The organism is Burkholderia sp. Bp9031 (genome assembly GCF_003857965.1).
Taxonomy (GTDB): Bacteria; Pseudomonadota; Gammaproteobacteria; order Burkholderiales; family Burkholderiaceae; genus Burkholderia; species Burkholderia ambifaria_A.
Genome location: NZ_QTPW01000001.1, coordinates 55372 through 286057 on the forward strand (window position 1 = coordinate 55372; position 230686 = coordinate 286057).

The 230686-nt window shown below is 66.7% G+C and carries 202 protein-coding genes, 3 pseudogenes and 1 riboswitch (2 of these 206 running past the window's edge); of the genes and pseudogenes, 113 read left to right on the top strand and 92 right to left on the bottom strand.

Annotation, left to right across the window (positions count from 1 at the left end; translation table 11 throughout):
* The 4 genes from DIE15_RS00270 to DIE15_RS00285 form a co-directional block, all read left to right on the top strand.
* A protein-coding gene (locus DIE15_RS00270) for a DUF488 domain-containing protein (RefSeq protein ID WP_124831889.1) crosses the window boundary here: on the top strand, positions 1 to 275 show its 3' portion. It extends 124 nt beyond the left edge of the window; the window shows 275 of its 399 coding nt (coding positions 125-399); its start codon lies off the left edge, out of view; the stop codon is at positions 273 to 275.
* A gap of 117 nt (positions 276 to 392) precedes the next feature.
* Positions 393 to 683, top strand: coding sequence for a DUF1488 domain-containing protein (locus DIE15_RS00275; protein WP_057927126.1), 291 nt, complete (start codon positions 393 to 395; stop codon positions 681 to 683).
* A 16-nt stretch (positions 684 to 699) separates the two neighbouring features.
* On the top strand, positions 700 to 939 hold the full coding sequence (locus tag DIE15_RS00280; protein ID WP_057927127.1) for a hypothetical protein: 240 nt from the start codon (positions 700 to 702) through the stop codon (positions 937 to 939).
* Between the two features lie 141 nt (positions 940 to 1080).
* Entirely contained in the window at positions 1081 to 1434 is a 354-nt protein-coding gene (locus DIE15_RS00285) for a metal ABC transporter ATPase (RefSeq protein ID WP_124831891.1), read from the top strand.
* A 21-nt stretch (positions 1435 to 1455) separates the two neighbouring features.
* Here DIE15_RS00285 and DIE15_RS00290 read toward each other — a convergent pair whose 3' ends face one another.
* The 3 genes from DIE15_RS00290 to lhpI all read right to left on the bottom strand — a co-directional run bounded on the left by DIE15_RS00290 (position 1456) and on the right by lhpI (position 3775).
* Entirely contained in the window at positions 1456 to 2232 is a 777-nt protein-coding gene (locus DIE15_RS00290) for a helix-turn-helix domain-containing protein (RefSeq protein WP_124831893.1), read from the bottom strand.
* Between the two features lie 17 nt (positions 2233 to 2249).
* Complete coding sequence (locus DIE15_RS00295) at positions 2250 to 2657, bottom strand: response regulator transcription factor (RefSeq protein WP_057927130.1); 408 nt, start codon at positions 2655 to 2657, stop codon at positions 2250 to 2252.
* Positions 2658 to 2839: 182 nt separating this feature from the next.
* Positions 2840 to 3775, bottom strand: a complete 936-nt coding sequence (gene lhpI / locus DIE15_RS00300; protein WP_124831895.1) for a bifunctional Delta(1)-pyrroline-2-carboxylate/Delta(1)-piperideine-2-carboxylate reductase — start codon at positions 3773 to 3775, stop codon at positions 2840 to 2842.
* Between the two features lie 263 nt (positions 3776 to 4038).
* On the opposite strand from lhpI, the gene DIE15_RS00305 reads away from it, so the two are divergent.
* The 7 genes from DIE15_RS00305 (at position 4039) to DIE15_RS00335 (ending at position 12130) form a co-directional block, all read left to right on the top strand.
* The gene (locus DIE15_RS00305) at positions 4039 to 4776 is read left to right on the top strand and encodes a FadR/GntR family transcriptional regulator (protein ID WP_124831897.1); all 738 of its coding nucleotides are present in this window, start codon (positions 4039 to 4041) and stop codon (positions 4774 to 4776) included.
* 124 nt (positions 4777 to 4900) lie between these two features.
* Positions 4901 to 6022, top strand: a complete 1122-nt coding sequence (locus DIE15_RS00310; protein ID WP_057927133.1) for a branched-chain amino acid ABC transporter substrate-binding protein — start codon at positions 4901 to 4903, stop codon at positions 6020 to 6022.
* A gap of 54 nt (positions 6023 to 6076) precedes the next feature.
* Positions 6077 to 7084: a trans-3-hydroxy-L-proline dehydratase gene (lhpH, locus tag DIE15_RS00315; RefSeq protein WP_059450264.1), complete on the top strand. Its 1008-nt coding sequence runs from the start codon at positions 6077 to 6079 to the stop codon at positions 7082 to 7084.
* A gap of 196 nt (positions 7085 to 7280) precedes the next feature.
* Complete coding sequence (locus DIE15_RS00320; protein WP_185734352.1) at positions 7281 to 9842, top strand: penicillin-binding protein 1A; 2562 nt, start codon at positions 7281 to 7283, stop codon at positions 9840 to 9842.
* A gap of 78 nt (positions 9843 to 9920) precedes the next feature.
* Complete coding sequence (locus DIE15_RS00325; protein WP_124831901.1) at positions 9921 to 10796, top strand: PilZ domain-containing protein; 876 nt, start codon at positions 9921 to 9923, stop codon at positions 10794 to 10796.
* A gap of 319 nt (positions 10797 to 11115) precedes the next feature.
* A complete protein-coding gene (locus tag DIE15_RS00330) occupies positions 11116 to 11445 on the top strand; it encodes a DUF4148 domain-containing protein (protein WP_124831903.1) in 330 nt (109 codons plus the stop codon).
* 280 nt (positions 11446 to 11725) lie between these two features.
* Entirely contained in the window at positions 11726 to 12130 is a 405-nt protein-coding gene (locus DIE15_RS00335; RefSeq protein WP_124831905.1) for a lysozyme inhibitor LprI family protein, read from the top strand.
* Positions 12131 to 12178: 48 nt separating this feature from the next.
* Here DIE15_RS00335 and DIE15_RS00340 read toward each other — a convergent pair whose 3' ends face one another.
* Together DIE15_RS00340 and DIE15_RS00345 are read right to left on the bottom strand one after the other, a co-directional pair.
* Complete coding sequence (locus tag DIE15_RS00340; protein ID WP_006755659.1) at positions 12179 to 12826, bottom strand: response regulator transcription factor; 648 nt, start codon at positions 12824 to 12826, stop codon at positions 12179 to 12181.
* On the bottom strand, positions 12823 to 14934 hold the full coding sequence (locus DIE15_RS00345) for a PAS domain-containing sensor histidine kinase (protein ID WP_057927138.1): 2112 nt from the start codon (positions 14932 to 14934) through the stop codon (positions 12823 to 12825). Before DIE15_RS00345 ends, DIE15_RS00340 begins: the two co-directional genes overlap by 4 nt.
* A 319-nt stretch (positions 14935 to 15253) precedes the next feature.
* Here DIE15_RS00345 and DIE15_RS00350 point away from each other — a divergent pair, with 319 nt between their 5' ends.
* The 4 genes from DIE15_RS00350 (at position 15254) to DIE15_RS00365 (ending at position 19110) form a co-directional block, all read left to right on the top strand.
* The gene (locus DIE15_RS00350; RefSeq protein ID WP_057927267.1) at positions 15254 to 15724 is read left to right on the top strand and encodes a universal stress protein; all 471 of its coding nucleotides are present in this window, start codon (positions 15254 to 15256) and stop codon (positions 15722 to 15724) included.
* Positions 15725 to 16083: 359 nt separating this feature from the next.
* The gene (locus tag DIE15_RS00355) at positions 16084 to 16590 is read left to right on the top strand and encodes a cupin domain-containing protein (protein WP_057927268.1); all 507 of its coding nucleotides are present in this window, start codon (positions 16084 to 16086) and stop codon (positions 16588 to 16590) included.
* Between the two features lie 166 nt (positions 16591 to 16756).
* Positions 16757 to 17785, top strand: coding sequence for a DedA family protein/thiosulfate sulfurtransferase GlpE (locus tag DIE15_RS00360; RefSeq protein ID WP_057927139.1), 1029 nt, complete (start codon positions 16757 to 16759; stop codon positions 17783 to 17785).
* Between the two features lie 389 nt (positions 17786 to 18174).
* Positions 18175 to 19110: a universal stress protein gene (locus tag DIE15_RS00365; protein ID WP_057927269.1), complete on the top strand. Its 936-nt coding sequence runs from the start codon at positions 18175 to 18177 to the stop codon at positions 19108 to 19110.
* A 537-nt stretch (positions 19111 to 19647) separates the two neighbouring features.
* On the opposite strand, the gene DIE15_RS00370 is transcribed toward DIE15_RS00365, so the two are convergent.
* Positions 19648 to 20058: a hypothetical protein gene (locus DIE15_RS00370; RefSeq protein WP_057927140.1), complete on the bottom strand. Its 411-nt coding sequence runs from the start codon at positions 20056 to 20058 to the stop codon at positions 19648 to 19650.
* 340 nt (positions 20059 to 20398) lie between these two features.
* Positions 20399 to 20551 carry a hypothetical protein gene (locus DIE15_RS36810; protein WP_185734315.1) on the bottom strand — a complete coding sequence of 51 codons (153 nt, stop codon included), beginning with the start codon at positions 20549 to 20551 and terminating at the stop codon, positions 20399 to 20401.
* Between the two features lie 99 nt (positions 20552 to 20650).
* Here DIE15_RS36810 and DIE15_RS00375 point away from each other — a divergent pair, with 99 nt between their 5' ends.
* On the top strand, positions 20651 to 20905 hold the full coding sequence (locus tag DIE15_RS00375; protein ID WP_057927141.1) for a DUF3562 domain-containing protein: 255 nt from the start codon (positions 20651 to 20653) through the stop codon (positions 20903 to 20905).
* Between the two features lie 159 nt (positions 20906 to 21064).
* Positions 21065 to 22864 carry a methyl-accepting chemotaxis protein gene (locus DIE15_RS00380; RefSeq protein ID WP_124831907.1) on the top strand — a complete coding sequence of 600 codons (1800 nt, stop codon included), beginning with the start codon at positions 21065 to 21067 and terminating at the stop codon, positions 22862 to 22864.
* A 53-nt stretch (positions 22865 to 22917) separates the two neighbouring features.
* Here DIE15_RS00380 and DIE15_RS00385 read toward each other — a convergent pair whose 3' ends face one another.
* On the bottom strand, positions 22918 to 23955 hold the full coding sequence (locus DIE15_RS00385) for a sigma-54-dependent Fis family transcriptional regulator (RefSeq protein ID WP_124831909.1): 1038 nt from the start codon (positions 23953 to 23955) through the stop codon (positions 22918 to 22920).
* A gap of 45 nt (positions 23956 to 24000) precedes the next feature.
* On the opposite strand from DIE15_RS00385, the gene DIE15_RS00390 reads away from it, so the two are divergent.
* From DIE15_RS00390 to DIE15_RS00405, 4 genes are all read left to right on the top strand, one after another.
* Positions 24001 to 24303, top strand: coding sequence for a hypothetical protein (locus tag DIE15_RS00390; RefSeq protein ID WP_124831911.1), 303 nt, complete (start codon positions 24001 to 24003; stop codon positions 24301 to 24303).
* Positions 24284 to 26269, top strand: a complete 1986-nt coding sequence (locus tag DIE15_RS00395) for an ATP-binding protein (RefSeq protein ID WP_124831913.1) — start codon at positions 24284 to 24286, stop codon at positions 26267 to 26269. Before DIE15_RS00390 ends, DIE15_RS00395 begins: the two co-directional genes overlap by 20 nt.
* Positions 26270 to 26387: 118 nt before the next feature.
* Positions 26388 to 26669 carry a hypothetical protein gene (locus DIE15_RS00400; protein WP_242431838.1) on the top strand — a complete coding sequence of 94 codons (282 nt, stop codon included), beginning with the start codon at positions 26388 to 26390 and terminating at the stop codon, positions 26667 to 26669.
* A gap of 53 nt (positions 26670 to 26722) precedes the next feature.
* A complete protein-coding gene (locus tag DIE15_RS00405; RefSeq protein WP_409364288.1) occupies positions 26723 to 27310 on the top strand; it encodes a DUF4142 domain-containing protein in 588 nt (195 codons plus the stop codon).
* Between the two features lie 34 nt (positions 27311 to 27344).
* On the opposite strand, the gene DIE15_RS00410 is transcribed toward DIE15_RS00405, so the two are convergent.
* From DIE15_RS00410 to DIE15_RS00420, 3 genes are all read right to left on the bottom strand, one after another.
* Complete coding sequence (locus DIE15_RS00410) at positions 27345 to 27845, bottom strand: PRC-barrel domain-containing protein (RefSeq protein WP_124831917.1); 501 nt, start codon at positions 27843 to 27845, stop codon at positions 27345 to 27347.
* A 66-nt stretch (positions 27846 to 27911) separates the two neighbouring features.
* A complete protein-coding gene (locus tag DIE15_RS00415; RefSeq protein WP_057927147.1) occupies positions 27912 to 28343 on the bottom strand; it encodes a CBS domain-containing protein in 432 nt (143 codons plus the stop codon).
* A gap of 343 nt (positions 28344 to 28686) precedes the next feature.
* Positions 28687 to 28935 (bottom strand): hypothetical protein, encoded by a 249-nt coding sequence (locus DIE15_RS00420; RefSeq protein WP_124831919.1) that lies wholly within the window; start codon positions 28933 to 28935, stop codon positions 28687 to 28689.
* 730 nt (positions 28936 to 29665) lie between these two features.
* Between DIE15_RS00420 and DIE15_RS00430 the strand changes: the two genes are divergently transcribed.
* From DIE15_RS00430 to DIE15_RS00445, 4 genes are all read left to right on the top strand, one after another.
* Positions 29666 to 29977: a hypothetical protein gene (locus DIE15_RS00430; RefSeq protein WP_057927149.1), complete on the top strand. Its 312-nt coding sequence runs from the start codon at positions 29666 to 29668 to the stop codon at positions 29975 to 29977.
* Positions 29978 to 30183: 206 nt separating this feature from the next.
* Positions 30184 to 31062 (top strand): MipA/OmpV family protein, encoded by an 879-nt coding sequence (locus DIE15_RS00435; RefSeq protein WP_057927150.1) that lies wholly within the window; start codon positions 30184 to 30186, stop codon positions 31060 to 31062.
* 105 nt (positions 31063 to 31167) lie between these two features.
* Entirely contained in the window at positions 31168 to 32862 is a 1695-nt protein-coding gene (locus DIE15_RS00440) for a VRR-NUC domain-containing protein (protein ID WP_124831920.1), read from the top strand.
* Positions 32859 to 35159: an ATP-dependent DNA helicase gene (locus DIE15_RS00445; protein ID WP_124831922.1), complete on the top strand. Its 2301-nt coding sequence runs from the start codon at positions 32859 to 32861 to the stop codon at positions 35157 to 35159. Before DIE15_RS00440 ends, DIE15_RS00445 begins: the two co-directional genes overlap by 4 nt.
* Before the next feature lie 39 nt (positions 35160 to 35198).
* Here the strand turns inward: DIE15_RS00445 and DIE15_RS00450 are convergent, their stop codons facing one another.
* On the bottom strand, positions 35199 to 35969 hold the full coding sequence (locus DIE15_RS00450; RefSeq protein ID WP_057927153.1) for an IclR family transcriptional regulator C-terminal domain-containing protein: 771 nt from the start codon (positions 35967 to 35969) through the stop codon (positions 35199 to 35201).
* A 175-nt stretch (positions 35970 to 36144) separates the two neighbouring features.
* Between DIE15_RS00450 and DIE15_RS00455 the strand changes: the two genes are divergently transcribed.
* The gene (locus tag DIE15_RS00455) at positions 36145 to 36378 is read left to right on the top strand and encodes an AbrB/MazE/SpoVT family DNA-binding domain-containing protein (RefSeq protein ID WP_057927271.1); all 234 of its coding nucleotides are present in this window, start codon (positions 36145 to 36147) and stop codon (positions 36376 to 36378) included.
* A complete protein-coding gene (locus DIE15_RS00460) occupies positions 36365 to 36778 on the top strand; it encodes a PIN domain-containing protein (protein ID WP_082664735.1) in 414 nt (137 codons plus the stop codon). Before DIE15_RS00455 ends, DIE15_RS00460 begins: the two co-directional genes overlap by 14 nt.
* 168 nt (positions 36779 to 36946) lie before the next feature.
* Here the strand turns inward: DIE15_RS00460 and DIE15_RS00465 are convergent, their stop codons facing one another.
* Both DIE15_RS00465 and shiA read right to left on the bottom strand, forming a co-directional pair.
* Positions 36947 to 38248, bottom strand: coding sequence for a UDP-N-acetylglucosamine 1-carboxyvinyltransferase (locus tag DIE15_RS00465; protein ID WP_057927155.1), 1302 nt, complete (start codon positions 38246 to 38248; stop codon positions 36947 to 36949).
* 211 nt (positions 38249 to 38459) lie between these two features.
* Positions 38460 to 39767 (bottom strand): shikimate transporter, encoded by a 1308-nt coding sequence (shiA, locus tag DIE15_RS00470; protein ID WP_057927156.1) that lies wholly within the window; start codon positions 39765 to 39767, stop codon positions 38460 to 38462.
* A gap of 357 nt (positions 39768 to 40124) precedes the next feature.
* Between shiA and DIE15_RS00480 the strand changes: the two genes are divergently transcribed.
* Entirely contained in the window at positions 40125 to 41252 is a 1128-nt protein-coding gene (locus DIE15_RS00480) for a 4-hydroxyphenylpyruvate dioxygenase family protein (RefSeq protein WP_124831924.1), read from the top strand.
* A 35-nt stretch (positions 41253 to 41287) separates the two neighbouring features.
* Here the strand turns inward: DIE15_RS00480 and DIE15_RS00485 are convergent, their stop codons facing one another.
* The 5 genes from DIE15_RS00485 to DIE15_RS00505 form a co-directional block, all read right to left on the bottom strand.
* Positions 41288 to 42523 (bottom strand): NADH:flavin oxidoreductase, encoded by a 1236-nt coding sequence (locus DIE15_RS00485; RefSeq protein ID WP_124831926.1) that lies wholly within the window; start codon positions 42521 to 42523, stop codon positions 41288 to 41290.
* A gap of 107 nt (positions 42524 to 42630) precedes the next feature.
* The gene (locus tag DIE15_RS00490) at positions 42631 to 43965 is read right to left on the bottom strand and encodes a type II toxin-antitoxin system HipA family toxin (RefSeq protein WP_057927159.1); all 1335 of its coding nucleotides are present in this window, start codon (positions 43963 to 43965) and stop codon (positions 42631 to 42633) included.
* Between the two features lie 2 nt (positions 43966 to 43967).
* Positions 43968 to 44396 (bottom strand): helix-turn-helix transcriptional regulator, encoded by a 429-nt coding sequence (locus DIE15_RS00495; protein WP_124831928.1) that lies wholly within the window; start codon positions 44394 to 44396, stop codon positions 43968 to 43970.
* A gap of 171 nt (positions 44397 to 44567) precedes the next feature.
* A complete protein-coding gene (gene ribBA / locus DIE15_RS00500) occupies positions 44568 to 45692 on the bottom strand; it encodes a bifunctional 3,4-dihydroxy-2-butanone-4-phosphate synthase/GTP cyclohydrolase II (RefSeq protein WP_124831930.1) in 1125 nt (374 codons plus the stop codon).
* Positions 45689 to 46627, bottom strand: coding sequence for an alpha/beta hydrolase (locus tag DIE15_RS00505; RefSeq protein WP_124831932.1), 939 nt, complete (start codon positions 46625 to 46627; stop codon positions 45689 to 45691). Before DIE15_RS00505 ends, ribBA begins: the two co-directional genes overlap by 4 nt.
* 281 nt (positions 46628 to 46908) lie before the next feature.
* Here DIE15_RS00505 and DIE15_RS00510 point away from each other — a divergent pair, with 281 nt between their 5' ends.
* A complete protein-coding gene (locus DIE15_RS00510; protein ID WP_057927272.1) occupies positions 46909 to 48099 on the top strand; it encodes a helix-turn-helix transcriptional regulator in 1191 nt (396 codons plus the stop codon).
* Positions 48100 to 48270: 171 nt separating this feature from the next.
* Positions 48271 to 48681, top strand: a complete 411-nt coding sequence (locus tag DIE15_RS00515; protein WP_260428153.1) for a class I SAM-dependent methyltransferase — start codon at positions 48271 to 48273, stop codon at positions 48679 to 48681.
* A gap of 396 nt (positions 48682 to 49077) precedes the next feature.
* Here the strand turns inward: DIE15_RS00515 and DIE15_RS00520 are convergent, their stop codons facing one another.
* The 5 genes from DIE15_RS00520 to DIE15_RS00540 form a co-directional block, all read right to left on the bottom strand.
* Positions 49078 to 49569 carry a papain-like cysteine protease family protein gene (locus tag DIE15_RS00520; protein ID WP_082664736.1) on the bottom strand — a complete coding sequence of 164 codons (492 nt, stop codon included), beginning with the start codon at positions 49567 to 49569 and terminating at the stop codon, positions 49078 to 49080.
* 238 nt (positions 49570 to 49807) lie between these two features.
* A complete protein-coding gene (locus tag DIE15_RS00525) occupies positions 49808 to 50992 on the bottom strand; it encodes an acetyl-CoA C-acyltransferase (protein WP_057927164.1) in 1185 nt (394 codons plus the stop codon).
* 55 nt (positions 50993 to 51047) lie between these two features.
* Entirely contained in the window at positions 51048 to 52871 is a 1824-nt protein-coding gene (locus DIE15_RS00530; protein ID WP_124831934.1) for an acyl-CoA dehydrogenase, read from the bottom strand.
* 600 nt (positions 52872 to 53471) lie between these two features.
* On the bottom strand, positions 53472 to 54404 hold the full coding sequence (locus tag DIE15_RS00535) for an SDR family NAD(P)-dependent oxidoreductase (RefSeq protein ID WP_124831936.1): 933 nt from the start codon (positions 54402 to 54404) through the stop codon (positions 53472 to 53474).
* 894 nt (positions 54405 to 55298) lie between these two features.
* A complete protein-coding gene (locus tag DIE15_RS00540) occupies positions 55299 to 58490 on the bottom strand; it encodes a cytochrome P450 (RefSeq protein ID WP_124831938.1) in 3192 nt (1063 codons plus the stop codon).
* A 163-nt stretch (positions 58491 to 58653) separates the two neighbouring features.
* On the opposite strand from DIE15_RS00540, the gene DIE15_RS00545 reads away from it, so the two are divergent.
* The 10 genes and pseudogenes from DIE15_RS00545 (at position 58654) to DIE15_RS00595 (ending at position 69758) form a co-directional block, all read left to right on the top strand.
* Positions 58654 to 59211, top strand: a complete 558-nt coding sequence (locus DIE15_RS00545) for a TetR/AcrR family transcriptional regulator (RefSeq protein ID WP_244104796.1) — start codon at positions 58654 to 58656, stop codon at positions 59209 to 59211.
* Positions 59212 to 59435: 224 nt separating this feature from the next.
* Positions 59436 to 60017 (top strand): annotated as a pseudogene (locus DIE15_RS00550) (alcohol dehydrogenase catalytic domain-containing protein); the annotation flags it as partial.
* A gap of 480 nt (positions 60018 to 60497) precedes the next feature.
* Positions 60498 to 61508 carry a DNA-binding protein gene (locus DIE15_RS00560; RefSeq protein WP_124831942.1) on the top strand — a complete coding sequence of 337 codons (1011 nt, stop codon included), beginning with the start codon at positions 60498 to 60500 and terminating at the stop codon, positions 61506 to 61508.
* Positions 61509 to 61631: 123 nt separating this feature from the next.
* Positions 61632 to 62252 carry a TetR/AcrR family transcriptional regulator gene (locus DIE15_RS00565; protein WP_057927209.1) on the top strand — a complete coding sequence of 207 codons (621 nt, stop codon included), beginning with the start codon at positions 61632 to 61634 and terminating at the stop codon, positions 62250 to 62252.
* Between the two features lie 202 nt (positions 62253 to 62454).
* On the top strand, positions 62455 to 63513 hold the full coding sequence (locus tag DIE15_RS00570) for an NADP-dependent oxidoreductase (protein WP_124831944.1): 1059 nt from the start codon (positions 62455 to 62457) through the stop codon (positions 63511 to 63513).
* An 81-nt stretch (positions 63514 to 63594) separates the two neighbouring features.
* Entirely contained in the window at positions 63595 to 63894 is a 300-nt protein-coding gene (locus DIE15_RS00575) for a putative quinol monooxygenase (RefSeq protein WP_057927210.1), read from the top strand.
* Positions 63895 to 64026: 132 nt separating this feature from the next.
* A complete protein-coding gene (locus tag DIE15_RS00580; protein WP_057927211.1) occupies positions 64027 to 64482 on the top strand; it encodes a (2Fe-2S)-binding protein in 456 nt (151 codons plus the stop codon).
* Positions 64483 to 64587: 105 nt separating this feature from the next.
* Positions 64588 to 66807 (top strand): xanthine dehydrogenase family protein molybdopterin-binding subunit, encoded by a 2220-nt coding sequence (locus tag DIE15_RS00585; protein ID WP_124831946.1) that lies wholly within the window; start codon positions 64588 to 64590, stop codon positions 66805 to 66807.
* Positions 66808 to 66822: 15 nt separating this feature from the next.
* A complete protein-coding gene (locus tag DIE15_RS00590) occupies positions 66823 to 68151 on the top strand; it encodes a cytochrome c (RefSeq protein WP_185734317.1) in 1329 nt (442 codons plus the stop codon).
* Between the two features lie 161 nt (positions 68152 to 68312).
* Positions 68313 to 69758 carry an NAD-dependent succinate-semialdehyde dehydrogenase gene (locus tag DIE15_RS00595; RefSeq protein ID WP_124831948.1) on the top strand — a complete coding sequence of 482 codons (1446 nt, stop codon included), beginning with the start codon at positions 68313 to 68315 and terminating at the stop codon, positions 69756 to 69758.
* A 326-nt stretch (positions 69759 to 70084) separates the two neighbouring features.
* Here DIE15_RS00595 and tagH read toward each other — a convergent pair whose 3' ends face one another.
* Together tagH and DIE15_RS00605 are read right to left on the bottom strand one after the other, a co-directional pair.
* Positions 70085 to 71500: a type VI secretion system-associated FHA domain protein TagH gene (gene tagH / locus DIE15_RS00600; RefSeq protein WP_124831950.1), complete on the bottom strand. Its 1416-nt coding sequence runs from the start codon at positions 71498 to 71500 to the stop codon at positions 70085 to 70087.
* A 47-nt stretch (positions 71501 to 71547) separates the two neighbouring features.
* Positions 71548 to 71934: a TssQ family T6SS-associated lipoprotein gene (locus DIE15_RS00605; RefSeq protein ID WP_124831952.1), complete on the bottom strand. Its 387-nt coding sequence runs from the start codon at positions 71932 to 71934 to the stop codon at positions 71548 to 71550.
* A 66-nt stretch (positions 71935 to 72000) separates the two neighbouring features.
* Here DIE15_RS00605 and DIE15_RS36780 point away from each other — a divergent pair, with 66 nt between their 5' ends.
* From DIE15_RS36780 to DIE15_RS00705, 21 genes and pseudogenes are all read left to right on the top strand, one after another.
* On the top strand, positions 72001 to 72396 hold the full coding sequence (locus DIE15_RS36780; protein WP_148095683.1) for a hypothetical protein: 396 nt from the start codon (positions 72001 to 72003) through the stop codon (positions 72394 to 72396).
* Between the two features lie 169 nt (positions 72397 to 72565).
* On the top strand, positions 72566 to 73081 hold the full coding sequence (tssJ, locus tag DIE15_RS00610; RefSeq protein ID WP_057927217.1) for a type VI secretion system lipoprotein TssJ: 516 nt from the start codon (positions 72566 to 72568) through the stop codon (positions 73079 to 73081).
* Positions 73078 to 74460 carry a type VI secretion system baseplate subunit TssK gene (tssK, locus tag DIE15_RS00615; RefSeq protein ID WP_124831954.1) on the top strand — a complete coding sequence of 461 codons (1383 nt, stop codon included), beginning with the start codon at positions 73078 to 73080 and terminating at the stop codon, positions 74458 to 74460. The genes tssJ and tssK overlap by 4 nt, the downstream gene beginning before the upstream one ends.
* 15 nt (positions 74461 to 74475) lie before the next feature.
* Positions 74476 to 75801, top strand: coding sequence for a DotU family type VI secretion system protein (locus DIE15_RS00620; RefSeq protein ID WP_057927219.1), 1326 nt, complete (start codon positions 74476 to 74478; stop codon positions 75799 to 75801).
* A 1-nt stretch (position 75802) separates the two neighbouring features.
* The gene (gene tssM / locus DIE15_RS00625) at positions 75803 to 79432 is read left to right on the top strand and encodes a type VI secretion system membrane subunit TssM (protein ID WP_124831956.1); all 3630 of its coding nucleotides are present in this window, start codon (positions 75803 to 75805) and stop codon (positions 79430 to 79432) included.
* Positions 79414 to 80106 (top strand): type VI secretion system-associated protein TagF, encoded by a 693-nt coding sequence (tagF, locus tag DIE15_RS00630; protein WP_124831958.1) that lies wholly within the window; start codon positions 79414 to 79416, stop codon positions 80104 to 80106. The genes tssM and tagF overlap by 19 nt, the downstream gene beginning before the upstream one ends.
* 43 nt (positions 80107 to 80149) lie before the next feature.
* Positions 80150 to 82279 carry a serine/threonine-protein kinase gene (locus DIE15_RS00635; RefSeq protein ID WP_124831960.1) on the top strand — a complete coding sequence of 710 codons (2130 nt, stop codon included), beginning with the start codon at positions 80150 to 80152 and terminating at the stop codon, positions 82277 to 82279.
* Entirely contained in the window at positions 82266 to 83390 is a 1125-nt protein-coding gene (gene tssA / locus DIE15_RS00640; RefSeq protein WP_124831962.1) for a type VI secretion system protein TssA, read from the top strand. The genes DIE15_RS00635 and tssA overlap by 14 nt, the downstream gene beginning before the upstream one ends.
* A 64-nt stretch (positions 83391 to 83454) precedes the next feature.
* The gene (gene tssB / locus DIE15_RS00645; protein ID WP_124831964.1) at positions 83455 to 84009 is read left to right on the top strand and encodes a type VI secretion system contractile sheath small subunit; all 555 of its coding nucleotides are present in this window, start codon (positions 83455 to 83457) and stop codon (positions 84007 to 84009) included.
* Positions 84002 to 85519 carry a type VI secretion system contractile sheath large subunit gene (gene tssC / locus DIE15_RS00650; protein WP_124831966.1) on the top strand — a complete coding sequence of 506 codons (1518 nt, stop codon included), beginning with the start codon at positions 84002 to 84004 and terminating at the stop codon, positions 85517 to 85519. Before tssB ends, tssC begins: the two co-directional genes overlap by 8 nt.
* A gap of 71 nt (positions 85520 to 85590) precedes the next feature.
* Complete coding sequence (locus tag DIE15_RS00655; protein ID WP_057927224.1) at positions 85591 to 86082, top strand: type VI secretion system tube protein Hcp; 492 nt, start codon at positions 85591 to 85593, stop codon at positions 86080 to 86082.
* 16 nt (positions 86083 to 86098) lie between these two features.
* Positions 86099 to 86647, top strand: a complete 549-nt coding sequence (gene tssE / locus DIE15_RS00660) for a type VI secretion system baseplate subunit TssE (RefSeq protein ID WP_124831967.1) — start codon at positions 86099 to 86101, stop codon at positions 86645 to 86647.
* Between the two features lie 4 nt (positions 86648 to 86651).
* Positions 86652 to 88523, top strand: coding sequence for a type VI secretion system baseplate subunit TssF (gene tssF, locus DIE15_RS00665; protein ID WP_057927225.1), 1872 nt, complete (start codon positions 86652 to 86654; stop codon positions 88521 to 88523).
* Positions 88520 to 89644 (top strand): type VI secretion system baseplate subunit TssG, encoded by a 1125-nt coding sequence (tssG, locus tag DIE15_RS00670; protein WP_124831969.1) that lies wholly within the window; start codon positions 88520 to 88522, stop codon positions 89642 to 89644. The genes tssF and tssG overlap by 4 nt, the downstream gene beginning before the upstream one ends.
* Positions 89645 to 89656: 12 nt before the next feature.
* Positions 89657 to 92326 (top strand): type VI secretion system ATPase TssH, encoded by a 2670-nt coding sequence (gene tssH, locus DIE15_RS00675; protein ID WP_124831971.1) that lies wholly within the window; start codon positions 89657 to 89659, stop codon positions 92324 to 92326.
* Entirely contained in the window at positions 92323 to 94527 is a 2205-nt protein-coding gene (gene tssI / locus DIE15_RS00680; RefSeq protein ID WP_124831972.1) for a type VI secretion system tip protein TssI/VgrG, read from the top strand. Before tssH ends, tssI begins: the two co-directional genes overlap by 4 nt.
* 15 nt (positions 94528 to 94542) lie before the next feature.
* Positions 94543 to 95808, top strand: a complete 1266-nt coding sequence (locus DIE15_RS00685; RefSeq protein WP_124831974.1) for a hypothetical protein — start codon at positions 94543 to 94545, stop codon at positions 95806 to 95808.
* Positions 95809 to 95823: 15 nt separating this feature from the next.
* Positions 95824 to 100467: an RHS repeat-associated core domain-containing protein gene (locus tag DIE15_RS00690; RefSeq protein WP_185734318.1), complete on the top strand. Its 4644-nt coding sequence runs from the start codon at positions 95824 to 95826 to the stop codon at positions 100465 to 100467.
* A 205-nt stretch (positions 100468 to 100672) separates the two neighbouring features.
* A pseudogene (locus tag DIE15_RS00695) lies at positions 100673 to 101113 on the top strand (helix-turn-helix domain-containing protein); the annotation flags it as partial.
* A 212-nt stretch (positions 101114 to 101325) separates the two neighbouring features.
* Entirely contained in the window at positions 101326 to 102861 is a 1536-nt protein-coding gene (locus DIE15_RS00700; RefSeq protein WP_124831976.1) for a catalase, read from the top strand.
* 88 nt (positions 102862 to 102949) lie between these two features.
* On the top strand, positions 102950 to 103591 hold the full coding sequence (locus DIE15_RS00705; protein WP_124831978.1) for an ankyrin repeat domain-containing protein: 642 nt from the start codon (positions 102950 to 102952) through the stop codon (positions 103589 to 103591).
* 175 nt (positions 103592 to 103766) lie between these two features.
* On the opposite strand, the gene DIE15_RS00710 is transcribed toward DIE15_RS00705, so the two are convergent.
* Positions 103767 to 104675 carry a LysR family transcriptional regulator gene (locus DIE15_RS00710; protein ID WP_057927251.1) on the bottom strand — a complete coding sequence of 303 codons (909 nt, stop codon included), beginning with the start codon at positions 104673 to 104675 and terminating at the stop codon, positions 103767 to 103769.
* Positions 104676 to 104776: 101 nt separating this feature from the next.
* Here DIE15_RS00710 and mdlC point away from each other — a divergent pair, with 101 nt between their 5' ends.
* The 5 genes from mdlC to DIE15_RS00735 all read left to right on the top strand — a co-directional run bounded on the left by mdlC (position 104777) and on the right by DIE15_RS00735 (position 111475).
* On the top strand, positions 104777 to 106402 hold the full coding sequence (gene mdlC, locus DIE15_RS00715) for a benzoylformate decarboxylase (RefSeq protein ID WP_124831980.1): 1626 nt from the start codon (positions 104777 to 104779) through the stop codon (positions 106400 to 106402).
* Positions 106403 to 106439: 37 nt separating this feature from the next.
* Positions 106440 to 107891: an aldehyde dehydrogenase gene (locus DIE15_RS00720; protein WP_124831982.1), complete on the top strand. Its 1452-nt coding sequence runs from the start codon at positions 106440 to 106442 to the stop codon at positions 107889 to 107891.
* Positions 107892 to 107901: 10 nt separating this feature from the next.
* The gene (locus DIE15_RS00725; RefSeq protein WP_057927254.1) at positions 107902 to 108822 is read left to right on the top strand and encodes a ketopantoate reductase family protein; all 921 of its coding nucleotides are present in this window, start codon (positions 107902 to 107904) and stop codon (positions 108820 to 108822) included.
* Positions 108823 to 108988: 166 nt separating this feature from the next.
* A complete protein-coding gene (locus DIE15_RS00730) occupies positions 108989 to 110389 on the top strand; it encodes an MFS transporter (protein ID WP_124831984.1) in 1401 nt (466 codons plus the stop codon).
* Positions 110390 to 110497: 108 nt separating this feature from the next.
* Complete coding sequence (locus DIE15_RS00735) at positions 110498 to 111475, top strand: helix-turn-helix domain-containing protein (RefSeq protein WP_124831986.1); 978 nt, start codon at positions 110498 to 110500, stop codon at positions 111473 to 111475.
* Here DIE15_RS00735 and DIE15_RS00740 read toward each other — a convergent pair.
* From DIE15_RS00740 to DIE15_RS00750, 3 genes are read right to left on the bottom strand one after another with little or no spacing between them, the layout of a single operon-like run.
* Positions 111457 to 112503 carry a carbon-nitrogen hydrolase family protein gene (locus DIE15_RS00740; protein WP_124831988.1) on the bottom strand — a complete coding sequence of 349 codons (1047 nt, stop codon included), beginning with the start codon at positions 112501 to 112503 and terminating at the stop codon, positions 111457 to 111459. The genes DIE15_RS00735 and DIE15_RS00740 overlap by 19 nt on opposite strands.
* Positions 112504 to 112538: 35 nt before the next feature.
* Positions 112539 to 113597, bottom strand: a complete 1059-nt coding sequence (locus DIE15_RS00745; RefSeq protein WP_124831990.1) for a porin — start codon at positions 113595 to 113597, stop codon at positions 112539 to 112541.
* A gap of 20 nt (positions 113598 to 113617) precedes the next feature.
* On the bottom strand, positions 113618 to 114877 hold the full coding sequence (locus tag DIE15_RS00750) for an MFS transporter (RefSeq protein WP_057927258.1): 1260 nt from the start codon (positions 114875 to 114877) through the stop codon (positions 113618 to 113620).
* Between the two features lie 494 nt (positions 114878 to 115371).
* Here DIE15_RS00750 and DIE15_RS00755 point away from each other — a divergent pair, with 494 nt between their 5' ends.
* From DIE15_RS00755 to pal, 3 genes are all read left to right on the top strand, one after another.
* Positions 115372 to 116619 (top strand): porin, encoded by a 1248-nt coding sequence (locus tag DIE15_RS00755; RefSeq protein ID WP_124831992.1) that lies wholly within the window; start codon positions 115372 to 115374, stop codon positions 116617 to 116619.
* Between the two features lie 257 nt (positions 116620 to 116876).
* A complete protein-coding gene (gene petA / locus DIE15_RS00760) occupies positions 116877 to 117503 on the top strand; it encodes a ubiquinol-cytochrome c reductase iron-sulfur subunit (protein WP_124831994.1) in 627 nt (208 codons plus the stop codon).
* Positions 117504 to 117821: 318 nt separating this feature from the next.
* Positions 117822 to 118313 (top strand): peptidoglycan-associated lipoprotein Pal, encoded by a 492-nt coding sequence (gene pal / locus DIE15_RS00765; protein ID WP_057927261.1) that lies wholly within the window; start codon positions 117822 to 117824, stop codon positions 118311 to 118313.
* A gap of 110 nt (positions 118314 to 118423) precedes the next feature.
* On the opposite strand, the gene DIE15_RS00770 is transcribed toward pal, so the two are convergent.
* A complete protein-coding gene (locus DIE15_RS00770; protein ID WP_185734319.1) occupies positions 118424 to 118852 on the bottom strand; it encodes a hypothetical protein in 429 nt (142 codons plus the stop codon).
* A 45-nt stretch (positions 118853 to 118897) separates the two neighbouring features.
* On the opposite strand from DIE15_RS00770, the gene DIE15_RS36815 reads away from it, so the two are divergent.
* On the top strand, positions 118898 to 119071 hold the full coding sequence (locus tag DIE15_RS36815) for a hypothetical protein (RefSeq protein ID WP_175824721.1): 174 nt from the start codon (positions 118898 to 118900) through the stop codon (positions 119069 to 119071).
* A 92-nt stretch (positions 119072 to 119163) separates the two neighbouring features.
* Here DIE15_RS36815 and DIE15_RS00775 read toward each other — a convergent pair whose 3' ends face one another.
* The 3 genes from DIE15_RS00775 to DIE15_RS00785 are packed head-to-tail and all read right to left on the bottom strand — an operon-like array spanning position 119164 to position 123991.
* Entirely contained in the window at positions 119164 to 120426 is a 1263-nt protein-coding gene (locus tag DIE15_RS00775; RefSeq protein WP_057925153.1) for a cytochrome c, read from the bottom strand.
* Entirely contained in the window at positions 120423 to 121118 is a 696-nt protein-coding gene (locus DIE15_RS00780; protein WP_124831996.1) for a (2Fe-2S)-binding protein, read from the bottom strand. The genes DIE15_RS00775 and DIE15_RS00780 overlap by 4 nt, the downstream gene beginning before the upstream one ends.
* Positions 121115 to 123991, bottom strand: a complete 2877-nt coding sequence (locus tag DIE15_RS00785; protein WP_124831998.1) for a xanthine dehydrogenase family protein molybdopterin-binding subunit — start codon at positions 123989 to 123991, stop codon at positions 121115 to 121117. The genes DIE15_RS00780 and DIE15_RS00785 overlap by 4 nt, the downstream gene beginning before the upstream one ends.
* A gap of 500 nt (positions 123992 to 124491) precedes the next feature.
* Between DIE15_RS00785 and DIE15_RS00790 the strand changes: the two genes are divergently transcribed.
* The 11 genes from DIE15_RS00790 to DIE15_RS00840 all read left to right on the top strand — a co-directional run bounded on the left by DIE15_RS00790 (position 124492) and on the right by DIE15_RS00840 (position 135828).
* Positions 124492 to 126042, top strand: a complete 1551-nt coding sequence (locus DIE15_RS00790) for a sensor domain-containing diguanylate cyclase (protein ID WP_057925150.1) — start codon at positions 124492 to 124494, stop codon at positions 126040 to 126042.
* A 279-nt stretch (positions 126043 to 126321) separates the two neighbouring features.
* Entirely contained in the window at positions 126322 to 126597 is a 276-nt protein-coding gene (locus DIE15_RS00795; RefSeq protein ID WP_057925149.1) for a hypothetical protein, read from the top strand.
* Positions 126598 to 126829: 232 nt separating this feature from the next.
* Entirely contained in the window at positions 126830 to 127867 is a 1038-nt protein-coding gene (locus tag DIE15_RS00800) for a succinylglutamate desuccinylase/aspartoacylase family protein (RefSeq protein WP_124832000.1), read from the top strand.
* 108 nt (positions 127868 to 127975) lie between these two features.
* Positions 127976 to 128272, top strand: coding sequence for a type II toxin-antitoxin system MqsR family toxin (locus tag DIE15_RS00805; RefSeq protein ID WP_124832002.1), 297 nt, complete (start codon positions 127976 to 127978; stop codon positions 128270 to 128272).
* A gap of 2 nt (positions 128273 to 128274) precedes the next feature.
* Positions 128275 to 128676 (top strand): type II toxin-antitoxin system MqsA family antitoxin, encoded by a 402-nt coding sequence (locus tag DIE15_RS00810; RefSeq protein WP_124832348.1) that lies wholly within the window; start codon positions 128275 to 128277, stop codon positions 128674 to 128676.
* Between the two features lie 317 nt (positions 128677 to 128993).
* Positions 128994 to 129554 (top strand): GNAT family N-acetyltransferase, encoded by a 561-nt coding sequence (locus DIE15_RS00815; protein WP_057925146.1) that lies wholly within the window; start codon positions 128994 to 128996, stop codon positions 129552 to 129554.
* A 56-nt stretch (positions 129555 to 129610) separates the two neighbouring features.
* The gene (locus DIE15_RS00820; RefSeq protein WP_057925145.1) at positions 129611 to 130552 is read left to right on the top strand and encodes an ABC transporter substrate-binding protein; all 942 of its coding nucleotides are present in this window, start codon (positions 129611 to 129613) and stop codon (positions 130550 to 130552) included.
* A gap of 41 nt (positions 130553 to 130593) precedes the next feature.
* The gene (locus DIE15_RS00825) at positions 130594 to 131643 is read left to right on the top strand and encodes an LLM class flavin-dependent oxidoreductase (protein WP_057925144.1); all 1050 of its coding nucleotides are present in this window, start codon (positions 130594 to 130596) and stop codon (positions 131641 to 131643) included.
* Between the two features lie 7 nt (positions 131644 to 131650).
* Positions 131651 to 133009: an LLM class flavin-dependent oxidoreductase gene (locus DIE15_RS00830; protein WP_124832004.1), complete on the top strand. Its 1359-nt coding sequence runs from the start codon at positions 131651 to 131653 to the stop codon at positions 133007 to 133009.
* A gap of 67 nt (positions 133010 to 133076) precedes the next feature.
* A complete protein-coding gene (locus DIE15_RS37995; RefSeq protein ID WP_124832006.1) occupies positions 133077 to 134861 on the top strand; it encodes an amino acid ABC transporter permease/ATP-binding protein in 1785 nt (594 codons plus the stop codon).
* A gap of 34 nt (positions 134862 to 134895) precedes the next feature.
* Entirely contained in the window at positions 134896 to 135828 is a 933-nt protein-coding gene (locus DIE15_RS00840) for an ABC transporter substrate-binding protein (RefSeq protein ID WP_124832008.1), read from the top strand.
* Positions 135829 to 135930: 102 nt separating this feature from the next.
* On the opposite strand, the gene DIE15_RS00845 is transcribed toward DIE15_RS00840, so the two are convergent.
* Both DIE15_RS00845 and DIE15_RS00850 read right to left on the bottom strand, forming a co-directional pair.
* The gene (locus DIE15_RS00845; protein ID WP_124832010.1) at positions 135931 to 137025 is read right to left on the bottom strand and encodes an LLM class flavin-dependent oxidoreductase; all 1095 of its coding nucleotides are present in this window, start codon (positions 137023 to 137025) and stop codon (positions 135931 to 135933) included.
* Positions 137026 to 137086: 61 nt separating this feature from the next.
* Complete coding sequence (locus tag DIE15_RS00850) at positions 137087 to 138052, bottom strand: ABC transporter substrate-binding protein (protein ID WP_124832012.1); 966 nt, start codon at positions 138050 to 138052, stop codon at positions 137087 to 137089.
* Between the two features lie 299 nt (positions 138053 to 138351).
* Here DIE15_RS00850 and DIE15_RS00855 point away from each other — a divergent pair, with 299 nt between their 5' ends.
* The 3 genes from DIE15_RS00855 (at position 138352) to DIE15_RS00865 (ending at position 141672) form a co-directional block, all read left to right on the top strand.
* The gene (locus DIE15_RS00855; RefSeq protein ID WP_057925139.1) at positions 138352 to 139269 is read left to right on the top strand and encodes a serine aminopeptidase domain-containing protein; all 918 of its coding nucleotides are present in this window, start codon (positions 138352 to 138354) and stop codon (positions 139267 to 139269) included.
* Positions 139266 to 139697 (top strand): MarR family winged helix-turn-helix transcriptional regulator, encoded by a 432-nt coding sequence (locus DIE15_RS00860; protein WP_057925138.1) that lies wholly within the window; start codon positions 139266 to 139268, stop codon positions 139695 to 139697. The genes DIE15_RS00855 and DIE15_RS00860 overlap by 4 nt, the downstream gene beginning before the upstream one ends.
* 520 nt (positions 139698 to 140217) lie before the next feature.
* Positions 140218 to 141672 (top strand): sialidase family protein, encoded by a 1455-nt coding sequence (locus tag DIE15_RS00865; protein WP_124832014.1) that lies wholly within the window; start codon positions 140218 to 140220, stop codon positions 141670 to 141672.
* Between the two features lie 62 nt (positions 141673 to 141734).
* Here DIE15_RS00865 and adhP read toward each other — a convergent pair whose 3' ends face one another.
* A complete protein-coding gene (gene adhP / locus DIE15_RS00870) occupies positions 141735 to 142763 on the bottom strand; it encodes an alcohol dehydrogenase AdhP (protein ID WP_057925136.1) in 1029 nt (342 codons plus the stop codon).
* 58 nt (positions 142764 to 142821) lie between these two features.
* On the opposite strand from adhP, the gene DIE15_RS36820 reads away from it, so the two are divergent.
* From DIE15_RS36820 to otsA, 4 genes are all read left to right on the top strand, one after another.
* The gene (locus DIE15_RS36820; protein ID WP_185734321.1) at positions 142822 to 142989 is read left to right on the top strand and encodes a hypothetical protein; all 168 of its coding nucleotides are present in this window, start codon (positions 142822 to 142824) and stop codon (positions 142987 to 142989) included.
* Positions 142990 to 143193: 204 nt separating this feature from the next.
* The gene (locus DIE15_RS00875) at positions 143194 to 145278 is read left to right on the top strand and encodes a TonB-dependent receptor (protein WP_244104793.1); all 2085 of its coding nucleotides are present in this window, start codon (positions 143194 to 143196) and stop codon (positions 145276 to 145278) included.
* Positions 145279 to 145689: 411 nt separating this feature from the next.
* A complete protein-coding gene (locus DIE15_RS00880) occupies positions 145690 to 147330 on the top strand; it encodes a methyl-accepting chemotaxis protein (RefSeq protein WP_124832016.1) in 1641 nt (546 codons plus the stop codon).
* A gap of 569 nt (positions 147331 to 147899) precedes the next feature.
* Positions 147900 to 149306: an alpha,alpha-trehalose-phosphate synthase (UDP-forming) gene (otsA, locus tag DIE15_RS00885; protein ID WP_124832018.1), complete on the top strand. Its 1407-nt coding sequence runs from the start codon at positions 147900 to 147902 to the stop codon at positions 149304 to 149306.
* Positions 149307 to 149313: 7 nt separating this feature from the next.
* On the opposite strand, the gene DIE15_RS00890 is transcribed toward otsA, so the two are convergent.
* Together DIE15_RS00890 and ftsH are read right to left on the bottom strand one after the other, a co-directional pair.
* A complete protein-coding gene (locus DIE15_RS00890; RefSeq protein ID WP_057925131.1) occupies positions 149314 to 149781 on the bottom strand; it encodes an OsmC family protein in 468 nt (155 codons plus the stop codon).
* A 123-nt stretch (positions 149782 to 149904) separates the two neighbouring features.
* Entirely contained in the window at positions 149905 to 151872 is a 1968-nt protein-coding gene (ftsH, locus tag DIE15_RS00895) for an ATP-dependent zinc metalloprotease FtsH (RefSeq protein WP_057925130.1), read from the bottom strand.
* A 428-nt stretch (positions 151873 to 152300) separates the two neighbouring features.
* Between ftsH and DIE15_RS00900 the strand changes: the two are divergent.
* A pseudogene (locus DIE15_RS00900) lies at positions 152301 to 153912 on the top strand (acid phosphatase).
* Between the two features lie 108 nt (positions 153913 to 154020).
* Here the strand turns inward: DIE15_RS00900 and DIE15_RS00905 are convergent.
* Complete coding sequence (locus DIE15_RS00905) at positions 154021 to 155517, bottom strand: FAD-dependent oxidoreductase (protein ID WP_057925128.1); 1497 nt, start codon at positions 155515 to 155517, stop codon at positions 154021 to 154023.
* A 326-nt stretch (positions 155518 to 155843) separates the two neighbouring features.
* Positions 155844 to 156053, bottom strand: a complete 210-nt coding sequence (locus DIE15_RS00910) for a hypothetical protein (protein ID WP_057925184.1) — start codon at positions 156051 to 156053, stop codon at positions 155844 to 155846.
* A gap of 438 nt (positions 156054 to 156491) precedes the next feature.
* Between DIE15_RS00910 and DIE15_RS00915 the strand changes: the two genes are divergently transcribed.
* The 5 genes from DIE15_RS00915 (at position 156492) to DIE15_RS00935 (ending at position 160436) form a co-directional block, all read left to right on the top strand.
* The gene (locus DIE15_RS00915) at positions 156492 to 156908 is read left to right on the top strand and encodes a nuclear transport factor 2 family protein (RefSeq protein WP_124832020.1); all 417 of its coding nucleotides are present in this window, start codon (positions 156492 to 156494) and stop codon (positions 156906 to 156908) included.
* Between the two features lie 3 nt (positions 156909 to 156911).
* Complete coding sequence (locus DIE15_RS00920) at positions 156912 to 157820, top strand: SDR family NAD(P)-dependent oxidoreductase (RefSeq protein WP_124832022.1); 909 nt, start codon at positions 156912 to 156914, stop codon at positions 157818 to 157820.
* Entirely contained in the window at positions 157817 to 158575 is a 759-nt protein-coding gene (locus DIE15_RS00925) for an SDR family oxidoreductase (RefSeq protein WP_124832024.1), read from the top strand. Before DIE15_RS00920 ends, DIE15_RS00925 begins: the two co-directional genes overlap by 4 nt.
* A gap of 37 nt (positions 158576 to 158612) precedes the next feature.
* On the top strand, positions 158613 to 159449 hold the full coding sequence (locus tag DIE15_RS00930; RefSeq protein ID WP_057925123.1) for an SDR family NAD(P)-dependent oxidoreductase: 837 nt from the start codon (positions 158613 to 158615) through the stop codon (positions 159447 to 159449).
* Between the two features lie 81 nt (positions 159450 to 159530).
* Positions 159531 to 160436 carry an NAD(P)-dependent oxidoreductase gene (locus DIE15_RS00935; protein WP_124832026.1) on the top strand — a complete coding sequence of 302 codons (906 nt, stop codon included), beginning with the start codon at positions 159531 to 159533 and terminating at the stop codon, positions 160434 to 160436.
* 147 nt (positions 160437 to 160583) lie between these two features.
* On the opposite strand, the gene DIE15_RS00940 is transcribed toward DIE15_RS00935, so the two are convergent.
* From DIE15_RS00940 to DIE15_RS00970, 5 genes are all read right to left on the bottom strand, one after another.
* The gene (locus DIE15_RS00940; protein WP_124832028.1) at positions 160584 to 162449 is read right to left on the bottom strand and encodes a phosphoenolpyruvate carboxykinase (GTP); all 1866 of its coding nucleotides are present in this window, start codon (positions 162447 to 162449) and stop codon (positions 160584 to 160586) included.
* 531 nt (positions 162450 to 162980) lie between these two features.
* Positions 162981 to 163757 (bottom strand): glucose 1-dehydrogenase, encoded by a 777-nt coding sequence (locus tag DIE15_RS00955; RefSeq protein WP_124832030.1) that lies wholly within the window; start codon positions 163755 to 163757, stop codon positions 162981 to 162983.
* A gap of 117 nt (positions 163758 to 163874) precedes the next feature.
* On the bottom strand, positions 163875 to 164630 hold the full coding sequence (locus DIE15_RS00960) for an SDR family NAD(P)-dependent oxidoreductase (protein WP_124832032.1): 756 nt from the start codon (positions 164628 to 164630) through the stop codon (positions 163875 to 163877).
* Between the two features lie 9 nt (positions 164631 to 164639).
* Positions 164640 to 165506, bottom strand: a complete 867-nt coding sequence (locus DIE15_RS00965) for an SDR family NAD(P)-dependent oxidoreductase (RefSeq protein WP_057925118.1) — start codon at positions 165504 to 165506, stop codon at positions 164640 to 164642.
* Positions 165507 to 165556: 50 nt separating this feature from the next.
* Positions 165557 to 166057: a nuclear transport factor 2 family protein gene (locus tag DIE15_RS00970; protein WP_124832034.1), complete on the bottom strand. Its 501-nt coding sequence runs from the start codon at positions 166055 to 166057 to the stop codon at positions 165557 to 165559.
* Between the two features lie 207 nt (positions 166058 to 166264).
* On the opposite strand from DIE15_RS00970, the gene DIE15_RS00975 reads away from it, so the two are divergent.
* Together DIE15_RS00975 and DIE15_RS00980 are read left to right on the top strand one after the other, a co-directional pair.
* A complete protein-coding gene (locus DIE15_RS00975; RefSeq protein ID WP_124832036.1) occupies positions 166265 to 166786 on the top strand; it encodes a nuclear transport factor 2 family protein in 522 nt (173 codons plus the stop codon).
* Positions 166787 to 166836: 50 nt separating this feature from the next.
* Positions 166837 to 167553, top strand: a complete 717-nt coding sequence (locus tag DIE15_RS00980; RefSeq protein WP_124832038.1) for an EthD domain-containing protein — start codon at positions 166837 to 166839, stop codon at positions 167551 to 167553.
* Between the two features lie 54 nt (positions 167554 to 167607).
* On the opposite strand, the gene DIE15_RS00985 is transcribed toward DIE15_RS00980, so the two are convergent.
* A complete protein-coding gene (locus tag DIE15_RS00985; RefSeq protein ID WP_057925114.1) occupies positions 167608 to 169194 on the bottom strand; it encodes an isocitrate lyase in 1587 nt (528 codons plus the stop codon).
* Between the two features lie 411 nt (positions 169195 to 169605).
* Between DIE15_RS00985 and DIE15_RS00990 the strand changes: the two genes are divergently transcribed.
* The 4 genes from DIE15_RS00990 (at position 169606) to DIE15_RS01005 (ending at position 172191) form a co-directional block, all read left to right on the top strand.
* Positions 169606 to 170127, top strand: coding sequence for a YbaK/prolyl-tRNA synthetase associated domain-containing protein (locus DIE15_RS00990; protein WP_057925113.1), 522 nt, complete (start codon positions 169606 to 169608; stop codon positions 170125 to 170127).
* Positions 170124 to 170762, top strand: a complete 639-nt coding sequence (locus tag DIE15_RS00995) for a transcriptional regulator (protein ID WP_057925112.1) — start codon at positions 170124 to 170126, stop codon at positions 170760 to 170762. Before DIE15_RS00990 ends, DIE15_RS00995 begins: the two co-directional genes overlap by 4 nt.
* 69 nt (positions 170763 to 170831) lie before the next feature.
* On the top strand, positions 170832 to 171806 hold the full coding sequence (locus DIE15_RS01000) for a threo-3-hydroxy-L-aspartate ammonia-lyase (RefSeq protein ID WP_124832040.1): 975 nt from the start codon (positions 170832 to 170834) through the stop codon (positions 171804 to 171806).
* A gap of 136 nt (positions 171807 to 171942) precedes the next feature.
* Positions 171943 to 172191, top strand: coding sequence for a hypothetical protein (locus DIE15_RS01005; RefSeq protein WP_124832042.1), 249 nt, complete (start codon positions 171943 to 171945; stop codon positions 172189 to 172191).
* A gap of 46 nt (positions 172192 to 172237) precedes the next feature.
* Here the strand turns inward: DIE15_RS01005 and DIE15_RS01010 are convergent, their stop codons facing one another.
* From DIE15_RS01010 to DIE15_RS01030, 5 genes are read right to left on the bottom strand one after another with little or no spacing between them, the layout of a single operon-like run.
* The gene (locus tag DIE15_RS01010; protein WP_124832044.1) at positions 172238 to 173062 is read right to left on the bottom strand and encodes an SDR family NAD(P)-dependent oxidoreductase; all 825 of its coding nucleotides are present in this window, start codon (positions 173060 to 173062) and stop codon (positions 172238 to 172240) included.
* Position 173063: 1 nt separating this feature from the next.
* Entirely contained in the window at positions 173064 to 173939 is an 876-nt protein-coding gene (locus tag DIE15_RS01015) for an SDR family NAD(P)-dependent oxidoreductase (RefSeq protein WP_124832046.1), read from the bottom strand.
* Between the two features lie 43 nt (positions 173940 to 173982).
* Positions 173983 to 174975, bottom strand: a complete 993-nt coding sequence (locus DIE15_RS01020; protein ID WP_124832048.1) for an NADP-dependent oxidoreductase — start codon at positions 174973 to 174975, stop codon at positions 173983 to 173985.
* 56 nt (positions 174976 to 175031) lie between these two features.
* Positions 175032 to 175664: a Dabb family protein gene (locus DIE15_RS01025; protein ID WP_124832050.1), complete on the bottom strand. Its 633-nt coding sequence runs from the start codon at positions 175662 to 175664 to the stop codon at positions 175032 to 175034.
* A complete protein-coding gene (locus DIE15_RS01030) occupies positions 175654 to 175998 on the bottom strand; it encodes a hypothetical protein (RefSeq protein ID WP_057925105.1) in 345 nt (114 codons plus the stop codon). The genes DIE15_RS01025 and DIE15_RS01030 overlap by 11 nt, the downstream gene beginning before the upstream one ends.
* Positions 175999 to 176167: 169 nt before the next feature.
* On the opposite strand from DIE15_RS01030, the gene DIE15_RS01035 reads away from it, so the two are divergent.
* Together DIE15_RS01035 and DIE15_RS01040 are read left to right on the top strand one after the other, a co-directional pair.
* On the top strand, positions 176168 to 177214 hold the full coding sequence (locus DIE15_RS01035) for an AraC family transcriptional regulator (RefSeq protein ID WP_124832052.1): 1047 nt from the start codon (positions 176168 to 176170) through the stop codon (positions 177212 to 177214).
* 110 nt (positions 177215 to 177324) lie between these two features.
* Positions 177325 to 177518, top strand: a riboswitch (cobalamin riboswitch).
* A gap of 210 nt (positions 177519 to 177728) precedes the next feature.
* On the top strand, positions 177729 to 179657 hold the full coding sequence (locus tag DIE15_RS01040; protein WP_124832054.1) for a TonB-dependent receptor domain-containing protein: 1929 nt from the start codon (positions 177729 to 177731) through the stop codon (positions 179655 to 179657).
* 117 nt (positions 179658 to 179774) lie between these two features.
* Here the strand turns inward: DIE15_RS01040 and DIE15_RS01045 are convergent, their stop codons facing one another.
* Positions 179775 to 180413 carry a LysE/ArgO family amino acid transporter gene (locus tag DIE15_RS01045; protein WP_124832056.1) on the bottom strand — a complete coding sequence of 213 codons (639 nt, stop codon included), beginning with the start codon at positions 180411 to 180413 and terminating at the stop codon, positions 179775 to 179777.
* A gap of 115 nt (positions 180414 to 180528) precedes the next feature.
* Here DIE15_RS01045 and DIE15_RS01050 point away from each other — a divergent pair, with 115 nt between their 5' ends.
* Positions 180529 to 180990: an Lrp/AsnC family transcriptional regulator gene (locus DIE15_RS01050; RefSeq protein WP_057925101.1), complete on the top strand. Its 462-nt coding sequence runs from the start codon at positions 180529 to 180531 to the stop codon at positions 180988 to 180990.
* Positions 180991 to 181053: 63 nt separating this feature from the next.
* Positions 181054 to 181464: a VOC family protein gene (locus tag DIE15_RS01055; protein ID WP_124832058.1), complete on the top strand. Its 411-nt coding sequence runs from the start codon at positions 181054 to 181056 to the stop codon at positions 181462 to 181464.
* Between the two features lie 95 nt (positions 181465 to 181559).
* Here the strand turns inward: DIE15_RS01055 and DIE15_RS01060 are convergent, their stop codons facing one another.
* The 3 genes from DIE15_RS01060 to DIE15_RS01070 are packed head-to-tail and all read right to left on the bottom strand — an operon-like array spanning position 181560 to position 183383.
* Positions 181560 to 181913, bottom strand: coding sequence for a copper-binding protein (locus DIE15_RS01060; RefSeq protein WP_124832060.1), 354 nt, complete (start codon positions 181911 to 181913; stop codon positions 181560 to 181562).
* 40 nt (positions 181914 to 181953) lie between these two features.
* The gene (locus DIE15_RS01065; RefSeq protein ID WP_057925099.1) at positions 181954 to 182745 is read right to left on the bottom strand and encodes a DUF2182 domain-containing protein; all 792 of its coding nucleotides are present in this window, start codon (positions 182743 to 182745) and stop codon (positions 181954 to 181956) included.
* Entirely contained in the window at positions 182742 to 183383 is a 642-nt protein-coding gene (locus DIE15_RS01070) for a DUF1326 domain-containing protein (protein WP_124832062.1), read from the bottom strand. Before DIE15_RS01070 ends, DIE15_RS01065 begins: the two co-directional genes overlap by 4 nt.
* 344 nt (positions 183384 to 183727) lie before the next feature.
* On the opposite strand from DIE15_RS01070, the gene DIE15_RS01075 reads away from it, so the two are divergent.
* Positions 183728 to 184891 (top strand): MFS transporter, encoded by a 1164-nt coding sequence (locus DIE15_RS01075; RefSeq protein ID WP_124832064.1) that lies wholly within the window; start codon positions 183728 to 183730, stop codon positions 184889 to 184891.
* Positions 184892 to 184914: 23 nt separating this feature from the next.
* On the opposite strand, the gene DIE15_RS01080 is transcribed toward DIE15_RS01075, so the two are convergent.
* The 6 genes from DIE15_RS01080 to DIE15_RS01105 form a co-directional block, all read right to left on the bottom strand.
* On the bottom strand, positions 184915 to 185163 hold the full coding sequence (locus DIE15_RS01080; protein ID WP_057925097.1) for a hypothetical protein: 249 nt from the start codon (positions 185161 to 185163) through the stop codon (positions 184915 to 184917).
* A 219-nt stretch (positions 185164 to 185382) separates the two neighbouring features.
* A complete protein-coding gene (locus DIE15_RS01085) occupies positions 185383 to 185913 on the bottom strand; it encodes a transferase hexapeptide repeat family protein (RefSeq protein ID WP_057925096.1) in 531 nt (176 codons plus the stop codon).
* Between the two features lie 3 nt (positions 185914 to 185916).
* On the bottom strand, positions 185917 to 186867 hold the full coding sequence (locus tag DIE15_RS01090; RefSeq protein ID WP_124832066.1) for an electron transfer flavoprotein subunit alpha/FixB family protein: 951 nt from the start codon (positions 186865 to 186867) through the stop codon (positions 185917 to 185919).
* A 16-nt stretch (positions 186868 to 186883) separates the two neighbouring features.
* A complete protein-coding gene (locus DIE15_RS01095; RefSeq protein ID WP_124832068.1) occupies positions 186884 to 187633 on the bottom strand; it encodes an electron transfer flavoprotein subunit beta/FixA family protein in 750 nt (249 codons plus the stop codon).
* A gap of 63 nt (positions 187634 to 187696) precedes the next feature.
* Positions 187697 to 188485 (bottom strand): SDR family NAD(P)-dependent oxidoreductase, encoded by a 789-nt coding sequence (locus DIE15_RS01100; RefSeq protein WP_057925093.1) that lies wholly within the window; start codon positions 188483 to 188485, stop codon positions 187697 to 187699.
* A gap of 182 nt (positions 188486 to 188667) precedes the next feature.
* Positions 188668 to 189504: an alpha/beta fold hydrolase gene (locus DIE15_RS01105; RefSeq protein WP_124832070.1), complete on the bottom strand. Its 837-nt coding sequence runs from the start codon at positions 189502 to 189504 to the stop codon at positions 188668 to 188670.
* Between the two features lie 138 nt (positions 189505 to 189642).
* Between DIE15_RS01105 and DIE15_RS01110 the strand changes: the two genes are divergently transcribed.
* From DIE15_RS01110 to dmpG, 6 genes are all read left to right on the top strand, one after another.
* The gene (locus DIE15_RS01110; protein ID WP_057925091.1) at positions 189643 to 190422 is read left to right on the top strand and encodes an SDR family oxidoreductase; all 780 of its coding nucleotides are present in this window, start codon (positions 189643 to 189645) and stop codon (positions 190420 to 190422) included.
* A gap of 160 nt (positions 190423 to 190582) precedes the next feature.
* Positions 190583 to 192148, top strand: coding sequence for a DUF1302 domain-containing protein (locus tag DIE15_RS01115; protein ID WP_124832072.1), 1566 nt, complete (start codon positions 190583 to 190585; stop codon positions 192146 to 192148).
* Between the two features lie 37 nt (positions 192149 to 192185).
* Complete coding sequence (locus DIE15_RS01120; protein WP_124832074.1) at positions 192186 to 193568, top strand: DUF1329 domain-containing protein; 1383 nt, start codon at positions 192186 to 192188, stop codon at positions 193566 to 193568.
* 105 nt (positions 193569 to 193673) lie between these two features.
* The gene (dmpE, locus tag DIE15_RS01125) at positions 193674 to 194456 is read left to right on the top strand and encodes a 2-oxopent-4-enoate hydratase (protein ID WP_057925088.1); all 783 of its coding nucleotides are present in this window, start codon (positions 193674 to 193676) and stop codon (positions 194454 to 194456) included.
* Positions 194457 to 194469: 13 nt separating this feature from the next.
* Positions 194470 to 195369: an acetaldehyde dehydrogenase (acetylating) gene (locus tag DIE15_RS01130; protein ID WP_057925087.1), complete on the top strand. Its 900-nt coding sequence runs from the start codon at positions 194470 to 194472 to the stop codon at positions 195367 to 195369.
* Between the two features lie 16 nt (positions 195370 to 195385).
* Complete coding sequence (dmpG, locus tag DIE15_RS01135) at positions 195386 to 196417, top strand: 4-hydroxy-2-oxovalerate aldolase (protein WP_124832076.1); 1032 nt, start codon at positions 195386 to 195388, stop codon at positions 196415 to 196417.
* A gap of 103 nt (positions 196418 to 196520) precedes the next feature.
* On the opposite strand, the gene DIE15_RS01140 is transcribed toward dmpG, so the two are convergent.
* From DIE15_RS01140 to DIE15_RS36825, 7 genes are read right to left on the bottom strand one after another with little or no spacing between them, the layout of a single operon-like run.
* On the bottom strand, positions 196521 to 197990 hold the full coding sequence (locus DIE15_RS01140; RefSeq protein ID WP_124832078.1) for an efflux transporter outer membrane subunit: 1470 nt from the start codon (positions 197988 to 197990) through the stop codon (positions 196521 to 196523).
* A gap of 6 nt (positions 197991 to 197996) precedes the next feature.
* Positions 197997 to 199127: an ABC transporter permease gene (locus DIE15_RS01145; protein WP_124832080.1), complete on the bottom strand. Its 1131-nt coding sequence runs from the start codon at positions 199125 to 199127 to the stop codon at positions 197997 to 197999.
* Between the two features lie 2 nt (positions 199128 to 199129).
* Positions 199130 to 200056 carry an ABC transporter ATP-binding protein gene (locus tag DIE15_RS01150; RefSeq protein ID WP_124832082.1) on the bottom strand — a complete coding sequence of 309 codons (927 nt, stop codon included), beginning with the start codon at positions 200054 to 200056 and terminating at the stop codon, positions 199130 to 199132.
* Positions 200053 to 201018 (bottom strand): HlyD family secretion protein, encoded by a 966-nt coding sequence (locus tag DIE15_RS01155; protein WP_057925082.1) that lies wholly within the window; start codon positions 201016 to 201018, stop codon positions 200053 to 200055. Before DIE15_RS01155 ends, DIE15_RS01150 begins: the two co-directional genes overlap by 4 nt.
* A 42-nt stretch (positions 201019 to 201060) precedes the next feature.
* Entirely contained in the window at positions 201061 to 202275 is a 1215-nt protein-coding gene (locus DIE15_RS01160) for a S9 family peptidase (protein WP_124832084.1), read from the bottom strand.
* Positions 202268 to 203434, bottom strand: coding sequence for a phosphoadenosine phosphosulfate reductase family protein (locus DIE15_RS01165; RefSeq protein ID WP_185734328.1), 1167 nt, complete (start codon positions 203432 to 203434; stop codon positions 202268 to 202270). Before DIE15_RS01165 ends, DIE15_RS01160 begins: the two co-directional genes overlap by 8 nt.
* 38 nt (positions 203435 to 203472) lie before the next feature.
* Complete coding sequence (locus tag DIE15_RS36825) at positions 203473 to 204726, bottom strand: hypothetical protein (protein WP_185734330.1); 1254 nt, start codon at positions 204724 to 204726, stop codon at positions 203473 to 203475.
* A 710-nt stretch (positions 204727 to 205436) separates the two neighbouring features.
* Here DIE15_RS36825 and DIE15_RS01170 point away from each other — a divergent pair.
* Positions 205437 to 206813 carry an MFS transporter gene (locus tag DIE15_RS01170; RefSeq protein ID WP_409364289.1) on the top strand — a complete coding sequence of 459 codons (1377 nt, stop codon included), beginning with the start codon at positions 205437 to 205439 and terminating at the stop codon, positions 206811 to 206813.
* A gap of 376 nt (positions 206814 to 207189) precedes the next feature.
* On the opposite strand, the gene infA is transcribed toward DIE15_RS01170, so the two are convergent.
* From infA to DIE15_RS36830, 23 genes are all read right to left on the bottom strand, one after another.
* Positions 207190 to 207453, bottom strand: coding sequence for a translation initiation factor IF-1 (gene infA, locus DIE15_RS01175; RefSeq protein ID WP_011355053.1), 264 nt, complete (start codon positions 207451 to 207453; stop codon positions 207190 to 207192).
* Between the two features lie 472 nt (positions 207454 to 207925).
* Entirely contained in the window at positions 207926 to 208129 is a 204-nt protein-coding gene (locus tag DIE15_RS01185) for a cold-shock protein (RefSeq protein WP_006751843.1), read from the bottom strand.
* A 281-nt stretch (positions 208130 to 208410) separates the two neighbouring features.
* On the bottom strand, positions 208411 to 209490 hold the full coding sequence (locus DIE15_RS01190) for a Rieske 2Fe-2S domain-containing protein (RefSeq protein WP_057925078.1): 1080 nt from the start codon (positions 209488 to 209490) through the stop codon (positions 208411 to 208413).
* A 70-nt stretch (positions 209491 to 209560) separates the two neighbouring features.
* Complete coding sequence (locus DIE15_RS01195) at positions 209561 to 212032, bottom strand: RND family transporter (RefSeq protein WP_124832092.1); 2472 nt, start codon at positions 212030 to 212032, stop codon at positions 209561 to 209563.
* A gap of 93 nt (positions 212033 to 212125) precedes the next feature.
* A complete protein-coding gene (locus DIE15_RS01200) occupies positions 212126 to 213085 on the bottom strand; it encodes a sialidase (RefSeq protein WP_124832094.1) in 960 nt (319 codons plus the stop codon).
* A 187-nt stretch (positions 213086 to 213272) separates the two neighbouring features.
* Positions 213273 to 214478, bottom strand: a complete 1206-nt coding sequence (locus DIE15_RS01205) for an acetyl-CoA C-acyltransferase (RefSeq protein WP_124832096.1) — start codon at positions 214476 to 214478, stop codon at positions 213273 to 213275.
* A gap of 18 nt (positions 214479 to 214496) precedes the next feature.
* The gene (locus DIE15_RS01210; protein ID WP_057925074.1) at positions 214497 to 214982 is read right to left on the bottom strand and encodes a MaoC family dehydratase; all 486 of its coding nucleotides are present in this window, start codon (positions 214980 to 214982) and stop codon (positions 214497 to 214499) included.
* On the bottom strand, positions 214982 to 215782 hold the full coding sequence (locus tag DIE15_RS01215; RefSeq protein WP_057925073.1) for an SDR family oxidoreductase: 801 nt from the start codon (positions 215780 to 215782) through the stop codon (positions 214982 to 214984). Before DIE15_RS01215 ends, DIE15_RS01210 begins: the two co-directional genes overlap by 1 nt.
* Positions 215779 to 216981, bottom strand: a complete 1203-nt coding sequence (locus DIE15_RS01220) for an acyl-CoA dehydrogenase family protein (protein ID WP_124832098.1) — start codon at positions 216979 to 216981, stop codon at positions 215779 to 215781. The genes DIE15_RS01215 and DIE15_RS01220 overlap by 4 nt, the downstream gene beginning before the upstream one ends.
* On the bottom strand, positions 216978 to 218225 hold the full coding sequence (locus tag DIE15_RS01225) for an acyl-CoA dehydrogenase family protein (RefSeq protein WP_124832100.1): 1248 nt from the start codon (positions 218223 to 218225) through the stop codon (positions 216978 to 216980). The genes DIE15_RS01220 and DIE15_RS01225 overlap by 4 nt, the downstream gene beginning before the upstream one ends.
* 3 nt (positions 218226 to 218228) lie before the next feature.
* Positions 218229 to 219107 (bottom strand): SDR family oxidoreductase, encoded by an 879-nt coding sequence (locus DIE15_RS01230; RefSeq protein WP_124832102.1) that lies wholly within the window; start codon positions 219105 to 219107, stop codon positions 218229 to 218231.
* Positions 219108 to 219146: 39 nt separating this feature from the next.
* Positions 219147 to 220298 (bottom strand): acetyl-CoA C-acetyltransferase, encoded by a 1152-nt coding sequence (locus tag DIE15_RS01235; protein ID WP_124832104.1) that lies wholly within the window; start codon positions 220296 to 220298, stop codon positions 219147 to 219149.
* The gene (locus tag DIE15_RS01240) at positions 220298 to 221365 is read right to left on the bottom strand and encodes an acyl-CoA dehydrogenase family protein (RefSeq protein ID WP_124832106.1); all 1068 of its coding nucleotides are present in this window, start codon (positions 221363 to 221365) and stop codon (positions 220298 to 220300) included. The genes DIE15_RS01235 and DIE15_RS01240 overlap by 1 nt, the downstream gene beginning before the upstream one ends.
* Positions 221366 to 221399: 34 nt before the next feature.
* A complete protein-coding gene (locus DIE15_RS01245; RefSeq protein ID WP_057925067.1) occupies positions 221400 to 222569 on the bottom strand; it encodes an acyl-CoA dehydrogenase family protein in 1170 nt (389 codons plus the stop codon).
* Positions 222566 to 223375 carry an enoyl-CoA hydratase family protein gene (locus tag DIE15_RS01250; protein ID WP_124832108.1) on the bottom strand — a complete coding sequence of 270 codons (810 nt, stop codon included), beginning with the start codon at positions 223373 to 223375 and terminating at the stop codon, positions 222566 to 222568. The genes DIE15_RS01245 and DIE15_RS01250 overlap by 4 nt, the downstream gene beginning before the upstream one ends.
* Positions 223376 to 223398: 23 nt before the next feature.
* Complete coding sequence (locus tag DIE15_RS01255) at positions 223399 to 224499, bottom strand: nitronate monooxygenase family protein (RefSeq protein ID WP_057925065.1); 1101 nt, start codon at positions 224497 to 224499, stop codon at positions 223399 to 223401.
* Entirely contained in the window at positions 224496 to 225413 is a 918-nt protein-coding gene (locus DIE15_RS01260) for an enoyl-CoA hydratase (RefSeq protein WP_057925180.1), read from the bottom strand. The genes DIE15_RS01255 and DIE15_RS01260 overlap by 4 nt, the downstream gene beginning before the upstream one ends.
* Before the next feature lie 8 nt (positions 225414 to 225421).
* Positions 225422 to 226219, bottom strand: coding sequence for a CoA-transferase subunit beta (locus tag DIE15_RS01265; RefSeq protein ID WP_124832110.1), 798 nt, complete (start codon positions 226217 to 226219; stop codon positions 225422 to 225424).
* Positions 226220 to 226229: 10 nt separating this feature from the next.
* Complete coding sequence (locus tag DIE15_RS01270; protein ID WP_057925063.1) at positions 226230 to 227123, bottom strand: CoA transferase subunit A; 894 nt, start codon at positions 227121 to 227123, stop codon at positions 226230 to 226232.
* Between the two features lie 9 nt (positions 227124 to 227132).
* Positions 227133 to 228029, bottom strand: a complete 897-nt coding sequence (locus DIE15_RS01275; protein WP_057925062.1) for a VOC family protein — start codon at positions 228027 to 228029, stop codon at positions 227133 to 227135.
* A 262-nt stretch (positions 228030 to 228291) separates the two neighbouring features.
* Positions 228292 to 228708, bottom strand: coding sequence for a type II toxin-antitoxin system VapC family toxin (locus tag DIE15_RS01280; protein ID WP_173938485.1), 417 nt, complete (start codon positions 228706 to 228708; stop codon positions 228292 to 228294).
* Positions 228695 to 228931, bottom strand: a complete 237-nt coding sequence (locus tag DIE15_RS01285; RefSeq protein WP_124832112.1) for a FitA-like ribbon-helix-helix domain-containing protein — start codon at positions 228929 to 228931, stop codon at positions 228695 to 228697. Before DIE15_RS01285 ends, DIE15_RS01280 begins: the two co-directional genes overlap by 14 nt.
* A gap of 250 nt (positions 228932 to 229181) precedes the next feature.
* Entirely contained in the window at positions 229182 to 229343 is a 162-nt protein-coding gene (locus DIE15_RS36830; protein ID WP_185734354.1) for a hypothetical protein, read from the bottom strand.
* Between the two features lie 292 nt (positions 229344 to 229635).
* On the opposite strand from DIE15_RS36830, the gene DIE15_RS01290 reads away from it, so the two are divergent.
* Positions 229636 to 230686 carry the 5' portion of an acyltransferase gene (locus DIE15_RS01290; RefSeq protein ID WP_124832114.1) on the top strand. Its footprint extends 176 nt past the window's final position, so the window shows 1051 of its 1227 coding nt (coding positions 1-1051); it begins with the start codon at positions 229636 to 229638; the stop codon falls past the right edge of the window.

Sequence of the window (230686 nt, forward strand, 5' to 3'; positions counted from 1 at the left end):
ATGTATGGTTGCCGACGCTGTCGCCGAGCCCCGAACTCGTCGCGCAGGCGCTGGCTGCCGAAACCGACGCCGAATGGCGCGCGTTCACGCGCCACTTCCGCGCGGAGATGGCGCACGGCGACGCGCCGAAGGTGCTGGACCTGCTCGCCGCGCTGTCGGCGACGAGCGCGTTCTCGATCGGCTGCTACTGCGAGGACGAGCGCCGCTGCCATCGCAGCGTGCTGCGCGAATTGCTGGCCGAGCGCGGTGCGACGATCGACGCGGACGCGGGCTGAACGCCGGTCCGGCCATGCAAAGGGGGCCGCCATCGTGCGGCGCAACGAACCGGTTGACGTGGGTCAAGTGCGCGGCCGTGCGAGCCGCTATGCTCACGTCATGAGATCGTCTCGACGATGACAGGCGGACAGATGCAGATTGCCTTTCCACCGGAACCGCCCGAATATTGCGCGCGCGATCTGGTCGTCGCGTTTTCGGCGCTGGTCGACGGCCGTTGCGTGCAATGCGCGATCACGGCCGAAGCACTGGAAGACCATTTCGGTGCGCCGTCGCTGCTGGAGCGGGATTTGCTGCAGGCGTTCGAAGCGCACCGCTCGGCGATCGAGGCGATGGCACGACGAATGCTCGATGAAATCGGCGGCCGACCGGTGTTGCTGCACAGCGGTCACTTCCGGATGGACGACTGATACCGCGGGAGGATGCATGACACTTCAAGGCACGATTCATGAACGCGACTGGTCGGTCGAAGTCGAGACGCGGCCGTGCGAATCCGGCGAGTTCCGCTGCCGCGTGTCGGTCGAGCACGGGACGGGAGCGGCGCGCTTTCATCACACGTTCGAGCACAGTCATGCATATCCGACCGAACACGAAGCCGCGATCGAAGGGCTGCGGGCCGGGATGACGTGGATCGAAATGAAGGCCTCTCAGACATTCAGCGTGTGAACCGCCTCGTGCGCAGAGGTGAGTGGCTGCAATGCTGCCAGGGCAGTGATCGCCGGGGCAGCAATCGCGCCGCGCGCGGGACAGAGACACACAGGGAAAGATAACGCGGTCGACAGCGCCGACCCCGTCAGGAGGAACATCATGGGCGTGGGCATGCAGATCGTCTGCGTCGGATGCACGGATTGCGCGGCGCTCGAAGCCGAAGCGGGCGCACAGCTGGTGCAGCTTGAACGATTCCGCGCCCGGCTCGACGAGTGCCGGCTGTCGATCGAGTTGCGCACGACCGCCGACGGCGGCCGCGCCTACGACGTGCGGCTCGAGCTGGTCATGCACGATCGCGCGCCGGCGTCGCTGCCATGCAGCTCCGGCGACGACGTGAACGAGGTGATGCGCCGTGCGTTCGCGCAAGCCGAGCAGGTGCTGTCCGCGTGGCAGGCCGGCGGGCCTGAAGCGGCCGCGTTGCGTGCGGTCGCGACGGGCGCCGCCGTGCAATGACGCTCGCCGCGCCGCCGTGCGTCAGACCAGGGCGAGCGCCTGCGCGTCGATGATCCGCACGCGCTTGCCGCGCGTTTCGACGAGCGAATCCCGATGGAACCGCGAGAACATCCGGCTGACGGTCTCGAGCTTCATGCCGAGATAGCAGCCGATCTCCTCGCGCGTCATCCGCAGGTTGAATTCCGATGCCGAATAGCCGCGTGCCTCGAAGCGCGACGACAGGTTCAGCAGGAAATGCGCGACGCGCTGCTCGGCCGACATCGTACCGAGCAGCAGCATCTGGCTCGATTCGCGAACGATCTCGCTGCTCAGCATCTGGTAGAGGAAATGCTGCATCGATTTCATTTCGCGACATGCCGCCTCGAGCGCGCCGAACGGGATGATGCACACGACGCTGTCCTCAAGCGCGATCGCGTCGCAGCAGTGCTGGCCGCTGCCGATGCCGTCCATGCCGAGCGTTTCGCCGGCGATCTGAAAGCCGGTCACGTGCTCTCGGCCGTCACGATGCATCATCACCGTCTTGAACGAGCCCGCGCGCACCGCGTAGATGCTGTGAAACGGATCGTCGATGCGGAACAGCGCGTCGCCCTGGCGAACCTGCCGGGTCGAGCAGATGATCGCGTCGAGGCGGCCGTATTCGTCCGCGGTCAGGTCGGGCGGCAGGCACATCGAGCGCATCGCGCAGACCGAGCAGCGCGCGGCCGGATGCTTGGCGGCTTCGGTACGCGCGACCGCGCGAAGCGGAACCGTTGGCCGAGGCGCGACGGACGGGGCGGCGCAGGCGGTGGCTGTAGACATGAGTCACTCCGGCTCGGTCAGGGGTGGTGCACGCGAGCGAGCACCAGGGATTCGATGGTGCGGCATGCGGCGTCGAATTCGACGGTCTTGTCGAAGAAGTAGTCGGCTCCGGCCGTCGCGCATGCCTCTCTGAATGCCGGCGCCGAGTGGTTCGTCAGCACGATCGTGACGACGCGCGGCGTGGCCTTCGACAGCATCCCGATCAAATCGAGACCGCTGCCGTCCGCGAGCCGCAGATCGACAAGCACGACTTCCGCGTGACTGCTGCGGATGTGCGTCCACGCGTCCTGGCCGTCCTCGGCTTCGCCGACGACCACGACACCGCGGATCGCGCCGACGAGCAGCGCGATTCGCTGCCGGACGGCGACGGCGTGATCGACGAGGAACACCCGGAGCGCGGCGGTGGGTGGCATGCTGGCATTCATGCCGGCAGTATCGTGTTGCGCTGCCAAAAAAGAAATCGGCCGAATTGGAAGTTTGTGTAGGCCGCTGCGACGCGTTGTAGGGCGTTTCCTACAACGCGTGCGGGAAAGAGGCGGCGGCGCCTGCGTCGCGATGCCGGACGCGCGCGCAGGCCGACGGTGCTCGCCGCTGTCGCTCCCTCCAATCAGCCGCGTTGGCGCGCGTCCAGCGCATCGCGCGCCGTGCGGCACGCGGCCAGATCCCATGCGGCGCAGCCGACGCTCTTGAACAGCAGCGGCCCGCTGCGCTCGAATGCGCCGCAAAGCACGTCGGCGAGCGACGAGACCTGTTGCCAGTCCACCTTCGCGACGATCAAGTCGCCGGCCTCGTGCCGCGCGCCGGCCGGATCGTCGACGACGAGCCGGCTGTGGCGCACGGTGTCGGCGTCGATCTCGGCGGCGTCCGCGGTGAACGCGCCGACGCCGACCACGAGGCGACCTTCGCGTGCCGCTTCGCGATACACGGGCGTGCGGCTCGTCGTCAGCGTGACGACGACATCGATCGCATCGGGAATCGCGTCGCCGTCAAGCGGTGCGAGCTGCGGCGCCTGCGCGCGGTGCGCGGCGCAGAACGCGGCCGCGCTGTCGGCGCGCGAGCCGCGCACGTGCAGGCGGGCGTCCGGAAAGATCGCCGCGAGCGCTTCGGCGTGATTGGCCGCCTGCTTGCCGGTGCCGATCAGCAGGATGTCGCGCGGCGCGGCGCCGTGCAGTGCCTGGATGCCGAGCGCGGTGACGGCCGCGGTGCGGCGCCCGGTGACCGTCGGACCGTCGAGCACGAAGCGCATCTCGCCCGTTGTCGCATCGTATGCAGTGACCTGGCCGAGGATCGTCGGCAGCCCGCGTGCGCCGTTGCCGGGGCACACGTTGACGAGCTTGTGGCTCGCGAGGTCGCGCGCGCTCGACGGCATCGACAGCATCACGCCGCCCGCCTGCAGTGGCACGACGAGCCGTTCGGGGCTGACGATCTCGCCCGCCGCATATTCGGCGACGGTGTGCGTGAGCGTCGCGAGCAGCGCCGGGTAGTCGAGCAGCGCGGCCGTTTCGGCGGCATCGAAAGCGGGAATGCGGGAGAGAGCGGTCATCGTGTCGGTCGGTTGTGTCGGTGGGCGTGAACGACGGGCGCATGGCGCGCTCGCCACGGAAGCCGCCGGACTCGCGGCGGCAGACGGTCTGGATCAAATCTATACCAGTTGACGGCTGTCCGGCAACCCGGAAAATCATGCAGATTGCCGATTTTGGTTCTAATATCCGTCCAGATGGGCCGTCTACCTACCGGCCCTGGTGCCGCTTCGGTATAGTGCGCATCCATTCCCGAACCACGGCCCCGACCGGGCAGGAGCCCCAGATGATGTCCGCGCGCCCCGAATCCCTCGAAGCCGGTTTCCGGCCGCTGCAGATCTACGAGCAGGTCGCGGAGAAGATTCGCGACGAGATCCGTGCGGGGCACTATGCGGCCGATTCGAGGCTGCCGTCGGAGCGCGAACTCGCGGCGCTGTTCCAGGTCGGCCGGCCGGCGGTGCGCGAGGCGCTCGGCGCGCTGCAGAACGAAGGGCTGGTGTTCACGAAGCGCAATTCGGGCACCTATGTCGTGCCGGCGCCGCTCGACGTGCTCGCGCAGCGCGGCGACTCGCGAGGCGCGCCCGATGCGGACTTCAGCCCGACGTCGACGCTCGACGTGCGGCTCATCCTCGAGCCCGCGATCGCTCGCCTCGCGGCCGCGCACGGCCGCGCCGATCCCGTCGCCGAAGGCTATCTCGCGCAGATGGAAACGATCACCGATATCGACGACCCGCAGCAGCGCGCGCTATGGAACGAGAGCGACCGGCTGTTCCACCGGCAGCTCGCGCTGATGACCGGCGACGCGTTGATCGTGAAGATCGCGGACGAAGTCGCGAAGACGATGGACCAGCCGCTGTGGAAGCGGCTGAAGGACGACGGCATCTACGACGCGGGTCGGATCCGGCTCTACGTGTCCGAGCACCGGCTGATCTACGAGGCGATCGTGTCCGGCGACGCCGATGCGGCCGCCTTCTACGTCGAGCAGCACATCCTGCGCGTACGGCGCGACATCACGCCGAAGTAACGCGTGCCACATCATTCTGGTCTGAAACATGACCAGAGCCGTACGGGTTATTTTGAAATTGCTTGCATGGTGACCACGCGTGTCCTACATTGGTTTCACACAAAACCAATCGGGAGCCACCACCATGCGACATTTCGTAACTGCGCTTTCGGTGGCCGTTGCCGCCGGCGCGCTGACTTCCGCGCACGCGCAGGAAGTCGTGGCGATCGGCCACTCGGCGCCGTTGACCGGCCCGCAAGCCGCGAACGGCAAGGACAATGAAAACGGCGCGCGCCTCGCCGTCGACGAGCTCAACAAGGCGGGTGTGAAGGTGGCCGGCAAGACGGTCACGTTCAAGCTGGTGTCCGAGGACGACCAGGCCGACCCGAAGGCAGGCGTGCAGGTCGCGCAGAACCTGGTCGACAAGGGCGTCGTCGCGGTGCTCGGGCCGTACAACTCGGGCGTCGCGATTCCCGCGTCGCGCGTGTATGCCAATGCCGGCGTGCCGATCCTGCCGGTCGCGTCGAATCCGGCACTCACGCGCCAGGGCTTCAAGAACATCTTCCGGATCGGCGCGAGCGACGAACAGCTCGGCGGCACGATGGCGACCTTCGCCGCGAAGACGCTGAACGCGAAGACCGCGGCGGTCATCGACGATCGCACCGCGTACGGGCAGGGCGTCGCCGAGCAGTTCGCGAGCGTCGCGAAGGCGAACGGGATCAAGATCGTCGACCAGGAGTACACCAACTCGTCGGCGACCGATTTCCTCGGCATTCTCACCAAGATCAAGGCCAGCAATCCCGACGTGATCTTCCTCGGCGGCTACGCGGCGCAGGGCGCGCCGATGGCGAAGCAGATGAAGCAGCGCGGGTTGCGCGCGAAGCTGCTCGGCGGCGACGGCATCTGCTCGGCCGACATGGGCAAGGTCGCGGGCGACGCGGCGTCGATCGTCTACTGCGCGCAGGGCGGCGTCGCGCTCGAGAAAACGCCGGCCGGCCGCGAATTCCTGAAGAAGTACCACGACACCTATCACACGGAGACGCAGGTCTACGGTGTCAACTACTACGACGGTGTGAAGCTGCTCGCCGACGCGATGGTCAAGGCGGGCACGACCACCGACAAGGCGAAGCTGATCGCGCAGTTGGCGAAGTCCAGATACGCGGGGGTCGCGGGGACCTATTCGTTCGACGAACACGGCGACCTGAAGGGCGCGCCGACCACCGTCTACGTGATCCGCAACGGGCTGCCCGAACCGTACGCGAAGTAACCGTCACCGGACGGCGCCGGCGCGCCGTCCTTCGTCTTCACGCTTTCGATCCTCATGAAAATCTCCCGATCCCTTTCCACCGTCGAAGTCCATACCGGCGGCGAAGCGTTCCGCATCGTCACGAGCGGGCTGCCGCGCCTGCCGGGCGACACGATCGTCCAGCGCCGCGCCTGGCTCAAGGAGAACGCCGACGAGATTCGCCGTGCGCTGATGTTCGAACCGCGCGGCCACGCCGACATGTACGGCGGCTACCTGACCGAGCCGGTGTCGCCGAATGCGGATTTCGGCGTGATCTTCGTGCACAACGAGGGCTACAGCGACCATTGCGGGCACGGCGTGATCGCGTTGTCGACCGCCGCGGTCGAGCTCGGTTGGGTGCAGCGCACGGTGCCGGAGACGCGCGTCGGCATCGATGCGCCGTGCGGCTTCATCGAGGCGTTCGTGAAATGGGACGGCGAGCACGCGGGGCCCGTGCGCTTCGTCAACGTGCCGTCGTTCATCTGGCAGCGCGACGTGTCGGTCGACACGCCGTCGTTCGGCACCGTGACCGGCGATATCGCGTACGGCGGCGCGTTCTACTTCTATGTCGACGGCGCGCCGTTCGACCTGCCGGTGCGCGAAGCGGCGGTGGAGAAGCTGATCCGCTTCGGCGCGGAAGTGAAGGCCGCCGCGAACGCGAAGTATCCGGTCGTGCATCCGGAGATCCCGGAAATCAACCATATCTACGGCACGATCATCGCGAACGCGCCGCGCCATCCGGGCTCGACGCAGGCGAACTGCTGCGTGTTCGCGGATCGCGAGGTCGATCGCTCGCCGACCGGCTCCGGCACGGGCGGACGCGTCGCGCAGCTGTACCAGCGCGGGCTGCTCGCGGCCGGCGACACGCTCGTCAACGAATCGATCGTCGGCACGGTGTTCAAGGGACGCGTGCTGCGCGAGACGACGGTCGGCGACATCCCGGCCGTGATCCCGGAAGTGGAGGGCAGCGCGCACATCTGCGGATTCGCGAACTGGATCGTCGACGAACGCGATCCGCTGACCTACGGTTTTCTGGTGCGCTGAACGCCGGCGCACGGCACCCGGTTGTACCAGGCTTGGCGCGCCATCCCGTTGCGGGGCGCGCGCCTTTTTTGTTGTAAAAATGCGCGATCGGACGCTGTTTGCACCGGCGCGGGCCGGCAGCGGGCCGGTGTGCCGCGCGAGTTTGGTACGATGCAGCCTTTCCAGCAGATCCCCCACCCGCGTGAATCGCCGAAACGTGTCGTCAGTGCGTGACTTCTGTGCCAAATGGGTCGCGCGCGCCCAACCCGTCGCGGCCGCTGCCGCCGTGCCCGTCAAGCGTGTCCTGGCCGTCGCCTGGCACCATCTCCGTCATCCGACGCGCCGCGGCGTGCTGCGCGCGGCCGCCGCCGTGCCGGCGCTGTTCGTGCTGTACGTGCTGGTGCTGATTCCGTTCACGCCCAGCATCGGCGACATCCGCAAGGCGCGCGTCGACCAGCCTGCGCAGGTGCTGTCCGCCGACGGCAAGCTGCTTGCCGAATTCAAGCCGTCGAACCGCGAATGGGTGTCGCTCAAGCAGATTTCGCCGCACATGGTCGATGCGCTGATCGCGACCGAGGACCATCGCTTCTACGAGCACCACGGCCTCGACTGGAAGCGCACGGCGTCGGCCGCGCTCCATACGTTCTCGGGCGACCGCCAGGGCGGTTCGACGATCACCCAGCAGCTCGCGCGCAACCTGTATCCGGACGAGATCGGCCGCGCGCCGACGCTCACGCGCAAGGTGAAGGAGGCGATCACCGCGCTGAAGATCGAGGCCGTCTACAGCAAGGACCAGATCCTCGAGACCTACCTGAACACGGTGCCGTTCCTGTATAACGCGTACGGCGTCGAGATGGCCGCGCGCACCTATTTCGACAAGTCGGCCGACGAGCTCGACGTGCTCGACAGCGCGACGCTCGTCGGGATGCTGAAGGGCAACAGTTACTACAACCCGGTGCTGAACCCCGAGCGCGCGCTGCAGCGGCGCAACACGGTGCTCGGCCAGATGGTGAAGTACGGCAAGCTGTCGCCCGCGCAGTTCGCGCAGTTGCAGCGCCGGCCGCTGCGCATCGACTTCGAGCGCCAGAAGGAGCCGCCCGGACCCGCGCCGCATTTCGCGCAGCAACTGCGAAAATGGCTGATCGCGTGGGCCGACCGCAACGACTACAACATCTATTCGGACGGGCTGATCGTGCGCACCACGATCGATTCGCGGCTGCAGCAGATGGCGACCCAGGCGCTGACGCAGCAGGCGAACCAGCTGCAGGGCATCGCGAACAACGCGTGGAGCGGCCGCGACGGCTGCGGCACCGACAACGAGGTGTTCCGCATCTTCATGCGCGAGTCGCCTGAGTACAAGGCCGCGCAGGATGCCGGCAAGAACGATGCGGCCGCGATGAAGCAGCTCGCCGCCGATCGCGGTTTCATGCGCGCGCTGTGCAAGGCGAAGACCGACGTGCAGGCCGGCTTCGTCGCGATCGATCCGCGCGACGGGCAGATCCGCGCGTGGGTCGGCAGCCGCGACTTCACGAACGAGCCGTTCGATCACGTGTCGCAGGCGCGGCGCCAGCCGGGTTCCACCTTCAAGCCGTTCGTCTATGGCGTCGCGTTCGCGAACGGGATGAAGCCGGACGACACGTTCATCGACCAGGCGGTCGAGATTCCGCTGAAGGGCGGCGAGGTCTGGCGGCCGAACGACGACGTGCCGCCGTCGGGCAAGCCGATGACGCTGCGCGACGCGGTCGCGCTGTCGCGCAACCGGATTACCGCGCAGGTGATGGAAAAGGTGGGCCCGGCGGCCGTGGCGCGGCTCGCTCGCGACATGGGCGTGCGCGAGAGCCCGCTCGAGCGCGTGCCGTCGCTGGCGCTCGGCACGAGCCCCGTGACGCTGAAGGAGATGGTCGCGTCGTACGCGACGATCGCGAACGGCGGACTGTACGTCGAGCCGCAAATGGTGACGCGCATCGAGAACCGCCAGGGCGACGTGCTCGCCGAATACGCGCCGGCGCCGCCCGAGCGCGCGCTCGACGCGGAAACCGACAAGACGCTGCTCGACGTGATGCGCGACGTCGTGACGCGCGGCACCGGCGGCAGCATCCGCACGCGCTTCGGAATTCGCGGCGACGTGGCCGGCAAGACCGGAACCACGCAGGACAACGCGGACGGCTGGTTCATCCTGATGCAGCCCGGGCTCGTCGCCGGGGCCTGGGTGGGCTTCGACGACGGCCGCGTGACGCTGCGCAGCGACTACTGGGGGCAAGGCGCGCACAGCGCGCTGCCGATCGTCGGCGACTTCTTCCAGCGCGCGCAACGCGCACGGATCGTCGACACGAAGCTGAAATTCGATACCGAGCCGTCGCCCGGCTGGTTCGCGTCGGTGCGCGAGCGAGTGACCGACCTGTTCGACGGATGGTTCGGGCCCGAGCCGAAGAAGGCATCGCCCCCTGTCAGGACGCAGCATATCGAGCGTCAGCCCGAGGCGGACGCAGCGGCGGCATCGGCGGCATCGGCCGCGTCGGCGCCCGAGGCGGCATCCGGCGGCATCGTCGAGGAATGGATTCCGGCGTCCGAGGTGGCGGCATCGGCTGCTGCATTGTCGGCGGGCGCGTCGCAGCCGCAGGCCGTGCAGCCGCCGGCCGCGGGAGGCAGCGCGACGAGTTCGGGCAACACGGGGGGCGGGGGGCTCGGCTCCGCACCTGCCGTCCCGCCTTCGGCGGCACCGTCGTCGCCCCCGGCTCCGGCTCCGGTTTCACCCGACGCGACCAGCGGTTCGGAGTAACGAGCCGTTCAGATTTCGCGCGATGCTGCCGTAATAGCGTTGTCACGACAGCTCGCGCGGTCGCTCCGCGCCTTTCCGATGCGGCTTATCACCGATCACGTCGCGCTCGCGCGCGATGACGTCTCTGCCGGCGTCCCCCTCGGCTTCGATCTCTACGATGCGGGCGGCGCCGCGCTGCTGCCCGCCGGCACCACGCTGCGCGATCCGGCGCAGCATGCATTCCTGTTCGATCACTTCCGGCCCGTCCGCAGGCGCGATGACGACGAGCCCGCCGCGCCGGCGCACGACACCGTGCTGGCCGCCACACGCATGGGACTGTCGGCCGGTGCCGCGATCGGCATCCGCCGGCGGGTCGGCGCGACCCGCGTGCTGCAGCGCTGCCGGTTGATCGGAGTCGGCGCATCGGGCGTGCTGTTCGTCGAACCGCAGCCATCGGTCGTGCTCGATTTCACCCGCGGCGACGACGTCGAGGCGGTCGCAATCGGCCGGTCGGCGGTGTCGCGCTTCGGTGCGACGGTCGAAGCGGTGCAGGCCCCGGGCGGCGCGCCGTACATGGTGCTTTCGCCGCCGGGCTTCGTCGACCGGTTGCGCACGCGCGCGGAGCCGCGCGTGCCGGTACGGATCGCGGCCTGCTGCACGGGCGGGTCGGCGCAGGCCGACGGCATCGGGATCGTTCGCGATCTGAGCCTGAACGGATTGTCGATCGCGGTCGACCGGCCGCTCGCGGCGGCCGGCGAGTCTTTGAGCGTGCAGTTGCCGTACACGGACGGGGATCGCATCGCGTTACTGACGCTCGACGGCACGGTGCGCGCGGTGCACGCCGATCCGGCGACGCCGGGCTGGACGCTTCACCACGCCGCTTTCAGCGAAATCGCCGCCGCCGACCGGATTCGCCTCAAGGCGCTGCTGTTCGACTTGTCGATCGGAGATGTGGAAGCCGATCAGGTTCGTTGATACGCGGTCGCCGTTTCACATCGGGCAAACGCGACTGCCGCGGGGCGGCTCTCGAGGATCCGGTGGATCTGTTCGCCCAGGCGGTACATGCCGATCGCGCCGCTGCCTTGTGGGCGCCTATTGGGTGCCTATTGGGTGCGAATGCAACCAAAATCATCTGATGATTGGGCGGAAGGCATGGCAATTGTGCGGAATTCGCTCAACAGTGAATTCGCGATTTAAGTATTTACCCTGATAGCCGCGCCGCCTAGACTTTTACTCATGCGCAACGACTACCGAGTCCGAAGCGCCTGACAAAACAATCTGGAGGTAACGCATCATGAAATCGCTGATCAAGGCAGTTGCACTGGCCGCTCTGGTGGCCGCACCGGTCGTCTCGTTCGCCCAATCGAACCAGCAGCCGCTCACGCGCGCACAAGTGCGTGCCGAGCTGGTCCAGCTCGAGAAGGCCGGCTACAACCCGAACGACTGGATGAACTATCCGGAAAACATCCAGGCCGCACAGGCAAAGATCGCCGCGGCACAGAACACCGGCACACAGGCCGACGCAACGGGTTACGGCGCGAACCCGATCGCGACGTCGCAGTCGGGCCTGCGCGTGACGGTACCGGCCGCAGCCGACCGTTCGTCGGTGTACTTCGGCCACTAAGCTGTTCGCAGTGCGGCCTCCTGGCCGCCGGCGAGACCGTAGCGAAAAGCCCGCGCTCGATGTCGAGTGCGGGCTTTTTTGCATCCGCGGCAAGCGTCGCGCCGGCTGACAATCCGCCGCGTGTGCGCTAGCATCGCGGTCGGCCTGGCACGCTGCGGCAGCCGCGGCGAAAGGGGTAGCGCCGGCTGGTCTGCGACGCCGCGCGCCGAGGCGCGGCGGCAAGCCAGACACCACGTTCCTCGAATCAACGAAAAATCAACGAAAACAAACAGGAGCATCCATGCGTGTCTCGACCGGTCTGCTGTGCGCGCTGGCGCTGACGGCAAACGTTGTCCATGCGCAGGCGAATTGTGCGGATGCGACGGATCAGGCAACGATGACGGTGTGTGCCGACCGCGCGTACAAGAAATCCGACGCGGAACTGAACCGCACCTACCAGGCCGTCACCGCGCGCCTGCGCGATGCGAAGCCGCTCGCGGAAAAACTCGTGAATGCGCAGCGCGCGTGGATCGCCTACCGCGATGCCGAATGCAACTTCTCCAGCGCGAACGCCGAAGGCGGCAGCGTGTACCCGATGGTCGTGTCGACCTGCCTCGACGATCTGACCAAGACGCGCAACGAGACGCTGAAGGGCTATCTGTCCTGCGAGGAAGGCGATCTCGCGTGCCCGGTGCCGGCGAAGTAACGGCCGCGTAGCGCGCCGGCAGCCGGCACGGTTCGCCGGTCCGGTCGCCTAGACGTCGTCCGTTTCGTCGAGCAGCTTGTGCCGCATCGCGTAGCGAACCAGCGCCGCTTCGTGCGGCATCTGCATCTTTTCCAGGATCCGGGTCTTGTAGGTGCTGACCGTCTTTGCGCTCACGCACAGTGCCTGCGCGATCTCGGTCAGCGTCTGTCCGGCGGCGATCCGGCGGAACACGTCGAACTCGCGATCGGATAGCCGCTGGTGCGGCAGCGTCTCGGCCGGCTCGTTCAGGCTCTGCGCGAACTGTTCGGCCATCGCGAGGCTGACGTAGACGCCGCCCGACGCAACCTTGGTCACCGCGCCGACCAGCTCGGCACTCGCGCTTTCTTTAGTCAGATAGCCCGATGCACCGGCGCGGAACGCGCGCACCGCGTATTGCTGTTCCGCGTGCATGGTCAGCACGAGCACGCGCAGCGCGGGCTTCTCGTCCTTGATCTGCTTGATCAGCTCGACGCCGTTGCGGCCCGGCATCGACAGGTCGAGCACCAGCACCTGCGCGGGCGTCGAACGTACGAGCGCGATCGTCGACGGGCCGTCGCACGCTTCGCCGGCCACTTCGAATCCGGTGGCGTTCTGGAGGATATGCCGCAGACCGTCGCGCACGAGCGTATGGTCGTCGGCGATGAGCACCTTGATCATGTGAGGGTGGTTTCCTGTTGAACGGTGCCGAGCGGGAACGCGACGGTGATCGAGAAGCCGCGCGCGAGCGCGGTGTCGATCGTCACGCTGCCGCCCAGCATGTGTGCGCGTTCGCGAATGCCGATCAGGCCGAACGATTTGTCCTCGTGGACGGCGCCGCCCGGTGCCGCGCCGCGGCCGTTGTCCGCCACGCGCAGCACGCAGAAGCCTTCCTCGATGTCGAGTCGCAACGTGACGCGCGTCGCGTCCGCATGGCGCGCGACGTTCGTCAGCGCTTCCTGGACGATCCGGAACAGCGTGGTCGCGCCCGTGCTGGTGAACGTGAGCCCGCCGGTTTCGATTTGGCGTTCGACGTCGATGCCGTAGCGGTTCGTGAAGTCGTTCGCCAACCACTCGATCGCGGGCACGAGGCCGAGATCGTCGAGCATCACGGGGCGCAGGTCCGCCGCGATGCGCCGCACCGACGCGACGGTCGCGTCGATCAGCCGGCGCATGCCCTGCAGGTGCGACAGCACGCCGACGTCGGGTTGCGCATGGTCCGGCGCGCGCAGTTGCTGCTCGACGACCGACAGGTCCATCTTCAGTGCGGTCAATTGCTGGCCCAGGTCGTCGTGCAGTTCGCGCGCGATGCGGGTCTTTTCCTCTTCGCGCACGTTCTGCAGGTTCGCCGACAGTTCGCGCAGTTCCTCGCGAGACTGCTTCAGCGCATTCTCGGCGCGCTGCCGCTCGGTGATGTCGCGCAGCATCACCGTATAGAGCTTGCCCGATGCATCGCGGATCTGCGAGATCGACGCTTCGATCGGGAATTCCTCGCCGTTGCCGCGCAGCCCGAACAACACGCGCTGGCGGCCCATCTGCCGCTCGGACACGCCCGTCACGCCGAACTGGTCGACGTGCTTCGCATGCGCGGCGCGAAACCGCTCGGGGATGAAGCGCGACAGCGGCGCGCCGATCGCCTCCATCGCCGATACGCCGAATACCTGTTCGGCCATCGGGTTGAAGATCACGACCGTCTGCTTCTCGTCGATCGTGATGATCGCTTCCATCGACGAGCGGATGATGCCCATCATCCGCGCCTCGTTCAGGATGCCGCGGCTGCTGGCGCCGGTATCGACGTTGCCGGCGCGCCCACGCAGCAGGGCGTGGACGAGTGCCGCGAACGCGAACGACGCGATCAGCCCGGCGGCGAGCACGGTGCCAGCCGCGCGCTGCGCGCCGGTCGCGCTCGGGCGGCCGTCCGCGGAATAGGCGAGCGTCAGCACGGTGCCACCGAAATTCAACTGGTCGGAGCGCCGCATCAGGTCGGGCGACGCGGAGGCCTCGTCGGTCGTCGTCTCGGCACTCGCGATCGGGTGCGGATCGTCGCCGGCGCTCATCCGCAGGTCGAGCCCGCGTTCCGTGTCGAGCGCGCGCTCGACCAGGCGACTCGGGCTCACTTGCGCGAACAGCACGCCGTCGGCACCGGCTTCGTGGAGGCCGGCCGTCGTGACGGCCGTGTGCGGCGAAGCCGTCGCGGGCAGGAACAGCGTGAGGGTGCGCGTATCGCGGGACGTATCGTCGTTGGCAGGATGGATGCCGAGTGCGACATCGCCGGTGTGCAGCGCGCGTGCCAGTGGTACCTGATCGGATGCGCCGAAATGCACGGCGGCTGCGCTCGACACCGGCGCACTGAGCGCCGCCACCGCGAGCGGGCCGGCCGGCATCGGCGCGCTGCCGGCGAGGGCGCTGCGTGTCGCGGGCGACAGCGGCGCATAGCCAAGCTGCCGGATCGGCGAACGTCCGCTGTCGAGGTCGAGCGTATCGGCGTATCGGCGCCATTGTTCCGGCGTCATCTGCGGCGCGAGCACGAACGCGCCGCGTGTGCTTTCGAGCACGGCGACGCCGGCTTGCAGCTCGTGGCGCAACATCGCCGTCACGTGCGCCGTGCGGCGTTCGAAGCGCGAATGGACGGCGCCTTGCCACTGCCCGCGAACGAGCAGCGCGACGCCGAGCGACAGCGCCGCGCCGGCGAACAGCGCAACGACGCCGGCCGCGAGCGGCTGGCGTAACATGGTCTGGAGGCGCGTGGGCCCTCGGGCGTCACGCGACGGGGTTCCACTGGCGGTCATTCGATCGGCCATTCTGGTGTCGGGGTGGCCCGTGGCGCTCGGGCAGCGCGGCAAAACCGGGAAAAACTCGCACCGGCCGCGTGCGATGTCTATTTTCAAGATGAAATTGTGCGCGTTTTACACGTTTTTTGTAATAGGGTCAGCTAAAAATGCGATAGCCGGGCGGTGCAGCGGGCGTTCCGGCGACGTTTGACGCGCGTCAACCGGCGCGTCGGCACGTGGGGCAGACTGTTCGGCAGGTGAGCCGGCATCGGGCCGGCTTGCGGTGACGGGCGCGTCGTTGCGCGATGCGCGGCGCGTGCCCGGTCGGAGGGCGGACATGTACAAGCGGATTTTCGTCGGGCTCGACGGCAGCCCGAGCGCGCGTCTCGCGCTGAACGAGGCGATTCGGATCGCGGCGGCATCCGGCGGCGAGGTCACGTGCGCGTACGTCGTCGAGCACCGGCCGCAACTCGTCGACGTCGATGCGGGCTTTGCGGCCGAACGCGACGGCGACGCGGCGGCAGCCGATGCGGCGACGCCCGTGCTCGACGACGCGAAAGCGGTGCTCGCGCAGCAGCATGTGCCGGGCACCGTGCGCGCGCTCGACGCGTACGGCGAGGACGTCGCCGTGGTGCTGATGCGCACGGCGGCCGAGGCCGGCGCCGATCTGATCGTGATGGGGACGAGCGGGCGGCACGGCTTGCGCCGGCTGCTGCTCGGCAGTGTCGCGGAATCGCTGCTGCGCGCGGCCGACCGGCCCGTGCTGCTGGTGAGGCACGACGAGCCAGCCGCGGCGGCAACCGCGTGACGGGGCGGCGCGGCGCCGACACGTGAGCGTTCGCGGGCAGGGCGCTGATGCGCGGATGCCGGCGTGGTGGTGAATGCAGCGATGCGTCCGATGCATCGATCGACGTATCGATGTATCGCGTATGCATCGTCCGGCACGGGCGTGATCGTGCCGCGCCGGTTGCATCGTCGCCCGCACTTCTGGCAGCATCGAACGGTGTTCGCTTCATCGGCGCGCGCTGCGTTGCGCGCGCGATCCAGTCGCCGCGTGCATGGCCGCGGCGATCGACGCAGCGGCACGCGACGGCGGCCGATCGCATTTCCGATCGGCCGTGCCGTGCGTCGCGTGCCCGGTTTCCTACTTTACCGACGTCATCCGCCATGCCGATCTCTGCCGCCGACCTGATTCACCAGTTCGATCTTCAGCCGCATCCCGAAGGCGGCTATTTCCGGGAAACCTACCGCGCGGCCGATACCGTCGTGCGTCCGGCCGACGGCGCGCAGCGCGCAGCGTCGACCGCGATCTACTACCTGCTGTGCGACGGTGCGTATTCGTCGTGGCACCGGATCCGCTCCGACGAGGTCTGGCATTTCTACGCGGGCGATCCGCTCGAGGTGTGGGTGCTCGACGAGCACGACGGCCTGACGATCCACCGGCTCGGCAACCCGCTCACGCATCCGGGCACCGTGTTCCAGGCCGTCGTGCCGGCCGGACGCTGGTTCGGCGCGCGCTGCGCGTCGCCGGAGCATGTCGCGCTCGTCGGCTGCACGGTTGCGCCGGGGTTCGAGTTCGCGGAATTCGAGCTCGCGGACGCGACGGCACTCGCCGCCGCGTTTCCCGAGTACGCGGAATACGTCGCGGGGCTCGCGCAGCGCCCCGACGCGTGAGCGTGCCGGCTGCCTCCGACGGCAGCCGTTCAGTACGGTCCCGGCCAAACCCGTTTAGAATGCACCGTGGTGCAGGATCGGCTGCGGACGTGCCGCGGCGATCGCTGCCAGCCGTACCGATGGCCGCCCCCGTCGCACGGTCCGCATGTCTTCCAGGAGCGCCGCCGTGTGGCACTTTCCCATTGCGATTCCCTCGTCGCTCGGCCCGTGGGCCGTGTTCGCGAGCGTACTGATCACGCAGCTCGGCGTGCCGGTCCCGGCCGTGCCGATGCTGATTCTCGGCGGTACGATGGCGGCGATGGGGCAGGCGTCCTGGGCAAGCATGTTCGCGGCGGCGATCGGCGCGACGATGCTGGCCGATTCGCTGTGGTTCTTCATGGGCCGCACGCGCGGCCGGCGCTTGCTGAATGGGCTCGTGCGCTTCTCGCTGTCGCTCGACACGACGCTGCGCTTCGCGCGTAATGTATTCGAAAGATACGGCGCGCCGCTGCTCGTCCTCTCCAAATTCCTGCCGGGCCTCGGCCTCGTGTCGGCACCGCTGCTCGGCACGACCGCGATCGGCATCGGCGTGTTCCTGTTCTGGGATCTGGCCGGCGCGTCGTTGTGGGCCGCGTTCTGGCTCATCGGTGGTGCGGCCGTGCATGACCAGATCGTCCAGTTCGTGCTGTGGGTGCGCGCGAGCGGCGGCACGATCCTCGACGCGTTCCTCGCGATCTTCATCACGTTCCTGCTGTACCGCTGGGTGCGCCGCGTGCAGTTCCGCCGCTATCTCGCGCAGGTGCGCATCTCGCCGCCGCAACTTGTCGAGATGATGACGTCGAACGAACCGCCACTGATCTTCGATGTGCGGCCGCGCGCGATCCGCGAACGCGAACCGTACCGGATCGCCGGCGCCGTGCCGGTCGATCTCGATTCGCCTGACCTGCTCGATCCGGCGCTGCTGCAGCGGCCGATCGTCGTGTATTGCGTGTGTCCGAACGAGGCCACCGCGAAACGCCTGATCGCGAAGATGCAGCGCAAGAAGATGCTGCACAACATCAAGGCGCTGAAGGGCGGGCTCGACGCGTGGGAGAAGCACGGTTATCCGGTCGAACCGATGCCGACCGATCTCGACGCGTCGCGGTATTTCGTGCGGCCGGACCACGGCACCGCGCTCGGCGGCGAATATACGGTGCGGGCGACGTTGTCCAAATAAATCGTGTGCGGAATGCCGCGCACGTCCCGATTCCGCGGTCGATTTCACGCTTCTCATTCGCGCGAAAATCGGCTGGCGCGAAACACCTCTGATTATTCTTAGAATTCCGCCTGCATATTGCGCGCGTTTGATTACGCACATTCGACGCGCGTTCGTTCGTGCCGAAGGCGATTGATCCCGTCGTCGCCCGCCACACCCACAGCCGCGTCGCACGGCCCGCGCGGGTATTGATCACGATCATGCACGCGCGGGCCGAACGTCATATCCTGTTTGAATCGCTTGTCCGCGCTTCGCGTGACCATCCGCCGATCCCTGCGACCGCGCCGTCCGTCCGCCGCGTGCCGTTGCCGCGCGAAGCTCCGGTCGTCGTCCGCAAGGAGGCCTTCGCCATGCCATCCAGTCCGACCATCCCGCCACTTGCGCGGATCTCGCTGGCCGTCGATCTGACGCCGGAGTCGCTGTCCGCCGCGCGCTACACGCGAACGCTGCTGCGTCCCGGCATGCAGGTGCGCATCGTCTGCGCGATCGACAATCCGCGCCTCGTGCTGCCCGACATCCCGCGCGTCGACGCGTTGCTGGCATCGGCGCGCGAGGAGATGACGCGCGAAGCGCAGGCGACGCTCGAGCGCACCGCCGAACTGTTCGCCGGCAGCGGCGCGGAGATCGAGCAGGTGATCATCGATACGTCGGTCACGGGCGGCACGGTCGCCGATGCACTCGCGAAGGACACGTCGGCATGGCATGCCGACGTGCTCGTGGTCGGCGCGAATCCGCACCACGGGCTGCTTCGGCTCGTCGAAGGCGCGATGTCCGACACGCTGGCCGCGCGCGCACGCTGCGCGCTGCTGATCGTGCCCGCCGACTATGCGCGGCCGTCGGAAGGGCCGCTGCAGCGCCTGATGTTCGCAGTCGACGGCAGCGAGCCGTCGCTGCTTGCGGTGCGCGTCGGGCTCGGTTTCGCGGTGCCGACGACGTTGCTGTACGCAGCCTATGTCGTCGATCGCGCGGTTCGCCTGACCGATATCGTGCCGGTGCGCGCGCTCGAGGATGCGTATCGCGCGGAGGGGGAGGATGCGCTGGCGCGGATCGGCCCGCTGTTCCACGCAACGGGGAACCCGACCAAGCGCGGCATCGTCGAAACCCGACCGACCAGCGACGACGTGGCCCATGCGCTGATGCGCGACGCGGTGCACTGGCATGCGGAACTGCTGGTGGTCGGCACGCACGGCCGGCGCGGCATCGCCGCCTGGTTGATCGGCAGCGTCGCGCGCCGGGTCGCGCATCTCGCGCAGGTGCCGGTGCTGCTCGTGCGCGGCGACGCATGAAGATCGCGATGCGATGGATGCGAAGCAAGCTTTCGTTGACCTGCATCAGAAACGTCGTGCGCCGCTCGTGAGACAGTGACGCGACGTTCGGCCTGGCGGATGGTCTGTCGTCCGTATGCGACGCTGCGATTCGATGCAACGCGTTCGACACGGGCGAACGGACACGTATCCGACGCCGTTGCGATCGACCGATTTCCAGAGCCGCGTCACGCATCGCGTGGCGCGTGAGCCGCTCAAGAACTCTCCGGCACGAGGGTAGGCAGCCGGCGGCTGCCTTGGAACGACGGACGGGGTGTCTTTCACCCCGTCCGCTTTCCTGGCCCCGTGCAGACTACTTTCCTCGCAGGTATTTTTCTCGTCGATGTCGCCGTGTGGAACGGCGCGTGGCGGCACGCGATCGCGCAATGGCGGATCGGTGTGGATGGCGGCATGCACTGCGCTGGCACATACCCGGCGCGCAGCGCTCGCTGCCGAATGGGTATCGCAGTCGTCGCAGCCCGCGCACGGCCCCGTGCCGCATCGGCTGCGTTCAGGCTGTCACGCGGCACGCAGCACTCGCTGGTCGCGCCGGCAGCCGGCGCCGCGCCGTACGCATGCGCGCCGACGCACGCCATGCGGCCGTCCTCGCCCGCCCGGCGTGCGATTGCGCAGCCGCGGCCAGCCAGGGCGCGTCTTGCGGCGCGGCCCCGCAACGACCGGCGTGGCGGCACCGGCCCGCGCGCGGAGGGCAGCCGCGAACCGCTGCAGCGCGAGCACCGATCCCGCGACGCTCTGGTATTTTTCAAGGCCGATCTGCCCGTCGAGCGTGACGAGCAAACCCGATTCGCGCGCGAGCGCGAGCAACGCGTCGAGATCCTCGGGCGGGCGGATACCGGTCGGCACGGCGGGCGCGGACAGCGCACGCGCGCGCCGCTGTCCGCTCCGGGCCGAAAAGTTGCGATATGCCATGATTGGTCTCCTGCACCGGACCCCGCGTGCCGGCTCGAAGGCCGGCTGAGCGATGACCGGGTATGAACGTATCGTTCATGACATCAGTATCCGCCCACCGACACCGCGCTGCCAATCGGCGCGCGCCGAAGTTGCTGTCAGGCATTGCGTGCGGCGTATCGGAATCCGCTGACACGCCGAACCGACGATCAGCCGCGCCGGGGCGGGCCGGCGGGCCGGCGCACGGTGCCCGGCACCCCGATCCGGTGCATTCGAACAGACGAATTGCGGCCTGCGCACGTCGCTTGACGCAGGATTTCGGACGGTCTAAGTTCTCCCCTGCACCGACGTCGCGCGACGGTCAATCGTCTGCGCGATCGGCGGTGCCGCGCCGCGGGGTGGCGTGGCAATCCTTCCAGTCGTTCGCGGGCCATGGGCGCCGCGAATCGCGCACGCCGCCGGTCCGGCAACGGATCGGCGCGGCGGCACGCAACGTGTCGTTGATCTCGCGCAAACACGTTTCGGCGCATCGTACGCCGGGCGGCCATCCAGTTTCTAATCTTCCGGTAGCGTCATCTTTTCCTTTCGTTCCTCGACCGTCAGGAGCCCGTCGATGTCACAGGACAATTTGCTTGATTCATTGAAGGCCGTTGCCGAACAGCGTGCGATCGGCGCCGATCAGCTGCGCGCAATGCTCGACGACGAAGTGCGTGCGCTGTCGTCCGATGCCCGCGTGCACGACTACATCCACGTGTTCGCGATTCGTCACCTGCGCGAACGGATGCGCAGGCAGGATGAACTCGAGCGCGACATGCCGTCCAGTACATCGAGCAAGGAGCCGGATACGAGTACCAGTCGCCGTCTGTGACGGACGCTCGCCGCGGCCGACGCCACGGGCGTTCCCGGCCGCATATTTCTTCATACGTTTGATCGAATTGACGCAACGGCCTCAAGTAAGCCGCGCGGATGCCGTTTACCCGGTGAATTCGTCCACCGGGCGTTCGCGCTCCCTTATTGAGTCGTTGCCATGTTCTCGTCCATCCGGACCCGCATCCTTGCCGCGTGCGTCGCCATCGTCGTATTCGCGCTCGTCGCCACCACGCTGATCAATTACTTCATCGCGCGCTCGTACAACGACGACGCGATCGACCGCAACCTGACATCCGTCGCGAGCGGCCACGTGGTCGGCATCGGCGATTGGGTCGCGACGAAAAGCCGGATGATCGCGTCGCTGCAGGATGCCGCGCTGTCGCCCGATCCGCTGCCGGTGTTCAAGCAGATGGCCGCGGCCGGCGGCTTCACGAACGTGTACGCGGGCTACGCGGACAAGGCGTTCCGTTTCTCCGACCCGACCGGTATCCCGCCCGACTACGATCCGACCGGCCGTCCGTGGTACAAGCAGGCCGCGCAGGCCGGCAAGCCGGTCGTCACGCCGCCGTACGTCGATGCGGGCACGGGCAACCTGGTCGTCACGTTCGCGGTGCCGATCCTGCGCGACGGCGCGCTGAAGGGCGTCGTCGCGGCCGACGTCGCGATGGACAGCGTGATCGCGAACGTGAAGTCGATCCACCCGACGCCCGCGAGCTTCGGCATGTTGATCGACAGCAGCAGCCACGTCGTCGCGCATCCCGACGCGAAGCTCACGCTGAAGCCGGTTACCGACGTGTCGCCCGAGCTCGGCGGCATGAGCGCCGCGTCGCTGGTCGCGGCTACCGTGCCGGTCGAGGTGCACGTCGGCGGCGACGCGAAGCTCGCGCGCGCGCAGGCCGTGCCGGGCACCGACTGGTATGCGCTGGTGCTGCTCGACAAGGCGGAAGCGACGGCCGGGATGCGCTCGCTGCTGACCGCGTCGCTGATCACGCTGTTCGTGATCGTCGGCGTCGCGTCGCTGATCGTCGGTGCGATCACCACGACCGCGTTCCGCCGCCTGTCGCAGGTGCGTCAGGCCATGGCGTCGATCGGTTCGGGCACGGGCGACCTGACGCAGCGCCTGCCGGCCGAAGGCCGCGACGAGGTGGCCGATATCGCGCGCTCGTTCAACAGCTTCGTCGACAAGCTGCACGACGTGATGCGGCAGATCCGCGACGCGAGCGAATCGGTGCGCACGGCCGCGAACGAAATCGCCGCGGGCAACCAGGACCTGTCGTCGCGCACCGAATCGGCGGCGGCGAGCCTCGAGGAAACGGCCGCATCGATGGAAGAGATCACCGCGACGGTCGGCCAGTCGGCGGCCGCGGCCGGCCAGGCCGACGAACGCGCGGCCGCGGCATCGCGGATCGCGTCGCACGGCGGCGTGGTCGTGTCGGACGTCGTGGCGACGATGGGAAAGATCGAGGAAGCGTCGGGCCGGATCGGCGACATCATCGGCGTGATCGACGGGATCGCGTTCCAGACCAACATCCTCGCGCTGAACGCGGCCGTGGAAGCGGCGCGTGCCGGCGAGCAGGGTCGTGGTTTCGCGGTCGTCGCGCAGGAAGTGCGCAGCCTCGCGCAACGCAGCGCGCAGGCCGCGCGCGAGGTGAAGGTGCTGGTCGAGTCGACGGTGGCGAGCGTGTCGGCCGGGTCGGAGCAGGTGCGCCAGGCCGGCGACACGATGCGCGAGATCGTGTCGAACGTCACCAACGTGACGACGATCATCTCCGAGATCACGCACGCCGCAAACGAGCAGACGCGCGGCATCCAGGAAGTGAACCGCGCGGTCACGCAACTCGACGAAATGGTGCAGCAGAACGCGGCGCTCGTCGAACAGTCGACCGCTGCCGCAACCGCGCTGCAGACGCAGGCGAACGCGCTCGCGACGACGGTCGGGCAGTTCAGGGTCGCCTGACCTGCGCCGGGTGACGCAACTCGAGCCGCCGTGCGCCACGCGCGCGGCGATGCTCAGGCGTGGCCGCCGTCGCGCATCAGCGCGAGCCGGTTGTAGAGCGTCTTCAGGCTGATGCCGAGCGCTTTCGCTGCTTGCGGCTTGTTGCCGTCGAAGTGATCCAGCGTCGCCGCGATGAAGCGCTGCTGCGCGTGGTGCAGCGTCGCGCCGAGCGGCAGCGCCATCGCGTCGTCCGACGTTTGGTCGGGCAGCGGCGTCGGCTTCGGCAGCGCGACGTCGATGCCGTCGTCCGCCAGAATGTACGCGCGCTCGATCGTGTTGTGCAGTTCGCGCACGTTGCCGGGCCACGAATACGCGCGCAGCGCGGCGATCGCGGCGTCGGTCAGCCGCTTGTGCGAGCGGTGCCGTGCGTTGAGGGCCTCGACGAATTCATGTGCGATCGCCTCGACGTCGCCGTTGCGCTGGCGCAGCGGCGGCACATACAGCGCGAACGCGGCGAGACGGTAGAACAGATCCTCGCGCAGCCGGCCGTCGCGCACGGCTTCGGCCGGGTTGTGGCGGGTTGCCGACAGGATGCGCACGTCGAGCGAAATCGACTCGGTGCCGCCGACGCGCACGATCGCGTTCGATTCGAGCGCACGCAGCAGCTTGACCTGCAGCGCCGCGGGCATTTCCGCGATCTCGTCGAGCAGCAGCGTGCCGCCGCACGCGGCTTCGAAGAATCCCTCCCGTTGCGCGACGGCGCCGGTGAAGCTGCCTTTCTCGTGGCCGAACAATTGCGCTTCGGCGATGTCCGCCGGAATGGCGCCGCAGTTCACGGGTACGAACGGCCCGTCGCGGCGCGCGCTGAGGTCGTGCAGCCGTCGCGCGACGATATCCTTGCCGACCCCGCTTTCGCCGGCAATCATCACGCTGGCGCGGGTCGGAGCAATTTTCTCGATACGGCCGAGCAGCGTGCGCATCGCCGCGGAGCGGCCGGACAGCCGGCGCGCGTCGGCGCGTTGCTTCGGACGGTTTGCGGATTCAGCCATAGGTGTCAGCGGGCCGTTTTGAAAATCGGCATCGCGCATTCCCTTCGTTGCAATATTTATTATCGACAGCGGAACGGTGCGGAAGGTGCCGCGGTATAGAAATTTCCAATGTTCGATGCGATGCCGGAAGAAATACGCGATCGCCGCATCGCGATGCCGGTATGCGGCAACCGGGGACAGGCCACCGATGCCTTTTTACACCCGCCGAATGAAAAATCGAAACGCACCTGCAAGCGCGCGCCGCGCAAACACGGCACGCGGCGGACCGACGCGACAGCGACGCCGTCAACGCGGGTTGCGCGGCCAGGTCTTCGAACGCCATCCCGCGGGTACGCGAGTTGCGGGGGCCTGAAGGCTCGCGCGACGGTTGCCGGCGCGATGCAGGGACACGATGAGGACCTTTACCCGTGAGCTGTTTCGGCAGGGCGCATGGGTCGTGCTGGCCGTCGGGCTGGCGTCCGCGCTGCAGGCGTGGGCGATTCACGTCGTCGGCGTGCATGAACCGTTTGCGCCGCTGCCTTTCTACGTCGGTGTCGCGGCTGCGGCGTGGATCACGTCGTTCGGCGGCGGCCTGGCCGCGACCGCCGTGAGCGTGGCCGTGATCGGCGCGCTGTGGTGGCGCGATGCGCCGCTGCCCGCGTGGCTGACGCAGGCCGGCGCCTTCATTGCGATCAGCTTCGTCGAATGCGTGCTCGTGACGGCCGTCAAGCCGCTGCTTGCAAACGATCGGCTGCGCGGGGCCGAGGATGCTGAAGAGGACGACGCGCGCACGTCGCGCCGCGAACCGGCACCCTCGGCGCGCTCGCTCGACGACATCCTGCTGCGCCGCGTGGTCGACGCATCGCCCGACGCGATCGTCGGCCTCGATGTCGCGCGGCGGATCACGAGCTGGAACCCGGCCGCGCGGCGCCTCTTCGGCATCGACGCGGCGACGGCGATCGGACACGACGTCACGACGCTGATCGCGCCGCGCTGGCTGCGGTTGCATCCGCTTCCCGCATCGTTCGCGAATGCGCGCGTGCCCGCCGGGCCGCTCGACATCCTGTGCCTGCGCCGCGGCGGCGGCTGCTTTCGCGCGACCTTCGCGGCGTCGCCTATCGTCGACGCGCAGGGCAACTGCACCGGCCTGTCGATGACGCTGCGCGAAGCGCACGAACGCCGCCGCGACGAGCGGCGCGACCTGCGTTCGTTGCGCGGCGCGCGCGACGCGCGCGTGCAGGCCGACGAGTCGAACCGGCTGAAGGACGAACTGCTGGCCACCGTGTCGCATGAACTGCGCACACCGCTGAATGTGATCTACGGCTGGGTCGAGGTGCTGCGCAGCGACAACGGTCAAGGCTTCGCGCACCAGGCGATCGACGCGATCGATCGCAGCGCGCGATCGCTGTCGCGCATGGTCGGCGACCTGCTCGACGCATCGTCGCTCGCGACGGGGCGGATGCGGCTCGAACGCGCGCCGGTCGACGTCGTGCGCATCGTGCACCAGGCAGTGCGCGAACTCGGCGCGACCGCGGAGGCGAACGGGCTCGAACTGTCGACCGCGTGCGCGATGTCCAACTGCGTGATCTCCGCGGACAGCGAGCGCATGCGCCAGGTGCTGTCGAACCTGCTGTCGAATGCGATCAAGTTCACGCCGCCCGGCGGCCGCATCAAGGTGTCGCTGACCCGGGCCGGCGCGCGCGTACGGCTGTCGGTCGCCGATACGGGGCAGGGCATTTCCGCGGAACGCCTGCCGCATCTGTTCGATACGTTCAACCGGCCGGAAGGCGCGTCCGCGTCGCCGAAACGCGGGCTGGGGCTCGGCCTGTCGATCGTGCGCAACATCGCGCGGCTGCATGGCGGCGAGGTCGCGGCGACGAGCGCAGGCGCGGGACGCGGCACGACCGTGACCGTGGTCCTGCCGGTGGAGTTGGACGCCGACGATCCGACCGGCCATCCGGTGCGGCCGAGCGGTGCGTCCACGGCGGTCGCGCTGGACGGCCAGCGCGTGCTGGTGGTCGACGACGACGCGACGTCGCGCGCAAGCCTTGCGGCAGCGCTCGAAACCCTCGGCGCGCAGGTATCGACCGCGCAATCGGGGCACGATGCGCTCGACTTGGTCGCACGGCAGCACCCGAGCGTCGTGCTGTCCGATCTCGCGATGCCCGACGGCGACGGCTTCTGGCTGATCGACCACATCCGCCATCTGCCCGACGGCGTCGGGCACCTGCCCGTCGTTGCGGTAACCGCGCATGCGGGCACGGCGGACCGGAACCGCGTGATGGCCGCCGGCTTCGACGCGTATCTGTGCAAGCCGGTCGACATGCCGACACTCGCCGGCGTGATCGCCGACGTGTCGCCCGCCGATGGGGCGGCGCCAACCGGACGGCACCGCTGACACGCGGGCATCCGCGCACCCGCGAGGAGGCACGATGCAGGGATCGGACAGGACGCAGCGCGACGACACCAGAGGGAGGCCAACGCACCTCGGGCGCATGCCGTCCGTCGCGCCGATCATGAGCATACGGGTGCCGTCGTGTGCATGGCTCGCGACGCCGCGCTACGCATCGGCTGACGAGCGCGTGCCGGCGAAGCTCGCGAGCAGGGTGTCGGCCGGAGGCGGCCAACTGCGTGATGCGACGATCGCGTCCCGGATCCGGGCGGCGCTCGTCGCCGAGCGCGGGCTGGCCTCCGACAACATCGACGCGCAGGTTCACGACCGCGCATCGCCTCGCAAGACGGATGGGCTGCGGCGTTCGATCGGGCCGATCCGTCGACGGATACGGAGATCCGGATGACGGAGAACGTCAGGAACTCGCGCCGATTCGTCGTGCTTGCCGGCACCGCGCGCATGCTGGTACCGGCCATGCTCGCGACGCTCGGCGCGACGACGTTCGCACCGGCGCATGCGCAGGCACCGCCTGCATCGTCCGTTCACGTGGCGCCAGGTGTGATCCGTCCGGGCGAGACTGCCGACGAAGCGGACATGACGCGGCGGCCGAGCGGCATCGACGCCGAATTCGTCGACAAGGCCGGCATCGTCGGCAAGACGGAATGGCAGGCGAGCCAGCTCGCGCTCGATCGGTCGTCGAATCCGGACGTGAAGGCGTTCGCGCGCCGGATGCTCGACGACCACGGCCGCATGACCACGGAATTGCGTCGGCTCGGCGCGCAAAAGGGTTTGCCCGTGCAGGCGCGCATGCTCGTCGATCCGGCGGTGACGACGCTGCGCACCCAGACTGGCCATGCGTTTGACAAGGGTTATATCGCGCTGGCAGGACCGAACGCGCACGAGGCGACGATCAGGCTCTACGAAGCTGAGGCGCGCAACGGGCGAGACCCGCAGCTTCGCGCGTATGCCGCCAACATGCTGCCGATGCTGAAGGCGCACCTGAGCGCCGCGCGCGAGCTCGAGCATTCGGTCGCGGCCGCGCGCTGATCCGCATCACCCGTGCGGCAGACCCGCGCGTCGGTCAATGCCGCCGCGTGTCGTTCTCCGGGCCGCCCGGCGACGCCTCGTAAGGCGGCGAGTCGAGCGCCGTTTCGCCTTCCTCGATCAGCCAGTACGGCGACGCACCGTAATACGCGTGCAGCGCCTCGGCCCACGTCGGATCGGCCATCGCGGGCCAGCGGCCCTTGTCGAAGCCCGGCGCTTCGCGTACGCGCTCGGTCGGCACGGGCAGCACGAAGCAGCGGCGCTCGACATCGAGCGTCAGCACGTTCCACGGCACTGCGAGCAGCTTGTCGCCGATCCCGAGGAAACCGCCCGACGACACGACTGCGTACGCGATCCGGCCCGAGCGGACGTCGAGCATGATGTTCGTGACCTTGCCGATGTCGTCGCCGTCCATCGTCAGCACGTGATCGTCCTCCAGCGTGCCGGCGGCCATCACGTCCGGCCCCGGTCCGCCGGCCGAATGGCCGCTGTCGCCGACAATCCGCGCATGCGTGCGCGACGGTCTGTCCGTTGTCATCGCGTTTTCTCCTGGTCGAGGCGGCGCGGCGCACGCGAATCGCGAGCCGCACGAGCGAGGGGCCGGTCAGCGGTGGCGTGGCAACGACACGTCCTCGAGCGTATTTGCCAGCTCGTCGCGTGCCGGGCCGCCTGCGCGCGTTGCGATGTCGCCCAGCGACACGATGCCGACGATCTGGTGCCGGGCGTCGAGCACCGGCATCCGGTGCAGTTGCACATCGGCCATCCGCTGCTGGACGTCGCCGACGCCATCGTCCTCGACACACCACTGCACGGGTGTCGACGCGACGGCCTTCACGGCGGTGTCGGGCGAATGCCCGTGCGACAGCGCGCGCACCGCGAGGTCGCGGTCCGTCACGATCGCGACGAGCTCGGTGCCGTCGCAGACCGGCAGCACGCCAATGTCGAAGCGCTGCATCAATTCGGCCGCATGGCGAATCGTGTCGGTCGGCGCGACGCACACCACGTCGCGCGACATGATTTCGTTGACGCGATACATGAACGCCTCCTTCGTGAGCGAGACGATCCGGAAGCAGGACGCGTGCCGCGTTCAAGCGGCACACGCCGGCGCCGCGCGGCAGGGCCGTGGAGAAATTTGCCAGTCGGCTTGTACATCTTCCACGGCGGCAGTCGCGACCGGGCCGCGAGCGATGATGCTCAGTGGCCGACGCCCGTTATCAAAACGATGGCAAATACCAGCGCGCTCTCGATCGCGGCGAGCGCCACGACGCCCGCCGCGCCGCTGACTTCGTGCCATGCACGTTCCATGCGTTTCATCAGTTCACTCCGGTTGTGCCGGCCCGGCGCTACGCTGCCGCGCATCGGGAGGCCGGGTGCCGACGTCAGCCGTGATCGCGGGGCGGTGGTGGGGCGTCGGGCGCGCGACGGTCGCGTTCGCTGGACGGCTTGGCGGGGTCGATACGGGTCGCACCGCCAACGGCGGGCGGATCGCTGGCCGGGAACGTCTCCTCGAGCCCTTCGTCGATACGCTCCTCCGTTTTGTCATCGGACGGCTTGCGCGACACGGCGAGGGGAAGCAGGCCGGCAGCCGGTGACACGGCGTCGCGGCGGCCGGTAGCGAAAACGGTCATGATCGAACCTCCTTGCTGGTAACGACGGACGCAAGCGCCGTGCCGCGCAATATGGGCCGCATGGCGCTTGCAGCCGCCGGGCCGGCCGGACTGGCGAACACATGGCCCGAGAGCCGCCGGCATGGACGAGAGGACATCGTGATGAATGAACCCACGGAAAAAGGATACGTTACGACGCGAACGGGTGCGGTGGCGTTTTCAGTCACGTGTGCGAGCGGTTTGCGACCTGGAAGTGCGAATCGCCGGTCTATCGGCCCGAGAGGCGCATGTTCGACGGGAGGAACGAGGTTCGCGAACTGAAACATGCCGTGTACGCTGGGCCGGAGCGCGCGCGGTGTGTGCGCCGTCCGATCCGTCCGCGCGCGGTGCAGCTCGCCGCCGAAGGGCGCACGCGCGGGCGGGTGACGTGACGGCGGCTTGCGACGCATGATCGGCCGCGCGGCCGCACCGGCGAGCGGGCACGCCGCTTGCGCCCGGTCGCCGCGCCAATCGACACGCGCGAGCCGCCGCGCAGGAATGACATGAACACGCGATCCATGCTGCACCGTCCCGAACCGACGCCCGACGTCGATCCCGACCCGACGCTGCCCGAGCACGACGATCCGGTCGATCCGCCCGTGCCGCCGGGCCTGCCGCAGGGCGATCCGCCATCGCGGCCGCCGCCGATACGGATGCCGGGCGGGCGCAGCGAACCGCGGCCGGCCGCGCGATCACTGAAAGGAGGACCATCATGGACATTCACGTGCAATCGCCGGACAAGCGCGCGATCGCCCAGGTGCTGGGCCGCTATTTCGAGTCGCGTTCGTTGCGCTACCACATCGAGGAGTTGCCGGGCGGCGTGCTGCATATCGGTTTTCGTGCAAGCGGCCACCCGGTCGCCGTCACCGTGTCGTTCGACGACACCGCCTACGACACCTACACGCACTGGGACGCGAGCCAGAAGCAGCTCGCGCTCGGGCGGCTCGCGGATGGCTTCTCGCGCATGATGTCGAAGCGCAGCCCGGCCGCGCTCGCCGGCGACTATCACGTCGAGCGTTTCTGATTCCGCAACCATCCTCCGGCGCGTGCCGGGGGCCGGCAAAGTGCCCGTGCTCAACGGGCGCTTTGCGGCTTCGCGCGCGTCGCGTAGGATGTTCACTAATTCAGCGCACGCTACGTTCGCGCCGCCGGCTGCCTGCCGTTGCAGCCGGTCAGGCGCGACGCGCTTTCCCTCAGGTTCGTTTCGCGCAACCGACGGAGACCGCCTTGATGACCGTTGCCCGCCCGTTGTTGTCGCCCGGCACCCGCCGGTTCGTGTCCGGCCTGTCGGCCTTCGCCGCGCTGGCGGCGTCCGGTGCCCGCGACGCGTCGGCCCAGACGCCTTCGCCGCTCGGCGAATGGCAATACTCGGCGGGCGTCCCGCTGCAGAAACTGTTCAACCCGACCGTCCGCACGTGGCAGGTCAGCGTCGGTGCCGCGATGACGCTGCAGCCGCGCTACGCAGGCTCCGATCGATATCGCGTGATGGGCGGCCCGAACTTCGACTTGCGCTATCGCGACCTGTTCTTCCTGTCGACGGGCGAGGGGCTCGGCGCGAACGTGCTGCGCGGGCCCAACTGGCGCGTGAGCATGTCGGTCGGCTATGACCTTGGACGCCGCTCGGCCGACGATCTCGACCACCTGAACGGGCTCGACAACATCAACGCGGCGCCGGTGATGAAGCTCGCGGCCGATTATGTGATCTCGAAGGATTTCCCGCTCGTGCTGCGCGCGGACGTCCGGCGCAGCATCGGCGGCTCGAACGGCTGGGTCGGCGATTTCTCCGCGTACATGCCGATGCCGGGCAGCAACGAACACTTCTTCTGGTTCGCCGGGCCGACCGTGTCGTTCGCCGATTCGCGCTACATGAACAGCTGGTTCGGCGTGAGCCCGGGGGCGTCCGCGCGTTCCGGGCTGCCGGCCTATTCGTCGGGCGCGGGGATGAAGTCGTTCGGCGCTGGCGTGACGATGGTCTGGTTCGTCAACAAGCACTGGTTCGTGACGATGGACGGCGCGATCGAGCAGCTCGTCGGCCGTGCACGGCGCAGCCCGATCACGCAGCAGTCGACGAACGGCGTGTTCGACATGTCGGTGAACTACCAGTTCTGATCGGCGAGGGACCCGCGGGCGCGGCCGGGCGGTGCGCGGCATGCGGTATTTTTCGTCACATTTGATATGATTCCGACCTGTACAAACGTACAGTGATCGATCCCCGTGACGCCTGCATCGCCGACGCCTCCGGCGTTTTACTACCTGACCAACTTCGAACGCGCGCTGGCCTGGCTCGGCGAGCGTTACGACGACCTGCTCGACGCGCACGAACACGCGTTTCTCGCGCATTTCGCGCGGCTGCCGAAAGCATCGCGCGCGTTGCTCGTGCGGATGCTGATGCGCAGCGGATCCGACTTCCGGGCGAGCAAGCTCGTGTACGACGAAATCGGCAGCACGCTCGACGCGGCCGCGCCGCTCGTCGAACTCGGCTGGGTCGATCCGGCGCCCGCGCTCACGCTCGACGAACTGTTCGCGCTGTCGACCAAGGGCGATCTGCTGAAGATGTTCCCGTCGCTCGCCGCGCACGCGGGCGAGCGCAAGCCCGACTGGCTCGAACGGTTGCGGCCCGCGCACGAGGTTGCGCAACCGCTCGACGCGTGGTGCGCGCAGGCCGACGATCGCGTGCTGCGCGTGACGGTCGGTGCGCTGTGCGACCGGCTGCGGCTGATGTTCTTCGGCAATCTTCATCAGGACTGGAGCGAATTCGTGCTCGCCGATCTCGGCGTGTTCCAGTACGAAAGCGTGCCGTTCGCGCCGTCGTCGCGCGCGTTCCAGCAGCGAGCCGACGTCGATACGTATCTCGCGCTGCAGACGTGCCGCGAAGCACTCGACGCGTGGCCCGACGACCTGCCGTTCGACGACCTGCTGCGGGCGATCGACGCGGTCGGCTGCGCGCAGCCGTGGCTCGCGACGCGCCGCGCGAAGCTGCTGTTTACGCTTGGGCAGACCTGCGAGCGGCGCGCCGACTGGACCGCCGCGCTCGACGCCTATGCGCGCAGTGCGTGGCCGGGCAGCCGGCATCGGCGCATTCGCGTGCTCGAACGCTGCGGATGCGACGACGATGCGCTCACGCTGGCGCTCGAGGCGCGCAGCGGCTTCGAAAGCGACGAGGAACGCCAGCGCGTCGAGCGGATGCTGCCGCGCCTGCAGCGCCGTCTCGGGCAACGGGTCGAACGCGCGGGCAGCGCGCCCGACGTGCCGCGCGAAACGCTCGTGCTGGCGCGTCCCGACGCGTTTGTCAGCGTCGAATTCGCGGTGCGCGACCATCTTGCACAGCCCGACGCGCCGGTTCACTACGTCGAGAACACGCTGATCAATTCGCTGTTCGGGCTGCTGTGCTGGGAGCCCGTGTTCGCGGCCGTGCCCGGCGCGTTCTTTCACCCGTTCCAGCGCGGCCCGGCCGACCTGCACGCGCCCGATTTCGCGGTGCGCCGCACCGATGCGTTCGCCGGCTGTTTCGCCCAACTCGACTCGGGGGCATATCGCGACACGATTCGCCGGCACCATGCAACGAAGATGGGGCTGCAATCGCCGTTCGTGTTCTGGGGCGTGCTGACCGACGAACTGCTCGACCAGGCGCTCGCCTGCCTGCCGCCGGCGCACCTTCGGCTGTGGTTCACGCGCCTGCTCGCCGACATCCGCGGCAATCGTTCGGGGCTACCCGACCTCGTCCGTTTCTGGCCGGACGAGCAGCGCTACGAACTGATCGAGGTGAAGGGCCCCGGCGACCGGCTGCAGGACAACCAGACGCGCTGGCTAGCGTACTGCATCGCACATGGCATTCCGGTGCGTGTCGTCGATGTCGAATGGGCAGGCGCCGGCGTCGAGCAGGTTGAAGCGGCGGGGCTGTCCGCATGAGCTATGTCGTCGCGGTGCGAGCGATGTGCGAGTTCACCGCGCGACGCGGCGATCTCGACCTGCGCTTCACGCCCGCGCCGACCGCGCTCGAAGGCATTGCCGGTCACGGTGCCGTCACGTCGAAGCGCGGCGCGCGCTACGAGACCGAGATCGCGCTGGCGGGTACCTGGGGCACGCTCACCGTGCGCGGGCGCGCGGACGGCTACGACCCGGTCGCGAACCGGCTCGAGGAGATCAAGACCTATCGCGGCAGCCTCGATGCGATGCCGGCCAATCACCGCGCGCTGCACTGGGCGCAGGCGAAGGTCTATGCGCACCTGATGTGCGACGCCCGCGACCTCGCGGAAATCGACGTCGCGCTCGTGTATTTCGACATCGTGTCCGAGCGCGAGACCGTGCTGACGGAAACGCTGAGCGCAAGCGTGCTCGCCGCGTTCTTCGCCGAGCAGTGCGCGTGCTTCGTCGGCTGGGCCGAGCGCGAGACCGCGCATCGCGCGGCCCGCGATGCGGCGCTGCGCGCGCTGACGTTTCCGCACGGGCAATTCCGCAGCGGTCAGCGCGAGCTGGCGGTGTCGGTCTATCGAGCGGCGCGCGACGAACGCTGCCTGATCGCGCAGGCGCCGACCGGCATCGGCAAGACGCTCGGCACGGTATTTCCGCTGCTGAAGGCGTGCGGCGAGGGCGAGCTCGATCACGTGTTCTTCCTGACCGCGAAGACGCCCGGCCGCGCGCTCGCGCTCGAGGCGGCCACGACGCTCGGCGCCGGTACGCCGGCGCTGCCGCTGCGCGTGCTGGAGCTCGTCGCGCGCGACAAGGCGTGCGAGCATCCGGACCGCGCGTGCCACGGCGAATCGTGTCCGCTCGCGCAAGGTTTCTACGACCGGTTGCCGGCCGCGCGCGACGCGGCGATCGGGGCGGGGCTGCTCGATCGCGATACCGTGCGCGAGACCGCACTCGCGCACGACATCTGTCCGTACTACCTCGCGCAGGAACTGGCGCGCTGGTCCGACATGGTGATCGGCGACTACAACTACTACTACGACGGCAGCGCGATGCTGCACACGCTCGCGCAGCAGAACCAGTGGCGCGTCGGCGTGCTCGTCGACGAAGCGCACAACCTGCTCGATCGCGCACGCAAGATGTACAGCGCGTCGCTCGACCCGTTCGCGTTCGCGGCTGCGCGCGAGGCAGCACCGGCGGCACTGCGCAAGGCATTCGACCGGCTCGCGCGTGCGTGGGGGACGGTGAATCGCGCACAGGCCGAGCGCTACGCGGCGTACCCGGAGATTCCTGGCCCGATCGTGTCGGCCGTGCAGAACCTTGTCGCGGCGATCGGCGAGCATCTGACCGATGCGCCGCGCGCGAACGGCGATGCGCTGCTGCGCTTTCATTTCGAGGCGATCCAGTTCGGTGTGCTCGCCGATGCGTTCGACGGTGCGTCGATCTTCGACGCGACGCTGCACGGCGAGCCGCTGCCACGCGAGTCGGAGCCCGACGGGGGCGCGCCGGCCGGGCGCCGACGCCGCATCCAGTCGACGCTGTGCGTGCGCAACGTGATCCCGGCCGGCTTTCTCGCGCCGCGCTACGAAGCCGCACGCGCGACCGTGCTGTTTTCCGGCACGCTCAGCCCGTTTCATTTCTATCGCGACACGCTCGGGCTGCCGGCCGACACGGGCTGGCTCGACGTCGACGGGCCGTTTCGCGCCGAGCAACTGACCGTGCGCGTCGCGAGCCACGTGTCGACGCGCTGGCGCGATCGCGACCGTTCGCTCGAACCGATCGTGGACCTGATCGCCGCGCAGTATGCGACGCGGCCCGGCAACTACCTCGGCTTTCTCAGCAGCTTCGACTATCTCGGGCGCGTCGTCGCGCTGATGCAGACGCGCCATCCGGACGTACCCGTGTGGGCCCAGGCGCCCGGCATGGCCGAAAGCGAGCGCGACGCGTTTCTCGCGCGCTTCGACGCGGGCGGGCGCGGTGTCGGCTTCGCGGTGCTCGGCGGTGCGTTCTCGGAAGGCGTGGATCTCGTCGGCGAACGGCTGATCGGCGCGTTCATCGCGACGCTCGGGCTGCCGCAAGTCAACGACGTCAACGAACAGATGCGGCGCGCGATGGATGCGCGCTTCGGCAACGGGTACGACTACATGTATCTGTACCCGGGCTTGCAGAAGGTCGTGCAGGCTGCCGGGCGCGTGATCCGCACCGAGCACGACGAGGGCGTCGTGCATCTGATCGACGATCGTTACCGAAGGCGGGAGGTGCGCGATCTGCTGCCACGGTGGTGGCGGATCGGGTGACCGTCAGGGGGCGTACCGCGTACGCGCTTGCCCGAATCCCTACAGCACGTTGAGCATCGCGAGCGCGGTTTCCTGCAGATGCGGCAGCACGCGCCGCACGGCCGCGTCCGTCGATTCCGCGCCGATCGGCATGTTCGTGCTCAGCGCGGCGACGACTTCGCCGTGACGGTTCTTCAGCGGCACCGCGATGCCGCGCACGCCGACCTGCAGTTGCTGCTCGATCACCGCGAAGCCCGCGTCGCGCGCGTGGTCGACCTGTTCGAGCAGGCGTGCCTTGTTGGTGATCGTGTTCGGCGTGAATGGCGCGAGTGCGGTATCGGCGAGCCATGCGCGGACCGCCTCCCGATCCGGATGATGCGCGAGCAGCACGACGCCGGGTGACGTCAGCGGGGCCGGCACGCGCGCGCCGAGCACGAAGCCGGTCGTCATCACGCGCGACACGCCGTTGCGGGCGATGAACACGAGCTCCCAGCCGTCGAGCACGCTCACGTAGGCCGATTCGTTCAGCGATGCGCTCAGTTGCTGCAGATAGGGCTGGACCGTGCGCGGCAGGCGCGCCGAATCGAAGTACGACCAGCCGACCCGCAACACGCGCGGCGTGAGGCCGTACAGCTTGCCGTCGGTGTACACGTAGCCGAGCGATTCCAGCGTCAGCAGGTAGCGCCGCGCGGCCGTGCGCGTGAGCCCGGTGCGGGCGGCGGCCTGTGTCGGTGTCATTCGCGCGTGCTGGCTGTCGAACGCCTCGAGGATCATCAGGCCTTTTTCAAGGCCGGCAATCCAGTCGCGTCGGTCGAGATCGGGCTTTTTCATCGTCGAGGGGCGGTGGTGGCGTGTCAGGACGTGCGCGGTGTTCGCGCAGGAGTGGGCGATTATCGCGCGAGTCGTGGAGGAAGACGAGTGCGCGATATCCGAACCGTCCATTTGGCTAGCTTGCTGATTCACATTGAAGATATACAATCTTTCACGTATATCTATGGAGGCTCATATGCAGGTTGCAAAGTGGGGCAATAGCCTGGCGGTTCGCCTTCCGGCCAGTGTGGTCGACGCACTGGAGCTCCGCGAAGGGGACGATATCGAAATCGTGGTCGACAGCCCTCGGGTCTTCGCGGTAAGTCGCAAGCCCAGGCCCGACGAGCTTCTGCAGCGCTTGAGGCATTTCAGGGGCAAGTTGCCCGCCGATTTCAAGTTCAGCCGGGACGATGCGAATGAGCAGGATTGAGTTCGAGAAATCGTTCGTCGACAGCAATGTCGTGCTTTATCTGCTGTCCGGGGACGAAACCAAGGCAAACCGTGCGGAAGCGTTGTTCCTTCGGCGGCCGACCATCAGCGTTCAGGTATTGAATGAAGTCGCCAGCGTTTGCCACCGGAAATTGCGGATGCCGTGGCGTGAGGTGGGGAAGTTTCTGGAGCCGATCAGGAGTTTGTGCCATATCGTGCCGATCACTGTCGATACGCACGACCTCGCGCGACGGTTGGCGGAGTGGCATCGCTTGTCTTTCTACGACGCGTGCATCGTGGCAACTGCTTCGATCGAGGGGTGTGAATACCTGTACACCGAAGACATGCATGACGGCTTGCGAGTACAAGGCGGCCCGGTGTTGCGAAATCCGTTTGCCTGAACGCTGAGGGTTTCTGGTCCGCTGGCGGGGACGCATGACGATGGGCGAACGCGACGGCCACCGATGGCTGAAGAGGGTTTTCCGGCGTATCGATGCCACCGGCCGAATGTGAAAAGCGGGACAGTCGGATGCGGCGCGCGCGTTACGCTCGCCGCATCCCGATTGCCGTTACTCGCTGCTCGTCCACTCGACGTTCGCGCCGACCGAACGCAGGTTTTCGACGAAATGCGGGTGCGCGCGGCGGATCGGCAGCGCATTCATGATTTCCGAGCGGCCTTCGATGCTCGCGGCCACCATCAGCAGCGCGATCGCGACGCGGATGATGTACGGGCTCTCGACGCGCGCAGGCGTCAGTTGCAGCCCGCCGAACGTGATCAGCCGGTGCGGATCGGACAGCAGCACGTGCGCGCCGAACTTCGACAGTTCGCCGGACCAGCCGAGCGCGCCGTCGTAGACCTTGTTCCAGAACATCGCGCTGCCTTCCGCGCGCACGCCGAGCGCGATGAAGATCGGCAGCAGGTCGACCGGCAGGTACGGCCACGGCGCGGCTTCGACCTTGGTCAGGATGTTCTGCGTGAACGGCCGACGCACGCGCAGCGGGCCGTCGCGTTCCGCGCGGGACCAGCCGTCACGGTGTGTAACGTTCACGCCGAACTTCGCGAACGTGCGGTCGATCAGCGGGAAATGCTCCGGCGACGAGTTGCGGACCGTGATATCGCCGCCCGTGATTGCACCGAGTGCGAGGAACGTCGCGATTTCGTGGAAATCCTCGGCGAAGCGGAATTCTCCGCCGCCAAGCTTGCCGCCGCCCGTCACGCACAGGCGCGACGTGCCGATGCCCTCGATCGCGACGCCGATCATCGCGAGGAACTGACAGAACTCCTGCACGTGCGGCTCGGACGCCGCATTCATCAGCGTCGACGTGCCGCTTGCCGCCGTCGCGCACAGCGCGAAGTTTTCGGTGGTCGTCACCGACGCGTAGTCGAGCCAGTGATCGTTGGCCGTCAGCGGGCCGTCGGCACGAACGATCAGCGAATCGGGCGTGCGCTCGATATGCGCGCCGAAGCGCTCGAACACTTCGACGTGCGGATCGATTTCGCGCACGCCGAGCGTGCAACCCTTCACGTCGTTCTCGAGGCGCGCGACGCCGAAGCGCGCGAGCAGCGGCGGAATCAGCATGATCGACGAGCGCATCGCCTCGGGCAGGCGGTGGACGGCCGGGTCGAACGCCGTGTTGCGATGGTGGAGCTCGAGGATGCCTGTCGTGAAATCGACCGACACGTCGCTGCCGAGCGTGCGGAAGATGTCGAGGATCTTGCGCACGTCGGTGATGTCCGGCACGCCGACGAGGCGCAGCGGCCGATCGGTCAACAGGGTGGCGCACAGAATCGGCAGGACGGCGTTCTTGTTCGCGGACGGCTTGATGTCCCCGCGCAGCGGGTTGCCGCCGTGGACGATGAGATTCGACATGATATGGGGGCGTATCGGTGACTGACGTAGGCCCATATGATGCCATTGGTCGGCGGGCGACGTGGAATGTTCAGAGGGGAAAATGGGCTTCCGCGCGCGGGATTGACCGTGTTTGACGTTGGGTGGAGGCGGGGCCTGACCGGCTGGCCGGGGATGGCAGCCGGTGCGGAAATGGCCGGCCGCGTATCGGGCCGGCCATCCGGTCATTCCCTCACTGCGCCGCCCGCATCCGCGCGGCGACCACCAGCGAGATCAGGCAGCCCACCGCGAGATAACCGGCGACGAGGTGCCACGAACCGCCGGCCAGACTGACCAGCGCCACCGCGATGAACGGCGTGAACCCGCCGCCGACCACGCTCGCGAACTGATAACCGACGCCCGCGCCGCTATAGCGGTATTCCGCGCCGAACAGCTCGGTGAAGAGCGGCTGCTGGACACTCACGACCATGTCGTGCGCGGCGTTGGCCAACAGGATCGAGAACACCACGATCCACGCGATCGAACGTGCCTCCAGCGCGACGAAGAACGGCACCGCCGACGCGAGACCGATCAGCGCGCCGATCAGGTAGATGCGGCGCAGGCCGAAGCGGTCCGCCATCCAGGCGAAGCACGGGATCGTCACGCAGCTCACCGCACCGACCAGCAGGCCGATGTTCAGGAACAGGTCACGCGACATGCCGAGATTCGACGTCGAATAGCTGAGCGCGAATGCCGTGACGATATACATCGTGAACAGTTCGGCGAGCCGCAGCGCGACGATCAGCAGGAATGCCTTCGGATGGCGCGTCAGCGCCTCGAGCACCGGCAGGCGCAGCTTGCGGTTGCCGTGTTCGACCTTCTCGACGAACTCCTGCGACTCGTCCATGCTCTTGCGGACCCACAGTCCGATCAGCACCAGCACGATGCTGAACACGAACGGCAGGCGCCAGCCCCACGACTTGAATGCGGCCTCGCCGAGCGTATGGCTCAGGATCGACACGATGCCCGTCGCGAGCACGAGCCCGACGCCATAGCCGACCTGCACGCCGCTGCTGTAGAACGCCTTCTTGTGCTTCGGCGCGCTTTCGACGGCCATCAGCGCCGCGCCGCCCCATTCGCCGCCGACCGCGAAGCCCTGGATCGCACGCATCAGCACCAGCAGCACGGGCGCCCACCAGCCGATCGTCGCAAAGCTCGGCAGCAGGCCGATCGCGACGGTCGACAGCCCCATCAGCATCACGGTCAGCACGAGCATCCGCTTGCGGCCGAGCCGGTCGCCGTAATGGCCGAACACGACGCCGCCGAGCGGGCGGAACAGGAAGCCGACGCCGAAGGTCGCGAATGCAGCGAGCGTGCCCATCGTCGGGCTGATCTTCGGGAAGAACTCGGAATTGAATACGAGCGCGGCGACGATCCCGTACAGCAGGAAGTCGTACCAGTCGACGACGGCGCCGACAAAGCTGCCGATCGCGGCCTTGCGGGCCTGGCTGCGCGCGCGGGCGCCGGCGGCGGCGTCGAGGGTGTCGAAGGTTGGGGTCATGGCGAAGTCTCCTGGCACGGCGCATCGTGGAATCGCGGCGGCGCCGCGTCCGATGCTGCATTGAAGTCGAAGGGTGAACGGAGAATAGGGCGCGCGCTCCGTCACGGCAATTGGCCGATCGGTTAAATTGCGCGATTATCGTTCGATTGTGTGCGATTATCGAACGATTTTCGGGTTTGCACTAGGCGATGGACGAATATCCCGTTCGGTCAGGGTGTGCCGCCGTGAACGATCTGGTTAAAATCGGGACCATCAAAACCGCACCCGAATCGGGCGGATGTCCGGCCGTCACCTCGGCCGGGCGTGCCGCACGCGCCGGGCGTCATCCCCATCGACCGCATGCCTCCGGAGACTGGAATGCCCGGCAATTCCCACCCCCTGTCCAGCGATACGCCGCCCGTTGCCGATCCGGCCGCCAATCCGCTCGGGATGGCCGGACTCGAATTCGTCGAGTTCGCGGCGCCGGTGCCGAGCGCGCTCGCGCAACGCTTCGAGCAGCTCGGGTTCAAGGCGATTGCGCGCCATGTCAGCAAGAACGTCACGCTGTACCGGCAAGGACAGATGCAGTTCCTGATCAACGCCGAACCCGATTCGTTCGCTGCGCGCTATGCGGAGGAATACGGGATGGGCGTCTGTGCGATCGGGCTGCGCGTGGCCAGCGCGCGGCGCGCGTTCGAGCGGGCAATCGAACTCGGCGCGTGGGCGTTCGAGGGCGAGCGGATCGGGGTCGGCGAACTGAAGATTCCCGCGATCCAGGGGATCGGCGATTCGCACCTCTATTTCGTCGACCGCTGGCGCGGGCGGGACGGCCAGCGCGGCGGCGTCGGCGACATCTCGATCTTCGACATCGATTTCCGGCCGATCGACATCTCGACCGCGCATACCGATCTCGATTGCGCGGGCACGGGCCTGCAGCAGGTCGACCACTTCACGCAGACGGTCGGCGCGGGGCGCATGCGCGAGTGGCTCGACTTCTACCACGACCTGCTGCACTTCCGCGAAATCCACGAAATCGACGCGCACTGGCATGTGTCGGAAGATTCGCGCGTGATGGTGTCGCCGTGCGGCGCGGTGCGGATTCCGGTCTATGAGGAAGGCACGCGGCGCACCGAACTCATGCATGCGTATTTGCCGGACCATCCGGGCGAAGGCGTCCAGCACGTCGCACTGGCGACCGACGACATCCTGGCGAGCGTCGATGCGCTGCGCGCGAACGGCGTCGAATTCATCGAGCCGCCGGCGCGCTATTACGACGAAGTCGATGCGCGGCTGCCGGGGCACGGCGTCGATCTCGATGCGCTGCGCCGCCGCGCGGTGCTGATCGACGGCGAAATCGGCAGCGACGGCGTGCCGCGCCTGTTCTTCCAGACCTTCGTCAAGCGCCGGCCCGGCGAGATCTTCTTCGAGATCGTGCAGCGGCAGGGACACCACGGATTCGGCGAAGGGAACCTCGCGGCGCTGGCCCGCGCGCGCGACGCAGGCTGAGCGGCAGCGGCCACGGAATCAGCCGCAGCCTGGCCTCAAGCGCCCGCGGCCGGGACGCGGTTCGGCGCCGCGTCGTTCGGCTCCTTGAGCGCGCATGCAGTTCCACCCGGCGTGTACATCGACACGACGCAGCGATTGCATGACGTGCAGCCCGACTGCGCGAGGCGGCCGTCGCGCAGCCCGTTTACGAAGCCCGGCTCGAACACGAGCGCGCGGGCAAGCGCCACCGCGTCGAATCCTTCGCGCATCGCCAGCGCGACGTTTTCGCGCGAACGCACGCCGCCGAGATAGGCGAGCGGCATCCTGACGGCCGCGCGCACTTTCTTCGAATGCTCGAGGAAATACATCTCCCGAAACGCGCCCATCTTCGGCTCGGTGAGTTTCTGCAGCGCCATCGCGGCGCGCACGATCGCGTTGTCGGCGTTTGCGCGCGCGTCGCCCGGCAGCGGGCTGCCGAACAGCTGCCATACCGACTCGACGTTCATCCCGCCGCTCAATATCAGCAAGTGCGCGCCTTCGGCCTCGAGCCGCCGCGCGATCTCGCATGCGTCGTCGGCCGTCCCGCCGCCGCGCACGCCTTCGGTCACGCCGATCTTGCAGACCACGGCGAGATCGCGGCCGACCGCATCGAGCACGCGGCGCAGCACCTCGACGGGGAACGCCGCGCGACGCGCCGCATCGCCGCCATACGCGTCGCGGCGACGGTTGTACAGCGGCGACAGGAACTGGCTCAGCAGATAACCGTGCCCCATGTGGATCTCCACCGCGTCGAAGCCCGCGTCACGCGCATGCCGCGCCGCATTTGCGAATTCGTCGGCAATGACGGTCATCTGGTCGCGCGTCATCGCCCGCTTCAGGAAGCGGCCGCTCATCACGCCGACCTTGTTGAACCCGCCCGACGCGCTCAACGGCCGTTTCGTCGACAGCGACGGCAGGAACGTGAAGCAGCCGCCGTGCGTGATCTGCGCGGACGCCGCCGCGCCGTGGCGATGCACCGCGTCGGTCAGCGCGCGGAATTGCCGGACCGTCGGCGCATCGAGCCGCGCCTGGTCGACGAACGTGCGGCCGTCGTCGCTGATCGCGCAGTACGCGACGGTCGTCAGCGCGGCGCCGCCTTCGGCGATGCGCTCATGAAACCCGACGAGCGCACGCGACGGCACGCCGTTCGGCGTCATCCCTTCGTTGGTCGCTGACTTGATCAGGCGGTTGCGCAGCGTCAGCGGGCCGATCTGCAACGGGCTGAACGCGGTATCGAGGGCGGCGGGTTCCATGTCGGGCGGGCGTCGGGATTGGGCACGGCGACCATTGTGCGGAGTCGGCGCGGTGGCGCATCGTCCGCATGGATGACCCGCCGCCGGTGCGCGGCCGCGCGCATCGCCTAGTCGGCCGCACCGAGCTTGCGCGCCTGGCGGCGCATCCCGTCGAAGATCGCATCGGCCACGTCCGCCGGGAAGTCCGCTGGAATGCGCGACGCGACGTCGGCGATCGCCGGTTCCGTGCGTGCGCCCACGTCGGCCATGGCTGCGCGCACGTCGTCCTCGGTCAGGCCGACGCGGGCGCCTTGCGCGATCCAGTGACGCGGCTGGATATCGCCGATCACGTAATGGCGATTCTTCCCGCACACGGCCATCGCGAGCCGCGCGCGTCGCGGCGGCAGCTGGTTGCGGCGCGTGCCGATGATCGGATGCGCGGACAGCACGTCGTACAGCGGCGTGCTGCGATACGTATTGCCCGGCAGGTGCGCGATGCTGAAATTCTTCGCGTGACCGTCGATGGCCGCGAGCACCCAGAACACGAGCTGCGTGACGAAGAAGTTCATCCGGTCCTGCGCGGCATCGGCGGAATTCGCGAGGATCCCCATGATCGTCGCGATGCCCGGGCCGCCGTCGGATTCGTACTTGGCGCCCGACGGCGTGCCGGTCGCCTGGCACATGTCCTCCTGCGGCAGCCGCAGGATCCACGTGCCGTCGCGGGACGGGCGGCGGTCGAAGCGCTCGACGATCAGCGCCTTCTGGTCGTCGAACCGGCCGATGTCGCACGCGGCGACCGGCAGCCCGTATGCGGCGACGATCTTCGAGCACAGCCATTCGTTCTCGACCGACGTGCGCATGTCGGCCTGCATGTTCCCGACGCGCCCGAGCGGCAGCTTGAAGATATGCGTGGTCGGCGTGCTGCCCGACGGCAGCAGCCAGCGGTTGCCGTGACGCAGCAGCGCGGTCTTTTCCTGCGCGCCGGCGATCGACAGCCGCAGCTCGCCGTCCGGTTCCGCGTGGCCGGGCAGCGGCGCGGCGGTCGCGTGGCGCAGCACGTCGGCCACGGCCGCATCGTCGAGCACGGTGCCGTCGATCGCCTGGAGGTCTACTGGCCTCTCGTCGGGCGGCAGCAACTGCAGCGCACCGACGCAATCGCGGCCGATCGACGCGAGCAGTTCGAACGGCGCGGTCGACCCGAGCCGGTAGCGCTGCGCGATGCGGCGGCGGATCGGCTGGCTGTCCGGCAGCAGGTTGTCGAAGTAGTCGGCGACGATCGCGCCCTGGTGCGGCTGGTTGCCGGGCGTGAACGGCAACGACAGCGACAGCGGACGCCCCTGCGGATCGTCGACCCACGCGGGCAGGTAGACGAGGCGCTCGACGCCGCGCCGGACTTCCCAGTACCCGACCGGGATGCCGTTCATCCACAGGTCGAGGCGATCATGGCGGGGGCGGCGGACCATCGTCACCAGTCCTCCCGCTTGGTGCCCCGAGGCTTGCCAGGTGTCGCCGCGGCAGGCCGTTTGCGCGCGGCGGCGGACGGGGCCTTCGCCGCGGCCGGTGCGCGGGCCGGTGTATCGGACGCGCCGGATGGGCCGGATGAGCGACCGCGCGCGGCCGGTGCGCGCTTGGGCGCGGGAGCGGAGGCCGTGTCGTCGGGTGCCGCTGGGTCGTTCGGCGTGCGTGGATCGAGCGACAGGCGAACCCCGAGTACGTTCAGCACCTTGAAAAGCCGTTCGATGCTGACCGCGGACGGATTGGCTTCGAGCTGCGCGTACGACTGCTGCGTGACGCCGAGGCGGGCGGCGAGCTGCGCCTGCGTGAACCCCGCCGACTTCCGGAAGCCGACGAGGATGGGGCGCAACTGGCTCAAGGTCTGGACAGGGAATGCCATGGGCTCTCCGCGAAATGACAGGCGATCGCTTGTAATCGAAAAATACAGCCTACGGCATGTATCGTCAAAATACAAACCTGAGACTGTATTTAACAAAAACAAACGATAGCCTGTCAAACGGCAACCCGTGGATCGATGCTGGAAGGGCGACGCGAGCCCGCCCGCGCTGCGTCACGCCGCCCGCAGCGGGCTCGCATGCGCGGCACGTGCGCTTTCCGGATCGTCGTCACCGAGCGGGATGAACGCCATGATCTCCAGGTCGTGCCCCGACAGCGCCGGCAGCCGGAACGGGCTCGACAGCACATTCAGCCGCCGCACGCCGAGCTCGCGCAGGATCTGCGAGCCGATCCCCGTGACGCGGCCGTCGTGGCGTGCATGGCCGGCCGGTGTCCGCATCGCGTCGCCACGCATGTCGCAGTCGAGCAGCACCGCGACGCCGCAGCCGGCTGCATCGATCCGCTGCAACGCCGCGTGCAGCGGCCACGAATGCGCGGACGGCTCGGCGTCGAGCAGATCGAGCAGCGAATGGCATTCGTGCACGCGCGTCAGCACGGGCGCCGACGGATCGGGCTCGCCGCGCACCAGCGCGAGATGCGGTGCGCCGTGCACCGTGTCGCGATACTCGATCGCGCGGAACCGGCCCCACGGCGTATGCAGCGGCCGTTCGCCGACGCGCTCGACGAGCGATTCGTGCTCGCGGCGGTAATGAATCAGGTCCGCGATCGTGCCGATCTTCAGCCCGTGATGCGCGGCGAACGCCTTCAGCTCGGGCAGCCGTGCCATCGTGCCGTCGTCGTTCATCACCTCGCAGATCACCGACGCAGGCGTGAGCCCGGCGAGCGCGGCCAGATCGCAGCCTGCCTCCGTGTGCCCCGCGCGCACCAGCACACCGCCCGGCCGCGCTGCGATCGGAAACACGTGGCCGGGCTGCACGAGATCGTCGGGCCGCGCGCCCGAGCGCACCGCCGCGCGGATCGTCCGCGCGCGATCGGCCGCGGAAATGCCGGTCGTCACGCCTTCGGCTGCCTCGATGCTGACCGTGAAAGCGGTACCGAACGGCGTGCCGTTGCGATCGGCCATCGGCGGCAGCCTCAGCTGCTCGCAGCGCTCGGCGGTCAGCGTCAGGCAGATCAGCCCGCGCCCGAAGCGCGCCATGAAGTTGATCGCGTCGGGTGTCACGTGATCGGCCGCGATCACGAGATCGCCTTCGTTCTCGCGATCCTCTTCGTCGACGAGCAGGACCATCCGCCCCGCACGCAGCTCGTCGACGATTTCCAGCGTACCGGCGAGCGTCATTGCGCCTCCGTCGCGTCGAATGCGCGACGCAGCGCATCGGCGCCGAACGTCAGCACGCGATCGGCCGCATCGACCGCGCCGAGCATGCTCGCGAAGCCGTGCAGCTGGCCTGGCCAGCGGACGAGCGACACCGGCGTGCCGGCCTGCGCGAGACGCAGTGCATACGCTTCCGCCTCGTCGCGCAGAGGATCGAATTCCGCGCTGACGATGGTGGCCGGCGCCGCACCCGACAGGTCCGCCGCGGCGAGCGGGCTCGCGAGCGGCGATGCGCGGTCGGCGTCGTCGTCGAAATACTGGCGCTTGAACCAGCGCATCGCGTCCGCCGTCAGGAAATAGCCTTCGCCGAGCGATTCGTAGGACGGATGCTCGGTCGCGCAATCGACGACCGGATACAGCAGCAACTGGTGCGCGATCGCGACGCCCGAGCCGCGCAGCTGCAGCGCTGCGACCGCGGCCAGGTTGCCGCCCGCGCTGTCGCCGGCCACGGCGATCGCACCGGCGCGCGCGCCGAGATCGCGCGTGCTGGCGGCGGCCCAGCGCACGGCGTCGCAGGCGTCCTGCGTGGCCGCCGGGAAGCGCGCTTCCGGCGCGAGCCGGTAATCGACCGACAGCACGAGCGTGCGCGCCCGTCTGGCGAGGCTGCGGCACAGATTCGCGTGCGAATCGATGCCGCACGCGACGAAGCCGCCGCCATGGAAAAACACGGTCAGCGGCAACGGCCCGTCGGCGTCGGGCCGATACAGTCGTGCGGATAACTGACGCCCCGGGGCGGGAATCTGCCAGTCCTCTTCGGCGGCAATCGCATCACCTGGTGCGAAGGCGTTGCCTCCGGCAAGGCTCGCGCGGTACGCGGGAACGGTCAGTCGATCGAAATCGATCGCGGGCGCTTGGGCGAGCGCGGCGAGCAGCGCCTGCGCCTGAGGGTCGAGCGGCATTGGAACTCCTGTCTGAATCGGATGCGGTCTGAATCAGGTAAACCCGCGTCGCGGTTTTCCCTGAGGCCGCGCCGGACGCTTGTCGGCACGGCCTGACGGGCATTCCAGCGCAGCGGGCAGGGCGCCACATCATCCGATTGGACGATGGTTCGCGCGCCCGAATGGCCAAAGCTCACCATTCAGTGAATGTCCCGATGACGCCGGAATTAAGACGCGTCTTAATCATGGCGGCGCGGATGAATCGCACCGAATACAAGTTGCATGGAGGATGGAGCGTGCTGATGGAGACGAGATGGGCCCCGCAGGAGAGCCAGTCAACGAGCGAAGAGGCCGACATCGGCGTCGCGGATTTCAGCGAGCTGATGGCGCGCATCTACCAGGGGCCGATGGAAACGCCGCCTTGGGCAGGCGCGCTCGAGATGGTTCGCCGGCTGCTGCAGGCCAACTACGTAACGCTGATCCTGCGTGCGGCCGCGAGCGATCGTCGCGCGCCGCTGTCCGTGCACGCATCGGAATTCGGCCCGGTCGTGCCGGGTGACGGCGAGGCCTCGTACAACAACTACTACTATTCGCTCGACCCGTTCGTCGGCCTGCCGGCCGATCGCGTGGTCACGGTCGACGACGTGTTCGGCGATACGGGCTGGCTGTCGAGCGAACTGTACAAGCAGTTCCTGAAGCCGCAGGACGTGCGCTACATCCTCGGCGCGGACCTGCGCACGCCGTCGGGCGTCGAGTGCCGGTTCCGCGTGTGCCGCAACCACGCGTCGAAGCAGTTCTCCGCGCGCGACAAGGCGATCTGCGCGCTGCTGCTGCCGCACCTGAAGCGCGCGGTCGAGCTGCATTCGCGGCTCGACACGGCCGAGGTCGAGCGGTCGATCTACGCGAACGCGATCAACCGGATGCAGATCGGCACGATCACACTCGACGAGAACGGCACCATCATCGACATGAACAGCGTCGCCGATGAGATCCTGAAGCAGAACAACGGTCTGACGATTGCGCGCGGCACAATCGAGGCGACCGATGCGCAGGAGAATCGCACGCTCAAGCGGCTGATCCGCCACGCGGTGATGGGGCACCACGGCACGGCCGCGGCGATCGTCGAGGCGATGCCGATCACGCGCGGCTTCGACAAGCCGCGCCTCGGGCTGCTGGTGCGCACCGTGCTGCTGTCCGACTGGTCGGAGGACAACAAGCGCCGGCCGGCCGTCACGCTGTTCCTGCGCGATCCCGACCGCAAGCCGCAGGGCGCACAGGAAATCATCCGCAAGCTGTTCGACCTGACGCCCGCCGAAACGTCGCTCGCGCTGCTGCTGACGAACGGGCTGACGCTCGAGGAGGCAGCAGAGGAATCGGGGATCAGCAAGAACACGGCGCGCACGCATCTGCGCGCGATTTTCTCGAAGACGGGTGTGACGCGCCAGGCGACGCTCGTGCGGATCCTGCTCGGGAGCGTGGTGCCGCTGGGGTGATCGGCGCGGCACGTCGTATGCCGCCGCATCGATATCGAATGGATTCGTCTGCCGATACATCGACTGCGGTCGACGGGTACGGAACGGCGATCATGGCATCATGAACAAGAGGCTCGCGCGGTGCGAGCCTCTTTCGTTTCGTGCGCGGCCGATTTCAGCGGGGATGTCGATATGGCGATGCGCAATGCGATGCTGGTGCCGTATCGCGAGCGTGTGATCTCAGGGGCAGCGGGGCGCGTGCTCGAGATCGGCGCCGGATCGGGCCGGAACCTGCCGCTCTACCGCAAAGGCGTACGTGGCGTATTCGCACTGGAACCTTCGGCGGAACGGGTCGAGATGGCGCGCCCTCGCGCCGTGCAAGCCGGTGCACCGGTGGACTTCCTGATGGCGTCCGCGGAATGCATTCCGCTGCCGGACGAAAGCGTCGACACGGTGGTGAGTACCTGGACGCTCTGCTCGACCCCTGATGCCGGCGGGCGCTCCGGGAAATCCGACGCGTGCTGGCGCCCGCAGGGCGACTCCTGTTCGTCGAGCACGGCCTTGCGCCGGAACCCGGTGTACGCCGTTGGCAGGATCGCCTGACGCCCGCATGGTGCTGCCTCAGCGGCGGCTGCCATCTGAACCGTCCGATCCGGTCGCTGATCGAGGGGGCGGGTTTCGAGTTCGAGCAGATCGATACCGCGTATGCGTCAGGGCCGCGCTGTTTCACCTACTTCTACAACGGCGTCGCACGGAAAGTCCGTGGCGTTACCGCATGACCACCGCGATGGATGACGGAGCAATACAGCACTACATGTCGCAAGCTTCATCACGCCATTGCCATACGTCATCGAAATGGAAGCCCATGCCCGGCTCGTCACGCGCGTACTCGCGAATGCGCCTCTCGATGAGTGATCAAAGCCGGCCGAGATGCTTGAATGTGACGACAACAGTGACGGGATGACGCGCCGACAGGCAACTGCGGCACAGTGCCCGCATTCAGTAGCGGCGCCGATCCTTCACCAGCAGCCCATCGGGTCTCCACCTTCCGGCATCGAGCGTCCCCAGCAGCATCGTGCGCGGGGGAGGCCCCTCCGGGTCGTGATAATGAACGGTGCGTTGCTGGATGCCCGTGATGACGATCACGTGACCGATTCGAGGCTGGTCGGGCCTGTCCAGAAAATGACCTGCGGCCCAGATCGGACCGGACTCGGTCAGTACCGCGGCGAGCCACTCGGGCGTAATGACCGTAGGCTGATCAAGTGGCACGAGTCCTTCAATGGCGCACAAGTCGGCGATCTTTTCCGGCGGGAGCCCCTGGTCCGCCTGCCATAGCGCCGGCATGCCCAGGCGCGGCCCAGGACGGTGGTAGTACGAAACCATGCACGCCGCGGCATACCAGCATGCGTTTTTCAGCGCTCTGGATCCTGACTTCGTTTTTTTTGCGCCGCTCTGATCGACCAGCGGCACGCTCAATCTGACGTCCACCATTTCGGGTCTCCAGACAGGAGGGATCCGTAAAAGTGTATGAAGAATCGGACGCGACGACAACCATCCCTGACAGGCAACCTCAGCGCGACGATCGGCTGCCCGCGGACGACGTTCGCTGGTCCGCGTTAGTTTGCATAAAGTTGTTCCAACCTTGGCGCAAGCACTGAAAACATTAGGTGGTGGCCCCGCATTAGCGGGGCTGCCGCCCCATTCGCTTTGCGGGAAAAGGCGCGTTCCGTCAGACAACTTCGAACAAACCGGCTGCGCCCATTCCGCCCCCCACGCACATCGATACGACGACGTAGCGCGCGCCGCGTCGTTTGCCTTCGATCAGTGCATGGCCGACCGTACGGGCACCGGTCATCCCGTACGGATGGCCGATCGAAATGCTGCCGCCGTTGACGTTGTACCGGGCCGGATCGATTCCCAGCTTGTCGCGGCAGTACAGCACCTGGCATGCAAATGCCTCGTTGAGCTCCCACAGGCCGATGTCGTCGACTTTTAGGCCATGAAGCTTCAGGAGCTTGGGGATCGCGTAGATGGGACCGATGCCCATCTCCTCGGGCGCATTGCCGACGACGGTCATGCCGCGATAGATGCCGAGGGGCGTTGCGCCGATCTGTTCGGCAGTCTTACCATTCATCAGAACGCAGGCGCTTGCGCCGTCCGAAAGCTGGCTTGCGTTCCCGGCGGTTACAACGCCACCGTCAACCACCGGTGCGAGAGAGGCAAGCGATTCGAGCGTCGTGCCGGGACGATTTCCCTCATCCTGCGTGAGCGTGACTTCCTTCCGCGACGTTTCGCCGGTCACTTTGTCGACGACCAGCATCTGAGTCGTGATCGGGACGATTTCGTTCGAGAAACGGCCTTCCGTTTGTGCCGCGGCAGTGCGAAGCTGGGAATCGAGCGCGTACTGATCCTGCACCTCCCGAGAGATCCCGTACTTGCGGGAAACGAACTCGGCGGTCTCGAGCATCGGCATGTATGCGGCGGGTTGCACGGCCAGCACGTTGGGATCCTGGTCGGCGCGCGTCCACTCGAAGTAGCGGGTCTGTACCGCAGAGATGTTTTCCTGGCCGCCCGCGACAACGACCTGCATCCCGTCGCACATGATCTGTTTGGCGGCCGTGGCGATCGCCATCAGGCCTGACGCACATTGCCGGTCAAGTGTTTGTGCGCCGACTGAAGCAGGTAGCCCGGCCGCCAGCACACCTTGTCGGGCGATATTGTTGCCGGCGGTTCCCGCGTTGAGTACCGAACCGATGACGGCGTCCTCGATGCGATCCGGTTCGATACCGGCGCGCAGTACAGCATGCCTGATTGCGTGACCGAGCAGGGTGGGCGAGTGCGTTAGGTTGAATGCGCCACGATATGCCTTGCCGATCGGCGTGCGCGCGGTGGAAACGATGACAGCATCAATCATATTGATATCCTAATAAATTAAACGAAAGCAACGAAATGGAGGTGTCTCACACGGGTCAGAACCAATGCTCCGGCATCGTCAGAGGGGTTGTTTCCACTGGATTGAGCACGGCGAGACACGCAGCTACCTTGGGCATTTCCCACCCGAAGAAGTAGTCGCACGCTGCGAGCTTGCCGCGATGGAAGTCGCTTCCGGTAGGGCCGTTCTCGAGCGTGTTGGCCACGATCGCCTGGTCGAGCCAAAGCCAGCCGACGACGACATGGCCAAATGCTTCAAGGTAGGCAGCCGCATTCGCCAACTGGACTTCCGGGTCGTCGAGCCGGTGCAACGCGTCGGTGACGATGCGGATGCGCTCCCACGCGCATTCGAGTGTGCCGGCATGGTCCTGGAGCGGACGGATCGACCGTGCCCTGAATACCGTCGTGGCAATTTTCCTGTCGAGCGCTGTCATGGCGGTACCGCCGTTTGCGCGAGTCTTCCGACCAAGCAGGTCGAGCGCCTGAATACCGAATGTGCCTTCGTGTATCGGGTTGAGCCGATTGTCGCGATAGAACTGCTCGACGTTGTATTCGCGCGTGTAACCGTAGCCGCCATGAACCTGAATGGCGAGATCGTTGGCGACGAGGCCCCATTGGGACGACCAACTCTTGACGACGGGGGTGAGCAGGTCAAGCAGACAATGCGCCTCTTCGCGGTCGTTGACGTCTTCTTGCGAATGGATATCGTCGCTAAGTCGAGCCGCATACAGACACAACGCGAGTGCACCGGATACATATGCCTTTTGCGCGAGCAGCATGCGCCGGACATCGGCATGACGAATGATGGGGGCCTGTCCTGATGCGGGCGATCGGTCACCGCGTGTCCGGCCCTGCAGGCGCGTCTTCGCATAATCCAGCGAGTGAAGGTAGCCTGTATAGCCAATCGCGGCGGCGCTGAGGCCGACCGAGATACGCGCCTCGTTCATCATGTGGAACATGTAGGCCAGCCCTTTGCCGGGCTCGCCAACGATCTCCCCGATTGCGCCCGCTTCGCCTTCCGGACGGTAGCGACCCTCACCGAAATTCAGCAGGCAATTTACAGTGCCGCGGTAACCCATCTTGTGATTGATACCGGCGAGTACGACATCATTTCGCTCGCCAGGCAGTCCGTCGGCGCTGATCAACTTGCGCGGTACGGTGAAGAGCGATATCCCTTGAACGCCCGGAGGAAGTTGCCCGTTTTCATCGGGAATCTTTGCCAATACCAAGTGGACAATGTTCTCGGAAATCTCGTGATCGCCACCGGAGATCCACATCTTGTTGCCGAACAGGCGGTAGCGGCCGTCTTTACTCGGAACCGCGCGCGTGCGGATATCTGCAAGACTTGATCCGGCTTGCGGCTCCGACAAGCACATCGTGCCAAAACATCGCCCTTCCGCCATGGCCTTGACGTAGTGCTCCACCCGGTCTCGCTCGCCGTGGGCCATTAGCAAATTGGCGTTGGCGATGGTAAGAAACGCGTAGCCTGCAGTTCCCGGATTGGCTGCCAGCAAATACGCCATGCCGGCCCGTTCCACGGTGCTCGGCAGGCTCATGCCGTTCCATTCGTTGGGGAACGAGGCGCTGATCAAGCCGGCGGCCGAAAATGCACGCAATGCGACACCCACTTCCGGGTTGATGGTGACGCGTTCTCCGTCAAATGCGGGTTCGTTGCTGTCGTTCTTTTTGTTATGCGGCTGGAAGAGATCCGTGGCAAGCGATTCGTATACATCCAGCACGGATGTGTAGTCGAATCGGTCCTGCCCGGCAAACCGTTGCCGACGGGTAAGAGATTCGACCTGCAGCCAGTCGAAAAGAATGAACTCCACGTCGCGACGGGAGAGGGTGAGTTCGCTAGTCATGGAATCGAATGAGTGAGTATCTAGAGTCTTGGCAAGTTTTCGAATTTCTTCAATAAATTCTGGAATGCGAAATTACTGTTTCAAATCGATCGAACCGGGAAACATTCAGGGAAATTATGAGTTGATCGGCATCATCCACTCCGCCACGATGGCTGGCTTGTGATGGTTCTTAATTTCCACCATTACGCCAACGGTCAACTGGATGCTCGTGATGTTTCGCATCGTGACCTGCTTCAATGTGAAGCGCACGCTGTTCAATCTGAAATTGATCTAGTTCTGCTGCCTTTTGACCTCGGGGAGAGCGTTGGAAGCCCACTCGGAAAGCATCGAAAGCGCGAGAAACCCGTAGGCGATGGTTTCGACGGACGATCTTGCGCGTGCAAGTTCCTCATCCACATAAATCGATTGCCGGTCACTGTGAAGTCGACAAACTTATTGATCGAAGGCTGATCAATGGAGAACCATTCGGATACGCCCAGTTCCGTGTCGACGAGGGGCGACAACCGGGGTAGAGCAAGCCGGGTGCTTGCATGGCGCCGCCCGTCAGCCGCGTGGCCCCTCAGATCGCGGTCAGGTTTGCGTGCAGCCGTCCCGGACTCGTCACGCATCGAAATGCTCCTTCGTATTCGCAGAGGCGATGCGGGCCTTTTTGAGCTCGAGATCGCCCTGGGCAACACCGGATGAAGGAACCGTCTCGCCGCTGCGGTTCGTCACCTCGTCGAGGCGTTGGGCGAGCTGGTGAGCGACCTGGTCGCCGGTCCCGAGATGGATGCCGGGCGTCAAGGTGATATGTGCGGCCTCGAAGCTGCCCGCGCCTGCGCACAGGACCAACCGAGTAGGTGCCTCTTCACCGGCAAGCACCGCGACGGCGGGGCTGACGGACGCAGGCGACAGCGTGTCGAGGGTGTCCGCCGACATCAGGCCTTCGAGCATGCGTGTACCGGCCGTCGGAGCAAGGCAGTTCACGCGGATGTTGTATCGCTCGCCTTCGATGGCCAGTGTCTGCATCAGGCCGACCAGCGCCATCTTCGCGGCACCGTAGTTCGATTGCCCGAAATTGCCGTACAGGCCCGACGACGAGGTCGTCATCACGATGCGACCGTAGCGCCGTTCCCGCATGGATTCCCACACGGCCTTCGAGCAGTTGACCGCGCCCATCAGGTGAACGTCGATCACCGCGCGAAAGTCGTCGAGCGTCATCTTGCTGAAGCTCTTGTCGCGCAGGATGCCGGCGTTGTTCACCAGGATATCGACATGACCCCAGCGCGAAAGCGCTTGGTCGACCATGTGCTGAACCTGTTCGGAATCGGTAACCGATGCGCTGTTCGCGACCGCCTCGCCGCCGGCAGCGACGATTTCGTCGACGACTCGCTGGGCGGCCGTGGCGGAGCCGCCTCTGCCGTTTACGTCGCTGCCCAGGTCGTTGACCACGACCTTTGCCCCCAGCCGGGCAAGCAGCAGCGCATGCTCGCGCCCGAGACCGGCGCCGGCGCCGGTCACGATCGCAATGCGATTCGTCAGGTCAATCTTCATGGGTTGTCTCGTTGGTGATGATGTGGTGGCCTACGACGAATAAACGCGCATTCATTCCGCGTTTGTCGCGACATATGGGTGATCTATTACACGTATCAGGAGGTGGCAGGCATGGAGCCATTCGCGGAGGTTTTCGGTGGGAAGGCATGCTCATGCCTGATATGGTCAAATGATCAAGTCCTATGATCGGTGAAGTTAACATGGTGTTCATCGGTGGTCGATCGTGGTTAACCCGTCGCTTTCCGAAGCCTGCAGTAATTGAAAGGCACGAGGTCGATCCGACGCGGTCGAGTGGAGTGTGCCCCCTGAGTTGCGAAACGAGCCGTGAACCGGAATAGATCGACGTATAGCTGAGGCCCGAATTTCGATTTGAGAGGGAAGCTCGAGAGGGAAGCTCGATGGACCAGACAGGGCCGAAGATTCCTGTTCGGGTATTGCGCCAGTTGTGCTATCTCGTCTGGTCTCGAGACGACCAGAGGTGACGCAACAACAACGCCTCCAGAGAGGGATGAATGCGCGAACCAGAGTTGGCGTCTTGCGGAGGCCACGGCCATCGCGTTGCCGTTGGCCGCGACGATGAACCGGAGAGCCGATCGGTTTATATAGGACTCTGGATCTTTTTGCCGACCGATATCCGAAGTTTCGCGCGACTGCGAACCATGTTCGCACGCTGCCTTTTCCATCATGGCGACGCCGTTTAGAAGCGAGTGGGGAAATTCCCCATCTGGTTCCGGTCGGAACTCGACCGGAACCAGAGTGAAGGGCGTGAGGAAAATAGGGCGCAGGCCGGGATCGAAGAACTAGTCGCGCGAGTTCCGGGAAGCGGCGGCGGGGCAGGTCGAAATTTCTTTCCCTTTTCTAAAGCGACCGGAGGCGGCATGAACCCCGTCGCTGTCATGCAAACACATCGGCAACATATCTGCCATGCTCCCGCTCCATCGTGTCAATCCACGCGCTGGCGCTTTCATCGTTCTCTCCAGTTGCCTCCTGATAAATGCGACCAAGCGTGGCACGTACGGCAGGCGCCATATTCTTTCCATCCCCGCAGACAAAGACGGTGGCACCTTGCGCAAACAGTGCGGCGATTTTCTCGCGTTCCAGCCAGACTTTGTCTTGAACAAAGCGAGCACCTTCCTCCGGGCGGTTTGAATAAGCCGGCATCACTTCGACCACACCACATCGTGCCCATTCGCCGAGTTCGTCGCGATAGAGAAAGTCGACGTCAGGGTCATCGATCCCGAAGAAGAGTAACGACGTGCCGACGTTCTCTCCCCGCTGTTTCTGTAACGCGCGCTCTTGCAGAAAGCCGCGGAATGGGGCAATACCGGAACCCGCGCAGATCAGAATCATCGGAAGATCGGGTTCGGCTGGCGGTCGAAAGCGTGCATTCGACGGCCTGACCGCAACGGACAGGCTGTCACCCGTGTTGAGTCGCGCGAGATACGACGACGCCACCCCTTCATGACGACCATTGCCGGAGAGCGCCGGTGCATCGACCACTGCTACCGTCAGCGTGACATGGTCTGCCTTCCAGAGCGGGGAAGACGAGATCGAGTACTGGCGTGCTTTCAGCGCGGGCAGCATATCGAGGAACTTTTCGAACGACAGATCGACGGAGCCGAAGCGTTCGAGCAGATCCATGACGGTTGTCCGCTTTCCCAGAATCTCGCATTCGAAATCGTCGGCGCTCAGGCGCTCGAGCTCGACCTTTTCGGGCGGGCAACGCGTGGCCGCGGCCAGGCTGGACACTTGTGATCGAGTTGCGGGAACGGCGAGTTCGACATAGCTCGAAAACAGTTCACCGCAGCCGATTGCCTGGCCGAGCGGAAGGCGTGGATTACTCGACGTTCCTTCGATCACCACTTGAGTGTCCCAGCTCACGCGAAATCGACGCAAGACGCGATCGACGTTATTTTTCGAGTTGCGGGGCAGAACGGCCAGGTAATCTCCCGACCGGTAAGTCATCGCTTCCGGAAGTTTCAATTCAATATGCTTTTTGGAGCGGCTGCCAGCCACGCTAATATCAACCAGCTCTCTATTGTCGACGATGGACGCATGCGCCATGTCGCCGATATTCAGCACTTTTTCACGGGAACTGTCGGCGAAGCTTACTTTCAGTGCGACATCGTTATGTTGAACGACCGAGACGTCCTTCCCGGCGCTGATCGCAAAGCGATTCCACATTTCGGAATACCAACGGTCGAATTCACCAAAGAAGTCGCCACCGGAATCGAGCTCGCCTCTGAAGTGCACTCTCGTCGCACCGGCCTTCTCGAGCGCTTCATCGACTCGCTTGGGAATCGCCTGGTATGTCCGTGCCCATTGTTTGTTGCCGCACCCAAGAACCGAAAAATTCACGCCGTCCAGCGCACCGTCATCCAGCGCTTCGACATACGGGACGAATGATTTGGCGTTGTCCGGCGGCTGGCCTTCGTAGGAAGCGGTGACGATCACAATTGCAGGATATCCGTCGATTTTTCCTGCGAAGTCGTCGAGGGGAGCGCACGTGGCGTGAAATCCGTGACGACTCGCGTCCCCTGCAATACGTCTAGCAAAGGATTCGGCGGAACCTGTATTTCCCCCAAAGAGGACGAGCATGTTCGACAGATCTTCGCCGGCAGGGATCGACTGAAGCGGGGCGACGCTGGTGCTTTGAGCGCTCGGGGGGGCGTGAAGGGCCGTATCGGGCACTTTGAGCGCACCTCGGGCCCGCGGTTTCACGTTCACCCGGAAACCGGTCGGCTTCAGCGTGAGCGTTTCGGCGACATTCAGCTCGTAGTTCGGATCTGCGAAAGAGAAATCGAATCGCTGCAGCAGCATGATCAGAACGAGATGGGCTTCCTGCATGGCAAAAGGGCGGCCGATACAGGCACGCGCACCATTGCCAAAGGGTTTCCATGAATTGGGGGGAAGCTGCTCCGCATTCTCCGCTGCAAATCGCTCCGGACGAAACGCCTCGACGTCCTCGCCCCAAACGCTCACATCCCGATGCAACATGGGCGTCAGGATCATGATGATGTCGTCTGGAGAAACGGCATATTTCCCGCCGAACGTGGTGTCGGCGAGCGGTGTCACCGCGAATGCCGGCGCCGTCGGCCAGATTCGCAACGTCTCCATGAGGATGTGTTCGATGTAGCGAAGTCGTGCGAGATGCTCGATCCGCGGTGTCTCGCTACCGACGATTTCGTCGACCATATCTCGCGCTTTCTGCAAGATATCCGGGTTCTTGAGAAGAAAATAGGTCGCAAAAGACAGCAGCCCGCTGGTCGTTTCATGTCCGGCGATGAGAAATGTGATCATCTGGAAGACGATATTCTCATCATCGAGTTTCTCTCCCGTCACCGGATCGATGCCGTTCAGCATTCGGTCCAACAGGTCCATCGACTCTTCGTTGTCGTGCGGGTTCTTCCGCCGGTCTTCGATCATTTTGGTCGCGAGCGATCGCATGACTTCAATGTCCGCGTCGAACTTTCGACTGCGATTGACCATCAACTTCGAAACAAGTTTTGGTCGCAACTCGCGCTTTCCCGCCTCGCTGAGGGTGTTGACCATGGCATCGACAAACGGATGCTGGTCTTCACGGTAGAAGCTGTTGAAACGACAATCAAACGCACAAAGGGCAATCGTATCGAGCGTCAGTCGAGTCATGTGATCGGACACATCGACCGGGGTCTCCGGGCCGAACCGCTCCCAATGGAGAAACATCTGGTCAGCGATGTCGACCATTTTGTCGAACATCGACCAGATACTGAGCGGGCCGAACGCCTGCATCAGCACACGATGCGCTTTTGCCCAATTCGGTTCGTCACTGAATGCCGTAAATAACCCGTCCCCGATCGCGGGTCTAAGCTCGAGCAGAGATTGGTGTACACACTTCTGAAATCTGCTTTCATCACACACTTCATTCACAAGTGCTTGTCCGCTGACAACGTAGTAACCTTGCCCGAACACCTCGAACCAATAGACCGGCCCGTAAGTGCGTGCAAGATCCATCATCTTTGCAAGCGGGGACGGCCCGAGGACCTCCATCAGATGACCGATGACGGGTTTCAGGGGCGGCTGGGGAACGAGGGCGGAGGATTTCATTTCAATAGCCTTTCAGAGGTATGTCGGAGCATCGCATCTCAATCTATTGAACAAATGTAAAATAGACAAAACCACGTGTCCAGATCTTTTTATGCCACCTGATGTAAGCCCTAATCCCGCCGATCCTCGCTTTCAACGGAGTTACGACGCTCTCGTTCGTGCCGTGAGCGAACTGCTCGATGAGGCGCCGCTGAGCAAACTCAGCATTGCTCAATTGGTGCAGCGCGCGGGCGTCGCGCGTCCTACGTTCTATCAGCACTTTCCCGACCTTCAGGCTGCCGCTCAGCGGGCGGCGTTGGTGAGGCTCGACAACGCTTTTGCGTTCGTCGAGGAGCAAGGCAAGCTGCTGAACCCACCGAATGCCGCTTTCGTCAAGTCAATGGAGGTGGAAACCGCGCTGATTCTTGAGCATCTGCATGCGCATGAGCCGTTCTATCTGACCGTATTCAACGACGCGGCGACATCGGCGTTTTTCGATGAATTGGTGACGTTCGTTGCCGGCCGCCTCCTTCCGCCTTATGAAGGAGTCCGAACGGAAGCGGAGCAGGATTGCCTGACGGTGCTTGGCGGTGGATTGGTGTGGGCGGCGGTGCACTGGCTTCGCCAGGGCGCCATGCGCGAGACCCCGGAGGCAATGGCCAAGCGAATGGCCAGCACCGCGACGACGATCCTCGACGCTTTCGGCCTTACGTTCGGATTCGCGCAGGCGGGTCCAGCGTAGCGGGAGGCACGGTGGGTGGCCAGGTTGCTCGACGTACGCCGCTCACGTGTCGAATCGAACGCTCGTCGTTGAGCATCAAACGAATTTGAACTAATTGCGGCCTGAACCTGCGGCGGCTTCCGACTAAACTGCACTTCTCTCGGGGCGGGGAGAATTCGGGTCTGCCTCCTTGGTTGTTTCCTTTCTCGGCAAGTACGAGAACGTTCGAATAAGGAGGGCCTGATATAAAAGCAGTCGTATCTCACGGCATCGACGACATTCGCATCGACACGGTGCCCGATTCCGAAATCAATGCGGCGGCCGACGCGATCGTGTGCCTGACGGCCAGATCTGCCGCACCGACCTGCACATGGTGTGCGACACGTTAGGCGGGATGAAGCCGGGCACGATCCTCGGCCATTAAGGTGTCGGCATCGTCGAGACCGTTGGGCGCGACGTGCGCAACCTTTGGCGCGGCGATCGTGTGCTGATTCCATCGACGAGCGCATGCGGCAGTTGCGCGTACTGTCGCGCGGGCTACACCGCGCAATGCGACGTCGCGAACCCCGGCAGCCCAAGTGTGGGTATCGCGTTCTTTGGCGACCCGGCCGACAGCGGCGCGTTCAACGGGCTGCAGGCCGAGTACGCGCGTGCCGCTTGCGCACGCAAGCCAGATCCGGCTGCCCAATGCAATCGACGACGATCGCGCGATCCTGATGCCGGACATTTTTCGCACCGGCTGTTTCAGCGCGCAGCTCGCGGAAGAGAGCGCGGGCGACACGGTCGCCGTGTTCGGCACTGGACTGGCCAGCCAGTTCGCGATCGCGATCCCGTGACGGTATCCAGCAGTCCAGCCGCCTTGCGTTACTCAGCGCCAGATTGGGCCGCCCGATCCACCGCGCAACCGAGTGCGCCGCGTCAAACTCGGCCGACTCGGCCGACTCGACGGATTCGTCCACCATCGTCTGCACCTGACCGATAAGTTTCGAGAGGCCGACCGGGCGCTCGGTTTGCCCGGATCGCCTCCTCAACTTCACGCGGTGCGCCGATGCGGGCGAGTGCATCGTTATTCATGGCATTCGGCCGCGCGGCATGCAATTCGTAGAACACCGTGCGCCTGGAGTGCGCTTTCCGCTCGCGTCGTCGCGGCAGGAACAACTTTGTGCAAACGGACGGCGCGAGCGCGGCATCGCCGAAGATCAACCAGATCTCGACATTATAGAAATAATGTCAAATCAATAATGGCGGATGATTGGATATTTATCGGTTTACGTTATATTATTCACAAAACCACAGAGCGAACCGCCATGTCAGACCTCGCTGCCGACGAATCCCGCCTGATCGCAGAAATCGACCGCCTGAAGGCCGATTTCCCGAAAACCCGCGAGCTATATCGCGAGGTCTGCGCATTGATGTTCTTCCGCTTCGGCATCACGCCCACCGCGAACCGGCTTTACCAGCTCGTGCGCAAGGGCAGCATGAGCACGCCGACGGCGGTGCTCGGCGAGTTCTGGGCCGAGTTGCGGGAAAAGAGCCGCGTGCGCATCGAGCATCCGGACTTGCCGGCCGATCTGCAGGCGGCAGCGGGCGAACTCGTCGCCGCGTTGTGGAGCCGCTCGACCAACGATGCCGCCGCCGCACTCGATGCATTGCGCACCGAAGTCGAAGCCGCGCGCGTCGCGGCAAAAGCGGAAGTCGCTGCGCTGCAAGCCGACCTGTCCCGCACCGAAACCGCGCTGGAGCAACGCACGGGTGCATTGCTGGCGGCGCAGGTACGTATCCAGGAACTCGAACAGGCGAGGGCGGCCGACGAGGCATCGCGCCGCGCGCTGCAAGCGGAAGTCGACCGGCTGAAGTCCGACAACGCGGACGCCGATCGCGCGCTTGCACAGGCGCGCGCCGATTTCACGTCGCAGCTCGACCGGCTGCGCGACGACGCGGGCCGGGCCGAGGAGCGCCTGCGCGCATCGGAGAAGCGAGCGCTTCAGGAAATCGATCGCGAACGGCTCGCTGCCGCACGGCTGCAAAAGGAACTCGACGCAGCCACCACGCGCGCCGAACAGCGCGATACGCAGCACCGCAAGGATCTCGCGGCGCTGCAGACGCAACTGGCCGACACGCAACACCGCTGCGGCATGCTCGAAGGCCAGCTCGACGGTGCTCGTGCGGCCAATGCCGCGTATGTCGGCGAGCTCGACGCGCTGCGCGCCGAACGCACGGCGCGCCCGCCCGTGCGCAGGGCGCCGGGTCGACCTGCCGGCGGCAGCCTGCGGGCGGCAAAGCCAGTCGCCAGGAAGCGTGCCCCCAAGCTCGCGTGACATGCGCGCCACGGTGCGACGACAACACGTCCGCGACGCGGCGCGATTCGGGTAAAGTGCCGCTCAATTCACCGGCTCGGCGTTACTAGACGACCGGTCTAATCGTTGCTAAGATACGCCATCATGAATGCATCTTCGGGCGCGGAAGTCCGCCAGCACATCCTGAATATCGCGAAGCCGATCATGCTCCACAAGGGGTTCTCGGCGGTCGGTCTGAACGAGATTCTCGCCGCGGCGGGCATCCCGAAGGGCTCGTTCTACCATTACTTCGGCTCGAAGGAGGCATTCGGCGAGGCGCTGCTCGAATCGTATTTCGATGGCTATCTCGAGCATCTCGACAACCTGCTCAAGCATCAGGCCGGCACGGGCGCGCAGCGCCTGATGACGTACTGGGGCAACTGGCTGCACACGCAGTGCGCGGACGATCCGGAGGGCAAGTGCCTCGCGGTGAAGCTCGGCGCGGAGGTGTCCGACTTGTCGGAGGCAATGCGTGCGGTCCTGCGGCGGGGCACCGGCCAGATCATCGAGCGGCTCGCGGGCGGAATCGAGGCTGGGCTGGCCGACGGTTCGCTGGGCGGCGTCGACGATCCAGCCCATACGGCCGCGATCCTCTATGAGCTGTGGCTCGGCGCAACGCTGCTGGAGAAGATTCACCGCAACCGCAAACCGCTCGAGCGCGCGATGCTCGAAACACGGCGGATGCTGAACCTGCCGCCCGTCGAGCCCGACGGCGTGCAGCCGTAACCCGGGCGCGCATAGGCGCGCCTTGTTTTTGCATGGACTCTAGACGACTGGTCTACTCACGCTGAAGTCCGATTGCTTTACCCGCGAGGCTGCGGCTGCGCCGGCCGATTCGCCGACACGGCCGCAATCTCGCGCACGGCGGTTGTCGATCATTGATTCGATCGTGCCCGTTGCACATCCATTCCTGTTGACGGAGGTTCCCATGCCGCAGAGCAAGGCAGCAAACCGCAGAATCATCCTGAACGCGCGCCCGGTCGGCGCACCCACCCCGAACGACTTCCGCACCGAGACCGGCGACGTGCCGGTGCCCGGTGCCGGTCAGGTGCTGTTGCGCACGGTCTGGCTGTCGCTCGATCCGTACATGCGCGGCCGGATGAGCGACGCGCCGTCGTATGCGCCGCCGGTCGAACTCGGCGACGTGATGGTCGGCGGCACGGTCAGCCGTGTCGTCGCATCGAACCTGAGCGCGTATCGCGAAGGCGACCTGGTCGTCGCGAGCGGCGGCTGGCAGGACTATGCGCTGTCCGACGGCAGCGATCTCATTCCACTTGGCCGTGACTTCGCGCATCCGTCGCATGCGCTCGGCGTGCTCGGCATGCCCGGGTTCACCGCGTACACCGGGTTGCTCAAGATCGGCGAGCCGAAAGCCGGCGAAACCGTAGTCGTCGCCGCCGCGAGCGGGGCGGTCGGCGCCGTGGTCGGCCAGATCGCGAAGCTGAAGGGCTGCCGCGTGGTCGGCGTCGCGGGCGGCGCCGACAAGGTCGCATACGTGAAGGACGCGCTCGGCTTCGACGCCTGCATCGATCACCGCGATCCGCAATTCGCGGCCAAGCTGAAGGAAGCCTGCCCGAACGGCATCGACGTCTATTTCGAGAACGTGGGCGGTGCCGTGTTCGACGCGGTGTGGCCGCTGCTCAACGATCATGCGCGCGTGCCGGTGTGCGGCATCATCGCGCATTACAACGACGCGGCGTACGACGACACCGCAATGTCGAGCGGCCGTGACCGCGTGCCGGCACTGATGGGCACCCTCCTGCGCAAGCGCATCCGTATGCAGGGTTTCATCATTCTCGATCACTATGCGACCGGCTATGCGTCGTTCCTGAAGGAGATGAGCGAGTGGGTCGCGCAGGGCAAGGTGAAGACGCTCGAGGATGTCGTCCCCGATCTCGCCGATGCGCCGAATGCGCTGATCGGCTTGCTCGCCGGCAAGAATTTCGGCAAGGTCGTCGTGCGTGTGGGGCCGGACGAACTGGCCTGACACGACACGTCCGCTTGCACGCTGGCGTCGCCCGACGCCGGCTTGTGGCATGCTCGATTCCCTTTCCCAAGGAGTAAAAACATGGCGCTTTATGTGATGGCTTCGGTGTTTCCGAAACCCGAGCACGCGCAGGCCGTCGAGGCCGAACTGCGCGGCATGGTCACGGCAACCCGTGCCGAACCCGGCAACCGCCGCTACGACCTGTTCCGCGAACAGGACGGCTCGCCGGCGCTGCACCTGTTCGAGATCTACGACGATCAGGCCGCGTTCGACGCGCACCTCGCGAGCCCGCACTTCACCGCATTTCGCATCAAGTCGGCCGACTGGTTCTCGGCGCCGCCCGTCATCAAGGTGTTGTCGGGCATCGACGCGGCCGAATAACCCGCGCTGAACCACCGCCGCGGCTCGCCCCCGGCCGGGCCGCGCGGCAGCCGCCGCGTGCCGCGCCGCGGCGGCGAACCACCCGGCGCGCCGGTCGCGCCGCTTCCCCAATACACCGGCCCCGGAGGCTGAATGGTCACCCTCAATATCAACGGCGAGAACCGTACGGTCGACGCCCCCGACGACATGCCCCTGCTCTGGGTGCTGCGTGACGTCGTCGGCCTGACCGGCACGAAATTCGGCTGCGGGATCGCGCAATGCGGCGCGTGCACCGTGCATCTCGACGGCGTCGCCGCACGCTCGTGCGTGCTGCCGGTCGCGGCCGTCGCAGGCCGCAAGATCACGACGATCGAAGCCGTTGGCGCAACGCCGGCCGGGCAGAAGGTCCAGGAGGCGTGGCGCGAGCTCGACGTCGTCCAGTGCGGCTACTGCCAGTCCGGGCAGGTGATGGCGGCCACGGCACTGATCGCATCGAACCCGAACCCGAGCGACGCCGACATCGACGCGGCGATGGCCGGCAACATCTGCCGCTGCGGCACGTACAACCGGATTCGCGCGGCGGTGAAGCATGCTGCGAAGGGAGCCTGAGATGAAACAACCTCCACGCTCACTTTGTTCTCTTGGGGGGGCGCAGCCCCCCCATCTCCCGAACGCACATCCATCCGAGTTTGACGCGGCTCTGCGGAGGCTGACATGTCGCAAGGACTGATCGATGCAGGTCGGGCCGGCGCGGGCGTGTCGCGCCGTTCGTTTCTCAAGGCGGGCATGTCGCTCGGCGCGGCGGCGGGCGGCGGCCTGCTGCTCGGCTTCAGCATGCCGGCAGCGGGCGACGACGCGCGGCGCTCGGTGATCGGCGGCGATGCGGACGAAAGCGCGCGCGCCGGCGTATTCGCGCCGAACGCGTTCGTGCAGATCGACCGCAACGGCAAGGTCACGCTGGTGATGCCGAAAGTGGAAATGGGCCAGGGCGTCTACACGGCGCTGCCGATGCTGATCGCCGAAGAACTCGAGGTGCCGCTGTCGAACGTCACGCTCGACCATGCGCCGCCGAACGAGAAGCTGTTCCTCGATCCGCTGCTCGGCGGACAACTGACGGGCGGCTCGACGTCGGTGCGCTACGCGTGGGAGCCGCTGCGCCGCGCCGGCGCGACCGCGCGCACGCTGCTGATCGCGGCGGCCGCGAAGCAATGGAACGTCGAGCCTGCCGCCTGCCGGGCCGAAAACGGCGAAGTGCAGCACCCGCCGAGCGGCCGGCGTGCATCGTACGGCCAACTCGCCGCTGCCGCGTCGAAGCTGCCGGTGCCGAAGGACGTCGCGCTGAAGCAGCCGGCGGATTTCAAGCTGATCGGCAAGCCGGTGAAGCGGCTCGATTCGCCGGAGAAGGTCGACGGCACCGCACAGTTCGGGCTCGACGTGCGTCTGCCCGGCATGCTGTACGCGGTGATCGTGAACAGCCCGGTGTTCGGCGGTACGGTCGCTAGCGTCGACGATACCGCGACGAAGAAGATTCCCGGCGTGCGCCAGGTCGTGCGCGTCGACAACGCGGTCGCGGTGGTCGGCGATCACACGTGGGCCGCGAAGCGCGGCGCATCGGCGCTCGTCGTCAAATGGAACGAAGGTGCGGACGCGAAGGTGTCGATGAAGGACATCGTCGCCGATCTCGCGCAAGCCGCGGCAAACGGCAAGGGTGCCGTCGCGCGCAAGGACGGCGACGTCGGCAACGCGTTCGCGAACGCGAAGACGCGCATCGATGCCGTCTATGAGCAACCGTTCCTCGCGCACGCGACGATGGAACCCGTGAACTGCACGGTGCAGGTGCGCGCAGACGGTTGCGAAATCTGGGTCGGCACCCAGGTGCCGACCCGGGCGCGCGATACCGTGCAGCGGCTCACGGGCCTCGCGCCCGACAGAATCGTCGTGCACAACCATTTGCTCGGCGGTGGCTTTGGCCGGCGCCTCGAGACGGACATGATCGGACAGGCCGTGAAGGTCGCCAAGCAGGTCAACGCGCCGGTGAAGGTCGTGTGGACGCGCGAGGAAGACATCCAGCACGACATGTATCGCCCGTACTACTACGACAAGATCTCGGCCGGCCTCGACGCGAACGGCAAGCCGGTCGCATGGCAGCACCGGATCGTCGGCTCGTCGATCATGGCGCGCTTCGCGCCGCCCGCGTTCAAGGACGGCGTGGATCCCGACGCGGTCGAGGTTGCAAACGACCTGCCGTACGACCTGCCGAACCAGCTCGTCGACTACGTGCGCCAGGAGCCGCGCCACATCCCGACCGCGTTCTGGCGCGGCGTCGGGCCGACGCGCAGCACCTTCGTCGTCGAGAGCTTCATCGACGAACTGGCCGCGCAGGCCAAGACTGACCCTGTCCAGTATCGCCGCGCGCTGCTCGACAAGACGCCGCGGGCGCGCAACGTGCTCGACGTCGCGACGAAGGCGGCCGGCTGGGGCACGCCGCTGCCGAAGGGGCAAGGGCGCGGCGTATCGGTGATGCACGCGTTCGGCAGCGTCTTCTCGATCGTCATCGACGTCGCCGTGGAGGATGGCGAAGTGCAGGTCAGGCGTGCCGTGTGCGCGGTCGACTGTGGAATGTATGTGAATCCGAGCACGATCGAGGCGCAGGTTCAGGGCGGCATCATCTTCGGGATCACGGGCGCGCTGTATGGCGAGATCACGATCGAGGACGGCCGCGTCGTGCAGAGCAACTTCACCGACTACCGGATGATGCGCATCAATGAAACGCCGCCGATCGAGGTTCATCTCGTGAAGAGTGGCGACGCGCCGGGCGGGATCGGCGAACCGGGCACCGCCGCGACCGCGGCGGCCCTGTCGAACGCGATCTTCGCGGCGACCGGCAAGCGGCTGCGCAAGCTGCCCGTCGGCAGCCAGCTGAAGACGGCCTGAGGGGAGGGACGAATCATGCGAAACCTCGCCCCGCATCGTCTGAAACACCTGAATCGCGCTGCCCGCACGCTCGGCGCATCGCTGCTCGTGCTGCCGGCGCTGATGGCCGGCACGGCGGCGCAGGCCGCGCAAACGGCGCCGGCCGACAGCGCACTGGTCGCACGCGGCGCGTATCTCGCGAAAGCGGGCGACTGCGTCGCGTGCCATACCGCGCCGCGCGGCGCGCCGTTCGCCGGCGGCCTGAAAATGGTCACGCCGATGGGCGCGATCTACACGACCAACATCACCCCCGATCCGGACACCGGCATCGGCGGCTATACGGAAGCCGAGTTCGCGGGCGCGCTGCGCGCGGGCGTCGCGAAGGACGGCCATCGCCTGTATCCGGCGATGCCGTATCCGTCATACGCGAAGCTGCGCGACGACGACGTGAAGGCGCTGTATGCGTACTTCATGCACGGCGTCGAGCCGGTGAAGCAGGCGAACCGTGCATCCGACATTCCGTGGCCACTCAACATGCGCTGGCCGCTGGCGCTGTGGAACGCGGTGTTCCTCGACACGACGCCATACGCCGACAAGCCGGCCAGGGACGCGATGTGGAACCGCGGCGCCTATCTCGTGCAGGGGCTCGGGCACTGCGGGTCGTGCCATACGCCGCGCGGCGCCGGCTTCCAGGAGAAGGCGCTGGACGAAAGCGGCGCGGCGTTCCTGTCGGGCGCGCCGATCGACAACTGGTTCGCGTCGAACCTGACCGGCGAGCACAATACGGGGCTCGGCCGCTGGAGCGACGCGGATGTCGCGCAGTTCCTGAAGACCGGCGCGAACCGGCATGCGACCGCGTTCGGCTCGATGGTGAGCGTGATCAACCACAGCACGCAGGAACTGACCGACGACGATCTGGCGGCAATTTCCCGCTACCTGAAATCGTTGCCGGCGGCGGGCGGCACGCTCGCGCCGCCTTACCGTTATGATCCGAAGGCGACGCAGACCGCGCTGGGCCGGCCGGCAAACGATCCGGGCGCAAAGGTGTATAACGCTTACTGCCTGCATTGCCACGGTGCGGACGGCCGCGGCTACGCGCCGCTGCTCGCGCCGCTCGCCGGGAACCCGAACGTGCTCGAGGCCGATGCATCGTCGCTGATCAACGTGACGCTGAACGGCAGCGACACGCTCGTAATCGGCGGCGTGCCGTCCGCGTATCCGATGCCGGCATTCGCGAACGAGCTGAACGACCGGCAGATCGCCGACGTGCTGACGTTCATGCGCGCCGGCTGGAACAACGGCGCACCGGCCGTGCTGGCGGCGGACGTCGCGAAACTCCGCAAGGCGACGGCGGCCGCGCGCTGAGCGCGGCCGATCGTGGCGGATGACGACGGGCATGCGTGCCGCGCGCCTGTCGTCGAACATTACCGGGTGCAGCGCACCCGGCAACGCAGCGCTTTCTGTCAACCGGCGCGCGGCCGTTCGCGGCAGCGCGCGTTTTATCGACGCAAAACTGGGGTGTCTGGATGGCTAACGTGACTTATACGGATACACAACTGCTGATCGACGGCGAGTGGGTCGACGCCGCGAGCGGCAAGACGATCGACGTCGTGAACCCGGCGACGGGCAAGGCGATCGGCAAGGTGGCCCACGCGGGCATCGCCGATCTCGATCGCGCGCTGGCTGCGGCGCAGCGCGGTTTCGAAGCATGGCGCAAGGTGCCCGCGCACGAGCGCGCGGCGACGATGCGCAAGGCGGCGGCGCTGGTGCGCGAGCGCGCCGACGCGATCGCCGCGCTGATGACGCAGGAGCAGGGCAAGCCGCTGACGGAAGCGCGTGTCGAAGTGCTGTCGGCCGCCGACATCATCGAATGGTTCGCGGACGAAGGCCGCCGCGTGTACGGCCGGATCGTGCCGCCGCGCAATCTCGGCGCGCAGCAGACGGTCGTGAAGGAACCGGTCGGCCCGGTCGCGGCATTCACGCCGTGGAATTTCCCGGTCAACCAGGTCGTGCGCAAGCTGAGCGCCGCGCTCGCAACCGGCTGCTCGTTCCTCGTGAAGGCGCCGGAAGAAACGCCGGCATCGCCGGCCGCGCTGCTGCGCGCGTTCGTCGACGCGGGCGTGCCGGCCGGTGTGATCGGTCTCGTGTACGGCGATCCGGCGGAAATCTCGTCGTACCTGATTCCGCATCCGGTGATCCGCAAGGTGACGTTCACGGGCTCGACGCCGGTCGGCAAGCAGCTCGCGGCGCTCGCAGGCCAGCACATGAAGCGCGCGACGATGGAACTGGGCGGCCACGCACCGGTGATCGTCGCCGAAGATGCGGACGTCGCGCTGGCGGTGAAGGCCGCCGGCGGTGCGAAGTTCCGCAACGCGGGCCAGGTGTGCATTTCGCCGACGCGTTTCCTCGTGCACAACAGCATCCGCGACGAATTCACGCGCGCGCTGGTCCAGCACGCCGAAGGGCTGAAGGTCGGCAACGGCCTCGAGGAAGGCACGACGCTCGGCGCGCTCGCGAATCCGCGCCGGCTGACCGCGATGGCGTCGGTCGTCGACAACGCGCGCAAGGTCGGCGCGAGCATCGAGACCGGCGGCGAACGGATCGGCTCGGAAGGCAACTTCTTCGCGCCGACCGTGATCGCGAACGTGCCGCTCGAAGCGGACGTGTTCAACAACGAGCCGTTCGGCCCGGTTGCCGCGATCCGCGGTTTCGACAAGCTCGAGGACGCGATCGCCGAAGCGAACCGTCTGCCGTTCGGGCTGGCCGGCTACGCGTTCACGCGCTCGTTCGCGAACGTGCACCTGCTGACGCAGCGCCTCGAAGTCGGGATGCTGTGGATCAACCAGCCCGCGACGCCGTGGCCGGAAATGCCGTTCGGCGGCGTGAAGGATTCGGGCTACGGGTCGGAAGGTGGGCCGGAAGCGCTGGAGCCGTATCTCGTCACGAAGTCGGTGACGGTGATGGCGGTCTGACGACCGTTCGACCGCATGCGTGCTGCCGTTTGCGCGGCGCGCACGTCGCGTTGCCGGAGGCCGGGCGTTCTGCCCGGCCTTTTTTCTGCGCTCCGTACGGGATGGTTGCGTCCGCATCGTGCGGTGCCGTCGCATATCATTGCGGCTTGCGCTCGCACAGGGCGCGGGCGCAAGCCGCGCGTGATCCGGCAATGCCCGCGCCGATCGCGTCAACGACGCCCGGTCGTGGCGGTCGTTCCAGTCGAGCACGGGACCCACGGCGCACGAAGGCGAATGCGCGACATTATTTCCGTCCGTCGCGATGCGGCACCGGCAGCGCCCGCCGCTCAATGCCGGCTGCTGCCACGATAGCTCTCCACTTCCGCGTCGTACGCCGCGAGAAACGCCTTGCCGAACACCGACGCAAAATCGTCTTCGATCGCGAACACCGTGTCGCGATGGGTCGCCGCGTAGCGATCCCACATCCTCGCCTTGTAGAGCGCGGGCACGCGCTTCTCGTACCAGCGCATCGCATCGTCGCGCTCGCGCAGCCGTTGCGGCGAAAAGCGCGTCAGCAGGTCCATCAGCGCGGCGCGCATGCCCGCGACCATGCCGATCTGGTGCGCATGCAGATCCTGGAATGCGTCGCTCACCGCGCTCTGCGGCGACATGAAGCCCGGCAGCGGCAGTCCGAACATCTGGCGCAGCACCGCGCCGCCGTCCGGCAGCAGCTTCAGCGGATTGTTCTCGCGATCGAGCAGCATCGTCATGTGCGCCTTCACCTCCCGCTTCAGGATGCTGCGCGACGATAGCAGCTCGACCGTGCCGTTCGCGAACAGCGCCAGCAACTGCCCCGCGATGTACAGCTGCTCGGCCGACCACTGATGCGATTCCGCAGCCGTATCGAGGCCGGCGCCCTCGAAGAACGCGCTCAGCAATTCATCGGGCGTCGGCACGCGGCGCGGCTGCGGGGCCGGCGCGTCGGCCGGTTGCGTCTCGGCATGCGGCGCCGCCGGCTGCACGCGCACGTGCTGCGTCCACTCGGGCGCATGGTCGGCCTGCGTCGCGGAGGGGGCGTCGCGCCCCGCGTTGCCGCGTTCGGCCGATGACGCCGAGCCCGATGCGCCGATATCGGGCGACGACTGCGCGAACAGGTCGAGCGGATCGATCGACAGCTGATTCAGGTCGCGCTGCGACGGCACCGAGGATGCGGCCGGCGCGGTGCGGCTCGCCGGCTGCTCCGCGTTCTTGCGTGCCGTGCCGGACCGCGTGCCGGCGTCCGTCGCCTTGCCGCGCGGCACGAGGCGATCCTGCAGCAGCCCCCACAGCCGGTTGCCGGCGCCTTTCGCTTCGCCATGCGTGCGCGCGGCCGCTTCCGGCGCGCGCGGCGGGTCGGCGCGCGCGCCGGCATCGGCGGGCATGTCAACGACAGGTGCGTCCTGTCCGTCGTCACGCTCGGCCCTCAGCACGTACGGCCCGATGCGGATGATGTCGCCGGTATTGAGCGGGCGCTCCTGCGCATAGCCGACGGGCTCGCGATTCACCTCGATCGTCGACACGCTGCTCAGGTTCTTCAGCAGGCACGCGTCGTCGCCGACCTGCAGCAGGGCCTGCAGCCGGGAGATCTGCCGGGTGTCGTCGCGCAGCACGAGATGATTGTCGGTGGCCCGGCCGATGGTGCCGCCGGGCGGGTGGAATACGACGGCGTCGTAGGAGTCGCTTTCGACCGGCTCGCCGGCGTGTTCGATCACGATCAGTTGCATGTCATACGTCGCTCGGTGATGAAGCGCTCGCGGGGAAACCGGTTCGGTCAGGATGACGACGCATGTCTGCGGCGCGCGAATTCGAACGCGGGCCCCCAGATCGGATGCCCCTTCTCGGCGGGGGACAAGTCGAAGCGCGGGTTGAGGTCGAGAATCTTCGAGAATTCGGCGCGGCACTGCGCGATGCGGTTCGTCACGCAATAGCTGAACGCGAGCAGCTTGTGCGCGGCAACCTGCGTATCGGTGTCGGCCCCGTCGATCTCCTTCGCGCGGCTCAGGATCGCGATCGTGCGCCCGTAGTCGCCGACGCCATAGGCGGCGCGCGCGCTGTCGACCGCAGCGCGCGCCGCCGACTGGGTGGGCGACGTGCTGCACCCGCCGATTCCCAGCAACAAGGCGCCGAGAAAAATCACGATCGTTGATCGGCCTTTCATTCTGAAATGAAATATTTGCGTAATTGGAAGGTGATGAACAAACGCTGTTGGATTCTAGTGCCAATCATGCCGATCGAAGCCGCCGTTACGTTTTGTTTCATTTTGCAAATTACATTCGAGTTGTTACTCAAATCGATTACGGGTTTTCGGCTTGTTAATCCTGAAAATCGATTCTATAGTTCGCTGTGCTTTTGGGATTCGTCAGTTGTTTGTTCGGCGCCCGTCAATGACCGGAAAAGCGGGCCGGTCATTCGGGCCATGCAAACAGCCGCGCACGACCCATGGGGCGCGAGCCACCCACCGTCGACAGCCGGCGAGCCTGGGTTCTGCGTCCATACAGCAAGTATCCATGCAATAGAACCGGGCCGCCGCGGCGAACCGGTCGGATTAACACGTCTTCTCAAAATGACCGACTTCAATTCAATCCATCGTCACCTCCCCAATTTCGATCCCGGCCCGTAATTGGCGATTTGACCCGGCTTTTTACAAGAATAAATTGCCGAATGAAATTTCAGTAGAAGGATATGCAAGTCACATAATTACCGGTCAATTGATTGTCCCTTTTTAAGGCGGAGCGCCAATTTCGCGTATGGAAATCGGCGGGGGGATTATTGCGCTGCGAGGGTGAAATATGCGATGGCGGTCGAGCGGGTTCATCGTATTGGGATGTGCATTGCTGTTGCCCGGATGCGGTGCGACCGAGCGTGCCGCCGCGGTGCCGTATGCGATCACGGTCGACGTTGCGCCGGACGTCAACCCGGACGTCAACCGCAAGCCTTCGCCGATCGTGCTGAAGGTGTTCCAGCTGCGCGCGGCGTCGGCGTTCGACGGTGCGGACTTCTTCTCGCTCCAGGACAAGCCCGAGAACATCCTCGGCGCGGACCTGCTCGGCACCGACCGCGTGATCCTGCGCCCGGGCGAATCGCGCACGCTGCATTACCGCGGCAATGTCGAGGCCGGCGCGATCGGCGTGGTCGCCGAATACCGGATGCTCGACAAGAACCGCTGGCGCCTGACGGTGCCGCTGCCGCGCGCGAAGCAGCTCAACGTATACAAGTTCTGGCAGACGTCGCCCGGCGAGCTGAAGCTGTCGATCGCGGTCAGGAACGGCGGTCTCGCGTTGAACGACGCACGGGGGCGCCCATGACGGAACCGACGATGTCCGCGACGCCGGTCGCCGCATTGCGTCAGCGCGTGGTGTGGACCGAAGGAATGTTCCTGCGGCCGCAGCATTTCCAGCAGCTCGAACGGCACTGGGAACGCTACGTCGCGCTGCGCTGCCTGCCGCTGCAGGGGTTCTACTGGGGCTTCGACACGCTCGAGATCGACCGCGAGCAACTCGCACTCGGCAAGGTCGCGCTGCGCGCGGCCGCGGGCGTGATGCGAGACGGCACGCCGTTCGACCTGTCGCATCCCGACGATCTGCCCGAACCGCTCGACGTGCCGGCCGATGCGAAGGACCAGCTCGTCGTGCTCGCGCTGCCGCTGTGGCGCGGCGGCGGCGAGGAGGTGTCGTTCGGCGCCGGTGCGGCCAACGGGGGCAATGCGGACGTCGCGCGCTACGTCGTGCGCGAGCATGAAGTGGCCGATGCGAACGCGGTCGCGCTCGGCCCCGCGCTGCTGCAGACGGGGCGCCTGAACGTCCGGCTGATGCTCGCCACCGAGCTGACGGGCGACTGGCATGCGCTCGGCGTCGTACGCATCGTCGAGCGGCGCACCGACGCGCGGCTGCTCGTCGACGACGGCTACATTCCGCCGCGCCTCGTCGCGCAGCGCGATGCCGCGTTGCTGGCGTACACGCGCGAACTGCACGGACTGCTCACGCAGCGCAGCGAAGCGCTGGGCGAGCGCCTGTCGGAACCGGGGCGCGGCGGCGTGTCGGAAGTCGCGGATTTCCTGCTGCTGCAGCTCGTGAACCGCTATCTGGCGCTGACCTGGCATGCGCAGCAGGACGTCGCGACGCATCCTGAGACGCTCTTCTGCGACTGGCTGAAGCTCGCGTGCGACCTCAGCACCTTCACGGCGGCCGGGCGGCGCCCGCAGTCGCTCGCGGTCTACGTGCACGACGACCTGCGCACGAGCTTCGCCGAACTGATGACGGAGCTGCGCCGGTCGCTGTCGACGGTGCTGGAGCAGAACGCGATCCAGATCGAGCTGCGCGACGCGGGCAACGGCATCCGGGTCGCGACACTCGCCGATCCCGCGCTGCGCGACACGGCCGGCTTCGTGCTCGCGGTGCGCGCGGACGTGCCGGCCGACAGCCTGCGCGCGCGCTTTCCCGCGCAGGCAAAGCTCGGCCCGGTCGAGCGGATCCGCGACCTGGTGCAGTTGCAGCTGCCGGGCATCACGATGCGCCAGTTGCCGGTCGCGCCGCGGCAGATCCCGTATCACGCGGGTCATACGTACTTCGAGATCGACAAGGGCAGCGACCTGTGGAAGCAACTGGCGCGCTCCGGCGGTCTGGCATTTCATTTCGCCGGCGAATTCCCGGGGCTCTCGATGGAGTTCTGGGCGATACGCGGGTGAGGGCGGGATAGCGCGATGAATTCTTCCTCCGATTCGATCTCCGCCGGCGCAGGCGGATTCGTGCCGCCGAATCCGGGCGGCATGCATCCGGCCACGGCGTCCGGTGCGGCCGGGCCGACGGCCACGCAGCCGCGCCCCGGCCGCTGGGCCGCGAGCGGCACGAACCCGCTCGTCGCGGCCGCGAACCCGCTGCTCAATCTGGTGCCGCAGATCCGCTCGACCGTCCATCATCCGAATCCGGCGTGGCTGCGCGAGCATCTCGTCGTCGAGATCCGCCAGTTCGAGGCGCGCGCACAGGAAGCCGGCGTGCCGTCGGAGGCGATCATCGGCGCGCGCTACTGTCTGTGCACGGCGCTCGACGAAGCAGCCGCGCTGACGCCGTGGGGCGGCAGCGTGTGGTCGTCGCACAGCCTGCTCGTGTCGTTCCACAACGAAACCTGGGGCGGCGAGAAGTTCTTCCATCTGCTCGAACGCCTGTCCCAGCAGCCGCGCCAGCATCTCGACCTGCTGGAGCTGCTGTACTTCTGTCTCGCGCTCGGCTTCGAGGGCCGCTATCGGGTGCTCGACAACGGTCACGCGGAACTCGATGCGCTGCGCTGGCAACTGGCCCACACGATCCGTTCGGTGCGCGGCGAATTCGATCCCGCGCTGTCGCCGCACTGGCGCGACGTCGTCACGCGCGACGTGTCGCGCCGCTTCGTCGTGCCGCTGTGGGTGTGCGTGGCGCTCGCGCTGCTGATCGGCTTCGGCGTGTTCGTCGGGCTGCGCCTCGCGCTTGCCGGGCATTCGGACCAGCTGTTCGCATCGATCGACGCGCTGCACGTGCCGAAGCTGCAGCCCGCGCAGGCACCGCCGCGCCCGGCGCCGGCGCCGCGCGTCGCGAAATTCCTGGCGCCCGAGATCGCAGCCGGCCTCGTGTCGGTGCGCGACGACGCCGATCGCAGCGTGATCGTGCTGCGCGGCGACGGGCTGTTCAAGTCCGGCTCGACGTCGGTGATCGATCGTTACGCGCCGGTGCTCGCGCGCGTCGCGGATGCGCTGAACCAGGTGCCCGGCAACGTGCGCGTGACCGGCTATACCGACGACACGCCGGTGCATACCGCACGCTTCGCGTCGAACTGGGACCTGTCGCGCGAACGCGCGGAGGCCGTGCGCAGCATGATCGCCGCGCGCCTCGACCATCCGGAGCGGCTCGCGGCGGAAGGGCGCGGCACGCTCGATCCGGTTGCGCCGAACGATACGCCCGCGAACCGCGCGCTGAACCGGCGCGTCGAGATCACGCTGCTGCCGGCGCCCGGCAGTGCCGCCGTCGGCGCGAGCGCGACGCAGGGGGCCAACTGACATGAACCAGGCTGTCGCGCGTTTCGTCCGGCCGTTGCCGTCGCGGGAGATCTGGACCTTCGCCGGTCTGGTTTTGCTCGCGTGCTTCGTGTGGCTCGCCGGGCCGCTGTTCGCGTTCGCCGAGGTCCAGCCGCTCGAAAGCGCCTGGGCGCGCGCGGTGACGATCGCCGTGCTGTTCGCCGCGTGGGGCGCGCGCGTGGCGTGGCGAAGCTGGCATGCGAGCCGCCTGAATGCGCAGTTGCTCAACCAGTTGCGCGAAGCCGCGCCCGGGCCGGCCACCGCCGACGATCCGGCCAAGGCCCAGCTCGACGAGCTGCGCAGCCGCTTCGACGAGGCCGCGACGCTGCTGAAGAAAGTCCGCTTCGGGCAGGCCGATACCGCGCGCAAGGGGCTGGCGCGCTGGTTCGACCGGATGTCGCGCCAGTATCTGTACCAGCTCCCGTGGTACGTGTTCATCGGCGCGCCGGGCTCGGGCAAGACGACCGCGCTCGTCAATTCCGGGCTCAGCTTTCCGCTCGCCGAACAGTTTGGCCGCGCGGCGATTCGCGGCGTGGGCGGCACCCGCCACTGCGACTGGTGGTTCACGAACGACGCGGTGCTGATCGACACGGCCGGCCGCTACACGACGCACGAAGGCAATCGCGTGCTCGACGAAGCCGAGTGGAAGGGCTTCGTCGAGTTGCTGAAGAAATACCGTACGCGCCAGCCGCTGAACGGCGCGATGCTGACGATCAGCGTCGCCGACCTGGTCGGCGCGTCGGAAGCCGAGCGCACGCAGCACGCGATGGTGCTGCGCAAGCGGCTGCTCGAACTGCGCGCGCAGCTCGGCATCCGGTTTCCCGTCTACCTGCTCGTGACGAAGGCCGACCTGCTGGCCGGCTTCGCCGAGTACTTCGGCGGCTTCGGCCGCGCGGAGTGCGCGCAGGTGTGGGGATTCACGTTCCCGCTCGCGCAGAGCGAGGCGCCGGGCTTCGACCTGCGCGCCGCGTTCGACCGCGAATACCGGCTGCTGCACCAGCGGCTGAACGACGGGCTGCCCGAGCTGCTCGCCACGCAGACCGATGCGCGCCAGCGCGAGATGGCGTACCTGCTGCCGCAGCAGGTCGCCGACCTGCAGGACATGCTCGGCCAGTTCGTCGCCGAAGTGTTTTCCGTGTCGAGCTTCGAACCGATGCCGATGCTGCGCGGCGTCTACCTGACGAGCGGCACGCAGGAAGGCACCGCGTTCGACCGCGTGATGAGCGGCATCAAGCGCTTCCTGAAGATCGAGGGCGTGCCGCCGGTCGCGCAGGTCGGCTCGACCGGGCGCAGCTTCTTTCTGAAATCGCTGCTGCAGGAGCACATCTTTCGCGAAGCCGCGCTCGCCGGCAGCGACCTGCGCTGGCATCAGAAGCGGCGCGTGCTGCAGATCGCCGGCTACGCGCTGCTGGCCGTCGTGAGCGTGATCGCGCTAGCCGCGTGGCTGCGCAGCTACTCGAACAATCGCGCGTATCTCGACCGGATCGCGCAGCGCGTGCCTGCCGTCGATGCGCAGATCGCCAGCGCGAAGTTCTCGGATGCGGCCGACATCGCACGGCTGCTGCCGGTGCTCGATGCGCTCGGCGGGCTCGCGAATGCGGGCGGCGTCGACCGGTCGCATCCGCCGCTCGCGTACCGCTGGGGGCTCTTCCAGGGCGAGAAGATCGACGAGGCCGTCGACGCCGTGTACCGGCGCGCGCTCGACGACGTGCTGCTGCCGATCGCCGCGCGCCGGATGGAATCCGCGCTGAGGGATGCGCGGCCGGACGAAACCGACTACGCATATGCGGCGCTGAAGGCCTATCTGATGCTGTACGACAGCGCGCACTACGATCCCGCGTTCGTGCAGGCCGTCGTCGACCTCGAAATGGAGCGCTCGTTGCCGCCCGATTTCTCGCCGGCCGAACGCTCGGCGCTGCGCGCGCATCTTGCCGCGCTGTTCGGCAACCGGGTGGCGGTGTCGCCGTATCCGATGAACGAGCGGCTCGTGGCCGACGTGCGCGACCGGCTGCGGCAGGTGCCGTTCTCCCAGCGGCTGTACCGCCAGCTCACGCGCACGCTGCGGCCGGCGACTTCCGCGTTCGACTTCAGCGTCGCGCGCGCGGTGGGGCCCGACGCATCGCTGGTGTTCCGCCGCCAGGGCGGCAAGCCGCTGTCGGAAGGCGTGCCGGGCCTCTATACGCGCAACGGCTATCGCAACGTGTTCTCGCCGCGCCTCGCCGGCGAGGTCGATGCGTACGGGCACGAGGAGGTGTGGGTGCTGAACCTCGGGCTGTCCGAGATCCCTGGGCCGAACGATGCTGCCGCGTGGGCGCGCGACATCCGCCAGCTGTACCTGAACGACTACCTGAAGATCTGGGACGACTATCTCGCCGACATCAAGCTGCAGCACACGGCAACGCTTGCGCAGAGCATCCAGGTCGCGCGTGCGCTGTCGTCGGCGGATTCGCCGCTCACCCGGCTGATGATCGCGCTGGCGCGCGACACGGCGCTCGGCGATGCGCCGGGCGGGGCGCGCAATCTCGCGTCGCGCGCCCAGGACAAGGTCGACGAGGCGCGCAGTTCGCTGTCGCAGATCTTCGCGGGGCAGGGCACGAGCGACGCGAATCCATCGGCGGCGGCGCCGGCAAGCCCCGAGCAGGTGGTCGACAGCCACTTCGCCGGGCTGCGTGCGTTCGCGCCGGGCAGCGGCGACCAGGCGCAGGCGTTCGACGCGGTGCTGAAGTCGATCGACGCGCTCTATACGTACCTGACCGCCACCGACGACGCGCTGCGCAGCGGCGCCCAGCCGCCGCCGTCCGACGCGCCCGCGCGGCTGCGCGCGCAGGCCGGGCGGCTGCCCACGCCGTTCCGCGAAGTGCTCGACGACCTGTCGAACGTCGCGAACGGCAGCGTCGCGACCGTCGAGCAGCGCAGCGTCGCGCAGCGGGCCGGCGCGAACGTCGGCGACTTCTGCCGGCAGGCGATCGCGGGCCGCTATCCGTTCGCGCGCGGAGCGTCGCGCGACGTCGCACCGGCGGACTTCGCGCAGATGTTCGCGCCGGGTGGCCTGATGGACGATTTCTTCCAGAAGAACCTGCAGTCGATCGTCGATACGACGTCGCACCCGTGGCGTTTCGCGAACCGCAATGCGGACGCCGATCCGGCGGCGACGGCGATGCTTGCGTCGTTCGAGAAGGCCGCGGTGATCCGCGACGCCTATTTCGGCGGCGGCGCGCGCACCGCGCAACTGAAGGTACAGATCCAGCCGCTCGAAATGGACCCGTCGATCACGGAGATGGTGCTCGACGTCGACGGCCAGATCGTCCGCTACGCGCACGGCCCGCTCGTGCAGAGCGCGGTGGACTGGCCGGGCCCGCGCGGCAGCAACCAGGTGCGGCTGCAGGTGTCGGGGCAGGCCGGCGCGACCGACGGCTTCACGACCGGCGGGCCGTGGGCGCTGCATCGGCTGTTCGACCGCGCGGCCGTGTCGGCCGGGCGCGGCTCGGACCAGATGATCGCGCGCTTCACCGTCGACGGCAAACCGCTCGTGCTACAGGTGAATGCCGGCAGTGTCCGCAATCCGTTCAGGCTGCCCCAGATGGAGTCCTTTACATGCCCTCCGAAGCAATGAGCCGCATCCCGCCGCTCACGCGCGCCGATGGCGACGCCCCGGCCTGGTACGGAAAAATTCCGGGCGCCGGCGACTTCGTGAACAGCCGTCTGCCGCACGCGCTCGCGCTCTGGTGGGAACGCTGGCTTCAGCAGGGAATGGCCTCGATGCGCCAGCGCGGCCCGGACGAGATCGCGCGCCACTACACGGTCGCGCCGGTCTGGAATTTCCTGGTGCCGGCGGGCGCCGGTGCGTCGTGCGTGCAGGCGGGCTGTCTCGCGCCGAGCTGCGACCGCGTCGGGCGCTACTACCCGGTGATCGTGACGCTGCCGATGCCGGCGGCCGACGACTGGAACGGGCTGCCGGACACCGCCGACGCGTTCTACTGGCAGATCGGCCATGCGCTGCTCGACGCGATCCGGCATGCGCGCGCGCCGGTCGATCTCGAGCAGACGCTCGAGCGCGTGCGGCTCGCGCCGGGCGGCGGGCTACCCGCGGAAGCCGTCGACGGGATGCCGTCGACGCTGCCGGAACGGCCGGCGCTCGCCGCATGGCCCGGGCTGTCCGGCTATTTCGATCCGCACGGCGGGACGAGCTTCTGGTGGACCAATCGCGCCGACGGCTCGCCGCTGCGCACGCATGCGCATACGGGCGTGCCCGACAACGCGCTGTTCATGACGCTGTTCGGCGGCTAGCGGCCGGCGGCGGGCAACCCGGATGCGGTATCGCGAGGTAGACATGAAGGACCCTTTATCGAGAGACAACGAGCACGACACGGCGACCCGCGGCGGCGCGCCCGAATTCACGGTGCGGCCGCTGCCGCTCGGTCATCGCCTCGGCGAGCTGCAGCTCGACGAGGTGCTGGGCATCGGCGGTTTCGGCATCGTCTATCGTGCATTCGACCGCACGCTGCGGCGCGCGGTCGCGATCAAGGAATACATGCCGTCGATGCTCGCGACGCGCGGCGGCGACTACACGGTGTCGCTGCGCTCCGAACGGTTCGCGCAGGCATTCGACGCGGGACGCGGTGCGTTCCTGAACGAGGCGCGCCTGCTCGCGCAATTCGACCATCCGGGGCTCGTCAAGGTGCTGCACTTCTGGGAAAGCCACGGCACCGCGTACATGGTCATGCCGTTCTATGAAGGACGCACGCTCAAGCAGCTGCTCGACGGCGGCGTGCGGATGAGCGAGACGCAATTGCGCCACATCGTCGGCGCGCTCCTCGGCGCGCTCGACACGCTGCATCGCGCGCAATGCTTTCATCGCGACGTCGCGCTCGACAACGTGCTGATCCGCCCGAACGGCAGCGCGATCCTGCTCGACTTCGGCGCGGCACGCAAACGGATCGGCGATCTCGTCGACGACGGCGCAATGATGATCAAGCCCGGCTACGCGCCGATCGAGCAGTACACCGACGATCCCGCGTTCAGCCAGGGGCCGTGGACGGATCTCTATGCGCTCGGCGCGGTGATGCACGCGATGATCACGGGCGAGTTGCCGCCGGCGGCCGTCGTGCGCAGCATCAAGGACACGTACCGGCCGCTCGCGTCGCGCGAGTTGCCGGCCGGCGAGATGTACAGCCCGGCGTTTCTCGCGGCGATCGATCACGCGCTGCAGTTGCGGATCCCGGATCGGCCGGAGTCGGTCGCGGCGTTCGCGGCCGAACTCGGGTTGCGGGACGTCGACCGCTCGGGCGGCGGGTATGGCGCGGCCGTTGCGCCGCCGGTGGTCGATGCGGGGGGCGGCGGGGAAGGGAAGGCGGCTTCGGGTGTTTCCGAGGCTTCGGGCGTGGCTGGTGCTTCCGGTGCTTCCGGTGCTTCCGGCCCGGCGGACAAAGCGTCGGCTGTGGCCGCGACAGCTGTCGGTGAAGGCGGGACGGCGTCGGGCGATGCGGCATCGGACGGACGGTCGTCGAAGCCTGAGCCGCCGGAAAGTCCAGTAAGCACACCGGATACGTTGTCTGTCACGCCCGCTGCCGAACGCGATGGGCCGGAAGATGATACGTCTTCGGCGTCGAAGGCGGGTGCTTCCACTTCAGCGTCACCTCCGGGTACATCACCGCCGGCTCGCCCCCCGCGCCGCCCGTCGTTCATCGCGGCAGGAAACCGGCGCATACCGACCTACGTAGGTGGCGCGCTGGTCGCGCTGATCGCCGTCGGCATCGCCGCGACCTATCTGTCGCGCCCGACGCGGATCGCCGATGAAACCGAAGCCGGTGCGAGCCAGCCGCTGGCCGGCACCGCTTCCTCGGCCAGCACACCGGATGCGATGCTCACCCAGCACGGTCCGACGCCGATCGTCGTGCCGCCGTCGAGCCTGCCGGCCGGATCGTCCACACAGGTGCCGCCGCCGGCGCTGGCCGCCACACCGGCGAGCGCACCCGCCGTCGTAGCCACGGTTCCCGCGCCGCAGGTGGCGACGACCGCCACGGACATCGCGGGCGCCACGCCGTCGCCATCCGGTTCGAGCTCGACCATCGCACCGGCCGGCAGCCTCGACGCATCGGAGCGCGTCGTCAACGTGCCACCGTCGGAGGCCGCCGCGTCGCCGTCCGCGAACGCGTCCGTTCCGGCGCGAACCTTGCCGTCGGAGGCCGACATGGCCGTCGCCGCGGTCAGTGCGCCGGCCGCCGCCGAGCAGCGCCCGACGAAGCAGGAAACCGTCCAGGTCCGCTTCAACGTACGCCCGTGGGGCGATGTGTATGTGAACGGCGCTCGGCGCGGCGCGAGCCCGCCGCTGCGCTCGGTGTCGCTGACACCGGGCGTCTATCAGATCGAGATTCGCAACGGCTCGCTGCCGCCGTTGCACCGCACCGTGGCGATCGACTTCGGCAGCAAACCGGTCAGCATCGACTATGCATTCGAATGACGTCAGCCAAGCGGCGCTAGCCGCCGCCGCGTTGTCCTCGCCCTCGCCGGGCCTGCCGGCGGCGACGCCGCGCGCCGATCCGATCAGCCGGGTGCTCGCGGACGTCGCGCCCGATGCCCCATGCGGCCCGAACCTCGAATACGACGCCGACTTCCAGCAGCTTCAGGAGCGGGCGACGCCGCGCGCCGAGCAGCAGTACGGCGACACCGTGATCCCGGCCGAGATGCCCGACTGGCGCACGGTCGAGCGCCTCGCGCTCGCGCTGAGCGAGCGGACGAAGGACCTGCGCGTCGTCGCGTATCTCGCGCGCAGCTGGACCGAGCAGCACGGCATCGCCGGTTACGCGGACGGGCTCGCGATCGTTGCGAGCCTGCTCGAGCGCTGGTGGGACGACCTTCATCCGCACCTCGATGCCGACGGCGAACCGGACCCGACGCCGCGGATGAACGCGCTCGCCGATGTCGCCGGTGCGCACGAGTGCGCGCGTGCGGCGCGGCGCCAACCGCTGTTCGACGGCGGCCCGAGCGTGCGCGACGGCGAACGCGCGCTCGACGGCCGCGACGAAGCGGGCGGCCCGGCGGCAGTCAGTCGCGACAGTCTGCTCGCCGCGCTGTCGACCGCGCGCGACGACGGCCGCGTGCCGATCGATGCGGTGCGCGCCGCGCTGCACTCGCTGGACGCGATCCGCGCACGGGTGACGGACCGGCTCGGTAGCGAATGGGCGCCCGATGAGAGCGATACGGAGAAGGCGTTGCAACGCATCGTCCGCGAGATGCCGGCGCCCGCGCCGGTGCCGCAGCCAGCCGCGCCGGACGGTTCGATTCCGGCAACGCCGGCCGCGTCCGGCGCCGCGCAAGCCGCATCCGTACCGGCCACCTTGCCGAACGGGCAGGCCTGGCGCGATGCCGAGGTCACGAGCCGCGACGACGTGCGGCTCGGCCTCGACAAGATGTGCCGCTATTTCGAACTGCACGAGCCGAGCCATCCGGCGCCGCTGCTGCTGCGGCGCGCGCAGCGGCTGCTCGCGCTCGACTTCTACGAAATCATCCGGGATCTCGCTCCGGAAAGCCTGCCGAAGCTGGACCTGCTGAGCGGCGAGCGGAGCGAATGAAGCAGGGCCGCGACCCAGGCGGCGGCAACGTACACGCAATCTGATCGATGTGAAGGAGTGGACGATGACGGACAGAACCAAGGCGGCAGGCAGCGGACAGAAGTTCATCGCGCGCAATCGGGCGCCGCGCGTGCAGATCGAGTACGACGTCGAGACCTACGGCGCCGAGCGCAAGGTGCAGCTGCCGTTCGTGATGGGCGTCATCGCGGACCTGGCGGGCAAGCGCGCCGAACCGCTGCCGGACCTGCCGGAGCGCAAGTTCCTCGAGATCGACGTCGACAACTTCGACGAGCGGATGAAGTCGGTCGCGCCGCGCGTCGCGTTCCAGGTGCCGAACACGCTGACGGGCGACGGGATGCTCAGCGTCGACATGACGTTCGAGCAGATCGACGATTTCTCGCCGGCGGCGATCGCACGCAACGTCGACGCGCTGCGCCGGCTGCTGGATGCGCGCACCGAGTTGTCGAACCTGCTGTCGTACATGGACGGCAAGCATGGCGCCGAACAGCTGATCGAGCGCGCGATCAACGATCCCGACCTGCTGAAGACGCTCGTGCGCGAACCACGCGCCGACACGCAGGGCGGCAACGCGACCCAACCGGAGGCCCGCGATGAATGATCCTGTCCAGTCCCGTGCCGATACGCGCGATGCACGCGACGCCGCGCAACCGGCCGCCGCACACGGCGAATTCGCCGCGCTGCTGCAGAAGGAGTTCAAGCCGAAGACCGCCGAGGCGCGCGAGTCGGTCGAGCGCGCGGTGCGCACGCTCGCGCAGCAGGCGCTCGAACATACGGTCGGCATGACGACCGACGCATACGGCAGCGTGAAGCAGATCATCGCGGAGATCGACCGGAAGCTGTCCGAGCAGATCAACCAGATCCTGCATCACGACGAATTCCAGACGCTGGAAGGCGCGTGGCGCGGCCTGCATTACCTCGTCACGCACACCGAGACCGACGAGTTGCTGAAGATCAAGGCGTTGCCGGCATCGCGCAACGAGGTCGGGCGGATGCTCAAGCGCTACAAGGGCGTCGCGTGGGACCAGAGCCCGCTGTTCCGCAAGATCTACGAGGAGGAATACGGGCAGTTCGGCGGCGAGCCGTTCGGCTGCCTCGTCGGCGACTTCTACTTCAATCACAGCCCACCCGACGTCGAGATGCTCGGCGAGCTGTCGAAGATCGCGGCGGCCGCGCACGCGCCGTTCATCGCGGGCGCGTCGCCGGAGCTGATGCAGATGGACTCGTGGCAGGAGCTGTCGAACCCGCGCGACCTGACCAAGATATTCCAGAACACCGAATACGCGGCATGGCGCAGCCTGCGGCAGTCGGAGGATTCACGCTACGTCGGGCTCGCGATGCCGCGTTTTCTCGCGCGGCTGCCGTATGGCGCGCGCACCAATCCGGTCGACGAATTCGACTTCGAGGAAGACACCGACGCCGCGAATCATGATCGCTACACGTGGGCGAACTCGGCGTATGCGATGGCCGCCAACATCAACCGTTCGTTCAAGCAGTTCGGCTGGTGCTCGTCGATCCGCGGCGTGGAGTCGGGCGGGGCGGTCGAAGGGCTGCCGAGCCATACGTTCCCGACCGACGACGGCGGCGTCGACCAGAAATGCCCGACCGAGATCGCGATCAGCGACCGTCGCGAGGCCGAGCTCGCGAAGAACGGCTTCATGCCGTTCGTGCACCGGAAGAACTCGGATTTCGCGGCGTTCATCGGCGCGCAGTCGCTGTACCAGCCGGCCGAGTACCACGACCCCGACGCGACCGCGAACGCACGGCTGTCCGGCCGCCTGCCTTACCTGTTCGCGTGCTGCCGGTTCGCGCACTACCTGAAGTGCATCGTGCGCGACAAGATCGGCTCGTTCCGCGAGCGCGACGACATGGAGCGCTGGCTGAACGACTGGATCATGAACTACGTCGACGGCGACCCCGTGAACTCGTCGCAGGAAACCAAGGCGCGCAAGCCGCTGGCGGCTGCACAGGTGGTCGTCGACGAGGTCGAGGACAACCCCGGCTACTACACGTCGAAATTTTTCCTGAGGCCGCACTACCAGCTCGAAGGGCTCACCGTGTCGCTGCGGCTGATCTCGCGGCTGCCGTCCGCGAAGGCGGCGAACGAGTGAGCAGCAAGCGGCATTCCGTACAGCACTCAACCCGGCATTCAACCTGATTTCGCACCGAAACGGAGACGGCAATGGGCGTGGCAATGTTTATGAAGGTGGACGGCGTGACCGGCGAATCGGCGGACGCGCAGCACAAGGGCTGGACCGACATCGAGTCGTTCACGTGGGGCGCGAGCCAGCCGGGCGCGATGGCGAGCGGCAGCGGCGGCAATGCGGGCAAGGCGAGCTTCAACGATCTCGTCGTGGCCGCGTACATGGACAAGGGCGCGCCCGCGATCATCAAGAACTGCGCGAGCGGCAAGCATTTGCCGAAGGTCGAGATCTCCGCGTGCAAGACCGGCGGCTCGCAGATCGAGTTCATGCGCGTGACGCTGCAGGAAGTGCTGGTCACGTCCGCGCAGGTCGCGGGCATCGATCCGGGAGACGCGGCCGACCGTCTGATGATGCATTACGGCTTCCAGGCCGCGAAGGTGAAGAAGCAGTACTGGCAGCAGAACGACAACGGCGGCAAGGGCGCCGAGGTGTCGGTCGGCTGGAACATCAAGGAAAACACCGAGATGTGACGGCGGACCGATGACGATGGACGACCCGGGAACCCGCAACGGCCTGCACGGCGGCATGCGCGACCGGCTGCAGCCCGCGCTGCTCGACCGGCTGACCGACGACGCACCGCAGCGTGCGACCGATCCGCCCGGCACGCAATGGATCGGCGCCGAGCGCCTGCGCGCGGCCGTGCTGCGCGATCTCGCGTGGCTGCTCAATACGCGCAACGGCGAGGACGGCTTCGTCGACTGGGCCGCGTTCGCGCACGCGCAGGCGTCGGTGCTCAATTACGGAATGCGCCCGCTCGTCGGCAAGCCGATGTCGGGCGTCGAACGCATGTCGGTCGAGGCGTCGATCCGCGACGCGATCGTCCGCTTCGAGCCGCGCATCGCGCCCGACAGCGTCGAGGTCCGCAGCATCGCCGATGCATCGGGCGGGCGCGCTGGCGAGCGGCGTCACAACGTGCTGCTGTTCGAGATCCGCGGCACGCTGTGGTCGATTCCGCACCCGGTCGAATTCGTGCTGCGCTCCGACCTCGATCTCGAGACGGGCGCGATGTCGCTGCAGTCCGCAGCGGGAAGCTGACACGATGGATACGCGCCTGCTCGACTACTACAACCGCGAACTCGCGTACCTGCGCGAGCTCGGCGACGAATTCGCGCAGCAGTTCCCCAAAGTCGCCGCGCGGCTGCGGCTGCACGAATCGGGGCCGCCCGATCCGTACGTCGAGCGGCTGCTCGAAGGCTTCAGCTTCCTCACCGCGCGCGTGCAACTGAAGATGGACGCCGAGTTTCCGCGCTTCACGCAGGCGCTGCTCGATGCCGTGTATCCCGGCTATCTCGCGCCGTTGCCGTCGATGGCGATCATGCGCTTCGCGCCGATGCTGAACGAAGGCAGCCTCGCGCAGGGCTGGCGGTTGCCGGCCGGTACCGCGCTGCGCGCGCGGCCGGCCGCGTCCGAGCAGACCGCGTGCGAATTCCGCACCGCGCACGACCTGACGCTGTGGCCGCTCGAGCTGACCGATGCGGCCGTCACCGGCGCGCCGTCGTGGCTGCCGCGCGGCGCCGTGCCGGCGCGCCAGGACGTGCGCGGCACGCTGCGCATCCGGCTGAAGGCGCGCGGCGGCACGAAACTCTCGCAACTGTCGCTCGATCGGCTGACCTTTCATCTCGCAGGCCCCGAGCGCGACGCGCTGCATCTGCTCGAACTGATCGCCGCGCATGCGCTCGGCGCCGTCTGCCACGACCCGGGGCAGCCGCCGCGCTGGCTGCACACGCTCGACGCCGACGCGATCGTCCACGAGGGTTTCGATCCGGCGCAGGCGATCCTGCCCGACGACGGGCGCAGCTTCCACGGCTACCGGCTGCTGCGCGAGTATTTCGCGTTTCCGGCACGCTTCCTGTTCTTCAGCATCGGCGGGCTGCGCGCCGCACTTGCGCGCGCCACCGGCGACGAATGCGAGCTGACCGTGCTGTTCGACCGGCACGACGCGGCGCTCGAGGCAGCCGTCGATGCGCGGCATCTGGCGCTGAACTGCACGCCGGCCGTGAACCTGTTCGCGCGTCGCGGCGATCGCATTCGGGTGCAGCCGGGCGCGCGCGAGCATCATGTCGTCGTCGACCGCAGCCGGCCGCTCGACCACGAGATCTATGCGGTGCAGCGGCTCGCGAGCGAGCAGCGCGACGACGGCCAGTCGCGCGAATTCCGGCCGTTTCACGCGTCGTTCGCGAGCGACGACGGCAACTACGGCGCGTACTACACGGTGCGGCGCGAGCCTCGGCTGGTGTCCGCGCAGGCTCGCGCGAACGGCACACGCACCGGCTACGTCGGCAGCGAGGCCTACGTGTCGCTCGTCGACAGCCAGTGCGCGCCGTACGACGAAACGATGCGCTACCTGTCCGTCGACACGCTGTGCACGAACCGCGATCTCGCGCTGCTGCTGCCGCCCGGCGACGCGAACGCGTTCACGCTGCGCATCTCGGCCCCCGTCGAGCGGATCGTCGCGATTCGCGGCCCGTCGCGGCCGCGCCCGCCGATCGCCGACGCGCAGACGGCCTGGCGGCTCATCCGTCATCTCGGGCTGGCCCGGCAGACGATGACCGATCTCGACGACGAGGAGGGCGCGCATGCGCTGCGCGAGCTGCTCGGCCTGCACGCCGACCCGGCCGATGCCGCGATGCGCCGGCAGATCGACGGCGTGCGGCGCGTCGCATTCTCGCCCGTGTTCCGGCGGCTGCCGGCGCTCGGGCCACTGATGTTCGGACGCGGCGTGCAGGTCGACGTGACCGTGGACGACCATGCGTTCTCCGGCGACAGCCCGTTCCTGCTCGGCGCGGTGCTCGAACAGTTCTTCGCGCGCCACGTCTCGATCAACGCGTTCGCCGAATGCGTGCTGACCAGTGCGCAGCGCGGCACGCTCGCGCACTGGCCGGCGCGCATCGGCAGGCGGCCCGCGATATGAAACACGGCACGCCGCCCGGCGCTCGACCGGCCACCGAGGACGCACGCCGCGACGCGTGGTGGGCACGGCTGCGTGCCGCGCCGCATGGCTACGACCTGTTCGAGGCATTGCGCTGGCTCGATGCGCTGTCGCCCGGCCGCGCACCGCTCGGCCATGCCGCGCGGCCGCGCGACGAACCGGTGCGGCTCGGGCAGCAGCCGTCGCTCGCGTTCGCGGCATCGATGCTGGCTGGCGCGTACGACGATGACAATGGCACCGCGCGGCCGCGCATCGCGATCCACGGTTTCGGGCTGTTCGGGCCGAACGGACCGCTGCCGACCCACCTGACCGAATACGCGCACGAACGCGCAGCGCAACACGACGACTCGACCTTCACCGCGTTCGCGGACCTGTTCCATCACCGGCTGATCCTGCTGTTCTACCGAGCATGGGCCGATGCGCAGCCGACGGTGAGCCTCGATCGTCCCGGAAGGGCGCGGTTCGACGCGTACATCGCGAGCCTGGTCGGGCGCGCCGCGCATGGCGACAGGCCGGCCGCGCGGGCCGATGCCGAACGCCCAGCAGCCGGCACGCTCGCGCCGCACGCGCTTTATTTCCATGCAGGCCATCTCGTACGGCACACGCGCAATCCGGAAGGGCTCGTGCAGATCCTGCGGCGCCATTTCGGCGTCGACGCGCGCATCGTCGAGCACGTGCCGCGCTGGGTCGCGATCGAACGCTCGCAGCGCTGCGTGATCCGCGCGACGCGACCGACCTTGCGCGTCGGCGGCGTCGCACTCGGCATCGCGGTGCGCGACGCGCAGTCGCATTTCCGGATCGTGCTCGGGCCGCTGTCGCTCGACGCCTACCGGTGCTTCCTGCCGGGCGGCCCGCACGCGCGGCAGCTCGCGCAATGGGTGCGCGAATACGTCGGCATCGAGTTCGACTGGGACGTGCAGCTCGAACTGGCGGCCGATGCGGTACCGGCGATCGCGCTCGGCGCGCCGCAGGGCCTCGGCCGTACCGCGTGGCTCGGGCAGCGGCTCGAAGCGGGGCACGCACGCGATCTCGTCGTCCGCTACGACGCGCGCCGTGGCGGCCCGCCGCGTGCCGGCGCCGCCCTTCATCGCGAAACCGCCTAAACGGGAACCGTCATGTCCGATATCGGCCGCGCCAACCTGTTCGGAAAACTCGATCCGCTCCTCTACGAGACGCTCGAGCAGGCGACCGGATTCTGCCGGCTACGCGGCAATCCGTACGTCGAACTCGCGCACTGGCTCAAGCAGCTCCTGCAACGGCCTGACGGCGACCTGCAGCGCGTGCTGCGCCGTTTCGGGATCGACGAGGCGGCCATCGACCGCGGGCTGGTTGCCGCGCTCGACCGGCTGCCGCGCGGCGCGGGATCGGTGTCGGACCTGTCCGTGCATATCGACGACGCGGTCGAGCGCGCGTGGGTCTATGCCACGTTGAAATACGACGCGACGCGGATTCGCGGCGCCGTCCTGCTGCTCGCGATCCTGAAGACGCCGCAGTTGCGCAACGTGCTGTACGCGAGCGCACGCGAGTTCGAGCGCATCGTGCCCGACGTGCTCGCCGACGAACTCGAATCGATCGTCGACGGCTCGCCGGAGGCGTCACCGGCCGCGCATCCCAATGCGGGCTCGGGCGCCGGCGGCGCCGCCGCGGTGCGCGGTGTACCGCCCACGGAAGGGTCGGCCCTTGCGCGCTTCGCCGTCGACCTGACCGCCCGCGCGCGGGCCGGCGAGATCGACCCCGTTGTCGGGCGCGACTCGGAAATCCGCCAGATCGTCGACATCCTGCTGCGGCGCCGACAGAACAACCCGCTGCTGGTCGGCGAGGCCGGTGTCGGCAAGACGGCCGTCGCGGAAGGCTTCGCGCTGCGGATCGCCGCCGGCGACGTGCCGCCGTCGCTGCGCGACGTTGCGCTGTATCTGCTCGACATCGGGCTGCTCCAGGCCGGCGCGAGCGTGAAGGGCGAGTTCGAGAGCCGGCTGTGCGGCGTGATCGACGAGGCGATGTCGTCCGAGCAGCCGGCGATCCTGTTCATCGACGAAGTCCATACGCTCGTCGGCGCGGGCGGGGCGGCCGGCACCGGCGACGCCGCGAACTTGCTGAAGCCGGCGCTCGCGCGCGGCCTGCTGCGCACGATCGGCGCGACCACGTGGTCCGAGTACAAGCAGTACATCGAGAAGGATCCCGCACTGACGCGGCGCTTCCAGCTCGTGCACGTGCTCGAACCCGAAGAGGCGGCCGCGGTGACGATGCTGCGCGGCCTCGCCGCGAAACTCGAAGCCCACCATCGCGTGCTGGTGCTCGACGACGCGCTGCAGGCCGCCGTGACGCTGTCGCATCGGTATATCCCCGCGCGGCAGCTGCCAGACAAGGCGATCAGCCTGCTCGATACGGCCTGCGCGCGCGTTGCCGTCAGCCAGCACGCGGTGCCCGCGCCGATCGAGGACACGCGGCGGCGCATCGACGGCCTGCGAGTCGAGCGCGAACGGGTCGGGCGCGAATGCGCGCTAGGCAGCGGCGACACCGCGCGGCGCGACGCGATCGATACCGAGCTTGCCGCCGTGCAGACGGAACTCGATCGGCTCGACATGCGCTGGCAGGCCGAGCGCGAAGCGCTGACGGCGATCGTCGAGTCGCGCGCGACGCTGCTCGACGACGATCCGTCGCACGAACTTTCCGCCGCAGCACGCACCGATGTTCAATCGCGCCTGGCCGCCGCACAGCAGGCGCTGGCCAGCCTGCAGGGTGACGCACCGCTCGTGCTGCCCGCGGTCGACACGCATGCCGTAGCCGCCGTCGTCGCCGACTGGACCGGCATCCCGCTCGGCCGGATGGTGCGCGACGAGACACAGGCCGTGCTGAAGCTCGCCGAGACCCTCGGCGAACGCGTCATCGGCCAGCGGCATGCGGTCGAACTGATCGCCGAGCGGATCCAGACCGCGCGCGCGAAGCTCGACGATCCGACCAAGCCGCACGGCGTGTTCCTGCTGTGCGGGCCGTCCGGCGTCGGCAAGACCGAGACCGCGCTCGCGCTGGCCGACACGTTGTACGGCGGCGAGCGCAACGCGATCACGATCAACATGAGCGAATTCCAGGAGGCGCACACGGTCTCGACGCTGAAGGGCGCGCCGCCCGGCTACGTCGGCTACGGACAGGGCGGGGCGCTCACCGAGGCCGTGCGCCGCCGGCCGTACAGCGTCGTGCTGCTCGACGAGATCGAGAAGGCGCATCGCGACGTGCACGAGATTTTCTTCCAGGTGTTCGACAAAGGCTGGATGGAGGATGGCGAGGGGCGCGACATCGACTTCCGGCATACCGTGATCCTGCTGACCTCGAACATCGGCACCGATCGCGTGATGCAGCTGTGTCGCGATCCTGATCGCCTGCCCGACATGCTGACGCTTGCCGATGCGCTGCGCGCGCCGCTGCTCGACGTGTTCCCGGCCGCGCTGCTCGGCCGATTGACCGTCGTGCCGTACTACCCGCTGACCGATGCGACGCTCGCACGCATCGTCGAGCTGCAGTTGCGACGCTTCGAGAAGCGGATCGACCTGCATCACGGCATCCGGCTGCAGTGCACCGACGCGGCGACCGCGCTGATCGTCGAACGCTGCCGGACCATCGAATCCGGCGGCCGGATGGTCGACGCGATCCTCACGCATACCGTGATGCCACGCATCGGCCGCACGATTCTCGAGGCCACGCTCGAAGGGCGTGCGCTGGCGTCGATCGAGGTGAGCGCGGCCGGCGGCGAATTCGCTTACCGGTTCGACGAGGAGGGAACGACGTGAATCGCGTATTCACACTCGACAGCCCGCACGGCGACGACCTGAAATTCCATACGCTCGACGGCAGCGACGAACTCGGCCGCCTGTTCGAATTCCGGATCGAGGCGCTGGCGGACAGCCACAGCCTGTCGCTGAAGGACTTGCTCGGCAAGCCCGTGACCGTGCGGATCGAGCAGCAGGACCTGTCGACGCGATACCTGAACGGGATCGTCGCACGCGCGACGCTGGCCGGCCGGCGCGCCGAACGGCACTACGGCTACGAGCTCGTCGTGCGGCCGTGGCTGTGGCTCGCGACGCGCCGCTCGGACTGCCGGATCTTCCAGAACCGCACCGTGCCAGACATCGTGCAGGAAGTGCTGGCGCCGTATGGCTTTCCGATCGAGAACAAGCTGACCGAATCCTATGTGCCGCGCGAGTACTGCGTGCAGTACAACGAGACCGATACGGCATTCGTGTCGCGGCTGATGGAATTCGAGGGCATCTATTTCTATTTCCGGCACGCGGCCGACAGTCACACGCTCGTGCTGTGCGATGCGATGTCGTCGCACGTCGCGTTGCCCGGCTACGAAACGATCCCGTACATCGCGCAGGATCGCACGGCAATCGCCGACGAGGAGCACATCGACGCGTGGCTGCCCGCTCAGGAGGTAAGCGTCGGCAAGCATCAGACCACCGACTACGACTATACGAAGCCGCGCGCCGATCTTTCGTCGCAGAAAGTCGATCCGCGTGGTCACGATCACGACAGCTTCGCGTCGTTCGAATGGCCGGGCGGGTATCGCGACGATGCGCCGGGTGCGCATTACAGCCGCGTAAGGCTCGAGGAACAGCAGGCCGAGCATGAGCGGGCGAGTGCCGAGACGGACGTGCGCGGTGCCGCGCCCGGGTATCTGTTCACGCTCGAGCATTGCCCGCGTGCTGACCAGAATCGCGAATATTTGATCGTGCGGTGCCAGTACCGCTTTCAGGAGAACGCGTATGCGAGCGATCAGGGCGCCGAGGCCGTCGTGCATCAGACGATGATGATCGTGCAGCCGTCGAGCCTGCCTTACCGGTCGCCGCGAGAGACGCCGAGGCCGCGCACCAATGGGCCGCAGACGGCTACCGTGGTCGGGCCGCCGGGGGAGGAAATCTGGACCGATCAGTATGGGCGCGTGAAGCTGCAGTTTCGCTGGGACCGGTATGGGCAGAGCAACCAGGATTCGTCGTGCTGGGTGCGGGTGTCGAGTCCTTGGGCCGGGGGTGGGTTCGGGGGGGTGCAGATTCCGCGGGTGGGCGACGAGGTCGTGGTCGATTTTCTGAACGGCGATCCGGACGAGCCGATCGTGACGGGGCGGGTTTTCAACGGCGAGAAGATGCCGCCGTGGGGGCTGCCGGGGAGTGCGACGCAGAGCGGATTGTTGTCGCGGTCGTCGCCGGGCGGGACGACCGAGCACGCGAACGCGTTCCGGTTCGAGGACAAGAAGGGCGCCGAGCAGCTGTGGATGCATGCGGAGCGGAATTTCGATGCGGAGACGGAGGCCGATCACACGCTTTCTGTCGGGAACAACCACACGCATACGGTCGGGAACGACGAGACGATGCAGGTGAAGAACAACCGGCAAAGGAGCGTCGGGCAGAACGAAACGGTGAATATCGGCAAGAGCCGGGTCGCGCAGATCGGGGTGGATGAGACGCATGGGGTTGGCGGGAACCGGACACGAACGGTCGGGAAGAAGGAGACCGTGACGATCGCGTCCGATCGTGAGGCGACGATCGGCGGCAGCCACACGGAGTCGGTCACACATGCCAAGACCGAAACGATCGGCGAAGGCAAGACGCTGAACGTCGGACAGATGTATCAGACGACGTCGAAGGACATGAAGACGCTGGTGGCCTCGGCGCATACCGAGGAGATCGGCACGCGAACGTCGACGATCACGAATGCCCATACGCACACGGTCGGCGGCGAACACACCGTCAACGTCGGTGCGAACCACACGACGAACGTGCAGCATCAGGTGACCGTCAACGCCGGCGACCAGCTTTCGCTCGTCTGCGGGATGTCCAGCATCGTGATGAAGAGCGACGGCACGATCGCGATCCAGGGCATCAACGTGACGTCGACCGGCACGGAAAGCCACAGCGTGAACGGCAAGACGGTGACGTCGTCGGCGACCGCCGAACACACGGTCGAAGGTGCCGTCCTGAAACTGAATCCCTGACGGAGGCTCGCACGAATGCAGAACTGGCAGCCGACCAATCCGGTGGAGCGCAGGTTCATGGATGCGCATTCGGACTGGATGAGTTTCGCGAAAGAGCAGGACGCGCGATTGATGATCTGGCAGACCGACGAGACGGATGCGGAGCTCGTCCGGCTGTATTTCCAGGTCCAGGACGAAACGTCGTGCGCGGTCAGGACCATGCGGGCGTCGTTCGTCAATGAAGCCGGTTATGCGACAGCGTTGGCGGACGAGCTCATCGCATTCTACGACAGCCGGCGGGAGGCATCCGATGCTCAGGGCATGCGTGCCGACTGGCAGGCGCCGTACGACGATGGCAAGAATCCGATGCTGTATCTCTTCGCAGTTGCCGAAAGCCTGATGCAGCACCATCCGGACATTTTCCCGGCGATGGTTTTCGTGCTGGAGCCGCTGAAAGTGCGGGATAACGCGGCGTGGGTGCGATGGATGGACGATTTGCTGTCGATCATTGCGGTCGCGCCGCAGCTTGCCGAGCGTGTGCGCTTTGTCGTACCGCGTATCGATATCGCGCCGTTTGCGGCGCTCATGCAACGGCATCGCACCGCGGTGCGCGTCGTGCAAGGCAAGTATTCGATGGCGAGTGTGCCACGTGAGCTGCTGGCGGAATCGGGGGAGCGCGGGCCGAGCGGTGAGTTTCGACGGCATTTCGTGATGCTGACCGAGATGATCGAAGGCGGTAATCCCTCTCGGCTGGAGGAATTGCGTGCGGCGGCACTGAAGGTTGCGGAGTGCGAGCAGTGGTTCGATCAATGCGTTGTCGTGCACCTGATTGCGGGAGCCGCGTATCTGAAATGGCGCGATCGGGCGCGGGCGATCGAGGCTTACCAGAGCGCCGCCAGCAGTGGCATGCGCGCGGTCGAGGCCGGGCATCCGGCAGGGCACAAGCTCGTTGCGAACGGGTTGTTCGGCGAGGCGAGCGTGCATTTGACGCACAAGGATTATGCGCACTCGGCTTACTGCTACGAGCGTGCGGCGGCGTCGACTACGGCGGCGAAAGATGGGTTGATGACGGTCGAGGCGTGGCGGATGAGCGCCGTGTGCTGGGAGCGGGCAGGGGAGCGCGAACATGCGCTGGAGGCCGGGTTCAATGCGCTCGATGCGGGGTTGATGATCGACGAGCCGATGCGGGCGAACAGTAACCTGCCGATGGTTGTCGAGTGGATGGTGTCGCAACTGGGTGCGATGGACCGGCGGCGCAACGCGTTGAGCGAGAAGGTCGCTGCGTTGCGCGGCGGGCGCTGAGCGGAGGCCGAAACCGTGGCACTTCCAGCCGTCAAGCATCTCGATCCGGTCGTCGGCGTCGACCTGCATTCGGTGTTGGTGGCGCCGAGCCCGACGCCCGTGTTCCTGCCGCACCCCCATATCGGGTTCATGCTCGACCTGCGCGAATATGTGAACGCCGCCTTGGGCGTCATCGGCGCGATCGCCTTCACGATCGTCGAGGAAAAGGCGGTCGAATATCTCAAAGACCATCCGGACGACGCGAAGAAACTCGACGACACGCTCAAAGACGCCTCCGGTGAGCTTCAAAAGTTGGCGAAGGATCCGACTGTCGCGCAAGCGCTGAAGGGTGCAAAGACTGCAGGCGATATCGCAAACGCGATGGGTGCCGGCGTCGGGATGGGCAGCATCGCAGGTCGGCCGATCTTCGTGAACGGAATGCTGCGTGCTACCGCCGGCACGCACGCATTCCATGCGCCAGCGCTGCATTTCCCGCTCGGCGAATCGTTCGCGCCCCCCGATCCGGACCCATCGAACGACGCGGAAGCGTACATGGGCAGCAAGACCGTCCTCGCGAACAACGACCCGATGGCATTTCTGGCGTTGCCGGCAATGAGTTGCTGGGCGCTCGGGCTGGAGCCGCCGACGCACAACGGTGCGCATACGAAGCGCGAGCATCTGTCGTTGCCGACGTCATTCATGCTGCCGATTCCGACCGGACGACCCGTGCTGGTGGGCGGGCCGCCGATCGTCAACATGGCGGCGCTTGCGAAGGGCTTGTTCAAGGCATTCCGCGGGTCGGAGTGGGCGAAGACGCTGGCGGATAAATTGCATTTGAAGTCGGGATTTCTGCGGTGCAAGGTGCTTCACGCAGAGCCTGTCGATGCAATCAGGGGAGAAGTGGTTGTACAGCAACACGATTTCACGATCACCGGCCGCCTCCCGTTGGTGTGGGATCGCCATTATGCGAGCCACGATATGCAGGATGGAGCAGTTGGCGTCGGCTGGAGGACACTTGCAGATGTCCATTTGAAATTGATGCGGAACTCAGGAACAGTGGGTGTCGCCGCATATTTTTCGGATCACTCGACGGCTTTCGACACGATGCCGGAGACGGTTGGGATACAGACTTGTGTATATGACTGGCAGTATGGACATGCCTTGTACCGGCAAGATGATCGCCTTGTCCTGCGTACGTATGCCGGGATCGAACATGAATTTGTGTTGCCGGAACGCTGGAAACATGCGGTAGCCACGCTCACTGAGGGTGCCGCATTGATTCTTCCCATTGAACGGATGGCCGATCTCAGCGGCAACGCGTGGACATTCGAGCGCGGACCGGATCGAAACCTGGTGCGCCTCGTTGAATGGAAGAGCGATGGTAAAACCGGACGCGTTATCAGGTGTGATCCAAGGTCCGGTAGCCAGATCGGAAGCCATTCAAGTCTGCTCGCTACCTTGACGCTAATTGACACAAGCGGCCGTATCCACCCCCTCGTCAGCTACGAGCACGACCGAAACGGGAATCTGATTACCGTATTCGATGCGATGAACCACCCACATCGGTTCACATATGACGACGATCATCGGATGGCAAGTCACACAAGCGCGCGGGGAATAACGTTCTACTACAGCCATCGACACTACGATGACGATGTGTGGCGGGTCGATCACGCGTGGGGTGAAAGCGGCCTCGTCGACTACCGCTTTGACTACGACATCACGCATCGGGAAACGCGGATCACAAATTCGCTAGGGAACCAGACGATCCTACAGGCGAACGAGCGAGGCATACCGGTCGCAAGAATCGATCCACTCGGGAACGTAACGAATTATCGATACGATGCCCGGAGCCGTACGAGCGAAAAAATCGATTCAGCCGGGCGCACTACGACATGGAGATATGACGAATATGGAAATCTGGTTACGCAGACGCTACCGGATGGAACTGCCGTATACGCCCAGTACAACGAATTTGGTAAGCCGATATGTGTAACTGCACCCGGAGACAGGCAATGGCACTACGCATGGGATGAACATGGCAATCTGCTTGCGCAGACTACACCGATACAGACGCGCATGCACTACGAGTACAACTGGCTTGGTCAGCTTGTCAGGCATACGGGACCACGAGGTGCAGTGACTCGCTTCGACTACGATCACGATGGAAATCTCGCAGAGGTAATCGACGCGCTCGGACATCGCACCCGATATACTTTCGATGCCCGAGCCAATATCATCGCGACAGTCAACGCGTTAGGCCACATGAGTCGCTACGAATATGATCGCAACGGCAACCTCATACGGGCGATCGAACAGGGAGAACGGGAAACCTCTTACAGTTACGATGCCAACGGGAACCTGACACGCTATCGCAATCCAGATGGCGAGGTCACCCAATTGGAATACTCTCCGCTTGGACATATCAGCACACGCTTGGCACCGGATGGTGGCGTGGTCGAATACCGCTACGACACTGAAGCTCGTCTGGTTGGCATAGTCAATGAGCGCGGCCAACTGCATCAGATAAAGCGCGACCCCTTGGGGCGCATAGTCGAGGAGGTTGACTACTGGGGTCAACCACAGCGGTACGAATACGGCGCAACGGGTGCGTTGTTGCGTAGCATTGATCCGTTGGGACAAACGATCGAATATGAAACGGATACGCTCGACCGTCTCGTGCAGAAACGAATGCCGGATCCACGGCAACCTGATGCGATTCGTGCTGATTTTTTTTCCTACGATTGCCATGGAAATTTGATAGTCGCAGAAAATCCAGATAGTCGAATCGAGCTAGCTTACGACGCTGTCGGTCGTGTAACGGAGGAGCGACAGGGCAACGATTTTGTGATTCTGCATACATACGACGCCGCCGGTAACCGAATTGAGCGTCAAACGCAACTCAACGTAAGCGGCATCGTTACGACACATACTGTTCGCTATGGTTACAACGCCCTCGATACAGTCAACTCGATCCAGATCGATGACGCGATGCCCATTACATTCGAGCATGATCCACTCGGACAAGTCATTCTCGAACATCTTGGAGCAGAGATGCGGCGTGAAATCTCGTACACGTCCGACGGACTACTTGCGAAACAGACACTGCTCACTGGCACCAGCGTTTTGTTCGCCAGCGAATATGCGTACAACGCTAATGGCGAAGTGATCGGGAAGGGTGACTCCCGCTTCGGCACCGAGGGTTACCAGTATGACCCTGTAGGAAGGCTGACCGCACACCTCGATCCTACCGGCAAATTGCAAGAATTCGCATACGATTCTGCTGGAGACTTACTTAGCATTCGAACTCGAAATGGGCCGCAAAGAAAGATTATCAACATAAGGGGCAACCGCGGAAATCGGATTCTTGATGAGGAATCAAACGATCCCCGCTGGGTGTACGATCAGCGAGGAAATTTGATATGGAAACGTGAATCACAACAGGATTTGGCACTCCAATGGGATGCACAAGGGCTACTGATCGAGTCGTTGGCAACTCGACCTCGATCGTCGGACTCTGAACCAGGCGATGGCGCACTTAACATTCGAACGCAGTATATCTATGATGCTTTTCGCCGTCGACTCAGGAAGACGACTCTCGCAGTGCATGGTGCAGGAACGCAAGCAACGTTCCAATTCGCTACAACAGCGCGGCGAAGCGTTAGCCACTTTTTTTGGGACGGCGATGCGCTCGTGGCTGAACTCGCTGAAGGCGATGGAGGACATCCAGCATATCGATTGCCCTATGGCTTGATGCTCGATGAGGATCAAGCCCCGAGACAGCCTGAAGGGCGAGTTCGAAAACACCAAGAATGGGTCTACTATCCAGACACGTTTGTTCCACTAGCCTGCGTTAGCGATGCCGAAGCAGCGAATACCCGTTCCAAAAATTGGCGCAATCGTCGGATTTCCTACTACCGACGTGATGTAAATGGTTGCCCAACCCAAATGATCGATTCCAACGGACGTGAGGTTTGGTCTACGGGCATCAGTAGCGGATCGACGGCTCCAATGAACACGAACGACTACAACCCGATTCGTCTTCAAGGGCAGTATTGGGACGTAGAAACAGGGCTACATTACAACCGACATCGATACTACGACCCGTTTCTCGGAGGCTTCATATCCAAGGACCCTTTAGGCTTGGCTGCTGGAGTCAATTTGTATCGTTACGGGCCAAATTCAACAGTTTGGACCGATCCGCTTGGATTTCGATCCAGTAGCGCGCAACCGAATAATAATTTCCCGTGGGACCTTGCGCATATACTCGGGGATCTCAATCGAAATAATGACCCGCCACTGAGTGGCTTCCACCTTAATCGTCCACAGCGAAGGCGAATTCGAGACTGGGGCGCCGGCCCGGGCGAACCCAAGCTATATCCCGTTCGAGTGACTCCGCTCGGTGGCCCCTGTCTCCATGGAGCATACAAAGGACAGATCGAAATCGAAGTCGGTAATCGTTGGGAAACCGTTGCCACGAACAAGAGCTTCTTCCCTGACCACTGGAATGCAGCCGAGTTGCGCAGGCAATTGCAATCAATTGATCCGCACGATCCGTCGAAATGGCATTTCGACCCAATGACCCGGAGATTCGAGGGCACAACAGCGTCCGGACTTAGGATTGCCGGATACGAAGATGAATGGGGAGGGGAATACCGTCCTTTTCCAGAGTGTCACTGACTGCACTGGAGCGCATTGCAGGCAATCAAGGCTAGTCTACACGGCTCCCCAGACATGCCTTGAATTTTACATAACGTGAATTATCAACGTTAAATCTAGGTGTAGCGGCTAAGTTGTAATGTCCGCTTCTAGCTAAGTTCAGATGTCCGCTTTTCGGTCCGTCGTAAGCTGATCGGCCGCTGGGAATCCAGCGCCGGAGGCTTCGATGGCTGTAACGGAACGGATCACGATGACGATGCGCGAGCTGGACAGGTTCAGGGTCATTCAGGATGTGGCGGACGGCAAGCTCAAGCCGTTGCGTGCGGCAGAACGGCTGGAGTTGACGACACGACAGATCCGCCGGTTGGTCGCCCAGCTGCGTGAGCACGGGCCGGCGGGATTGGTGTCGGGACACCGAGCGAAGCCCGGCAATCGCCGCCTGGATCCAGGAGCCGCCGACCGGGCGTTGTCGATCATCCGAGATCGCTACGCCGATTTCGGACCGACGCTGGCTTGCGAGAAGCTCTGGGAATGCCACGGTATCCGGCTGGCCAAGGAAACGGTGCGCCGGCTGATGACCGATGCCGGGTTGTGGGTGCCGCGGCGGCAGCGTCCGCCGAAGGTTTATCAGCCACGCGCGCGTCGCGCATGCCTCAGTGAACTGATTTCCCGCCCATCGCAAGCTGTCCGGCGACGGAGGCTGAGATGGCTGCCATTTTCCGAATAAAATGGCAATCTGGATTTAACTTAGTTAACCGAAGTATTTATCAGAATCTTCATTCTCCTATCACACAATTAGCGAGATTCAATTGGCCTTCTCCATCCCGACAAGACTAAATTTCGTCGGCACTTCCCCCTCAGCCAAGGAATCTCATCAATATGTCACACACCGCGAATCGCTTTTTGCAGAGCGTGATCGCCGCGGCCTGCGTCGCACTGGCCTCTTCTTCGCATGCCGTCGAACTGACGCGCGACAACGGCTCGCCCGTCGGCGACAACCAGAATTCCCAGACAGCCGGACCGAACGGGCCGACGTTGCTACAGGACTCGCATCTCATCGAAAAACTCCAGCGCTTCGATCGCGAACGCATCCCCGAGCGTGTCGTGCATGCCCGAGGCACGGGCGCGTTCGGTGAATTCGTGCCGAGCGCCGACATCAGCGACCTGACGATGGCCAAGGTCTTCACGCCCGGCACGAAGACACCCGTGTTCGTACGCTTCTCGACCGTGATGGGTTATCGCGGCTCGCCGGAGCAGGCGCGCGATCCTCGCGGTTTCGCCGTGAAGTTCTACACGGAACAGGGCAACTGGGATCTGGTCGGGATCAACCTGCCGATCTTCTTCATCCGCGATGCAATCAAGTTCCCGGACTTCGTCCATGCGAACAAGCCGAGCGCCGTCACGGGCGTGCAAGACCCGAACCTCGCGTTCGACTTCTTCGCGCATGCGCCTGAGGCGACCAGCATGCTGACGCGGCTGTACACGACCGAGGGCATGCCCGATTCGTACCGGCACATGGACGGCTACGGCGTGCATGCGTTCAAGTTCGTCAACGCCGACGGCAAGTTCACGTACGTGAAGTTCCACTGGAAGAGCGAGCAAGGGATGCACGGGCTCCGTCCGAAGGACATTCCGGGTTCGATCGGCGCCGACTGGAACCTGATGACAAACGACCTGTATGGCGCACTGAAGGCCGGCAACGCGCCGAAGTGGGATCTCTACATTCAGGTGCTGAAGCCGTCCGAGCTCGACGCGTTCGATTTCAATCCGCTCGACGATACGAAGGTATGGGCCGGCGTCCCGGAACGCAAAGTGGGCACGCTCACGCTGAACCGCGTACCGGACAACTACTTCGAGTCGACCGAGGAATCCGCCTTTGCCCCGTCGCGGATGGTGCCGGGCATCGAGCCGTCGGAAGACCGGATGCTGCAGGGCCGCATGTTCTCGTACGCGGATACGCAGATGTACCGCCTTGGCGCGAACTTCAACCAGTTGCCGATCAACCGCCCCCGCGTGGCCGTCACGAACAACAACCAGGACGGCGCGATGAACTTCGGCGACCGCAAGGGTGAAGTGAACTACGAGCCGTCGACGCTGAACGAACTCGCGCAGAACCCGCGCTACAAGTCGGTGGCGACGCCGCTGTCCGGCACGACGCAGCAGGCCGCGATCCGCAAGACGCTGAATTTCCGGCAAGCCGGAGAGTATTACCGAACGCTGTCCGCTCAGGAGCAGCAGGATCTGGTGACCGCGCTGTCGGGTGACCTGAACCACGTGAAGAACGACGCGAACAAGTACGCGATGCTGTCGTACTTCTACAAAGCCGACTCGGACTACGGTACGCGCCTTGCGCGTGCGACACACGCCGACCTCTCCCGCGTGAAGTCGCTCGCCGACAAGCTCGTCGAGAACTGATCAGCAATAGAGCGAAGGCTGCATGCGCGGCCTTCGCGCCCTGACCTACCGGATTGCGCCGCGCGGCCACGCGCGGCGCGCATCGCTGATGAAGAACCGACTCCGCACCATCCTCTTCCGCACGCTCGCGATCGCGGGCGCCGTCATGCTCGCGGCCTGCGCGCAGATCGCGCCACCCGCGGCCGTTCCCGACCCCGACGCGCACGCCGACCTGCGCCGCTACGATGATGCGTGGTTTGCCGCCGCGCGCCTCGGCCGCATCGACATCCTGCAGTCACTCATCGACGCGCATTATCCGATCGACACGACGACGCGCGAAGGCTATACCGCCGTCATCCTCGCTGCGTACCGCGACCAGCCAGCGACGCTCGACTATCTGCTGCGCAACGGCGCAGACCCGTGCATCGGCGATCGTCACGGCAACACGGCACTGATGGGGGCGCTGTTCAAGGGCGAGACTGCGATCGCGAAGCGGCTGGCCGATACGCGCTGCCCGATCGACCAGACCAATCACGCCGGCGAAACGGCACTGTCGTTCGCCGCGCTGTTCGGCCGTCTCGACATGCTGCCGGTGCTCGTCGCACATGGCGCGAATCCGGATCACCTCGATGCACTCGGCCGCACCGCGTTGCAGAACGCAATTCTGCAAGGCAACGACGCTGCGGTTACCGCGCTCGAGAAGGTCGGTGCAACGCCTAACGCGGATGTGACGCTGCGATTGAGGCCGTGAACAGCATGGCGAATCGGTCCTGGTACGTATCGCAAGCGGAGGCTCCGACAGGATTACTGCTTGACCTTGAATTCGCCTTCGACGTTAGGCTTTTGCCCATCGTCATTTTTGCCGGCCTGCAAGGGGTAAGCGTCGAGCCTGCCAACGCAGGCACGCAACAAAGCGCCGTGGAAGTTCAACGTTGTTCGGCCGTCAGTTGCCTCAACTGTTCGAGCAGCTTTGCGGCAGGGCTCGGCAACAAACCGTGCCGACGTCGAAATGCGGTCAAGGTACGCCGCCCGACTACCCCTGGCAATTCGAGCGTATCGAACACCCCCGCCTTGCTCTCCGTCACGTACATCGGTTCAGCCATCCAACTCAGGAAACCTGATCTTGAGACGAGACTCTTCAACACGGTTATCGATCGGGTTTCGACCACGACGTTCGGTAATCCGAGCCCGTTCGCCACGAACACCTGCTGCATGTGCTCGAATGGCGCGGTGCCGCGCGGCGGGATCGCCCACTGTTGATCCAGCGTATCGGCCAGCGTGATCCCCGGTTTGGCGCGCAGCGGGTGATCGAGCGCCGCCACCACGTAGCTGTTGTCCTCCCAGCGACAGTCGTCGATCGCGACGATCTCTTCGGTGTCGGGTATTGCCATGCTGAGCGCAAGATCGATTTCGCGCTGCACCAGTGCCTCGGCTAGACGATCCCAGACGCCTTCGATCACTTGAACGCGCAAATTGGGCCACTTTTGCAACACGCCGCTCACGGCGAGCGGCAGCACAAGGCTCGCAATACTGCCTACCGCACCGCAGCGAATCGTCCCGCGTGCGAGCCCACGCATCGCGTCTATCTCTTCGCGTGCCTGCTCCGCCTCGCGTTGCAGCAGGATTGCGTGCGGCAGCAGCGCCTCCCCCACCGCAGTCAGGTGCATGCCGCGCGTATGGCGCTCGAATAAAGGGGCACCAACCTCGTCTTCGAGCCGGCGGATCGCCCGGCTCAGTGCCGGTTGGGTGACGTGCAAGGTCTCGGCCGCGCGACCGAGGCTACCGGCCGAGGCAATCGTGACAAATGCGTGAAGCTGCTGGAGATTGAAAGTCATGCCGAAAGGTAATGCCTTTTTGTGAAATCGGCAATTTCGGACTGTTCCGGATGTTTCGATAATGCGTACACCAAGACCGTACTGAACGACAGGAGACTTCAATGGCGCACAGCCTCCCACCGCAAAACCATCAAGGCAGCAACGCGCAGGGCATGACGGTACGCGATGCGGTGATCGACTTCGCGCGCCGCGTCGGCATGAACGTCGTGTTTGCCAACCCGGGCTCGACGGAACTCCCGATGTTCCGCGACTTCCCCGCCGATTTCCGCTATGTGCTGGGGCTGCAGGAAGCTGTCGTCGTCGGCATGGCCGACGGCTACGCACAGGCCAGCGGGCGAGCCGCCCTCGTGAACCTGCATTCGGCAGCCGGAGTCGGCAACGCGATGGGCAACATCTTCACCGCCTTCCGAAACCGGACACCGCTGGTGATTACGGCAGGACAACAGGCGCGCTCGATCCTGCCATTCGATCCGTTTCTTTCAGCCACGAGCGCCACAGAACTCCCCAAGCCCTATGTGAAGTGGAGCATCGAGCCGGCGCGCGCCGAGGATGTGCCGCTTGCCATCGCTCGCGCATGGGCGATCGCGATGCAGGAGCCGCGCGGGCCCGTGTTCGTTTCCATTCCGGTCGACGACTGGGACCATCCGGCCGAGCAACTGCCCGAGCGCGTCGTTTCGCACGTGACACGCCCCGCTGCGGACGCGCTCGCGCACATTGGGGATTTGCTCGATCAATGCGAGCGCCCCGCGTTCGTGGTGGGCGGCGCCGTGGATCGTGCCGGCGCCGTCGACGACCTCGTTCGCCTGGCGGAACGTCACTGCGCACGCGTGTACGTCGCACCCATGACCGGGCGCTGCAGTTTTCCGGAGTCTCATCGGCTGTTCGCCGGTTTTCTGCCCGCGATGCGCGAGCGCATCGTCGAACTGCTCGATGGCCACGACGTGGTGTTCGTCGTCGGTGCACCGGCCTTCAGCTATCACGTCGAAGGGCACGGCCCGCACGTTCCCGCGGGCGCGAAGCTTTGCCAGTTGATCGATGATCCGGGCACGGCAGCATGGACGCCTCAGGGCTTGGCCGTCGTCGGGAACGTGCGGCTCGGCATCCAGGATCTGCTCGAGCGCCGCGCGCCGCGCGGGCGGCCGTTGCCTGCACCCCGGCAGTTGCCGCCGCGCGCGCTTCCGCCCGGCCCAGGCGAGCGCATGTCGGTCGCGTTCGCGCTGCAAACGCTGAGCGAAGTCCGTCGCGCCGAAGACATCGTCGTCGAGGAAGCACCGAGCGCGCGTCCCGTGATGCAGGCCTATCTGCCCATCCAGCGGGCAGGCGGATTTCTGACCATGGATAGCGGCGGCCTGGGATTCGGGATGCCGGCAGCGGTCGGCGTGGCGTTGGCGCGCCCGGGCGAACGAGTGATTGCGGTAATCGGCGACGGCTCCAGCATGTACTCGATCCAGGCCATCTGGTCGGCAGTACATCTGCAATTGCCCATCACGTTCGTGATTCTGAACAACACACGCTATGCGGCATTACAGGATTTCGCGCCGGTGTTCGGCTTCGGACCGCAAGACCCTGTACAGGGCACGGACCTGCCCGGTCTCGATTTCGTGAAGATCGCCTCCGGCATGGGATGCCCGGGCGTGCGCCTGACCGACGCCGACGGCCTGCGCGACACGCTACGAAGTGCGCTGTCGGCAACCGGCCCGTCGCTCGTCGAAATTGAGGTCGCGTAAGCCGTCTTTGATTTTCGAACAATCCAGGAGACAAACGATGAAAACAGTGTCGATGCTGATCGACGGAGAGCGAGTCATGGCGCGCAACGGCGCGATGTTCGAGCGCCGTAATCCGCTTGACGGTGCGGTGGCGTCGCGCGCGCCCGCCGCCAGCGTCGAAGATGCAAACGCAGCGGCGGATGCCGCGGCCCGCGCGTTCCCGGTCTGGTCGGGCTTCGGCCCGCTCAAGCGGCGCGCGTTGCTGACGGCTGCGGCCCATGCGCTCGAAGCAAAGTCCGATGCCTTTGCAGCGGCAATGGCGTCCGAGACCGGCGCTTCCGGCCTGTGGGCCGGCTTCAACGTACACCTGGCGGCACAGGGCTTGCTCGAAGCCGCCGCGATGACCACGCAAATTGGCGGTGAACTGATCCCGTCGGACGTCCCCGGCAGCCTCGCCATGGGCATGCGTCAACCGGCGGGCGTCGTCCTCGGCATCGCGCCATGGAACGCGCCCATTATTCTGGGTGTGCGCGCAATCGCACTGCCACTCGCATGCGGCAACACCGTGGTGTTGAAGGGTTCGGAGATGTGTCCGGCCACGCACGGCCTGATCATCGAGGCGATGCAGGACGCCGGGTTGCCGCCCGGTACGGTGAATTTCGTGACGAACGCCCCGTCAGACGCCGCCCGCATCGTCGACGCGCTGGTCGCCCATCCGAAGGTCCGGCGGGTCAACTTCACGGGTTCGACTCGCGTGGGGCGCCTGATCGCGGAACAATGCGCCCGTCATCTGAAACCGGCAGTACTCGAACTCGGCGGCAAGGCGCCGTTCATCGTGCTTGACGATGCGGACATCGACGCTGCGGTCGATGCGGCAATCTTCGGTGCATTCGCAAATTCGGGGCAAATCTGCATGTCGACCGAGCGCATTATCGTCGACGAACAGATCGCCGATGCATTCGTCGAGCGGATCGCCATGCGCGCGCGTGCGCTGCCGCTCGGCGATCCGCGAAACGGTCCGGTGGTCCTCGGCTCGGTCGTCGACATGAGTACGGTCGAGCGCTGCAACGCACTGATCGACGATGCGCTCGCGCACGGCGCAACGCTGGTGTGTGGCGGCAAGGCTGACACCACCCTCATGCCGGCCACGTTGCTCGATCACGTCACGCCGGCGATGCGCATTTACCACGACGAATCATTTGGCCCGGTGAAGCCGATCGTACGTGTGCGCGGCGAGGAAGCCGCGATCGCTTGCGCGAACGACAACCCCTACGGTCTCGCGTCGGCGGTATTCAGTCGCGACAGCGCACGCGCGATGAACGTCGCTCGACGGATCGAATCGGGTATTTGTCACATCAATGGACCGACGGTACACGACGAGGCACACATGCCGTTCGGCGGCGTAAAGGACAGCGGCTTCGGGCGATTCGGCGGCCACGCGGGTATCGCGGAGTTCACCGACTTGCGGTGGATCACCCTGCAGACCAGTCCCCGCCACTACCCGTTCTGAGGAGCACGCCATGCAGATCGCAATTTTGGGTGCCGGCGCGATGGGTTCGTTCTTTGGCGGCCGTCTCGCGCTGGCCGGTCATTCGGTCAGCCTGCTCGATATCGACGACGCTCATCTCGCATCGATTCGCGGCAACGGCCTGCGGCTTTCGACGGATTCCGGCGAGCAGATCGTGCGCAATCTCGTCGCACTGAGGCCGGAAGAGGCCACCCTGCCAGTCGACCTCGTCATCGTCTTCACGAAGACGATGCATACGACCGCCGCGCTTGACGCCGCGAGCGCGGTGCTAGGCCCCGACACCGCCATCCTTTCGTTGCAAAACGGCTTGGGGAACGCCGAACGGCTCACCCAATCCGCATCGCCCGATCGGGTCATGGTCGGTGTGACCACGTGGCCTGCCGACAAGTCGGAACCCGGCGCCGTCAGCTCACATGGTCAAGGCACGATCCGGCTGATGAGCGCAAACGGCGCGCATACGAGCGCGCTCGAACAGACGGTCCACGCTTTGAACGATGCTGGCCTGTCGTGCCAGGTCGATCCCGATGTCTGGGCCGCGATTTGGGAAAAGGTTGCGTTCAACGCCGCCCTCAACAGCCTGTGTGCGGTGACGCAATGCATGGTCGGCGAGTTGACGAATACCGCTGACGGCGAAGTACTGGCGCTGAAGATCGTTTCGGAGGTTGTCGCCGTGGCGCATGCGCTCGGAATTTCGGCAAATGAAGCGCACGTGGCGTCGAATGTGCGCGATGCGCTCGCCCACCATCGCACGCATCGGCCATCGATGCTGCAGGACGTGCTGGCCGGCCGGCGCACCGAGATCGGAGCGATCAACGGTGCGGTAGTCGAGGCCGCCAGCAAGGTCGGTGTGGAGGTGCCGTATACGAACAGCCTGGCCTGCCTCGTCAGACTCGTCGAGGCCCGCGCTCGTTAGTCGGACAGCGCGACAGTTCGACACCGAAGCGCATGTCGGCTGTCACCAGGCATGTCGTTGAACCATTCGCCAACAAATCCACGCAGCCAGCCGCGGTGCGGATCGTAGCGCAACCCGCCGCGGACATTTCAAAGACAAGGGCACGCTGTGCGCCCCAGGAGACACAATGGACCAATCCCTTCCCGCGTCATCCGAGACGCGAACCTCATCAAGCGGCCCCCGCCCGCACGGCGGCGGAACGCTCGATATCGGGCACACGCTCGATCACGGCCCATACGCACTCGTACAGCAAATCGCTGTCGTCCTTGCAGCGCTTTCCATTGTCGTGGACGGCTTCGACAGTCAACTCATCGGCTTTGCGATCCCGGTCCTGATCAAGGAATGGGGCGTAACACGCGGGGCCTTTGCGCCGGTGGTCGCGGCGGGGTTGATCGGCATGGGAATCGGCAGCGCAGTGGCAGGCCTGTTCGCCGATCGATTCGGGCGTCGCTGGGCCGTCATCGCGAGCGTGTTGATTTTCGGCACGGCGACTTGCGCGATCGGGTTCGCGCCGAACATTGCCGCCATTGCCATGCTGCGCTTCGTGGCGGGTCTGGGTATCGGTGGAGCGCTGCCCACGTCGACGACAATCACCGCCGAATTCACACCGGCCCGGTATCGGACGCTTGCGGTAACCGCAACCATCGTTTGCGTACCGCTTGGCGGGATGCTCGCCGGATTGTTCGCAGGGCAGGTGTTGCCATCGTATGGATGGCGCGGCCTGTTCGTCGCGGGCGGCATCCTGCCGCTCATCCTGGGCATCGTGTTGCTCGTCATGCTGCCTGAATCGCCCCGCTATCTCGCGCGTCGTCGGCATCGCCGGCCCGACCTCGTGCGTCTGCTCACCCGCATGGGTCATCAACTCCACGCCGACACCACGTTTACCGATGCGCGCGAGCAGCAAACCGAAAAGCAGACGGGATTCCTGACCCTGTTCCGCGAGGGCCGCGCGCGCGATACGGTTTCGATCTGGAGCGCATTCTTTGCATGTCTGCTGGCCGTCTATGCGGCGTTCAGCTGGCTGCCCGCCATGCTCACAAGCGAGGGATTGTCGGTCGCGATCGCCGGCTACGGATTGACTGCCTACAATCTCGGCGGCGTGCTCGGCGCACTTGCGTGTGCGGTGGCAATCGCTCGCTACGGCTCGCGCGGCCCCCTGCTTCTATGCTGCATCGGGGGAGCCGTCAGTGCATGGCTGATCCTGGGTGTCGACCTGAAGCATCAGACTGCGTTGCTGATCATTGGACTCGGGCTGCACGGCCTGTTCGTCAACGCCGTCCAATCGACGATGTATGCGCTCTGCGCCTATGTCTATTCGACCGGCGTGCGGGCAACCGGCACTGCGTCCGCGCTTGCTTTTGGCCGGCTCGGCGCAATTCTCAGCGCATTTGCCGGTGCGACCGTTATTACTGCGACCGGGGGAACCGGCTACCTGCTGATGCTGGGCTCGGCGATGATGGTCGTGTTCGCCGCGCTTGCCGTCGTCCGTCAGCATATTCCCGCATCCGCAGATTCAAGGCGACGTTAGGCATGCGAATTTCCGGTGGCAATCGCCGATTGACGCCGGAAATTGGCGGAACCATATTTCTCGAGATGGTTCATGTGACGCAGCCGTCTGCCGTTGGAAGATCGAAAAATGGGATCGCCTGATATCTCGAACGCGAATTGCCGTGTTGACGAATCGCTCGTATCGCTCGCCAAATGGGAGCAGGCGGCGGCGCAATGCTGCGTTCCGCTTGCCATATCGCACGAGCGAGATGCGCACTTCTCGGGAAGCATACAAAGCGCGACGATCGCCGATGTCTGCGTCTCACGAATTTCCGGCGGACGGCATGTCGCCGAGCATGATGCCGCATCGGTCTCCAACACGGACGGAGACTATATCCTTGCCGGCCTGCAGTTGCAGGGGGCCGGCAAGTTGATTCAGGACGGACGTTCCGCTTCCGTCGAGCATCACGACCTCGTTTTTTTCGACTCGCGCAGACCGTTTCGCTGGGAGCTCTCCGAGCCGTTCGACCAAATCTGCATACGGTTCCCGATGTCGCTGGTCACGTACCGGATCCCGCTTCGGGACACCTTCGTCGCCCATACGATTTCCGGCACGCAAGGCCTGGGCATGCTCGTGGCTCAACACCTCATCACACTGTGCGCCGAACGCGACCGGCTCGCCCGTTCTCCGAGCGCGCCGCAAATTTCCACGTCGGCTGCGGATATGGTCGGCGGGCTGCTGGCGGAGTGGATGCAAGTCCGCCCCGGCCCTCGAACCAATCTTCATGCGATGCACTTGCAACAGTTGCGTCAGTTCATCTCGAACAATCTTCGGAACCCCGATTTGAATGCCGACATGGCGGCAGCAGCGCTGGGCATATCGGCACGCTATCTTCATCGCCTCGTTCAACAAGATGAAACCACCATCGGCCGTATGATTCTCGTTGCCAGACTGGAGCGCTGTGCGCAGTGGCTCTCGCTGAAATGCTATGCAAATTGCTCGATCGAGCAGATCGCGGGAACCTGGGGATTTGCGAGCGCGGCGCATTTCAGTCGAGCGTTTCGTGCTCATTACATGAAAACGCCGCGCGAATACCGGCTAATCCATCAGTCGACAGCGTCCTGATGGTCGTCGGTGTCGCTCGGTGCGCCCTCCCGCGCCGGCAACGGCGACCTGCACGACGCATCGCTTTGGCCGGCATGCTCCACGCACCGCCGCGGTTGCTTGTCGAACCAGAGTCGCAAGACGTCGGGGCGCGCGTAGTGCCCGACGGGATCCGCTGCCGCCTTCGCGAGCGAGATGCGCGCGAGGTCGATGTCAACGTACAGCAACCCTTCCGTCGCCTCCGGTAGTTTCTCGACGAGCGATTCTCCGTCCGGCCCGTACGCCACGGCGTGCCCGCCGCCGGCACGGATCATCGCACGCTTGTCTGCCGTGTCGCACAACATGTCGACCATTTGCTCGCTGATCACCGCGCACGGTGCGAGCACGAAGCACGAACCCTCAACGGCATAAACCCGGCTGACCGCGTTGTTCACCTCATGCCCGAGCGCGGGCGCGAATTCATACATGGAGAAACTCGGCCAAGCCGCGACGTGCACCTGTTCGTGCTGCGCATACATCGCGTACTTGGTCAGGGGCTGAATGTGCTCCCAGCAACACAATGCACCGACGCGGCCGATATCGAGATCGTGCACGGCCAGATCGCTGCCGTCGCCATCGCCGAACACAGTGCGCTCGACATGAGTCGGTCGCAGCTTGCGGCGCGTGGCGACAGTCGCGCCATCCGGACCGATGATCCACTGCGCGATATAAAGGCTGCCGCCGGATCGCTCCGACAAGCCCAGTACCACGGTCATCTTGTTGCGTGCCGCGGCGTCCCTCAGAGCCGCTGCTTGCGGCCCGTCATACGTCATCGAATTGTCGAAATAGCGCTGGACGAAGCCTGCCCCAAGCGCCCATGCGGGAGATCCAAGCCACACATGGAACGGATAGCCCGGCAGCCAGGTTTCCGGAAATGCAATCAGCGAGGCTCCCTTTTGTCCGGCTTCGTCGATCAAGGCGATCGTTTTATCGATCCCTCTGTCGAGGTTCAGGAATTCGGGAGCAGCCTGAACGACTGCCGCAACGTACTTCGGATGTTCTAGTGCCATTTGAGTACCTGTGATTGAACTGAACACCGTTCCGACTAGAACCGGTGTTGAATGCCTACCGACGCTGCCAGCGTATTGCCGTCCGGGATGCGGGTAAGGTCGCCGTTTGCGGCGACGCCGGTTCCCATGCCGCCATGATTGTTGACAAGCGCGACTTGCGCATAAAGCGACGTCCTCACCGACAACGAGTACATGCCGCCCACCGAATACATCAGCGAGTGACTGCCGCTCGCCGATCGGTCCTTCGAGTAGTACACCCCGCAGTCCAGGAGAATCGGAGCAGACGGCTTCCATGAGAGCCCGCCACCGTAGGTCATGTAGTTCGGGCTGCCAGGCGCCGCGTTATTGCGCAGGCGAATGGCGAGCGCGTAACCGGTGACCGATTCGAACGAATATGACGCCCCCAGCGTGGCACCGTCTATCGCCGTCTGGCCTGAGGTCGTGTCTTTCGCCTGATAGTACGCGGCGTCGGCGGAGAACGGTCCTGCCTCGTATGTCAGTGACCCGGAGAGCCGACGCCCCTTGACGCCGCTCCCTGCAATTCCGCCCGGTGCGTACTGAACGCTGCCCGTGAAGCCGCCGAGTGTCGGTGACGTGTACACGAATGAGTTGGCATCGAAAATCCCGTTGATTCCGATCTTGCCCAGATATTCCGTGAACGCGCTCGCGAAATTGGACATGGCTCGCGGGTCGCGGCCGCCGATCGCCAGAAAGAACGGCGAAAATTGCAGGCCAGCCTTGATGTCGCCGAAACCACCCGTTGCCTGGACGTACGCGTGTCGGCCAAAAATACCGCCGTTGGAATTACCGAACTGCCCTGTCGTCGTCGAAAATCCGTTCTCGAGCGCGAAACCGATTTTGGTCCCGCCGCCGATGTCTTCCTGTCCTTTCAGCCCCCAGATCGACGGCGCCCATCCGCCATCGAGCGCTCCCTTCAACGCCCCGGCGTTGCCGGAGGACTTGGTTTGGTAGACAAGGCCCGTATCGACGATGCCATACAAAGTGACATTCGACTGACCAAAGGCGTGCGTCGATACGCCTCCCAGAGTTGCCATGGCCAGAAAGGCAACTGACGGTCGCTGAAGCATTTTCATTTGAAGGTCTCCAATGGAATTTAGTTTTTCTGTGCGGTCAGGCTTTCATGCGTCGTGGCGTGACCGCGCCTTCCCGGTGCGGTTTCCCTCAGCAGAAAGGCGAGCAGAAAACCGGCGCCGAGCGCGGCAGAGGCAAACAGGATCGTGAACTGAAGGCCCATATGCTGAGCAATGAAGCCGGCAATGGCTGGCGCGACACCACCGCCGAAAATCTCGCCGGCGCCTACGACTGCGCCCACCGCGGACGAGGTCAGGGATGAAGGCACGGCCTCGGCCGCAACCGGACCCGCCATCAGCGAGATCGCGCCGCAGCAGAAGAAGGCAATCGCAAACAGGAGCACGAACAACACCGCCGGAACAGTCGGCGCATAAGCGAAGGCGAGCAAGGACGCACAGCCGGCAAGGAAGGTGATCTTCGCGGCATTCCTGCGCCCGATGGAGTCGGATATGCCGCACACGAAGATCTGACCGGCAAATCCACCAAATCCGAGGCCAGACATCACGAAGCCCATCTGTGCCGTCGGCATGTGACGGAAGTCGGTCAGATACACCGGGGTAATGGCCGCGAGAACGAACAGTCCGGCCATTGCACAGAAGATGGCACCCATGCCGACGCGCACGTTGCCGTAACGGAGCACCGAACCCCAACTTTCCCGGTGCTGTGCGCGATCGGGCGACTCCGTCGAGGCAATGTGAGCCGGTTCACGAATCGTTCGGTACATCAGGAATGCGAGCACCAACCCCGGTGCGGCGACGATTGCGAACACGAGGCGCCACGAAGGAACGACCGACAGCAGCTGCGTGGCGATAATCGGCCCAAGACCGAGCCCGAAAAGTGCGAAGCAGCCCTGAATGATTCCCAGGTTCAGCCCGCGCCGGGCGGGGGGCGACGCGTCGTCTCCTGCCGCGAAGCTGGCGGGACAATACGCGCCTTCGGTGATGCCCATCAGTACGCGCGTCATCATGAGCACGCCGACACCGCCAACGAGGCCGGTTGACCCCGACAGCAGCGAAAACAGGATGATGGCGGGAATCAAGATCTTGCGCCTGCCGACTGTGTCCGACAGACGTCCCATCAAGATCGCGGACACACCCCACGCAAGGCCCAGCACGGCCGTGACGTTGCCGAGATCCTGATAGGTGAGACCCAAATCCCGCATCATTTGCGGGAACAGCGGTGTAATGAGCCAGCGGTCGAGACCCACCAGCCCGAAGCCAAGCGCGAGCAACACAATCGCCCGCCGTTCATATGTCGAATTTGATCTGATGTTTGAATTCATGGTGCAACCCCCTTGCGTCTCCCGCAACCAGTCCTGAGCATGTACGTCCACTTGTTGACCCTCTCCGGCATGTACCGCATGTCGGAGTGGCGTCAGGGCAATCGTGCGTCGCGGAAATTTTCAGAGGTTGACTGACAGCGAACTGCTTCTTGACGTGGAGCGCATCGCATAAAAAGCATCGACACGGCGCAGATTGATGCGAGGGAGCACTTGTAAATCGGATGTAAAGTACATCCATCAGGAAAAATGACAGCAACTCGCGTCGGCGTTCGCGTCGAGTTCGCTGCAATCGATGCACCAGCGCTAAGCGCAAGTTTCCAGGAAACCCGAAATCGGGCGACGTTGCGATTCCACGCAATTTCGCAGCGGACCTTTCCTGTGCAGCGCCTTAATCGACCGTCACACGATCTCCAATAATGACCGCTCGATCCGTCGGCCCACGTGCCGACGCGACCCACCGGCGATCGGGCCGGAGACCAACGATAAAAAATCCTATGCATTCCTATAAGACTGGACAGCCCGCCGGCACGCGCGCTGCTGTGACGCACGCCGGCCGTCGCACCAGTGCGCTCCCGGAGACCATGATTGCTGCTTGCCTGGCCGGATTCATTCCGTGCGTCGCGCACGCACAGAGCAGCGTGACGCTGTACGGCCTGATCGAAACGTCGATCACCTACGCAACCAATCAGCGGACGCAAGGCGCCGGTTCTCCGGGCAGCGGCAGCGTCGCGCTGACGAGCGGCGCATTGAACGCATCGCGCTGGGGGCTGCGCGGCCGTGAGGATCTCGGTGGCGGGACGGCCGCGGTCTTCGCGCTCGAAAATGGCTTCTCGGGCACGACCGGCAAGCTGTCGCAGAAAGGCGTCGACATGTTCGGCCGTCAGGCGTGGATCGGTGTGAGTTCGCGCACGGCCGGCACGCTCACGTTCGGCCGCCAGTACGACCTGATCCTCGATTTCGTGACGCCGCTTGGTGCGTCGGGCCCCGGCTGGGGTGGCAATCTCGCGGTACACCCGTACGACAACGACGACTCGAACCGCAACCTGCGCATCAATCACGCGGTGAAGTACACGAGCCCGACGTATCGCGGGCTGACGTTTGGCGCGCTGTACGGGTTCTCGAACACGGCCGGCGCATTCTCGAACAACGCCGTCTGGAGCTCGGGGCTCGGCTATGCGAACGGACCGCTGAAGCTCGGCGCCGGTTACCTGAAGATCAGCCGCGACCGCAACGCGTCGAACCCGGACGGCGCACTGAGCACGGTCGACGGCTCGGCGACGATCACGGGCGGCAACCAGCAGGTCTGGGCCGTGGCCGGCCGCTATGCGTTCGGTCTGCATTCGGTCGGCGCCGCGTGGTCGCACTCGGCCACCGACGGCGTGAGCGGCGTGCTCCAGGGCGGCGGCATCACGCCGCTGAAGGGTGAATCGCTGGTCTTCGACAACTTCACGGTCGACGGCCGCTATTGCGTCACGCCGGCGTTCAGCCTGTCCGCCGCGTACACGTACACGATGGGCCGTTTCGACACGCGCACGGGCCAGACGCGCCCGAAATGGAACCACGTGGTCACGCAGGCTGGCTATGCGTTCTCGAACCGCACGGACGCGTATCTCGAAGCCGTCTATCAAAGCGTGAGCGGCGGCAACGGCAATCCGGCGTTCAACGCAACCGTGTGGACGATGACGCCATCCGCCAACAGCAACCAGGTCGTCGTCGCGCTCGGATTGCGGCACAAGTTCTGATACCTGCGCTGGTTCGCGCCCGACAGGCGGTCGTCGTTTAAGCCTCGCTTAATCGTCGCTGCCTACGCTGGAATGGCCGCGCCGGTGCGCGGCCATTCCGTGCCCGACACGCTTGCGCCGCACGCGCCTGCGCAGGCGAAAAGCCGGGATTGCAACGCAACACAACGCGCACGCGCTGCGGGCGCGGCGCTGCATGTTGCCCGCGCGCCACGCGCCCTCCTGGTGCACAGCGCCCTTCGACGAAGGCGGAGCACGTCATGGACACCCCTTCCCCGCCGCTTCAAACGATCGACGTGCAGCGGCGCACGTTGCTCATCGCGACGACCGTCACCGGCGGCATCGGCTGCCTTGCGACCGCGATTCCGTTCGTCGACTCGCTGTCGCCGCCGGCCAGTGCGCTGGCAGCCGGCGCGCCGGTCACGGTCGACATCGGCTGGCTCGCCGAAGGCGCGATGATGACGGTCGGATGGCGCGGCAAGCCGGTCTTCATCGTCAACCGGACGGCCGCGATGCTCGATGCCGTGACGAAAGCCACGCCGATGGTCGCGGATCCCGCCACGCTGCATCCGTTCTCGATGCCGTTGCCAGACTATTGCCGCAATCCGTTCCGCGCGCGGGCCGATCGCCGCAACCTGCTGGTGGTGGTCGGCGTCTGCACGCATCTGGGCTGCACGCCGATTCCGCGCTTCCAGGCGGGTGCGCAGCCGAACCTGCCCGACGACTGGCCGGGCGGATTCCTGTGCCCGTGCCACGGCTCGACCTACGATCTCGCCGGGCGCGTGTTCCGCGACAAGCCCGCGCCGCAGAACCTGGACGTACCGCGCTATCTGTTCACGTCGCGCACCGAACTCGTGATCGGCCGGGACGAACACGGCGAAGCGTGACGCCGCTGCCCGCTGCCCGCTGCTGCGGAATCGCGCATCCCGCGCCGCTCGCGCAAGCAAGAATGCGTCCTGCCCCGTTTCCGCGCGAAATAGACGAAGAAACTGGTCACGCTGTGACATTTTTCCTAATCTAGTTGCAGCGGCGCCGTGATTCGGCGTTCCTGCGGAGACAATCTTTCATATGGCACATCGCTGGCTTACGAAAGTGCATCGCACGACGCACGGAAGCCGGCACTTTCGTGCCGTCTCGGCCGGATTCGTGACATGCCGGTTCGCACCCGCGACGCTTTCCACGCAGTCAACCGCAGGAGACGCACAATGAGCAAAACGAACCGATTTGCGGTGCTGGCAGCTTTCGCCCTGCTGGCGGGTTGCCACCACGCGGCGAAAACGCCCGAGAATGCCGGCATGGCACCGGCGCCCTCGAGCGAGGCGGTCGCCACGGTTTCGGCCGACGATCTCAACAATCCGAACAGCCCGCTCGCAAAGCGCAGCGTCTATTTCGACTTCGACCAGTATTCCGTGAAGCCGGAATACCAGTCGCTGCTGCAGGCGCATGCCGACTACCTGCGCAGCCATCCGTCGCGCCATGTGCTGATCCAGGGCAACACCGACGAACGCGGCACGTCCGAATACAACCTCGCGCTCGGCGAACGCCGTTCGCAGGCCGTCATGAGCGCGCTTGAAACGCTGGGCGTGCAGGCCTCGCAACTCGAAGCGGTCAGCCTCGGCAAGGAAAAACCGGTCGCGCTCGGCCACGACGAAGATTCATGGGCACAGAATCGTCGCGCCGACCTTGTCTATCGTTGAGCGGATGCAGCCGCAGTGGCGGCATCCGGCCACGCTTCATCCGTAGCCAGTCATGCAGCGACTCGCCGGGGCGCACCGCTCGCCCCGGCTGCGCGTCGTTGCGATGCGACTCAGCTCGTCTGGTTCATACGCACCATCATCCCGGCCGTCTCGTCGCGGCCGGGCGCGCAGCGCAGCGCCATCACGTACACGATCACGCTCCACACCGACACGGCGAGGCTGTCCCGGCCGAAACCGATCGCGCCGAGGCCGCCGCCGATCCCGCCCAGCCACGACAGCAGCCAGAGCCCGCCGAACCACGGCAGCAGCCACGCGATGTGCTTCCAGCCGAATTCGCGCGTGCTGCGGCGCAGGATCGCGTGATGGTACCGCGCATACGCGACGAACCCGATCGCCACCAGCGAGCACCAGCGAGAACCAGCGAGAACCAGCGAGAACAGGAAATTGTCGGTGCGAATGTCGATCTGGACCGATACGCAAAAAGCATGGAATAAACCGCCCGCCGGAAACGTTTCGTCATCGCGCGCTCGCCGGTTCACGCGAACCGCGTGGCCGCGCAGCCTGCGCGGCGAAAGGAGAGTGAAATGAACTCGGCAAGACTGGCCGCGGCACTGCTCGCGGCGCTGATGCTGGTGCTGTCGGCGGGATGTACGTCGTCGGGCGGCGGCGTATCGCAAGGCCCCGGCATGAGCCGGTATGGCGGTGCGGGCGGCAGCGGAGGTGGAGGTGGTGGTGGCGGAGGGGGCGGCGGTTACTGAGGCGCCGTCGGACAGGTTCGAGCGGGACGTCATGCGCGAGCGCAGCCGGAAACCGGCCGCGTCGTGCGCGACGCCCCGCTCCACCACACGCGTTATCGACGCATGGCCTTCACGTCGGCCGGCGTGACGTTCGCGGGATGGCCGCCCCACGTCGCGCGCAGGTAGTTCGCGAGCTGCGCGAGTTCGTCGTCGCTCAGCGTGTGCGCGAAACCCGGCATCGGCTGCAGGTTCTCGAAGCCGGCGAACTTCTGCTCGTCGATGCCGTCGAGCATCGCGACCAGCAGGTTGCGCGAGTCGCCCTGACGCAGCGTCGAATTGCCGTTCATCGGCACCGCCACGTGCGGCTTGCCTTCGCCGCTGAAGCCGTGACAGCCCGCGCACACCGCGAGATACACCGAGCGGCCGGCCGCGAGCTGCGCGGCGTCGGCCGGCACCGGCTTCACCGGCTGCGGCGCCGGCGGCGTATCGCCGAGCAGGTACACGGACAGCGCGCGCAGGTCGTCCTTCGTCAGGTATTGCGTGCTCAGGTGCACGACCGGATACATTTCGCCGAACGCCGAGCCTTGCGGCGCGATGCCGACGCCGAAGAACGTCTGCAGGTCGGTGCCCGTCCAGCCGCGCGCGGCGAGGCCGGCCGGCGTGATGTCCGGTGCGGCCACACGGCCGAGCGCGGCGCCCGCGAACGGCTTCGCGCCGTCGAGCTGGCCGGTGAACGCGCGCGGCGTATGGCATTCCGCGCAGTGGCCGAGCGCGCCGGCCAGATAGCGGCCACGTTGCCAGTCAGCGGACTGGCCGCTCGATGCATCGGGCAGGCTGTCCTTCAGGAACACCATGTCCCAGAACACCATGCCGAAGCGCAGGTTGTACGGGAACTTGAGTTCGTGCGCGCGGTTTTCCTGCGCAACCGGCTTCACGGTCTTCAGGTACGCGTACATCGCGTCGGTATCGGCACGCGTGAGCTGCCGGTACGACGTGTACGGCATCGACGGATACAGGCGCTTGCCCGGCGCCTTGCCGTCGTGCAGCGCGGCGTAGAAGTCGTCCGCGCTCCAGCTGCCGATCCCGTGATCCTTGTCGGGCGTGATGTTCGAGCCGTAGAACGTGCCGAACGGCGATTCGAGCGGCGCACCGCCGGCGAACGGCGCGCCGTCCTTCGCGGTGTGGCACGCCGCGCAGTCCGCGGCCTTCACGAGATAGCGGCCGCGCGCGACCGGGTCGGCACCGGGCGCGCCGGAAGCCGCGCTCGAGGCCGGCGCGTCATGGCCGCCGCAGGCGGCGAGCAGCAGCGCGCAGGCGGCCGCGAGTGCGGGCAAGCCTGCGGCCCGCGCGGCACGATGGGCGAATGTGCGTTTCATGCGGCGTCCTTCACGAGTCCCGGCGTCGTCAAAATCACGTCCTTCACGGCTTCGTAGTAGCGGACGTAACCCGTGCAGCGGCAGATGTGCGCATTCAGCGCATCGGTAATCGTGCGCTCGACGTCGGCCTTCGCGATCGGCTCGCGCTTCAGGCGCTCGATCAGCACCGTCGCCGCGTTGACGAAGCCCGGCGTGCAGTAGCCGCACTGGAAGCTGAAGTGCTCGAGGAACTTCTGCTGGATCGGCGACAGCTCGACCACTTCGCCCGCTTCGTTACGCTTCGCGTGGCCTTCGATCGTGCGGATCGAACGGCCGTGGAAGAAGTGCGCGCCGGTGATGCAGGTGCGCATTTCCTCGCTCGTGCCGTCCGGCTTGTCGACGATCACCACGCATGCGTGGCAGATGCCCTGCCCGCAGCCGAGCCGCGAACCGGTGAGGCCCGCGTACTCGTGCAGGAACTCGATCATCATCAGCCCCTCGGGCACCTGCATCGGGCCGACGGACTTGCCATTGATGCTCACCGACAGCGGCTTCTGCTGAAAGCGGACGAGCGGACGCTCGACGGCGACCGGCGCGGCAGCGGGTGCGGCCGGCGCGGATGCCGGAGCGGCCGAAGCCGCGTCAGGCGCGGACGCGCCGGTCGCCGTCGCGCTGGCGCTCGCGGCCGAAGCCGCGGTTTGGGCGGTCGTCATGCGAGCACCTCCTGAATCTTTTGCGGGGTCACCGGCAAATCGGTGAAACGATGGCCGATCGCATGCGCGATGCCGTTCACGATCGCACCAACGACGGGGATCATCACCACTTCGGCGACACCCTTCGGCGGATCGGTCTCGGACAGCGGCGGCAGGATGTCGCCCGTCTGCGACCACACGGCGACGTCGGTCGCGCGCGGCAGCTGGTAACGGTTGAAGTTCCACGTGCCGTTGCCGGGGCCATCCTCGTAAAGCGGCAGGTACTCGTGCAGCGCATGGCCGATGCCCATCGCGAGGCCGCCCTGCAACTGGCCCGACACGAGCTGCGGCGAGATCTGGTTGCCGCACTCCATGATCGAGTGATGCGCGAGCAGCTCGACCTTGCCGGTCGCCTCGTGCACGGCCAGCTCGACGAGCGTGCCGACTGCCGTGTAGTACGTGACGGCGGCGTTGTTGCGGCTCGTCGGCGGGATGAACACGCGCTTGCGGTCCAGCACGCGGTAGCCGTTCGCGGTCGGCGCCAGCGTGCCGCGCATCGCGGTCGCGCCTGCCGGCGCGGCGGTGCCCGGCATCGGGCCATCGTCGCCGGTCTTCGGCGCGCCGACGCGCAGCGACAGCCCGTCGATCGGCAGACGATCGACCGCGCCGCCTACTTCAAACTCGGCGTCGGTCCACTGCCAGCGGTTGAACACGTGCACGACGGCGCCGGTCGGCAGGCCGAGCGCATGCGCCTGCTTCGCGAGCTGCTCGAACGTCAGCGGCTCGAGGCCGTCGGCGGTCAGCTTGCCGTCGACCCAGCGCGCGTCCTCGATGCGGATCGTGTACGGCGCGGCCTGGCCGCCGCCGAGGCCGCGCGTCCAGATCGACATCGCGGCCGGCCACAGCCCGTAGCGGAACACCGCGCGCGCGGCTTCGCGCGTGCTGTGCGTGAAGTAGTACGCGGAGTTCGTCGCGCTCGACGGCGACGCATAGCCCGGCGACCAGCGCGGGTTCGCGCTCAGGCGGTCCTGGTCGGCCTGCGACATCAGATACGGATCGCCGCTCGTCTCGACCGGCAGGTCCGGCCATTCGGTCAGCGCGACGCGCACCTCGGTCGCGGGACGACCGAGCCACTTCGCGACCGCGACGGCTTGCGACGTCGACATCCCGGTGCCGATCTCGGCGGCCGTGTGATGCAGCGACACCTTGCCGTTCTCGTCGAATTCGACCTTCGCGAACGATGCCTCGGCACCCGTGCCGAAATCCTTCTGCACGCACGCGAAGCCGACGCCGTAGCGCCTGCCCGGGTTCGCTGCCTCGAATTCGGCCTTGCGCGCGGCGCGCCGCGTCCACAGCGGATGCTGCTTCGCACGCTCCAGCACTTCCTCGACGCGCAGCGCGCCCGCGGGAATCGCGCCCTGCGTGTTCTTCATCCCCGAACGCAGCGCGTTGCGCAGGCGGAAATCGATCGGATCGAGATTCAGTTGCGCGGCGATTTCGTCGACGGCCATCTCGGTCGCGGCCATGCTCTGCAGCGTGCCGTAGCCGCGGGCCGAGCCGGCGTCGATCGCGCGCGATGCGATCGCGACCGCCGCGAGATCGCTCTTCGGGAAGTAGTAGATCGATTGCGCGGCCGTCGCGCCGACCATCGCGACCGACGGCGAGAAGTTCGAGCGCCCGCCGCCGTTCGCCTCGAAGTCGCCCTTGAACGACTGCAGCAGGCCCGTGTTGCGATCCACCGCGATCCGGTAATGCATCTTGAACGCGTGACGCTTCAGCGACGTCTGGAACTGCTCGTAGCGATCGTTCGCGAACCGCACCGGGCGGCCGTCCGCATACAGCGCACAGACGAGGCCGTAGAACGGCACGTTGAAGTGATCCTTGGAGCCGTAGCCGACCGTGTAGCACGGATGCACGAACAGCTTCTTCACCGAGAAGTGGCACTTCGCGACCATCGCGGCCGCGTTCTCCGCCACTTCGAGCGGCGACTGGGTCGGTACGACGAGGTGCAGCGACTGCGTCGCGGCGTCGTACCAGCAGTTCGCGTTGTCGGGTTCGAGCGCGGCGGTATCGACCGACTGCGTGTTGTACTCGCGGTCGAACACGAGCCAGTCGGCCGACGGACGATCGAGTTCGGCCGCGATCTGGCCGGCCAGGAACATCCCCTGCTCGTCGAGCTTGCCGTGCTCCTTGCCGTCCGGCCAGACCGGCAGGTGCTTGCGCATCATGCTCGGGAAGATCGGCGCGTCCTTCAGGCTCGAGTAGACATCGTCGTCGTAGGCCGTCTTGCCGCCCACGCGCACATAGCGGAACGTGCCCCACGGATCGCGCTCGAGCGGGCCGGTGACAGCGCCGTAGCGGATCACGTCGTCGCGGAACTTGAGCGCGTTCTTCGCGAAGCGAAAGCGCGCGAAGTCGTGATAGATGAGGATCGCGACCGCATGGCCCAGATACGCGGGCGTCTTGCCCGCGGGCAGCAGCATGTCGTCGCCGTAGAACGCCGGGAATGCGACGCCGTCGCGCGCGAGATCGTCGGCCGTGACCACACGGTCCGGTTTCAGTTCGTCGCCGAGCAGCGACAGGTCGAAACCTGCGTAGATGCGGTCGGCCTGCGTGACGCGCAGGATCAGCGCGTGCGACTGCTGCTGCGGCCAGTGCGGCATGTCGGCCGCGCGCACGTCGCGGGCGAACACTTTCGCGCCCGTGACCTTCGCGATGCCGTCGATGCGGAATTGGGGGATGCCGGTGACGCTATCCCATTTGACGGGTGTGAGGAGTTTTTCTTCGAAGAGCGCCGCGAACGCGCGGCTGCCGATGGGCGCGACGTAGACCGCGACGCCCGCCAGCACGCTGGCTTTCAGAAAACCCCGCCGTGACAGGCCGTGGTTTTTCATTGGGATAACCTCCTGATGCGGCTCGGACGGCGATCGGGTGTCGCGGCGTTCGGAGCGGCGCGCATTCTGGCATTGTTTTGGATATATCGCCTATAGTATTTCTCGCATGAATTACTTATTGGATTTCTTATGATCGGATTCAGACGGGCTGTGGCGGCCGGTCGCGGGTGGCATCCGCGCGAGGCAACGCGGCGGCGCGGGGCCGCATCGAGCACCGTCCGCCGATCGCGCGCCATCGGCAGGCCACGTGCGGCGCGCGGCGAATCCGATCCACGGGCGGCTACCCGACATCGTCCCGTCCGCAACGATCCTGCCCTCGCGCCGGCGAATGCGCAAGGCTCTCGCGGCCGTGGTTTACGACTACTTGCCGACGCGCCCGCACGGCACGCTCGGTCGATGTTTCATGGTAATGTCGTGCGCATCCGGCTCGCCGGTCATCCCGCCACGTGCCGTGCGGGCCGGCCGGCGGTGAATCGCATCGTGTCGAGGTCAAAAAAGCCATGGCAGTCAAGGCACGCCTCCTGAACGCTGTTCTCGCCACACCCCCCTGCGGCAATCACCGCGTGACGGCCGCACTGCGCCCGTCGATGCTCGTCACGCTGTTCGAGGACGTGCGGCCGATGGCACTATCCGGCCTCGCCAGCGCGTTCGTCGCGGCGATCGCGCTGATCCGGCTCCAGCAACTGTGGTGTTTCGTGTGGCTCGTCGTCGACGTCGCCCTGCTCGCCGCGCGGCTCGCGATCGCACGCGCATATACGATACGCCGCGCCGCCGGCGACGATCGCGCCGAATACTGGGCGCGGCGCTATGCGCCCGTGTCGCTCGCCGCGTGCTTCGTGCTCGGCCTCGGCGTGATGGGCTGCGTGGATGCGCCCGACGTCGAGCTCGGCACGCTGTCGGTGATGGTCGCGGGCGGCGTGTTCGGCGGGATCGCGTCGCGCAATTCGGCGCTGCCGCGGCTCGCGATGACGCAGGTCACGCTCGGCGTCGTGCCGATCGGCATCGGCGCGCTGCTGGTCTCCCGGCCGGGCGCATGGCTGCTGCTACCGCCGCTCGTGATCTATCTTGCCGCCATGCGCACGGTCGTCCAGCGCCATTACCGCGTGCTGGTCGCACTGATCGCCGCACGCCAGCGCAATGCCGAGCTCGTCGCGCACTTCGACGCCGCCCTGACCTACATGCCGCACGGCCTCTGCATGATCGACGGCGAGAGCCGCGTGATCGTCGCGAACCGGCGCACCGCACAATTGTTCGGCTCTCCGCGCGAAATCATGCTGGACACGCCGCTGCCCGACGTCGTCGCGGCGCTGGGCACGAACACGGTCACCGATCCCGACGGCGCCGGTCTCGCCGCGCAATGCGACGTCTGGCTGAGCCACGACGAACCGGAGCCGCTCGACATCACGCTCGCCGACGGCCGCCAACTCGAACTGACGCGCCATCGCGTGCCGGACGGCAACGCGGTAATCATCGTCGAGGACGTGACCGCGCGCCGCCGCACCGAGCAGCACATCCGGCACCTCGCGCGGCACGACGCGCTGACGGGATTGCCGAACCGCCACGAACTGCATGCGGAACTCAAGCGGATGCTCGCGCATCGGCCGCGGCTGCCGAGCGCCACGCTCGCCGTCATGTATCTCGACCTCGACGGCTTCAAGGCGATCAACGACCGGTTCGGCCACCAGGCCGGCGACGAAGTGCTCACGCAGGTCGCCGAGCGGCTCGGCAAGACGCTGCCGGCCGGCGAGCTGGCGGCGCGGATCGGCGGCGACGAGTTCGTCGTCGCGCTCGACGCCACCACGATGCAGGCCTGCTCGGTCCTCGCCGCGCGCATCATCCAGCAAATCTCGGCGCCGTATACGCTGTCGATCGGCGAAACCGTGAGCTTCGGGATCAGCATCGGCATCGCGCTCGACGACGGGCACGGCTCGCCCGACGAACTGATCCGGCAGGCCGACAGCGCGCTGTACGATGCGAAGTCCGCCGGCAAGGGGATCTACCGCTTCTATTCGGCCGGCAGCCGCCGCGTGGCGCCTGCGGCCGCGAGCTGAACGCACTGGCGCCCTCGTTTCCGCCGCCCGTTACCGCGCTTCCCTGTACGTCCCTTCGCTTCCCGCGATTCATTTCCGCAACGCGTTGCCTGGCACGGCGCGTGCGCGCATGTGTTCGCGTCGCACGGCCATGTCACGTGACGTGTTCCGTAACATCGGCCCGCGCCGCGCGTCACGATCGCCGCAGAAGCCCGCACGATCTCAGCGTTGCGCGGTGTTTCATGGTTGGCACTCTTATTGCTCCTTGACTGGAAAAGAGGATGTCAGGGGAGCCCGCACATGAATACCGTCGAAGTCCTCAGTCGCGCAGAAACGATCGATCAACTGGATGTGATCGACGGTGCCTCGCTGATCCGGCGGCTCGTTTCCGAGCGCCGCACGACCGCCGCCCGTGAAGCCGTGTGCGTCGACAACCCGCCGCTGACGCTGTACGGCGCCTTTCGCCAGGGCGTTACCGATCATGCGGCGCGACGCGCGAATCCGTATCGTGCCGGCAGCCGCTTCTGGGCGCTGTGGGAAGAAGGCCGTATCGAAGCTGAAACGTCGGGGCGTTGACGCGATCGCGCGTGCCGGCCCTGTCACGACAAGGGGCTGACGCGCAACGCGGCGCGCGCGAGCCCGCAAGCGTTTCAGCGCTGCAACATCGCACGCGGCTGGTCCCGTTGCGCATGTCGTGTCTTCGCGCATGGGTCGAGTGACGGCATTCGGCGCCGCGCGCACCGCGCCCGCCGCGCGGCGGGCGTTTCCCGATAAGATGGCAGATTCCCGTTCTTCGAACGATGCCGCCATGACCGCCTCCTCTTCACACCGAAATCCCATCCACTGCGAAATCGACCTCGATGCACAAGGCAAGCATGCGGGCTACCTGCGCCTGCCGCATTCCGTGCATCGCTCCGCATACGGCTGGCTGCCGATCCCGATCGCGTCGATCCGCAACGGCGACGGTCCGGTCGCACTCGTGATGGCCGGCAACCACGGCGACGAATACGAAGGCCAGATCATCGTGTCGCAGCTGATGCGCGAGATCGATCCGGAGATGATCAGCGGGCAACTGATCCTGCTGCCGATGGCGAACTTCCCCGCGGCGGACGCGGGCCTGCGCGTGTCGCCGCTCGACGAGGGCAACCTGAACCGCAGCTTCCCCGGCGATCCGGCCGGCACGCCGACGCAGATGATCGCGCACTACATCGAGCATGCGCTGCTGTCGCGCGCGCAGTATCTGGTCGACCTGCATTCGGGCGGCAGTTCCTTGCTGTACCAGGGCGGCAACATGCTCGCGATCGATCCGCTCGACGACGACGAAGCCGCGAAGCTCAACGGGCTGCTCGTGGCCTTCGGGCTGCCGAACGCGCTGCTGCACGCGCCGAACCCGGTGCATTCGGCATCGGCCGCGCGCCGGCAAGGCGCGATCTCGATCGTCACCGAACTCGGCGGTGCGGGGATGGCCGATCCGGCGCTGATCCGGCTCGGCCGCCACGGGCTGCTGCACTACCTCGGTCATATCGGCCTGCTGCGCGGCCCACTCGTGCCCGACGCGCCGCCGACCGTCACGCGCTTCCTGCGCGTCGACGGCGATCGCCACTTCGTCTATGCGTACGAACGCGGGCTGTATGAACCGCTCGTCGAACTCGGCGACCAGGTGACGGCCGGCCAGCCGGCCGCATGGGTGCACTTCCCCGATACGCCGCTACGCGAGCCGGTCCTGCATCGCTTCAAGGGCGACGGCGAAGTGGTGTGCAAGCGCGTGCCCGCGCAGGTGCAACGCGGCGATTGCCTGTTTCAGCTGGCGGAGGCGTCGACGCCGCCGCGCCTCATCGGCCAATAGGCCAAATCCGGATCCATCTCTTTCCTGTGCTGTCTGCCGGTAATGGCGGACGGCACGCGTGCGCCATTAACCAACCTGACAAATTAACCCTTTTGGTTACGATCGCAGATGGAAAAGAGAACGCCTCACTGCAAGCTGTCCCGGGTCAAGGCACTCGTCGAGATCGGCAGCGTCCGGATGACGACGAGTGCGGTATTCGGCGCCCGGCAACCGGGTTTCACGGAAACGGAGGCAATCGGTGTCGTGATGTCGCTGGACACCGCCGATTTCTACAAGAGCATGACGACCTACGCCGACCACACGATCTGGCAGGACGTCTATTGGCGTCGCACCGTGAACGGCGACGTATATCTGAAACCGACCGTGATAGACGACGTGTTGATCGTGTCTTTCAAGGCGCGATGAAAATGAAGTGTCCTGCGTGCGGTGCCGCGAAACTGGTCCGTGATACACGAGACATCCCTTACACGTACAAGGGCCGCTCGACCGTCGTTCGCGATATAACCGGCGACTTCTGTCCGGCCTGCGGAGAGTCGGTGCTTGATATCGACGAGGCAACCCGGCTTGGGGAAGCGATAGGCGAGTTCAACAAGCAGGTGAACTCGACCATCGTCGACCCGAAGTTCATTGCGAAGGTGCGCAAGAAGCTGATGCTGGATCAACGCGAGGCGGCCGAGCTATTCGGCGGCGGCGTCAATGCGTTCTCGCGCTACGAAACCGGCAAGACGAACCCTCCGCTTGCCCTGGTGAAGTTGCTCAAGATTCTGGATCGTCATCCCGATCTGCTTGCCGAAGTGCGCGCAGCCTAGGGGCCTGTTTACGCTCGCCGTTCGGCATTGCGCGTACGTGGAACAGGAAATCCGACGCATGCGCACCTTCCTCGTCGCCCCTTCCCCTGCAAGCCTTCTGACTTCCGCCGCGAAATCCTTATCGAAATTGCTTCGTTCGCCTTTGCCGTCCGCACCGCTAACGTGTTCCAAACGGCGGCGGCACGCCGGATGTCTCGCAGGATACCCAACGGCCGCCGCCATCACGACAACCGCGTCGCGATAACGGAACAGACCAGACGGGCCGTGTGCCCCGCCCCCGCCAGGAACGTCCGCATCGCGCGCCCTTCGCGATGCCCATGGCCACGAACGACCGCATCATCGACACGACACCGCTCGACGTCCGCGCCCAGCCGCTGATCGACGCGCTGATCGACGAATACGCGACGCGCTACGACGCGTACCGCCCCGACAGCCGCGCGTCCGCACGCGACGAACTCGCGCGCTATCCGGCCGGGCTGTTCGCGCCGCCCGAAGGCGCGTTCGTGCTGCTGCTGCGCGACGGCGAAACGATCGGCGGCGGCGCGTTCAAGCGCTACGACGCGCAAACCGCCGAACTCAAACGCATCTGGACCCGCGCGGACCTGCGCCGCCAGGGGCTCGCACGCCTGATCGTCGACGCGCTCGAACTGCGCGCCGCGCAGCAGGGCTATCGACGCGTGTATCTGACCACCGGCTTTCGCCAGCCCGAAGCGTGGGCGTTGTACGACCGCACCGGCTATACGCGGCTGTTCGATTCGTCGATCGAGCCCGAAGCGTATTTCCACCTGCGCTTCGGCAAGGATCTCGCCGATCCGTCGCGCACGTCGACGCTCGCCGACCTGTGGGCGCCGCTGCCTGAAGCAGTGCTGCCGCGCTGAACGCCCCGCCTCATCCACTTCCATTCCGTACGACACGACAACGACAGGACGCATCCATGCAACGAGCCGCACCCTTCACGCCGCGCGCGATCCGCACGCTGGCCGCCGCGCTGATCGGCGTGACCGCGATCACCGCCGCCGCCGCGACCTTCGACCTGAGCCCCGAGCAGCGCGGCCGTCCGCGCGGCACGGTCGATGCGGCCGTCGAGCGCGCGGTGCCCGCGTCATTCAAGTTCGCCGAAGCCGGCACGCTGACGATCGGCGTTGCACCGAGCCTGCCGCCGATCAGCTCGTATGCGACCGACGCGCGGACGGTGATCGGCTTCGACGCGGACGTCGGCCAGCTCGTGTCCGACAGCCTCGGCCGCAAGCTGAAGATCGTCCCGCTTGCGTGGGCCGACTGGCCGCTCGCGCTCGAATCGGGGAAAGTCGACGCGGTGATCTCGAACGTCACCGTCACCGAGGAGCGCAAGCAGAAGTTCGATTTCTCGACCTACCGCAAGGACCAGGTCGGCTTCTACGTGCGCAACGACAGCAAGATCCAGTCGATCCGCGAACCGAAGGACGTCGCGGGGCTGCGCATCGTGACCGACGCCGGCACCAACCAGGAAAAAATCCTGCTCGCGTGGGACCGCGAGAACGTCGCGCACGGCCTGAAGCCGGTGCAGGTCCAGTACTACGACGACCAGGCGATGCGGATCGTCGCCGTGCAGTCGGGCCGCGCGGATGCCGTGTTCAGCGTGAACTCGGTGCTCGCGTACCAGAGCGCGCAACAAGGCAAGACGCGGCTCGTCGGCGCGATCAGCGGCGGCTGGCCGCGCACGGCCGACATCGCGATCGCGACGCGCCGCGGCAGCGGGCTCGCCGATCCGCTGACCGTCGCGCTGAACGGGCTGATCAGGAACGGCCGTTACCAGCAGATTCTCGAGCGCTGGAACCTCGCCTCCGAAGCGATCGACCAGTCGCGCACGAACCCGCCGGGCTTGCCGAAGAGCTGAGCGCCGTCCCTTCCACGCGTTGTGCAGGAACGCCGAACACCATGTCTTATTCGCTTTCATTGCTGGACAAGAGCCCGATCGCCGACGGCGCGACCGCCGCCGACGCGCTGCGCTTCACGACGACCCTCGCGCAGCGCGCGGAACAGCTCGGCTACGAGCGCTTCTGGGTCGCCGAGCATCACGGCGCGCCGGGCTTCGCGAGCTCCGCGCCCGAGATCGTCGTCGCGCACCTGCTCGCGCACACGTCGCGCATCCGCGTCGGCTCGGGCGGCGTGATGCTGCAGCACTACAGCCCGTTCAAGGTCGCCGAGTCGTTCAGGCTGCTCGCCGCGCTCGGGCCGGGCCGCGTCGATCTCGGCGTCGGCAAGGCGCCCGGCGGGCTGCCGCTGACCACACGCGCGCTGCAGTGGTTTCACGACAAGGCGAAGAAGCCCGACTTTGCGGGCCAGCTCGCGGCGCTCGATGCGTTCCTCGGCTGGGGCGTCGCCGAAGATCATCCGCTTGCCGGCGCGCTCGCGATGCCGGTGCCGCCACACGCGCCCGAACGCATCCTGCTCGGCGGTTCGCCCGACAGCGGCGCGCTCGCCGCGCGCCACGGCTGGCGCTTCTGCTATGCGGGACACTTCAACGGCGACGACGCGAACCTCGAGCGCTCGCTGGCCGCGTATCGCGACGCGGGCGGCACGCGAGCGCTCGTCGCGCTGTACGCAGTCGCCGCGCCGACCCGCGACGAGGCCGAGCAACTGATCGGATCGCTCAAGATCTTCAAGCTGCAGTTCGCCGGCGGCCAGAGCTTCAACCTCGCGAGCGCGCAGGCCGCTGCCGAATTCGCGCGGCAAAGCGGCGCGTCCGACTACCGGATCGACGAGCTGCGCCCGACCGTGCTGGCCGATACGCCCGAGCGCGTGCACCGCACGCTCGATGCGCTGAGCCGGCGGCTCGACGTCGACGCGTTCGTGATCGACTCGCCGGTGACCGATTACGCGGCGCGGCTCGCGTCGGCCGAATGGCTCGGCGGCGCGCAGTCGATCACGCCCGTACAGGCGGCCCTTTCGGCCGAACGTTCCCTTACCCCCGACCAGAACGCGTGACGCTCCCATGACGACCCGACGATCGATTCCCTTCGGCCTGATGCTGCAAGGCGCAGGCAGCCACATGAACGCATGGCGGCACCCGAGCAACCCGCCGGACGCGAGCATCAACCTCGACTTCGCGATCGGCATCGCGCGCAAGGCGGAAGCCGCCGGCATCGCGTTCGCGTTCGTCGCGGACGGCCTCTACATCAACGAGAAGTCGATCCCGCACTTCCTGAACCGCTTCGAGCCGCTGACCGTGCTGTCGGCGCTCGCGGTCGCGACCCGGAAGATCGGGCTCGCGGGCACGATCTCGACGTCGTACAGCGAGCCGTTTACGGTCGCGCGCCAGCTCGCGTCGCTCGATGCGATCAGCGGCGGGCGCGCGGGCTGGAACGTCGTGACGACGCCGCTCGAAGGCACCGCGAAGAATTTCGGCAAGGCGCATCCCGAGCATGCGCTGCGCTACGAGATCGCCGACGAATACCTCGAAGTCGTGCAGGGGCTGTGGGATAGCTGGGACGACGACGCCTTCGTGCGCGATCGCGCGACCGGGCGCTTCTTCGATCGCGACAAGCTCCACACGCTCGACCATCACGGCCGCTTCTTCCAGGTCGCCGGCCCGCTGAACATCCAGCGCTCGCCGCAGGGCCAGCCGGTGATCTTCCAGGCCGGCTCGTCCGACACGGGCATCGGGCTCGCGGGCAAGTATGCGGACGCCGTGTTCACGCATTCGCCGTCGCTCGACGAAACGGCTGCGTTCACGCGGCGCGTGAAGCAAAGCGCGGTCGAGCACGGACGGCAGCCGGGCGACGTGAAGATCTTCCCCGGGGTCGGGCCGATCGTCGGCCGCACGGCTGCCGAGGCGGAAGACAAATACCAGGCGATCCGCGACCTGCTGACGATCGACGAGGCGCTCGCCTATCTCGGCCGCTACTTCGATCACCACGACTTCACGCAGTACGCGCTCGACGCGCCGTTCCCCGAACTCGGCGACCTCGGCCGCAACAGCTTCCGCTCGACCACCGACCGGATCAAGGCCGACGCGAAACGCAAGCATCTCACGCTGCGCGAGACGGCACTCGCCGTCGCGACGCCGCGCCCGAACTTCATCGGCACGGCCGAGCACGTCGCCGACGAACTGATCCGCTGGCACGACGCCGGTGCCGGCGACGGCTTCATCCTCGGTTTCCCTGTACAGGCGCAGGGCGTCGACGACTTCGTCGACCTCGTGATTCCGGTGCTCGAGGCGCGCGGCCGCTACAGCCGCGACCTGCCGGGCAGCACCCTGCGCGACCACCTCGGCCTGCCACGCAAGGCAAGCCGTCATGCGGCGCCGGACGCCGCGCAAAAACAGGACGACGCGGCCGAAGCGCACGCGTAACGCCGATGCGCCGACGCCCCGCTACGCCCGGCGCTTCCGACCGACCCGATCGAGGACCTACACCGACATGAGCGACACGACCCATCTCGGCGGCACGCTGCCGCCGCTCACCTCCCACGGCGTGCGCAACACCGGCACGCACCTGCGGATCGTGCCGGCCCGGCACCGGTCGCGCACGGCCGGCACCGTGCTCGCGCTCGTGCTGATCGCGCTCGCGCTGCGTTCGATCCTCGGCAACCCGCAATGGGGTTGGCCCGTGTTCGCCGAATGGTTCCTGTCGCCGCCGGTGCTGTCCGGGCTCGCGCGCACGCTGGTGCTGACGCTGCTCGGCGCGGTGTTCGGCTTCGCGCTCGGCGCGTTCGTCGCGCTGGCCCGGCTGTCGCGCTCGCGCCTGCTCGCCGCCAGCGCGTGGACCTTCGTGTGGCTGTTCCGGTCGATTCCGCTGATCGTGCTGCTGCTGATCCTCAACAACCTCGGCTACCTGTACGAACACGTGCGGCTCGGCGTGCCGTTCACCGACATCGTATGGTTCGACACGCCGACCACCGACCTGATCAGCCCGTTCCTCGCGGCCGTGCTCGGCTTGACGCTGAACCACGCGGCGTTTTCCGCCGAGGTGATTCGCGGCGGCATTCTCGCGGTCGACCAAGGGCAGCTCGAAGCCGCCGCCGCGCTCGGCCTGCCGCGCGGCCGTCAGACCGCGCGGATCGTGCTGCCGCAGGCGATGCGCGCGATCCTGCCAACGGCGTTCAACGACCTGATCACGCTCGCCAAAGGCACGTCGATGGTGTACGTGCTTGCAATGCCCGAGCTGTTCTATACGGTCCAGGTGATCTATCGCCGCAATCTCGAGGTGATTCCGCTGCTGATGGTCGCGACCGTCTGGTACCTGATCATCCTGACCGTGCTGTCCGCGATCCAGGTGCAGGTCGAACGCCACTATGCGCGCGGCGCGCTGCGCAACCCGCCGCCGTCCGCGCTGACGTTCGTGCTGGTGCGCGTCGGTGCGCTGTGGCGGCGTGCCGCGGCACGCAACGCGACAGTCGCCGCAACGGCCCGCGATCACGCCGCAGTCGCTCCGGTGCCGCACACCGGCGGCGAAATTGCCGTGCACAACGTATCGAAGCAGTTCGGCCTGCAGCGCGTGCTCGACAACGTGTCGTTCGTCGCGCCGCGCGGCAGCGTGACGGTGATCGTCGGGCCGTCCGGTTCGGGCAAGTCGACGCTGCTGCGCACGATCAATCATCTCGAACGCGTCGACGACGGCTTCATCGACATCGACGGCGAGCTGATCGGCTATCGGCGCGACGGCGACGTGCTGCACGAGTTGAAGGAGCGCGACGTGCTGAAGCGGCGCACGGCGGTCGGGATGGTGTTCCAGAACTTCAACCTGTTTCCGCACCTGACGGTGCTCGAGAACCTGATCGAGGCACCGGTTGCCGTCGCGGGCGTCACGCGCGATGCCGCCGAGCGCACCGCGCGCACGCTGCTCGCGCGCGTCGGCCTCGCCGACAAGGCCGATGCCTATCCGCGCCAGCTGTCCGGCGGCCAGCAGCAGCGCGTCGCGATCGCGCGGGCGCTCGCGTTGCGTCCGAAGGTGCTGCTGTTCGACGAGCCGACGTCGGCGCTCGATCCCGAACTGGTCAACGAAGTGCTCGACGTGATCAAGGAACTCGCGCGCTCGGGCACCACACTCGTGATCGTCACGCACGAAATCGGCTTCGCGCGCGAAGTCGCGGACAACGTGCTGTTCATGGAGCGCGGCCGCGTCGTCGAGTCGGGTCCGCCCGCCGTCGTGCTCGACGCGCCGACTCATCCGCGCACGCGCGCGTTCCTGTCGCGGGTGCTGTGATGCAAGCGGCTCACGACCTGCGAGGAGACCGCCGATGATCGACCGACGCCAGTTCATGACCGCCGCGCTCGCGGTCGCATCCGGCCTGCGCTGGCATGCAGCCGATGCGGCCGCCGCGACGGCGGGCCTCGATCCGCGCCAGGCCGGCCGGATCCGCGCATCGCGCGACGACGCGGCGATTCGCGCGGCAAGCCACTATCGCTGGGTGCGCGATGGCGCATTCACGGTCGCGATCTCGCCGCACGCGCCGCCGGTGTCGACCTATGCGACCGATGCGCGCACGGTGGTCGGCGCGGATCCCGACTACGCGCAGCTCGTCGCCGACGCGCTCGGCCGCACGCTGGTGCTGGTGCCGATCGCGTGGGCCGACTGGCCGCTCGGGCTCACGTCCGGCAAGTACGACGCGGTGATCTCGAACGTCGGCGTGACCGAGAAGCGCAAGGAGAAGTACGACTTCACGACCTACCGGCTCGGGCTGCACGGCTTCTACGTGCGCACCGCGAGCCCGATCGCGAGGATCGCCGAACCGAAGGACGTCGCGGGCCTGCGCATCATCACCGGTGCGGGAACGAGCCAGGAGCGCATCCTGCTCGAGTGGAGCCGCCGCAATGTCGCGCAGGGATCGAAAGCGACCGAACTGCTCTATTTCGACGACGATGCGGCGGCACGCGTCGCGCTGCTGTCGGGCCGCGCCGATGCCGAGCTGAATCCGAACGCGTCGCTCGCATACGAGGCTGCGCGCGACGGCAAGATCCGCCGGGTCGGCGTCGTCAACGCGGGCTGGCCGGCGAACGCCGATGTCGCGATCGCGACGCGTCGCGGCAGCGGGCTCGCGCCGGCGCTGACGCTCGCGACGAACACGCTGATCGGCAACGGCCGCTACGGGCAGGCGCTCGCGCGCTGGGGGCTGCAGAGCGAGGCGGTGGCGCGCGCGGAGACGAATCCGCCGGGGTTGCCGTCGTTCTGACGCGATGGGCCGACGCACCGATGCACGAAATGAAATCGCCCCGGCACTTCACGATCGAAATGCCGGGGCGAAACGAAGAATCGACCGTCGTCGCGTCGTCGCCTATGCCGTCGCCGCCGCGTGATGCCGGTCGAGTTCCGCCACATGTGCATGAATCGCCGGAATCAGATCCCGCCCATAGGCCAGCGCATCGTCGAGCGGATCGAAACCGCGAATCAGGAACGTCGACACGCCGAGCCGGTAATACGCGCCGAGCGATCGTGCGACCTGCTCGGGCGTGCCGACGAGCGCGGTCGAGTTCCAGCGCGCGCCGGTCAGGTTCGCGACGCCCATCCACAGCCGCTCGTCGAGCACGTCGCCCTGCGCGGCCGCGGCCATCAGCCGCTGCGAGCCCGCGTTCTGCGGCGCATGGCCATCGATCGGCTGGCCGTTCGCGAGCCGCGCGGCACGCACGCGTTCGCGGATCGCCTCGGCCTTCTCCCACGCGGCGGCTTCGGTATCCGCGACGATCGGCCGGAACGACACGCTGATGCGCGGCGCGCGTCCGAACGGCGCCGCAGCGGCCCGCACGCGCGCGACCTGCTCGCGCACCGCGGCGAGCGGCTCGCCCCATGTCATGTAGACGTCCGCGTGCTGCCCGGCCACGGCCAGCGCGGCCGGCGACGAACCGCCGAAATAGATCGGCACGTGCGGCCGCTGCGCGCCTTTCACGACCGGCGACGCGCCGCGCAGCCGGTAGAACGCGCCGTCGTGATCGACCGGTGCATCGGCGAGCCAGATCCGTTTCAGCACGTCGAGATACTCGCCGGTGCGGCGGTAGCGTGCGTCGTGCGGCACGAAATCGCCGTCGCGCTGGAGGTCGATGTCGTCGCCTCCCGATACGACGTTCAGCGCGAGCCGCCCGCCGGTGAAGACGTCGAGCGTCGCGATCTGCCGCGCGGCGGCCGACGGCACGATCACGCCCGGCCGGTGCGCGAGCAGGATGCGGATGCGTTCGGTCGCGGCGGCCGCGAACGACGCGACGATGAAGCCATCCGCCGCGTTGCTGAAATGGCCGACCAGGACCTGGTCGAAGCCGGCGGCTTCGTGCGCCTGCGCGAAGCGCCGCACATAGTCGGGCTGGACGGCGCCGCCGCCCGGTACGTCGACCTCCGCGCCGGGTGTCGCGGTGATCATGCCGATGATGTCGACAGGCATGTCGGGTTGTCCTTCTGGTGATTCTGGCGGTGGATCGGAATGGGACGACTCGGCGGCACGGTCACGGAGCGGCGGCCGTCTTCTGCGCAGGCACCGCGAACGCGCCTGCATACGAGCGGTCGAGCAGCTTCGCCGTGTCGTACGCGCCCGGAATCACGCCGGCCTTGTGCAGGAAGTCGGCGGTGTTCTGCGCATCCTTCGCGGCCGTGTCGTCGACGGGGCCCACGCGCTGGTGCGCGTTGTTGAGCCAGCGGTACGCGACGTCCGGCTCGAGCTTCGCGCGCTTCGCCCACAGGTCCGCGTACTCGCGCGGATGGCTGTCGACCCACTGGCGTGCGGCCACCACACGCCTCAGGAAATCCGTGATCTCCGCGCGCCTGGCCGTAGCCGCCTGCTCGTTCGCGGCGACGAAGCTGAGCGCGGGCATCAGCCCCTGCGCGGTCGTCACCGGACGCGCGCCCTGCCGCAGCGCAAGCGTGCTGACGAACGGCTCCCACAGCGACACGGCGTCGACCGAGCCGTTCGCGAGCGCATTGGTCGCATCGATCGGCATCAGGTACGCATACTTGACGGAATCCGCGCGCAAGCCGGCGTGTTCGAGCGCGCGCAGCACGAGCTGCTGGCTCCACGCGCCACGCCACACGGCAATGGTCTTGCCCTGCAGGTCGGCGACGGTGCGCACCGGCGAGTGCTTCGGCACGAGGATCGCGACGCCGTCGAGGCTCTGCCGCGACACCGCGACGACCTTCACCGGCGCGCCGCGCGCGGCCAGCGTGAGCAGCGCGGAATCACCGAGGAAGCCGATATCGATCGCGTTGCCGTTCAGGCTCTCGGCGACGGGCGCGGCGGCCTGGAAGTGCTTCCACTCGATCGAGTAAGGCAGGTCCTTCAACACGCCGGATGCCTCCATCGACGCCTGGATGTTGAAGTAGTTCTGTTCACCGACGCGCAGCGTGACGGTGTCTTTCGCGATGCCCGGCTGCGCGGCGAGCGCGAGCAGCAGCGCTGTGACGATTCGGCTCAACAACGTGATCTCCCCGGAGGTTGGCGGGCTGCCGCGTGATGGCGGCGCCCTTTGGTCCGCCGGGCCAGGCGGCCGGCGAACGGGATGGAACCGGTGAAGATACGTCGATCCGCGTCATGAGACAAACGCAATATTCTGCTTTGCAAAGATGCAAATATTTTATGGAAAGGCCGCCACGTAGCGACGCCGTCCGCCGGGTTGCAGGGAACCCGTTCGAATGATTCCTCGATAGATATTTCGCGCACGAAATAAATCACGAACTATATTTCGCATACGAAATAAAACCCGGAACGAGAACGGCCATGACGTCAGAACCCATCGAGTTTTCCGCTGCCGATGGCTACACGCTGCGCGGCACGCTGTGGTCGCCGGACGCGCCACCGCGCGCGCTGGTGCTGATCCATCCGGCAACCGCTGTGCCGGAGCGGTTGTATGCGGGCTTCGCGCGCTTCCTGACCGAGCGCGGCTTCGCGGCGCTGACCTACAACTATCGCGGCATTGGCGCGTCGCGGCCCGCGCGGTTGAGCGCGCTGCAGGCGCGCATGCGCGATTGGGTCGAGCTCGACGTCGGCGCCGCGATCGCGTGGGCACGCGATGCGTACGAAGGGCTGCCGCTGCTGGCGGTCGGGCACAGCGTCGGCGGCCACGCGATCGGGCTGTCGGCCGGCACTGTGCACCTGCGCGCGGCCGTGCTCGTCGCCGCGCATGCAGGCAGCACGCGGCTGATTTCCCGCGCGGCGGAACGGCTGAAGGTGCGGCTGATCCTGCGCGTGCTCGGCCCGCTCGCGTCCGCGCTGCTCGGCTACGTGCCCGGCAAGCGGCTCGGCCTCGGCGAGGACCTCCCCGCCGGCGTGTTCCGAGAATGGAGCCGCTGGACCACGCTGCCGCGCTACTTCTTCGACGATCCGACGCTCGGCGCGGCCGAGCGCTTCTCGAAGCAGCGGTTGCCGATCCTCGCGCTCGGCTTCGACGACGATCCGTGGGCGAACCCGCCCGCGATCGACCTGCTGGTAAGCTACCTGACCCGGGCGGCCGTCGAACGCCGCCAGATCGATCCGCACGCCGCAGGCAGCGGGCCGGTCGGACACATGGGCTTCTTCCGCAGCCGGCCCGGTACCGTGTTGTGGCCCGCGGTCGCCGACTGGCTCGCGCAAGCGCTCGACGCGCCGCGCGAAGCGGGCCGCCCGTCCCTTTCCATTGCTGCCGGGAACCGAGCTTGAGCGAACACCGACGACTGTTTTTCCTGTTGAACATCGGCCAGCGGCGCGTGCAGCGCTGGGTCGACCGCAAGGCCGAGACCGATTCGCGCGCGAGTGCCGCGCAGGCCGGCGTGTTGTTCTGCCTCGCAAAGCAGGACGGCGCGCTGATCGGTGAAGTCGGCGCGGCGCTGCAACTGGCGCCGTCCGCGATGACGGGGCTCGCCGACCGGATGGCGAAGGCCGGCCTGCTCGCGCGTCACGCCGATTCGGACGACGGGCGCGCCACGCGCCTGTTCCTGACCGACGAAGGTCATGCGGCGCTCAAGCGTGCGCGCGGGCTGCTGCGTGAGTTGAACGGCAAGCTGTGCGACGGATTTTCCGACGCGGAACTCGACGTCGTCGCGCGCTGGCTGCACGCATTGCAGGACCGCTTTCCGGCCGAGCGCTGAACGGCACGGACAACGCGTCGCGTCAGTCGCGGCACGCGGCACGCGGCACGCGACACGCGGCACGCGACACGCGGCACGCCATCGATACGATACGACCCGAGCGTCGCAACCGAAAGCGATTGCGATTCGCGTTTTCGATTCGCTTTTCCGGCATTCACGGCGGCAAATTTTGCGTTCCTGACGCACCGCTTCGGCAACGCTTTCCGACTACGCTCTGTTACAAAAAATTGCATCCCTTGGCGCATAGGGATCGCCTACATTGCAATCCACTTCGCTGCATTCGTCGTATGCACGGACTGGCCTTCCCGTCGGGTCCACATCCCAAGACGCGCCCGACAAGCAATGAAAAGAAGAGGAGTCTTAACCGACGTGCTGGCGGCGTCCAGCACACGCGGATAGCGATGACCGAAGCGGCCTCCTGAACCACACGACCCGACGCGTTGCACGGCATCCGTTGCCGCGTACCGGTTCGCGTTGCGTCGCCGCGCCGTCGCCACCGCACGTCAACGAGGAGCAGTCCATGCGACGCACGATCGTGTCCCCCTCCCTTGTCACCCGCGTCACCCGCCTGTCTGCCGCAGTAGCGATGGCCGCCGCCGCGGCGGCCCATGCCGACCCCGTGGTCGTGTCCGGCCCGAGTCCGTTCGCCGCCTGCACGATCGGCGGCCCCGGCACGAACTACGTGAACGCCGAGGTCGAACCGTGGCTGTCGGTGAACCCGGCGAACCCGACCAACATGATCGGCGTGTGGCAGCAGGACCGCTGGTCGAACGGCGGCGCCCACGGGCTCGTCGCGGGCTATACGTTCGACGGCGGCGCGACCTGGGCACGCACGCCGCAGCCATTCAGCGCGTGCGCGCCCGGCGGGCTCAAGTACGAACGCGCTTCCGACCCGTGGGTGTCGTTCGGGCCGGACGGCACCGCGTACTCGGTGTCGATCTCGTTCAACCAGTCGAACAACAGCAATGCGGTCGCGGCATCGGTGTCGACCGACGGCGGACAGACATGGAGCAGCCCGGCCGTGCTGATCGCGAACGACGAGCCGACGACGCAGTTCTTCAACGACAAGGAATCGGTGACGGCGAACCCGGTGAAGGCCGGCGCCGCCTATGCCGTGTGGGACCGCCTCGAACTGCCGAACGGCAACCCGTACGCGAACCTGCACACGGCCGCCTACCGCGGGCCGACGTTCTTCTCGAAGACGGTCGACGGCGGCAAGACCTGGAGCCGCGCGAAGGTCATCGTCAACACGCCGTCGCGTCAGCAGACGATCGGCAACCAGATCGTCGTCGATCCGAAAACGGGCACGCTCTACGACTTCTTCGACCTGATCCAGCCGCCGTTCAGCAAGGCGGCCGGCAAGGTCGCATTCGTCAAGTCGACCGACGATGGCGCCACCTGGACGAAGCCGCAGGTGATCGCCGGGCTGCAGACGGTCGGCGTGACCGATCCGAACACCGGCGAGCCCGTGCGCACCGGCGACATCATTCCGGAGCCCGCGATCGATCCGGCGTCCGGACAGCTCTACGTCGTCTGGCAGGACAGCCGCTTCAACGGCGGCAGCTACGACGAGATCGCGCTGTCGACGTCGACGGACGGCGGCGCGAGCTGGAGCGCGCCGCTGCAGGTGAACACGCCGACCGGGCGCCCGGCGTTCAATCCGTCGGTGCGCGTCAACAACGCCGGCGCGGTGATGGTCACCTACTACGACTTCCGCGACCTGCAGGCCGGCAACACGACGACGCTGCCGACCGGGTTCTGGCGCAAGATCTCGCACGACGGCGGAGCGACGTTCGCCGACGAGCGGCGCGTCGGCGGCCCGTTCGACATGAAGATCGCGCCCAACGCGGAAGGCTTCTTCATCGGCGATTACCAGGGGCTCGACGTGCTGCCGTCGTCGTCGTTCCATCCGTTCTTCGTCCAGACCAGCGCAGGCAACCTGACGAACCGCACCGACGTGTTCTTCGCGCCGTGATGCGCGCGTGAGCGCAGCGCCGCCGCGACGTCCCGCGCGTCGCGGCGGCGTGCCCGAGTGCGTCAATGCATGTCGGTCAGCACGACGCGACCGTCGACTTTCCCTTCGCGCAGCCGCGCGAATATGTCGTTGATGTTGCCGAGCCGGTCGCGATGGATATGCGCACGCACCAGCCCGTCCGCCGCGAAATCGAGCGATTCCTGCAGGTCGCGCCGTGTGCCGACGATCGAGCCGCGCACCGTGATGCCGTTCAGCACGGTCGAGAAGATCGGCAACGGAAAATCGCCAGGCGGCAAGCCGTTCAGCGCCACCGTGCCGCCGCGCCGCACCATCCCGAGCGCCTGCGCGAACGCGCTGCGCGACACGGCCGTGACCAGCACGCCGTGCGCACCGCCGATCTCCTTCTGGATGATCTTCGCCGGATCGTCGGCCGACGCATCGATCGTCAGCTGTGCGCCAAGCTCGCGCGCAAGTGCGAGCTTCGCCGGGGAAACGTCGATCGCCGCGACGTGCAGGCCCATTGCACGCGCGTATTGCACGGCCACGTGACCGAGCCCGCCGATGCCTGAAATCGCGAGCCACTGGCCCGGACGCGTGTCGGTGACGCGAATGCCCTTGTAGACCGTCACGCCCGCGCACAGGATCGGTGCGATCTCGTCGAACGCCACCTGCGCCGGCAGATGGCCGACGTAGTCTGGATCGGCCAGCACGTATTCGGCATAGCTGCCGTTGACCGAATAGCCGGTGTTCTGCTGTCCGTGGCAAAGGGTTTCCCAGCCGGTGTGGCAGTACTCGCAGTGACCGCATGCCGTGTAGAGCCAGGGCACGCCAACGCGATCGCCCTCGCGCACGTGCGTGACGCCCGCCCCGACCGCCGCGACGATTCCCACGCCTTCGTGTCCGGGAATGAACGGCAGCGTCGGCTTCACGGGCCAGTCGCCGTCGGCTGCATGCAGGTCGGTATGGCAGACGCCCGACGCCTTGATGTTGACGAGGATCTGGCCCGCGCCCGGCGTCGGGATCGGCACTTCCTCGATCCGCAACGGTTCGCCGAACGCGTGTACCACGGCCGCTTTCATGGTTTGTGTCACGTGTCGCTCCTGTCTGGTCGATGACCGAGCCAGTATCCGGGCTGGAAACCGGAACGCCTTGATACGCATCAACGGGGCGAGAAACGCGCGCGAGCGCGGCGGATCCATCGCGCGGCAGGTTGCGCGGGCCACCGGCCCCGGCGCCGGTTTTACGACCCGCCTCTGCTTTCGCAGCTATTTCAGCCGTTGGTCGAAAACCCTGCAGCCCGACGCCGTTTTGCTTTGAATTCGAAATGATATAACATATCATTTCACGTGCTCGCCCGCTGCCCCCCGTTCTCATTGGCCGGCCTGGCATCGCCAAATCATGTTCCAGCGGGTCACTGCGCGCCGATGATGCAACAATATATCGTATCGATTGACGCCCGCATGCCCCGTTTCCCGATCCGATTCCAACCCATTCCAACCCATTCCAACCGATTCACCGACCATGCGCGACCTCCCTCGTCTCCCGCTTCGCCCGCTCTCGCCCGTTTCGCTGATGCTGTTCGCCGCCGTCGCGCACGCGCAGGCCGATACGCCCGCCCCATCGACACCGACGCCGACGCAAGCCACGCCGCTCGCGCCTATCTTCGTGACCGCGAACCCGCTCGGCGACACCGAGCTGATCGCGCCGACCGTGCAACTGTCCGGCGACGCGCTGACGCGCCGCCAGGCCGATTCGCTCGGCGAAACGCTCGACGGCCTGCCCGGCGTGTCGACCACCACGTACGGGCCGATGGTCGGCCGCCCGATCATCCGCGGGATGGATGGCGACCGGATCCGGCTGCTGCAGAACGGCGTTGCAGCGTACGACGCATCGTCGCTGTCGTACGACCACGCGGTGCCGCAGGACCCGCTGTCGATCGAGCGCGTCGAGATCGTGCGCGGTCCGGCCGCGCTGCTGTACGGCGGCAACGCGGTCGGCGGCGTCGTCAACACGATCGACAACCGGATTCCGCGCGAGGCGATCGAAGGCGTGACGGGTGCGCTCGACGCGCGCTATGGCGGCGCGAATTCGGTGCGCGCAGGCGCCGCACAGGTCGAGGGCGGCAACGGCCGCTTCGCGTTCCATGTCGACGCATTCGACCGCGAAACGAGCAGGTTGCGGATTCCCGGCGATGCGCGCAGCAGCCAGCAACGCGCGCTCGACGATCCCGACACGCCGCAACCGGCCGGCAACGTCCCGAACAGCGACGGCCGCGTACACGGCGGCGCCGTCGGCGCGTCGTACACGTGGGCCGACGGTTTCGCGGGCCTGTCGTACAGCGGCTACGAATCGAACTACGGCTCCGTCGCCGAGGACGACGTGCGCCTGCGGATGCGCCAGGAACGCCTCGCGCTCGCGTCCGAGGTGCGCAACCTGAGCGGCCCGTTCACGAAGCTGAAGTTCGATTTCGCGTACACCGACTATCGCCACAAGGAAGTCGACAACGGCGAAACGGCGACGACCTTCCGCAACCGCGGCTACGAGGCGCGCATCGAGGCGCGGCATCGCAGGATCGGCCCGTTCGAGGGCGCGATCGGCGTGCAGTTCGGCCAGAACACGTTCTCGGCGCTCGGCGACGAAATGCTCGTGCCGTCCACGCGCACGAACAGCGTCGCGCTGTTCGGCCTCGAGGAATGGCAGGTCGACCCGGCGCTGAAGCTGAGCCTCGGCGGCCGCTTCGAGCACGTGAAGGTCGATCCCGATCCGGCCGGCGTCGAGAAATTCGCGCTCGCGCAGCCGCGCGACTTCAATGCCGGCAGCGTGTCAGCCGGCGCCCTGTTCTCGCTGACGCCCGTGTGGTCGGTCGCGGCGAACGTCGCGTACACGGAACGCGCGCCAACGTTCTACGAGCTGTACTCGAACGGCCCGCACGACGCAACCGGCCAGTTCCTGATCGGCAACCCGAACGCGTCGAAGGAAAAGGCCGTGTCGACCGACCTGTCGCTACGCTACGCGAGCGGCCCGAACCGCGGCAGCGTCGGCGTGTTCTACAACCGCTTTTCGAACTACCTGACCGAATACAACACGGGCCGCCTCGTGAACGACGACGGCGAACCGGTCGCGCCCGGCACCGGCGAGGCGCTCGACGAAGCGATCTATCGCGGCGTGCGCGCCGAGTTCTACGGCGTCGAACTCGACGGCAAGTGGCGCGCGTTCTCGCGGCGCGGCCATACGGTCGACCTGGAGCTGACCGCCGACTACACACATGCGCGCAACGTCGACACCGGCCAGCCGCTGCCGCGCATCGCACCGCTGCGTGCGACGCTCGCGGCCGACTATGGCTATGGCCCGTTCGGTGCGCGCGCGCAGGTCACGCATGCGTGGTCGCAGCACCGCGTGCCCGACAATGACTTCTCGACGGACGGCTACACGTCGCTCGGCGTGATGCTCACATACAAGTTCCGCGTCGGCGCAACGCACTGGCTCGCCTACCTGCGCGGCGACAACCTGACGAACCAGGAGATCCGCTACGCGACCTCGGTCGTACGCGGCTTCGCACCCGAAGGCGGCCGCAGCGTGATGGCCAGCCTGCGCACGACGTTCTGACCGTCGGACGGCCTGCGGCACCGGTCGCGGGCCGTTCGACCGGGCGCACGTCCGTGCACCCGTTTTACGGGACCGAATCGCACCGCAGACCGCGCAGAAGTAAATGCGCAGTTCACCCATCAATCAAAAATGCAATCGATCGGATGGTGCGATCAACCGATCTCGAATCTATTAACTTTCGATAATGACCAATATCGAGTTCCGCGTATGAACGCGAGAATCATCAGTGATCGCCGGCTTTTTTTGATCTAGATCAAAGAGGCTTTCCCATGGGGGTTTCCGGCGAGAAAAAATCGAAATCAGGGTTTTCGAAGGGTAAAGAAATATCCGATACACCCGTTAATGACGGCACGAGCCCGTATCCGGTCGAACAATAAATCCCCTCGCCACCCACTCGCAGAGAGGCATCTCGTGAAAATCGCCAGAATAACCATCAAAGCAAAACTGCTTGGCGGCTTCGGATTGCTCGCCGCGGTCGTCGTGATCGTGTCGGGCATGGCGCTGAAAGCACTGTCCGATACGAACGACGAGTTTTCCCGGTACGTGAACGGCGTCAACGCGCGAGCGAACCTGGCTGCGCAAATCCGTACGTCGGTCGACCGGCGCGCGATCGCCGCGCGCAACCTGGTGCTCGTGACCACGCCGTCCGACATCCAGCTCGAACTGGCCGAAGTGCAGCAGGCGCACAAGGACGTGCAGGACCATCTCGCGAAACTGAAGGACATGATGGCGAACGCCACCGACACGACCGATCGCGCGCGCGAACTGGTCGCCGAGATCGTGCGCGTCGAAGCGAGCTACGGGCCCGTCGCGCTGAATATCGTCGGGCTCGCGCAGGCCGGCAAGAAGGAAGATGCGACCGCCGATATCGACAATCGCTGCCGTCCGTTGCTCGCGCAACTTGTTCGCGCAACCGATGCGTACGCAACCTATACGCACGAGCGCGAACTCGCGATCGCGCAGGCATTCGCGGATCGTTACACGACCGAGCGCAACGTGCTGTCCGCCATCTGCCTGATCGCGCTCGCGGTCGCGGTGGGCGGCGGCCTGTGGCTGACGCGCAAGATCACGGTGCCGATCGTCGCGGCGGTCGACGTCGCGCGCACGGTGGCCAACGGCGATCTCGGCAGCCGCATCAGCGTGAGCGGCAACGACGAGACGCGCGACCTGCTCGACGCATTGCACACGATGAATACACGGCTGATCGGCATCGTCGGCCGCGTGCGCGATTCGTCGAACAGCATCGCGCACGCGGTGGGCGAGATCGCATCGGGCAACCTCGACCTGAGCCAGCGCACCGAGGAACAGGCGGCATCGCTGCAGGAAACCGCCGCGACGATGGAGGAATTCACGTCGACGGTGCGCCTGAACGCGGAAAACGCGCAGCAGGCGAGCACGCTCGCCGCGAATGCGTCGGACGTCGCGCAGCGCGGCAGCTCGGTGGTCGGCCGCGTGGTCGACACGATGACGGAAATCGGCCACAGCTCGTCGAAGATCGCGGACATCACCGGCATCATCGAAGGCATCGCGTTCCAGACCAACATCCTCGCGCTGAACGCGGCCGTCGAAGCGGCGCGCGCGGGCGAACAGGGCCGCGGCTTCGCGGTCGTCGCGAGCGAGGTGCGCAGCCTCGCGCAACGTTCGTCGACCGCCGCGAAGGAAATCAAGGAACTGATCTCGGCGTCGGTGCGGACGATCCGGGATGGTTCGGCGCTCGCGAGCGAAGCCGGCAAGACGATGTCGGACGTGACGCAGGCCGTCGCGCGCGTCACCGACATCATGGGCGAAATCGCGGCGGCATCGGCCGAACAGAGCCGAGGGATCGACCAGGTGAACCTGACGATCACGCAGATGGACGAGACGACCCAGCAGAACGCGGCGCTCGTCGAACAGGCCGCGGCCGCGTCGAAGTCGCTCGAAGCGCAGGGCCGCGAGCTGTCGGGGACGGTGTCCGCGTTCCGGATGCCGGCCGGTGGCGAACATGCGACCTCGGCACACGCGCGCACTCACGCGGCCGACGGCGCGTCGCGCTGGCAGGCTACCGCCGTGTAACGCGATCAAGCCTCCTGCCATGCAGGACACGATGCGCGGCCGCGCATTACACGGCCCGGCTGCGCATTGCGTGCTGTCTGCGTGCGGCGGTGTCGTTGTGCCCGCGCGGACGTGCCGACGTGATACACCACGCGTGTCGCGATATGCTCCACGTCCTCGCGGCACGCATCCTCGCACGCGTCGCTTCGACAACGCGCACCACGGTCGATCGGAATCGCTGCGATCGACAGCGCACGCGTGACGAACACCATCGCTCGCCCTCGTCTGCGCCCCGCTCTCTCCTCTCCGCTTCCCCCGCGCACCCTGCCGCGCAATTTCCGGTCCCGCCCGCCAAATGCACGGAACGACGCGCATCGCGCCGGGTATGCCGATTCGCTGATCCCGGTCATGCACTTTTAAATCGGCCGAATGACGAGTATCCTAAAAAAGCACTCCACGTTCGAACGGCGAATCGCGTGCCCTGATTCCCGTCCGCCCGTATCGCGGCCCCATCGCACCTCGCGTCGATGGCGGCGTCCGCCTCACGCCCTGGCCGCACGAACCTTCCCCAACCATTCGCAGGAGAGCTGGTGAGCCGACTCGTCGTCGTATCCAATCGCATCGCAGATCCCCGTAAAGCCGCGGCAGGCGGGCTTGCCGTGGCCGTAAAAGACAGCCTGCAGGAATCGGGCGGCGTCTGGTTCGGATGGAGCGGCAGGCTGCGCGGTGAAGGCGAGCGTCCCGCACATGGCGACGACGTGCAGATCCAGAACGTCGGCGGCATCCAGCTCGCGACGATCGATCTCGATCCGCAGGATTACGACGCGTATTACCTCGGCTACTCGAACAACGTGCTGTGGCCGGTGTTCCACTACCGGCTCGATCTCGCGCAGTTCGACCGGCGCTTCGCGGACGGCTACCGTCGCGTGAACCAGCTGTTCGCGCGCAAGTTGAGCACGCTGCTGCGCCCCGACGATACCGTCTGGGTTCACGACTACCAGTTGATTCCGCTCGCGGCCGAGCTGCGCGCGATGGGCTGCACGAACCCGATCGGTTTCTTCCTGCATATTCCGATGCCGCCGCCGCCGATCATGGCCGCGATTCCGGAGCACGAGTGGCTGATGCGCTCGCTGTTCGCATACGACCTCGTCGGCTTCCAGACCGAATCGGATCTGTTGCACTTCGAACACTACGTCGAGGCCGAAGCCGGCGCCGCGCGGCTGCCGGACGGCCGCCTGCGCGCGTTCGGCCGCACGCTGTCGGCCGGCGCGTTCCCGATCGGCATCAACGTCGACGAATTCGCGGCGCTCGCGGCGAATCGCGACGGGATCGACATGTTCGAGCGGATGCGCGACGAGTATTCGCGCCGCCAGCTGCTCGTCGGCGTCGACCGGCTCGATTACACGAAGGGCTTGCCGCAGCGCGTGCATGCGTTTCGCCAGCTGCTCGAACAGTATCCGGAGAACCGCGACCGCGCGACGCTGATCCAGATCGCCGCGCCGAGCCGCGAGGATCTCGGTGCGTACGACGACCTGCGGCGCGAGATGGACAGCCTGTGCGGCGCGATCAACGGCGACTACGGCGAACTCGAATGGATGCCGATGCGCTACATCCACCGCACGGTCGCGCGCAAGCGCTTGCCGGGCCTCTACCGCGCGAGCCGCGTCGCGCTCGTCACGCCGCTGCGCGACGGGATGAACCTGGTCGCGAAGGAGTTTCTCGCCGCGCAGGACGCGGCCGACCCCGGCGTGCTCGTGCTGTCGCGTTTCGCGGGCGCGGCCGAACAGCTGAAATCCGCGCTGCTCGTCAACCCGTACGACACGCAGGGCACCGCGCAGGCGATCCAGCGCGCGCTCGCGATGCCGCTCGAGGAACGCCGCCAGCGTCACGACGCGCTGATGGCGATCGTGCGCAAGACCGACGTGCACTGGTGGCGCACGCGCTTTCTCGACGCGCTCGCCGAAGCGGCGGAAGTCGCCGCCGCCACCGAGTCCTGACGCACGCTCACACGCCGGTCATCTCGCGGTCGAGCACCGCACCGTTCACGTCCTGCACCGCCACCGAGATCGGTATGCCTTCGCGCATGCTCTCGGTCACCACGCAATACGCATCGAACCGGTCGAGCATGCGCGTCGCCGCCGCGAGATCGGCCCACGCCTTGCCGACCGACAAGGTCACGGCCATCGCGCCGACCCGCACCCTGCCCGCCTCGTTCTGCACCATGTCGACCTCGATATGCGCAGTGACCGGCTGCGGATCGGCGCGCTGTTTCTCGAGCGCGAACAACAAGCTCGCCGCGAGGCAGCTCGCAACCGCCGCGGCCAGCAGCCGGACGGGATTCGGGCCGCGCCCGGCACCGAGCGGCGGCGGTTCGTCGGTGAGCACCGGCGAAAGCTCGGTGCCGGCAAACGTGACTTCGAAACTGAAACGCGCATGCTGCGCGACATCGACCGATACGTGCGCCTCGCTCATGGCGACTCCGTGACTGGAAAGAGGAAAAGGAACGCCGGCGCAATGGCGCGCCGGCAAGTGTGAGTCGCAGCGCCGGTGCGGCGCGATCGTGGCCGCCCGCGGGCTGCGCGAGAGATCCGCGCTTCAGCGCTCGGGTTCGCGCGGCGGCCCGTATGCGACGAAATCGCGCTCGACCGCCGACGCCTGCTCCGGCGCATTCGCGCCCGCGCACGGCCCGCGATCGGTCATGGATGGCCCGGAGTCAGGCTCCTCGCGCCCGTCGATCAGCGCCTGCAACGCATCGCGTTCGAGCACCTCGCGCGCGAGCAGCCGTTGCGCGATCCGCTCGAGCGCATCGCGACGTTCGCCGAGCGTCGCCGCGACACGCGCATGCGCATCGGTCAGCAGCATATGCACTTCGTCGTCGATCATCCGTGCGGTGTGCTCGCTGCAGCGGCCGTCGCCCGCATGCCATGCGCCCGGGATGCCGGTGCGCGCCTCGCCGTCGTCGAAGCTCACCAGCCCGATCTTGTCGCTCATCCCGTACTGCATGACCATGTGGCGCGCCATCGCGGTCGCGCGTTCGAGATCGTTCTGCGCGCCCGTCGACACGTCGCCGAACACGAGCTCTTCCGCGACGCGTCCGCCGAGCAGCGCATCGATGCGATCGAGCAATTCGCTGCGGCGCAGGACGTAGCGATCCTCGGTCGGCACCTGCTGCGTGTAGCCGAGGGCCGCCACGCCGCGCGGAATGATCGACACCTTCTTCACCGGATCGCAGTGTGCGCGACTTTCCGCGACGAGCGCATGGCCGGCTTCGTGATATGCGATCGTCAGCTTCTCCTGCGCGTTCATCACGCGGCTCTTGCGTTCGAGCCCCGTCAACGCGCGGTCGATCGCCTCGTCGAAGTCCTCCATCCCGATCGCCGGCTTGCCGAGTTCGGCCGCATGCAGCGCGGCCTCGTTGACGACGTTCGCGAGATCGGCGCCGACGAAGCCCGGCGTGCGCGACGCGAGTTCGCCGAGGTCGACGTCGGCCGCGAGCTTCACGCGCTTCACGTGCACGCCGAGGATCTGGCGGCGGCCGTTCACGTCGGGCCGGTCGATCGCGATGTGACGATCGAAGCGCCCCGGGCGCAGCAACGCGGGATCGAGAATCTCCGGCCGGTTGGTCGCGGCCATGATGATCACGCCTGAGCCGGCCTGGAAGCCGTCCATCTCGACGAGCAGCTGGTTGAGCGTCTGCTCGCGCTCGTCGTTGCCCGACATCGGGCCGACGCCGCGCACCTTGCCGAGTGCATCGAGCTCGTCGACGAACACGATGCACGGCGCCTTCTGCTGCGCCTGCTCGAACAGGTCGCGCACGCGCGCCGCGCCGACGCCGACGAACATCTCGACGAACGCCGAGCCGCTGATCGAGAAGAACGGCACCGCGGCCTCGCCGGCCACCGCGCGTGCAAGCAGCGTCTTGCCGGTGCCGGGCGCGCCGACCACGAGCACACCCTTCGGGATCTTGCCGCCGAGCCGCTGGTAGCGATCGGGGTTGCGCAGGAACGCGACGAGCTGCTGCAGCTCGGCCTTCGCTTCGTCGATGCCCGCGATGTCGTCGAACGTGATGCCGGTTTCCTGCTGCACGTACACGCGAGCGCGGCTCTTGCCCATCCCGGTGAAGTCCTGCAGGCCACCGCGCTTGCGCAGCATCAGGTTCCAGATGAACACGAACGCGACAAGCGGCACCAGCCACGACGCGAGCGACGTGATCCAGCCGGTGTCGGACGCGCCGTGAAAGCGGATGCCGGCCGCGGTCAGCGTATCGATCAGCTGCGGGTCGGTCACGCGGTTCGTGACGAAGCGCGGCGGCGTGCCGTCCTCCTTCACGGCCGCGACTTCGGACGCAGGCAGCATCGTGCCGGCCTGCGGCATCTTCAGCGTGCCGGTGATCGACGTCGGACCGATGTCGAGATCGTCGACGAGCCGCGCGGCGACGAGCCGATGGAAGTCGCTGTACGCGATCATCGTCGACGCCGGGCGCAGCATCACCAACTGCGCGGCGAACAGCACGAAGAAGCCCGCCGCGATCAGCAATCCTGCGTAATCGAATTTCCTGTCCATGGCATCGGGCCGGCCGGTCGCGCCGCGCGGCGCGCTTGCTCGAGCCCGCACGCCCTGCCGGCGCGCGGCATCGGCAGCCACGCACACACGGAATGCATCCGCGCCATCGTCGCCTCGTTTCGTCGCATGAATGACACCGCGAAGGCACCGCCGGGCGCCGTTCGCGCGGACAGCGCGCCACAACGCGCCGCCCGTGCTTCCAGTCTAGCTCTCACGCAAGCGTCCCGCATCGTCCGACAAATACCTTTCATCGACGTCGCCGGCCGCGTTATAGTCGCCTTCGTGACATTTTTGTGACCGTCGACCTCGCACCGGGCATCGCCCCGCCCGTGCGCAACGCCGGCTGTTGCGTCCCGTCCCGCGTCGCGGCAGGCTGTGCGACGCTGCCGCGCATCGAACGACAACCGACCATTCGAGGAGCACACGACGTGAACGACACCCCCGATCGCCCCGACGACCTTCCCGTTGATCCCGACCGCCGCCGCCTGCTCGGCGGCTTCGCCGCGCTCGGCGCGGGCGTCGCGCTCGGCGGCTGCGAGACCACGCCGGGCGGTGCGCCACATCGTCGTGATCTATGCGGAGAACCGCAGTTTCACGAACCTGTACGGGGATTTCCCGGGCGTGCAATATCCGCTGAGCGAGGTGAAGCCCGAGCATGCGCAGCAGCTCGATCGCGACGGCAAGACGCCGCTGCCGGTGCTGCCGAAGATCTGGGGCGGGCTCGTGCCGCAGGCGCAGGAAGTGGGTGGCAAGCGCTACGCGATCGCCGAGCGCGACCTCGACAAGCTGCCGAACGCGCCGTTCCGGATCGCCGACGCGCAAGGCAAGCCGCTGCCGAACGGCGTGATCACGCGCGACCTGTGGCACCGCTTCTACCAGAACCAGATGCAGATCGCCGCGGGCCGCAACAACCAGTTCGCCGCGTGGGCCGATTCGGGCGGCCTCGTGATGGGCCACTACCGCAATTCCGCCGACACGCTGCGACTGTGGAACCTCGCGCGGCAATACACGCTGTGCGACAACTTCTTCATGGCGGCCTTTGGCGGTTCGTGGATGAATCACATGTTCCTGATTTCCGCGCAGCCGCCGATCTATCCGGACGCGCACAAGCATCCGCACGCGGCGAAGCTGCTGTCGAAGGTCGACGGCGACGACCCGGCCGGCACGCGCCTGACGCTCGCCGCCGATTCGCCCGCGTCCGCGCTCGACGGCCCGCCGAAGTTCGCGGTCGACGGCCCGCTGACGCCCGACGGCTACGGCGTCAACACGATGGCGCCGCCGTACCAGCCGAGCTACGTGCCGCCGGCCGACCCGGGCAACGCCGCCTATGCGGATCCGGCCGACCATCGCGTGATGCCGCCGCAGGGCTACGCGACGATCGGCGATCGCCTGTCGGAAAAGAACGTTGACTGGGCGTGGTACAGCGGCGCGTGGCAGTACGCGCTCGAGCACCGCGACACGGGCACGGTGCCCGATTTCCAGTACCACCACCAGCCGTTCAACTACTTCGCGAACTATGCGCCGGGCACCGACGCGCGCCGCCAGCACCTGCGCGACGCAGGCCTCGGCGACGAGCCGTCGACCAACCGCTTCATCGCCGACATCGACGCGGGCCGCCTGCCGGCCGTCACGTTCTACAAGCCGCAGGGCAACCTGAACATGCACGCGGGCTATGCGGACGTCGAATCCGGCGATCGCCACATCGCGAACGTGATCGAGCGCATCCGGCGCGGCCCGCAGTGGGCGAACACCGTGATCGTGATGACGCACGACGAGAACGGCGGCTGGTGGGATCACGTCGCGCCGCCGGTCGGCGATCGCTGGGGCCCCGGCTCGCGGATTCCGGCGCTCGTGATCTCGCCGTTCGCGAAGAAGGGCTACGTCGATCACACGATGTACGACACGAACTCGATCCTGCGCTTCATCAGCCGCGTGCACGGCCTTGCACCGCTCGATGGCGTCGCCGCGCGCGACAAGGCGTTCGCGTCGCGCGGCGCAACGCCGCCGGGCGATCTGACGAACGCGCTCGACCTTGGTTGACGGCGCACGGACGATCCGCCGACATCCGCCTGAAACGACGACGCCCCGGTGCAACACGGTTGCCCGGGGCGTCGTCGCTTTCCCTTTCCGCACGACGCGTGCGCTACATCATGCGGCGCTGCGCAACGCCTCGCTCGCCGAGCACGCGGCGTGACGACCGGCCTGCCGGCCGAAGAACGTCGCGTCGGCCAGCGACAGTCCCGAGCTGTACCCGGCACCCCAGCGCGGCAGCCCGCAGGTCGTGCGGCCGGCCGCATAGAGGCCCGCCACCGGCACGCGCGCCGCGTCGAGCACCTGTCCGGTCGGCAGCGTATCGAGCCCGCCCAGCGTGAAATGCGGATAGAACGCGTAGTCGATCCGGCAATCGAGCGCGACGAATGGCGGCTCGATCAGCGGCCTCAGCCATTTCCTCGCCTTGTGGAACAGCGGATCGGCGCCTTCGGCCGCGTGGCGGTTGTAGACCTCGACGGTCGCCGTCAGCGTGCCGGCCGGCATCTGCAGGTCGCGCTCGACTTCCTCCCACGTCTCGCCCGCTGCCGCGATGCCGATCCGCGCGATCGTGGGCGGCTCCTGGTAGGTCGCCTGGTCGACCAGCAGGTAGATCCGGTCGTCGGCCTGGTGGAACGCGTGATGGCCGGTGCGGCCGTGATAGCCGTCCTCGTTGATGAAGCGCTGGCCGCGCGCGTTCACGAAGATCCCGTGGATCAGCGATTCGGGCGCGTAGAACGGCAGGCTCACGAAGCCCTGGTCCATGTGGATCGCGGCGCCGCCCGCGCTCTGGCCGAGCAGGATGCCCGAGCCGTCGTCGCCGGGGCTGCCGATCGGTTCGTCCGAGCGCAGAAACTGCGGCGCATGCTTGCGCACCATGTCGCGGTTCATCGCGAAGCCGCCTGCGCACAGGATCACCGCCCGGCGCGCCCGCACGCATGCCGTTTCGCCGTATGCGCGCAGCACGACGCCGAGCACGGCGCCTGCATCGTCGACGATCAGCGCCAGTGCGCGCGTGTCGTAGCGTGTCGATACGCCGAGCGCCTGTACGCGCTCGGCCAGCACGCGCATCAGCATCTGCCCGCCGCCCCAGCCCGGCCATTGCGGCGTGTGGCCGCGCGGGCACGGCTTCGCGGCCTCGCTGAACGGCCAGGCTTCCTCGCTGCCCGACCAGATCAGGCAGTCGTCGGTTTCCGGCTCGACGATCCGCTCGGCGATGAACGTGTTCTTGTACGTGAGGCCCTGCGCGACGAGCCAGTCGTGGTGCGCGAGGCTCTCGCTCGCATAGAGGCGCACCTTCGCTTCGTCCGCGTCGCGGCCGCCCGCGAGCATCAGGTAGCGGTACAGGTCCTCGGTGTCGTCGCGGAAGCCGGCCTGCCGCTGCGCGGGCGTGCCGCCGCTGCCGCCGAGGTAGATCTCGCCGCCGGACAGCGCGCTCGTGCCGCCGTAGCTCGACGCGCGCTCGACGACCAGCGTGTCGGCGCCGGCGCTCGCGGCTTCGATCGCCGCGCACGCGCCGGCCGCGCCGAAGCCGACGATCACGACATCGTGTTCGGCGTCCCAGCGATGCACGTCGCGGACGTTCAGGGGGCGGGTCAGGGAATATTCGGATGACATGTGGGTAATGGGTCGGCGTGAAGGGAATCGGTGAAAGGTGCCAGCCGGGGCGCAGCACCGCCGGGCAAGCCCGACACGAACAGCGGCGCTTGGCCGATGCGAGCGCTCGACGGCGTGCATGCGAATCGCGCTCGGTGCCGTGGGCGGGGAAGTCGAACGACAGCAGGAAACCGGATGGGCAGCACGCGCCGGGCGACACTCAGCACGTGTATCGCGGATATCGCAGGTATCGCGGCGCTCGACCAGGCCCCGTCCGTCCGAACGCCGCCGCATCGCGACGGCGCCGACGCGGCATCGAATCGGCGCGTCGCGCGGCCGCGCCGGTGTTACATGCCGCGCAACGCGGCGAACCCGAAGTGCGACGGATCGATCGGCACGCAACCGGTCGGCAGGCCGTTCGGGTCGACCGTGCGGCATTGCAGGATGCCGGCCGCATACGGTGGCGACGGGACCTGCTCGGCACCATATCGCGCCATTGCCATGGCCGCGAACGTACCCATCGCCAGTACGCACAGCTTGCGAGTCGTCAGTCTCATGATCGTCGTCCCCTCCGGTTGGCCGCTGTCGCGGTTCGTGTCCGGCGCACCGGCCTCGGGCAAGCAGGCAGCAGCACCGGATGACTGCACGGTAGCCAGCGCCGGCCCGCCGGCCATCGTCCATTTCGACTAGGGGCAAACGCGAAGCGGGTTCCCTTCGACATTCCGCGTTGCAGCATTACTGAACGCCCGAGCCGTCGCCGGGATCCGGAAAGCCTCTGTCGCGGCTTGCTGCGATTGGCTACGCATTCGCCGCCGCGTCGCAGCATCGGACGATGCGCTGCCGTCGATCCCGGTGTTTTCCCCGATCCTTGCCCTGCTCCGTATGGATGATGAGGATCGATCGGTCCGATGCGAACCTGCGCGTCGACGTCGCAATGCCGCCGCGTCCGCGCTCGCGGCGCGGCCGAGTCTTTCCGTTCATTCACGGGAGTACGCATGACCGATTCGCATCCCCGCCACGCGCTGTACGAGCTCGCCTGCCGTTACGCGCAAGCCGTCGACCGGCGCGACTGGCCGCGCCTCGCCACCCTCTTCACCGCCGACGCGCAGCTCGACGGCCCCGGTTTCCGCTTCGACGACCGCGACGCGATCGTCGCTGGCATGGGCGTGATCGAGCGCTACGAAACGACCCAGCATCACGTGCACAACCAGCTCGTCACGCTCGACGGCGGCGAGGCCGATGTCGAGACCTACGGCGTCGCGTGTCACGTGTACATGCGCGATGGCGTCAAGCGCAAGCTCGACTGGGGGATGCGCTATCGCGACCGCTGCGTGTTCGACGGCGGCACGTGGCGCTTCGCCGCGCGCACGCTGCACGTCGACTGGTCGCAGGACCTGCCGCTGGAGGGCTGAACGATGCGCTCGTCCTTTCCCCTCGCAGGCCGCACCGCGCTCGTCACGGGCGGTGCCGGCGGTATCGGCGCGGCCTGCGCACAGGCGCTCATCGCCGATGGCGCGGCCGTCGTGCTGATGGGCCGCCGCCGCGACGCACTCGAACGCACGCAGCGATCCCTGACCGACGCGGTGCCCGGCAGCCGCGTCGCGATCCACGCGGGCGACGCCTGCGACGACGGCGACCTGCAGGCCGCGCTGGACACCGCGTGGGCACTCGACGGCCGTCTCGACATCGTCGTGCCGACCGTCGGCGGCGCCGGGTTCCGGCCACTGCTGATGCACGACGCCGACAGCTTCCGCGCCGAAATCGACCTGAACCTGCACAGCGCGTTCACCGCGATCCGCCACGCCGCGCCGCGGCTCGCCGACAGCGACGGCGGCACGATCGTCTGCATCTCGTCGACGGCCGCGCAAATCAATTTTCGCTGGCTGAGCGCGTACTGCACCGCGAAGGCGGCGCTCGAGGCGCTGGTGCGCGGCGCGGCCGAGGAGCTGGCCGGCGCGAAGATCCGCGTGAACGCGGTGCGGCCGGGCCTCACGCGCTCCGAAGCCACCGCGCCGATGTTCGACAACCGCGCGCTGGTCGACAGCTTCCTCGAGCAAATTCCGCTCGGCACGCTCGGCGAACCGGAAGCGATCGCGCATGCGGTGCGTTATCTCGCGGGCCCCGAGTCGGGCTGGGTCACCGGCCAGAGCTTTGCGGTCGACGGCGGCCACGAGTTGCGCACCAACCCGCGCGTCGACGACACGATCGCGCAGATCTACGGCACGGCCGCGCTCGACGCGGTCAAGGCCGGCCGGGCGCCGAGCGCCGAGCGCCGCATGGGCGAGCGCCTTCCTTCAACCACCACGCAAAACGACCCAACATGAATCGAGTCGCAAACAAGGTCGCGCTGATCACCGGCGCGGCAAGCGGCGTCGGCCGCGCGGATGCGCTGCTGCTGGCCGCCGAGGGCGCACGCGTCGTGCTGACCGACATCGACGAGGACGCGGGCCGCGCGCTCGCGCGCGAGATCGGCGACACCGCGCTGTTCGTGCATCAGGACATCGCCGACGAGGACGGTTGGCGGCACGCGATCGCGTCGACGCTCGAGCGTTTCGGCCGCCTCGACGTGCTCGTCAACAACGCGGCGATCTGTCCGGTCGGCTCGATCGAGGACACGAGCCTCGACACCTGGCGGCGCGTGCTGCGCGTGAACGCGGACGGCTATTTCCTCGGCTGCAAGTACGCGATCGGCGCGATGAAGGACAACGACACGCCGGGCTCGATCGTGATGATGTCGTCGGTCGCCGCGCTCGGCGGCCTGCCGATGATGTGCGCGTACACCGGCTCGAAAGGCGCGGTGACGGCGCTCGCGCGCAGCGTCGCCGTGCACTGCAAGCGCAGCGGCTACCGGATCCGCTGCAACTCGATCCATCCGGACGGGATCTGGACGCCGATGACGCAGGCGCTGATGCCGGGGCTCGATCCGGCCGAGCTCGGGATCGGCAACGATCCGATGGCGCGCATGTGCGATCCGCAGGACGTCGCGAATCTCGTGCTGTTTCTTGCATCCGACGAATCGCGCTTCGTGAACGGCACGGAACTGCGGATCGACAACGCGCAACTGGTTGCGTCGCTGTGACGCGGCTCGCGGTTTTCCCGTTCGAAGGAGTGTCCTGATGATTTCATACACCGGCAAGACCGTGCTGGTCACCGGCGGCGGCGCGGGCATCGGCCGCGCGTGCGCGGAAGCGTTCGGCGCGGCGGGCGCGCGCGTCGCGGTGGCCGAGAGCGACCCTGTACGCGCGCAGGACGTGCGTCAGGCGCTCGAAGCCGCGGGCGTCGACGCGCTCGTCGGCACCGTGGACGTCACACGCCGCGACGCGGTCAACGCATTCGCGCGGACCATCGACGCGCGCTTCGGCGGCCTCGACGTGCTCGTCAACAACGTCGGCGATTTCCTGCAGATCGCGAAGCCGTTCGACGACCATACCGACGACGACATCGCACGGCTGTTCGATGTGAACCTGCGCCAGGTGTTCGTCGTCACGCGTGCGATGCTGCCGTTGCTGCGCAAGCGCGGCGCGGGCAGCAGCATCGTCGGCGTGTCGTCGATCGAAGGCTTTCGCGCGATTCCGAACTGCACCGTCTATGCGTCGTTCAAGGCCGCGCTGACCGGCTTCACGAAAAGCCTCGCACTCGAGCTCGGGCCGGCCGGCATCCGCGTGAACCAGATCGCGCCGGAAACCACCGAGACGCCGCAGGTGCCGGTCAGCGCGATGGTCGCGGCCGAGCATCGCGAGCACATCCCGCGCTGGATTCCGCTCGGACGCTTCGGTACGGCCGGCGACATCGCGGGCGCCGCGCTGTTCCTCGCGAGCCCGCTCGCCGCGTGGGTCACCGGCACGACGCTGCACGTGGACGGCGGCGCACTCGCGGCAGCCGGCTGGTATCGCGACCCGAACGGCTTCTGGACCAACATGCCGGTCGTCACCGGCAACGGCTTCAATTTCTGAGCCGCCGCCGTTCGCGCGGCTTCATCCGTTCAATCATCGGTTCAGTTCAAGCGGCGCACCTGTGCCGCCACCGGAGACACCATGAAAATCCTGATCATCGGCGGTACCGGCCTCATCGGCGGCCATGCCGCGCTGCATCTGCACGCGCAAGGCAACGACGTGACGCTCGCCGCGCGCAAGCCGCCGCCGCCCGGCAGCGCGCTCGCGCGGTTCGACGTGCTGCTGCGCGACTACGTGGCCGGCAACTTCACGCGCGACGATCTCGCGCCGTTCGACGCGGTCGTGTTCGCGGCCGGCAACGACATTCGCCACCTGCCGCCGGGCACCGACGAAGCCGCGCACTGGGAGCGCGCGAACGTCGACGCGGTGCCGCGCTTCTTCGCGCTCGCGCGCGATGCCGGCGTGAAGCGCGCGGTGCTGGTCGGCAGCTTCTATCCGCAGGTCGCGCCGGCGCTCGTCGACACCGTGCCGTACGTGCGCTCGCGCCATCTCGCCGACGAACGCGTGCGCGCGCTCGCGTCGGTGTCGTTCGCCGTGTGCAGCGTCAATGCGCCGTTCGTCGTCGGGTCGGTGCCGGGGCTGCGCAACGAGATGTTCGCCGCGTACACGGGCTATGCGCAGGGCAGGCTCGCCGGGCTGCCGGTGTACGGGCCGGCCGGCGGCAGCAACTTCATCTCGACGCAATCGCTGTCCGAAGCGATCTGGGGCGCGCTGCAGCGCGGCAAATCGGGCAAGGCGTATCTCGTCGGCGACGAGAACCTGAGCTTCGCCGACTACTTCGCGGCGTTCTTCCGCGCGGCCGGCAATCCGCAAACGGTGCCGTCGCTCGACCAGGAGCATCCGCTGCTGCCGGACATCGCGATCTATACGGGGCGCGGCAACGTCGTGTCGTACGAGCCGGATCCCGCCGATATCGCGCTGCTGCGCTACCGGCGCGGCGACGTGCAACGCGCGGTCGACGAAGTGGTCGCGCAGTGCGGCGCGTAGGCGCACGGCCTGCGCACGTGCCGAGCAGAAACGAAGCTGAAACGAAGCTGAAACGACAACGTCCCGCCGCCGGCAATGGGTGCCGGCGGCGGGACGTCGATGCCACTACGTCGGTACTTCGCTACTTCATGACTTCGATTGGGATCGTCAGCCGCCGATGCGCTGCTCGATCTTCTTCATCGTGTCGGTCAGCTCGATCGGCAGGCGCAGCTTCAGCGTGTCGAACAGCGCCGCATGCAGCTTCAGCTCCTCGCGCCATTCGTCGGCGTTCATCGACGTCACCGCGTCGAACTGCTCGCGCGTGAAGTCGAGCCCGTCCCAGTGCAGGTCGTCGTAGGCCGGCGACACGCCGAACGCATGTTCGCCGCCGCCACCGTTGCCTTCGAGGCGATCGAGCATCCACTTCAGCACGCGCATGTTCTCGCCGAAGCCCGGCCATACGAACTTGCCGTTCGCGTCCTTGCGGAACCAGTTCACGCAGTAGATCTTCGGCAGCTTCGCGCCCGCGCCTTCGAGCTGCTTGCCGAGCTTCAGCCAGTGCGCGAAATAATCGCTCATGTTGTAGCCGCAGAACGGCAGCATCGCGAACGGGTCGCGACGCACGACACCCTGCTGGCCGGCCGCCGCGGCAGTCGTCTCCGAGCCCATCGTCGCGGCCATGTACACGCCTTCGACCCAGTCGCGCGCTTCGGTCACGAGCGGTACCGTCGTCGAGCGGCGGCCGCCGAAGATGAACGCGTCGATCGGCACGCCGGCCGGGTCTTCCCAGTCCGCGTCGATCGACGGGCATTGCGACGCCGGCGCCGTGAAGCGCGAGTTCGGATGCGCGGCCTTGCGGCCGGTTTCCTTGCCAATTTCAGGCGTCCACGGGTTGCCCTGCCAGTCGGTCAGCTTCGCGGGCGGCGTGTCGGTCAGGCCTTCCCACCACACGTCGCCGTCTTCCGTCAGCGCGACGTTCGTGAAGATCACGTTTTCCTTCAGCGTCGAGATCGCGTTCGGGTTGGTCTTCACGCCGGTACCGGGCGCAACCCCGAAGAAGCCGGCTTCCGGGTTGATCGCGTACAGGCGGCCGTCGCGGCCCGGCTTCAGCCACGCGATGTCGTCGCCGATCGTCGTGACCTTCCAGCCGTCGAAGCCCTGCGGCGGAATCAGCATCGCGAAGTTGGTCTTGCCGCACGCGGACGGGAACGCCGCCGCGACGTGATACTTCTTGCCGGCCGGCGACGTCACGCCGAGGATCAGCATGTGTTCGGCGAGCCAGCCCTGGTCGCGGCCCATCGTCGATGCGATGCGCAGCGCGAAGCACTTCTTGCCGAGCAGCGCGTTGCCGCCGTAGCCGGAACCGAAGCTCCAGATCTCGCGCGTCTCGGGGAAATGCACGATGTACTTGACCGGGTTGCACGGCCACGGCACGTCCTTCTGGCCCGCTTCGAGCGGATGGCCGACGCTGTGCACGCACGGCACGAATTCGCCGTCCTCGCCGAGCACGTCATACACCTCGCGGCCCATGCGCGTCATGATCCGCATGTTCACGGCCACGTACGGGCTGTCGGACAGCTCGACGCCGACATGTGCGATCGGCGAGCCGAGCGGGCCCATCGAGAACGGCACGACATACAGCGTGCGGCCGCGCATCGAGCCGCGGAACAGGCCGCTCAGCGTTTCGCGCATTTCGTCCGGCGCGATCCAGTTGTTGGTCGGGCCGACGTCGTCGGGCGATTGCGTGCAGATGAACGTGCGATCCTCGACGCGCGCGACGTCCGACGGATCGGATTGCGCGAGGTACGAGTTCGGGCGCTTCGCCGGGTTCAAACGCGTGAGCGTGCCCTGGTCGACCATCGCCTGGCACAGCGCGTCGTACTCTTCCTGCGAGCCGTCACACCACACGACGCGCTCGGGCTCCGTGAGCGCCGCGATACGCGACACCCACTCGATCAGTTTGCGATGCTTGACGAATGCCGGGGGAGCGATCAGCGGGCCGTGCGTCGCTTCGGCCAGGGAGTTTTGCGACATGGAAACGTCTCCAGATTATTGGGTATTGGGCGGGGATGGGGGATGCGGGGCGAGCCCGCGAGATGGGGAATGCGGTCGGAGCGCAGGTTGAAGCGACGCGCAAGGCGGGACACGCGAGCGGAGCGCGTGTCGATGCCGCGATGCGGGCGAGAGAATGTGATGTCTCGTATGAGCGTGCGAACGCGAGTTTCGCCATGCAAGCAACCTGCCGTACAACTCCATGCCGGCCAGCATACCATCGCCGTTATTGGTCGGGCGTTGCGTTGCAACAAGAAACAACTATGACGACGTGCCGGCATGTCGCTTGCCGGCAGGTTCCTTTTATTGCGTCGACGCGTGCGCTTTGGGGACGAAACGGCTGGAACGTCCGCCCCGCAAGGGTTCCGCAAAGATGGAAATTTCGGCGCGACCGTTCGCATGCGATGCACCCGAACGGTCGCGGCCCGAATTCGCGTTTTCGCTACTCAGGCAAACCCTGAATTAGGTTGCGTACACAAACATCCATCGCGCATGCGTTGTGTGCGCTACCGCTCAAAACGGCGCGCCCGGCAATCCGGGGTAATACGCGCCTGCCGCCATCCCGCCATCGACGGACAACTCGGCGCCGTTGCAGTACGACGCTTCGTCGCTCGCGAGAAACAGCGTCGCGCGCGCGATTTCGTCAGGCAAGCCGACGCGCTGCAGCGGCACGTGCGTGTAGTGCTTGTTGACCTCGTCGAGCGGTGCGCCGGTCGGGTTCGACATCGCCGTGTTCACGCCGCCCGGATGGATCGAATTCACGCGCACGCCTTGATGGCCAAGTTCGAGCGCCGCCACCTTCGTCAGCCCGCGCACGCCCCATTTGCTCGACACGTAGGCGGCCAGCGCGTTCACGCCGCGCAGCCCGTCCACCGACGAAATGTTGACGATCGACCCGCTCTTTTGCGCGATCATGCGCGGCGCGATCGTGCGAATGCCGACGAACGTGCCGACGAGATTGACCGACACCGCACGCTCGAAATCGCGTTTCGACAACTCGGTGATCGCGCCGAACATCAGCACCGCCGCGTTGTTGACGAGCACGTCGATGCGGCCGAACTGCTCGACCGTCGCATCGGTGACACGCGCCCAGTTCGCTTCGTCGGCCACGTCGAGCCGCATGAAGCGCGCCGCGTCGCCGAGCTCGCGCGCAAGCGCTTCGCCCTCCGCATCGAGCACGTCGCCGATCACGACGCGCGCGCCCTCTTCGACGAATAGCCTGCATGTCGCCGCGCCCATTCCGCGCGCGCCGCCCGTGACGAGCGCCACCTTCCCTTCCAGTCGACCCATGTCGTTCTCTCTTCGATACGTTCCGATTCCGGTTGGCCGGCCGCGACGCGCGGCACTCGCGCATGCACGCCGGCCCATGATTGACGCTGCGCCGATGCGGTCGCCCCGCGCTCGCCGTCAGCCCCAGTACGCCTGCCCGCCGTCGAGCGGCAACGTCGCGCCCGTCAGGTACGCGGCGTCGCGGCTTGCGAGAAACACGATCGCGCGCCCGATGTCCTGCTCGCAGTCGCCCACGCGCCCCAGCGGGATCGTGCGGAAGAACGCGGCGGCCTCGTCCGGATTCGCGTCGACCCAGCCCTTCAGCCCCGGCGACAGCGCATGCGGCGCGACCGCGTTCACGCGAATGCCGTCGGCGCCCCATTCGCATGCCGCCGCACGCGTGAGCGCGCGAATCGCTTCCTTGGTCGCCGCGTAGGCGCCGTAGCCCGACGTGTCCCAGCGCACCGCGGCCGACGACGCGAAATTGACGATCACGCCGCAACCCTTCAGGTGCGGATGACAGGCACGCATCATCCGCAACGTCGCGATCGGCCCCGACTCGAGGCCCGCGAGAAAATCCGCGTCGGTCACGTCGAGCAGGCGGCCGAGCGGCACGACCTGCGCGTTATTGATCAGGATCTGCACGCCGCGGAACCGCTCGACCACCGCGTCGACGCATTGCGCGATCTGCGCGGCGTCCATCACGTCGCACACGAACGGCTCCGCGACACCGCCGCGTGCACGGATCGCATCGCAGGTCGCGACCAGCTTGTCGCGCGTGCGGCCGACCACGGCCACGTGCGCGCCTTCGGCCGCGAGCGCGTGCGCGACGCCTTGCCCGACGCCCTGCCCCGCGCCCGTCACGAGCGCGACCTTGCCTTCGAGGATGCCCATGCCCGCTCCTTACGCGACGATCGCCGGATGCGCCTGCACGGGCCCGCCGAGCAGCTCGCGATACGACGGCGGCTGCTTGCCGTCGAGATCCTCGATGCCGTACTGCAGCGCGGCTTCCGCGCCGACCAGCACCTGGCCCGATAGCGCCATGCGCTGCGGATCGGCGTGGATCGCCCGAATCACGCGGCCGGTGAATTCCGGGCTTTCGGCGACGAGCGAGAATTCCTTGTACAGGTCCGGATGTTCTTCCCACACGCGGGTCGTGCGCTCGGTGCGCAGCGGCCCCATCCAGATCGACACGGCCGCGACGTCGAACGGCTTCAGGTCCACGGCCATGTCCTTCGCGAACTTGTCGACACCCGACTTCTGCGCGCCGTACGCGGCGCCGTGCATATAGCAGCTCGCGCCGAACGACGACGTGAACGCGATCAGTCCGCTGCGGCGCTTCGCCATCAGCGGCGCCGCATGCCAGCTCGCGACGTACGCGGAGCGCAGCCCGACGTCGAGGATGTTCACGAGGTCGAGCGACTTCTCCCAGAACGGGCCCGGCAGGATCAGCTGGTCGTGCAGGTAGGTCGCGTTGTTGACGAGGATGTCGAGCCGCCCGCTTTCACGCTCGACGCGCTCGAACAGCGCCTTCACCTGCGTGTCGTCCGCGTGGTCGCACGCGACGGCGATCCCGCGGCCGCCGAGCGCATCGATCTCGCGTGCGGTCTCGTGGATCGTGCCGGGCAGCGGTGCGTCGCCTTCGTGCTGCGAGCGGCCCGTCACGTAGACGGTCATGCCGGCCGCGCCGAGCGCGCGCGCGATACCCTTGCCCGCGCCGCGCGACGCGCCCGTCACGACGGCAACCGGCGCCTCGTGGTTCTGTGTCATGTTCGATGTCTCCTGGGGATGTTCTCGATCGATGCGAGTAGTGCGCGCCGTCACGCGGCAGGCGGCTGCGCGCCGGCGAACAGCACGCCCGGCGCATCGCCGTCATAGCGGGCGGACAGCGTCGACGTGACGACGCAACGCGTGGCCGCGATCTTCCATTCACCGTCGACCTTCCGGTATTCGTCGTCGTAGGTCGCGCCGAGCTGCGTGAGCGTGCGCGCGCGGGTGTCGAGCATCTGGTAATGCAGGCCCCACGTGCCACGTGCATGCGTGTCGTCGAGCACGGTGATGTCGGGATTCACGCCGTGGTGCATCTCGACGATGTGCGGGTGGCAGCCGAGCTGCTCGAACACGTCGACGAGCGCATCGCGGTGCTCGAACGTGCCGATCCGGCCGTAGTCGATGTGCACGGTGCCGGGCGTGAAGCAATCTCGCATTCCTTGGGGATCCTTCCGGTCGCAGCACGTGAAGTAGCGCGCCTTCAGGCGGCGGATCGCGTCGGCGTCCTCGAGCCTGCGCACGCGCACTTCCATTCGTTCGATCGGGGTCATGCCGTCTCCTTGGTCTCGTGTGCGCGGATCGAAGCCGCGTCGACGCCACGTTACAGGCGCACGAGATGCCGGCCATCACCTGTTTGGATGAAACCGGCGCCCTTGTATCGGTGAAGGTGAGCGCCGCCGCAGTGTTCGTCCGAACAGACGATGTGACGCAGGCGGCTTCATTCCTACCATCGAACGACACCACCATGAGATACGGCGATGGACGAGACGACCCGCACGCTCCACGAGTACGAGCAGATCCGCCAGCTGAAGTACCGATATTTCCGCGCGGTCGACACGCACGACTGGTCGCTGCTCGCGCAATGCCTGACCGAGGACTGCGAAGCGCGTTTGTACGGCGGCCGCTATGCGTACGACGGCCGCGATGCCTTTGTGTCGAGCCTGCGCGCGCTGATCGGCAAGCCGACCTTCCTGACGATGCATCACGGCCATCACCCCGAGCTCACGCTAGTGTCAGCCAATCATGCGTGCGGCGTGTGGTTTCTCGAGGATCACGCGATCAATCTCGAGGACAACTACCTGCTGCACGGTACCGCGTTCTACGACGACCAGTACGTGAAGCACGACGGCGTGTGGCGCATTCATGCAACGCGCCACGAGCGGCTGTTCGAAACCGTCACGTCGCCGATTCCACCGTCGTTCACGCTGACCGCGAACCGCTTCTCGCCTGGCGCACATGACGCGGCCGATTCGGCCGATTCGATCGCGAACCCTTCCTGAAACCCGGCGGCAGCGCCGCCGATCCCGTCATTCCCCCTGGAGCCGGAACAATGGAGAAAGTCATTTACGTGTTGTGGCGCGATGCGCAGGTCGCGCCCGAGCAGTGGAGCCGCAACGTGCGCGCGCAGCTCGCCGACAAGCTGCTGTCGCTCGGCGCGCACGGCGTGCAGGTGAACGTCGCCGACGCCGATGTCGCACCGGCCGCCGGCCTGAAGCAGACCAACACGCACCCGGGCATCGACGGGATCGTCGCCGTGTGGATCGACAGCGCGAACCCGATGTTCCGACAGCCGTTCGACGACGCGGTGCGCGCGATCGTCCCGCACATGGCCGCGTATCTCGTCACCGAGTCGCAGCCGATTCCGAACACGCGTTTTCCGGCGCGGCCCGGCGAGCGCACGAGCGGCTTCTCGCAGCTCGCGTTCCTGAAGCGCCCGCCGCGCCTCACGCACGAAGCGTGGCTCGACGTGTGGCACGGCCACCATACGCGCGTCGCGATCGATACGCAGGACAATTTCCTGTACGTGCAGAACGTGGTCGTGCGTGCGCTCACGCATGCGGCGCCCGGCTACGACGCGATCGTCGAGGAATGCTTCCCGGCTGCGGCGATGACCGATCCGTACGCGTTCTTCGATGCGCTCGGCGACGAGGCGAAGTTCCAGCGCAACGTCGCGGAGATGATGGACAGCTGCGCACGCTTCATCGATTTCGACAAGATCGACGTGGTGCCGACGAGCCAGTATGTCGTGAAGGCCGTGCGCGGATAAAAAAAACGCCAACCCGCGATGTGACGGGTTGGCGTTGTGCCGCGGGTGAGACGATTACGAGAACTGGTTCATCGTGTTGTCCTTGCCCGCCGCCTTCAGCGCTGCGTCGCCGCTGAAGTATTCCTTGTGGTCGTCGCCGATATCCGAGCCGGACATGTTCTGGTGCTTGACGCACGCGATGCCCTGGCGGATTTCCTTGCGCTGCACGCCGGCCACGTAACCGAGCATGCCCTGGTCGCCGAAGTATTCCTTCGCGAGGTTGTCGGTCGACAGCGCAGCCGTGTGGTACGTCGGCAGCGTGATCAGGTGGTGGAAAATGCCTGCTTCACGCGACGCATCGGCCTGGAACGTACGGATCTTCTCGTCGGCGAGCTTGGCCAGTTCGGTCTCGTCGTACTCGACGCTCATCAGCTGCGCCCGGTCGTATGCCGACACGTCCTTGCCTGCTGCCTTCATCCCGTCAAATGCCTGCTGACGGAAGTTCAGCGTCCAGTTGAACGACGGGCTGTTGTTGTACACCAGCTTCGCGTTCGGGATCACCTTGCGGATTTCGCTGACCATGCCGCCGATCTGCGCGATGTGCGGCTTTTCGGTTTCGATCCACAGCAGGTCGGCGCCGTTCTGCAGCGACGTGATGCAATCGAGCACGCAACGCGCTTCGCCCGTGCCGGCGCGGAACTGGAACAGGTTGCTCGGCAGGCGCTTCGGACGCAGCAGCTTGCCGTCGCGCTTGATGATGACGTCACCGTTGCCGAGTTGGTCGGCCGACAGCTCTTCGCAGTCGAGGAATGCATTGTATTGGTCGCCCAGGTCGCCCGGCGCGTTCGTCACGGCGATCTGCTTGGTCAGGCCGGCGCCGAGCGAGTCGGTACGGGCGACGATGACGCCGTCGTCCACGCCCAGTTCCAGGAACGCGTAGCGGATCGCGCGGATCTTCGCGAGGAAGTCCTCGTGCGGCACGGTGACCTTGCCGTCCTGGTGGCCGCACTGCTTCTCGTCGGACACCTGGTTCTCGATCTGGATGCAGCATGCACCCGCTTCGATGAACTGCTTGGCCAGCAGGTACGTTGCTTCCGCGTTGCCGAAGCCTGCGTCGATGTCGGCGATGATCGGCACGACGTGCGTCACGTGGTTGTCGATCTTTTCCTGGATCGCGGCCTTGGCAGCGGCGTCCTTGGCAGCATCGAGCTCGCGGAACAGGCCGCCCAGTTCACGGGCATCGGCCTGGCGCAGGAACGTGTACAGCTCGCGGATCAGCGCGCTGACCGAGGTCTTTTCGTGCATCGACTGGTCCGGCAGCGGGCCGAACTCCGAGCGCAGCGCGGCGACCATCCAGCCCGACAGGTACAGGTAGCGGCGTTCGGTGCTGTTGAAGTGCTTCTTGATGGAGATCATCTTCTGCTGGCCGATGAAGCCGTGCCAGCAACCCAGCGACTGCGTGTACTTGGCCGGATCGGCGTCATACGCGGCCATGTCGGCGCGCATGATCTTCGCGGTGTACTTCGCGATATCCAGGCCCGTCTTGAACTTGTTCTGGGCACGCATGCGAGCGGCATACTCGGGGCTGATGGCGTTCCACGCGCTGCCGTGGTTTTCCTTCAAGCCAGCCACTGCCTTGATGTCGTCTTGATATTGGGACATGTCAATCTCCTGGGAACGAAGCGCATTTGAGTAAAGGGTTCAGCCTGCCCGCTCCGTGTGACGAAGCGAACTGCATGGACTCAATAGTAACGCTGCGCGATGCATCGCCGATCAACTCTTATATAAGACATAAGATATAAATTTCTCTTGTTTTTCAATGAGATAAGCAGCCCGTTTTGCAATGCAAAACAGATTTTCAAGCGGCGGAAAGGCGACGCGTCGGGAATGCGCCGCGCATTCCACGATATGAAACGTCCTTTCGGCAGTTGGTGGGAGGACAGGCACGGCGATTCATGCTTCGCGCTTTTGCCACACACATGACAAAACGTCTATACTTGGACAATTCATCGACGGCAACCGATGCGCGCCGTCCCCGCGTACCGCAATGCGCTTCCTCCTTCCCGGAACGACATGAGCGACTACCCCGTTTTCGACGCGCTGTGCACACTGTTGAATACCTCCGGCGCACGGTTCCGCGTGCTGGATCACCCGGCCGAAGGCAAATCCGACGTGATCGCCGCGATTCGCGGCACGCGTCCCGAACAGGGTGCGAAGGCGATGCTCTGCACGTTCAAGGACGGCGGCGACGCCACCGCGCTCGCAGTGATCCCCGGCCACCTGAAGATCGATTTCCGCAAGGTCGCCGACGCGCTCGGCCGCCGCAAGGCGACGCTCGCGCCGCCCGAACTCGCCGCCACGGTCACGCGCTGCGTGATGGGCGCCGTGCCGCCGTTCGCATTCGATGCCAACGTGACGCTCGTCGTCGATCCCGCGCTGATCGAACTGAACGATGAAATCGCGTTCAACGCGGGCCGCCTCGACCGCTCGGTCGTGCTCGACGCATCCGACTACGTGCGAATCGCCCGCCCGCTCCTGGCCGACATCACGCGGCCGGAAACGACCGACACCCCCACCGTCCAGGCCAACGCATGACCGCGCCCCGTTCCAAACCACAGTCGGAACAGGCGTCGCTGATCGAGCAGGTGCTGCGCATCGCCGAAGGGCTCGGCGCGATGTTCGCGCCGTTCACCGAGGTCGTCGTGCACGACCTGCGCACGCCCGAGCATGCGATCCTCGCGATTCACAACAACCTGTCGGGCCGCGCGGTCGGCGATCCGGCGACCGAACTCGGCCTCGCCCGCATCGCGGACGACGACTTTCCGCAGGTGCTCGCGAACTACGCGAACCGCTTCGCCGACGGCCGCACCGCGAAAAGCACGTCGATCGGCATCAAGGATTCGAGCGGCCGCTACGTGGCCGCGCTGTGCCTGAACGCGGACGTCACGCTGTTCCGCGGCTTCCAGGGGATGCTGCACCAGTTCTGCAGCACCGAAGGCGAGCCGGTCGCCGAAACGCTCGACCCGGCGGGCGCGGACGCGATCCGGCAGCGCATCGACGCGTTCGCGACGCGCCTCGCGACCACGCCGCGCGAGCTGAAGACCGAGCAGCGCCGCGAGCTGATGCAGACGCTGAAGACGGACGGCTTCCTCGAAGTGCGCCGCGCGATGGAAATCGTGTCGCAGCACCTCGGCGTGTCGCGCGCGACCGTATACAACGATGCGAAATGATGCGTGATGCGGATGCGCGCCCATGGCACGCCCGCTTACCTGTTGACTGACTCTTCCGACGAGCGACTCATGACCACTCCGACCCTCCCCACCTACGACGACGTCGCGGCCGCCGCGGCACGGCTCGAAGGCCACGCGCACCGCACGCCCGTGATGACGTCGCGGACGATCGACGAAGCGCTCGGCGCGCAGGTGTTCTTCAAGTGCGAGAACCTGCAGCGCATGGGCGCGTTCAAGTTCCGCGGCGCGTTCAACGCGCTGTCGCGCTTCGACGCGACGCAGCGCCGCAACGGTGTCGTCGCGTTCTCGTCCGGCAACCATGCGCAGGCGATCGCGCTGTCGGCGCGCATCCTCGGCATCCCGGCGACGATCGTGATGCCGCAGGACGCACCGGCCGCGAAGATGGCCGCGACGCGCGGCTATGGCGGCAACGTCGTGACCTACGACCGCTACACCGAAGACCGCGAGCAGATCGGCCGCGCGCTCGCGGAAAAGCACGGGCTCACGCTGATCCCGCCGTACGACCACGCCGACGTGATCGCCGGCCAGGGCACGGCGGCGAAGGAACTGTTCGATGAAGTCGGGCCGCTCGACGCGGTGTTCACGCCGCTCGGCGGCGGCGGCCTGCTGTCGGGCACGGCGCTCGCGACGCGCGCGCTGTCGCCGCACGCGAAGCTGTACGGCGTGGAGCCGGAAGCCGGCAACGACGGCCAGCAATCGTTCCGGTCCGGGTCGATCGTGCATATCGACACGCCGCGCACGATCGCCGACGGCGCGCAGACGCAGCACCTCGGCAACCTGACGTTCCCGATCCTGCGGCGCGACGTCGACGACATCCTGACCGCGACCGACGCGGAACTGGTCGACTGCATGCGCTTCTTCGCGACCCGTATGAAGATTGTCGTCGAGCCGACCGGCTGCCTGTCGTTCGCAGCCGCGCGCCGGATGAAGGACGAACTGAGGGGCAAGCGCGTCGGCATCGTGATCAGCGGCGGCAACGTCGATCTCGAGAACTTCTGCGCGCTGGTGTCCGCGGCCGCATGACCGTCGCGGCGCGCGGATGACTGATATGAACATCCTGTCATCCGCACGCCGCCGCTGCTTCACGTCGCGTTAAGTTTCGCGCCCTAGACTGATTAGGTCGTCCCGCAGTCAGGTCAGTCGTGAAGAAGGAGTCGCCATGAACACGCACGCGATCGTCGCTGCCGCCCTCGCGGCAGCATCCCTCCCGGCGTTCGCTCAACCGGGCGTGACGTCATCCGGTTTTCCCGCCACGTCGCCGCACGCCCTTGTCGCGCAGGCCACCCATCGTTCGCCCGCCGCGCTGCCGGCCGCCGGCTTCGTGCTCGCGAAGATCGATCAGAACAATACGCCGCCCGATCGCGGCGGCGATCCGAGCGGCCGCACGCGCTCCGGCACGCATATGTAATGCCGCGTGGGCCGGTCACATCGCACGGCCCGCCCGCATCGCGACCTCACAACGACGGCAGGGACGGATCGCGCGCGGCGAGGATGTCCGCGGTGCGCCGCTGCAGCGCGCCGTCGATCGTCTCCGGCTGCGGAATCAGCCAGTAGCGCCCGTCTCGAATGCCGTCGAACACCCGCGCGGCGAATGCGTCGGGCGTAATCCCGTGCGCGTTCAGCATCGCGCGCATCGTCTCGACGAAACCCTGCACCTCGGGCCGATCGTGCGTGGCGCCGAACGGGTCGTTGAAGATGCCCGTCTGCACCGGGCCCGGCGCGAGCAGCGACACGCCGACCGGCGCGCCGAGCATCTTCAGCTCGCCGTACAGCGATTCGGTCAGCGCAACCACCGCGAATTTCGTCGCCGAGTAAGGCGACATCAACGGGCTCGGCAGGAATCCGCCGACCGACGCGGTATTGACGATGCGCGCCGGCAGGTTGCGCTCGAGCATTCGCGGCACGAAGCTGCGGATCCCGTTCAGCACGCCGTGCACGTTGATCGCGAAACTGCGCTCGAACCGTTCCGGCGTGATTTCCCAACTGAAGCCGGTCGCCATCACGCCCGCGTTGTTGAACAGCAGGTCGACGCCGCCGAAGCGCTGCCATGCGGCGTCGGCCAGCGCATCGACGGCCTCCGGCCGGCTGACGTCGGTCGGCACGCACAGCACGTCGGTGTCGAGCGTCGCGGCGAACGCGTCGAGCTTCGCCGCGTCGAGGTCGGCCAGCACCACGCGCATGCCGAGCGCGGCGGCATGGCGCGCGAGCCCGCTGCCGATGCCGCTGGCCGCACCGGTAATCACCGCGGTGCCGCCGTCGAAGCGAATCGAATACGTCATGTCAGCGTCCTGTCGGGTCGATGCGGGGATGCGCGTACGCGGGAATCTCGGGCGGCGGCAACGGCGTGCGGCCGTCGAGCGAGCGCACCGCGAGCCCCTGCGATAGCGGAAAATGCAGGCTGTGCGTGACGAGTCCCGTGCGCTCGCGCGCCGGCAGGCTGCACAGCGCGAGCGCCGTTTCCGCGAGATACGCGACGTCCTCGGTCGGATAGCCTTCGGGGATATAACGGGCCGCGCCCGGCGTGCGGATCGCGGTGCTCGGCGCGACCAGGTTCACCGCGATCCCGTCGGCTTCGAGTTCGGCCGCGAGGCCTTGCGTAAAGCGCGACAGCGCGGCCTTGACCGCCGCATAGACGGTCGCGCCGCCCGCGCGCGAGAAATCGTCGAACGGCCGCGGCGGCGCGAGCGCGGTGACCGAGCCGACATTCACGATCCAGCCGGCGCCGCGCGCGCGCATCAGCGGGATCGCGGCCTGGCTCAGCGCGAACGGGATGCGCAGATAGTGCTCGATCGTCGTGTCGAACATCGCCATCGGCATCGCGTCGACGCACGCGTAGTCGGCCACACCCGCATTGTTCACGAGGATGTCGAGGCCGCCGGCGGCCTGGGCCGCGCGTCCGACGAGCGCATCGCGCTCGGCCGGGTTCGACAGGTCGGCGGCGAGCGCAATCGCGCGGCCGCCCGCCTGTTCGACCAGTGCGACCGTTTCGGCGAGCGTGCCGGCAGTCGTCGCCGATTGCGTGAGGCTGCGCGCCGTCACGACGACGGTCGCGCCTTCGGACGCGAGGCGCTGCGCGATCGCGCGGCCGATGCCGCGGCTCGCGCCGGTTACGAGCGCGCATTTGCCCGCGAGCGTCGCGGTTCGGGTGTCGGTCATGATGTCTCCGGTGAAGGTAATGTTGCGTGCGGACCGTGCGGCGTCAGCCCGCGATATCCGCAACATGCAGCACGAACTTGGTTTTCGCGTCGCCCGTTTGAACGAGATCGAGTGCGCGTGCAGCCTGTTCGAGCGGGAAACTGTCGAAGCGCGGCACGCGCAACGCGCGCCGGCCGAGCCGTTCGGCGATCGATGCGAGCGTGGCGCCGCTCGGCATCCGGCTATACGTCATCGCGGTGCGCAGGCCGCGCCGCGCGGCTTCGGCATCCGTCGTAGCCAGCCGCTGCGCATCGCCCGCCGCGAGCGTCATGATGTTCACGAGCGTGCCGCCCGGTGCCAGCAGGTCGAGTGCGTCGGGCAGCGTGTCGCCACCGACCGCATCGAGCACGAGATCGACGCCGCCGGGCGCCCACGCCCGCACGACCGCGGCGATGTCCTGCGCGCGATAGTCGATGCTCGCCGCCGCGCCAAGCGATTCGACGCTCGCGCGGTTGTGCGCCGAGCACGTCGCGGCGACGCGCGCGCCCGCCTGGGCGGCCAGCTGGATCGCGAACGTGCCGACCGCACCCGCGCCGCCGTGCACGAGCACGGTCTGCCCCGCACGCAGCCCGCCGTCGTCGAACAGGCCGGCCCACGCGGCCAGCGCAGGCGTCGGCGTGGCCGCCGCTTCCGCGAAGCCGACCGCATCGGGCAGGCGCACGACGGAGTCGTGACGCACCGCGACGTATTCCGCATACGCGCCCCAGCGTCCCGCGCCGACGTCGGTCTGCGCGAACACGCGCATCCCCGGCGCGAAACCTTCGACACCGTCGCCGACTGCCTCGACCACACCGGCCCCGTCGAAACCGATCACGAACGGAAACGTCATCTGCATGAACGCGCCGAGATAGCCTTCGCGGCATTTCCAGTCGGCGGGATTGACGCCCGCGTACGCGACGCGGATCAGCACGTCGCCGGGGCCCGGCTTCGGTGCGGGAACGTCGGCCAGTCGCAGTGCGTCGGAATGACCGACGCAGTCGATCAGCAAGGCTCGCATGGTGGTGTCTCCAGTGTTGTCGTTTGCATTGCGGCGGGTCGTATGCGCGCCGCGCGTCACGCCGCCGTGTCGGCCAGCAGGCTCGACGCGAGCGGACAGAACGCATGCGAGATCGCATCGACCGTCCAGTCGGGGCTTTCGGCGTCGAATCGGCGGTCGACCCAGCCCCAGTGATACGGATGCAGCAGGTATTCGCCGAGCAGGTCGCCGACGTGCGCGAACTCCTGTTGCCAGACGTGGGTCCACCCGCCGGGCGCCACGCTCCGGCTCAGCCGCCAGTTGCGGATGCCGGGCATGAACGCGGGCATGCGCAGCAGTTCGCGCTCGAGGTCGCGCACGCGCGCTTCGCCGGCCTCCGGCCGCACACGCAGCATCAGCGTGCGCCATACGCCGTCGCGCAACGCCGGCTCGCGCAGGCCGCCGCCGATCGCGCGGCACGCGGCGCCGTCGATCCGCACGACGCCCGGCACACGCGACAGCGCGGTGAAATCCGTCGCTTGAACGGTCGCCCGTTCGTCGCGCAATACGTCGAGCGTGTAGCCGCCCGCGCCCCAGCAGCCTTCGAGATTGCGCGCGAGCGCCACGCGGGTTGCGCCGGGCAGCGCATGCGCGGCGTCGCGCAATGCACGTTCGAATGCGCCGGCATCGTCGATCGCCGAAACGTATATCTGGGCCGTGTCATGCCGCATGGTCGACCTCCGTCAGCGCGGGCAGCGGCGCATCGGCGTCCGTCATCACATGGCGGCGACGCGTGTCGCACAGCGCGTCGACGGCCATCCAGAACGCGACCACGTCGCCGTCGGTCAGCGCGCGCATCCGGTAGTACGACGGCGCGTCGGCAACCTGCCACGTCAGCCACAGCGTGCTCGGCTGCCCCGGCACCGCGACGGGCGGTGACACCCAGCGGCCGGCCGCCACGAGCCCACGCGCCGCATGGCCCGGCAGATAGCGGTCGTGCAGCAGCGCCAGCACGTCGGAAATGCGCTCGGGCGCGAGGGTGATTTCGTCTACGATCTGAATCATTCGCGGGTCGTCTCGGGTGGTTCGTGGCGGGAAGCAAAACCGGCCGCCTACGCCGTTCCGGCGAGGCCGGAAGCAACCGGCGTGGATAGCATTCTTGCGTGGCGACGGTCGGCGAACCCCTACCAGCCCGCTCACCAACCCCTGTCGCAACGCTCAGATCGGGAGAGACATGAAACAGCGCGCAATGCCGGCACGCGGCCGCGTGCTGCCGGGACTCGGCGCGCGCCTGCTCGACGAACTGGCGCGCAGCGGTGCGCCGCAGGCGCAACCGCGCGCGACGCCGGACGCAACGACCGCAACGGCAGCGACGCCCGGCGGCTTCGTCGCGCTGTACCGCGACGCGATCGAGCGGCTCGAGGCGCAGGTCGCGCGCGGCGACGGCCATCCGCCGATGCGCAAGCAGGAAGTCGACCTGATGTGCCGCTGCCTGCTCAGTTGCGCGACGCTCGCCGACGCGATCCGCTGTGCGGCCGAGTTCTGCGAGATGCTGACGCCGCGTGCCGGCACGCTGTCGCTCACGGTGCGCGACGCTCGTGCGACGTTCCGGATGGATTCGCTGCGCCGCACGCGCAGCCGGGCCGCATGCCTCGTCGATCTGACCGGGCTGTTCTGCTATCTGCAGTTGTTCGGCTGGCTGATCGGGCAGCCGCTGCGGCCGGACGAAGTCTGGCTCGGCCATCCGCGCCGCGACGACGCGATGCCGCTGCTCGGGCTGTTCAACGCGCCGGTCGACATCGGTCGCAAGACCTATGGATTCGCGTTCGATGCGGCGCGGCTCGATGCCCGCGTGATCCGCCAGCCGGGTGAGCTTGCCGCCTTCCTCGTCGATTTTCCGTTTCGTCTGATCGATGCGACGCCGGCCGTCGTGTCATGGGCGCAGCAAGTACGCGGCTTTCTCGATGCGGCGCTCGCGCGCGAGCAGGCGCTGCCGGCGCTCGCCGAGCTGGCGACGTGGCTGGGCGTGAGCGAGGCGACGTTGCGGCGGCGGCTGGCCGCCGAAGGCAGCGGCTATCACGTGTTGCGCGAGCAGTGCCTCGCCGACGTCGCGCGGCGCTGCCTGCGCGAGTCGGACTGGCCGGTCGCGCGGATTGCAGCGCATCTCGGATTTGGTGGCGAGGAAGCGTTTCGGCGGGCGTTCGTGCGATGGACGGGCATCGCACCGAGCCGATTCCGGCGCGATTGCGGCGCCGCCGAGATCCCGTTTCATCAGACATGAAGCGCGGTTCGGGCGCCTTGAGCGAAAGGAAATAGAAAAAATTCGCCGAACAATGACGTTTTTTCGCATCCCCGCGCGCTTCGATAATTGACGCGCCCGAGCGCTCGCCATTACGCTTGCGCGCTGATGGTTCCCGGAGACGGGATCAAAAGGGAACGCAGGAGAGGCAGCGCCTCGAATCTGCGGCTGCCCCCGCAACTGTAAGCGGCGAATCCGCGCCACTCCACGCCACTGGGAAACCGGGAAGGCCGGCGCGAATGACGACCCGCGAGCCAGGAGACCTGCCATCGACCCGAGGTCCAAGCAGCCGCACCGGGCGGGGTGTCCCGGCGCGCCAGGCACCGCCTTTGGCGGTCGCCCCGTTGCATGGACGGCCCGACCTCAGGATCCTTCGGATGTCCCATCTTTCCGCCTCCGCTTCCACGCCGGAAGCGTCGCGCCGCTGCGCCGCCGGCATGCGCGGCGTCTTCCCGCGCGTACGCCGTACCTGCAACACGATCACGCTCGCCGCATCATGAATCTTCGCCACCTTCTCGCCACGTCCGCCGCCACCGCGCTGCTCTCCCCGATCGCCCACGCCGCTGGCGACACGGCACCCGCGCAGCCGTCCCAGCCTGCAAATGGCGCCGACCTCCCGACGATCACCGTGACCGACACGCGGCACCTGCCCGAGTCGTTCGACCAGCGCTATGCGACGACGCAGGTGCTCACGCGCGCCGACCTCGACCGGCTGTCGCCGAGCGATCCGAGCATCACGCAGGCGCTCGCGACACTGCCGGGCGTGACCGTCTCGACGACCGGCGGCCCCGGCGCGTCGGCATCGGTCAGCATCCGCGGCTCGTCGGCCAGCCAGGTCGCGGTGTTCATCGACGGCATCCGGATCGGCTCGCCGACCACCGGCATCGCGCCGTGGGCCGACCTGCCGACCGAAGCATTCGAGCGCGTCGAGGTGATTTCGGGGCCGGCCGCCGCGTCGTTCGGTGCGAACGCAATGGGCGGCGTCGTGCAGCTGTTCACGCGCCGCGCCGCCGGCCAACCCAACCAGACGACCGTGTCGTTCGGCGGCGGCTCGAACAAGACCTTCGACACGCAGTTGCGCACGTCGGGCACCGTGCCCTCCACCGGGCCGCTCGCCGCACTCGGCGGACTCACCTACTCGCTCGGGCTGCACGACTACAACACGGCCGGCATCGACGCAACGCGGCCCGTGTTGCCATACCACGAGGACGGCCGCAATCCGTATCACGCGCAGGACCTCGATGCACGCCTCGGCTACGCACGCGACAACTGGTCGATCTCGACGTTCGCGCTGTATCACCGCTCCGACCTGTCCTATGACAACGCCGGCTTTGCGAACCGACAGCTCGATCATCAGCTGACGACCGGCATCGCGTTCCATCTCGACATCACGCCCGACACGCAGTTCGACCAGTCGTTCGGTTATGCGAACGACCGCCAGTTCCTGTATGCGAGCGACCCGTCCATTTCGACCGACCAGATCAACTCGCAGCGCATCAGCTCGTCGACGTCGCTGACGCATCAGGAACACGGCTTCCGCCTGTTCGGCCTGCCGCTGTCGGGCGAGACGAAAGTCGCGTACGACTTCACGCGCGAGCAGGCGTTCCTGCCCGTCGACATGCCGGAAGGCGTGCCGACGCGCAATGACTCCGCGTTCTCGCTGCATCAATCGGCGACGCTCGGCAGCGTGACGATGTTCGTCGCGGGCCGTCACGAGATCATCGCGGGGAAAGCCGTGAACACCGGCAACGCTGCGCTGTCGTGGGCGATCACGCCGGTGTACACGGCGCGCGTGTCGTACGGCAATGCGTTTCGCCTGCCGGCGTTCAACGACCTGTACTACCCCGGTTACGGCAATCCGAACCTGAATCCGGAGCGCAGCGATTCGGTCGAGGCCGCGCTCGACGCGAACACCGCGTACGGCACGTTCAGCGCCGCGATCTACGACACGCGCATCAACAACCTGATCGCGTACAACCCCGCGACGTTCTCGCCGATGAACATCGGCCGCTCGCATATCCGCGGCATCGACCTGTCGTACAAGGGCACGATCGGCCGCTCGACGCCGGCGAGCATCGCCGTCGGCATCCTGAATCCGCAGGACGAAACCAACGACAGCTGGCTCAACCGCCGGCCGCGCCAGACGGTCAGCGTGAATATCGACCACACCTGGGACGAACTGCACCTGCACGCGCTGAGCACGGGGGCAACGGCGAGCTACGGCGGCACGACATTCGACGACCCGGCCAACACGACGTATCTGCCGTCGTACCTGACCGTCAACCTGCGCGCGTCGTACAAGATCAATGCGCACCTGACGGTGTCGGCGACGCTGTCGAACCTGTTCGACCGCCAGTACATGACCGCGTACGGTTACAACACGCTCGGCCGCACCGCGTTCGGCAAGGTCAGTTATACGTTCTGACCGGGGCGGTCGGTGCAGCGGCGCCCGCGGTCGCGGGTGCCGCTGCGGACACGATTTCGGGTGCCGGATGCCGTCGTCGTGCGCGAGCGGGCGCGTTCGATCGCGCTGCGGTGCGCATCAGGACCATACGACGCCTCGCACACCCGCGATCAACTGGATCGCGCCAAACACCGCGATCACGACGGCCGACACGCGCGACAGCCCGTGCATGAACGTCAGCGACATCTTCGTGCGCAACACGGCGGTCGCGCCGCTCAGGCACAGCCACCACGTCGCGGAACCCAGGAACACGCCGACGACCATCAGCGCGACGGCCGCCCCCATTGCGTCGTCATGCGTGCCCGCCAGCGGGCCGAGCGCCGCGAAAATGCCGACGAACGACAGGATCGTCATCGGGTTGGACAGCGTCAGGCCGAACGTCGTCAGGAAATCGCGCAGCACGGTCGTGCGCGGCAAATCGCGTTGTGTCGCCGACGTGGCCGGCGCCTGCCGCGCGATGGTCCAGGCCAGCCACACGAGGAACGCGCCGCCGCCAATTTTCAGCGCGACGGTCAGCATCGGAAACGCGGTGACGATGCCGGCGACGCCCAGCGCGCCGAACAGCCCGTAGATCGCATCGGCGCATGCGGCGCCGATCCCCGTCGCGAACCCGGCACGAAAGCCGCGGCTCAGGCCCCGCTGGATGCACAGCATGCCGATCGGGCCGACCGGCACCGCGATCGACAATCCCATCACGACGGACTTGATGAACAGCATGGCCGGCTCCTCGCGACATCCCGTGGCTTGAAACGTCATCGTAGGGAAAGTCCGGTCGCCGCTGAAGGCGGTTTTTAAGGAAAAATGGCTGCTTCAGCTTAAAAACTCCACCACGATGGACGAACTCGACTGGAAGATACTCGCGCTGCTGCAGGCCAACGGCCGCATCAGCTACACGGAGCTGGCGCGCCAGGTTCACCTGTCGGTGCCGGCGGTGACGGAACGCGTGAAGCGTCTCGAGTCGGCCGGCGTGATCGAAGGCTACACGGCGCGGGTCAATCCGGCCGCCGCCGGGTACCCGGTAAGCGCGCTGATCGGCATCACGGTGCCGCAGCCGGCGAAGGCGAAATTCCTGAAGCTGCTGGAGACGATTCCCGAAGTGGTCGAGTGCCATCACGTAACCGGCGCGGATTCGTACGTGATGCGGTTCGTCGCGGTCAGCATGGCGCACCTCGAGCAACTGATCGAGCGCATCAACCTGTACGGCGAAACGCGCACGTCGATCGTGATGTCGACGCCGCTGCCGGCCCGCGGGCTCGCGCGTCCGGCTGCGCCGGTCAAAGGCATTCGGGGGTGACAGGATGCGGTTCGGTGCGCGATGCTGTGCACCGCGCACCTTGCAAGCACCGGACAATCTGCCATGACAGTGATCGGACTCAATCATTACAACCTGCGCGCGGATCGGGCGACGCTCGATACGCTGCGCGATTTCTACGTGAACGTCGTGGGCCTCGAGTTAGGCTATCGGCCGCCGTTCCAGAGCAACGGCTACTGGCTCTACGCGGGGACCCAGGCGATCCTCCACCTGTCGGAAGCATGGCCCGGCGAGGTGCGGCCGGCGCATGTCGTCAATACGTTCGACCATATGGCATTTTCATGCGCGGACGCTGTCGACATGGAACGGCGTCTCACCGACGCGAAGATCCGGTACTCGCGCACGTACGTGCCGCTCACGCGCCAGCTGCAGCTGTTTTTCACCGACCCGGCCGGCAATGGCGTCGAGTTGAATTTCGCGCAGCCCGACGACATTTCCGGTGACGATGCCGGTTAGCGCGGCACTGCCGTTTGCGTATTCATCGTCAGGCACCCTGCTTCCGCGGGGCGCGTGAAGGAAGGGGCATCAAGGCCATATCGGCCGGACGTATGTCACTGCCGCTTCACGAGCTTCACGATCGTAAGCGCGCCGTTCACGCGCTCGACCCGGACCTTGACCTTGTCGCCCACGCGCAGCGACTCGATCATCGCCGGGTCGCCGGCCTTGAACGCCATCGTCATCGGCGCCATCCCGACGTTCTCGAGCGCGCCGTGCTTCAGCGTCACCATCCCGCGCGCGGCATCGATCCGTTTCACTTCGGCATCGGTCAGCGCCGCGGCCGGTGCCGACATCTTCATGTCGCCCATGTTCATGTCGGACATGCTGCCCGCCGCCCGCACCTGTGCCGCAACGACGCCCATCGCACCGAGGACTGTGATGGCAATGGCAATGCATCGGATCTTCATCGAGATACTCCCGCGCGCGGCGGATGACGAATACGCCACCCTACACCAGCAACGTCGCGACGGCCCACGCGATCAGCACGACACCCAACGCGCGCCCGACGTACTCGCCGCCCGGCAGCACCTTTTCGACCAGTACGAACAGCGACAACGCGATGATCCACACGACGTTCATCACGCCGCCGACGAACAGCAGCGCCATCAGCAGCCAGCAACAGCCTACGCAATACGCGCCGTGGCGCACGCCGAGCAGGAAGCTGCCCGTGATTCCCGGCCGCCAGTACGTTGTGAGGAACCGCACCGGTGACCGGCATTGCCGCAGGCATGCCTGCTTCAACGGCGAGAACTGGTAAATGCCGGCCAGCGCGAGCACGATCGCGGACAGCATCGCGCTCTTCGACCACAGCATCATTCCGGAGATCAGGCCGGCAGGCTGCAGCAGCATCTGCAGCGCGGCCGCAGCGACCGAGAACGCGAACCACGATGCCAGATAGCCGGCCAGCAGGCAGGTCGACGTGAATGCCGCTCCCGTGCCCGCCGGATCGTGATGCCGCAGCACGCGCCGGTACAGCAGCACGAGCGGCGCCGCGCCGGGCGTCATCATCGCGATCATCATCACCCACCACATCAGGATCACGGTCGCCAGCGACGGGGCCATCGCGCCCATGTCGTCGGCCAGCCGATGCGGGAACAGCGCGACCGCCGTCATGTCCAGCGCCGACATGCCAGTGCCGGCGCCCGTCCACAGGTAGACCCAGCACGCGCCGACGAGCGCGGCCATGCCGAGCAGCGTGACGACGCGCTCGCGCCCGAGAACATGGTCGACGGGAATCATGCGGCGCGATGCCGGATCAGCCCGTGATTGTTCAGATGCAGCCGCGCGAACTGCGCGTAGCTCCGCTCGAGGTCCAGTTCGATGTGACCGTGCGACCGGCTGGTGCCCGAACCGATCTCGGCAATCTCGTATTCGAAGCCGTGCGGCAGGTCGATCCGTACGCGATGTTCGGCGCCCGTCACCGGGTTGCGGATCGGCTCGCCGACGACGTCGAACACGCCGTCGACGCTGATCCGGCCGCGCCGCGCATCGACATCGACGTCGAAATCGATCTTCGCGAAGATCGGATCGAACGCCTGTTCGAGCGTCGACGCGAACACGGCGAACATCGTCGCGAATGGATCGGTATCCTGACCGGTCATGATCTTCAGCACGGCCTCGCATTGCGCGGGACTCGCGCTTTCGTCGACGATCGGCTGGCAGCGGCCATGGCCTTCGTGAATCGGCCCCGGCCACTGGAACACGACCGCGATCCGGACGCCGTCGAGCACCACGTCGCCGTAGTGACCGCTGTCGATCGAAATCGCCCCCATCGCTTCGCAGTTGCCGTGCGTCGGCAGCGAATTGAACTGGCAGGGACAACCGTATGAGCAATTGCAGTTCATCAGCTCGGTTCCCTGAATCTCCCACGGCGTCATGGCGTCACCTCACGCGATCGATGGCACATAATGCTTCGAATCTAGTGCACCGCACAGGGGAAAGCAAAGGGCGCACGAGGCGTCTCGATCGCCCCAAAAAACGATGTCCGTGCAGCGTTCGACGGCGCTGATCCGACGAATTCGCCGCCGTCGTGCCACCGCCCCCGATGCAAGGCGCGCGGCACGAAACGGCGCGTCCGGTCGATCGTGTACGAGCGCGGCCCGACAAAAGCCGACAGCCCGGTCGCGTCACCACAAATGCGGGCATTCCGCAACGGTGCTGGTCCATACTGTTTCGCAATCGACGACGTCCCCGTTCGTCGCTGCCGTCCCGGATGGCTGTCATGCGCGTTCATAGTGCGTTGCTCTTTCTCGTCGGCACCCTGCTCACCGCGGGCGGCTATGGCGCCACCTTCCTGTTGTCGATGCGCTTTCACGCGATCGGCGGTAGCGATCTCAATACCGGCGCGGCACTGGCCGCCGCGACGGTCGGCACCTTCGCCGGCCTGTCGGTGGTCGGCTGGTTCTCGCAGCAGATCGGCACCGCGCGGATCGCCGCGCTGTCGTCGCTGTGCATCGGCGCCGGCATCGTCGGCTTCGCACTCGTCGGGCGTGCGCCGTCCGCCGACCTGCCGTCCGGCTTCCTGGTCGGCTTCGGCTGGGGTGCGTTTCACCTGGCCGCACCGATGTCGCTCGCCGAGCGAACCAGCGGCGCGGCTCGAAACGTGTGGTTCTTCCGGTCGGCAACCTTCCAGATGACGGGGATCGGCGCATCCCCGGCATTGGCCGCGTATGCGATGCGAATGCTCCATTGGTCGATCGACGACACGCTTTACGCGGTCGGTGCCCTGTGCGTGCTGGCGTCGCTGATGCTGGAGGCGTTCGGCCGCCTGTGTCCGCGCCCGCCCGCCGCCATATCGGGCGGCCGCTGGGTGCGCGACTTTCGCGCGATCTCGCGCACGCGCGCCGCCGTGCCGATCGCGATGATCGCGCTCGGCACCTGCGTGTTCTCCGGCCTGATGACGTTCCAGATGTCGTTCGCGCAAGGCACGCAGGCGCGGCCCGGCACATTCTTCAGTCTTTACACGATGACGGTGATTACCGCGCGCTGGCTGCTCGGAAGATGGGTGAGGCTGGCGCGCCCCGAAACGGCGACCAAGGGGCTGCTCGTGATGATGCTGCTCGGCGCACTCGCGATGTTCGGCGCAGCCGAACATGCGTCGTTCCAGTCCGTCGCGGCCGTCCTGCTCGGCGCCGGCTACGGCCTTATGTATCCGGTGATCCAGGCCCAGGCGGTCAACGATTGTGCGGACACGCAACGGCACGGCGTGCTGACGTGGTTCGTCGCGTCGTATTTCATCGGCACGTTCGGCTTTCCGTCGGTCGGCGGCTGGGTGATGGTGCACGCCGGCAAGGGCGCGTTGCTGATGCTCATCACGAGCTGCGGTCTCGCGGCGCTGTCGCTCGCGTTCCTGCACGACCGGCCGGCGCAGGTGCGCACGCAATAGGCGGCGGCACGACGCCGGCGCGGCTAACCGGGTTTCTTCGGCGCGCGTGCGACGGCGAACCACGCCATCGCCGCGCCCGCCACCCACGCGCAGGTCAGCAACAGGTCGAAGTCCATCATCCCTTCGAAATTCGCGCTGTTCTCGAAGCTGCAATGCCGGCTGCGGAGGAATTCGATGCAACCGCTGACGACCCACTGGACGTGCATGAATACGTGATAGACGGCAAAAGCCGAAGCGATGATGGCGACGCGCAGGCGTATAGTCGTGTTCATTCGGCGCCGGAGGCGGTGGGCTGGTCTGACGCCGATCTTAAGACAACGACGCCGTATCAGGCAATCGATCCCGCGCGAACGTCACGACCGGCATGCACGAGCGCGAATCGCCATCCGCATAAACCCCGAGAAAACCCATGGTGTCGCGCTTTCGGCGCGGCTTCGTTCGACGCTCGTCGCTTGCGGATTCACGGTATTCATGCCGGTGAACGACGGTTGTTACGCGTCGTCGATCTGCCTGAGCGTCTTCAGGCAATCCACCGCCAACTGCTGATAGATCCGCGTGCCGTTCGCCTTCGCGTCGATCTCCGCCTCGCTCAGCCGCCGCACGACTCGCCCCGGCACGCCCGCGAGCAACACGCCGCGCGGCACGTCGTACCCAGCCTTCACGAACGCGCACGCGGCGACGATCGTCGTCGCGCCGATCGTCGCGCCGTCCATCACGACCGCGTTCATCCCGATCATGGTGTCCGGTTCGAGCGTCGCGCCATGCACGATCGCGCCGTGGCCGACGTGGCTGTTCACGCCGAGCCGGCACGTCTCGCCGATGCCGACGTGCAGCACGCAGCCGTCCTGCACGTTGCTGCCGACGTCGACGACGATCGCGCCGAAGTCGCCGCGCAGGCTTGCATGCGGGCCGATGTAGCAGCCCGCGCCGATCGTCACGTCGCCGATCACGACCGCGCTCGGATGAACGTACGCGGACGGATCGACGCGCGGGCGCATGCCGTTGAATTCGAACAGCGGCATCGCTCAGAGCACCGCGGCCGCTTCGGGCACGAGCGTGAACAGGTCGCCGACGACACCGTAGTCGGCCACGCTGAAGATCGGCGCGTCCGGATCCTTGTTGATCGCGACGATCACCTTCGAATCCTTCATCCCGGCCAGATGCTGGATCGCACCCGAGATGCCGACTGCGATGTACAGCTGCGGCGCGACAATTTTCCCGGTCTGGCCGACCTGATAGTCGTTCGGCACGTAGCCCGCATCGACTGCCGCGCGCGATGCGCCGAGTGCGGCCTGCAGCTTGTCTGCCAGCGGCTCCAGCACCTTCGTGTAGTTCTCGCCGCTGCCCAGGCCACGGCCGCCCGACACGATGATGCTCGCCGACGTCAGCTCCGGACGATCCAGCTTCGTCACTTCACGGCTCACGAACTGCGACTTGCCTGCGTCGGCTGCCGCTTCGATCTTCTCGACCGCTGCGCTGCCGCCTTCCGCCGCAACCGGATCGAAACCCGTCGTTCGCACCGTGATCACCTTGACCGGATCGCCCGACTGTACCGTCGCGATCGCGTTGCCCGCGTAGATCGGACGCTCGAACGTGTCGGCTGAAACGACCGCCGTGATGCCCGAGATCTGCGCGACGTCCAGCTTCGCGGCGATGCGCGGCGCGATGTTCTTGCCGTAGGCGGTGGCCGGCGCAAGGATATGCGAGTAGTTCGATGCGACGGCCAGCACCGTCGCTTCGACGTTCTCGGCAAGACCGTCCGCGAGCTGCGGCGCGTCGGCCAGCAACACCTTCGAAACGCCCGCGATCTTTGCCGCTGAGTCGGCCGCGCTCTGTGCGTCATGGCCTGCAACCAGCACGTGAATGTCGCCGCCAATGGCCTGCGCCGCCGCCACCGCATTCAATGTCGCGGCCTTGATCGGCGATGCGCCGCCTGCCGATGCAGCATCGTGCTCGGCAATTACCAGAATCGTCATTTCTTTCCGCTCTCTCTTACAGCACCCTGGCTTCGGTCTTCAGCTTGTCGACCAGCGTCTTCATGTCCGGCACCTTCACGCCCGCCGCGCGCTTCGGCGGCTCGTTCACCTTCAGCGTCTTCAGGCGCGGCGTCACGTCCACGCCCAGGTCTTCCGGCTTCATCGTTTCCAGCGGCTTCTTCTTCGCCTTCATGATGTTCGGCAGCGTCACATAGCGCGGCTCGTTCAGGCGCAGGTCGGTCGTCACGACCGCGGGCAGTCGAAGCGACAGCGTTTCCGCGCCTCCGTCGACTTCACGCGCGACCGTGGCACGCCCATCGGCGATCGTGACCTTCGACGCGAACGTCGCCTGCGGGAGACCGGCCAGCGCGGCCAGCATCTGGCCGGTCTGGTTCGAGTCGTCGTCGATCGCCTGCTTGCCGAGGATCACCAGCTGCGGCTGCTCCTTGTCGACGAGCGACTTCAGGATCTTCGCGACGGCCAGCGGCTCGACGCCATCGATCGCTTCGACGAGGATCGCGCGATCCGCACCGATCGCGAGCGCCGTGCGCAGCGTCTCCTGCGCTTGCGCCACGCCCACCAACACGGCCACCACCTCCGTCACGACGCCGGCCTCCTTCAGCCGCACGGCCTCCTCCACCGCGATTTCGTCGAACGGGTTCATCGACATCTTCACGTTCGCGATATCGACGCCGGTGCGGTCGGACTTCACGCCGACCTTCACGTTCGCGTCGACCACGCGCTTCACTGCCACGAGCGCTTTCAACTGCCTGTCTCCTTATATCTTCGATTTGCTTCAAACTTCAGTTGTGGCACGCCGTCAGGCGCGTCAGCGCGCGGTGTAGCCGCCGTCGATCACCAGCTCCGCTCCCGTCACGTAGCGCCCAGCCGGCGACACGAGATACAGGATGCCGGCCGCGATGTCGCGCGGGCTGCCGATCTTCGCCATCGGCACGTGCGTCTGCATGTATTCGAACGCGCGATCCGGATCCTGGCCCATCTGGCGGAACGCGTCCTCCAGCATCGGCGTGCGGATGTAGCCCGGATGCACCGAGTTCGCGCGGATGTTCTTCGCCGCGTACAGCATCGCGTCGACCTTCGCCATCATCCGCACCGCCGCCTTCGACGCGTGATACGCGGGCACGTCGGGGCCGCCGACGATCCCGTACATCGACGACAGGTTCACGATCGAGCCGCCGCCGGCCGCTTCGAGGTGCGGAATCGCCGCGCGCGTGCACAGGAACACGCCGTTGACGTTCACGTCCTGCACGCGCTGCCACTGCGCGAGCGTGAGTTCGTGCGTCGGCACGTTGTGCCCTTCGATGCCCGCGTTGTTCACGAGCACGTCGAGGCGCCCGAAGCGCGCGACAATCTCGCCGAACACGCGCGCCACGTCGGCCTCGTGCGTCACGTCGAGCGACCAGAACGCAGCCTGGCCACCCTGTGCGCGAATCTCCTCGACGAGCGCCTGCGCCGGTTGCGACAGCACGTCGAGAATCGCGACGCTCGCGCCGGCCGCGGCCAGCGTGCGTGCCGTTTCGGCGCCGATGCCACGCGCGCCGCCGGTGATCGCGGCCACCTTGCCGCGCAGGTCGAACAGGTCTTCGATGAGTTTCATTGCAATTGCTCCGAGAAATCTCGCCACTTCCCCCAAGGGGACTTCCTTCGGGGCGGATGGCGGGAAGGAAGGGCGTGCTGTTGACAGGCTGTGGGAATCCCCCGCCTTTAGGCGGAAGAGGGCGTCAATGCGTCTCCGTTATTCAGGCGAACCGTCGTCGAACGGCCCGGCCATCAGAGGCGTTATCGCGCAGCCGGCGCGGCCAGGAAATCGAGGCATTCCCGATTGAAATAGCCCGCATGCTCCACCATCACCCAATGGCCGCAGCGGTTCAGCAGCACGAAGCGCACGTCGCGGCAGCGTTCGAGGAACGTCAGCGCGCCGCCGACCGGATTGAAGCGGTCGTCCGTGCCCCAGAAGCCGAGCACCGGGCAGCGCAGGTCGGCGAGCGCGCCCGTCAGGTTCGGCACGCTCATCGTCGACAGCACTTCGGTCGGCTGCTCGACGCATACCTTCATCCGCTCGGCGACGAGCGCGTCGGTGACGATTGCCGGATCGTGCACCAGCAGCGTCAGCAACTCGCGCATGGTGTCGTCATTCATCTGGTGATTGGTGAACAGCTTCACCATCCGCTGGATCCCTTCCATCCGGAAATAGGTGTCGCGATCCTCGACGCCGCCCGGCGCCATCATGATCAGTCCGTCGACTTCGTCGGGGTAATCGAGCGCGTACTTGAGCGCGATCGCGCCGCCGAGCGAGTTGCCGAGCAGCACGGCTGGCCCGATACCCAGTGCGGACAGCTGCGCGTGCAGCGCGCCGACGAAGAAATCGAGCGTATAGGCGACGTCGGACGGCTTCGACGACTGTCCGTAGCCCGGCAGGTCGACGACGATCGCGCGATGGCCGGCGGCCGCGAACGCGGGGTAGTTGTGCTTGAAATTGCTGAAACCGCTGGCGCCCGGGCCGCTGCCGTGGATGAACACCACCGGGCGGCCTTCGCCCGCCTCGAAATGATGCAGGCGCAGGCCGCCCGGTACCTCGGTGAAGATGCCGGCCGGCGGCGTCGTGGGGGTCGTCATCGCGGGTTGTCTCCTTCGTCGGTCGATGGATGCTTGCCACGATGATTGCGCCGCAGGCGCCGCCCGGCATCATCCTTTCAGACTACGAAGCCGCGCGCGCTTGTTCCTATCATCGGGCCACCGAAACGGAGGCAGACGATGAACGGATTCGACTACAGCGGCAAGACGGTGCTCGTGACGGGCGGCACCAAGGGCATCGGGCGGCGCATCGCCGAGCGTTTTCTCGCGGCGGGCGCACGCGTGTTCGTGTGCGGGCGTAGCGCGCCCGACACGCCGCCTTCGGCCGGCGGCCGCACGGCCCGCTTCGTCGCGACCGACCTGCGCGACATCGAGCAGGTCGACGCGATGCTCGCGACGATCCGCGCTGCGGCCGGCGGCCTCGACGTGCTCGTCAACAACGCGGGCGGCTCGCCGTTCGCGCTCGCGGCCGACACATCGCCGCGCTTCACCGAATCGATCGTGCGGCTGAACCTGATCGCGCCGCTGCAGCTCGCGCAGCGCGTGAACGCGATCATGCAGCCGCAGCCGCACGGCGGCGTGATGCTGTTCATCGCGAGCGTCAGCGCGTCGCGGCCGTCGCCCGGGACGGCCGCCTACGGCGCCGCGAAGGCGGGCCTCGTCAACGCGGTCACGTCGCTCGCGGTCGAGTGGGCGCCGCGCGTGCGCGTGTGCGCGATCAGCCCGAGCCTCGTGCAGACGGAATCGGCTACCGACGGCCACTACGGCGACGACGATGCGCTCGACGCCATCCGCGCGACGATACCGGCCGGACGTCTCGCGACGCCCGACGACGTCGCGGCGGCGTGCCTGTTCCTCGCATCGCCCGACGCGTCGTACACGTCGGGCACGAACCTGCGGCTCGATGGCGGCGGCGAACGGCCCGCGTTCCTGTCGGCGGCACAAGCGAACGCGCGATGACACACGCTGCGCACGCAGCACACGCAGCGTTGCCCGATCGTTTCCAGTCCTAGGGAAGTCATCTAGTTCATTTTGACGATTCCCTGCTACCGCGATCTCCCTACTCTGCCTCTCACGACAACCACAGTCGACCGTCGTCGATACCCCCAGAGGAGACACCATGCATCAACGGATTTCGCGCCGTACCGACAAGCGGGCCGCCGCCACGCTGTCGACGCTGGCCGCCGCGCTGCTGTCGTGCGCCGTTCCCGACGCACACGCAGGCAGCACGATCGCGCTTGGCGCCGACACGACGCTGGACTATACGTTCACGCTCAGCTACGGGCTCGGCATGCGCACGCGTGCGCCGAGCGGCAATCTGCTGACGCCCGCGAACATCAACGGCGACGACGGCGATCGCAACTTCGCGAAGAACAAGCTGATCGAGAACCAGGTCAGTCTGCTCGGCGAAGTGAACCTGAAGCACGACGACTGGGGCGTGTTCGTGCGTGCGGATACGTTCTACGACCAGGCCTATCACCGCCCGAACTACAACGACGCGCCGGGCACGGTGAACCACTCGGGTCAGTACAACGACTTCACGAGCGACGCGCGCTACTGGTCGGGCGGCCACACGACGCTGCTCGCCGCGTATGCGTACAACACGTTCCATCTCGGCTCGACGAGCCTGAACGTGAAGGTCGGCGACCAGGTGGTCGCATGGGGCGAAAGCCTGTTCTTCCCGAACATCGCGGGCGCGCAGGGTCCCGCCGATGCGGCCAAGTCGTACATGGCGGGCGCCGAGGTGAAGGACATCCTGCTGCCGGTGCCGCAGATCTCGACGCAGTGGCAGATCACGCCGAACTTCAGCCTGCTCGGCTACTACCAGTTCTCGTACCAGCAGAACCGGCTGACCGCGCCCGGCACGTACTGGAGCTACTCCGACGTCACGGGCCCCGGCGCGCAGTACATCATCGGCCCGGGCGGGATGATCATTCCGCGCGGCCCCGACGACAAGCCGAGCGCGCGCAACCAGTGGGGTATCGGCGCGCGCTTTCGCGTCCTCGGCGACACCGAGCTCGGCCTGTACCACCTGCACTACAACGACATGAACCCGAGCGTCGTCACGACGTACTTCCCGACGCTCCAGTACCAGCAAAAGTATTTCAGCAACATCAAGCTGACCGGCGCGAGCTTCTCGACGCAGGTTGGCCCGGTGAACGTCGCGGGCGAAGTGTCGTACCGCCAGGGCGCGGCCGTGCTCGTCAACACGCCGACCGGCCCGCAGTCGACGCGCGCGAACGTGCTGCAGACCAACCTGTCGGGCATCTATTCGATCGGGCCGAGCTTCCTCGCGAACTCGCAGTCGCTGATCGGCGAACTGACGTACGTGCATGCGGGCAGCATCTCCGAGCTCGACGGCTCGACGACGCTCGCCAACTCGCGCAATGCGCTCGCGATGGAGATCGCGTGGACGCTCAGCTACAAGAACGTGTTCAACGGCTGGGATCTCGACGTGCCGCTGACCTACACGCACGACCTGACCGGCACGTCGCCGCTCGCCGGCGCGCTCGGTTCGCTCACGGGCCAGGGCGATCACCGCGTGACGGCCGGCGTGACGTTCACGCGCCTGAGCAACCTGCAGCTGTCGCTCGTCTACGCCAAGTTCCTCGGTTCGCCCAACCCGGTCACGCGTCCGCTGTCGGATCGCGACTATGTGCTCGCCACGGCGACCTACCACTTCTGAGCGGCCCGTCCGCTCGTCACTCAGCAAGAGGATTGTCATGAAGCGAATTCGTCTCCCCCTCCTGCGCGCGTCGGTGATGGCCGCGTGCGCACTCGTCGCGACGGCGTCGTTCCCGAAAGTCACGCCGGACGACCTGAAGGCGCTCGACGGCCCGCTGACGCCGATGGGCGCGGTACGCGCCGCGAGCAAGGACAGCAGCGTGCCCGAGTGGTCGGGCAAGTGGCTCGGCACGCCGCCCGACGTGCAATACAAGCGCGGCAGCCGCTACCCCGATCCGTTCGCGAGCGAGAAGCCGATCGCGACGATTACCGCGGAAAACATGGCGCAGTACGCCGAGCACCTGACCGACGGCCAGAAGGCGATGTTCAAGCGCTATCCGGCCAGCTTCAAGATCAACGTCTATCCGAGCCATCGCGACTTCCGCTACGCGGATTCCGTCTACAAGGACATCCGCGCGTACGCACCCGATTCGACGATGACTTCCGACGCGAACGGGCTGACCAACGCGCCGCCGCAGGTGCCCTACCCGATTCCGAAGACGGCCGCCGAGCTGCTGTGGAACCAGCGCTTCTCGTCGGCGATCGGCACCGAGCAGGCGACCTACGACCAGGCGGTCGTGTATTCCGACGGCAACATCGCGTGGGGCAAGGTGCGCTACGACATCTACTCGCCGCGCAACGTCGGCAAGTACGACGTGAAGAGCGACCTGAACAACCGCACGTTCTATCGCAATGCGACGGAGCTGCCGCTGTCGGACCGCGGCTCGCTGATCGTCGGCTTCACGAACTGGGACAAGGCCGGCGCGGACAACTCGTCGCGCACGTGGATGTACAACCCGGGCACTCGGCGCGTGCGCCAGGCGCCGGAATACGGCTACGACCAGCCGCAGGGCCCGGGCGGCTTCCGCACCGTCGACGACGACCGCCTGTACAACGGCCCCGGCGACCGCTACGACTGGAAGATCGTCGGCAAGCGCGAGGTGTACGTGCCATACGACAACTACAAGGCGATGGACAGCTCGGTCAAGTATGCGGACCTGCTGACCAAGGGTCATGAAAACCCGTCGTATATCCGCTACGAGCTGCATCGCGTGTGGGTGCTGCAGGCGACGCTGAAGAGCGGCTACCGCCACCAGTACGCGAAGCGCGTGCTGTACATCGACGAGGATTCGTGGATGACGCTGCTCGCCGACAACTACGACGCACGCGGCCAGCTGTGGCGCACCAACGTCGCGACGACGCTGTACGCGTATGACGCGAAGACGTTCTACCCGGGCGTCGTGTTTTTCCACGACCTGATCTCCGGCGCGTACATGGCCGACCGCCTGACCAACGAAGGGCCGATGCCGAAGCTCGACAGCAGCCCGCAGTTCAGCGAGGCGTACTTCTCGCCGGACGCGATCCGCAGTTCGGGTAACTAAGCAACGCGCGCGGAACGTCCGCCATCCACGCGCCGGAGCCTCGCTCCGGCGCACGACGCCGCCCGAGGCGGCGGCCTTTTCCATTCGAGACTCGAGGGCCCTTTCATGTCTTCCCGCCTGCATACGACGCTCGGCGACGAGCTGTACGCCGCGTGGCACGCGCGCGCGCCGGTCGCGCCGCTGTCGAGCCGTCCGCGCCGCCTGTCGCTCGACGATGCATACCGGATCCAGCAACGCTTCATCGAACGCCGCGTCGAACACGGCGAAGCGGTCGTCGGCAAGAAGATCGGCGTGACAAGCCAGGCCGTGCAGGACATGCTGAACGTGCGCCAGCCCGATTTCGGCATCCTGCTGTCCGGCATGCACTACGCGGCCGGCGAGGCGATCGCCGCCGAGTCGCTGATCGCGCCGCGCGCCGAAGGCGAGATCGCGTTCATCCTCGCGCGCGACCTGCGCGGCCCCGGCATCGACCGCACGGATGTGATCGCCGCGACGGCCGCCGTCGCACCCTGCTTCGAGATCGTCGATTCGCGCATCCGCGACTGGGCGATCCGCATCGAGGACACCGTCGCCGACAACGCGTCGTGCGGCGTATACGTGCTCGGCGACGCGCGCGTCGATCCGCGCACGCTCGATCTCGCCGCATGCGAGATGACGATCGAGAAGAACGGCGAGCCCGTCGCGCAAGGCCGCGGCGATGCGGCGCTCGGCCACCCCGCCGACGCGGTCGCGTGGCTCGCGAACACCCTCGCCGCATACGACGTGCCGCTGCTCGCCGGCGAGATCGTGCTGTCCGGCTCGCTCGCGAAGCTGATTCCGGTCACCGCCGGCGACGCGCTGTCGATGCACATTTCCGGCATCGGCGGGTGCGACGTCCGCTTTATCTAAAGGAACGACCCTGATGAAGAAAATCAAATGCGCACTGATCGGGCCGGGCAACATCGGCACCGACCTGCTGTACAAGCTGCGCCGCTCGCCGGTGCTCGAACCCGTGTGGATGGTCGGCGTCGACCCGGCGTCCGACGGCCTCGCGCGAGCCCGCGAGTTCGGCCTGAAAACCACCGACCGCGGCGTCGACGGGCTGCTGCCGCACGTCGTCGACGACGAGATCCGCATCGCGTTCGACGCCACGTCGGCCTACGTGCACCGCGACAACTCCGACAAGCTCACCGCGCTCGGCGTGAAGATGATCGACCTGACGCCCGCCGCGATCGGGCCGTACTGCGTACCGCCGGTGAACCTCGACGCGCATCTCGACAGCGCGCAGGCGAACGTGAACATGGTGACGTGCGGCGGCCAGGCAACGATCCCGATGGTGTACGCGGTGTCGCGCGTGCAGCCGGTCGCGTACGGCGAGATCATCGCGACCGTGTCGTCGCGTTCAGTGGGCCCCGGCACGCGCAAGAACATCGACGAATTCACGCGCACGACGTCCGGCGCGATCGAACAGGTCGGCGGCGCACGCAAGGGCAAGGCGATCATCGTGATCAACCCGGCCGAGCCGCCGCTGATCATGCGCGACACGATCCACTGCCTGACCGACGGCCCGCCCGACGTCGACGCGATCACCGCCTCGGTGCATGCGATGGTCAAGGAAGTACAGCGCTACGTGCCCGGCTACACGCTGAAGAACGGCCCGGTGTTCGACGGCAACCGCGTGTCGGTCTTCATGGAAGTCGAGGGGCTCGGCGACTACCTGCCGAAGTATGCGGGCAACCTCGACATCATGACCGCCGCCGCGGCCGCCACGGCCGAGCGTTTCGCCGAACAGATGCAGGCCGCGACGGCCGCCACCGCTTGAGTCGAGGAGTCACACGATGTCACTTGCAGGCAAGAAGATCACCGTCCACGACATGTCGTTGCGCGACGGGATGCACCCGAAACGTCACCAGATCACGCTCGACCAGATGCGCGACATCGCGCGCGGGCTCGACGCGGCCGGCGTGCCGCTGATCGAGGTCACGCACGGCGACGGGCTCGGCGGCGCTTCGGTCAACTACGGTTTTCCGGCGCATACGGATGAGGCGTACCTGAGCGCCGTGATTCCGGAACTGAAGCAGGCAAAGGTGTCGGCGCTGCTGCTGCCCGGCATCGGCACCGTCGAGCACCTGCGCATGGCGCACGCACTCGGCGTCGGCACGATCCGCGTCGCGACGCACTGCACCGAAGCCGACGTGTCGGAACAGCATATCGGCCTTGCGCGCACGCTCGGGCTCGATACGGTCGGCTTCCTGATGATGGCGCACATGTCGTCGCCCGAGCAGCTCGTCGTGCAGGCGAAGCTGATGGAGTCGTACGGCGCGAACTGCATCTACATCACCGATTCGGCCGGCCACATGCTGCCCGACGACGTGACCGCGCGCATCGGCCAGGTGCGCGCCGCGCTCAAGCCGGAAACGGAACTCGGCTTCCACGGCCACCACAACCTCGCGATGGGCGTCGCGAACTCGGTCGCGGCGGTTGCCGCCGGTGCGAACCGGATCGACGCCGCCGCGGCCGGCCTCGGTGCGGGTGCGGGCAATACGCCGATGGAAGTGTTCGTCGCGGTATGCGACCGGATGGGGATCGAGACCGGCGTCGACGTGTTCGCGATTTCCGACGTCGCGGAAGATCTCGTCGTGCCGATCATGGACGCACCGATCCGCCTCGACCGCGATGCACTGACGCTCGGCTATGCGGGCGTCTATTCGTCGTTCCTGCTGTTCGCGAAGCGTGCAGAAGCGAAGTACGGGATTCCAGCCCGCGACATTCTCGTCGAACTGGGCCGGCAGCGGCTCGTCGGCGGGCAGGAGGACATGATCGAGGATGCGGCGCTGACGATGGTTCGCGCGCGGGAGGTGGCGGCGTAACGGAAGCCCTGCCCAGCCTTGCCCTGCCCCGTCGCGCCATGGGCACGGGATAGGGCAGTCTCCGGCCGGAGACGCAGCAGTCGCGGCTCCGGCGTGCCTGCCGTCAACGCGTACGATTCACATCGCCACCGACGGCGACGAAGAATGAAACCGTACTGGCCATCCTGGCCGCGCGAAGGCGAATCACCTCGACCCGCGCCAGATCGTACGCATACTCGGCGCGTAGCACGCGTAGCCGGTCGGCGCTGCCGATTTCGAACTGGCGTTGCGTCATTTCGAGATCCGTCTGTTGGCGTTGCACGACGGCCGTGCGGGCCTGCAGCGCAGTCGTATCGCGATCGATTTCGGTCATTGCATCTGCGACACTCTGCAACCCGCCTAGCACGACCTTCCGATATTCTTCAAACGTGGCATCGTAAGCGGCATACGCCGCATCCCGCGCCGCACGCAATTCTCCGCCGTGAAAGAGCGGTGCGCTTAGCTGGGCACCCATGTTCCAGATCGCCGCTCCGCCTGCGAACAACTGGTTGAGCACCAGAGGCGATGACCCGATGCTCGCACCCAGCTCGATCCGAGGGTAGAGATTCGCCGTGGCGACGCCGGCCAGTTCCCCGGCGATATGCAGGCTCGCCTCCGCTGCGAGAATGTCGGGCCGTTGACGCACGAGTTCCGACGGAACGATCGACGGCAGGTCTCGCGGCAACTGCAAATCGCCCAGACGAAACCGTGGCAGCAATTCGGGCGACGGAACACCCGCATAAACCGCTAGTTGGAACCGAGTTTTCAGCAGTTCCGCGCGCAATGCCGCCAGGTCTGCTTCGATTCGGTCGACGTCCGAATCCGCCTCGGTCGTTTCCCGATAAGCCACGCTGCCGATTCCATATCGTTCGTGCAGCGTCTGTCGAACGGCTTGCCGGTTCCGCAACACCACCTCGTTCAGCTCGATTTCGTCACGCAGCCGTCCTTCCCGGACCGCCGCAGCGGCGATATTGCCGGCCAGCGTCAGGCGTGCCGCGTCCGCCTGATGCTTTCTCAGCGCCGCTTCGTACCGTTTCGCCGCGATTCGATGGTGCTGCGCACCGAAGAAGTCGAAGTCGTATCGAACGCTCACGTTCGTGTTGTAGAGCATGAACGGCGATGGATTCGGAATCATCGGCAGGCCGGCCGAGGCGGTATTCAACTGCTCCTTCCTGACCGACGCGCCGAAGTCGATCTGCGGATAGCGGCTTGCGCCACGTTGGCCCGCAAGATACTTCGTGGCTTCGACCAGTCGCGACTCCGCGCTCCGTATGGACGGACTATCCTCCATCGCCTGCGCGACAAGCGCATTCAGTGCCGGCGAGCCAAAGCGCGACCACCAGCGCGTATCGTCGTCGGCAAGTGCGGAAACACCGTCTCGCTCGGTCGAACCGGCGCGCATTCCCATGAATGTGGAAGGCAATGCCAGATCGCTCGCGGATCGCGGGACAAACGCGGGATGGCTGCACCCTTGCCCCACGACGATCGCAACCGTGATCGGCAGAACCGCAATCGAGCGGCAAGCGCGGCGGCCAGGTCGGGTTCGTTGTGCCATCGTCGTTCAATCGAGTGTGGTTCGGTATGCGAGCAGGCCGATCGTCATTGCAACCAGCGCGAAAACAACCATCGCCGACGCATCGGGCCATATTTCGCTCCATCCGCTTCCCTTCAAGAGAACACCGCGAATGGCCCTGTTGAAATACGTCAGTGGCAGGCCGTTGCCGACCAGCCGCGCCCAGCCCGGCATACCTGAAAACGGAAACATGAATCCCGAGAGCAAGACGCTCGGCAGGAAATAGAAGAACGTCATCTGCATCGCCTGCAACTGATTCCGTGCGACCGACGAGATGGCGATGCCGACCATCAGGTTCGCGAGGATCAGCAACGACGCGAGGCAGTAGACGGTTGCGGGATTGCCTTCGAATGGAACGCTGAATACGAATCGGGCCGCCAGCAGGATAATCGTGCACTGCAGGACGCCGATCAGGATGTACGGAACGATTTTTCCGCAGATCACCTCGATGGATGTTGCCGGTGACGCAAGGATGTTTTCGATCGTGCCGCGTTCACGTTCACGCGTAATGGCAAGACTCGTCATCATGACCATCGTCATCGACAGGATGACGCCCATCAATCCCGGAATGATGTTGTACTGCGTAACGCCGGCCGGATTGTAGATCTTGTGCACACGGGCCGAGAACGCGTGCGGTGGCGCGGTTATCGCCAACACTCCCGTCAGATCCTTGTCCAGCACCGTTCGCACCATCGTGTTGAACGCGGCGATCGCATTTCCCGTCGCGGCGGGATCGGTCGCATCCGCCTCGACCAGGATTTCCGGATGCTCGCTGCGCACCAGCCGTCGCGAGAAATCGTGCGGCACGCTGACGACGAACTGTGCGGTTCCCTTTTGCAGGGCGTCACGTGCCGCCCGTTCGGAAAACAAGCCGTCCCGGACATCGAAATAGCCCGTATTGCGCATCCCGGCGACGAGCGATCGCGAAAATTCACTTGCGTCGTCCGCGAGTACGATCGTCGGAAGATGCTTTGGGTCGCTGTTGATCGCAAAGCCAAACAATGCCAGCTGTACGATCGGCAACACAGCGATCATTCCAAGCGTCACGCGATCGCGGCGGATCTGCAGGAACTCTTTCGTCACCATGCTCCACCAGCGGGAAACCGAGAATCCGATCATGATCAGCCAGGCTCCCCGGATGCGTCCTTCATCAAATGCAGGAAAACGTGTTCGAGATTCGTGTCGATTCTGTGGATCTCGATGCCATTGCCGCCGACCGCTTCGAGACTCTCACCGAGTACGGCGCCGTCGCGCCCCGATACGTGCAGCGCACGCCCGAACGCAATCACCTGCTCGACGCCCGGTCGGCCCTTTAGCCGATCGTTCAAACGTACGAGATCGCCCCCCGACACCGACCAGGTGTGGAGTGCATGCCGCCGGACGAGCTCATCGGCTTCGCCGTGTGCCAGCAGCGTGCCGTACGAGATGTAGGCCAGCTTGTGGCAACGCTCGGCCTCGTCCATATAGTGCGTGCTGACGAGCACAGAAATGCCGCGTGCGGCCAGGCGGTGCAGTTCCTCCCAGAACTCCCTGCGCACGCCCGGGTCGACACCGGCCGTCGGTTCGTCGAGCAGCAGCAGTTCGGGCGACTGCAGCAGCGCAGCGGCAAGCGCCACGCGCTGCTTCCAGCCGCCCGACAATGAGCCGGCCAGCTGATTCGAGCGCGACTCCAGCCCCATCTCGGCGAGGATCCGCGCGACGCGTTCCTTTCGTGCGTCGATTGCATACAATCGGGCGACAAAGTCGAGGTTCTCCCGCACTGTCAGGTCCTCCCAGTACGAAAAGCGCTGCGTCATGTAGCCGACGCGCCGCTTGATCTCCTGGCGTTCCGTCAGGATGTCGAATCCGAGGCAGGTCCCGCTGCCGGAGTCCGGCGTCAGCAGTCCGCACATCATGCGTAACGAGGTCGTCTTGCCGCTCCCGTTCGGACCGAGAAAGCCGAATATCTCGCCACGGCCGACCTGTAGGCTCAGGTTCTTGACGACGTGCCGTGTGCCGAAATGCTTGTTCAGCTCATGCACATCGATCAACGGCGTCGCCCCGTTCATGGCGTCACCTCGATCGGCAAGCCGGGATGCAGACTGCGCGCCGCAACGGTGTCAGGCTGCGCCTCGACGAGAAACACGAGCTTCGAACGCGCGTCATTGCTGTAGATGACAGGCGGTGTATATTCCGCGTCCGGCGAGATATGGCTGATCGTCGCCGAATAGCCGCGTTCGCACCCGTCGCATGCCAGGGTCACGACATGACCGACGCGCAGATTGGCCAGAGCGGTCTCAGGCACGAAGAAGCGCACCTTCGTATTGCGATCGACGAGAACCTTGACCACCGGGTTGCCGGCAACGACCCACTCACCCGGCGTAAAAAACGTATCGACGACGACACCCGTTCCGGGAGCCTGCACGGACCGTTGCCGGTATTGCGTCTGGAGCCGTTCGTATTCGGCCTGCAGTGCGTCGGCGCTCTGTCGTTGTGAACGCTGCTGACCGTCTCGTGCCGGCAAGCGCGCAGTCTTCAGTTGGCTGGCAAGCTCGCTGACTCGCGCATTGTCCGTTCGGGCGGCCGCACGCTCGCGTTCGAGCTGATCGAGCGAGATCGCATGTATCCCGTAGTCGGCTTCGGCACGGGCGAGCCGACGCGTTGAAAGAACGGCGCTCGCCCGTGCCTGTTCGAGCTGTGCCTTCACCGTATCGATTTCCGATGAACGCTTGCCTTGTTCCAGGTCGCCGAGCAGGTCCAGCGACGATTGCCACTGGTGATACTGGCGCTTGATTGCCTGTTCCAGGTCTGGAGCGCCGATCTCGAAGACGACAGCGCCAGCTTCGACACGGTCGCCGCGTGCCACGCGCAGAGTCTTCAGGTTCCCGGAGTACGGCGCCGACAAATAGGAAAACTGCCCTTCGATATAGCCGTGATAAGTTTCCTGCGATTTTGTACAGCCCGCGGTCAAGAGGCACGCGCAAACGAAGCCGTACCCGACCCACGGGGGCATGAGCGTGATGCGTTCCATAATGAAGAAACCTGATGTAGCACCGGTGTATGCGACGAACGTCTATGCGTGCGGCAGACGACGATCAGACTGGTATCGCGCGCCGATGCGCTGCATGTACGCGTCGAGAAAATCGGCGGCTGCCGCCCGTCGGACCTCCGTCACGTATTGCGTACAGCAATGGTCGCCGTCGGCGAACAGTGTCAGTCTGACGCCGTCGGACCGCCCGAGCCCGTTCAAGGTATCGCGCAGCCATGTCTTGTCCGCCACCGAAACAAGCGGGTCGCGTCCGCCATGAACGATATGGACGCGAGCGCGGATGTTTTCGAGCATCGCGACGTCACGAATGGCGAAGTGATCCGCCACGGTTCGAGCGTCGCTGACCGACGTAATGCCGAGAATCTGGCAAAACTTGCTTTTCAGGAAGAACGGCAGCTTGTTGAATTCGCGTGCGTCGACAGGGCCGCCCAGATCGAGAATCGCGCTCACGCGCGGGTCGATTGCGGCGATCTTGTAAGCCCACATGCCGCCCCAACTGATGCCGGCAATGGCATAGCCTTCCGTATCGATCTGCGGATAGTCGCTCAACGCGTCGACGGCCGCGACGATCGCCTCGTCGAAGTTCTCGGGCCATGTCGCACCGTCAAGCAGAAAGGCTTCGCCTTGCCCTGGTCCATCAATGCACAGCACGGCGAAACCCGCTTCCGAAAACAGCAGCTCGCTCGCGAGGTGCTCCTCCTTGACGTCGTCCATGCCGTGCACGATTACGATCAACGGGATCTTCCCCGACGGCAGCGGCGTCTCGGGAAAATGCAAATTCGCCCACATCGGCTTGTGTTTCCAGTCGACGCGCAGACGGGCGAATCGCGCGCCGAATGCCCGACGTTCAGCCAGGACGTAGAAGTCGCGACAATGCCGATAGGCCGCCATCTTCGCATCCGAAAGCGGCAGACACCCCCACTGGACCAGATGGGCAAGGAAGGACAGCCGCCGATAGTGCGCGATGGCCTCCTCGTCGGACATTCTGGGCAGCATCGCCTCGACCTGCCGAATCTCGTCGCGCAGGAATTCCATTCCCTTCGTCGGCCAGTCGGAAAGACCATGCAACGCGGCAAGAAAGCGATCCAGCGTGTTCTGGTCGAACAGCGCCGCACGCCAGCGGTTCCAGAAGGGTCGCGTGATGTTCTTCACGCCCACGACGCGTGAAAGCGTGAAGACGGCGCGGCTCAGGAAGTGATCGGCAAAGGAGTACGCTTCGGTTTCGCTCAGGTTACGCATCGTGATTTCCCTTTCGAATCGTCACGCCGAATTCGGCGGCCTCCTGCTCGCTCAAGCCGAGCATCGTCGCGCCGAGACGCACGATGGCAGGATCGGGTGAGCTGGACGCCGCCCGATCCGGCGCGTGACCGAGCCGACGTTCGTTCGCGTCGATCACCTGATACAGATCGAAACCGAACCTCGAACGCATGACCGCCCGGCCCAACTCGTTGATCATGCAGTTCGAACTGCAAGCGCCCGTGTTTTTCGGGAGAATCCAGTCATATCGCTCGATATGCGCAATCTGGATCTCCCGCGCGGGCTTTCGTATCAGTTCGTAGTACGGCACGAGCACGGTCGGAAACCGGATGTCGTCTGGATCCGCGTCCAGCGAACCCGAGTGGTCCGGAATCACTTTGCGGAATGGCTGCACGAACTTGGCAACGAGATCGTTGACCTTGGGCAATGCCCGCGCGGACAACACGCCCGTACCTTCGAGATTCAACCGGTTCTGCCCTTTCTGCGTGCCGATGAAGCAGAGCGGGATGCGATGGCGATTCGCGAATGCGCTCGCACTGACTGCGATCAACGAAAAACACGGCCAGCACGCGGAGCCGTACGTCATTGCCCCTTTCTGCAGATCGACATCCGAATTTTCGTCTATCGAGAATCCCGATCGGAACAGCGCATCCGTGAGCGCTTTGTCGGGGCGCTCGATGACTAGCGGAATACCGAGCTTCTCGGTAACGCGCCGCGCGCTCTCGAGGGTCTGCGGTGACTGATAACCGGGATCGAGCATCCACGCGCAAACATTCAGCCCTTTCTCGGCGAGTTGAACCAGCATGTAGGTGCTGTCCTTGCCGCCGCTGTAGAGCACCATTGCGGCATAGGTCGAGCGCGGCTCACGTGTCGGTATCGAATCGAGCATGGCCGCTGCCGCCCCTAGACTGCCGTCGCCGACGATCGGCACGCGTTTGGCGACGGAGAGCGCCTTGTGACGCCAGGTGCGCTCGCCGTCCGCAGCGGAAATGATCGCGTCGAGCAACCATTCATGATCGGCATCCGGTTCGTATTCCGTGCGTCGGACAGACTGCATGCTCGAACAGTGTGCGCATAGCCCAGATGCAACGGCCTCGTCGGCATCGGTGCCGTTCATCAGCGCGTCGTAGTGCAACGGCATCCCGCACTGGTTGCATCCGCGATGGATCGGAAACGTTTTCACGGACGACCTCCCCGAACGCCGGACGGTCCGGCCGCATCGCGCAAAAAGCGGCGGAAAGCGGCGACATCCAGCAGATGCTTTCCGCATTGGAGCGGCGGAATTCCGAATTTCATGTCGTCGAACGCACGCTCGTAGGCAAGCAGTTGCGCCACATCGGCCTCGCCGATATTGCTCGCGAGCTGCGGCAGACTCGCGCGCAACAGCCCCTCGGCGAGGCACGACCATGAAACGACGCTGCCGTGTCCGACATCGTCGGCAAAATCAAACGGAAAGTATGACCGGTATGCGATCTCGCCTACGTCGACAAGCCCCGCATCGCATGGGAGGATGTCTCCACGTACCCGCACGCGCGCCCACGCTGCGTTGCGATCCCAGCAATAAGGCTGGCTGTCGTCGATCAGGATCGTGCCGGCGCGCACGAGGTCGATATCGAGGATGGATGGCGTGCTGACCGCGCTGACGATTACGTTGGCATCGCGATAGCACCGGCTGCCATCCGGCAACGCGTAACGCGTCGGAAGCGCCTCTACCGAAACCCGCATCGGCGAACATGCCGCCAATTCCTCCGCCAGGGCGCGAACCCGGTCCTGCTGTTGCAGCGTGTCCACCAGGATCAGTTCCGCCGGCCGCGTTACCCGCGGCGAGTGCGCCAGCAGCCTGGCCACCCCCGCGCCCACACTACCGACGCCGAGAATGGCAAGGACGACGTCGTTCCCGTTCAACCCCGACTCGGACAGTGCCTTGTCGAACTGACGGACGATCGAGACCGACGTCACCGCATGGCCGGTCGTCAATTCGATACCGAGTTCCCTCGAGTGCGCTTCGATGCGGCGGCCGTATTGCGTCAGCGCCCCGGTCAGACCGCCCAGGCAGACGTGCCGCGCGCCCATTGCGGCTGCCTTGGTCAGCCCCTCCTTCTTCATGCGGTTGCGGCTGGATGCCCGCTTTCTGGGGTCGATCATGTCTTCCGCAAGAATAGGCAGGAAGAGGATTCCGATGTTGATGTCTTTCGCCTCGATGATCTCGCCATAAACGGGCTGCAGACAGTCCAGCAAATCAGCCAGTGCGTCGTCGTCGAGCGTGCCGGCCCATGGAAACATCCGTACGACATCGGCTCGGTCGCGAGGATGCGTCAGCAGAACGACATCCACATCGCGTGGAGCGCCGCGTCCCAGCCATTTCCTTTGCGCGGATGGGCCGAAGTAGACATTCGATGCCGTTGCCAGCGGAGATTCTTTTCTTTCTTCCATTGGTGCGCCTCCATCGCTTCAGTTTGAATGGGCACGACGAATCCATACGGAATGGACCGGTCAATTTGGCCACACGATAAAACCGTGCTCGTGAAATGAGCAGAACCCGGGGATTCGAAAAATAAATTGATCCAAAAGCCAATCTTCTGTTTCACCAGAAATGGCAAAAATTCACTAAAAATCAAAACGAATCTTATTGGCGACGAATTCTATTTTTCCCGAGCGCGACGCGTCAACACCAATTCAGATGATTTCCATCCTTATTTTGAGATTAATTAATTAGTTTTCAATTCGAAACAAATTAAATATTAGTACCCGTACTAAATTTCAATCCGGATGAGGGAAATGCCCCACCGCACTTAAAAAGCACGGCACTACTCGGTTTTGACCATGGAAATTCCGCATTGCAACAACGACCTCGCTGTGCCGCAAGCGGAACAGCGCGATATCCGTCGATCTGATGGCCGACGCAGGCGCGAGGGAAAGTGACCGGCGTTCGCGACGGCCGCACGCACCGGGCAAGATGTTGACCGGGAATTCAACCTGGCCGCAGCAAAGCTGCCATTAGTGGAGCCCTCGTCGCAGCAAAACCCAGCGGAATGGATGGAGATTCGATGCGGGTACCGTGCGATTCGATTCACCGGCTACTGACAGGCCGTTGTCAGCAGGTCCGGAGTAGGTTGATCCATTTGACGCATCCGGAACGCCCCATCGTGCCCGCCCCCGGTTTCCTCATCATTTTCAAACGTCGCAGCGCGACCCTTCTGACCCTCTGCCTCGCCGTGCTCGTGGCGCAGGTCGACACGGCCGTCGTCAATCTCGCGACGCGTGCGATCGGCGACTATTTCCACGCGGGCGTCGGCGCATTGCAATGGGTCGTCGACAGCTACAACCTCACTTACGCGGTGCTGCTGCTGACCGGCGGCCTGCTCGCCGACCTGCTCGGCCGGCGCCGCATCTTCATGGCCGGCACAGCCCTCTTCACCGTCGCGTCGCTGCTGTGCGCGCTCGCGCCGTCGGTGGCGGTGCTGATCGGCGCACGCGCGCTGGCCGGCGTCGGCGCGGCGCTGATGCTGCCCGCGTCGCTCGCGATCGTGCGCGTCGTGTGGCGCGACCCGGTCGAGCGCGGCCGCGCGCTCGGCATCTGGGCCGCATGCAACGGCGTGGCCATGGCGATCGGCCCGACGCTCGGCGGCGTGTTGATCCGGCACTTCGGCTGGCGCAGCATCTTCTTCGTGGTCGTGCCGTTGAGCATCGCCGCGATGCTGCTCTCGATCCCCGCCGTGCCGGAATCGTCCGATCCGCGCGGCAGGCACTTCGACGGCGGAGCACAACTCACGGGCGCCCTCTCGCTCGGCGCGCTCGCGTATGCGGCGATCGTGTTCCGCGATTCGCCGGCCTCATGCGCGATCGCCGGATGCCTGGCGATCGTGTCGTTGGTCGCCTTCATCGTGATCGAGCGGCGCCACGGTGCGGCCGCACTGGTGCCGCTCGACATCTTCCGGATCGGCGCGTTTCGCGGCGCGATCGCCGCGACCACCGGGATGACGTTCGGGATGTACGGCGTGCTGTTCCTGCTGCCGCTGACGTGGCAGAGCATCGGCCGGCTCGATTCGACCGGCGCGGGCCTCGCGCTACTGCCGATGGCGCTCGTGTTCGTCGTCGTGTCGCCCTGCTCGGGGCCGCTGTCGGAGCGCGTCGGCACGCGCGCGACGACGGCCGGCGGGGTCGCGGTGATCGCGAGCGGGCTCGCCGTGATCGGCGCGTCGGCCGGTTCGCCGGATCTGATCGGCGCCGAAATCGGGCTTGCGTTGACCGGGCTCGGCATGGGCATCGCGACCGGCCCGTTGATGACCGTCGCCGTCGGCGCGGTCGAAGCCGCACGTTCGGGCACCGCAAGCGCGCTCGTCAACGTCGCGCGGATGACCGGTGCGACGCTCGGGATCGCGATGCTCGGTACGCTGTTCGCCGCCGCACACGGCGGCACGGCCGGCTTGCGCGCGGCGATGTTCGCCGGCGCGGTGGTTCAGTTGACGGGCGCGGCCGCGTCGGCGCTCAGCGTGCGGCGCGCGCGACAGGCAGCGTGACACGTCGCGCTGTACGGCCGCGACTGCGCACCGCCCGTCACGGTCGTTGGTGCGCTGAATGCGACTGAAGACATTGAAAAGCGCCGGGTGCGGTGGCAACCGATTCCAGCGGCGGGAGGGTGCGCGACGACCCGGAAGTCAGCAGGAATGTCCGCCGTATTTCGCGACGCTCATCGAGGATTTCCTGCGGGACGCGACCGCTTGAGCGTCGTACACGCAGCGCGGTCGGAGGAGAAAACGTTGGCCGCCGCGGCACTGCACCGCCGCCGGCGACCGACGAACGGCGCGAACCGCGCCGTCCATCCGGTGTGCCCAGCCGCATGAGACGGCCGGACCGGGTCGATCGGAGCAGCGTTGCGCGCCCGACCGTTACTGCTTAGCGACGCGGTTGCCCGGTGCGCGGCGGACGCGGCGAGTTCGCGTCCTTGTGGCGGAAGTTGATGCGCCCCTTCGTCAGGTCGTACACCGACAGTTCCAGCGTCACGCGGTCGCCCGCGAGAATGCGGATGTGGTTCTTGCGCATGCGGCCCGACGCGTACGCGCCGACCACGACGCCGTTTTCCAGCGTGACGCGGTATTTGCTGTCCGGCAGCACTTCGTCGACGATTCCGTCCAGTTCCAGCAGTTCTTCTTTTGCCAAACCAATTCCTCCAGACAAGGTGAATGACCGCGGCCGCGGCGAACTCATCGGCGCCGTGCCCCGCAACGGGACGGCGGCCGGCGGGATGCCGGGATATCCATTCGTTCAGACCGTTCAGACGGGCGACGGGCCCGTCTTGCAATCGGAGCCCGGCACATTGCGGCGGTCGGGCGGTCGGTGGCGGCGGTGCGATCAGCACCGCGCAAAGTCGGGACCGCGCCGCATGTGGCATGGCGACGGTCTACTCGGGTGCAGCATGAGCCGCTGGCGATGCGGCGAGCGCTTCGCGAGGGCGTTGGATCGCACGTCGTACGGACCTGCGATGAGTGAGGGAAGCACACGACCGATGCATCGTGAATCCCGCGATGCATCGGTCGTGTGCGTCGGAACGCGCAGGACGCCGGCTCGGGCCGGCATCCGCGCGAAATCCGTCCGGCAGCGGCCGCCACTCGGCGGCCGTTGCCGACGCGGCTTACTGCGGCGTGATGTTCGACGCTTGCAGACCCTTCGGGCCACGCTTCACTTCGTAGCTGACCTTCTGGCCTTCGGCCAGGGTCTTGAAGCCCGTGCCGCGAATTTCCGAGAAATGGGCGAACAGATCGTCGCCGCCGTTGTCCGGGGAGATGAAACCAAAGCCCTTGGTTTCGTTGAACCACTTGACGGTACCGGTATCCACAAATACTTCCTTAATACGAATAATTGAACATGCGCCCTGACGGACACAGAAAGAATCAAAAGAGGGAGAGACCAACGACTGCCACACAGCGTGCGGCCAATGATGAGCAATCGAACTTCTTGAAGACTTCGGTCTCGGACACTACGCGGTGCAGGCCGATCCGTCAAGCTCTTTCGGTGCGGCGCACGCGCGCGGCAGCGCGCGCGCCTTGCCTGGCGGGCGTGGGCGGCGATCGGGAGGCGCAACGATGCGCCCCTTTTTTCGCCGCGCTTCGCCGTTGGTTACTGCGGTTCGAACACGTGATGCAGCGGCGGCGGCGTCTCGCCGTCGCGGATCTTCATCTCGAACGCCTTGCGCGCGACGCTCGACGGCCGCACGTCGGCCGCGTCCAGATAGAACTGGGAATACCAGTCGCGCATCTGGTACAGCGGCCCGTCGCCTTCGCACAGCAGCGGGTTGTCGATGCGCGTCTTGCTGTGCCAGATATCGACGTCCTCGTAGAACGCACGCTGCGCTTCCTTCACGTACGCGTTCGCGATCTCCATGTTCTGCTCGTCGCCGAGGCCGGCCACCTTCTTCACGATCACGCCGTAGCGCAGCTCGAAGCTGTTCATGTCGATCGGCACGTGGCAGTTCAGCAGCACCGAATGGATCGGCTGCCCGTTGCTCTGCCCCGTCATCTGCGTGATGTGCACGGCCGGCCCGAAATACGTCGACAGCGCAGTCAGGCTGTCGCCGCCGAGCTTCGCGCTGCGGCCCACCATCAGCTGCGTCGCCTTGTGGTCCTCGAACAGGTTCGCGAAATAGTCGATCGGCGCGTGGTGCACGGTCGCGAAGTGCGCGACATCCGAGATGTTGTCGACCAGTTCGCGGCAGTTCGCGTGGATCACCATCTTGTCGACGACCCAGTCCGACCATTCGTCGGAAAAGCACACGTCGAGGCGCGGAATCGCGACTTCCGGCGGCGGTGCATTGCCTTCCGGATCGTTCCACACGAACAGCAGGTTGTTCTCCTCGCAGGTCGACCACGCGCCAATGCGCGCCTTCGGCGGGATCCGCTTGCAATACGGGATCGACGCGCACTGCCCTTCGCCGCTCCATGCCCAACCGTGGAACGGGCAGACGAGGTTGTCGCCTTCGACCGTGCCGAGGCTCAGGTCGGCGCCCATGTGCGGGCAATACGCGTCGACGACGTTGATCCTGCCGGTCGAGTCGGCGAACGCGGCGAGCTTGCGGCCGAAGACGTTCAGCGTGTGCGGCTTGCCGTCCTTGTAGTCGCGGGCGAGCCCGAGGCAGTGCCAGCCGCGCGCATAGCGCTGCGCGAGCGGCTGGGCTTCGATCTTGTAGGGGCGTGCGGACATGCGGGTTGACTCCTTTTTGGGGGACGCGCGGCGGCCCGCCGCGCACCGGGGTAATCGGGGATTGCGTCGCTCAGCGCACCGGATTGCCGGGTTCGAGCGTGCGCGTCGGCTTGAGCGCCGGTGCCGGCGTGGCCTGCGGCGACGAGGGTTGCGGCTCGCGCGACACGCGGCGCTCGGCGCGCTCGACGCCAAGCCATGCGGCCAGCGCGGGCAGCAGGAACACCGCGCCGAACAGGTTCACGAGGAACATGAACGCGAGCAGCACGCCCATGTCGACCTGGAACTTCAGCGCGGAGAACGCCCACGTGCCGACGCCGATGAACATCGTGACGGCCGTGAACAGCGCCGCCGTGCCGCGCTGGCGCATCGCATCGGCGAACGCGTCCGGCAGCGTCGCGCCGTGGCGGATGTCGTGCTGCAGGCGTTCGTACAGGTAGATCCCGTAGTCGACGCCCACGCCCACGCCGAGCGTGATCACCGGCAGCGTCGCGACCTTCAGCCCGATGCCGAGCCGCGCCATCACCGCATTGCACAGGATCGACACGAGCGTGAGCGGCACGATGATGCACAGCACCGCGCGCCACGAGCGGAACGTGACCGCGCAGAGCAGCGCGATCGCACCGAAGATCGACAGCAGCATCGCGATCTCCGCGTCGCCGACCGCCTCGTTGGTCGCCGCCATCACGCCGACGTTGCCGCCGGCCAGCCGGAACGCGACGTTCGGCGTCGGGTTCTCGGCCGCGTAGCGCTTGATCTCGTCGACGATGTGCGCGATGGTCGTGCCTTCGTGGTTCTGCGTGTAGATCAGCACCTGGATCGCCTTGCAGTTCGCGGTGTTCATCCCGTTGTCGGGGTCGAACGCGTTGGAACCCTGCGTGAGCCCGTCGCTGGAGCGCGGTAGCGCGGCCCAGCGCGGGTTGCCTTCGTTGAACGCGGCGATGAACACCTTGCCCTGCGACGCGACGCTCGTCACCGACTGCACGCCGGCCACGCCGCGCATGGTCATCTCGAACTTCTCGATTGCGCTCATCACCGGGTAATGCAGGCAGGCGTCGTCGAAACCGGTGGTCTCGACGATCACCGACAGCACGTCGACGCCGATGTTGTACTGGTGCGTGATCGCCGCGTTGTCGATGTTGTAGCGCGAGTTCGCGCGCAGCTCCGGCGCGCCGGTGCCGATGTCGCCGATCTCCAGCCTGCGCGATTCGAGCGTGCCGTACGCGAGCAGCGCGAGCGCCACCGCGAACACGCCGAGCGCCGGCGCCGGCCGCGCGAACAGCGCGAAGCGCGACCATCTCCCGCTGCCGCCGGCCGCCGCCGCGCGCTGTGCACGCGCGAGCGTGCCGCGTTCGAGGCGCGTGTACGACAGCAGGATCGGCAGGAACACCTTGTTGGTGACGATCATCAGCAGCACGCCGAGGCACGCGGTGATGCCGAGCTCGCGCACGATGTCGATCCTGATTCGCATGATCACCATGAAGCCGAGCGCGTTGGTCAGCAGCGCGACCGTGCCCGGCACGAACAGCTTGCGGAACGCGTCGCGCGCGGCGTCGACCGACGACGCGCCGCGCACCAGCGCCTGCTTCCACGCATTGGTCATCTGCACCGCGTGCGACACGCCGATCGAGAAGATCAAGAACGGCACGAGGATCGACATCGGGTCGATGCCGAGCCCGAGCAGCGGCAGCGCGCCGAGCAGCCAGACGACCGGCAGCAGCGCGACGACCAGTGCCAGCACGGTGGTCTTCAGCGAGCGCGTATAGGCGAACAGCAGCGCGGCCGTCACGAGGAACGCGAGCGCGAAGAACGCCATCACGCCGGCGATCCCGGCTTCGACGTCGCCCACCAGCTTCGCGAAGCCGATGATGTTCACGTCGATGCCCTGCTTCGCGTAGCGCGCGCGGATTTCCTCGAGCTGGCGCGCGACCGCGCTGTAGTCGAGCCGCTTGCCGGTGGCCGGATCGGTCTCGCGCAGTTCCGCGCGGATCAGCGCCGACTTCAGGTCGTTGCCGACGAGGCGTCCGATCTGCCCGGAACGCGCGACGTTGCGGCGCACCTTCGCGAGATCGTCCGGGTTCGCGCTCGAGAACTGGCCCGGCACGACCACGTCGCCGCGAAAGCCGGCCTCGGTCACCTCGGTGTAGTGGACGTTCGGCGTGAACAGCGAGAACACGCGCGAGCGGTTCACGCCGGGGATGAAGAACACGTCGTCGGTCGCATGGCGCAGCGCGTCCATGAACGTCCGGTTGTAGATGTCGCCGTCGCCCTTCCAGCGCAGGCTGACGAGGATCGTGTTCGCGCCGGGGAACGCGCCCGCGTAGCGCTCGAACACCTGCATGTACGGGTGCTGCATCGGGATCATCTTGTTGAAGCCCGGATCGAGCTTCAGGCGCGTCGCGGACAAGCCGAGCGAGAGCGTCACCGCGACGCACAGCAGCATCAACAGCCGGCGCTGCCGGATGATCGTGTCGGCGCAGCGCTCGACGAACGCGGCGAGGCGCGACGCGGAAACGGTTTCAGTGGGACGTGACAGGTCGTTCATGGCTTTCTCGTGTCGGAACGGACGATGCGGACGATGCGGGTTGGCGCAGCGAGGCGAACGGATGCGGGCGGCGGCACTCACCGCCATCGCGCGTCAGGACGGCGACGCGGCAAGCGGCGCGACGCCGGCTTCGCCGCCGAGCAGCAGTGCGCCGCGCCCCATGTCGAGCACGGCCGCGAGGCTCTGCACGCCGCCGAGCTTGCGCACGTCGAAGGTCAGGCCGCCGTCGTGCGACGCAACGATCGCGCCGCCCTGGCCGACCAGCACGAGTTCGCCGCCGGCAAGCTGGGTCGCGCCGAAGTACGACACCGGCACGTGGCTGTCGACGTGGGTCCAGGTCGCGCCGCGGTCGGTGCTGCGCAGCACGTTGCCGCGCATCCCGTACGCGACCCAGTCGCCGTTCGCGAGCATCAGCGCGCCGAACAGCGAGCCTGCGTACGGCGACGGCAGCTTGTCCCAGGTCGCGCCGTTGTCGGTCGAGCGCAGCAGCGTGCCGCTCTCGCCCGCGATCAGCAGCGTGCCGTGGCCGTCGCCGACGATCGCGTTCAGGTGGCGGTCGCCCGCCGGCGTCTTCAGCGGCTGCCACGTGAGCCCCGCATCGTCCGAGCGCAGCAGCTGGCCGAAACTGCCGGCCGCGAACAGCGGGCCGTTCGCGCTCCCCCACACGGACAGCAGCGGATCGGAATGCGTGTGGTCCATGTGGACCTCGCGCCAATGCACGCCCGCATCGTCGCTGCGCACGATCCGCCCGTCGTGGCCGACCGCGATCCCGAGCGTCGGCGTGATGAAGCTGACCTGCGTGAGCGTCGAGCCCGGGTCGGGCATGACGGACGCCGGACGCCACTGGCGGCCCGCATCGTCGCTGAGCAGAATCACGCCGCGTTCGCCGACCGCGACGATGCGCGTGCCGGCCTTCGCCAGCCCGTTGATCTGCAGACGATCCGCGTGGATCGCAGTGATCGGGAACGCCGGCAGCGGGCGCGGCGAAAACGCGAACAGCGCGGCGCCGAGCACGAGCGCCGACATCGCGAGTCCTGGCAGGGTTTGTTTCATCGCTTGTCTCCATCGCCTTTTTCGATCCGAGCCGGCGCTTCAGCGCTTGCTCGGGTCCCACGCTTTGCGTTGTCGCGGCCGACTCCAGGCGCCGGCCACGGTCCCAGGCCGGCGGTCGGTGCCGCGGCCTCGAGGGTCCTGAATCGCTACCTCGCCCGGCGGCGCAGCCACGCCGCCGAGCCGGCCGCTACGTGCCGACCTCGAACAGCGCGGCGGCACCCATCCCGCCGCCGATGCACATCGTCACGACCGCATGCCGCACGCCGCGGCGCGCGCCTTCGAGCAGCGCGTGCATCGTCATTCGCGTGCCCGACATCCCGAACGGATGGCCGAGCGCGATCGCGCCGCCGTCGACGTTCAGCCGCTCGTCCGGAATGCCGAGCGTGTCGCGGCAGTACAGCGCCTGGCACGCGAATGCCTCGTTCAACTCCCACAGCCCGACGTCGGCCACCGTCATCCCGAAGCGCGCCAGCAGCTTCGGAATCGCGAACACCGGGCCGATGCCCATCTCGTCCGGCTCGCAGCCCGCCACCGCGAGGCCGCGGAACGTGCCGAGCGGCGCGAGCCCACGGCGCGCGGCCTCGGCGCGCGACATCACGACCACGGCCGCCGCGCCGTCCGACAGCTGCGATGCGTTGCCGGCCGTCACGAACTCGCCCTGCTCGACGGCCTTTCCGCCGCTCCACGACGGCTTGAGCCCCGCGAGCCGCTCGGCCGTCGTGTCGGCACGCACGCCTTCGTCGCGTGCCGCGTGGACGTCCTCGTAGCCGGCCGGGTTGCCTTCCTTGTCGAACAGCGCGCGCCGCACGTCGAGCGGCGCGATTTCCGCGTCGAAGCGGCCGGCCGCCTGCGCGTCGGCCGTGCGCTGGTGGCTCTGCAGCGCGAATTCGTCCTGAGCGGCGCGCGAGATCCGGTAACGGCGCGACACGATCTCGGCCGTTTCCATCATCGCGATGTACGCAGCCGGCTGGTGGTCGAGCACGGCCTGCGAACGCGCGCGATACGCGTTCTTGTGCTTGTTCTGCGTGAGCGAGATCGATTCGACGCCGCCCGCGACGACGATCCGCGCATCGCCCGCGCCGATGCTGCGCGCGGCACTCGCGATCGACATCAGGCCCGACGAGCACATGCGGTCGATCGACATGCCGGGCACCGATGCCGGCAGCCCGGCCGCCGCGGCCGACAGGCGGCCGATGTTGTAGCCCTGCGTGCCCTGCTGAGCGGCGCAGCCGATCAGCACGTCATCGACGTCGGCCGGCGCGACGCCCGCGCGTTCGAGCGCGGCGCGCACGACGTGGCCGCCCAGCGCGGGCGCTTCCGTATCGTTGAACATGCCGCGAAACGCCTTGCCGATCGGCGTGCGTGCGACGGAAACGATGACTGCGTCTTCCATGTGTCTGGCTCTCTGGAACTAGAAGTAGTAACGGCTGATCGTGTCGGCAACGCAGCCGGGCTTCGCTTCGCCTTCGATCTCGACGGTCACGCGGATCCACGCCTGCACGCCGCCGTCGAGCGGCGCGACGCGCAGCAGTTCGCCGACGCCGCGCACACGTGCGCCGACCTTCACCGGCGCGGGGAAACGGATCCTGTCGCAGCCGTAGTTGACGCCGAGCCGCGCGCCGTCGATGCGTACGATCTGCGGCAGGAAATGGTTGACGAGCGACAGCGTCAGGTAGCCGTGCGCGATGCACGCGCCGAACGGGCCGCTCTTCGCGCGCACCGGATCGACGTGCACCCACTGGTGATCGCCCGTCGCGTCGGCGAAGCCGTCGATGCGGAGTTGGTCGATCGCGAGCCATGCGCTCGCGCCGAGCGTGTCGCCGACGGCCGCTGCCAGTTCGCCGGGATGCGCGAACACGCGGGGCGTCGCGCGCACGGGGTCGAGGGTCGTGTCCATCATGCGTGCTGGCTGCTGACCGACAGCACTTCGCCCGTCATGTACGACGCGTAATCGCTTGCAAGAAACACCATCACGTTCGCAACCTCCCAGACTTCGGCGGCGCGCCCGAAGGCTTCGCGCGACGCCAGTTGATTCAGCAGGTCGGCCGGGGCCGACTTCTTCAGAAAATCGTGCATCGCGATGCTCGGCGCGACCGCGTTGATGCGCACCCCGTACGGCGACGCCTCGAGCGCCGCGCAGCGCGTGAGCGCCATCACGCCCGCTTTCGCCGCCGCGTAGTGCGCCTGTTCCGCCTGCGCGCGCCAGCCGAGCACGGATGCGTTGTTGACGATCGCGCCGCGGCCGCGGGCCTGCATGTGCGGCAGCATCGCGCGCGTCATCCGGAACGTCCCGGTAAGGCTAATGTCGATCACTCGCGACCATTCGGCATCGTCCATTTCGACGATGCGTTTCGCGCCGCCGAGCCCGGCGTTGTTGATCAGTACGTCGACGCCGTCGAGCTTGTCCTGCGCGTCGGCGACGAGCGCCTGCACGTCGTCCTCGACCGCGACGTTGCACAGGCGGCCGTACACCTGCTGCAGCCCCGTTTCGGCACGCAGCGTGTCGACCGCCTGTTCGAGGCGCTTCTCGTGGATGTCGGAAATGAACAGCGCGCGACAGCCTTCCTCCGCGCAGCGGCGCGCGGCCGCGAAGCCGATGCCGGCGCCGGCGGCCGCCGTGATCAGCACCGATTTGCCGGCGAGCAGCTGGTGACCCGGCACGTAGGCCGGCGCTTTCTGGATGGTGGGTTCGGTCATGCGTTACCTCGCGCTTCTCGTGGCATGCCGAGCCCGCGCTCGGCCATGATGTTCAACTGGATTTCGTTGGTACCGGCGTAGATCGTGTCCGCACGGGAGAACAGGAAGACGCGCTGCAGATGGGCGAGCTTTTCGTCGGCCGGATCGATCACATTCGCGCGCGGCCCGAGCGCATCCATCGCGAGCTGGCCGAGGTCGCGGTGCCAGTTCGACCAGTAGTACTTGTAGATCAGTGCGTCGCGGCGCAGCGGCGCGGCGGTACCGCCGTTCGCGTCGTCCGCGCCCGACAGCATCCGCAGCGCGTTGTAGCGCATGACGCGCAGCCCGGCCCACGCGCGGCCGATCCGCTGGCGCAGCACCGGGTCGCGATCGGCGCCCGATTCGCGCGCGGCGTCGATCACCCATTCGAGTTCACGGACGAACTGCATCTGCTGGCCGAGCGTCGACATTCCGCGCTCGAAGCCGAGCAGCGTCATCGCGATCCGCCAGCCGTCGCCCGGCGCGCCGACGAGGTCGCGGGCTTCCGCACGTGCACCGTCGAAAAACACTTCGTTGAATTCCGCGCCGCCGTTGAGCTGTTTGATCGGCCGGATCTCGATGCCCGGCTGGTCGAGCGGCATCAGCAGGAACGACAGCCCCTTGTTGCCCTTCGACGCGGGATCGGTGCGCGCCAGCACGAAGATCCAGTCGGAATCATGCGCGAGCGACGTCCACACCTTCTGGCCATACACGCGCCACGTGCCGTCCGCGTCCTGCTCGGCGCGCGTGCGCACGTTCGCGAGATCGGATCCCGCGCCCGGCTCCGAATAGCCCTGGCACCAGAACTGCGTGCCGGCGAGAATCACTGGCAGAAAACGGGCGCGCTGGTCGTCGGTGCCGCACGCGACGAGCGTCGGCCCCAGCAGCCCTTCTCCGATGTGGCCCATCCGCCCCGGGCCGCCGGCGCGCGCATATTCCTCGTGGAAGATCACCTGCTCGGCAACCGAGAAGCCGCGCCCACCCGCATCCGTCGGCCAGCCGAGCCCGGTCCAACCGCCCTTCGCCAGTTCCCGCTCCCACGCCTTGCGCAACTCGGGAAACGCTTCCTCGTCGCCGGGGCCACCGCGATATTTCAGGCACGCGAAATCGCCGGTCAGGTGCGATTGCACCCAGTCGGCCACTTCGTGCCGCAATTGCTGTTCGCGCGTTTTGCTGTTCATTGGAGGGCTCCCGTGCGCGCGGCGGACGGACGCGTGGCGATCGAAACCGACGGCGACGCCGACGCGAGCACCGCGTCGTGTTGCGACGTGCCGCCGTCGATCGCATGGCACGCGATCCATTCGAGCAGTTGCGGCGTCGTGCCGAACTGCGCGCCCGATGCCTGCGCGCGCTTGAAATAGAGATGCGGGTCGTACTCCCAAGCGAAGCCGACACCGCCGTGCAACTGGATCGCTTCCTGTGCGCAAAACGCGGCCGCGTCGTTCGCGGCGGCCTTCGCAGCGGCGATATCGGCCTGCAGCGCAGCGCCGGGAGCGCCGCTGGCGGCTTCCGCGTCCCACGCGTGCGCGGCGCCGAGCACGGCCGAACGTGCGGATTCGATCAGCACCATCATCTGTGCGCAGCGATGCTTGACCGCCTGGAACGACGCGATCGCGCGACCGAACTGCACGCGCTGGCCGGTGTAGTCGAGCGTCAGGTCGAGGCAGTGCTGTGCGCCGCCGAGTTGTTCGGCGGCCAACGCGAGCGCGGCGAACCAGGCAGCGCGATCGAGCAACTGGGCGGCAGCGGCGCCGCTGGCGAACAACGCGTCGCGGCTCACGCGGGTTTCGTCGAACGCGACCCGCGCGATCGGCCGCGTCGCGTCGAGCGTGTCGAGCGGCGTGACGTTCAGGCCGGCTGCGCTCGCGACGTCGATCGCGAACAGCCCGATCGCCTGCCCTTCGTTCGCGATCCGTGCCGGAATCAGCAGCAGGTCGGCGCGCGCGCCGTCGATCACCTGTTCGATCGCGCCCGACAGCGCGTAGCCGCCCGCCGCTTCTTCCGCGACGACCGGCAACTGCCCGGTGCCGGCCGGCAGCTCGAACGGCAATGCCAGCGTCGCGCTGCACGCGCCTTCGGCAATCTTCGCGAGCCAGCCGGTCGCAAGCGGCGTGTCGGCGCAGACCGCCAGCGCGGTCGCCGCGAGACACGCGGTCGAAAAATACGGCACGCATGCGATGCGCCGGCCGAGCTGCTCCATCAGCAGCATCTGTTCGAGCGTGCCGAGCCCCATCCCGCCCGCGGCTTCCGGCAGCGACAGCGCATTCCAGCCGAGCTCGCCGGCCAGTGCGCCCCACAGCGCATCGTCGCGGCCGGCGGCGTGCTCGATTGCGCGGCGCACGTCGGCGGACGCACTGCGTTCGGCGAGCACGTCGGCCGCCGCGTCGCGAATCATCGCCTGTTCGTCGGTGAGCGCCAGATCCATGACTCAGCTCCCGTACACGCGCTGCGCGGGACGCGCATCGGCAAGCAGCCGCGCGACCGCCGGGCCGACCTCGGCCGGCACCCAGCGCGCGCCGCGATCGACGCTCGGCCCCGTACGCCAGCCTTCGGCGACGGCGATCATCCCGCCCGCGACCTCGAACACCTGGCCCGTCACGTCGGACGACAGCGCGCTGCCGAGCCACACGACGAGCGGCGCGACGTTGGCCGGATCGAAATAGTCGAAGCCGCCATCCTCGGGCTTCTTCATCATGTCGGCGAACACGCCTTCCGTCATCGACGTGCGCGCGGCCGGCGCGAGCGCGTTCACGCGCACGCCGTAGCGCTGCAGCTCGACCGACTGCATCAGCGTGAGCGCGGCGATGCCGGCCTTCGCCGCGCCGTAGTTCGACTGACCGATCGACCCTTGCAGCCCGGCGCCGGAGCTCGTGTTGACGATGCGCGCGTCGACCGGCGTGCCGGCCTTCGCCGCGTCGCGCCACACGCGCGCCAGCACGCTCGACAGGCAGAAGTGGCCGCGCAAGTGCACGCGCATCACGTCGTCCCAGTCGGTTTCGGTCATGCTGGTGAACATCTTGTCGCGGCAGATGCCCGCGTTGTTGACCAACACGTGCACGTCGCCGAATGCGTCGCGCGCGGCATCGACGATCCGCTGCGCCGTTTCGACGCGCGTGATGTCGTCGGCATTCGCGAGCGCGCGCCCGCCGCGTTGTGTGATCTCGTCGACGACGGCCTGCGCGGCCTCGTGCCGGATGTCGTTGACGACGACCGCCGCGCCTTCGGCCGCGAACGCCAGCGCGTATTCACGCCCGAGCCCGCCGCCCGCGCCGGTGATGATGACGGTGCGTCCGTTACAGATTCCCATGCTTGCCTCTTGGATCGTGAAATCGTGACAGCGACGCGCTCACAGGCGCTCGATGATCGTGACGTTCGCGAGGCCGCCGCCTTCGCACATCGTCTGCAGCCCGTAACGGCCGCCGGTGCGCTCGAGTTCGTGCAGCAGCGTCGTCATCAGCCGCGCGCCGGTCGCGCCGAGCGGATGGCCGAGCGCGATCGCGCCGCCGTTCGGGTTGGTCTTTTCGTGCGGGAAGCGCGTGTCGGCGAGCCACGCCTGCGCGACCGACGCGAATGCCTCGTTCAACTCGACCACGTCGATCTGCGACCAGTCGAGCCCGCTCTTCTTCAGCGCGGCCTGGGTGGCCGGGATCGGCGCGGTGAGCATCCACAGCGGATCGTCGCCGAGCACGCTCAGGTGATGGATCCGCGCACGCGGCGTGAGTCCGTAGCGCTTCAGCGCGTCCTCCGACACGATCAGGAGCGCGGCGGCCGCGTCGCACGTCTGGCTCGCGACGGCAGCCGTCAGCGAGCCGCCCGGCGTCAGCGGCTCCAGCGTCGCCATCTTTTCGAGCGACGTGTCGGGGCGCGGCGTCTCGTCGTGCAGCACGCCTTCGAGCGGCACGATTTCCCGCTTGAAATGGCCGGCCTCGATCGCGGCGACCGCGCGACGGTGGCTTTCGAGCGCGTAGCGCTCCATCGCGTCGCGCGACAGGTTCCAGTGATCGGCGATCCGCTGCGCGGCGACGAACTGCGACACCGGCGCATCGCCGAAGCGCGCGCGCCAGCCGGTGCTGCCGGAGAACGGATCATTGAAGCCGAGCGGCACCGCGCTCGTCATCGCGGACGAGATCGGGATCTGCGTCATCGTCTGCACGCCGCCCGCGACGACGACGTCCTGCATGCCGCTCATCACGGCCTGTGCGGCGAAGTGCACGGCCTGCTGCGACGAGCCGCACTGGCGGTCGACCGTCACGCCCGGCACCTGCAGCGGCAGCCCGGCCGCGAGCCAACAGGTGCGCGCGATGTTGCCCGCGAGCGGGCCGATCGTATCGACGCAGCCGAATACCACGTCGTCGTATTCGTCGGCCGGAATCGCATTGCGTTCGACGAGCGTCTTCAGCACGAAGCCGCCGAGGTCCGCCGCATGCACGTGCGCGAGCCCGCCCTTGCGGCGGCCGGTCGGCGTGCGCAGCGCGTCGACGATATAGGCTTGTTTCATTAATTGGTTTCCTCGAAGTCGAAGGTCTGCGCGGGGCCGATCGGCAATGCGTCGCAGAGGATCGCGTCGGCCACGCGGGCCTTGTGGAACGCGCTGTCGCCCCAGCTGCCGGAGAGCGCCCAGATCCGCTTCATGAAGATCTGCAGGTCGAGCTCCCACGTGTAGCCGATCGCGCCGTGCACCTGCATCGTGTGGCGCGCGGCCAGTTGCGCGGCTGAGGCCGCCGCGAGCTTCGCGTGCGATACGAGCACCGCGCGCTGCGGATGATCGTCGGCGATCGCCCGAGCGGCGCGTGCGACCACCGGCCGCGCGAACTCGTAGCGGATCGCGACGTCGGCGAGCAGGTGCTTGAGCGCCTGGTACGAGCCGATCGCCTTGCCGAACTGCTTGCGCTGCGCGCTGTAGTCGATCGCAACATCCAGCACGCGCTGCGTGAGGCCGAGCAACTGCGCGGCGACCGCGAACGCGCCGTGGTCGAGCGCGCGGTTCAGCAGCGGCGCGGCATCGTCGGCACGCGCGATGCGGGTGGCAGCCGACGGCTCCCAGTCGAGCGTGAACAGGCGCCGCGACGGGTCGACGCTGTCGACGGCGCGCCACGCGCACTGCGCGGGATCGACGCGGTGCAACTCGCCGCGGTGCTCGCACAGCAGCGTTTGCGCGACGTGCACGTCGGCCGCATACGGGTTCACCGGATGCACGAGCGCGACGCGCGCGCGGCCTTCGGCGATGTCGTTCAGCAGCGCGTCGCGCCAATCGCTGGCAGGCAGCCGCGCGAGCACGCCGGCCGATACGAGCGCCGTGTCGAGCAGCGGCTCCGGGCTGCCGAAATACCCGTAGGTTTGCGCGAGCAGCGCCCATTCCACTTCGGTCAGGCCGAGGCCGCCATGCGCTTCGGGCACCGACACGGCGGTCAGCCCCTGCGACGCGAACAGCGCCCACAGCGCGTCCGAGCGGCCCGTCGGCGTGGCCCACAGCTCGCGGATCAGCTCCGGGGTCATCTCGGTCATCAGCAGGCGCTTCACGCTGTCCGCGAGCGCTTCCTGGTCTTCATCGAATACGAAATCCATAGGATGTCCGTTCAGTGAGGTGTCGCCGGCACGCCTACGCGCGCGGCATGCCGAGCATCCGTTCGGCGACGATGTTGCGCTGGATCTCGTTGGTGCCCGCATAGATCGGGCCGGCCTGCGCGAACAGGAAGCCGTCGAGCCAGTGGCCGAGCACCGCGTGCTGCGCGGCCGTCTGCGGGACGACCTCGCCGTGCGCGCCGAGGATGTCGAGCGCGGTCTGGTGCATCCGCAGGTCGAGCTCCGACCAGAACACCTTGTTGGTGCTCGACTCCGCGCCGATATGGCCGCCCTTGAGCAGCCGGCTCGCGGTCGCGTAGGTCGACAGCGCGTACGCCTGCGCATCCATCCATGCGGACACCACGCGCTCGCGCAGCGTCGGGTCGCGATCCGCGCTGTCGCGATGCGCGAGATACAGGTCGCGCAGCGCCTGTGCGGTGCGCTGGAAGCGCGCGGGCGAACGCAGCATCAGCCCGCGCTCGAAGCCGGCCGTCGCCATTGCGACCTGCCAGCCCGCGCCTTCGGCCGCGAGGCGGTTTTCGACCGGCACGCGCACGTCGTCGAAGAAGATTTCCGCGAAGCCCGTCTGCCCGTTCAACTGGCGGATCGGCCGCACCGTGATGCCAGGCGCGGACAGCGGCACCATCAGGAACGTGAGCCCGTGGTGACGCGACGATTCGGGGTCGCTCCTGAACAGCCCGAACAGCCAGTCGGCCCACACCGCGCGGGTCGACCAGATCTTCTGGCCGTTGAGCACGTATTCGTCGCCGATGCGGATCGCCGTCGTGCGGATCGCGGCCATGTCCGAGCCCGCATTCGGCTCCGACCAGCCCTGCGCCCATACGTGCTCGCCCGCCGCCATCGCGGGCAGGAAGCGCGCCTTCTGCGCGTCGGTGCCGAAGTCCATCAGCGTCGGGCCGAGCAGGAAGATGCCGTTCTGGTTCACGCGCATCGGTGCGTCGGCGCGCCAGTACTCTTCCTCGAAGATCAGCCACTCGATCAGGTCGCAGCCGCGACCGCCCAGCTCGCGGGGCCACGTGACCATGCTCCAGCGGCCCGAGTGCAGCGTGCGCTCCCATTCGCGGTGCGCGGCGAAGCCTTCCTCCGTATCGAAGCTCGGCAGCCGCTCGCGCGGCACGTGCGCGGCGAGCCATGCGCGGATTTCCGCGCGGAACGCCTGCTGTTGCGGCGTATAGGTCAGGTTCATGCGCGTGCCTCCTCGGCGGCGGCCTGCGCGTCGAACCGCGCGTCGCGCTTCTCGACGAACGCGGCACGCGCCTCCGTCGAGTCGTTCGTCATGTACGCCTGCAGCGTGAAGCCCTGCTCCCAGCGGTACTTGTCCTCGAGATCGCCGTCCTCGACGCCGTTCAGCGCCTCCTTCGCGAGCCGCACCATCGCCGGGCTCTTCTCCGCAATCCTGCGGGCGATCGCGAGCGCCGCGTCGCGCAGCGCGTCGCGCGCGACGACCTGTTCGAGCGCGCCGAGCCGGTACGCTTCGGCCGCGTCGATCATCTCGCCGGTGAAGTACATCGCGCGGACCTTCTGCACACCGAACAAGCGCTGCAGGTGCGCACCGCCGCCCATCGCGCCGCGGTCGATCTCCGGCACGCCGAAGCGCACGCAATCGGCCGCGACGACGATATCCGCCGCGCCGCAGATGCCGATCCCGCCGCCGAGCACGAAACCGTGCACGGCCGCGATCACCGGCTTCGGATTGCGGTGCACCGCGCGGAACGTCTCGTAGTTCCCGGCATTGACCGACACGATCCGCTCCGGATGCACGGCCAGCTCCTTGATGTCGACGCCCGCGCAGAAGCCGCGGCCTTCGCCGCGCACGACGATCACGCGCACGTCATCGTCCTCGCCGAGCGCGTCGAGCGCACGCGCGAGCGCATGCCAGCCCTGCGCGTCGAGCGCGTTCACGGGCGGATGGGCGATCACCAGTTCGGCGATGCCGTCGGTGCGCTCGATCCGGAACGGCATCGCGCCGGCCGGTTGATTGGATGCAGTCATCTCCAGACTCCCTGTGATGTTTTTCATGCGGCCTGTGCCGCTGCCGCGCCGCGCAACGCGGCCAGTGCGTCCAGCCGCTCGCCGGCTTCCGCGACGATCCGCGCGATCAGCGCGTCGCACGATTCGATCGCGCCGATCATCGCGGCCGCCTGGCCGCTCGGCAGCACGCCTTCGTCCGGACGCCCCTCGACGATCGCGCGCTGGATCAGGAACGGCGCGTTCGCGGCCATCAGCGTCTGGCTCGCCGTGTAGTCGTGCGAGCGCAGCGCCTTGATCGCGAGGCCGAGCATGTCCGTCGTGCTCAGCCCGTTCTTGCGTCGCCACGCTTCGGCCGTCTTCAGCGCGAACCACGTGCGGCGCAGTGGGCCGAAGCGTTCGAGCTTCAGCAGATACGGGTTGTCGATCATCCGTTGCGGCAGCCCGTCGAGCGCGTCCGACACGCGGATGCGTGCCGGGTCGCCGACCGCGACGTAGCGCTCGAGCGTCGCGCGCGGCACCGGCGATTCGGCGCTCATCAGGAAGCGCGTGCCCATCGCGATGCCGGCTGCGCCGTACGCGAGCGCGGCAGCCAGCCCGCGCCCATCGAAGAAGCCGCCCGCCGCGACCACCGGCACCTGCACCGCGTCGAGGACCTTCGGCAGCAGCAGCGTGGTCGGCACCGAGCCCGTGTGGCCGCCGCCTTCCGCGCCCTGCACCGTCACGATGTCCGCGCCGAGTTCGACCGCCTTCGCCGCATGCTTCGGCGCGCCGACGGTCGGCATGCAGACGATGCCGGCGTCCTTGAAGCGGCGGATCGTCTTCGCGTCCGGCCCGCGTCCGTAGCTCACTGCACGCAGCTTGTGCTTGATCGCCAATTCGACGACCTGCTGCGCGTTCTTCTGGAACATGTGGAAGTTGATGCCGAACGGCTTGTCGGTCAGCGCCTTCACCTTCAGGATCTCGGCCTCGACCTGCTCCGGTTCGAGCGTCGCGCCGGCCAGGAAGCCGAAGCCGCCCGCGTTGGCGGTCGCCGCGACGAGCCGCGCGTCGGCCACCCAGCCCATCGCGGTCTGCACGATCGGGTAGCGGCAGCCGAGCAGGTCGCACAGCGGCGTATGCAGCGGGCTTTGAAGCGTCGTGCTCATGCGGCGGCTCCGTTGACGGCGGCCGGTGCGGCGTCGGCCTGATCTTCGTCGCCGGCCTTGCGCTGCGAGCTGGCCATCTTGCGTGCGTCATACCCGCCGAGGCGGTCGCCGCTCACGAGCTCGTTGTGCGCATGCGCGAAGTGATGCCACGCGAACGCCGCGTCCATCGCCGCGCGCTTGCCCTGCAACTCCTCGACGTGGTTCAGCGCCTGCTTGGTCAGCGTGAGGCCGAGGCGCGGCATCGTCGCGATCTTCGCGGCGATCGCGTAGGTCGCGTCGCGCAGCCGCTCGCGCGGCACCACGCGATTGACCATCCCCATCTGGTACGCGCGCTCGGCCGGCATCCGCTCGCCGAGGAACAGGAATTCCTTCGCGATGCGCGGGTTCAGCTCGTATGCATGCGCGAAATACTCGACGCCCGGAATCCCCATCCGCACGACCGGATCCGCGAAGAACGCGTCCTCCGACGCGACGATCAGGTCGCACACCCACGCGAGCATCAACCCGCCCGCGATGCACGCACCGTGCACCATCGCGATCGTCGGCTTCGGCAGGTCGCGCCAGCGCCGGCACATCCCGAGGTACACCTCCTGTTCGCGCGCATAGAGGAACTCGCCGCCTTCCTTGTCGACGTGGTCGTACCACAGCGACGCACGATCGAACGACTCGTGGATGTCGCGGCCCGGCGTGCCGATGTCGTGCCCCGCCGAGAAATGCTTGCCGGCGCCAGCGAGCACGATCGCCTTCACCGCGTCGTCGTGTGCCGCGCGCCGGAACGCCGCGTCGAGCGCATACGTCATCTTCGAGTTCTGCGCGTTGTGATACTCGGGACGGTTCATCGTGATCGTCGCGATGCCGTCCTCGACCGCGTAGTCGACGACACCTTCGCCGAACGTCATCTGGGTCGCTTCCATGTCGGACCTCATCCGCGGCGCGGCGCCGGGTTGTTGCGCACGATCGCCGCGCGCAGGTTGTGAGGGTCGAGCGCACGCACGATGCGCAGGTCTTCGGCGGTCGGTGGGGCCGTCGTGCCGATATCGGGCGCGGCGGCCAGCGGGAAGCCCGTCGCGTCCCGCACCTCGTCGAAGCTCACGCCCGGATGCAGCGAGCGCACGCGGATCGCATGGTCGGGCCCGCCGAAATCCATCACGCACAGGTCGGTGACGATGCTGCGCAGGTCGACGAAGGTCTTCATGCCGGGCACCCGACGCGCCGGGTTGTAGCCGACCGTGCACACCATGTCGACTTCACCTTCGACGAACGTGCGCTTGCCGTGGCCACTGACGAAGAACGAGTTCGCGTGGTTCGTCGAGTTGCCGGGAAAGCCGCGCGCGCCGAGCAATTGAGTTTTCGGACGCGCGTAGTCGTCGCCGAGCCACGAGATGTTCGCCTGGCCGAAGCGGTCGATCTGCGTCGGCATGACAAGCGCGTGGCGGCGACCGTGCCACAGGCAGTCGAACACGCGTTCGTAGGTCATCCAGCCGCTCGCCTTCACGCGATAGCCGTCGGGACGGGGCCCAAGCGGCACCGGCTCCTCGACGAGATACGCTTCGCCGTCGGTCAGCATCAGCCCGTTGTTGTAGGCGAGCCGCGCGAGGCCCGCCGCGAGCCGTGGGCCCGTGCCGATGCCGGTCGCCAGCACTTCGCCGTCGTTGCGCCAGAGTCGCGCGGACGCGACGATCATCAGTTCCGCGAGGGAATGGTCGAGAGATTCGCTCACAGGCGCTCCTTTACAGAATCGGCAACGGCAGCGTCGTCACGTGCGACAGGCCGCCGACGCCTTCGAGGTACTGGCGTTCGTCCTGGCCGACCACGTCGCGCAGGTACGCCGCCGTCTTCGCATCGTCTTCCGCGCTCGCGCAGTAAGCGCGCAGGTGCGGCAGGTCCCAGCCGTAGTCCGGCCCGCACGACGTCGGGTGCGCGCCACCCGGCGCGTGCACGACGCCGGTGACGAGCGAGCGCTCGAACGGGTTGCGGCGCGCGGCGTCGAGGTCGTCGCTCGCGAGCGACGCATCGACCGTTTCCGCCGACACGTAGCAGCGCTGCGCGGCACGCGCCATCCACGCATCGAAGAACGGATCGGGACCATCGATGCGCGTGTTGCCCATCCGGTCGGCCGCATTCACGTGCAGCAGCGCGACGTCGAGCTCGATCGCCGGCATCGCGAGCAGCGTCTCGCCGTCGTCATACGGCGAGCTCACCGTGCGAAGCTGCGGCGCGTGATCGAGCAGCGCGGTACCGAGCCCGGCACGCGTCGGCAGGAACGGCAGGCGCGCGGCGGCCGCGCGCAGGCCGAGCTGCAGCATCCCTTCGTCGAGCTCGAGCACGTCGACGCGGCCCTGTTCGCGGGCACGGCGGAAATGCGGTTCGAGCGGGATCACGTCGAGCGACACGAAGCCGAACACCGCCTTGCGCACCTTGCCGGCGGCGCACAACAGGCCGATATCGGCACCGCCGTATGCGACGATCGTCAGGTCCGTCAGGTTCGAGCGCGCGATCTCGCGCACCAGCGCCATCGGCTTGCGTCGCGGCCCCCATCCGCCGATGCCGATCGTCATGCCGTCGGCGAGTTGCGCGACCACGTCGCGCGCGGACATCGTCTTGTCGAGAGGTTTCATCGTCATCGTGCTGGCTTACCGGTATCCGATGCTGAAGTCGTGGCCCCACTGGCTTACCTGGGTGGCCTCGAACACCGCATGCTTCGACCAGTCGACCGTGAGGCCGCCGAAGCCGTATTCGAGATCGAAGCCGCCGGGGGTCTTCATGTAGAACGAGATCATCTGGTCGTTGCAGTGCCGGCCGAGCGTCGCCGACATCTTCACGTCGTGCGCGGCGACCCGATCGAGCGCGCGGCCGACTTCGTCCATCGAGTCGACTTCGGCCATCACGTGCACGCAGCCCGACGGCACGGCCATCTCGAACAGCGCGAGGCTGTGATGGCGCGCGTTGCGGCAGTGCATGAAGTGGATGCGCTTCTCGGGTTCGGCGGGATCGGGCGTGAACTTCACGCGGTAGATGTCGGACAGCTCGAAGCCGAGCACGCCGCGCACGAATGCGTCGGTCGCGTCGAACTGCGGCGCGGGCAGCACTGCGTGGCCGAGGCCCATGTCGCCGGTGACGAAGCGCGCGACGCCCAGCGGTGACACGAAACGGCGGAAGTCGCAGCGCGCGCCCCAGTACAGCTCGTGCCGGTTGCCCGACGGGTCGGTACACCACGCCATCGCCTGCACGCGACGCAGTGCGGCTTCGTCGCGCGTGGCACGCACGGCTTCGACGCCCGCGCGTTGCAACACCGCGAGTGCGGCGTCGAACGCGGCGCCGTCGGGCAGTTCCCAGCCCGACGCGAAATAGCGGTCGGACGTGCCGGGGACGATCACGTAGCGGAAATCGCGCTCGTCCATCTTCAGGTACAGCGCGCCGTCGGGCGCGTCGAGCGCCTGCATGCCCAGCACGTCTTCCGCGTAGCGGCGCCACGCATCGACGCGGGTCGCCTCGACGACGACGTAGCCGAGCGCACGGACATCGATCATGTCGGCCTCCTCCAGGTTCAGAATCCGTTGTTCGTGAAAGGATTCTGGCCGGTCGGGAATGGCGTCACATCGTCTGTTGGGACGAGAGCCCGGTGGGGAATCAGCGGGAAGCTGGTAAGGAACTGGTGGGAAGCTGGTGGTGAAGCTGGGGTGGTGAAGCTGGGGCGGTGAAGCGGGCGCGCGCGGAAGCCCGGTGAAACGGGCTACGCGCGACGCAGAAGGCGGGAAGCGGTGGCAGGTTGCCGCGATGCGGCGACCCGGATCAATCGAACGGGTTCAACAGCCGGACGCCGGTGCGAGCGAAATCGTCGACATTGCGCGTGACGACCGTGAGATCGTTGATCAGCGCGGTGGCCGCGATCAGTTTGTCGAGCGCGTGCGCCGGATCGGGCACGCGCAGATGGCCCCACATCTGGCTGGTCTCGATATCGACCGGCAGGATGTTCGACGCATAGCCGGACAGGATCGTCGCCATCCATGCCTCGAGCGCCGACGCCTGCGGATGATCGCCGCGATGACGGATCAAATCGACGCCACGCCGCAGTTCGGCCACCGTCACGATCGACAGGTAAAGCGGGCTCGCGTCGGCCTCGGCCTGCCTGAAGAACGCGCGCACGCCGCGGTTGGTTCGCTTGCCTTTCCTGATCTCGCTGATGACGTTCGTATCAATCAAAAACACGCCTGACCTCGCCGGAATCCTGAACACGTTGGAAATCCGCGTCCTCGCCGACGTCCGGCATGCTCGTCAGCACTTGCGCGAATGTCCGTCGCTTCGGCCGGCCGAGCGCATCGGCCAGAATGGCCCGATGTTCGGCCTCGGCGCTCCTGCCGTTGGCCGCGGCCTGCTCGCGCAGGCTCTGAACGATACTGTCATCCACGTTACGCACCAGAAGATTTGCCATGGGTCCCTCCATCCAGATTGCTATCAATGATAGCGCCTCGCCGGTGAATTGCAAGCATTGCTATCATCGTCGCGATCGGACGGAAGACGGTGTCGGCGTGGGCCGGCGGCAGCGGGCAACAGGAATCCACCCGCGTTCCGCCGCTGGCCCGACGCGTCGAACTGCTGTTGTCCACGGTAAATCGGATCGAGGTGATGAAAAAGCCGGCCGAATGGCCATGCACCGAAGAGAGCCAGGCAGGTGCGCGTCGTCAGGCGCGCGGCGGCATCGCATCTGACGCGTGCCGCGCGACCCGCGCCGCCGCCCAGAATATCGCGAAGTCCGACCCGACCATCGGCGCGGACCGGTCGTGCCACCCGTAATAGCGGATCACCCAAACGACGAGGAACAGCATCTGCAGCACGAGCGCCACGACGGCATACGTTGCGACACGCCGCGTGTCGATTGCACGATCGTCCGCCCACGTATCGTCTCCATCGACCACCCCGCGCTTTTTTTGTTCCAGTGAAGTACAGATGACACGTGCCGCATCGAAACATCATGTTGCATCTGCGTGCGGCATGCCGTCGTGACCGTTTGATACCATCAACGCACAAGACCGGCGATCGAACGCCGCGCGAAGCGCGCAGAAGACCTTGCATCGACGCGGACCATCCGTGCCTGAAATCCCGATCCAAGCGATCCAAGACACGAGACGCCCTTCAGTGGACCTGATTACACCTTCTCTGGATACCCTGTTTTCCCCGACCCCCGACAAACTCTACTTCCCTGCCTGCCTGGCGGCCGTCGCGATCATCGCGTGGCTCGTCGCAAGGCACATACCGTTCTACCGGTCAGCCGTCGACAAATCGCTGTCGATGCGCCATCACAACCTGGACGGGTTCCGCGGCATCCTCGCGACCTCCGTCGTCTTCCATCATTTCGCGTGCAACCAGGGCCTGCTGTCGACCGGCATCTGGGGCGCCACCTCCGACTTCCTGCGCAATCTCGGCACGATTCCCGTCGCGATGTTCTTCATGGTCACCGGGTTCCTGTTTTGGGAACGCGCATGCAGGGGCACGCTCGACGTGCGCACCTTCTTCGTCGGGCGCGTGCGCCGCGTCGCCCCGCTCTACCTCTTTTACGCGATCGTCATCGTCGCCTGCACGCTGTACTGGTTTCCCCGCAACGTCGTCCACGCGCCGATCCGGTTGCTGGCCGACCTGCTCAAGACCGTTTCGCTCGGCTGGTTCGGTGCGTTCCCGGTCAACGGCGCGGAACAAGCCAGCTACCTGAGCGGCGTCTGGTGGACGCTCGCATACGAATGGCGGTTCTACGTCGCCATTCCGTTCCTCGCGTGGTTCGTTGCGACACGTGCGTGGCGCAAGCTGCTCGCCCTCGCGATCGTCACGATCTGCGCCGCGCTGTTCGGACCGCCCGGCGGGATGGCCCTGCTGTTCGCGTTCGGTGCGCTGGCGTTCGAGGCCTCGCGGCATCCCGCGATCCGCTCGCTGCTCGGCACGAAATCGGCAGCCACCGTCGCGCTGTTGATTCTCGCCGTCGCCCCGTATCCGGCCGAACGCTATTCGATCGAGGGCGCACTTCCGCTCCTCCCGGTGTTCCTCTGCGTCGCGTGCGGGAATACGTTCTACGGTGTGCTCGAAACCCGACCGCTCGCGCTGCTCGGCACGGCCAGCTTCAGCATCTACATGATCCACATGGTGATCGTGTACACAATCGTCCGCGCATTCAACAAGTTCGTTTTCCCGATCGATT

Coding starts and splice junctions, on each gene's coding strand:
- DIE15_RS00840 (WP_124832008.1), top strand. CDS start 134,896: ATGATCGACCGACGCCAGTTCATGACCGCCGCGCTCGCGGTCGCATCC.
- tssJ (WP_057927217.1), top strand. CDS start 72,566: ATGCGATGGCGGTCGAGCGGGTTCATCGTATTGGGATGTGCATTGCTG.
- DIE15_RS00800 (WP_124832000.1), top strand. CDS start 126,830: ATGACCGCCTCCTCTTCACACCGAAATCCCATCCACTGCGAAATCGAC.
- lhpH (WP_059450264.1), top strand. CDS start 6,077: ATGAAAATCTCCCGATCCCTTTCCACCGTCGAAGTCCATACCGGCGGC.
- mdlC (WP_124831980.1), top strand. CDS start 104,777: ATGGCGCACAGCCTCCCACCGCAAAACCATCAAGGCAGCAACGCGCAG.
- DIE15_RS00420 (WP_124831919.1), bottom strand. CDS start 28,935: ATGACCGTTTTCGCTACCGGCCGCCGCGACGCCGTGTCACCGGCTGCC.
- DIE15_RS01235 (WP_124832104.1), bottom strand. CDS start 220,298: ATGAAACAAGCCTATATCGTCGACGCGCTGCGCACGCCGACCGGCCGC.
- DIE15_RS01140 (WP_124832078.1), bottom strand. CDS start 197,990: ATGGCACAACGAACCCGACCTGGCCGCCGCGCTTGCCGCTCGATTGCG.
- tssA (WP_124831962.1), top strand. CDS start 82,266: ATGCATTCGAATGACGTCAGCCAAGCGGCGCTAGCCGCCGCCGCGTTG.
- DIE15_RS01005 (WP_124832042.1), top strand. CDS start 171,943: ATGAACACGCACGCGATCGTCGCTGCCGCCCTCGCGGCAGCATCCCTC.
- DIE15_RS01250 (WP_124832108.1), bottom strand. CDS start 223,375: ATGACTGCATCCAATCAACCGGCCGGCGCGATGCCGTTCCGGATCGAG.
- DIE15_RS01275 (WP_057925062.1), bottom strand. CDS start 228,029: ATGATCGATGTCCGTGCGCTCGGCTACGTCGTCGTCGAGGCGACCCGC.
- DIE15_RS01130 (WP_057925087.1), top strand. CDS start 194,470: ATGAAGAAAATCAAATGCGCACTGATCGGGCCGGGCAACATCGGCACC.
- DIE15_RS00370 (WP_057927140.1), bottom strand. CDS start 20,058: ATGGCATATCGCAACTTTTCGGCCCGGAGCGGACAGCGGCGCGCGCGT.
- DIE15_RS01075 (WP_124832064.1), top strand. CDS start 183,728: ATGCGCGTTCATAGTGCGTTGCTCTTTCTCGTCGGCACCCTGCTCACC.
- DIE15_RS00305 (WP_124831897.1), top strand. CDS start 4,039: ATGATGTCCGCGCGCCCCGAATCCCTCGAAGCCGGTTTCCGGCCGCTG.
- DIE15_RS00290 (WP_124831893.1), bottom strand. CDS start 2,232: ATGTCTACAGCCACCGCCTGCGCCGCCCCGTCCGTCGCGCCTCGGCCA.
- DIE15_RS00805 (WP_124832002.1), top strand. CDS start 127,976: ATGGAAAAGAGAACGCCTCACTGCAAGCTGTCCCGGGTCAAGGCACTC.
- DIE15_RS00350 (WP_057927267.1), top strand. CDS start 15,254: ATGTACAAGCGGATTTTCGTCGGGCTCGACGGCAGCCCGAGCGCGCGT.
- DIE15_RS00725 (WP_057927254.1), top strand. CDS start 107,902: ATGCAGATCGCAATTTTGGGTGCCGGCGCGATGGGTTCGTTCTTTGGC.
- DIE15_RS01035 (WP_124832052.1), top strand. CDS start 176,168: ATGAAACAGCGCGCAATGCCGGCACGCGGCCGCGTGCTGCCGGGACTC.
- DIE15_RS00570 (WP_124831944.1), top strand. CDS start 62,455: ATGCCGCAGAGCAAGGCAGCAAACCGCAGAATCATCCTGAACGCGCGC.
- DIE15_RS00495 (WP_124831928.1), bottom strand. CDS start 44,396: ATGGCATTCCCTGTCCAGACCTTGAGCCAGTTGCGCCCCATCCTCGTC.
- DIE15_RS00595 (WP_124831948.1), top strand. CDS start 68,313: ATGGCTAACGTGACTTATACGGATACACAACTGCTGATCGACGGCGAG.
- DIE15_RS00365 (WP_057927269.1), top strand. CDS start 18,175: ATGCCATCCAGTCCGACCATCCCGCCACTTGCGCGGATCTCGCTGGCC.
- DIE15_RS00565 (WP_057927209.1), top strand. CDS start 61,632: ATGAATGCATCTTCGGGCGCGGAAGTCCGCCAGCACATCCTGAATATC.
- DIE15_RS01230 (WP_124832102.1), bottom strand. CDS start 219,107: ATGGGAATCTGTAACGGACGCACCGTCATCATCACCGGCGCGGGCGGC.
- DIE15_RS00430 (WP_057927149.1), top strand. CDS start 29,666: ATGGACATTCACGTGCAATCGCCGGACAAGCGCGCGATCGCCCAGGTG.
- DIE15_RS01260 (WP_057925180.1), bottom strand. CDS start 225,413: ATGGAAGCGACCCAGATGACGTTCGGCGAAGGTGTCGTCGACTACGCG.
- DIE15_RS00965 (WP_057925118.1), bottom strand. CDS start 165,506: ATGACACAGAACCACGAGGCGCCGGTTGCCGTCGTGACGGGCGCGTCG.
- tagF (WP_124831958.1), top strand. CDS start 79,414: ATGCCCTCCGAAGCAATGAGCCGCATCCCGCCGCTCACGCGCGCCGAT.
- tssB (WP_124831964.1), top strand. CDS start 83,455: ATGACGGACAGAACCAAGGCGGCAGGCAGCGGACAGAAGTTCATCGCG.
- DIE15_RS01025 (WP_124832050.1), bottom strand. CDS start 175,664: ATGCGGCATGACACGGCCCAGATATACGTTTCGGCGATCGACGATGCC.
- DIE15_RS00330 (WP_124831903.1), top strand. CDS start 11,116: ATGAAATCGCTGATCAAGGCAGTTGCACTGGCCGCTCTGGTGGCCGCA.
- DIE15_RS01070 (WP_124832062.1), bottom strand. CDS start 183,383: ATGACGCCGTGGGAGATTCAGGGAACCGAGCTGATGAACTGCAATTGC.
- DIE15_RS01110 (WP_057925091.1), top strand. CDS start 189,643: ATGAACGGATTCGACTACAGCGGCAAGACGGTGCTCGTGACGGGCGGC.
- DIE15_RS00620 (WP_057927219.1), top strand. CDS start 74,476: ATGAATTCTTCCTCCGATTCGATCTCCGCCGGCGCAGGCGGATTCGTG.
- DIE15_RS00980 (WP_124832038.1), top strand. CDS start 166,837: ATGGAGAAAGTCATTTACGTGTTGTGGCGCGATGCGCAGGTCGCGCCC.
- tssH (WP_124831971.1), top strand. CDS start 89,657: ATGTCCGATATCGGCCGCGCCAACCTGTTCGGAAAACTCGATCCGCTC.
- DIE15_RS00415 (WP_057927147.1), bottom strand. CDS start 28,343: ATGTATCGCGTCAACGAAATCATGTCGCGCGACGTGGTGTGCGTCGCG.
- DIE15_RS00325 (WP_124831901.1), top strand. CDS start 9,921: ATGCGGCTTATCACCGATCACGTCGCGCTCGCGCGCGATGACGTCTCT.
- DIE15_RS00925 (WP_124832024.1), top strand. CDS start 157,817: ATGAATCGAGTCGCAAACAAGGTCGCGCTGATCACCGGCGCGGCAAGC.
- DIE15_RS00580 (WP_057927211.1), top strand. CDS start 64,027: ATGGTCACCCTCAATATCAACGGCGAGAACCGTACGGTCGACGCCCCC.
- DIE15_RS37995 (WP_124832006.1), top strand. CDS start 133,077: ATGAGCGACACGACCCATCTCGGCGGCACGCTGCCGCCGCTCACCTCC.
- DIE15_RS00815 (WP_057925146.1), top strand. CDS start 128,994: ATGGCCACGAACGACCGCATCATCGACACGACACCGCTCGACGTCCGC.
- DIE15_RS01220 (WP_124832098.1), bottom strand. CDS start 216,981: ATGAACAGCAAAACGCGCGAACAGCAATTGCGGCACGAAGTGGCCGAC.
- DIE15_RS01155 (WP_057925082.1), bottom strand. CDS start 201,018: ATGGAACGCATCACGCTCATGCCCCCGTGGGTCGGGTACGGCTTCGTT.
- DIE15_RS00525 (WP_057927164.1), bottom strand. CDS start 50,992: ATGATTGATGCTGTCATCGTTTCCACCGCGCGCACGCCGATCGGCAAG.
- pal (WP_057927261.1), top strand. CDS start 117,822: ATGAGCAAAACGAACCGATTTGCGGTGCTGGCAGCTTTCGCCCTGCTG.
- DIE15_RS00710 (WP_057927251.1), bottom strand. CDS start 104,675: ATGACTTTCAATCTCCAGCAGCTTCACGCATTTGTCACGATTGCCTCG.
- DIE15_RS01065 (WP_057925099.1), bottom strand. CDS start 182,745: ATGATTCCCGTCGACCATGTTCTCGGGCGCGAGCGCGTCGTCACGCTG.
- DIE15_RS36815 (WP_175824721.1), top strand. CDS start 118,898: ATGAACTCGGCAAGACTGGCCGCGGCACTGCTCGCGGCGCTGATGCTG.
- DIE15_RS00745 (WP_124831990.1), bottom strand. CDS start 113,597: ATGAAAATGCTTCAGCGACCGTCAGTTGCCTTTCTGGCCATGGCAACT.
- DIE15_RS00875 (WP_244104793.1), top strand. CDS start 143,194: ATGCGCGACCTCCCTCGTCTCCCGCTTCGCCCGCTCTCGCCCGTTTCG.
- DIE15_RS01050 (WP_057925101.1), top strand. CDS start 180,529: ATGGACGAACTCGACTGGAAGATACTCGCGCTGCTGCAGGCCAACGGC.
- DIE15_RS01145 (WP_124832080.1), bottom strand. CDS start 199,127: ATGATCGGATTCTCGGTTTCCCGCTGGTGGAGCATGGTGACGAAAGAG.
- DIE15_RS00575 (WP_057927210.1), top strand. CDS start 63,595: ATGGCGCTTTATGTGATGGCTTCGGTGTTTCCGAAACCCGAGCACGCG.
- DIE15_RS00520 (WP_082664736.1), bottom strand. CDS start 49,569: ATGGTGGACGTCAGATTGAGCGTGCCGCTGGTCGATCAGAGCGGCGCA.
- DIE15_RS01200 (WP_124832094.1), bottom strand. CDS start 213,085: ATGAAACAAACCCTGCCAGGACTCGCGATGTCGGCGCTCGTGCTCGGC.
- DIE15_RS01100 (WP_057925093.1), bottom strand. CDS start 188,485: ATGAAACTCATCGAAGACCTGTTCGACCTGCGCGGCAAGGTGGCCGCG.
- DIE15_RS01245 (WP_057925067.1), bottom strand. CDS start 222,569: ATGAACCTGACCTATACGCCGCAACAGCAGGCGTTCCGCGCGGAAATC.
- DIE15_RS00655 (WP_057927224.1), top strand. CDS start 85,591: ATGGGCGTGGCAATGTTTATGAAGGTGGACGGCGTGACCGGCGAATCG.
- DIE15_RS01010 (WP_124832044.1), bottom strand. CDS start 173,062: ATGACGTATTCGATTCGCTTCGACGGCGGCACCGCGGTGATTACCGGT.
- DIE15_RS00560 (WP_124831942.1), top strand. CDS start 60,498: ATGTCAGACCTCGCTGCCGACGAATCCCGCCTGATCGCAGAAATCGAC.
- DIE15_RS01000 (WP_124832040.1), top strand. CDS start 170,832: ATGACCACTCCGACCCTCCCCACCTACGACGACGTCGCGGCCGCCGCG.
- DIE15_RS01210 (WP_057925074.1), bottom strand. CDS start 214,982: ATGGACACGACCCTCGACCCCGTGCGCGCGACGCCCCGCGTGTTCGCG.
- DIE15_RS00395 (WP_124831913.1), top strand. CDS start 24,284: ATGAGGACCTTTACCCGTGAGCTGTTTCGGCAGGGCGCATGGGTCGTG.
- DIE15_RS00605 (WP_124831952.1), bottom strand. CDS start 71,934: ATGAAAGGCCGATCAACGATCGTGATTTTTCTCGGCGCCTTGTTGCTG.
- DIE15_RS00975 (WP_124832036.1), top strand. CDS start 166,265: ATGGACGAGACGACCCGCACGCTCCACGAGTACGAGCAGATCCGCCAG.
- dmpE (WP_057925088.1), top strand. CDS start 193,674: ATGTCTTCCCGCCTGCATACGACGCTCGGCGACGAGCTGTACGCCGCG.
- DIE15_RS00355 (WP_057927268.1), top strand. CDS start 16,084: ATGCCGATCTCTGCCGCCGACCTGATTCACCAGTTCGATCTTCAGCCG.
- DIE15_RS00585 (WP_124831946.1), top strand. CDS start 64,588: ATGTCGCAAGGACTGATCGATGCAGGTCGGGCCGGCGCGGGCGTGTCG.
- DIE15_RS00790 (WP_057925150.1), top strand. CDS start 124,492: ATGGCAGTCAAGGCACGCCTCCTGAACGCTGTTCTCGCCACACCCCCC.
- DIE15_RS00590 (WP_185734317.1), top strand. CDS start 66,823: ATGCGAAACCTCGCCCCGCATCGTCTGAAACACCTGAATCGCGCTGCC.
- DIE15_RS00755 (WP_124831992.1), top strand. CDS start 115,372: ATGCATTCCTATAAGACTGGACAGCCCGCCGGCACGCGCGCTGCTGTG.
- DIE15_RS01040 (WP_124832054.1), top strand. CDS start 177,729: ATGAATCTTCGCCACCTTCTCGCCACGTCCGCCGCCACCGCGCTGCTC.
- DIE15_RS01115 (WP_124832072.1), top strand. CDS start 190,583: ATGCATCAACGGATTTCGCGCCGTACCGACAAGCGGGCCGCCGCCACG.
- DIE15_RS01165 (WP_185734328.1), bottom strand. CDS start 203,434: ATGCCGTTGCACTACGACGCGCTGATGAACGGCACCGATGCCGACGAG.
- DIE15_RS00940 (WP_124832028.1), bottom strand. CDS start 162,449: ATGTCGCAAAACTCCCTGGCCGAAGCGACGCACGGCCCGCTGATCGCT.
- DIE15_RS01055 (WP_124832058.1), top strand. CDS start 181,054: ATGACAGTGATCGGACTCAATCATTACAACCTGCGCGCGGATCGGGCG.
- DIE15_RS00830 (WP_124832004.1), top strand. CDS start 131,651: ATGACGACCCGACGATCGATTCCCTTCGGCCTGATGCTGCAAGGCGCA.
- DIE15_RS00930 (WP_057925123.1), top strand. CDS start 158,613: ATGATTTCATACACCGGCAAGACCGTGCTGGTCACCGGCGGCGGCGCG.
- DIE15_RS01045 (WP_124832056.1), bottom strand. CDS start 180,413: ATGCTGTTCATCAAGTCCGTCGTGATGGGATTGTCGATCGCGGTGCCG.
- DIE15_RS00485 (WP_124831926.1), bottom strand. CDS start 42,523: ATGGAACCCGCCGCCCTCGATACCGCGTTCAGCCCGTTGCAGATCGGC.
- tagH (WP_124831950.1), bottom strand. CDS start 71,500: ATGCAACTGATCGTGATCGAACACGCCGGCGAGCCGGTCGAAAGCGAC.
- DIE15_RS00450 (WP_057927153.1), bottom strand. CDS start 35,969: ATGAAAAAGCCCGATCTCGACCGACGCGACTGGATTGCCGGCCTTGAA.
- DIE15_RS01105 (WP_124832070.1), bottom strand. CDS start 189,504: ATGACGACCCCCACGACGCCGCCGGCCGGCATCTTCACCGAGGTACCG.
- DIE15_RS01090 (WP_124832066.1), bottom strand. CDS start 186,867: ATGACGATTCTGGTAATTGCCGAGCACGATGCTGCATCGGCAGGCGGC.
- DIE15_RS00345 (WP_057927138.1), bottom strand. CDS start 14,934: ATGACCGCCAGTGGAACCCCGTCGCGTGACGCCCGAGGGCCCACGCGC.
- DIE15_RS00795 (WP_057925149.1), top strand. CDS start 126,322: ATGAATACCGTCGAAGTCCTCAGTCGCGCAGAAACGATCGATCAACTG.
- DIE15_RS01120 (WP_124832074.1), top strand. CDS start 192,186: ATGAAGCGAATTCGTCTCCCCCTCCTGCGCGCGTCGGTGATGGCCGCG.
- DIE15_RS01160 (WP_124832084.1), bottom strand. CDS start 202,275: ATGCGTAACCTGAGCGAAACCGAAGCGTACTCCTTTGCCGATCACTTC.
- DIE15_RS00775 (WP_057925153.1), bottom strand. CDS start 120,426: ATGAAACGCACATTCGCCCATCGTGCCGCGCGGGCCGCAGGCTTGCCC.
- DIE15_RS00700 (WP_124831976.1), top strand. CDS start 101,326: ATGTCACACACCGCGAATCGCTTTTTGCAGAGCGTGATCGCCGCGGCC.
- DIE15_RS01060 (WP_124832060.1), bottom strand. CDS start 181,913: ATGAAGATCCGATGCATTGCCATTGCCATCACAGTCCTCGGTGCGATG.
- tssG (WP_124831969.1), top strand. CDS start 88,520: ATGAAACACGGCACGCCGCCCGGCGCTCGACCGGCCACCGAGGACGCA.
- DIE15_RS00435 (WP_057927150.1), top strand. CDS start 30,184: ATGACCGTTGCCCGCCCGTTGTTGTCGCCCGGCACCCGCCGGTTCGTG.
- tssE (WP_124831967.1), top strand. CDS start 86,099: ATGGACGACCCGGGAACCCGCAACGGCCTGCACGGCGGCATGCGCGAC.
- DIE15_RS00635 (WP_124831960.1), top strand. CDS start 80,150: ATGAAGGACCCTTTATCGAGAGACAACGAGCACGACACGGCGACCCGC.
- DIE15_RS01270 (WP_057925063.1), bottom strand. CDS start 227,123: ATGACGATGAAACCTCTCGACAAGACGATGTCCGCGCGCGACGTGGTC.
- DIE15_RS00460 (WP_082664735.1), top strand. CDS start 36,365: ATGAGCAGGATTGAGTTCGAGAAATCGTTCGTCGACAGCAATGTCGTG.
- DIE15_RS01015 (WP_124832046.1), bottom strand. CDS start 173,939: ATGACCGACACCCGAACCGCGACGCTCGCGGGCAAATGCGCGCTCGTA.
- DIE15_RS00285 (WP_124831891.1), top strand. CDS start 1,081: ATGGGCGTGGGCATGCAGATCGTCTGCGTCGGATGCACGGATTGCGCG.
- dmpG (WP_124832076.1), top strand. CDS start 195,386: ATGTCACTTGCAGGCAAGAAGATCACCGTCCACGACATGTCGTTGCGC.
- DIE15_RS00455 (WP_057927271.1), top strand. CDS start 36,145: ATGCAGGTTGCAAAGTGGGGCAATAGCCTGGCGGTTCGCCTTCCGGCC.
- DIE15_RS01240 (WP_124832106.1), bottom strand. CDS start 221,365: ATGGATTTCGTATTCGATGAAGACCAGGAAGCGCTCGCGGACAGCGTG.
- DIE15_RS00465 (WP_057927155.1), bottom strand. CDS start 38,248: ATGTCGAATCTCATCGTCCACGGCGGCAACCCGCTGCGCGGGGACATC.
- lhpI (WP_124831895.1), bottom strand. CDS start 3,775: ATGACCGCTCTCTCCCGCATTCCCGCTTTCGATGCCGCCGAAACGGCC.
- DIE15_RS01225 (WP_124832100.1), bottom strand. CDS start 218,225: ATGGATCTGGCGCTCACCGACGAACAGGCGATGATTCGCGACGCGGCG.
- shiA (WP_057927156.1), bottom strand. CDS start 39,767: ATGACCCCAACCTTCGACACCCTCGACGCCGCCGCCGGCGCCCGCGCG.
- DIE15_RS01150 (WP_124832082.1), bottom strand. CDS start 200,056: ATGAACGGGGCGACGCCGTTGATCGATGTGCATGAGCTGAACAAGCAT.
- DIE15_RS36825 (WP_185734330.1), bottom strand. CDS start 204,726: ATGGAAGAAAGAAAAGAATCTCCGCTGGCAACGGCATCGAATGTCTAC.
- DIE15_RS00380 (WP_124831907.1), top strand. CDS start 21,065: ATGTTCTCGTCCATCCGGACCCGCATCCTTGCCGCGTGCGTCGCCATC.
- DIE15_RS00985 (WP_057925114.1), bottom strand. CDS start 169,194: ATGTCCCAATATCAAGACGACATCAAGGCAGTGGCTGGCTTGAAGGAA.
- DIE15_RS00490 (WP_057927159.1), bottom strand. CDS start 43,965: ATGGTCCGCCGCCCCCGCCATGATCGCCTCGACCTGTGGATGAACGGC.
- DIE15_RS00915 (WP_124832020.1), top strand. CDS start 156,492: ATGACCGATTCGCATCCCCGCCACGCGCTGTACGAGCTCGCCTGCCGT.
- DIE15_RS00855 (WP_057925139.1), top strand. CDS start 138,352: ATGACGTCAGAACCCATCGAGTTTTCCGCTGCCGATGGCTACACGCTG.
- DIE15_RS00375 (WP_057927141.1), top strand. CDS start 20,651: ATGTCACAGGACAATTTGCTTGATTCATTGAAGGCCGTTGCCGAACAG.
- DIE15_RS00535 (WP_124831936.1), bottom strand. CDS start 54,404: ATGAAGATTGACCTGACGAATCGCATTGCGATCGTGACCGGCGCCGGC.
- DIE15_RS00905 (WP_057925128.1), bottom strand. CDS start 155,517: ATGTCATCCGAATATTCCCTGACCCGCCCCCTGAACGTCCGCGACGTG.
- DIE15_RS00505 (WP_124831932.1), bottom strand. CDS start 46,627: ATGCCGCTCGACCCTCAGGCGCAGGCGCTGCTCGCCGCGCTCGCCCAA.
- DIE15_RS00890 (WP_057925131.1), bottom strand. CDS start 149,781: ATGAGCGAGGCGCACGTATCGGTCGATGTCGCGCAGCATGCGCGTTTC.
- DIE15_RS00730 (WP_124831984.1), top strand. CDS start 108,989: ATGGACCAATCCCTTCCCGCGTCATCCGAGACGCGAACCTCATCAAGC.
- DIE15_RS00405 (WP_409364288.1), top strand. CDS start 26,723: ATGCTGGTACCGGCCATGCTCGCGACGCTCGGCGCGACGACGTTCGCA.
- DIE15_RS01285 (WP_124832112.1), bottom strand. CDS start 228,931: ATGGCAAATCTTCTGGTGCGTAACGTGGATGACAGTATCGTTCAGAGC.
- DIE15_RS00280 (WP_057927127.1), top strand. CDS start 700: ATGACACTTCAAGGCACGATTCATGAACGCGACTGGTCGGTCGAAGTC.
- DIE15_RS00865 (WP_124832014.1), top strand. CDS start 140,218: ATGCGACGCACGATCGTGTCCCCCTCCCTTGTCACCCGCGTCACCCGC.
- DIE15_RS00705 (WP_124831978.1), top strand. CDS start 102,950: ATGAAGAACCGACTCCGCACCATCCTCTTCCGCACGCTCGCGATCGCG.
- DIE15_RS00955 (WP_124832030.1), bottom strand. CDS start 163,757: ATGGGTCGACTGGAAGGGAAGGTGGCGCTCGTCACGGGCGGCGCGCGC.
- DIE15_RS36780 (WP_148095683.1), top strand. CDS start 72,001: ATGCCGATCGAAGCCGCCGTTACGTTTTGTTTCATTTTGCAAATTACA.
- DIE15_RS01195 (WP_124832092.1), bottom strand. CDS start 212,032: ATGAACGACCTGTCACGTCCCACTGAAACCGTTTCCGCGTCGCGCCTC.
- DIE15_RS00480 (WP_124831924.1), top strand. CDS start 40,125: ATGCCCGGCAATTCCCACCCCCTGTCCAGCGATACGCCGCCCGTTGCC.
- DIE15_RS00810 (WP_124832348.1), top strand. CDS start 128,275: ATGAAGTGTCCTGCGTGCGGTGCCGCGAAACTGGTCCGTGATACACGA.
- DIE15_RS00530 (WP_124831934.1), bottom strand. CDS start 52,871: ATGACTAGCGAACTCACCCTCTCCCGTCGCGACGTGGAGTTCATTCTT.
- DIE15_RS00780 (WP_124831996.1), bottom strand. CDS start 121,118: ATGACGACCGCCCAAACCGCGGCTTCGGCCGCGAGCGCCAGCGCGACG.
- DIE15_RS01255 (WP_057925065.1), bottom strand. CDS start 224,499: ATGAGCACGACGCTTCAAAGCCCGCTGCATACGCCGCTGTGCGACCTG.
- tssF (WP_057927225.1), top strand. CDS start 86,652: ATGGATACGCGCCTGCTCGACTACTACAACCGCGAACTCGCGTACCTG.
- DIE15_RS00510 (WP_057927272.1), top strand. CDS start 46,909: ATGGAGACGAGATGGGCCCCGCAGGAGAGCCAGTCAACGAGCGAAGAG.
- DIE15_RS00820 (WP_057925145.1), top strand. CDS start 129,611: ATGCAACGAGCCGCACCCTTCACGCCGCGCGCGATCCGCACGCTGGCC.
- DIE15_RS00740 (WP_124831988.1), bottom strand. CDS start 112,503: ATGGCACTAGAACATCCGAAGTACGTTGCGGCAGTCGTTCAGGCTGCT.
- DIE15_RS00785 (WP_124831998.1), bottom strand. CDS start 123,991: ATGAAAAACCACGGCCTGTCACGGCGGGGTTTTCTGAAAGCCAGCGTG.
- DIE15_RS00720 (WP_124831982.1), top strand. CDS start 106,440: ATGAAAACAGTGTCGATGCTGATCGACGGAGAGCGAGTCATGGCGCGC.
- DIE15_RS00400 (WP_242431838.1), top strand. CDS start 26,388: ATGAGCATACGGGTGCCGTCGTGTGCATGGCTCGCGACGCCGCGCTAC.
- DIE15_RS00515 (WP_260428153.1), top strand. CDS start 48,271: ATGGCGATGCGCAATGCGATGCTGGTGCCGTATCGCGAGCGTGTGATC.
- DIE15_RS00990 (WP_057925113.1), top strand. CDS start 169,606: ATGAGCGACTACCCCGTTTTCGACGCGCTGTGCACACTGTTGAATACC.
- DIE15_RS00310 (WP_057927133.1), top strand. CDS start 4,901: ATGCGACATTTCGTAACTGCGCTTTCGGTGGCCGTTGCCGCCGGCGCG.
- tssK (WP_124831954.1), top strand. CDS start 73,078: ATGACGGAACCGACGATGTCCGCGACGCCGGTCGCCGCATTGCGTCAG.
- DIE15_RS01030 (WP_057925105.1), bottom strand. CDS start 175,998: ATGATTCAGATCGTAGACGAAATCACCCTCGCGCCCGAGCGCATTTCC.
- DIE15_RS00825 (WP_057925144.1), top strand. CDS start 130,594: ATGTCTTATTCGCTTTCATTGCTGGACAAGAGCCCGATCGCCGACGGC.
- DIE15_RS00970 (WP_124832034.1), bottom strand. CDS start 166,057: ATGACCCCGATCGAACGAATGGAAGTGCGCGTGCGCAGGCTCGAGGAC.
- DIE15_RS00750 (WP_057927258.1), bottom strand. CDS start 114,877: ATGAATTCAAACATCAGATCAAATTCGACATATGAACGGCGGGCGATT.
- tssM (WP_124831956.1), top strand. CDS start 75,803: ATGAACCAGGCTGTCGCGCGTTTCGTCCGGCCGTTGCCGTCGCGGGAG.
- DIE15_RS00445 (WP_124831922.1), top strand. CDS start 32,859: ATGAGCTATGTCGTCGCGGTGCGAGCGATGTGCGAGTTCACCGCGCGA.
- DIE15_RS00920 (WP_124832022.1), top strand. CDS start 156,912: ATGCGCTCGTCCTTTCCCCTCGCAGGCCGCACCGCGCTCGTCACGGGC.
- DIE15_RS00410 (WP_124831917.1), bottom strand. CDS start 27,845: ATGACAACGGACAGACCGTCGCGCACGCATGCGCGGATTGTCGGCGAC.
- DIE15_RS00390 (WP_124831911.1), top strand. CDS start 24,001: ATGTTCGATGCGATGCCGGAAGAAATACGCGATCGCCGCATCGCGATG.
- DIE15_RS00685 (WP_124831974.1), top strand. CDS start 94,543: ATGCAGAACTGGCAGCCGACCAATCCGGTGGAGCGCAGGTTCATGGAT.
- petA (WP_124831994.1), top strand. CDS start 116,877: ATGGACACCCCTTCCCCGCCGCTTCAAACGATCGACGTGCAGCGGCGC.
- DIE15_RS01205 (WP_124832096.1), bottom strand. CDS start 214,478: ATGGAAGACGCAGTCATCGTTTCCGTCGCACGCACGCCGATCGGCAAG.
- DIE15_RS00960 (WP_124832032.1), bottom strand. CDS start 164,630: ATGGGCATCCTCGAAGGCAAGGTCGCGCTCGTGACGGGCGCGGGGCAG.
- DIE15_RS00540 (WP_124831938.1), bottom strand. CDS start 58,490: ATGAAATCCTCCGCCCTCGTTCCCCAGCCGCCCCTGAAACCCGTCATC.
- DIE15_RS00845 (WP_124832010.1), bottom strand. CDS start 137,025: ATGCCTGTCGACATCATCGGCATGATCACCGCGACACCCGGCGCGGAG.
- DIE15_RS00340 (WP_006755659.1), bottom strand. CDS start 12,826: ATGATCAAGGTGCTCATCGCCGACGACCATACGCTCGTGCGCGACGGT.
- DIE15_RS00295 (WP_057927130.1), bottom strand. CDS start 2,657: ATGAATGCCAGCATGCCACCCACCGCCGCGCTCCGGGTGTTCCTCGTC.
- DIE15_RS00995 (WP_057925112.1), top strand. CDS start 170,124: ATGACCGCGCCCCGTTCCAAACCACAGTCGGAACAGGCGTCGCTGATC.
- ribBA (WP_124831930.1), bottom strand. CDS start 45,692: ATGACGCTCGCCGGTACGCTGGAAATCGTCGACGAGCTGCGTGCGGGG.
- DIE15_RS01215 (WP_057925073.1), bottom strand. CDS start 215,782: ATGACCGAACCCACCATCCAGAAAGCGCCGGCCTACGTGCCGGGTCAC.
- DIE15_RS00935 (WP_124832026.1), top strand. CDS start 159,531: ATGAAAATCCTGATCATCGGCGGTACCGGCCTCATCGGCGGCCATGCC.
- DIE15_RS01085 (WP_057925096.1), bottom strand. CDS start 185,913: ATGCCGCTGTTCGAATTCAACGGCATGCGCCCGCGCGTCGATCCGTCC.
- tssC (WP_124831966.1), top strand. CDS start 84,002: ATGAATGATCCTGTCCAGTCCCGTGCCGATACGCGCGATGCACGCGAC.
- DIE15_RS00335 (WP_124831905.1), top strand. CDS start 11,726: ATGCGTGTCTCGACCGGTCTGCTGTGCGCGCTGGCGCTGACGGCAAAC.
- DIE15_RS01190 (WP_057925078.1), bottom strand. CDS start 209,490: ATGTCCGCACGCCCCTACAAGATCGAAGCCCAGCCGCTCGCGCAGCGC.
- DIE15_RS00735 (WP_124831986.1), top strand. CDS start 110,498: ATGGGATCGCCTGATATCTCGAACGCGAATTGCCGTGTTGACGAATCG.
- DIE15_RS00910 (WP_057925184.1), bottom strand. CDS start 156,053: ATGAGACTGACGACTCGCAAGCTGTGCGTACTGGCGATGGGTACGTTC.
- DIE15_RS01080 (WP_057925097.1), bottom strand. CDS start 185,163: ATGAACACGACTATACGCCTGCGCGTCGCCATCATCGCTTCGGCTTTT.
- DIE15_RS01020 (WP_124832048.1), bottom strand. CDS start 174,975: ATGCGAGCCTTGCTGATCGACTGCGTCGGTCATTCCGACGCACTGCGA.
- DIE15_RS00275 (WP_057927126.1), top strand. CDS start 393: ATGACAGGCGGACAGATGCAGATTGCCTTTCCACCGGAACCGCCCGAA.
- ftsH (WP_057925130.1), bottom strand. CDS start 151,872: ATGGACAGGAAATTCGATTACGCAGGATTGCTGATCGCGGCGGGCTTC.